Raw genomic sequence first — 230,686 nt, 5'->3', positions numbered from 1 at the left:
GGGTAAATTTTAATGTATAAATTTTCACCTTTTTTGTTTATAAGAGATTCCATTGTGATAGTAAATCTGTCGACATTAGGCATCAAAGAGCAAATTCCGTTTGATAATTCTTCAGGTAGCATTGGAATTACCATGTGAGGCAAATAAATTGAAGTTCCCCTTTTTTGTGCTTCAATATCAATTGCTGAATCCTGTTTTACATAATGTGCTACGTCTGCAATATGAACTTTTAAGAGAAAATTTCCCTCTTTTGTTTGTTCAATAGAAATGGCGTCATCAAAATCTTTTGTATCATCGCCATCAATTGTTACCACAAGTTCATTTCGTAAATCTACTCTGTTTTTCTCGATATTTTTTATTTCTTGTTCAATTTTTGATGATTCAGCCAGAACTTCTGCGCTAAATGTGTCAGTGATTTCTGATTCAATTATAGGAATTTTTACATGTAAAAAAGGCTCTGATTTGTGTCCAATTTTTTGAATAACATCTAGTTTAAGGACATTTTTTTGATAATCAATAATTTTTACTTTATAAAAATTATTGATTTCTAGATCTTGAGTTGAATTTCAGCGAAAGAAAAAATTCCCCTTAAAATTAATAGGCTCAAAATCTCAAAATTTATCGTCTTTAACAACTTTTCCAATTAAAAACTTAGTGTTTCGCTGAATAATTTTAGTAACAACACCGAAAAATTGATCACTTTTGAATCTGTCAACATAAATATTGATTTTGACTTCATCGCCCTCAAGAGCATTTGCAGTAAATCTTCCGGGTATAAAAATATTATTTTTTTGGGCTGGATTTTGCTTATCTTCAACAAAACCAAACGATGATTGGGTAGCGCGGAAAATACCAACCCGAGTTTCTATAAATTTAGGTCAATAATATTTGCCTTCCAGAGTTTTGAAAACCTGGAAATTTTCAATTAAAGTGCTTATTTGGTGTGTCAAATGTTGATTTAAGTCAAAAGGCACGTTAAATTTTCTAACAATTTCAATAAAAGTCTTTTCGTTTTTAAGAAAATTTTTGAGTTTTTCTTGAGATATAATTTCCATGAATCTTACAACAACCTAATTACTAACGATAGAGCTAAAAAAATAAAGCCTAATATAAACATTGCTCATTTTGTGAACTTTTTGATACCACGTTCTTTTGATACTTGGAATAAATCCAAATCACTCGATCCGATTAGCGCTCCTGAGAATGAGTTTGAATGTGGTGACATAATTAGCGAAACTAAAACAATCAGGAAACCAAAAATCGCAATAAAAATAACTAAAACTGTTTTTAACATGACTAATAACCAAAAATAAATTAAATTATACTATAAAAAAGCTAATTTCTAAGCCAAAGTTTTCAAAAAGAAAATTAAAAACTTAAAAAAGTTAGAAATTTTATTAAATTCTTTTACTTCAACAATAATATTTTGTTTTTTAAGCAAGTCGATGTGATTCAAAAGCTTGTTTAAAATTTTACCTTTAAAAAATAAATTGGTTTCATATTGGAAAAATAAAGATCTAGCATCTAAATTCGATGTGCCGATCATTCCAATATTATCATCGATAATTATTGCTTTTCCGTGAAAAAAGATTTCTTTAAAAAAGTAAATTTTAGCACCTTTTTTTAACAGTTTGTAGGCAAAGTATTGATTAAAAGTTTTAATCAATAAAATGTCATTTCTACCTGGTATAAAAATTTCTACCTCTATTTTTGCAAGTAAAATGTCCTTAAGTGCGTCGATAATTTTTTGTGTTGGCACAAAATATGGCGAAAAAAGCTTAATATTTTTTTTGGCCGAATAAATACTTTTTAAAATAAAGCCTTCAATCAAAGAGTCGGGCAAATTTGGCCCATTTTGAATAACAACCCCTAAATTTTTTATTTTAGTAGATTGGTTGCTGTTTTCTTCAAGTTTGCAAAAATTATTAATTTCAGATTTAGAAATATTTTTTTTACCCCACTTTGACCAATGAAATAGGAAATTTCGGCAATAAGCTTCGACAATTTCGCCTTCAAGTCGAAGATTTAAATCCATTCAATAGCCATAATTTTTGTCAAAACCTGAGTATTCTTCAGCAATATTATTTCCACCAGTATATACAATTTTTCCATCAATTAGAAAAACTTTTCGATGATTTCTATAAAAACTTTGCCCTGAGATAAAAGGTACTTTGAAGGCATTAAACAAAAGAACTTCAATTTTTTGACTTCTTAATTCAAGTCATTGCCGTGTTTTTATGTAGTAAGTCCCAAAAGAATCGACGATAATCTTAATTTTTACACCTTGTTTGCGCTTATTAATTAACAATCTTTTTAATTTTTTTCAAATAAAGTCATTTTTTACAATATAAATATCAATAAAAATGAATTTTTTTGCCTTTTGAATGTCGTTAAAAAGTTTTTCAAAAAAACTATGACCATCAACAATTAAATCGCCGGTAAATTTTTGAACAGGAGATAAAAAATATTTACTTGAATAAACCAATAAATCTCGGTCAGTTTTAGGAATTTTTTCTAACAACTTTTCATTAGTTTTACTTGAGCCAATAAAATATTGATATTGTGAAAAATAATGCTTAACATTTTGGTGATTTGAGTATTTTCGCCCTAAAAAAATATAAGCAATTGGTCCGATTATTGGCAAAATAGAACAAGCGATCAGCCATGAAATTTTTGCTTCATGTCTTCTTCTTTGTAGCAAAATAAATAAATTAAAAAGTGAGGTAGAACTATAAACTGAAACAAGTGTTAAAATCGCGATTCAATCAAGATTTCTAGACAGAAAAACATAAATTATGTAAATAGTTCCGCTAAAACCCGCAAGGAAAATTAATAAAAAAAAATAGTAAAAAATCCATTTTGCTCTTTTGAACATTATGGTATAATTTTACTATATTTCTGAACTTTCCTTTTGATTTTCGTTAAGTTTTTCAGTAATTTGCTCCTTTATTTCATTAAATAATTTCTCATTATTTTCAAGTAATAGCTTCAAGTTCATTTTTCCTTGAGCAATATTTTCGCCATTGTATGCAAATCATGATCCTTTTCTAGTAAGGATTCCTAATTCTTCCCCTAAATGAATAAGTTCAGCAGATTTTGAAATACCTTTTGCAAAAACAATTTCAACTAATGCTGTTTTAAATGGGATTGCAAGCTTATTTTTAACAACTTTTATTTTTACGCTATGCCCTGTTATATCATTTCCGGTCGAAATTTGTTGAACTTTTCTAACATCAAGCCGAATTGAAGCGTAGAATTTTAGTCCTCTTCCACCCGGGGTTGTTTCTGGATTTCCAAAAATTACCCCTACTTTTTCACGAATTTGATTGATAAAAATAACTGTTGTTCCGTTTTTATTTAATGATGCGGTTATTTTTCGAAGTGCTTTTGACATAAGTCGTGCTTGAGCCCCAATTACTTGATCTTTCATTTCGCCTTGGAGTTCAGCCATTGGCACTAAAGCGGCAACCGAATCTACAACAATCAAGTCAATAGCTTTTGTTTTTGCTAATGTGTCGACAATATCAAGAGCTTGTTCACCTGAATCTGGCTGAGAAAGAATTAAATTATCAATATCAATTCCTAAATTTTTTGCATATTGAGAATCAATCGAGTGCTCAGCGTCAATAAATGCCGCAATTCCGCCGCGTTTTTGAACTTCGGCAATCGCGTGCAAAGTAATAGTTGTTTTTCCTGATGATTCAGGGCCATAAATTTCAATAATTCTACCTTTTGGGAATCCGCCAATTCCCAGAGCCATATCAATGGCCATACTTCCAGAGGAAAAAACTTCAGTGTCAATCGGTGGTTTTTCACCTAAAACCATGATAGATTCATTTCCAAATTTTTTCTTAATATCACTTAAAGCTTGTTTTAATAGTGATTTGTCGTTAATTTCAGTCATTTTTGTCCTTTTTAAATATTGGGTTATAAATAATTTTCTTGTTTTTTCTTATTTTAATTTAATTTTTTTTGTAAAAAAATCTCAAAAGTAGGAAAAATCGACCAATTTTCCTATTTTAAGAAAAAAATAGCAGTTTTTCTTAAAATATTACGCTAGGGCGGAATAAACAAACATTTATTTTTGTCCTAGCAAGAATTATTAGCTTAAAATCCTAAAAATCTAATAAAATTTATAGTATGAAAAAAATTTCAATTGGTTTTACTAATAAATCTTTTCGCAAGGATTTACAATTTATTCAAGAAAAAGTTTATAATGGAATGAATCATCAAATTGATTATTCAATTTTATCAAATTTTGATTTTGTTCCAAAACTAATATCTGATTCAAAAGAAAAAATTATTTGAGAATGAATTGAAGGATCTGATGTTGAAATTACCACTGAATCGCTTGAAAAAATCGCTTATCAGTTAAGGGAAATTCATAATTCAAATTTAGTTTTTCCACCATCTAACCATGCATTTCGGGTAGAACAATATTTAAAAATTCTGGCTGAAAAAGGGATAAAAAACCCTACAATTGAAAAATATAACCCATTTATCAATGAAATTTTGGTAAATATGGACAAAACCAAACCACTTCATAATGACTTGTGATTAATGAATATGGTTGAAAAAGACAAAAAAATTTATTTTTTAGATTGGGAATATGCATCAAAAGGCGACATACATTTTGACCTTGCATATTTTATAGAATCTGCAAGGTTAAATGATGAACAGGAAAAAATTTTTCTTAATTTCTATGGAAAACTAAATTATAAACTAATATTATTACATAGAATTTTCGTCCTTTACCTTATAATTTTATGAGTCAATGCTCAAGAAACTAAATACTTTGACGACACCCCTTACATGGAAAAATTAGATAATTTATACGAACAATATAAATTATGAAAGGAATAAAATGAGATTTATTGATCAAGTTTCGATAGAAATTCAAGCAGGTAGGGGTGGCGATGGGGTAATATCATTTCGCAGAGAAGCTCATGTTGATAAAGGTGGACCAGATGGAGGCGATGGTGGTAATGGAGGTTCTATTTATTTTATTGGAGATTCTGGTCTAAATTCGTTATTTCCGTTTTATCAAACTAAAAAAATTTTCGGAAATAACGGTGAAAACGGTAGATCAAAAAATAGGACGGGGGCTAATGGCAAGGATATTTTTGTAAAAGTTCCCCTTGGAACACAAGTGTTTTCAAATAACACTTTGATTTGTGATGTAGTAACTCAAAAAAAATATTTGATTGCCCGTGGCGGCAAAGGCGGTCAGGGCAACACCCGTTTTAAGAATTCAAGAAATAAAGCGCCCCGAATATCTGAAAACGGTGAAGAAGGTCAAAAATTAATTCTTCAACTTGAACTCAAAGTCATGGCTGATATTGGTCTAGTTGGGAAACCAAATGCCGGAAAATCGACACTTTTATCATTAATTTCTAACTCTAAACCCAAAATTGCTAACTATGAATTTACAACTATTGTTCCGCAACTGGGCATGGTCAAATCTTACAATGATTCATTTGTTGTCGCAGATTTACCTGGTTTAATTTCAGGAGCAAGTTTGGGAAAAGGAATGGGAATTGTTTTTTTAAAGCATATCGAACGTTGCCGTGCAATTGCTCATGTGATTGACTTTGGTAGCCAAGAAAAAAACCCGATTGATGATTTTAAAAGTATTAACGCCGAGCTAGCTAATTTTAGTCAAAAATTACTAAAACTAAACCAAATAATAATAGCAAATAAATCTGATTTACCCAGTTTTAAAAAAAATTTTGAGCTTTTTCAGCAAGAATTTCCCGAAATTCCTGTAATTCAAGCCAGTTTGATTTCAAATAACAGTGCTGAAATTCAAAATATTAAGAGAAAAATGTTTGAACTTATTTTGCAAGCAAATCAAACCGAAAGTATTGAACAAACAGAAGAAAAGGAAGATTTTGTTGAATATAATCTTGAGGTGCCATTTTTAATTACTAATAAATTTCCAGGATTTTACGAGGTTAGTGGTGAGTTAATTAAAAAAATAGTTAATAAAATACCATTAAATTCCCAGGAAAATATTTTTAGATTTAACTCAAAAATTAAAAATATCGGCTTGTGAAACGAACTTTTAAAACTAGGAATAAAATCAGGGGACACTGTTAAAATTTATAATTTTGAATTTCAATGAAGTTAAAATATTTTGACCTTTATTAATTTTTTTGAGCTAATTTAATTTAATTTTTCTAACAGGAGATATAAAAATGGATGATTTCCGTAAACCTGCAAGATCATTGCGAAAAAAATTAAAAGATCCATCAGAATGGACATTTGTTCAAAAAAAATCACTAGTTGCTTTCTTATTCCTATACCATAAAACTAATAAACTCCACTCACAAAAAGAAAAAGTTTATGAAACTTTAGGAATTACAAATAAAAATGATGATTTACCAATTTCAGCGATTGATAGAGCTCTTTCACTCTTAGAACCTAGATATACCAAGCTTTTAATCAAAGAATTTATCGATAATGACCGTAATTGAATTAAAAAATACTGGTCAAAATCAACATATTATAAAAATATGCACAAAGCAATCGACCAATTTATTATAATTTTAAATCTTTAGTTTATGAATTTAGATCTTATTCCAAGCCAAAGCCCTGAAATTCAAATTGCAAGAAGCTATGGCCAAATTTCTTTTAATTATGCATCAAATTCATCACCTAATGGAATTAGACAATTTGTAAAAATCGAGCGCGACATTGTTTCAAACAGATATACAGTAATTGTTACTGTTTTTTCAAAAATACCGGGAAAAGTGGATGTTTATGTCCAAGTAAATAATTCAATTCCTGCAGGTCCAAAAGTTTTAGAATTACTGCCCGAGCGATTTAATCAAGCAATTTTTACTTTTGGAGGTCTTGATGGCGAAAAAAGTAAAGATAATGCTGACAAATTTCAAAAAATAGATAATATTTTAGTGTATCTGACAAAACATAACGAGCAACAAATGATGCTTGACAATGTGGTAAAAATCCGCAACTTTTCAGATGTACGCAAAGAATATTCTATCCAAAATCAAGGAATTGGCTTTAAACTCCTAAAATCAATAAAAATGGCAAATTTAGGAGCTGATGCCTCGCGTGAATTTTCTAAAACTTATGAAAAAATTGACGAACAAACAGTTTATTTTTTCCCTGTTAAATTTATTCAAGAAAAACACAATATAAATATTTTCAAAGTTGGGGTTGATCCTGAGACTTTTCATGCCGGAAATATCGATCGCCAGATCAATATTTCTGACTTAAAACTGACAAATCTGCCAATAAAATCACCCACAGCAGCAAAAAATTTTTTAAATTTATCCTTCCAGTTTCGCCCAGATATCTATAATAAAAACACAAAACCTGAAATTGTTGAGGGAAAATACATAATTGGGGACATTTTTATAACTTCAACCACCTTTTATGATTCAAAAGAACGGGTTGTTTTTAGTGGAAATTCACAAATTTCCCAACAAGGATTCATTATTCCTTATAATTTTTCAGGATACCTAAATCCAAAAGTTGAAATGTCAATTAATTCTGATTTTGAGAAAATAAGTGTTGGTTTTTCGCAACAAATACACAAAAAATTGATTGACTACGAAAAGAAAAAAGGAATTTACCGTCTGAAAATCACAAATTATCCAACTCCTTTTATAAAATCTGATGAAATTAAAATTTCTAATCAAGATTTTAAATATGTTGCAACTAATTTTTTAACAATCGAGCAGCTTAGAGATCTTTCTTTTACTAATTTTAAAGAAGATGAAGAAAATCAGTTAGAAGAATAGATGCAAATCACTGCTAAAATTTTATCAGGCCTTTTTGCAACAGGAATTATTGTCGGCGGCGGAATTCTAGGTTGGTATTTGTATAATTCTAGAGTTGAAAAATCACTATCACCTTTAAAAAAACAACTAGATTTTGAAGTCAAAAATGAATCAGAATACAAAGAAAATGATGTTTTTCCCAATATTTATGCTAATGATTTTTACGATACAATAAAAGTAAAACAAGGAAAAGTTTATATTGATGAGTGATTAGTTGAAAATGTTATTAAAGAAATTATTTCAAAAGTTAAAGTATCATTTGGATCTTTGAATTTTCGGTACAAAATTGATGAAAATCAGCAAACAATTTATATAGAAATTCTCTGAAAATATAAAAAGAATAAATTAAATAGAAATTATAAAATTAGCCTGTATCAAGATATTTAGTGCTAAATTGTAAAAAAATAAAATAATAGTATAATTATTTTTGTCACATGCCAAAAATAATTGCCCACATTGATATTGATACTTTTTTTGTCTCATCAGAAATTAGACTTGATCCAACATTACAAGGCCAGCCAATTGCTATTTCTCGAAAAGAGGATTTTGCAATGGCTGTTTCTATTTCTAAAGAGGTTAAAGAAAAAGGGTTCAAAATTACAGATAAAACCGTATATATTAAAAAAAAGATCCCAAATTTGGTCGTAATTGAACCAAATTTGGCTTATTATCGCTTTTTATCAAGGCAATTTTTTGATTTTATCACTAAAAATTTTACAAAAAAAATTGAAATTTACTCAATTGACGAGTGTTTTTTGGATTTGACTGATTATTTTCGAAAATTTAAGACAATTTACCAAATGTTGTACTATATTAAGAAAAAAGTGCAACAAGAACTTAAATTACCAATTTCAATTGGCGTTTCTCATAATAAATTATTAGCAAAAATGGCCACAAATTTAGCCAAACACACACGAGAAAAAATCGCTGTTATTTCAAGGGACAAAATCATACCGCTTATTTATTCCCAAAAAATCGAAAAACTTTTTGGAATAGGAATTTCCACGGCTCAAAAACTAAAAAACATTGGAATTTTTACCATCAATGATCTAGTAAAAGCTGGAGTTGATAATGAAAAAATTATTCAAGTTTTAGGCGTTCAGCGTTATGGATTATTTCAATCTTTGACTTCAAAAGGCGACAACATTGTTGCAAACAAGTCCGAAAATTTTAAAAGTGTCTCACATTTTCGCACTTTTTCTCCTTATGCTACTCCAACAAAGACAGAAACACTACTTTTAATTTCAGAATTTTTGCCAAGTTTAGTTGCCAAACTAGACCAGTTTAATAAAGGGGCAAACCGTGTTGAAGTATATTTTAAGTTAAAAAACAAAGAACAAAACCGTTTTTTTACAGATTTATCTCAACCTTCAAATAATTATGATTTGTTGTACAATAATTTAGTTGCGCTTGCAAATAAAATCGAAGATTTTTCTTTATTATCAGGGTTTGGAATTTGTTTGTCAAAAATTTCTGATTATGATATAAGTATGTTAAATACAAGTCCAAAAGTTAAGAATATTATCGCAAGTGTAAATAAAAAAATGGGTTTGAAAAAATTAGTTGTGCTAAAATCATTTAAAAATTAGGCCATTTTTAAGCAATGAAATATTTTTATTACTTCTATTTTAAGATTTTTTTAGCAATTGCACTGATTTTATCTTTGGTTGCAATTTGAAATTACACACTAATTTTAGGATGATTTTTCTCTTTTTTTAGTGTTGCCTCCTTTTTGCTTTCAAAACACTTATTTTTTAGCACCATAACAAAAAAAGCAAAAAATAAAGAAAAAACCTCTTCATTTTTTGCTTTTTTTGTTTATATTATATTAATTTTGTTTCAAGCTGCAATTTTGATAGCTATTTTTTTTATTAATAAATCATTTCAAACAGCTGCTGAAAATAGCTTAGATTTTTTACTTAAACCAATAAATATAATTTCTTTTATTTTTGGTTATACAATTTTTCCAATTAGTGCTATAATTTATTTTTTATTATCAAAGCGCAAAAACATGCAGGAATAAAAATGAATTTTTTTTCACACTGAAATCAACCGCAATTATTTACTCTTTTTATTTTAGTAGTTTTTGTAATAATTTTATCAATTATTATCTTTTTCCACATAAAAAAAGCAAAAGTTGATAAAGCTCCTTCAGCAATAGTTTTATTTGCAGAATCATACTTTTTATTTATTGATGATCTTGTTGAGTCCTCCGGTGAAGGTTATGTAAACAAAGTAAAACCTTACATTTTTTCACTTTTTACCTTCTTTTTATTAGGTAATTTATTATCACTGGCAGGTCTTGAGCCAATTTCTACTTCAATTTCGGTAACCCTAAGTTTGGCGATGATTAGTTGACTAGGGATTTTTGTTGTTGGATCAATTTTTGCAAAAAGATATTATATACTTGAATTTGCAAAAAATCCACTTAAAATAATAGGGGCACCCGCTCCATTAATTTCACTTTCTTTCAGGATGTATGGGAACATAATTTCAGGTTCCGTTTTTTTCTTGATTATTTATTCAGGTGTTCTTTGACTTTACCAAAAAATCCCGCTAGGTGCTTTTGGTAATTTTAATTTACCGGTTGTATTAATTTTCCCACCGTTTCTTATCTATTTTGATATTATCGGCTCGTTGATACAGTCATTTATTTTTGTAATTCTAACTGTTTCATATTGAGGAATGGAAGTAATTCACCCACCAGAAAAGCAAAAAACTGAACAAAAAACATTGAACATTGTTCAAACTTAATTATTTTGGAAACAAAATAATTAAGTTATTATAAATTTACTATAAAAAAAAGGAAAAAAAATGGAATCTGTTATAAATTTCTCGCAAAAAGTTGTTCAAAATTTTCAAGAAACTGCTACTAAGACCGCTGATTCAGGACTAAATGCAACTGCATTTGCATATTTAGGTGCCGGACTCGCCATGATCGGAGTTATCGGTGTTGGTGCCGGTCAAGGTTATGCTGTTGGAAAAGCTTGTGATGCTATTGCAAGAAATCCTGAAGCACAAAAAAAAGTTTTTCGTGTTCTAATAATTGGAACAGCTATTGCAGAAACATCATCAATTTACGCGCTTTTAATTGCCTTTATCCTAATTTTCGTACAAGGTTAATCCTAAATTTGTAAAAAATGCAACCAAGTATCAATCAATCATTAAGCGAATTGTTTAAAGGGATAATCCCTAATGTTTATGTAGTTGCTGCAACACTTGCTAGTTTTTTAGTTTTATTTTTAGTTTTGACTTATTTTGTCTATCGTCCACTTAAAAAATATATCAAAGATCGTAAGGATTTTCTCCAAAATCACATCGACTCAACAATTCAATCAAATAATGAAGCTAAAGAATTAGCAAAACAATCGCAAAATCATTTAGAAGAAACAAAGCAATATTGCATTGATTTAAAACATGAATCTCAACTTGAGGCAAATAAGCTTATCGAAGACTCAAAAAAACAAGCCACCGAAGAAGCTCGTCGCCTTATTTCTGAAGGTCAAAAAGTTTTAACCGAATATGAAAAAGAAATTGTAAAAAAACATCAGGAAAATATTATTAATGTTGCTGCTGATATAAGTAAAAAATTCTTGATAAATCAAGAGCAAAACAACAAAGACTTACACGAAAAATTGGTTTTAGATCTAGAAAATTTGCTAAAATCTGAGAAAAATATTAGAGAATAAAAATGCACCCACAGGTAAAAAATATTTACGGATATTCTGAGTCGCTCTTAGAAATCTCAATATCTGAAAAAAAAGTAGATCAATTTATAAATGATAGTTTTTATATAATTGATTTAGTTAGCGCCAATTCTTCTTTAATTTCGATTTTTACGTCATATTTTATTTCAAAAAGTGAAAAATATACTTTGATAGAGAAAATTTTTGACTCAAAAATTGACACTTACATGATAAATTTTCTTAAAGTAATATGCAAAAACAATCTTTTTTCACATTATAATCAAATTTTAATTAAATTTATAAAGCTTGCAAATGCTTATTTAGGCCAAAGTTGAGGTCAAATTCAAAGTGCATTTCCATTGTCACCATCAGAAATTGCTAAATTTGAAGACTTAATTTCCCAAAAATTAAATAAAAAAATAGTTTTACGCCCAAAAGTAAATCCAAAATTAATTTCTGGTATCAAAATAAGCATTGATAACCACATTTTTGAACACTCACTCTCATCACAGTTGCGCTCACTCAAGCAAAAACTCATAAAAAATATATAAATTTAAAGGTTTTTAACATGAATAAAGATATAAATTTAACCGCAATAATTAAAAATGAAATTAAAAATTTCGAATCCAAAATTCAACATGATGATATTGGAAAAGTTATTGTTGTTGGAGATGGAGTTGCACTTGTTTCTGGGATTGAAAAAGTAAAATTTGGTGAGCTTGTTCAATTTGAAAATGGTGTTTTTGGAATTGCACTGAATCTTGAGCAAGATTTAATTGGTGCTGTTATTATGGGAAATGAAAACTCTGTTTTTCAAGGCTCAACTGTCAAAAGAACAAAGTCTGTCATTTCAATTACAGTTGGCGATCAACTTTTAGGCCGTGTTGTTAATGCCCTTGGCCAACCAATTGATGGAAAAGGTGAATTTGACAATAGCATAAAATCTGAAATTTTTACAAATGCACCTTCAATAATGGACAGAAAAAGTGTTGACCGTGGACTTCAGACTGGAATTTTAGCAATTGACTCACTAGTTCCGATTGGAAAAGGACAGCGTGAGTTAATAATTGGAGACCGTCAAACTGGAAAAACAACAATCGCTATTGACACAATTTTAAACCAAAAAGGCAAAAATGTTTACTGTGTTTATGTTGCAATTGGCCAAAAAAATTCAAGTGTAGCCCAAATTGTTGCCCTTCTTGAAAAAAAAGGTGCCCTTGATTATACAACAGTTGTTGTCTCAGGAGCTAGTGAACTGTCACCTTTACAATATTTAGCCCCATATTCTGGAACTTCAATTGCCGAATATTGAATGCATAAAGGAAAAGATGTTTTGATAATTTATGATGACTTATCAAAACATGCTATTGCATACAGAACGCTGTCACTTTTATTAAGAAGACCACCTGGAAGAGAAGCTTTTCCTGGGGATATTTTTTACCAGCACTCATACCTTTTAGAGCGCTCATCACAGTTATCTGATGAAACAGGTGGCGGTTCAATCACCGCTTTGCCAATAATTGAAACTCAAGCTGGCGATATTTCAGCTTATATTCCTACGAATGTGATATCTATCACCGACGGTCAAATTTTTGTTCGTGATAATCTTTTTAATTCAGGACAAAAACCGGCAATTGATATAGGTCTTTCAGTTTCGCGGGTAGGTTCGGCGGCTCAATCTAAATTAATGAAATGAGCTTCCTCATCATTAAAATTAGAATTGGCACAATATAATGAACTCAAAGCTTTTGCACAATTTGGATCTGATTTAGGACCAAGTTCGCAATTAATTCTTGATCGTGGGAATAAAATTTATGAACTTTTAAAACAAGAAAATCAGCAACATTTTTCTCAAATTCAGCAAGTAATGCTGTTAATTTTAATTAGAGAACATCTAATTGATCAGTTGCAACTTGAATCTATGCAATCTTTTAAGTCAGTTTTTCTTAAATATTTAGATACAGATTCTGAAATTAAGTCAATTTTAGAAAAAATTGATCATAATGTTAATTTAAAAACTGACGATTTAAATTTAATTTTAAATTCAGTAACAAAATTGATTGAAAATTTTAATTCAGGTCGAAGTTTTTAATTGATTTTTTATAAAAGAGAGCAAAAATGCCTAAATTAAATAGAATTCGCGCAAGATTTATCCAAATTCAAAATATAAAAAAAATTACTGGCGTTATGGAAATGATAGCTAATTCAAAAATTCCCAAAATTAAACGTCAATTTAAGTCATCTCAAGAATATTTTGAAAATTTAGACCATATTATGCAAAATATTTTGGCAAATTTATGCAAAACACCTGAGGAGCTAGTAGCATCAAATTCTGAAAAAAATCTCTACATTGTTTTTGGTTCAAATTTAGGTTTTTGCGGTGCGCTTAATAATCAAATTTTAAAAAAAATTACTCCTGATTTAACAAAAAATGATGAAATCATTATTTTTGGCAAGAAAATTTTTAACTACATATCACTAAGATATCCTAAAAATATTATCAAATATTTTTCTGGAGTTGAAGAGACGAATTTTTCTGAACCAATTATTCAAGTGACAAACTTAATAAATAAGGCAATTTCTGAAAAAAAATATAAAAAAATTTTCGTTTGTTATAATAAATTTATAAATATAATTCAATCAAAGCCAAATATTATTAACTTATTTGATTTTGCAAAAAATAAAACAAAACAAGAGGGCTACGGGATTGAATTTGAACCCAGTGCAGTTGAAGTACTCGAAAAATTAATTCCTTTTTATATTAAGTCCCTTTTGGAAAAAATATTTATTGAATCTAAATTAGTCGAGACATCCGCTCGTCGAACTTCAATGGAAAGCGCAACAGATAATGCCCAAGATATTCTTCAAAAATTAGAACTTGAAATAAACTCAAGCCGCCAGTCGATGATAACACAAGAAATTATCGAAATTATCAGCGGAAAAATGTAGCAAAAGTAGGTAAAACAATGAAAAAACAGATTAATATAGGTCATATAGTTCAAATTTTTGGTCCAGTTATTGATGTTCAATTTCCAAACGAGCATATGCCCGCAATTCTTTCAGCCCTTGAAGTTGAAGTTGACAATCAAAAAATCGTTTTTGAAGTTGCCCAACATTTAGGTGAGGGAATTGTCCGTGCAATTGCAATGTCAATGACTTATAATTTATCAAAAGGTTTAGAAGTAAAAGACACAGGTTCACAAATTTCAGTTCCGGTTGGAAATCAAGTCTTATCACGAATGTTCAATGTTTTAGGAAATCCAATTGATAGTGGTCCGGCTCTTGATTCAGTTGAAAAAAAACCTATCCATTCAGCTGCCCCGACATATTTAGAACAAAAAGCCGTAAGTGAAATTTTAGTTACAGGAATTAAAGTTATTGATTTATTAATTCCGTTTGTAAAAGGTGGAAAAATTGGTCTTTTTGGAGGAGCAGGGGTTGGAAAAACTGTTTTAGTTCAAGAACTTATTAATAATATAGCAACTAAACACGGTGGACTTTCAGTTTTTGCTGGAGTTGGCGAGCGTTCTCGTGAAGGAAATGACCTTTATTTTGAAATGAAAGCTAGTGGGGTTTTAGACAAAACTGCCTTAGTTTTTGGGCAAATGAACGAGCCACCTGGTGCCCGAATGAGAGTTGCTCTTTCTGCTTTGACAATGGCCGAACATTTTCGCGACCAAGACAATCAGGACGTTCTACTTTTTATTGACAACATTTTTCGATTTACCCAAGCTGGTTCAGAAGTTTCAACACTTTTAGGTAGAATTCCATCAACAGTTGGCTACCAACCGACACTTTCAACTGAAATGGGTCAACTTCAAGAGCGAATTACATCGACAATTAGGGGATCAATAACTTCAGTTCAGGCCGTTTATGTTCCTGCCGATGACATCACAGACCCCGCTCCTGCAACTACATTTTCGCACCTTGATGCAAAAACAGTTTTAGATCGTGGAATAGCTGCTCTTGGAATTTATCCAGCAGTTGATCCTTTGGCGTCATCTTCAAGAGCTTTAGATCCTAGTGTTGTTGGAAAACAGCATTATGAAGTAGCTAAAAAAGTAGTCCAAATTTTGCAAAGATTCAAGGAATTACAGGATATTATCGCAATTTTGGGAGTTGACGAGCTTAGTGAGTCAGACAAACAAGTTGTTGCAAGAGCACGCCGAATTCGAAACTTTTTATCTCAGCCGTTTTTTGTGGCGCAAAAATTTTCAGGAATTGAAGGCCAGTTCATTAAAATCGAAGACACTGTTAATAATTTTAGCGAACTTTTATCTGGCAAATTTGATAATGTCCCTGAAGAAGCATTTTTATACGTTGGGACAATTAATCAAGCTCTAGAAAAGGCAAAAAAGATGGGATGAAGTGAAAACAATTAATCTTAAAATCTTTAGTCAAAAAGGAATCATTTTAGAATCCCAACCAGTTTCGGTTACTGCAAAAACACAACTAGGATACCGTGTTGCCCAATACGGAATCACGCCTTTTTGCGGAATAATTTCACCATCGGTTTTGTATGTTTTAAACGAAAAAGAAGAACTCAAATTTAGAATTACCGACGGTGTTATATATGCTTCTAAATCTGAGGTTTTAATTTTTACCCAGGGGGAGCTGCATCCCGCTTAATATTAATAAATTTTTAAATTTTATGCTAAAAATGAGAAAAATTGCTTGTTTTTCCCATTTTTTTCCTTTTTTGGTCAAAAAAGGCTTAAAAATTTAATTAAAAATATGAATCATAAAAACCGCGGAATGTTTCTTGAAAAAATTATTAATAACACAATTGAATTTTATTACCAAAATGACATTGCGATTTTTCACAAGAAAAATCTAGATATCGGTTTTAAAGCAGTTCAAAAAGATTTGACCTTAAATGATGCTTTTGTATTAAAAAAGTCAACCGTTGATTATTATGGAATTTATAAAGGAATTTTTGTTGCCTTTGAAGCCAAAAGTACCAACGAAAACGTCTTAAATTTAAAGCAAATTCCAGAGCATCAAATCAATTATCTACATAAAATTAGAAAACATTTTGGTTGTGCATTTTTCATCATTTTTTTTAAACAGCTTGAAAAATTTTACATTTTAAGTGTGGACAAAATCGATTTTTCAAAAAAGTCAATTTCTGCCCATTTTTTAGAAAAAGAAGGCATAGAAATTGCACTTACATACCCTGGAATCATAGATTTTATTGCATATATTGATCAAATGATTTAAATTATTGTTTATTTTTAATTTTATGGTATAATTTAATTTTTAATTTATATTAGCTCAAAATATCATTAAAATGGATTCAGATAGATGTGCTTTTTTAAGTTCTATCTGTTAGAAATTTTAAGTAGAAACAACAAACAAAAGGAAATATTCATGGATAAGGCAACAACAGCTAAACAAAACCAAAATATCGAACAAAAAGATAGCCAAATGTTGAACATTGGTGAAATTTCTACTGAAAACTCAGCGGAAATTCCTATCGTTTCAAAGCAAAAACTATTAGAAGCCGGTGTCTATTTTGGTCATAAATCATCACAGTGACACCCTAAAATGGCACAATTTTTACTAAAAAGAAAGCGTAATGAAACTCACATTATTGACGTTTTAAAAACTCAAAAAATGTTAGAAATTGCTTATAAATTAGTTGAAAAATTTGCCCAAAAAGGTGCTAAATTTATTTTTGTAGGTACAAAAAAACAAGCAAAAAAAGCCATTGAAGAACAAGCAATCCGTACAAATTCAATATACGTTTCTGGACGTTGATTAGGCGGAACTTTAACAAACAGTCGTACAATTTTGTCAAGACTTAAAGCAATGGAAGAACTTGAACAACAAACAGCAGAAAATTTTGAAGGTTATACAAAAAAAGAAATACTTTCAAAACAAAAACAATTAGCTAAATTACAAAAAAATCTTAACGGAATTAAAGGGTTAAAAGACGTTCCACTTTTTTCATTAATAATGTTAGTTGCCGATCCTTTAAAAGATATAATCGCAGTTAAGGAAGCCCGTAAAAAAGGGATTAAAATTATCGGAATAACAGATTCAAATGTTGATCCATCTTTGGTTGACTTTGGAATTCCGGCTAATGATGATTCAACTAAATCAATCACATTAATTTTTACTATTTTAGCTGATGCAATTTCATCAGCAAAAGGTGGTAAAAAACTTTTTGCATATCAGCCTGATGAGCAAATTATTTTGCCAGAAGATCCTGAAAAAGAGCAAAAACAGCTAAGATTTCGCCGTAATTCATTCGATAAATTTGAAAAGTTTGATAAATCAAAAAGCAAACCAGGCGATAAAAAAGTACAAAATCCTAGCCAGTCTAGCGAATCTAAAATTGCATAATTAATAAAAAAGGAGTAAAAAATGTTAAAAATAGATAAATTAGCAAAAATTAAAGAATTAAGAGAAATTACGGATGCTCCTTTTGTTGATTGCAAAACAGCTCTTGAAAACTCTGACTATGAAATAAATGGTGCTATTAAATGACTTCACGAAAATGGTAAGTCAAAAGCACTAAAAAAAGCTGACCGTATTGCCGCTGAAGGTTTAGTTTTAGCAACTAAATGTGAAAAACATGCCCTAATTTTTGAACTTAATTCAGAAACAGACTTTGTTGCTAAAAATCAAAACTTTGTAAAACTTCAAGGTGAAATTGCCAAATTACTTCTAGAAAATGACTTTGATAATTTAGAAACTGCCTTGACTATTAAAAATCCTGATTCCCGTACAATTGCAGAAATGTTAATCGAATCTACAGCAACTATGGGTGAAAAAATAACTTTGCGTCGGGTGCTAAAAACCAAAATTTTAGAAGGACAAAAAGTTGGACTTTATACACATTCTAACGGACAAATTGCTTCTGTTGTTGTTATAGATGGTGGAAATTGCACTGTTGCAAAAGATATTTCTATGCATGTTTCAGCTCTAAAACCAGAATTTAATTTTGAGTCCGATTTGCCTCAAGAAAGACTTGCAGAAATCACTCAAAAAGTTGAAGATTCACTTGCCTTAGATAAGAATTTTGAAAAGAAACCTGAAGACATCAAGCAAAAAATTAAACGTGGTAAGATTGAAAAAGAATTGTCAGAATTCGTTCTTGAATTTCAACCTTTAGCAACGGATAGCGCCATTTCTGTTGGTAAATATTTAGAACAAAATTCTGCTAAATTAGTCCAAGCTGTTCGCTTTGAAGTTGGTGAAGGCATCGAAAAACAAGCTGTGGATTTTTATACAGAAGTTAATTCACAAATAAAAGAAGCTAAATAATTATTAATTTAAAATCAAAAAATATAAAGAAAGGTATAAAATTTTTCCTGTTTTTTTAGGAAAAATTTTCTATTTTTAAAATGTTAGATTTTTTGACCAATAGAATTCAGTCATCTTTAAAAAAAATTCAGAAATCTGTAACCATTAATGAGCAAGATTTAGCAGAAATTATTCGTGAAATTCGTCTTGCTTTACTTGAGGCTGACGTTAATTTATTAGTTGTTAAAAATTTTATTGCTCAGGTTAAAAATCAGGTTTTAACTAACGGGCTGACTTCCAAACTTAATCCCCAACAAGAATTTTTGAAAATATTACACCAAAATTTAGTTTCAGTTCTTGGAGTTAGTGCAAAACCTATTAATTTTGCTAAAAATCCAACAACAATAATGCTAGTTGGTCTTCAAGGTTCAGGAAAAACTACAACTACGGCAAAACTCGCAGTTTATGCTCGTCAAAAAAATTTTTCAAAAAAAATTTTACTAGTAGCTTGTGATACTTACCGTCCTGCAGCGATTGATCAATTGAAACAATTAGGTAAACAAGTTTCAATTGATGTTTTTTATATCGAAAAAAATCCTGTTGAAATTGCAAAAGATGCCCTAATTTATAGCAGAAATAACAATTATGACCTTGTTATTTTTGATACCGCCGGCCGTCTTTCAATTAATTCTGAACTGATGAGCGAGTTAGTTGAAATTAAAAAAGCTGTAAAACCTGATCAAATTCTTTTTGTTCTTGATGCCCTTTCTGGTCAAGATATAATAAATGTTGCCGAAACTTTTCATAAAGAAATTAATTTAACTGGGTCAATTATTACAAAATTAGACTCAAATGCGCGTGCAGGGGCGGCCCTTTCAATTACACATTTGCTTAAAATTCCAATTTTATTTATCGGTTCAGGTGAAAAAATTTCTGCCTTAGAACTATTTCACCCCAACAGAATTGCCGACCGAATTTTAGGCATGGGTGATGTGATGTCACTTTTAGAACAGGCTGAAGAAAATATTGACAAACAAGCTGTTAAAAAATTGTCTCATCGTATGTTTTCAGGTCAATTTAATTTAGATGACCTTCTAAATAGTCTTGCTCAAATTCAAAAAATTGGAAAATTTTCGAAAATAATAAAAATGATTCCTGGATTATCAGGCAAAATTAACGCAAGTCAGATTGATGAAGTTGAGCAAAAAATGAAACTTTATAAAATTTTAATCTCATCAATGACTCATGAAGAACGCAAAAAACCAAAACTTTTAAAAAATCCATCTCGCAGGAATCGAATTATTCGCGGTTCAGGTCGAACAGGTGCTGAATTTAACCGTTTAATTAATGAGTTTGAATCAATGTCCAAAAAAATGTCTGAATTTTCATCAAAAAATATTAATTTTGATTCATTTTTTAAATAAAAATGAAAATTAAAAGGATAAATTATGGCCAAATTTGAAAACTACCAATTTTTTATTAATTATCTAAAGAATTTAGGATTTATTTTTCCTAGTTCACAAATTTATGGAGGTTTAGCAAATTCTTATGATTATGGCCACCTTGGTGTTCTTTTAGCTAAAAATATTGAAAATTTTTGGGCTGATTTTTTCATAAACAAAGATCTTAATGCCTTTTTTATTGACACAAAAATTTTGCTAAACCCAAAAGTTTGACAGGCCTCAGGTCATCTTGAAAATTTTAGCGACTTGTTAGTTGAAAATAAAATTAATAAAAAACGTTATCGTGTTGACCATTTGTTTGAAAATAATTTTCCAAATTTAATTTTTGAAAAATTAAATCAACAAGAAATTCAGCAATATTTGGCTAAAATTGAAAATTACGATGGATCAAAAACTGACTGATCTATTCCTAAAAATTTCAATCTTTTATTCCAAACCGAACAAGGTGTTGTTGAAAATGAAAAAACAACATTGTATTTGCGACCTGAAACAGCTCAAGGAATTTTTATAAATTTTAAATCACTTTTAAGATTTACTAAAAACACCTTACCTCTTCGAATTGCTCAAGTCGGAAAATCCTTCCGAAACGAAATTTCACCTGGAAATTTCGTTTTTAGGACCCGTGAATTTACTCAACTAGAACAGGAAATTTTTGTCAGACCTGAACAAGCAAATGAAATTTTTCACTCTGAAATTGAAAAAGTTCGACTTTTTTTATCCAAATTAGGATTTTCACCAGATTCAATCCGAATTAGCAATCATGAGCCAGAAAAATTAGCTCATTATGCAAAAGCAACCACTGATTTTGAATATTTTTTCAATTTTGGCTGAGGTGAACTAATTGGAATTTCCAACCGTGAAAATTTTGATCTTAAAAATCATATGGCTAAAAGTGGCGAAAATCTTGAATTTGTCGATTCAGCAAACGGTCAAAAAATTTTACCATACATAATCGAACCATCAATTGGCTTAGATAGACTTATGTTAGCGATTTTAGAGCAAAATTTTGTTCATGACATCGAAAAAGACCGTTATTTTCTTAAATTTCCTTTTATTTTAAGCCCATATAAAGTTGCGGTTTTACCGCTTTTAAAGAAATTTTCACCTCAAGCAGAAGAAATATGAAAAATGCTTGTGAGTCATGGAATTGCCGCTACTTTTTCAAACACAGGAACAATTGGAAAAAGATATTATTATCAAGACTCAATTGGAACTTTTTTTTGCATTACAGTCGATGAAGAGGGAATTCAAAATCAAAGTGTAACAATCAGATTTCGCGATACTTGTGAACAAAAAAGAATAAAAATCACCGAAATTATCCAATTTATAGAGGAAAATTCTTCAAATGAATAAGCAGCAAATTTTAGCTCATATTTTAAAAAACACCGATATTTACGGACTAATTTCACAAGCAATCCAGCTTTCACCCAATGGAAGAAACACATTTGTTGGACTTTGTCCATTTCACGAGGACACAAATCCATCCTTATCAGTTTCAATTTCTAAGCAAATTTTCAAGTGTTTTTCTTGTCAAAAAGGCGGAAATATTGTTAGCTTTGTAATGCTTTGAAAAAATTTAAATTTTTTCAAAGCTGTTGAATATCTCAACAAAGAATACAATTTAAACCTTGAATTAGCAAATAATTTGACCCTTGAAAAAGTTTATTCTGAAATTGAACTTCAAGCATTGCGCGCTTTTGAAAATTCGGTTTCACTTTATCTTTTAGAGCTACTTACAATTATATCAAGAGCCAAAAAAAGCCCTAAAAACCGACAAGAATTGGAAATTTACAACTTTATAAATTCGCGAGGGCTAAGTCGCGAAATTATTGAAAAATTTAAAATCGGCTTTGCTCCAAGTTCATTTTTAAAGCCTCGACTTGTTGATTCAAAATTATTTGATGAGGAAACTTTAAAGGATTATTCACTTTTAAATCAACAAGGTTTTGATTTTTTTCAAAATCGAATTGTTTTCCCTATTGAAAATTTAGAAGGAAAAGTTGTTGGATTTTCTGGTCGTTGCTTGCCTAATACTAAATGTGAACCAAAATATTTAAATTCACCATCAAGTAAGCTGTTTTCTAAATCTGAAATTTTCTACAATTATAAAAATGCAATTGCTGATAATCCCAAAGAAATTTTTATTACTGAAGGTTTTTTTGACGTCATTGCATTTTACAAGGTCAATATTAAAAATGTAATTGCGCTTATGGGTACTTCTTTGACTAAAAAACACTGTGAATTACTGAATAATTTTACAGTTGTCATTGCCCTTGATGGTGATCGGGCTGGTCTTGAGGCTACCTTAAAATCGGCACTCATACTTTCGCAAAACAAAATTAAAACTTACATTATATCAGGTTTTGACGGAAAAGATCCTGATGAATATTTAAATAATTTTGGTGCAGAGAGTTTTTTAGAAAAACTTTCAGACCGTAAAAATTGCTTTGATTTTGCCTACAGTTTTTACAAAAATCAAATCAAAGAAAATTCTAGCGATGAAATTACCGAATTTGTCAACAAATTTGCGCCGTTTTTACAAAGTTTGCATGCTCAAAATAGCCCATTACTAGGTGTTTTTTTGAAAAAAATTAATGAGGACTTAGGTATTGAAAAAAGTGCTTTTCGCTGAATAAAACAAATTCAGTATCCATCCAAATCTGATCGGGAAGTTGAAAAAGATTGAGATCTTTATGAAGATAAACAACTAAATAAAAGGAATAAATATGAAAACCAGGCGTATCAACTTCAATATGGTGAGTTAAAATTATTTTTAATTATTTTGAAGGATTTTCTTGAGGGTGATCGGGAAAAATTTAATCAGTTTAAAAGGTTAAATTTTAAATTTTCAGATCCACTTAATAATAGGTTTGTTGACAAATTATATTTTAGCGATAGAAAAAATCCCGAAATTTGCAGGCAAACTATACAAAAAATTGATGAAGCAGGCGCTTTATTAAAAAAATATTTATTAGATGAATATTCACAAATATCAGATCATGACATTATAAATTTTAATGTACATGAAAAAACAATAGATGACGTTAAATACTATGTTAAAAATATTAATAGAAGAAGAAGAAGAATAAATAACGATATTTTACATCAGCATTTAAAAAATAATAAAAATGATTTTGTAATTGATTTGTATAACGACGAAATTCAAGGGGGCGCCGATAATGAAAATTGGTAATAAATTGGCAATACAAGAACCTAAAAATTCCCAAAAAGCTTATAGTTTTTCTGAAAAATCTACAAAGCCAGCAACTAAAACTGTTGAAAAAAAGGTAAAAACTTCACGTAAAAAAACAAAGGAGCAAGTCCAAGTAGATTCTAATTTAAATTTGAATGTTGATTCTGACAGTTTGAACACTAAAAATTCAAAAAAAATTATTGTTAATGAAAAAAGAAAAAACTCATATGAACAAATTGAGAATTTTTTTAATGTTATTAAAACAACCAAGCATCAATCTGATTTTCTAAAAAGTATCGAGGCATTTCGAACCAAAACTTTAAATCAATTATCAAAAAATATTAACTCAACCAATAAAACTTTAAAAGCAAAAGTTAAAGTTTCTTCAACCACAAAATCTAAAACCGCAAATATTGAGGTTTTAGAGTCTGAGCAAGAAAAATTAGAAAAACCCAAAAAAAAGACAAAACAAGCAAAAACAACAGCAAAAGAGCAAAAAACCTCCAAAAATAAAGAACTTTTTGAAGATAACCAAAAGCTAGAAAATTCTGAAAATCTTTCTGAATCAGCTAACACACCCGAGTCACGTTATCAGTTTGTTATTGAAAAGTTACAAGAACAATTAGAAAAAAAACAAAAGCAAGCAACGAAAAAAAGTTCGAAAAAAACTGCTCAAAATGTATTTTTAAGTCACGAAGATGTTTATAAATATATCGAAAATTTAAACCTTTCAGTTTCAGAGGACGAGTTAGACGAGTTTTTTCAAATTTTAATGCAGAAAAAAATAATTAGCGACGAATTGGACAAAGAAGATCTTGAAGATGTCTCAAGTTCAGATTTTGCTGATCAAATTGGTCAAAAAAATTCTAAAAATAAATCAAGGAAAAATCTTGACAATCTAGACGATGACAAAGATTTGAGCCTAGACACAATGGATGACCAAGAAGATTTTGACGACTTGTCTCAAGATGATAGCAGCGAAATGGAATTTGGCCACTCGGTTGATGAATCACTAAGAATCCAAGACATTGATGATCTTGATTATATCAATGATGAAAATTCAAGCCAATTTCGCAAACCTAAAGTTTACAGTGACGATGTTTACCGAAATAAACTCACAGACACAAATGACATGATCAAATGATACATGCGTTGAATCGGAAAATATGGAAAATTATTAAGTCAAGAAGAAGAACAAGAACTTGCTCGTAAAATGCAAATTAAAGGTCGAATCGGTAAAAAAGCCCGTGATACCTTAATAAAACGTAATTTACGACTGGTTGTAAACAGTGCAAAACGCTATAAAAACCGTGGTCTAAATTTTATTGACCTAATTTCTGAAGGTAATTTAGGAATTATTAAGGCCGTTTCAAAATACGACCACACTAAAGGATTTAAATTTTCAACTTATGCAACTTGATGAATTCGTCAGGCAATCACAAGAGCTGTGGCTGATCAGGCAAGACTAATTAGAATTCCGGTTCATATGGTCGAAACTATTAATAAAATTAACAAAGCTGAACGAGAATTACAGCAAGAAAAAGGGCTAAATCCAACAGCCGAAGAAATTGCTCAGCGTCTTGGACCTGAATTTACAGCCGAAAAAGTTCGTTATATTAAAAAAATAAATGTTGACCCGATTTCGCTAGATAAGGCAATTGGAAAAGAAGAAGATAGCTCTTTTTCTGATTTTATTAAAGATGAAAATTTAATTTCGCCAGCTGAATACGCCGAGCGCGAAGAAAAAGCTAAAGTTTTACTTGAAATAATCGAGTCAACACTTGACTATGATGAAAAAGATTTTATCAAACGCCGTTATGGAGTTGGGGTTGATGAAAATGGTGTTCCTTATCAAGCTCATAGTTTTGAAGAATTAGCGGCCATGCGTCGCGTTACAAAGGAGCGAGTTCGTCAAATTGAGGGTAAAATTCTTAAAAAATTAAGAACCCCTCAAAAAAGATGGTCACTACGTGATTTTAACTAAAAAAGTATGAAAACAAAAGTAATTGGCGATTTTTTGCTTGAAAAATTTCCCTTAGAAAACTGTCAAGTCTGAGATAATTGCGGTTGAAATCTCTTTTTTGATTCTGAAATTTCTAAGGTTCTTATTTGCATTGATCTTACACAAAGTGTTTTAGATTTTGCTATTAAAAATAATTATAATTTAATAGTTTCACATCATCCTTTCTTTTTTTATCCGACAAAAAAGGAAGAATTTCAAAATTCGCCATACAAGAAAAAAATTTCGAGCCTTCTAAAAAAACACTCAATTAGTGTCCTCGGGCTCCACACGAATTTTGACTCAACAGATAACCAAACAGCATTTTCAATCGCCAACCAGTGAGATCTAGATGCAAGCAGTGCTAAAAAAATCGATGATTTTAACATTTTAATTGAAAATAATTTAAAGGTCTCAGAAATTTTAAAAAGAATTTCACTAAATAGCAATTTAGCGACTTTTCGAGCTAATTTTTCACAAGATTTTTTGCCAAAAAAAGTGGCAATTCTTCCAGGTTCAGGCGGAATTTTAGCATGTCTTTTGGCAAAAAAACAAAAAGCCAATCTTGTTATAACTTCTGATCTCAAATGATCAGATCAACTTACGATCAATCATCATAAAATCAAAGTTTTAGAAATTCCCCATCTTATTGAGCAAGTTTTTACTGATAAAATTGCCCAATTATTGCAAGAAAAATTTAAAAACATCGAAATTTACAGTTTTAAATTACCTGAAATTTTAAGCGAGGTTAAAATCAAATGATAAAAATTGGATCACATGTACCTTTCAAAAAACCAGATTACCTTTTTGGTGCAATCGATATTTCTCTAAAAAATAAAGCAAATACAGCAATGATTTTTTTAGGTCCACCTCAGTCAACAATGAGAACCAAGCCTGAAAATTATAAATTTGAACAGTATGTCGCTGAATTTTCTAAGCAAATTCCGCCTGCTGATATAGTCGTTCATGCTCCTTATATTTTAAATTTAGCCAATCCATTAAAAGCTAATTTTTCTATTGATTTTTTGGTCAAAGAGATTGAAAAAATGAACTTTATAGGGGCAAAATTCTTGGTTTTGCACCCAGGTTTTTATACAACCTATACAAGATTAGAAGCAAAAAATCAACTTGTAAAATCACTTAAAGTTATACTTGAAAAAACAAAAAATGTTGAAATTTTACTTGAAACTATGGCCGGAAAAGGTACTGAAATGTGCTCAAGTTTTGAGGAAATAGTCGAGATAATTCAAGACCTAAATTCAGAAAGAATTGGGGTTTGCCTTGATACTTGTCATGTTTGAGATGCTGGTTATGATCTTAAAAATTATGCTGAATTTCAACAAGAATTAATAAAAACTAAAATAATAAATCACATAAAAGTTATTCATCTAAATGATTCAGCAAATCCGCTGGGTTCAAAAAAAGATCGTCACGCTAATATCGACAAAGGTTTTATTGGTCTTGAAACTCTTCAAAAAATTGTTCATGACCCACTTTTTGATAATATTCCAATAATTTTAGAAACGCCTTATGTTGATAATAAGCCAATTTATGATCAAGAAATCGCCCTTTTATTGAAAAAATAGCACTAATTTTGGAGAGTTTTTCTATGTCTGACAAAAATAAAATTGATTTTCTTGATGAGCTAAAACAAAGAGGAATTTTAAAAGATATCACTAATCCTGATAGATTTTTAAATCTTTCTTCTGAAAATGGAATTTATATCGGCTTTGATCCAACGGCACCTTCGCTTCATTTGGGCAATTACATTTCAATAAATCTTTTACAACGTCTTCAAAATTTTGGAATTAAGGTTCTTGCGGTTGTCGGTGGGGCAACTGGAATGATTGGAGATCCGTCTTTTAGACCTAATGAACGAAAATTACTTGACTTTGAAAGTGTCAAAAATAATACTGAAAAAATAAAAAATCAATTAAAATCGTTTAATTTACCTGTTTTTGATAATTTTGAAATTTACAAAGATATGAATATTTTAACCTTTTTGCGTGATATTGGTAAAAATATTAATATTGCTTATTTGTTAGCTAAAGATTCTGTTTCTTCGCGGATTGAATCTGGACTCTCATTTACAGAATTTTCTTATCAACTAATTCAAGGGTGAGATTTTAAATTTTTATCCCAAAATCACGACATAATTGCCCAATCAGGGGGATCTGATCAATGAGGCAATATGGTCACTGGCCTTGATTTTATTAAAAAATCAAACCTAAAAAATAAGGACAAGACCTTTGTTTTTACAACAAATTTACTTACTGATGAAAATAATGAAAAATTTGGCAAAAGTCTTGGAAAACCGATTTGGCTTGATAAAAATATGTATTCACCTTTTAATTTATATCAATTTTTGTTGAATCAAAGTGATTCACAGGCTGAAAAAATCATGCTCTGACTGTCATTTTTAGATCTAGATTCAATTAGACAGTTAATTTCTTTGCACAATCAAAATAAAAAAGACCGAATTTTGCAAAAAGAATTGGCAAAAGAGGTTGTTTTTAACATTCACGGCCAAAAAGGACTTGAAATTGCAGAAAAAATAACCCAAATTCTATTTAATAAAATAAATTATTTTGAAATAACTTTTAATGATAAGTTGGAACTAAAAAAAATTTTGCCCTATTTTAGTGCAAATTTTTTTGGCCAAAACAGTCTAATTGAATTAGGCATTTTTAGCTCAAAACGTGAATTAAATGAATTTATTTCACATAAAGCTCTCGAAATTAACGGTATAAAAATTGAATCTTCTTCTGGAATTAATACTAGTTTAGCTGATCAAAACAACCTCTTTTTAATTAAAAAAGGCAAGAAACAATTCTTTATTTTCGAGCTAATTTAAATAAAATTACAAAAAATATTTTATAATATTATAATAAAACTTGATTTAATAAGGGAAATATGGAAGTTGATAATGTTCGTGAAGATCTAAAAAAATGACAAAATAAATTGCTTGATGTTTCCAAAAGAAATCGATTAATCAATTTTAATTTAAACATCCCAACAAAAACAAGGCCAATAAAACTTGGAATTTTATTGCCTAATTTTAATGATTTTCTTGATAATGTTGTAGAAACTAAAGCAAAAATATTTTTTCGCTACCCCGAAAAAAATGCTAAAAAGCAGTCAACTTCAAAATCAAAGCCTAAAAATTTTACACCACTAACACTAGAAGAAATTCAAAATGAATTAATAAACACTAAAAACATCTCAAATTTGATAATATCAGACTTTCCCGTTGAGCAAGAGAATTTAATTATTAAAAATTTGTACTCAAAATCCAAAAATTTTAAAGAAGAAAAAGCGATAAATATTCTTTATCTTGGTATTGGATTTTTGAAATGATTTGAAAAAGATGATGAAAAAACCCCTTATTATAGTCCTATTTTTTTATTTCCTGCCCAACTTAGCCGAATGTTAGAGCAAGGAAAAGAGAAATATTGACTCGAATTTCTTGATAATTCATCATTAAGTATAAATTTAACTCTTCTTAAAAAATTACAAATTTTAAACTTAGATAGCCAGTTATCTAAGTTTAAAATTGATACAACACTCTCAATTAGGGAAAATTTTCTAAATTTTGAAAAATTATTTCACAAAAATAACACTAATTCAAATTGAGAAATAATTCGCTCAATTCAATTGAGCCTTTTTGATTATAGTAAAATTGAAATTTACACTGACTTAGTTGAAAATGAAGAAAAAATAATTAATAATCCTTTTTATAATGAAATAATTGGAAATTCTACCCCCAAACCAAATAATTCTGTCGCCCCTATCGGTGAAAATAATCAAGATACTGTCGTCGGTTCTAGTTCTAATAATGATCTTGCCCCATCAGATTATTTTCATATTTTGCCAGCCGATTCATCTCAGGAAAAAGCAATTCAGGCTGCAATTCGTGGTGAAAATTTCATTCTTGATGGTCCTCCTGGAACCGGAAAGTCCCAAACCATCACTAATATAATTAATGAATTTTTAGCAAGAAATAAAACAGTTTTATTTGTTTCAGAAAAACTAGCCGCACTTAATGTTGTTTATTCAAACCTTAAAAAAATCGGACTTTCTGATTCAGTTATAGCTATTCACAACGAAAATATTAACAAAAAAGATGTAGTTGACAATCTTTTAACCACGCTCGAAAAAGGGGCTAATTCAATATTATTGAATGCTTCAGAGTCTGCTTTAATTGAAAATAATTATATTGAATTGCGTCAAAAACTGAATAATTACGGTGAAAAACTGACTCAAGTTCGTCCTCCGTTACAAAAAAGTGTTTATGACTTAATTGCTGAATATCAAAATTTGATTGATATTCCAAATTTTGAATTTTCAATTTCAGAAGAAAAACTAAAAAAAATTGACTATTTTGCCCTTCAAAAAATTGAATGAGGACTTAGTGATTTATTTCAGAAAATAAAAACTATCAACTTTAATTTAAAAAAACACCCTTGATATGGTTTTAGTCAAAAAACTATTGATGAATTCAAAAAAGACAAATTTAGAACTTGAATTTTAAGTTTGACAAATTTAAGTCATACTATTTTCAATAACATCAAAGAGTTTAATTTTTTCTTGATGCATCCAGATCAACATTTAAATAATATTCTTTACTTGTTTGATTTTTTAAAAATTTTAAATAACCTAGAAAAAATTGATTTGGCTGAGCTCGAAAAGTTGCAAAATTTGTCCCAAGAAATTCAAAAATATTCGCAAATTTTGCAAATTCAATCAGATATTTCTGACTTAGAAAAAAAACTTTACGTTCATTTTAAGCAAATTCCTTTAGATGTTCCTGTCAAAGAGTGTTGTCAAATTATTGAAGATCATCTCAATAAAAAACTTAAATTTTTAGACTTTAGATACAAAAAAATCAAACAAAAATTAACTCCGTATTTTAAGAAAGATTTTTCTGACACAACTTTTCTTGAAAACTCATCAGAAATTATTACCTTAAAAAACAAAAAAATCTCGCTTGGAAAATGGCTTTCAACCCTTTTATTCAAACCTGGTGAAACAAATCCCGCCCAAATCCAGGCAAATTTTTATCAATTAAAGTTTTATAAAAAGTTAAAAATCTTGAATGATACAACAAAAGTAAAAGTTCAAGACAAGCAATTTGTTGATTTTTTCCTTGATTCAAAATATACAAGAGAGCTTTTGAATAAAAAATTATTTGAACCTGTTAGTCAATTTGTTGATATTTGGCGAGAATTTTCGCTTGAATTTGATTCAAAAGAGGTTAATTTTAACTTTTTAGAAAAGAAAAGATTCGAAAGCAATCTTCAAACAAAACTATATAAGATAGACAAAATTCATGAAATTGCCCAAATTAATGCCAATATTTCCCTTTTATCAGATTTTGGAATTGATGACTTCATAAATAAAGCAATTGACCAAAACTTAGAAATTGATTTTTATAAAACTTTTGCCAAAAAATTTTACAAAATTTTAATAGATCAAATAATTAGCACCGAATTTCATAATTATGATTGACAAACACTAAGTTCAAATCAAGATAAATTTGAGCTTGCCCAAGAAAAATTAGATTTACTGTCGGCAAAAAGAGTTGATGCCATTCTTCTTGAAAAAATTCCCCAAATTGACTCAGTTTCTGAATATACTCCAGAAATTAGAATTTTAAGACAAGAAGCTAATAAATCTCGGCGTTTAATGCCGTTTCACGAACTTTTTGTCAGAATTCCGAATTTATTAAGAAAATTAAAGCCTTGTTTGATGATGTCGCCACTCTCAGTAAGTTCCTACATTAAAAATAGTGATATGGAATTTGATCTTGTTATTTTTGATGAGGCATCACAAGTAAAACCCGAAAGTGCAATTGGAGCAATTGTGCGCGCAAAGCAATATATAATTGCTGGTGACAAAGAACAAATGCCCCCAACAAATTTTTTTGACACAATTCCTGAAAGCGAGGATGAAGAATCTGATTTTACTGACTTTAATGTTTCAGATTATCTCTCAATTCTTGATGTCAGTCAAACATTTTTAAAATCTTACAGGCTAACATGACACTATCGCTCAAAGTTTGAAGAATTAATTCAACCTTCTAACATTGAAATTTATAATAACGATTTAGTTACTTTTCCAACAAGTCAAAAACCTCAGGATTTGCAAGGTATTAAGCTTGTAAAAGTTGAAAATGCACTTTATAAAGAGCGAAGAAATGAAAAAGAAGCAGATACTGTTATTGAAATACTAGACCAAATTCTTACAAAATATCAAAACAAATTTTCGATAGGAATTGTTACAACTAATTCAGTACAGCGAAATCTCATTCAATCAAAATTAGAAAAATTTAAAGCAAATAAGCCTTATTTTTCCCAGTTTTTTAGCGATGAATCATCTACCGAAATTTTTGTCAAAAATATTGAATCAGTTCAAGGTGACGAGCGCGATATAATCATTTTTTCATTAAATTTTGGTCCTAATGAGCAAAACAGAGTTTCACTTCATTTTGGAGCCATTAACCAAAAAAATGGTTACAGACGTCTAAATGTTGCCTTTACACGTGCAAAATATTCAACAATAATGGTTACATCACTTGATCCTGAGCAAATTGATTTAGAAAAAGTCCGTACACGTGGGGCAAGTTTTCTTAAAAAATATCTAGAAATCGCTAAACATAATTTGTTTGTAGAAAATAAACCTGATAATACTTCAGAATCACAAGTAAGTTTTGAGGATTCTGTCTACAAAGAATTAACAAATATGGGCCTAAAAGTTGTCAAAAACGTGGGATATTCAGATTACAAAATCGATTTAGCAGTTTTAAATCCGCAAAATGAAAATAGTTATTTACTCGGAATTCAATGTGATGGGTCTGGTTTTTTAAAACATAAAAATGCCCGTGATCGCGAAATTTTGTGAAAAAATGTTCTAATGTCTCGAGGTTGAAATATCCTTAGAATTTGATCGCTAGATTGATTCCAAAATAGGGGTAGTCAACTTAAAAAAATAAAAGAAATAATAAAAAAACTTAAATCTCAAGAAGAAAAACCGCTGGGTGTTGAAGAAAATCCTTCTGATTTATCGCCAAAAACAGCTGAAAAACTTAGCGCCCCATTAGCTATTGTTAAAAAAAGACAACCAATTGATTTTAGGTCCTTTTTTGAAAAAAGATTTTTATTTACGGATGAAAATTTGACTGACTTATGAAATCAAACTAAAACCGAATATTCTTTTTTTGAGGAAATTTTTAAAAGAGTTAAAATTCTCAGTAAGCTAGAACACCAAAAAATTGTCCTTTGATTAAGCGGAAATTCAAAAATTACCAACTCTATAAAAGCAAAAAGTGTGAAAATTGCACATAATTTTATAGAAAACAACGTTATTTTTGAAAGTCCGTCCCATTATTTTTTAAAAAATGTAACAAAATATAATTTTTTCCTTGAACCAAAAAGACCAATAAGAGAAATACATTATTTTGAAATTAAGGATTTGATTATAACAATAATTCAAAAAACTAAATCAATTTCAAAAGAGGATATATATTCATTAATTCTCGAAGTAACGGATTTTTCTTTCCTAAAGAAAAAGACTCGCGACTATTTAGATCAATGTTTTCAAAAATTACTAGATGATAAAATAATTTTTGAAAACAAAGGAGAAACTTTTTCCTTAGTAAATCCTTAATTTTTCCCCTTTTTTCAAAAAATCATTAAAATTGCATTATTAAGTGAAAAACATACGTTTTTAGTGCTCATGTGGTATAATTTATCTTTAAATATTGAGGTTTGGTCTAATGAAAAAAGCTTTAAAAATTCTCTTTCAAACATCCACACCATTTCTCTTATACGCTGGAATTATTTCAAGCGCAGTTGTTTTTAGTGCAAAAAATACTAATTTATCACCAAATTTGTTGAAAAAATCAGAAACTGGGTTGTTAAAAGAATTAAAATATTTAGCATTAGGCGATTCGCTTAGCTCAGGTTTTGATTGAGAAAGCAATCTTGACGGGCGCGGAAAAATGACTAACGGTTCTATAAGCGGGATCTCTTTTCCTGCTTTTTTTGCCAACTTTGCCCAAAGTATCCAACCTAATTCTGTAAAATCTTTTAAAAATTTAGCCCTAAATAATTCCTCAATTCTAGATTGAATTTATCTTCTTGATCCAAAAAATAATATTATAAGTGATGAAAATCTTGTTAATTTAAGGGCTCAAACTTACAATTCTTCAAATTTTGCCGACACGATTCGTTCAGTATTTGAAAATTTTAGCGGTGATTTTTCAAACTTAAGAAATGAAATCCGAAACGCTAATTTAATTACAATTTCAATTGGTTCTAAAGACTTTCTTAATACATTTAATAGCACTTTTTTTGACACTGTTCTTTCAGGTAATAGATCCCAAAATTCATACGAGACAATAACAACAAATATTAATTATGCATTTACAAAAATTAAGCATAATTTGAAAAGGTTAATAACTTTAATTAAAAATATTAACCCTGAAACTTACATAAATTTAATCGGATATTATAATGAACATGCAAAAATTGATAAATTTTTAAATGATTTGCTTAAAAATTATTTGCTAGAATTTGAACCTAATTTACTTTCAATAAGTCGTCTAAACGATGAAATAAAAGAAGTCTCACAACAAATGGGCGTTAATTTCATAAATCCATTTTTTGAAAAATCTTGAGACGGAAAATCAGACCCATTTTTTGATACAGATTTAGATTTCAGACCTCAAATAAAGGCTAACAAACAAATAGCGCAAAATTTAATTATTTCATTAGCTTTATCCCCAAAAAGTCTTAATAAATCTAAAAAACGCGATGAAAACGATGAAATTTTACTAACTAATTTTTCGTCTAATAATTTAGAGTCTCAGCAATTAGATTTTGGTTCCAATAAGGAAATTTTAGAAAAAATCACTGTCAATGGTTCGCTTGAAAATTTTATTAATGAAAATTCTAGTTTTGAAGAAAAAAGTATTAAAGATCTGCATACAATTTCATTTCAGCAGCCAGAATCAACAAATTATGCCAGTGCTTTGACTCAATTTGTTGGCTTTTTTGATTCAGAACAGAGCGATATTGTCAATGTATTTAAAGATTTAATTAACACTTTTTCCAATAGATCTCAACCAAATTTTGAGGCATTCAATAATGTTGTTGAAGTAATTTTAAAAAGTGATTTTTTCACAAATTTAACACAGTATGCTCAGGAATTTATTGCAAATTCAGCTATCCAAAATGTTGAACAAAACGAATCTGATTCGACTTTAGACCAAGAAAGTTCTGACTTATCCGCATCGGACCAAACAAAAACATCCCCTGATTTATTGAGTTTTTTGAAGGAAAAATCACTTTCACAGGAAAATATTCTTGGACTTTTAAAGGAAATTTTGTCTAGTCAATATGTTCAGAGTCACCACACTAAAACAGTTAATTTATTTTATAATTTACTATTTAACCAACCGGCAATTTCTAAATTATTAGTTAGCTCAATTTCAACTCAAGAAAATATTCAGCAAATAATAAAAGAAGTATTTCAATTTAATTCAGTTCAAAAATTTGTCACCTTTATTTTTACAGAATTAATAAACAATAACCAAGATTATGTATCAGCTAAATCTTTTAGTCAAGTTTTGTATTTATTTTTACAAAATTCAAATAATTACAATAAATCAGTAACTTTTATTAAACATTTTGTAATAGAAGCCCTTAAAAGACCTAATTTTTTAAGTGCTATTTTTGAGACTTTATCAACTCAATTTGGCTTTAATATTGAAAAAGAAGACATAAATTCGCTTATAACTTTGATCACAAGCGTTAGCGACATATTAGTTAATGCTAAAACTTTCAAAAATTTAATTGACTTGTTATCTAACGAAGTTATTTTTGGAATAAAAAGTGGTGTAAGCAATAATCAGTCCGATTTTTCCTTCTTTTCTAATATTATTTCTAATTTAACCAATAAAGTTAGTGATTTTATCAAAGATAAGGGAAATATTTATAATCTTTTCCAAGATATTATCTCTTTTTCACCTTCGGCTAAACAACTAGATTCTGTTAAGTCTCTGCTTGGTAAATTTTTACCATTTATTTCAAAAATTAATTTAAGTTTTATTCTTGACAAAAATTCTGAAAATTATCAGTCTTTAAATTTAATTTTTGAGTCTTTTTCAGATTTCCTGGCACAAGATAATTTTAAAGAATTAAATGATTTAATTAGTGCAATTATGGATGATGTTTTCCTGGTTAATAACTATAAATATCAAAATAGTCCCGATTTATATGCCATAATTTTTAATTTATTGTCTAATAATTCCCAAAAATTAAAACCAATTTTGTATAAGTTTATTGACAAAAACCTTAACAATACCAAAGTTTTAGATGCACTTAAGTCTTTTTTTGCTAAAATTTTGCCACACGAATTTATTGAGAAATTGGACCAAACTGACCAGTCAAATTATTTTAAAAAGTTAATTGACTCTGTTTTTGAGGTTATTTCTGAATTAACTATTGAATATAATACCAAAATTGAGCTAACAAAAAACAACGGTTTTACCGAACAAACAGACAAAAAATTAGAAAATAATTTAGATTTTAATCACTTATTAGATAAACTCAAAAGCAAAAAGTCATAAAAAAACAACTACTATTTAAACTCAATGTAAAAAGAAAACTCGTTTTTACATTGAACCTAAAAAAATATATGAAGTTTTGAAAGAACAATAATTAAAAGCCATAAATTTGAAGATTTCTAAACGGTTAAATTTAAGGCATTCCATCATATTTAAAAACATAATGGAAAATTCGCATTATTTCATTTTTTTCATGCCAAAAAACATATCTAATTCCCCCCTTAATTCAATATCAAAATTTATTAATTCATTCTTAAGTGAGTTTAATTATAACATAACTTTATTTTTGACCAAGCATTTTTTTTTCCTGAGTTTCCCAGTTTGATAAGGTAATTTCAAAAAAGCATCCGGTTTTAGGCAATTTTTTAAGTTTTTTGGTAAAAGTTAATTACAATTTTATTAGTAATTTATTAAGATATCAAAGTATTGATTGTTTCCAAATAACTTGTTTCAAATTTCATGTTTGAAATTTCCTTAAAATATTTAGGTTTTTTGCCAAACAATTTGTTTACTTCAATAAAACCATCTTTATTTTGTTTTTTCATAATTTATAATTATACCATAAAATTACTTAAAATGCAATTAAATGACATTAATATAAATTAAGGTTTTACGTTCAAAAAACACTGATTTATGGGTGTTTTTTCATGTTTAGATTCACTAAAAAGTGAATTTTTGCCTTAAAACTGGGAAACTCGGGAAAAATAAGGATTTTAGCACCAAAAAACCCGGATTTACGGGTATTTTTGTATATTTTATATTCACTAAAAAGTGAATTTTCCATCAAACTGGGAAACTCAGGAGTGTGATTTTTACTTTGATATTTTAGTAAATCAGTAAAAAATTGTAATTAACTTTTGCCAGAAAAATTAAAAAATCCCCTAAAACCCGACCCTTTTTTAAAATTATCTCGTCAAACTGGGAAACTCAGAAATTCATTCTTAAGTGAGTTTAATTATAACATAACTTTATTTTTGACCAAGCATTTTTTTTTTTTTTTTGCAAAAGCTTAATTTTGAAAGAATAAAAATTAAGGTTTTAGCGTCAAAAAACACCGATTTACCGGTATTTTTGCATAGTTGTATTCACTAAAAAGTGAATTTTTGGCATCAAACTGGGAACTCAGGACAAACTTAAAAGCAAAAAGTCATAAATTTAAAATTTTTTTAATTCCAAAAAATTTTAAATTATTTTATTCATGCAAGAGACTTTTTAGTGTATTTTTTTTCATTTTTGATTTTACAAACATATCAACTTTTTCTTGTACATTTTGAAAAAAATTAAATACTTTTTGATCAATTTTTACAATATTGCCTTTTTGGTCAATTACATGGCTAGTTTTGTGCTTTTTATTTTTAACAAGTCCAAAAATAGGTGCCTGAATTCCGATGTTTTCTAAAACACTTGCAATCACATTGACTTGATTACTTGCGCCGTCAACCAAAATTACATCGGGTTTAAGGGAGTTTTTAATTTTAAAGTATTTTTCAAACCCTTGCCTCATATAGTTCGTGTCGCCCTTTTTAGACCCAGAAAAATTAAAAAAACGACTATAACTAGGCTCATATGATCCATCGATGTAGAAAATAATTCCTGTTGTTGGGAATTGTTTTCCTGTTTTTTGTGGGGTTTTTTCAACATTTTGCACAAATGTTAAAAAAGAATTGTCTATTGCCATTATTTTGTTGGCACTTTTTATTTTTAGGTTTTGCTTAATTAATTCCAAAATTTCAAAATTTTGGACTTTATTTTGATTTTTAACTTGACTAGCGATAAAATCAAAGTGATTTTCCTTTAAATTGTCCAAGATTTGCCTATATTGTTTACTTTTTGCAATTTTTAGCTTAATTTTGCTGTCAAAAAAATCAAAATATTTATCAAAGCTAAAATCAACTATCAATTTGTCAGGAGAAATATGATTTTTATAGTACGAATTTAAAAAATTAACTAAAGTCTCATAAGTATTTAGAACAATTTCAAGATGAAAATGCTTGTTTGACAAAAAAATACCGTTTCGGTAAAAGGCAAAACTGACAACTAAAGAGTCAGAATCAAGACTAGAAAACCAAAGAAAATCAAGATTTTCTGCGTTATTTAGGTCAATGTTTTGCTCTTGACTTCTTGCATTTTTAAGACCACTAATAGCATCAAAATATTCTTGGGCCAATTCAAAATGAAAATTTTGTTTAGCAGCTTCTAATTTTTCCTCAAGAAGTGCGATTTCGTTCCTTTTTTGCAGCAAATTTTTGCAAAAAAGGAACTTTTGTCGAAAAAATTCCACATTTTGACTAGAGGCTTTTTCACCTTTTTCATATAAGGTTTCGCTTTCAAGAAATTTTTTTAAGGCAAAAGCGTATTTTTTACTTGGAAAAGGTCCGTAAAAAAAGACATTTGGATCATTTTTTCTTCTAGGAACTTTGTAAACAAGTGAAATTTTTAATTGTTTAATTAATTCCAATTTTATATAAGGATATCCAGAGTCATCTTTTAATTTAATATTATAAATTGGCTGATATTTGCTAATATATTCTTTTTCAAGGATTAGTGCTTCTTTTTCGTTGGCAACAATGTCATATTCAATTTTCCTAATTTTTTGTATTAGCAAAAAAGTTTTATAAGAATTTGTTGACCCTTTTGCATATTGATTGACTCTTGAGTGCAAATTTTTTGCTTTGCCAACATATAAAAGTGAACTATTTTCATCATAAAAACGATAAACACCTGTTTTTTTCGGCAGATTTGTACTCTTAATTAGTTGGTCAAAATTTTCCATAAGTGTCCTTTAATAATAAAATTATAATTAATTTTTTGAAATACTGTTATGATTTAGTAAAAATTTGATATAATTATTATTTAAACTATTGGATTACTTGGAGGAAGAATATGGATTTTGAATCCTATAAAAGAACGGCAGAACCTAAAATAAAACAAATTAAAAAAGTTAGCAAAATTTTTTTAGCACTTTTTTTCACTTTTTTACTTGTTTTTATCGGCTTGTTGACTTATTATATACTTCAAGTCAATGGCGAAGAAGGATTTCGAACCGAATTTGTTGAGGCAACTTGACTTGCAATAGCATTATTGTCAGCTGTAATTGCAATAGTTTTTTTAGTTTCTTTTTTTATCGGAATTTATAAAATAAAAGCGATGAAAAAAGTTGAAAAAAACATCGAAAGTCAACTAAAAGAACTTTAAAATTTTTAATTTAGGTTCAAAAAAACCCTTGAATTTATTGCCTTTTTTATTTCTTTAAAAAAAAATTAGCACTTTTTGCTTGTGAGTGCCAAAAAATATGTTATACTATTTGTTGTCAGACAAAAAAAGACAAATATTTTTTATTTTTTTAAATGAAAGGAAAACATAATATGGCAAAAGAAATAATTTTAGGTATTGACTTAGGAACAACAAACTCAGTTGTTGCAATTATTGAAAATCAAAAACCTGTTGTTCTTGAAAATCCTAACGGAAAAAGAACAACTCCCTCTGTTGTTGCCTTTAAAAATGGTGAGGAAATTGTTGGTGATGCGGCAAAACGTCAACTAGAAACCAACCCTGAAGCAATCGCATCTGTTAAAAGATTAATGGGTAGCGATAAAACTGTTCGTGCTAACCAAAGAGACTACAAGCCTGAAGAAATTTCAGCAAAAATTCTTGCTTATTTAAAAGAATATGCTGAAAAAAAGATTGGTCACAAAGTTTCAAAAGCTGTTATCACAGTTCCTGCTTATTTTGATAATGCTCAACGTGAAGCAACAAAAAATGCCGGAAAAATCGCAGGATTAGAAGTTGAAAGAATAATTAACGAACCAACAGCTGCCGCACTTGCATTTGGTCTTGACAAAACTGAAAAAGAAATGAAAGTGCTTGTTTATGACTTAGGTGGTGGAACTTTTGACGTTTCAGTTCTTGAATTATCTAACGGAACTTTTGAAGTTTTATCAACAAGTGGTGATAACCATTTAGGTGGTGATGACTGAGATAATCAAATTGTTGACTGAATGGTTAAAAGAATTAAAGAAGAGTACGATTTTGATGCAAAAAGCGACAAAATGGCACTTACTCGTCTAAAAGAAGAAGCTGAAAAAACCAAAATTAACCTATCAAATCAAAGTGTTTCAACAATTTCCTTACCATTTTTAGGTCTCGGAAAAAATGGGCCAATCAACGTTGAACTTGAACTAAAAAGATCAGACTTTGAGAAAATGACAGCTCACCTAATTGACCGCACAAGAAAACCAATCGTTGATGCCTTAAAACAAGCTAAAATTGAGGCAAGTGAGCTTGATGAGGTTCTTCTTGTTGGTGGATCAACACGTATGCCAGCTGTTCAGACAATGATTGAACACACTTTAAATAAAAAGCCAAATCGTTCAATAAATCCTGATGAAGTTGTGGCAATTGGAGCTGCAATCCAAGGTGGAGTTCTTGCTGGAGAAATTAGTGATGTTTTATTATTGGACGTTACTCCTTTAACTTTAGGAATTGAAACCTTAGGTGGAGTTTCAACCCCATTAATTCCAAGAAATACAACAATTCCGGTAACAAAATCACAGATTTTCTCAACAGCTGAGGACAATCAAACCGAAGTTACAATTTCTGTAGTTCAAGGTGAAAGACAACTTGCTGCTGATAACAAAATGTTAGGACGCTTTAATCTTTCAGGAATCGAGCCTGCTCCTCGTGGTCTTCCACAAATTGAAGTTAGTTTTTCAATTGACGTTAACGGTATTACAACTGTTTCAGCAAAAGATAAAAAAACTGGAAAAGAACAGACAATTACAATTAAAAATACTTCAACTTTATCTGAAGAAGAAATTAACAGAATGATTCAAGAAGCCGAAGAAAATCGTGAAGCTGATGCAATCAAAAAAGATAAAATTGAAACAACAGTTCGTGCCGAAGGTCTTATTAATCAACTTGAAAAATCAATAACTGATCAAGGTGAAAAAATTGACCCTAAACAAAAAGAACTTCTTGAAAAACAAATTCAAGAACTCAAAGATCTTTTAAAAGAAGAAAAAATTGACGAACTAAAAACAAAATTAGACCAAATTGAGCAAGCAGCCCAAGCTTTTGCCCAAGCAAGTGCTCAACAAGCTAACAGTGCAAGTGAAACTGATTCAGATTCAAATACAATTGATGCTGAAATCAAACAAAATTAAAACCTAAAATTTATAAAAAACACACTTGCTTTTTGGCGGTGTGTCTTTTTTATATTAATATTTAAGACTTTTACTTTAAAAAGTCTTAAATTTTTATTATTTTTCCCAAAATAATAAAAAAGTTTTTAAATTTAAAAAAGGAAATGTCAATTTTATGGCAAAACAAGATTACTATAAAACTTTAGGAATTGACAAAAACGCAACATTATCCGATATTAAAAAAGCCTATCGAAACTTAGTTAATATTTACCACCCTGATAAAAACACAAAAAAATCTGCTGAAGAACAAAAACAGGCCGAAGAAAAATTCAAAGAAATTCAAGAAGCATACGAAATTCTTTCTGATGATTCAAAAAGAAGTCAGTACGACCGTTATGGCCATTCAGCATTTGATCAACAAGGTGGCGGTGGTTTTTCTGGATTTGGCGGTTTTGATTTTGCTGATATTTTTTCAAGTTTTACTTCTGGCTTTGGCTTTGGCGGATCGCGACGAAGCCAAAAATATAGCGGACCTTTAAAAGGTGAAAATTTAACTGCTCGAATTTATATTAGCTTTATTGAGTCAATTTTAGGAACAAAAGTCAGCCAAAAACTTACTAAATATTCCCAGTGCGATCAGTGTAAAGGTACAGGTGCAAATTCTGACTCAGACATAAAAACTTGCTCCAACTGTCATGGCCAAGGAGTTCAAAATGAAATTATTAACATTCCTGGATTTGGTCGTATGCAAAATCAAACAACTTGCTCGGTGTGTTCAGGAAGTGGAAAAACTGTTACAAAAAGTTGCAAAAAGTGCCGTGGAAAAACAATAATTGAAACCAAAGAAGAAATTGAAATTTCAATTCCAGCCGGAATTAGAGACGGAATGTTCATTCGGGTTGCAGGATTTGGTGGTCCTGGTCACAAAGGTGGACCTTCTGGCGATCTAAATATTGAAATTAATGTTCGCCCGCACAAATACTTTTCAAGATCAGGAAATGATATTCATGTAGAGATGCCAGTTTCGATAGTTGATATTATTAATGAAAATAAAGTTGAAGTTCCTAGTCCAACTGGAATGAAAAGTCTGCAACTTTATAGTCATTATAAGTCAGGTCAAACGGTAATTATTGCCCGCGCGGGCGCGCCTGATCCGCAAAATCAAAGAATAATCGGTGATTTACGGGTAAAATTAGTTTTTTATGTTCCTGAATTTAACAGCAGACAAAAAAACGAACTCAACCAAGTTTTTAGCCAAATAAAAGACAAAGTCAAAGCAAAATGGCTAAAAGAGTTTCAATAATTTAAAAAACAATTTATAATTTCAAATAAATTGTTTAGGGAATCAATTTTATATGTCTTTTAAAAAAATAAATATTGCAATTGACGGACCTTCAGGGGTTGGAAAATCTAGTATTGCCAAACAAATAGCACTAAAATTTAACTATTTATTTATAAATACAGGCGCACTTTATCGTGCAGTTGCCTTATTTTGCCAAAATCACAAAATTAATGCTGAAAAAGAGATTCAAGTAACAAAAAAATGAGATCCTAATGTTTTGTTACTTGATGCAAAAGGTGATGTTTGGCTTGAAAATCAAAATGTAACTGAACTGCTACGTGATGATTTAATTTCAAAAAATGCGGCAATAATCGCTCAGTATGGCAAAATTCGCGCTGATATTACCCAGCTTTTACACGATTTTCAAAGAAATAACAAAGGAATTGTCGTTGAAGGTCGCGATACAACTTATAATATTATGCCAGATGCGGATTTAAAAATTTTTCTATGGGGTGATGCCCAAACGCGCGCAAAAAGGCGCTTAAAGCAAAATGCTTGTTTAAATTTGGAAACAAATTTTCCCGAAGTTCTAAAATCAATCGAGCGCCGCGATTATCTTGATATGTCAAGGAAAATAAATCCACTAAAAAAAACGATTGATTCAATTTTTATTGACACAACCAATTTTAATCAAGATGAAATTGTCGAGCAAATTTCCAAATTAGTCCTGAGAAAAATTTCGCAACTGGAAAATTAATTTCTTTTTTACTTTAATTATGAAAAACTTAGTCGCCCTTGTTGGCAAAGCAAATGTCGGAAAATCAACACTTTTTAATCGAATAGTTGGCAAAAAAATTTCAATTACCGACCCAACCCCTGGTGTTACAAGAGACCGAATTTACGAAAATGCGCGCTGAAATAGCAAGGATTTTACCTTAATTGACACAGGCGGAATTCAAATTGAAACCAAAAATTTTCAGGAACTAATCAGAATTCAGCTCCAAATTGCCATCGAAGAGGCCCAAATTTTAATTTGAGTGCTTGATGGAACAGCCGGAATTGACTCTGAGGATCATTTTGTCCTGAATTTATTGCGAAAATCGCAAAAAAAGATAATTTTAGTGGCAAATAAACTTGATAATTCCAAAAATTTTGATCCAAGTATTTATGAACTTGGATTTGAAAAAATTTTTGGAATTTCAGCCTTGCATGGTCAAGGTGTTGGCGATCTTCTTGATTTTTTAGTTAGTAATTTTGAAAAAACTGCCAAAAACCAGCAATCTTTTTTTAAATTAGCAATTATCGGTCGACCTAATGCTGGAAAATCTAGCCTTTTAAATCGAATTTTAGGTCAAAATCGTTCAATAATTTCTGACATTCCCGGAACTACGCGTGATTCAATTTCGGGACTCTGAAAAATAGAAGGCCAGACTTTTGAAATAATTGACACTGCTGGCATCAAAAAAAAATCTAAACTAGTAGAATCTGTCGATTTTTACGCACTTATACGAGCATTTCGGTCTCTGGATGATGCTGATCTTAGTTTGATTTTAATCGATGCTACCCAAGATATTCATCATTTCGACCTTAGAATTGCTGGATATGCCTGAGAAAGAAACAAACCGATTATAATTGTTATTAATAAATGAGACTTGATCGAGAAAAATACCTTAACTCAACAGCAATTTGTTAAAAAAGTGCGTGAAAAATTTAAATTTCTCGATTGAGCCCCAATAGTTTTTATTTCAGCAAAAACCGGTGAAAAAATTCACAAACTTGCTGAACAAATTTTAGAAACTAAAAAAAATTTGTCAAAAAAAATACCAACAAACCACTTAAATCAGTTTTTAATGGAAATTCAACTAATTCAACCACACCCAAATGTCAATGGAAAAAAGGTATTTTTTAATTTTATTAGCCAAATTAGTGCTAAAATTCCAAGTTTTGTTTTTTTTGTAACTGACAAAAATTTGGTTCATTTTTCATATCAGCGCTATATTGATAACCAAATTCGAAAATATTTTGATTTTTTTGGCTGTCCAATAAAAATTATTTATAAAAATATAAAAAAAAGTGGTAAAATAAGTTAAAATTAAAGCGATTTAATAAGAATGGAGCACAAAAAATGAACAAAAAAGAACTAATCGAACAAATTGCTAACGAAACAAATTTGCCTGTGAAAAATGTTGAGCTTGTTTTAAACCAATTTTTCGGAATAACAGCTGATGTTGTAAAAAAACAAGGCAAATTGGTTATAAATTCTTTTGGAACATTCCAAGGAGTTTTTAAACCTGCCTCTTCATCTTTTAATCCGCTCACCAAAAGTCAGATTACAGTCGAAGCTAAAACAACAATAAGATTTAAACCTTCAAAAGTTCTAAAAGATTATATTGCCTAAAAAGGTTGTAAATGTTCAGAAAAAAACAAAAAAAAGGTAATTTTAAGTACAAAACTGCAAATCAAGTAATATATGGCAATGTTGTTTTACAAAAACTGAAAGAAATTAAGTACGGTAAAAAAATAGCCCTATTTTTGCTTCTTTTTAGCTTGGTTGCTGTTCTAGCTTTAATAATTATTTTTATTGTTTTTCATTTTGCTGGAAGCGGAAATAATATCCAGGAAGTCGTTTCGCGAAACTAAATGGAAAATACAAAAATTCGCAATTTTGCAATAATTGCTCATATTGATCACGGAAAATCCACTCTAGCCGACCGAATTCTTGAGTTTACAAACACAGTTTCAAAGCGCGAATTAAAAGATCAGCATCTTGATTCGATGGACCTTGAAAAAGAACGAGGGATCACAATCAAACTAAATGCTGTTCAAATACGTTATAATTCTTATATTTTTCACCTAATTGACACCCCAGGACATGTCGATTTTACTTATGAGGTTTCCCGATCTCTTGCTGCAACCGAAGGGGCACTGCTTTTAGTTGATGCAAGTCAAGGAATTCAAGCCCAAACTTTAGCAAACGTTTATTTGGCACTTGAAAATAATTTAGAAATAATTCCAATTATTAATAAAATTGACTTGCCTTCGGCAAATGTTGAAAAAGTTAAGCAAGAAATTGAATCAACAATTGGAATTTCAGCTCAAAATGCAATTCTCATTTCGGCAAAAAACGGCATTGGGATTGAAAATGTTCTTGAGGCAATTGTAAAATATATCCCGCCTCCTAAATATTCAAGCGAAAAAGATCCTTTAAAAGCTTTGGTTTTTGATTCTTATTTTGATATTTATCGTGGTGTTGTAATTTTTGTTCGTGTTGTAACTGGAAAAATTAGTGTCGGAAATACTTTTAAATTTATGGCTAATAATTTAAAATTTTCCGTAATTGAGCTAGGAATTTCTAATCCAAATCAGGTCAAAAAAAATGAACTAGTTGCCGGCGAAGTTGGTTGAATTGCCGCCTCAATCCGTAATGCAAAAGATGTAAATGTCGGCGATACAATAACTTTGGTTGAAAATCCGGCCGACTCACCGCTTCCTGGTTATAAAAAAATGGTGCCGGTGATGTATACAGGATTTTATCCGATTGATTCACAGCAATATAACCTTTTAAAAGACTCGCTTGAAAAAATTTCGCTTTCAGATTCGTCAATAATTTATGAGCCAGAGTCATCAAAAGCGCTTGGTTTTGGTTTTCGCATCGGGTTTTTAGGCCTTTTACATATGGAAATATTGCAAGAACGGCTTGAAAGAGAATTTAATGTCGGAATTATTGCCACCGCACCTTCTGTAGAATTTGAAATAACTCGCACTAACGGTGAAATTCAAAAAATTTCCAATCCAAGTTTGTTTCCTGAACCTAATTTTATTAGTGAAATTAGGGAACCTTTTATTTTAGCGAAAATTTTTCTTCCTGATGAATTTTTAGGTGCAATTATGGGACTTTGTCAAGATCGCCGTGGAATTTACGTTGATCTTGAATATATTGATGATTTTCGTCGCCGTTTAATTTATAAATTACCTTTAGTTGAAGTGATTTTTGACTTTTTTGATCGTCTAAAATCACTTTCAAAAGGATATGCTTCTTTTGAATATGAGCTAATTGGATTGCAACCTTCAAAATTAGTTAAGTTAGATATTTTGCTTAATGGTCAAAAAATTGATGCCCTTTCAATGATAGTTCATAAAGATTTTTCTTATCCAAAAGCACGTGATTTAACGCAAAAATTAAAAGAAATAATTCCAAGACATTCATTTGAGGTGCCAGTTCAGGCCGTTATTGGCTCAAAAGTTATTGCTCGTGAGACAATTAAGGCTTATCGTAAAGATGTTACTGCCAAATTATATGGTGGTGATGTTACAAGAAGAAAAAAACTTTTAGAAAAACAAAAAGCCGGAAAAAAACGAATGAAATCATTCGGGGTTGTTGATGTTCCTCAAGAAGCATTTTTAGCAATTTTAAAAACTAACATTAACGAAAAATAGTGTATAATTTTACAAAAGGGGAAAAATTTAGGAAAAATATATTTGTTTTTTCTACTTTTGTGAAATTATGAAAAAAAGACAGAACTTTAATAACAACAACTACCATAAACGACCTAGTTTTACAAATTCAGCCTACCGTGAGCCTAGGTACTATAAAAACGCTCAAAATCATCCTAATAGTCAAGAAGATTTTGATGATTCAGATGAATATTTTGCCCAAAAAAATCATTACCGTCCAGAATATAAAAGTCCGCAAAATTATTCAAACCATTTAATGGAAGAAAATTATTATCAGGCAATGGAACAAAAAACTCTTCAACAAGAGGCAAATGCTTTTATTTCAAAAGAAGTGAGAAAAATTTTTGGGCTTGAGTTAATTTTTTTACCACTAAAGGCACTTTTTTGACTCCTAGCTTTTTTAGCAATACTAACTGTTTCACTGCTTTGAGTTTATGAGTATATTCCAAGTTGAAATTATGAGCAAAAATATTTACCACTTTTGATAATTCCCGGAATCATCGGTGCAATTGTAATATTTTTATTTGTAAAAACCATGTTAGACTACCGGGCAATTAAAAAATCTGTTGAATATTTCCGCTCACAGCTTAGAAACAATTCTCACAGACTTGAAATGCCGCCAATGATTCCTTGATTAGTTAAAAAATTGAATCAAAAAGAGGTAAATGCAATTTGACTGGCTGCTTTTAGTTTGCTTGGAACAGCAATTTTAGGTTTAGTTTACTGAATTACTTTAAAATATTATCCAGAAAAAAATATTCAATTTTCAACCGAATTTATTATAAGTATGGTCTCAACTGGCGGATTTTTTATTTTAATGCTCGTTTATGACTTAACACTTCGTCGGCGTTTATCAAACATTGAAGCAATTTTTGGTCATGTTTACCGTAAAAATATTAATATTGAATCAATCCGTTTTCGTCGTCACATGCTTTGAGCAATTTTTACAATAGTTATTTTCCTAATTTTAAGAAAAATTGCCAAACGTAAAAAAATAATTACTTAATTAATAAAGTCAAAATTCAAAAACATCCATTTTTAGGATGTTTTTTTATTTAAACTCCCGAGTTTGATAGTTTGATGCAAAAATTCACTTTTTAGTGAATGTAAATATGCAAAATAGCCGTAAATACGGGTTTTTTGCCTAAAATCTTAATTTTATTATTTTAAATTTAACCTCTTGTAAAAAGACAAAAAAGTAGAAAACTTAAATTATAAGTTAGTATAAAAACTAGTTGTTTGAATTTTTTTCTACTAATTTTAAAAAAAGTATTATAATAATGGTATGAAAAGTCCAATAAACGCTCGTGGGAAAGACAAATCTCCACGTAAACTAAAAAGAAAATATACAATTAACGATCTTTCTGAAAATGATCGTGGAGTTTATCAAGACATAATGGAGACTGTTCTTAGAAGGTCCGGAATTGACCCCGCAATTATTTTTGAGGAGCTTAAAAAACGAAAACAAGAGCTAGAACAAGAACAAAAACGAAAACAAGAACAAAAACGAAAACAAGAACTAGAACAACAACAAGAAAAAGATAAAGAACAAGAAAAAATCGAAAATTAGGCTAGTATAAAAACTAGTTGTTTGAATTTTTCTACTAATTTTCAAGAATTTCTATTTAATACTTTATATAAAATAGTTGTGTTTTTACCTTCATCTAACAGAAAAATTCTTAATTTTAAGATATTCAAAAATTTAATTTTTTACATGACCTTTAATTAAATAACTGATTCTATTAATAAAATCATCATAATCATTTATTATTACGGAATTTTGAATTTGAGTTTCTATTGGTTTTAGTATATTTGAAAATTCAAAAGCATTCGAACAATTGTCAAGGTGAAAATTAGCGACCGTTTTATAATCTTCAAAATTTTCAATTTCATACATATTATTGTGTTCAGATTTATTTTCTAAATTTAAGCAAACAAAATTGATAATTACAATTAAAACTTTATTAGGTATATGTCTAAAATCTGATTGATTTTCAGTTGAAAGTTTTGCATATTTAAGAAAGTTCTTATAATTTAATTTTTCCCATTTTTTGTTAATTCTATTTTTAGAAAAATAAGGAATCTGTTCAAAAATAATTAAGATCTGAAAATATAATTTATCATTTTGACTACGAATATTTGCAGTTTCTCCAAGCATATTTTCAAAATAATTTATTGAATTTTGTAAATAATTTTGCACAACAAACTTAAGACCTATACCAGCAATTATTTCGTTTTTATATTCAATTCCGATATCTACTTTTTTATCATAATACCGGCCAATCATTTTAGTTTCTTTTTGAAATTGATTTCCGCTATCAAAACCTAATGAATATATTTTAAAATCTTGACCTAAGTTTTGCAACATTGAATTAGCAACAAAACTATGAATTATCTTTATTTTTTCAGTTGATCTTGACGAACCTTTATGAAGATAAGTTATAAAACTTTCTTTAATTATTTCTAAAAAATCATTATTTAATTTTTTCATTTACGTCCCGAACATAAAGTCTAAATATTTTTTAACATCTTTTGTTGAAAAAGTATAATAACCACCATTTTTGTACTTTCCTAATAATTTAACAAAGTTAAGAAAAACTTCACTTTGCAATTTTTCGGCAATTGACTTATAGTCAATTTTCTCGCTTATAATGTAAAAACCACTATAAATACAGGTGTTTTTTTGAATTAAACTTATTTTTAAAGGTTTATTTTCTTTGACTAATGAATTTAAAACTAACCTTTCCTTATCAGTGTCTGAAATAGCTTGTCTTCGACCAAAACTATATCAAAAATTCTTATTTGAATGGTCAAAGCTACGCTTTTGAAGTTTTTCCTTAAAAAAACTAAGGTGTTCAAAAATTTCTAGTTGCTGTTTTAATTCAGAATCTGAAATAATTTGGAAATTTTTAGTATTATAGGGAAAAATTATTTTTGCCCATTTTCCATTTGATGCTTTTAAAACGGGCAAAACATATTCAGAATTAAATTCAAAATCACCAATAAAAACTGAATCAGCCAAAGTTGCTAAACCATTTTTGATACTAATATCACTTTTTTTCTTGTTGTAAATAATTTCCTTTAGAAAAGTTAGTTTTTCTGGAGTGGAAAAATAAAACTTATCATCTAAATAAAATTGCTCATACTCTAATTTAGAAACAAGAAAAATTGAATTTGTTTTATTGTCAAAATTAAAATAATCGACCGTTTGATTTCTGACCGATTTGTCAATTGTGAAAATCGTTGTATAAGTTGTTGCTTTAAAAAATTGATGATGTTTGTGGTCAACAACTGATTTTATGATTTTATTTTTGTATAAAAATTCTCGAAAAATTGAGCCTGCTTTAGATGTAAAAAATGAAGATGGACTAACATAAGATAAAATTCCATTTTTACTTAACATTTTAATACCAATTTCATAAAAAGCAAGGTAAATATCTGTCATGCCAATCGTTGAAAAATTAAAATTTTTCAACGATTTATTATTATTTAAATTATGAATGCGAATATAAGGAGGATTTCCGACAACAAAATCCATTTTTCCGTTAAAATGGTCAATTTCAAGGGTATTTTTAGCTTTAAAATCTCAGTTTACCCCTTCAATTTTATAATTTTGAACAACTAAATTTGCACGAAAAATGGCATTTTTTACATGTTTTTCGTCAATATCAACCCCATGAATATAAGTTTCTAATTGATGCTTAAGCGATTTTAAATTCGAATTTTCCCTAAAAAAAGCTTTGCAATAACGTTCAATAATTTTAACTAAAAATTGGCCATTACCGCAACTGTTATCAATAATATGTTTTTTAAGTATGTTTTCTTTGTAACCAGCTTGGTCTAAAATAAGGTCAACCAATAAATCTGGTGTAAAAACTTGCCCATTTAATTTTTGACTAACATTCTCATGCATAATAAACTTTTTTTCTTACTTTATTTTAAATTACTATGTTAATTTAAAATTATACCAAAACAAGTAAATAACCCAATAAAATTGTAATCTATAAAATTTTTGAGTGTTTAAAACCTCTTAAAACTTTACAAAAATTAAATTTTAAATACAAAAAATTTAATTAGCCAATCTAGAATAAGTGGCACTAAAAAAATAGCAACGAAAACTAGAACAATATGGTTGAGGATTAAGCGAGAATCATCAAATGCTGAAATTGTAACACTAAAAGAATAAGTTAATACTCAAAACGAGTATCAAAACATAATAAAATTTATAAAAACTGAAAATAGATAAATAATTAAGAAACGAACTTGCCTTTTTTTAATAATAGGATTTAAATCAGCGCTTTTTGTATTAAATGAGAAGACGTGCAAAAATATTTTAAAATAATAGGAAGGCAAATATACTCTAGTAGTTAATCACAAACCATCAATCATAACAAAAATATTTTCAATGATTTTATCAGGGTTATATCTATCTTTTTTTCTTACGTTGATTCAAATATAAGCGCTTTTTTTCTTTATAAGATTATAATTTTTTTCAAAATCAAAATTAGCTAAGAAATCAAATTGGTTATTTGTATCTATTTTACCTAAATTTTTTTTACATTTCTTCATTAGGTAAAAATTAAAAATTTTTTGGAAAAAACTACACAAATATGAATAAGGCAACAACAAAAGCGAGTAAAAAATTGCTTCGATAAAATGGCGAAAAAAGTAATTATCAAAAACTTTTGTATTAAAATGAATTAAAAAATCAAATTTAAGCGTAAAAATTAGTACTAAAATAACTAAAAAAAGTGGTACTGGATAACTTATTAAAAACAGTGTAAATAGCAAAACAAAGTGTTTGATTGTTTTTTTATCAGGATTAAATTTGAATACAAGAAAGAAGAACAACCTAAAATACAAAATATTACCTAAAATAGGTACTTTTGAAAATTCTCTAGGAATTTTCAAATTAATAAATTTTTCAACAGTTAATCAGAAATGCATTTTTACAAAACAAATTTCCTTAAATTAAATTAATAAACTAGTTAAACTAGCCTAAGAATCAATCATTTTGCTTTTAATAATACTATCAAAAAATAAAAATTTATTTCTCAAATAGTCAAAAAGTTATTCATAATTTAGGATAATAAGCCGCCGTGGGTAGCATGAGAAAACCAAAAATTATAGTAAAAAAACCAGACAGTAATAATCGGATTGCTTTGTCATTAGTATCATTTAAATTGCCATTTATTTCAGATACATGTCCCATTATAAAATAATATATTATTCAAAATGGATATCAAGTTAATATAAGCTGTATAAAAACAAAAGTAAAATAAATGTATAAAAAGATTTTTCAGTTTTTTTTAGAAATATTTGAATTTGTAAATTCAGTAGCGTTGAACAAAAAAACTTCCAAAATTATATGTGCAAAATATTTTGGCAAATTTCAATTAACTTTTAGCCATCAACTTTGGATAATAATAAAAATATTTTCAATTATTTTTTCTGGGTTATACCAATGTTTTTTTTCAACACCCGCATAAAATTTTCGTTGACATAGAAATTCATAATGTTTAGTATAATTAAAATTGTTTAAAAATGGGAATTTATTATTTGTGTCTAATTTGCCAAGATTTTTTTTAACTTGTTTTACCAAATATAAATGAAAAATTTTTTGAAGAAAACCCGAAAAATAGGAATAAGGCACAATTAAAAGCGAGTAGACAATTATCTCAATCAAATGACGAATAAAATAATTATTAAAAAATTTTAAATCTAAATTCCTTAGAAAATCAGCATTACCGGTAATTAACAATGTTATTATAACTAAAAAAAGAGGGACTGGATAGCTTATCAAAGAAAGTACTACAAATAAAAAGTAATGTTTTATTGTTTTTTTATCGGGATTAAATTTAAAAACTAAAAATGAAAATAGTTTAAAATACAAAGTATTGCCTAAAATAGGAATTTTTAAAAATTTTTTCGGTATTTGAAGGTTTATAAATTTTTCAACTGTTAATCAAAAATTCATTTTAAGGTATAAATTCCATCCCATATTAAAAATATAAATGTAACACACAAACATTTTAAATTTAGGATCCTGCCACTTTGACGGGATTTTCTTTCAAGTTTTTAAATGTTATGCCAATCAATAAATCAACTTATTTTTTGATAAGCAACGGTCACATTTTCAAAATTTTGAAATTCAAAATTAATTGTGGCTACAAAATAGCATAAAAATTCATTGGTTAGTTTGTGGTGGTTATTTTTGAAAGTATTAATTTATTTGTGCTTTGATTTTCTAAAAATTTATCTATTTTTAAATTTTTTTAGGAAGATAAAATCTAAAAATAGTACTTTTATAGGTTGTTTTACATTCTTCAACAGAAATAGTCAAAAGATTATTAGAAATTTGAAATAATTTGAGTTGTGATTGACCTATTCATACTGTGGCAATAACACCAATAACACAAAATATAAAACCAGTCATCACTGAATATATAACATCAGGAATAACAGATAAATTAGTACCCCTTGTTGCAGCTACTGAATATGTTGTTGTAAACATAAAATAGTAAAATAAAGTAAAGCATGCAATTAAAAAAGGCACAAAAAATGATTCAACAATATAATATCTTAAATAAATCTTGTATAAAAATTTTCGTTTTTCTTCATAGTCGGGATCTTGTTCATTAAATTTTGAAGCAGTTAAAGGCATTTGACTTCTTAACCAAATACCATAAGTGAAAATACCACTTCTAACTTGAGGTACATTTTTTTCAATTCTCAAAAGTTGAGGATACTTTTCTTTAAGTTTATCATTTGATAAATTCAAAGCTTCTTTTTTGTATTTGGAAATAAATCAAATGTATCTTGAAAGGTTAACAAAAACAAGCAAAAAAATCGAACCAAAAACAAATATTCTTATAATAAGTATATGGTCAGGAAAAAATAATTGAAAAAGTGTGCTTGATATAAAAATAAGGTATAAAAAAAAGTTTAAAGCAACATAAAGGGGTTTAAAAAATAATAGTTTATGAAGTACTAAAATTGATTTCATTTTAATAACCACCTGCGATATTTTTGTCTAAATCAAATCTAAATTATATACTAATTTAGGCATCATATAACCTAAAAAAATTAGAAATTATTTTCCCTAATTGGCTAAATAATGTGAAATTAAATTAGATTTCTATTTGAAAAACCTATAAAAATTTAAAACAGAAAATTACGAACACTTCCTAAAATTCTAAATTTTAGTTTAAATTATTTATGTACAATTAACTTGTGCCTTTATTATAATAAGAAATTCACGGTCAAAAATAAGACTTGTTTTAGTAGAATACTAAAACTCCCGCCACTTTGGCGGGAGTTTCCTTCAAGTTTTGAATTGTTATACTAGTCAATAAATCAACTTATTTGTTGATAAGCAAGGGTCATATTTTCAAAATTTTGAAATTCAAAATTAATTGTCGCTACAAAACAACATAAAAAATCATTGGTTAGTTTGTGGTGGTTATTTTTTGAAAGGATAAATTTATTTGTGCTTTGATTTTCTAAAAAATTTATGCAATCTTAATTTTCTTTAGGAAGATAAAATCTGATAAAAATACTTTTAAAGTCTTTTTTAGATTCTTCAACAGAAACAGTCAAAAGATTTTTAAAAACTTGTATTAATTTGATTAGTGATTGATTCAATAACGCTGAGGCAACACTAGTAATAACAAAAAGTATAATACCAGTTATCAGCGAATATGTAAAGTTAGGAATAACAGATAAATTATTATCTTTTGTTGAAATAAGTGCTGTCATCATAAAATAGTAAGATAAAGCAAGGCATGCCATTAAAATAGGAGCAAAAAACAATTCAACAATCTGCAATTTTAAAGTAATCTTGTATATAAATTTTCGTTTTTCTTCATAGTCAGGATCTTGTTCATTAAATTCAGAAGCAATTAAAGGTAATTGAAATTTTAACCAAGTATTATAATTTGAAACTTTTTTTGCAAATCAAGCTGCATTTTTTTCAATTTTTAAAAGTTTGGGAAACTTTTTTTCAAGTTCTTGATTCGATAAATTCAAAGCCTGTTTTTTATATTTGCGAATAAATCAAATGTATCTTGAAATGCTAAGAAAAGTAAACAAAAAAATCGAACCAAAAATAAGTATTCTTAAAATAAGTATATGTTCAGGAAATATGGGTTGAAAATGTGTGCTTATTATAAAAATCAACGATAAAAAAAAGCTTGAAACAACATAAATGGGTTTAAGAAATACTAGTCTATTAAGTAGTAAAATTGATTTCATTTTGATAAACACCTGCAATGATTTTTTCTAAATCAAATCTAAATTATATACTAATTTAGATATAATAGAGCCTAAAAAATTATAAACTATTTTTAAGAAGTTGGCTAACAGCTTTTTCAGAATATTTTAACGATATAAAAAAATAGATAAGAAAAATAAGGAAGCTAGTTGAGAATCAAATCTAAATGAAATTGATAAAAATTTGTGTATAAGTTGAACTGATAAAATCAGGGAGTGTTCATAATTTTGTGTTTTAACTTTGATTTTCTAAAAAATTTATCCAGTCTTAAATTTTTTTAGGAATATAAAATCTAAAAAAAGTACTTTTATAGGCTTTTTTACATTCCTCAACAGAAATAGTTAAAAGATTTTTAGAAATTTGTATTATTTTGGTTTTTGATAGATTTATTCACACTATGGCAAACATACCAAGAATATAAAGTATAACACTAGTTACTATCGAATATATAAGACTATAATTAACAGAAAAATTATTAGTTCTTGGATTAACCGAAAATGTTCATGCAAATATAAAATAGAAAGATAAGGTAAGGCATGCAATTACAAAAACAACTAAAATTGATTCAACAATGTATAATCTTAAATGCATCTTGTATAAAAATTTTTGTTTTTCTTCATAGTCAGGATCTTGTTCATTAAATTCAGAAGCAATAAAAGGTAATCTAGTTCTTAGTCAAAATTCATAATTTAAAACGGGCGTTGCATATAGAGGTAAATTTTTTTCAATTCTTAAGAGTTGAGGATACTTTTCTTTAAGTTTTTCATTTGACAAATTCAAAGCCTCTTTTTTGTATTTGGAAATAAATCAAATGTATCTTGAAAGGTTAAGGGAAATAAGCAAAAAAATCGAACCAAAAACAAATATTCTTAAAATAATTATATGTTCAGGAAATGCTAATTGAAGAGGTGTGCTTATTAGAAAACTCAACGATAAAAAAACGTTTGAAACAATATAAAGGGGCTTAAAAAATAATAGCTTATAAAATAGTAAAATTGATTTCATTTTAATAACCACCTGCGTTGATTTTTTTCTAAATCAAGTCTAAATTAGTATGCTAATTTAGATATAAAATGACCTAAAAAATTATAAACTATTTTTAAGAAGCTCAGTAACAGGTTTTTTGTAATATTTTAATGATATGAAGAAGTAGATAAGAAAAATAAGTAAGCTAATTGAGAATCAAATTGCAATGAAATTGATAAAAATTTGTGTATAAGTTGGACTTATAAAATCAGTGGTTGTTATCAAATTATAAAAATATGGCATGCTAGGCAAACTTATTATTAGTCCTGATATTAAAATTAAGAAAGAAATTGCAAAAATATTTAATATGTGTAACAAAAAGATTTTTTTAGTTTTTTCGCCTAGCGATTTAAGAATTCCAATTGATTTTAATTTTGATTGTGTTAGATTTTTTGCATAAAGAACTGAAAAAATTACCAATAAAACTATAAGAATTACTTGGATAGCAAGTAGTACTGCTTTTACTAAAAAAGTGGAGCTTAAAAGTAAAATTTTTATTGAGTCAAGATCTTTTGAATATCAATAATTTGGGAAATCTTTCTTAAATGAGTCTAAATTTTCATTGATATTGTCAGATTTTAAGAATACTTTTGCAGCATATGGTCTTATTTCGTTTCTATATTGATCACCATCATTATGCATTATGATATGGTTCTTAAATTCACGTCTTTGTTCTTCGGGAGCGCCAACTTCAGATTTTTGTTCCTGTAAATGATGGTTTTCCTTTAGATCAAAAGTTCCAACTATTTTAAAAGGAATATCTTGTCCATTTTTGTTTGATAATTCAACTTTAGACCCTATTTTTAGTTTCTCGTATTTGTCGATTTTAAAATTATTATTTTTGTTTAATTCAGTAACTCTATTGTTAAAATCATCTATAATATTATTTATTTCATCAATAGTGTTAACTGAAACAACAATTTCATCTTTATTTTTAGGAAGCTCACCATCACTAATTTTTAAATTTTCTACCTTTAAATCTTTTAAAAAATGTTTTTTTTCAACTACAAATACTTCAAAATTTCTTGCATTCAAAGGAGCGATTGTTATGTCACTGAAAAGCGAATCGCCGACTGTGTTTTTAACAAAAAAAGCTTCATTAATTTTTTTCGCTAAATTATAATGTAAAAAAGAAGGTATTCCGCGAAAGGCATCAGTTGAAAAATTTACTCCGACAATAGTGACTTCAAAAATCGTTGGAATTTCATCAACATTCGAATTACGTATAGCTCTAATTTTAATTTTTTTACCAATAGGATCAGTAATTTTTAATTTTGTGACAACTGAATTTGAAATAATTATCTCATCTTCATTTTGTATAAAATTACCTTGAAGGTTTTTGTCGTCAAATTTAAACCTATTTTTAAAAAAATCAGATTGGTCGATTAATTCAATAGAATTTTTCTCAGAAATTAATTCTTTGTCGTTATTAGTATAAGTAAAAGCAAAGTTTTGAGTTGAATAAATGGGAATAATTTTATTAACAATGTCTTTTTTAGTATTGAATTTCTCGATTTCTTCGTCAAAAAATGGTGCAATTCTCTTTTTTTGAACCTCAAAAGAATCCAAATTGTATTGATAAATTCGTCGCGAGTCAACAGCATTTGCTTGCGTATCAAGTGTAGCAAATAAATTTAGACTTAAAATGCTAATTAGAAATGTGATAATTAGTAAAGCTGTAATAATTATTTTATTTTTAAAATCTAGCTTCAAAAATAAAATAATTGATTTTAATTTGTCACTTATTTTTAAAGGTTTTTTTTCAAATTTAAAATTATAATCAGTTTTATTTAAAGATTCACCTTTATTTATTTCTTCGATTTTATCAATTTCTAATACAGACTCATTTTTTAGGTAAATTATTCTATCGCCGTATTTTTTAGCAAGATCTAAATTGTGGCTAACTATCAAAATAGTTTTATTTTTCTTTAATATTTGTATTTTTTCAAAAAGAATTTCAGCATTTTCAACATCAAGATTTCCAGTAGGCTCATCTAACAAAATAAAGTCAGATTCACGCGCTAATGATCGCAAAATTGCGATTCGTTGTTTTTGACCACCTGATAAATCACTCACTTTATTTGCTAAATTTTCTTTTGAAATATTAACAAAACTTGCATTTTCTTCAATATTCTTTTCATCGATATTAAAATTTATTGCATTTGCACCAATTTTAATATTTTCCATACCAGTAGCAGATTCAATTAGGTTAAAATCTTGAAAAACAACGTCAATTAAAGGGTTTTTAACAACTTTGTTATCTTTATAGAAAAGAATTTCACCTTTATCTTTTTGACTAAAATTAGCGATTAGATTAATAAGAGTAGTTTTCCCAATTCCGGAAGGTCCAACGACAAAGACCAACTCATTAGATGGTATGTCTAAGTTAAAATTTTTAAAAATAGCTCTTCGGTTAAAATTTTTAGTTAGATTTTTAATTTTTATCATTTTTAAGTAGCCAATCTATTTGATAAATCATATAAATAGTTTTAATATTCAAAAAGTGTGTTTTACCTACTTTTCTATCAATTTTACCTAAAATATCTTTTTTTAGCAATGAAATAAATTTTTCTAATTTAGTAGAGTCTATTTGGTGTTCTAATTTTGATTTAATTGAGCTTTGAAATTCGATATACCAAAAAAGATGTTCTAAAAATTCAGCGTTATTTATATTTTTTTCATCAAGATTTTGGTTTATAAATTCGACAATTTCCTTGTTGTCATCTAATTCATTTTTAAAAATAAACTTAATAAATAAGTTAATAAATTTTAAAAAAAATGGAGCATTTTTTTCTAGTTTTGCATTCATAATATTGTCAAAAATTCGCTTGGAAACATTAATTTTTGCCGGCTTGTCTGTATTATAAAAGCTATTTAACAGCGCAATTGCTTTAGACAAATAAAAAAAATCAATTGGTTTTTTTACAAATTTACTATAACCAATTATTGTATTTAAAAAATCTTTTTGACTCTTAAAAAAATCGGGATAAGTTTTAATTGAAAAAAATACATAATTATATAAGTCCTCAAAAAAATCAGGATTATTTTCTGGTTTTTTTGTTATTTGCTTAAATAATGTTTCTATTGTTTGATTTATTTTTTGTACTTGATTATCTTTTTTCTCGCTTAATTCTAAAATCTGTTTTACAAAAATAGTTTTTGTGATATCAGCCTCTTGACGAAACAATCTATTTTCAATAACATAATCTACAATTTCTTCGCTTTTTTTAAGTAATTCGGGATCTAATTCTTTATTATTTCCAAAATAATAAAGAAGAAGTACACCATCATAATCCGTAGGATCGGTGTATGTTTTAAAATTTACCAATCAGTTTTTAGTATATTCATTTATTTTTGACAAATACTCTGGCGAATACTCATAAAAATTCTTGCTAAGGTAGTAAAAACCAAATATTGATAAAGGCGAATCATCCAAATATCTTATATTTTCTTCTACATCCTGATTCTCAATAATTTGTCTAAAATGTTTCTCTCATTTTTGAATTAAAATATTTATTGATTTTTGCTTTTCTTTTATAATATCAGAAAAATGGTTGTTTCCTAAATTATTTATTATTGATAAAATTAAGATATATTTTTTAATGAGTAGTCAACGTTTATCACTTAATGATTTTGGATTTTCACTCCCGTTTATCGATACTTCTTCACTTTCAAAATTCATTTTCTTGAATTCTTCCCTAATTCAATCTTTAATATCGAAATATTTTTGAAAATCATGACCATTTAATTTAAAATACAAAATAGTTCATGCTAAATCTCAAAAGTTATCTTTGGTATCAATAAACTGTTTTTTACTTTTATCATAATATATTGAAATAAAATTAATAAGTTTAGGAACATTATCAATTGGGTTAATATTAAAATGAATATTGCTTATTTCGTATTCATTTCTCAAACCATATCGCGGTCTTTTCAAATAAGGAGGTGCATCTTTTAATAGTGATTTAACTTTGTTAAATTGATTAATGTTATTCGACATTTTTAAAATTGCTAAAATTTGGTTTGCAGTTTCGTAATTATAGCCTACCTGAACTTCACTTTTTAGAGCAAAGTCACTCTTTTCTACACCTTTTTTTAACTCCCTTTCTAAAATAAAATTGTCTATTTTTTCTAGATCAGAATTAGAAAAAATAGATGCCGATTTTGAATTACTAGTTAATGTTTTAGGTTCAAATCTATTTATTTCAACTTCAACGGGCCTAGTAAGAGCATAATAAATTATAGGTACACTTATAGCAATTGATCCCAAACTAGCACCAATAATTGAAAAAACAACTCATTTTTTTGTAAAAATTTTAGGTATCATGACTATTCCTCTAAATTTTGAGATAATTTTGAAACTTTATAAAAAGAAGATTTAGGCAATATATTCGTAACTTTTCCTTCATTGCATTCAGTTTTTGCCAACGTTTAGTTGCTAAATGTTGTTATTTTGTATTTTTAACCCTAATAGTTTTAATTAATTCTGGCAATTTATGATTATAACTAGTGATTTACAACAAGAAAACCATTTTAATCAATTAAAACATCTACATTTACACTTGACTTAGATAAAAATCCACCATAAAATTTTACTTAGGTCTAGTAATTTTTCTATTTTTTTGTAATTATCATAAATTATCCTTAATAAATTTTTATTTATAAATTAGTGTTAGTCATAATTTTACCATGCTAAGCCAAATAATAAAGAACAAAATAAAAAAAATACAAAAATATAATTTTTGTTAAAAAATGGTAAAAATTATATTTTTATTATAGATATTTTTGCGAACTATAAATTCTGTAGAAATAAAAAAAATATTTAATATTGCTCTACTTTTTCTACCAATTTATGTTTTTTTATGTTAAAATTTTGGCAATTTCAATTACTAATTCAACAAAATTACAATTATATTTTAAGTGTTAAGCTAGTTTTTCTTTTTTAAAAATCAACAACAAAAGGTAAAAACATGAATTTTGATAATTATTAAAATTATTTGATTAAATAATTTCCCTTCAATAATACCGCCATTTTACCAAAAAAGTATAAATAAAATCGTAATGAAACGTTAAATTCATTATAATATCATAAAAAGGATCCTAAAAAATACGAGCGATATTCGAAATGATAAAAAATATGCCTTTAAAAACTCCCGATTTTGCTATTGGACTCGAAAGATTGCCGCTATTTATAATAAAGGAATCTAAATCCGCAAAGTTGAGTCAATCCCTAAAGAAATAAATTTGGAATTTTTACCATAAAAATGCAAGAAATTATTAGCCAAATAGCATCCTTGATTTGCAAATTCAATAAAGAAAATAATTTGAATTTGGAAATTTTTCTAAAAGGAAGTTATCTATTTTGAAAGGAAAATTTTATAAGTCGAAAGCCCAACGATTTAGATTTGGGCTTTGTAAATTGTTCCTTTAGACAACGTCAAGAATTTATTAATTTTATTTTGCAGGAAAAAAATGCTGAATTGATAAAAAAGGACGACAATTTACAAATACTTAGAATTAATGGTTTTATTATTGAATTTATAGTATTAGAAACAATAAACAGGCAATTTTTAAAAGAATCCCAATACAAAAATCTTTATGAATTAAAGATCAAGTATGCTTTTTTTTCAAAAAATTACGATGATGGGCTATGTTCTAAGTCCAGTTTTTCCACATGATTCAAATAAAAAAATGCTAAGTATAATTGATGATTTAAACATTTCTTGAAATATACTAAGCAAAAACTCAGACAATATTAATTACGAAAACGAAAAAAATTTCTTTCAAAATAGTCTATGAAATAGTTTCTTTATTTATTGGTTTTATAATTATGACAAAATGCTTGATAAATATTTTGATTTTTCAAAATTAAAAAGCTACGATAATTATTTTGACCAATCGTTAAAAAATTATATCTATAATTTTTTAACTTTTATAAAAGAACAATTTAAAAACAATTTGGATTTTTTTGACAAAATACTAAAAAACAAGCTAATTTATACAAATATGATGGTAAATTTTTTGAATTTTCCATCAATCCCGGGCTTTGAAAAAAATTATATTGAAAAACTGTTTGGTGATAAAATTCATAAAAAAACAAGCGGCGGTTATTTATCAAAAAATAATAAGAATAACAATGTTTTATTCATAAATCACAGCGATGAAGTAGGTGGTATTGCAATAGCTGGCGAGGTTTTTAATCAAGGAACGACTTATTTTGACTCAGGCGTTTTTGAAATATTTGACCAGAATTCAGAAAAAATTAATGAAATTTCTTGTGTCAAAGTTGACAATCTAATTTTTTCTGAAGAAAAAAGTAGAAAAATAAATCAGCCTAATTTAAAGTGTCTTGGAATCCCTGAAAATGGAATTTACCAAGTTTTACCCAAAAGTGAGGTAAAAATTTCCGGATTTACTATCTTTTCACGAAATCAAGATAATAAAATTTCTAACATATTAACTAGAATTCTTTTGCATATTGATAAAAAATTTGATATTCTTCTGACAACAAAAGAAGAAATTCAACTACAAGGAACAAAAGATTTTTTTGTTACTAATCAAGTTAAAAAATACAAATTTTTGGTCAATATTGATGTTTGCGAGGACGAAAATTGAGATAATGAAGGTATAAAAATAAGATTAGCTGATACTTTTACGGCACATAATATTGTTTTTTATAATAAAATTGTTGAAATTTTTCAAAAAAATAACATTCCTTTTAGACCTTATTTTGGTTCAGGTTCGACTGATATCACTAATTTTCAAAATCAAAATGCCATAACTTTATCAATTCCGGTCTCAAAAATACATTCTAATTCCTCGATGTCACTAATAAAAAATTTTTTCTTTTTGCTTTGAATTTGCAAGGAAATAAATGACAATATTTTTTAAAAATTCAATCAAATTTACTAGTTCACTTAGCACTTCGCTCATAGGTTCGGAAGCTTTTAAGTTTAGTTCGTCTTTATATATATTTAAAATTACAGGCGATTTTTGGCTTGTTACGATTTTATATTTGTTAATTCAAATACCCAATTTGGTGGTTTATTTATTTAGTAGTAAAATTGTCCAAAAATGAAAAAATGACAAAATTATTCTGTTAATTTCAGATATTTTGAGTGTTTTTTGTTTAGCTTTCTTGTTGATTATTTTTTTTAGTCTAGCTAATAGTCAAATTTTTACCTTTTCAATAATATTAATTTTAGTTAATACATTGCTTGGTTTTATCCATGCTTTTCGATTTATTTATTTGAAAAATATTGTTTATTATCTAGCAAACAATGAAAAACAGATGCAAAATATTAATGTTTTTTCCTCTTTTGCAACAGCAATGGGATTTTTAATTTCGGCAGTATTTGCCTTAGTTATTTATTCAAGACTTGATTTTTATTGAATGGTTTTATTTAATATGATCACCTATTCAATCTCAGGTATGCTTTATTTTTTACTAAAATTAAATGCAAAAAAATTTGATTTTGCCCTTAGCCAGAAAGAAAATTTCAAAGAAAATGACAAAAAAATTTCGACTTATAAATGAGTTTTTGTCTTAGCCGGCCACTTTATTGTTGCAATTTTCTTTTTACCAAGAACAACTCTATTTCCGCCGGTTTTTGAATATATCAATTCTCAAAGTCAAGCTGAGATTTTTAACTACCAACAATTAGCAACATGATTCAATATTGGTTTTTCGTTTGCTTCAGTTTTAGGAACAATCGTCAGTTTTTTAATATTAAATAAAACAAAGAAAAAAATTAGCATTATTTGACTTTTGGTTGGCCTGTTAATATTAGGTTGAATTTGACCTTTTGTTGCTTTTATCAAAAATTTAAATGTTCAATTTTATTCATATATGATAATTACTAGTTTTAATCAGTTTATATTTTCGTTATTTTTTCCAACTTTTTCCAGTTTGTCATATTTATTTTTCAGCAAAGAAAAATTCCATGTCCAAAACGGAATTTCACTGGTCACTAGAGCAATTTTTTACACTTTAGTTACAATTGCTACAACCGCAACTTTTATTTATCTTTCATTTTACTTTTCATTTTTAATATTTATACTTCTGATTTCAGTTTTGGGCTTGATAGTCATTTTTAGCTATTGAAAAATTAAAAAATTAACTATTAAAAAAGTCAAAATCAAAACTACAAAAAGTTAGAAAACCTATAAATTATTATATTAATTTAGAAAAAATCATTTTTTGTCTTTTGTATTAAGGGATTTGCATGTATAATAAATAAGCATTTATTTGAAGAAAAGTTTTCTTATTTTTTGCTTTGGTAAAATTTGTCAAAAAATATTTACAAAGATAAGAAAATTTTTTGTTTTTTTGTTATAATTAATCTTTACATTGTAAGGACTATGAAACATAAGGTTGCAATACACGAGAAGGAGTTGTTTTTGTGTATTGGTTTTTATGTAGAGTCCGTTCAAAAATATGAACAGGAGCAACTCACTTATTTTTATGAGCACAACATCAATAAAAATTAAGTTCAAATCGTTTGACCACCGTCAAATTGATGCTGCTGCTAAAAAGGTTATTCTTTTAGCACGTGAACTTAATGTCGAGACATGTGGCCCGGTACCGCTGCCAACTTCAAGAGCGATTTATACAATTTTGAGATCTGTCCACGTTAATAAAAAATCTCGTGAACAATTTGAAAGTCGCACTCACAAACGGCTAGTAATTTTAAAAGTTTCGCCAAACAATCAAAAAGCAGTTACAGAAAAAATTTCACGAACACAATTGCCAGCTGGCGTTTGATTAGAAATCGAGGTAAATTAAAATGAAAGGAATTTTAGGTAGAAAAATTGGAATGACGCAACTTTTTACAGTTGAAGGTGTTTCAATTCCTGTTAGCGTCATTGAAGTTCCTGAAAACATAGTTACAAAAATTCTTACTAAAGAAAAAGATAACTATGAAGCAATTCAGCTCGGTGTTTTTGATAAAAAGCAATCAGCTCACAAAAAACCTGAACTAGGTCATTTTGCAAAAGCTGATACTAAACCGAAAAAATTTGTTCGTGAATTCCGTGATTTTCCAGGTTTAAAATTAGGTCAAACCATTAATGTTTCAATTTTTAGCGCAGGTGAATTTGTTGATGTAATTGGAACTTCAAAAGGAAAAGGTTTTGCTGGTCCAATTAAACGTCACAATCAAGCAATCGGACCTAGATCTCACGGTGGTGGGGGTGGTTCAAAACCAATTCGTCAAACTGGTTCACTTGGAGATATTTCTGGAAACAAAGTTGTTAAAGGGATGACAATGCCAGGACGTCTTGGACATTCTCGGGTAACTAAACAGTCACTTGAAATTGTCAAAGTTGATCAGGAAAATAATTTATTAATAGTAAAAGGTTCAATTCCTGGTCCAAAAAAATCATTTGTTATGATAAGAACCGCAATTAAAAAATCAACTTCTAAAACTCCCATTAATCTTTTTGAAGTTAGTCCCAAAGATCAGGAGTTAAAACATGAATAAAAACACACCAATTTCAATTCAGAACGCAAAATACGAAAATATTGTTAAATTTAACCCTGACAAAGCTCTTCCAGAAGTTTTATTTGAAAAAAGAGAACTAAAAACTCAAGCTATTTTTGACTCAATTTTGGCCGAAAGAGCCTCACGTCGTTTTTCAACTCACAAAGTTAAAAACCGTGGCGAAGTTTCAGGGACAGGTAAAAAACCTTGAAAACAAAAATCAACCGGGAAAGCCCGTGCTGGATCAAGAAGATCACCAATTTTTGTTGGTGGGGGTCGCGCTTTTGGACCGACAACTTTAAGAAATTACACTCTAAAAGTAAACAAAAAAGTAAAAAAACTAGCTTTTGTTGGTGCCCTTTCCCAACTAGCTCAAAATCACCAAGTTTTAGTAAATGATTTTTCAATGGACAAAATTTCAACTAAACTTCTGGTAGAACAGTTAAAAACCTTTAAAATTGATAAACTTCGTCACATTTTAATCGCCTCAACTGATACAAATTTATTTTTATCAGCAAGAAATTTACCAAATGTCGAGTTAGTAAAACCTAATTCAATAACAGTTGAATCACTAGTAAAAACTGACTTGCTAATCATTTCCGAAAATGATATTTCAAGTCTTAAAAAAAGGATTGAAGATGAACGTAAATAATATTATTAAAGGTCCAATTTTAACTGAAAAATCCTACCAGTTAATGTCTCAAGGAGTTTATTCTTTTAAAGTAAGTCCAACAACAAATCGTTCTGAGACAAAAAAAGCTGTTGAATACATTTTTAATGTCAAAGTTGAAAAAGTTAATATTTTCACTGTTCCAAAAAAAGAAAAAAAACTAGGAAAATCACGTGGTTTTAGCACTAAATATAAAAAAGCATTTGTAAAATTAAAACCAGGATACACAATTAATCTTTTTGAGGACGAGACTCCAGCTGCAGCAAGCATTGACCAAACCAACAAAGACCAACAAGAATTCAGTCAACAAATTGAAGAAAAAAGAGCAGAGCTAGAACAAAAAAATCAAGAAATAGCCCAAAAACTTGCAAAAAAACAGGCAGCCGAAAGTCAAAAAACTGAGGAAAACCAGCCCGAAAATCAGCCCAAAAACCAAACTAACGAACAAGGAGAGACAAACTAATGGCGCTTAAATATTATAAACCAACAACAAACGGCCGTCGCCATATGTCTTCACTTGATTTTGGCGCAAATTTAACAACAAACAAACCCGAAAAGTCTTTGCTTGTAACTTTAAAAAAACATTCAGGCCGTAATGCTCAAGGTAAAATTACCGTTAGACATCAAGGTGGACGGCACAAAAGAAAATACCGTCTAATTGATTTTAAAAGAAATAAAGACAATATTCCTGCAATTGTAAAAACAATTGAATATGACCCAAATCGTTCAGCAAATATTGCCCTTGTTTCTTATATTGACGGTGAAAAACGTTACATTTTAGCACCTAAAAATCTAAAAGTAGGACAAAAAATTGCCTCCGGTCCTGAGGCTGATATTCTTGTTGGAAATTGCCTGCCGCTTAAAAATATTCCTGAGGGTACTTTTGTTCACAATCTCGAACTCCATCCAGGAGCAGGGGGTCAGTTAATTCGTTCAGCCGGAACTTGAGCCCAAATTCAAGGTCGTGACGAAAACGGAAAATATGTTATTCTTAAACTAAAATCAGGAGAATACCGTCGAATTTTATCTACTTGCCGGGCAACTGTTGGTGTAGTTGGAAATGAAGAAAATTCACTTGTTAACATCGGAAAAGCAGGAAGAAATCGTCACAAAGGAATTAGACCAACCGTTCGTGGATCAGTAATGAATCCAAATGATCACCCACATGGAGGTGGAGAAGGTAAACAACCAATTGGACGTAAAACTCCACTTACTCCTTGAGGTAAAAAAGCACTTGGAGTTAAGACAAGAAATCCTAAAAAAGCTTCAACTAAATTGATAATCCGTTCAAGAAAGGAATCTAAAAAATAATGGCTCGTTCACTTAAAAAAGGTCCATTTGCTGATGAGCATCTTCTTAAAAAAGTTGATGATGCAATTATGAAAAATTCACGCAAACCAATTAAGACTTGATCACGCCGGTCAACTATTTTTCCCCAGTTTGTTGGTCTAACTTTTTTGGTTCACAATGGCAAAATTTTTAACGAAGTTTATGTTACCGATGATATGGTAGGCCACAAATTAGGTGAGTTTTCACCAACAAGAACTTATTATGGGCATGGAAAAGACAAGGCTAAAAAGAAATAAAAGGACAATATAAATGAATTTAGATAACAATAATTATGCAGTTGCTTCTTTAAAAACCCAAAGAATTTCTGCCTCAAAAGCACGCCTTGTTGCTAATTTAGTTAAAAATAAACCTGTCTTTGAAGCCCTTTCAATTTTAGCCCATACTAATAAAAAAGCATCACCAATTTTTAAAAAACTAATCAATTCTGCCATTGCCAATGCAATTAATAATCATGGTCTTGAACAAGCAAATTTAGTTGTAAAATCAGCGATTGTTAATGAAGGCCCAACGCTAAAACGTTTTCGTCCACGGGCAAAAGGATCAGCAAGTCAAATTCTTAAAAGAACTTCTCATTTCAAAGTCGTTCTTGCAGCCCTAGGCAACAGTCAAGATTCAAACACTTTTGAGACTTTTGACTCTGAAAGTACAACTTCTGCTGAAGTTTTACCAGAAACTAACAATCAAGACTTAAATCCAAAACAAGGAGAAAAATAATGGGACAAAAGGTAAATCCAAATGGTTTCCGTTTTGGAATAACAAGAGCTCATAATGCAATTTGGTATGCAGACAAAAATAAATTTGCCACTAATTTGTTAGAAGATGTTAAAATTCACCGTTTTTTTGAAAAATTAACCCGTGAATACCAAATTGGAAACACAATAATTCGTCGTGATCGCAATAATGCAATTACTGTTTTAGTCTATACAGCAAGACTTGGTTCATTTCTTGGATCTTCAGGCGAAAATCTGAAAAAAATTGTTGAACAACTTAAAAAAACTCTTAAAAACCGCAAAATTGTTTTACACATTGATGCAATTGAAATTACAAATCCTGAATTAAATGCAAAATTAATGGCTGAAACAATCGCCCAAAAACTTGAACAACGTGGATCCTACCGAATTGCCCAAAAATTTGCAATTCGAACCGCACTAAAAGCGGGGGCAAAAGGGGTAAAAACACTTGTCTCTGGTCGTCTTAATGGTGTTGAAATGGCTCGTTCTGAAGGTTATGCCGAAGGTGAAATGAAATTGCACACTTTACGTCAAAATGTTGAATATGCAACCGCAATTGCAAAAACAACTTACGGAATTCTGGGCGTTAAAGTTTGAGTCTCACTTGGTGAGTCAAGACAAAAAATTGATATTGAATCTGTCATAAGAAGTGATAAAAGGAGATAAAAATGTTGCAGCCAAAAAAAACTAAGCACCGTAAAACTTTCCGTCTTTATCACGATAAACGGGAAGCACACTCAGGAAATTTTTTAGCCTTTGGTGACTATGGACTTCAAGCCATTGGTTCAGCTTGAATTTCTGCAGCCCAAATTGAAGCAGCCCGTATTGCAATTACAAGAAGAATGGGACGTGAAGGTCAAGTTATTATTCGAATTTTTCCACATTTGTCTTTAACTTCTAAGCCAATTGGAGTTAGAATGGGATCTGGAAAAGGTTCAGTTGATCGTTGAGTCGCTGTTGTTAAGAAAAATACAATGATGTTTGAAATTAAAGGTGTAAAAGACGATGTTGCTCGTGATGCACTTCGACTTGGTGGGCATAAATTACCACTAAAATGAAAAATAGTAACTATATCTTAGGAAAACAATGGAATATAAAGAACTTTTAAAAAAAACACCAAGCGAACTTAACTCTCTTCTTCTTGAATACCGTTCTGAACTATTTACTTTAAGATTTAAAAATCAAAGTTCAAATTTAGACCAAACTCATAAAATCAGTCAGATTCGTAAAATAATTGCCCGAATTTTAACAATTTTATCCCAACAAAAATTAGCCCAAAGTCCAAAGCCAAAAAAACTCACCAAAAAGCAAAAAAAGGCACAAAAAGCCGTATTTGCAAAATCGCCAAAATCAATCAAAGCCCATTTTAATGCACATATCAAGCCGCTTTTAGCCCCAAAAATTCAAACAAAACCAGCAGAAATGAGTAGCCAAAATGAACAATAATTTAGAAAAAATGCCCCAAAAGCGTAATCTTCGTAAAACACTGCAAGGAAAAGTGATTCGCACCTCTGAAAAAACAATAATGGTTTCTGTTGAGACAGCTTATAAACATAAACTTTATGGAAAACGGTTCAAAAAAACTAAAAAATTTGCAACTCATGACCAAGCAGGAACAGCAAATGTTGGTGATTTTGTTAAAATTGCAGAATGCCGTCCAATTTCAAAATCAAAACATTTCCGTCTAGTTGAAGTTTTACAAAAAAAAGGAGAAGTCTAAAATGGTTCAAGAACAATCTCGTTTAAATGTTGCTGACAATTCGGGCGCAAAAATTGTTGGTGTAATCAGAAATTTAGGTGGATCTGTTAAAAAAACTTCAAATATTGGCGACATTGTTGTAGTTTCTGTTAAAAAAGCAATTCCTAACGGAATGCTCAAAGAAGGACAAGTCGTAAAAGCACTAATTGTCCGTTCAACATACGGTCTTCGTCGTCCAAATGGTTCACATATAAAATTTGATGACAATGCAGTTGTAATTATCAAAGAGGATGGAACCCCAAGAGGAACACGTGTTTTTGGACCAATTGCCAGAGAAATCCGTGAAAAAGGTTACCTAAAAATCGCTTCACTGGCGCAGGAGGTTCTCTAAAAAATGCAAAAAATTCGTAAAAATGATTCAGTTGTAGTTTTATCTGGTGATGACAAAGGTAAAGTCTCATCTGTCCTTGAAATAATTCCTGCCAAAAATGCGGCAATTGTTAAAGATGTCAACATTAAAACAAAACACCGTAAACCTTCAAATCAAAATACAAAAGGTGAAATTGTCACTTATGAGGCACCAATTTTACTCTCAAAACTAGCACTGGTTGCCAAAAAAGCTGGAAAAGATAAGCCAGCTGTTCCAACTCGTGTTGGTTTTAAAGTCGAAAATGGTAAAAAAACCCGAATTGCAAAAAAAACAGGAAAGGCTATTTAGTATGACAAAGCTTCAAGAGCACTATCGTGATAATGTTTTTGGCCAACTAAAAGACCATTTTAATTTCAAATCTCCTTCTGAAGTTCCCAAAATTGTAAAAGTTGTCGTTAATATGACTGCCGGAAATCAAGTAACAAATGCAAAAGCAATTGAAGCTGTTCTTGATGATCTTGCCAACATTACCGGTCAAAAACCGTATAAAACAGTGGCAAAAAAATCACTTGCAACTTGAAAACTTCGTCAAGGAATGCCAGTTGGTGGAAAAGTTACTCTCCGTCGTGAACAAATGTGGAATTTTCTTTCAAAAGTTCTCAATATTGCAATTCCTCGTATTCGTGATTTTCGTGGTCTTTCACCTAAGTCTTTTGATGGCAAAGGAAATTTTGCCCTTGGTTTTAAAGAATCAATCGTTTTTCCTGAGATAACTTTTGATAAAATCACAAAAATTCGCGGACTTGATGTAATAATAGTAACAAGTGCAAAAAATAATGAGCAAGCCTTAAAACTTCTTGAATTATTAGGCTTTCCTTTTGCGAAAAAAAGTTAATTTTTTCGCAAAAAATTTTAAAAATTTTTTAGGTTAAAGGATAAATCTATGGCAAAAATGTCGTGAAAAGTCAAAGCAAATCGGGCTCCTAAATTCAAAGTTCGCGCCTATACTCGTTGTCAGTTGTGTGGCCGTTCTCATTCAGTTTTAAGAAAATTCCGTATTTGCCGTATTTGTTTTCGTACTTTGGCTCACCAAGGACGAATTCCTGGAATTAAGAAAGCGAGTTGGTAAAATTATGGCTTTTATAACAGATCCAATTGCTGATATGCTAACCCGAATTCGGAATGCAACAATCAGAAAACACAAACAAGTATCATTTGCGCACTCAAAAATTAAAGCAAAAATGTTAGAAATTATTAAAGAAGCTGGATATATTAAAGATTTCCAAATTGAAGGCGAGCTTAAAAAAACAATAACTGTTGAGCTTAAATACAAAGGAACTACTTCATCAATTTCTGGACTTAAAAGAATTTCTAAACCTTCGCTTCGCGTTTATGCTCCTGCCCAAAAAATTCCTTTTGTCCAATCAGGCTACGGAATTGCAATTTTATCAACTTCAAAAGGGCTCTTAACTGATTCACAAGCAAGAAAGGAAAATGTCGGCGGTGAAATTATCGCCTACATTTGGTAAAAAATATGTCACGTGTCGGTAATCGTGTTTTAATTATTCCTGAAAAAGTTAGTGTTGAAATTAATGGCTCAAATGTTAAAATTCAAGGTCCGTTGGGTATTTTAGAGCGCCAATTTTCTGATTTAATTACAATAATTCAAGAAAATAATACACTAAAAACAATCAGAAAATCTGAAGAAAAACAAGTAAAACAACTTCATGGAACAACAAATTCTCACCTTAGTGGAATGCTAATTGGTGTCTCAAAAGGTTTTCAAAAAGAACTTAAAATTAAAGGAGTTGGGTACAAGGCAACACTAAAAGAAAAAGTTATTGAACTTTTAGTTGGTTATTCTCATCCAGTTGAACTCAAAGTGCCGCGCGAACTTGATGTTTTAGTACCAAATGCAACAACTATTGTAATTAAAGGTATTGACAAACAAAAAGTTGGCCAATTTAGCGCCCAAATTCGTCAAGTTCGCCGGCCAAATCCTTATTCAGGCAAAGGGATTTCTTATAGTAACGAAATTCTTAAACTCAAAGAAGGGAAAAAAGCTTCTAAATAATTATGCAAAAATCACGTAATTTTCACCGAAAAGCAAAACATGTCCGTATTTTGAAAAAACTTAGTCCTTCGCACCAAGAACAAAAAAAATACCGGATTGGCGTATATAAATCTTTACGTCATTTTTATGCTTATATTTTTGATCCTTGAAAAAATCAAGTTATCCTTTCGGTTTCAACACTTGATAAATCTGATAAATACAGCGGAAATATCCAAGCTGCAAGTAATTTAGCCCCTGAATTATACGCTAAATTAAAAGAGCTTAAATTGGAAGAAAATCCTTTTGTTTTTGACCGAAGCGGTTATTTATATCATGGTCGCATTAAAGCTTTTGCCGAATCATTAAGAGCCCAAGGAGTAAAATTCTAAAATGGATACAAATCTTCAAAATAAACCAACCCAGCAAAAAACAAACCAAAACAGTCAAAATCAAAAACAATTCGCTCCAAAAGAAGCCAACCGTCAACAACGTCCACGTGCTCAGCGTCAAAAACCAAAAGAGAAAAATTTTCGCCCTGAGTTTGAAGAGAGAATAATTTCAGTTGCCCGGGTAACTAAAGTTGTAAAAGGTGGTCGCCGTTTTTCTTTTAGTGCCTTTGCCGTTGTTGGAAACAAAAAAGGAAAAGTTGGACTAGGTCACGGAAAAGCTAACGAAGTGCAAGACTCAATTCGTAAAGCCGTTAAAGATGCACAAAACCGTCTTGTAACTGTACCAATTTACCGAAGATCAACCGTTCCTCACGAGATAAATGCTAAATATTCAGCCTCAAAAATTCTCATCAAACCAGCCCCAAGAGGTAAAGGAATTGTTGCTTCAAACACTGTGCGTGCTGTTGTTGAACTTGCTGGATATACTGATATTTATACAAAAACTTACGGATCAAGAACAAAAATTAACGTTGTGCGCGCAACTCTCAAAGCGCTTTTAGGACTTAAAACTATTAATCAAATAGCTGAACTTCGTGATCTTAATCCTTCACAAGTTTTAGCCCAAAAAAAATAACTTTTGCTTTACAAATTCATAAATTTTTCCCTTTATTTAAAAATTAGCAAAAAATCTTTAAATTATTAGTGCCTCAGGTAAAATTTGGGCACTAAAAATTGCTTAAAACTTTTTTTCATTTTTTTTGAAAAAAAGTTTTAAAATAAAGTATAATTATATAACTTAAAAAAATAGGAACAAACATGGCAATAAGACTTGAAAATTTAACTTATACCCCTGGTGCAAGAACAAAAAAACACCGTAAAGGGCGTGGGCATGCTGCTGGAAAAGGTAAACAAGCCGGTAGAGGTCAATCTGGACAAAAAAAACGTTCAACTGTTCGTCTTGGCTTTGAAGGTGGTCAAAACCCTTGATTTCGTCGTGTGCCAAAAATTGGTTTCCGCAATTTTAACTCAAAAAAATATGAAATCTTTAATTTATCAGATCTTGAAAGCCGTTATCAAGATGGGGATAAAGTTAGTCTTGAGTCACTTTATCTTAAAGGTGTGCTTAAAAAACGTAATTTGCCAGCAAAATTACTTGCAAAAGGTGAATTAACTAAAAAACTTTTTGTAACAACAAATGCTTATTCTGAAGCGGCATTAGTTAAAATTGAAGAGCTCGGCGGTTCAATAACTGAGGTAAACTAGTGAGCAAATTTTTTGCTAAACTTTGAGAAAAAACAAATTCTGGATATATAAGTCTTAAAAATTATATCCTTTTTGTTTATAAAGAAAAAGTTCTTGCCCGCAAAATAATTTTTACATTTTTTTTATTGGTAATTTTTATTGTTTGTGGTACAATTACTATTCCTGGGCTCAGGTTGTTGCAATTTCAAATTGATACCAACTCATTTTTAGGTATCATTAATACCGTCGGTGGTGGCGGGTTACTTAATTTTTCAGTTGTTGCCTTAGGCATCAGCCCTTTTATTACGTCGTCTTTGTTTATGCTTATTGCTCAAACAAAGATTTTTCCTCCAATTCATCGACTTTCCCAGTCTGGTCCTGCCGGAAGAAGAAAAATCAATATAATTACAAGATTTTTGACTCTTCTTGTTGCTCTTATTCAGGCGATTGTTTTAATTCGAACCGTTATTCTTAATGAAAGTTTTGGTTTTGTTCGTTTAGAAATTACTAGCGCTGGATATGTTTGGTTTGTTTTACCGCTTATTTTAGTTGCTGGTTCGCTTTTTTCCTTGTTTTTAGCCGAACAGATAACCGATAAAGGTGTAGGAAACGGGACTTCGTTATTAATTTTTTCGGGAATAATTGTTGCTCTTCCACAACGTTTTCGTCATGCTTTTGAGTATTTAGTCGATCTTTCTTCGCCTTCATCTCTAATAACGCAAGTTCTTAGTTTTATCCTTTATATTGTTGCATTTTTGGCTATTTTATTTATATCAGTTTATGTTTATTTGGCCGAGAGAAAAATCCCAATTCAACAAACTGGTTCAGGGATGTCCAAAAACATTAAAGAAATATCAGTTTTACCTTTAAAACTAAATCCAGCCGGAATTATGCCAGTAATTTTTGCGTTAATTGTTGTTTCAATCCCTTCACTTTTGACTGGATTTTTTGACCGAAACACTTCAGCTGTTCGTAATTGAATCGATAATAATTTGCAAATTCACCATCCAATTGGACTTACTATATTCATTGTATGTAATATTATTTTTAGCATTATTATGTCGCTTCAGCAATCGCGAATTGATAAAATTTCCCAGGATTTTGCAAAAAATTCAACTTTTATCCCCGGTATTCGTCCTGGCGAGCAAACTGAAGATTATTTAATTGGTGTTATTCTTCGAATTTCAGTATTTAGTGCTATTTATTTGACTTTTCTTGGAATTTTTCAGCCAATTGCGATAATGTTAGGTCTACCTTCGGCAATAACTTTTTCAGGAACCTCAATAATAATTTTAGGAACAACTGCTCTTGAAACTATATCGCAAATTAAAGCACGTTATGGAGCGCAAAAAGTACTAAAACAAACAAAAAAAATCCGCAAAAATCTTACATATAAACAAGATTCTTCTTCGGCAAAGTCAAGTCGTGATTTATTATGGTAAAAAATTAAAAAAGGTCTCAAAATTTAACAATGTCATTATCTAATTCAAAAATTCTTTTAATTGGCGCCCCTGGTTCAGGAAAAGGTAGTATTTCAAAAATTCTAGTTGACAAGTTTAAATTAGTTCATATTTCTACTGGTAATCTTTTCCGTGAAAAAATTGAAAAAGATCGTGATTTTGCCGAGAAAATTCAAAACTATGTTAAAAATGGCCTATATGTTCCTGATGAAATCACAAACGATTTATTGTCAAATTTTATCAGTCAACTCCCGCCAGAGACAGGTTATATTCTTGATGGCTACCCGCGAACATTAAATCAACTCAATTTTATGAATGAAAATAAAATTGATGTTGACAAAGTTTTTTACCTCCAAATCCAGCCAGAGACAATAGTTAGCCGTCTTTCTCAACGTTTGTTTTGCAGTAAATGTCAAAAATCATATAATTTATTATTGGCAAAACCAAAAGTAGAAAATACATGCGACATTGACAACGAGCCTTTATTTACCCGTCCAGATGATCGTCCTGAAATTGTTAAGCTTCGAATTGAAAAATTTAATGAATCTGTAAGCCCAATTGTCGATTATTATGAAAAACATGGTAAAATTTATTACTTAAATGTTGAGAGAAGCTTGGATGAAATTGTTAGTGAAATTGAAAAATGTCTCTAATTAAAACAGAATTTGAAATTCAACAACTAAAAATTGCCGCTAAACTCCTGGCAGAAGTCAAAAAAAAAATTTATGACTTTGTAAGACCAGGAATCTCTTTAAAAGAAATTGATGCCATCGCTTTTGATGAGATTATTGCTAGAGGCGCCAAACCAGCATTTCTAAATTATCACGGTTTTCCGGCAACTATTTGTATAAGTGTTAATGAAATCCTTATTCATGGTATTCCAAATGACTACATTCTTCAAGAAGGTGATTTGGTCTCTGTTGATTTAGGACTATCTTACAATGGTTTTTTTGCCGACAGTGCTTTTAGTAAATCACTTGGCCAAAATGCTGAAAATGAAAAACTAATAAAATGCGCCGAGGAAGCTTTTTTTGCCGGATTCAAGGCAATCAAACCTGGTGCAACAACAGGCGACATTGGATTTGCTATCAGTCAAGTAATAAGATCTTATGGATTTTTTACCCCTGTTGAATTTTGCGGCCATGGTATTGGTAAAAAATTGCACGAAAATCCTAATATTTTCAATTTTGGCGTCCCGGGTAGAGGAAAAAAATTACAAAATAATATGGTAATTTGTATTGAGCCAATGATCGTCCAGAGTTCTCCGCGAATAAAAATTCTAAAAGACGGATGATCGGTACAATCAAATGATGGTAAAAAAACTTCCCATTATGAACAGACAATTTTAATTCAAGACGGGAAGGGAATAATACTAACAGAAATGGACCAAAAATAGATGCAAAATTCTTCAAAAGAACAAAAATTATTATTTCAAGGTAAAATATCACACGTTTTTAATTCCCAAGAATATGAAGTAACTCTTGAAAACGGAGTAAAATTAAATTGTCATATTGCTGGGAAAATGAAACTTCACCACATTAAAATTATTTTAGGCGACAGTGTTAAGGTTGAAATGTCACCTTATGATCTTTCAAAAGGAAGAATTGTTTACCGCTTTAAATAATTTTTTTGAAATTATTACCTAAATTTAAAGGAAAAAAAATGAAAGTTCGAGCAAGTATTAAAAAAATTTGCAAAGATTGCAAAATAATTAAGCGTCGTTCGGTAAACCGTGTAATTTGTGTTTTGAAAAAACACAAACAAAGACAAGGGTAGTTTTTGATTTTTGTTCTATTTTGTTAGTATTTTTCACCTTTGAAATTTTTAGAGGTGAAAAATAAAATTTTATAAAAAGGAAAATATATTTATTTAAATAAGTTTAAAATATGGCACGTATTCTTAATGTTGAAATCCCCAATCATAAAAGAATTGTAATTGCTCTTACAAGTATTTATGGAATTGGAAAATCGCTTGCTGCAGAAATAATTGACAAAACTGCTGCAATTCAGCAAGAAAAATTTGGGAAAAAATATCCTGTTTTAACCCAAGATACAAAAGTTAAAGAAATCCAAGAAGATGTTTTGCAAATCATTCGTGATATTGCAAAAACTTATAAAACCGAAGGTGACCTGCACCGTGAAGTTCAGTCAAATATTAAAAGACTAATTGAAATTAAATGTTATCGTGGAATCCGTCATCGTAAAGGTCTTCCAGTTCGTGGTCAAGTAACTCAGAAAAACGCCCGTACTCGAAAAGGTCCAAGAAAAGCAATTATGGCAAAAAAAGACAAAGGTAAAAAATAGTTAATCATGGCAACTAATACTCGTAAAGTTAAAAAAATCCGTCCAAAAAATGTAACAGCCGGAATTGCCCACATTCACTCTTCACACCAAAACACGATAATTTCTTTTACTGACAAACAAGGAAATGTAATTTCTTGAGCTAGTTCAGGATCAATTGGCTTTAAAGGAACAAAGAAAAAAACCGCATATGCTGCTACCTTAGCAACTGCTGCTGCTGCCCAAAAAGCCCGTGAGCACGGAATGCGTGAAGTTGTTGTTCACCTTAAAGGAACCGGGCAAGGAAAAGAAGCCGCCCGTAAGCAAATTATCACTTCAGGAATTAATATTTTACTTACCCAAGACGTTACCCCAATTCCTCACAATGGAACTCGCCCACCGCGTAAATGATTTAAACGTCAGGAAAAAAGGTAGGATTTTATGAAAAAACATGCAAATGTTTACTATTCTGAAAACTTAACTGACCAAATTAGTGAATTTGAAACAAGTTTTGAACTAAAACCGCTCGAGCGCGGACTTGGAAATACAATCGGAAATGCCCTTCGTCGTGTAGTTTTGTCTTCAATTACTTCCTGTGCTGTTTTTGGAGTAAAAATTGCCGGCGTAACTCATGAATTTAGTATTCTTGATGATGTAATTGAAGATGTTGTTACAATTTTAAATAACCTAAAAAGAGTCCGTTTTTTCTATGATCCTGCTCTTTTTGGTCAAAATCAAATTCACCGGGCAAGTTTTAATGGCCAAAAAGCCGGACAAATTTATGCTCGGGACATTGTTTCTGACAGCGGACTAAAAATTGTTAATCCTGATTTATATATTGCCGATGTCTCAAGGGTTAATTCACTTAAATTTGAACTTTTTATAACTTCAGGTAAAGGTTTTAGCGATTTTGAAACTAATAAAAAATTCGTAAACGAAGTTTTATTAAGTCTGGAATCCAACCTTGATGGTACAGTTTTGGCTGTTGACAGTGATTTTTCACCGGTTTTAAGTGCTAATTATCAATCTGTTGAAATTAACTCAGCCAGCCCGATTGTTGAAGAAAAACTAAGTTTTTCAATTAAAACTGATGGCTCCATTAAAGCTAAAGACGCTGTCTCTGAGGGTTCAAAAATCTTGCTTGCCCACCTTAATATTTTAGCAAATGTTGAAAACATTAACAAATTCTCAGAAGAATTTTTTGAACCTCTAACTGTCAAAGAAGAACCATCCCGCCGCTTTTCGGATGCAATTGAGTCTTTGGACCTCTCCGTGCGCTCAATAAATGCGCTCAGACGTGCACATTATTATAAAATTTCTGACATTGAAAATTTAACACAAGATGACTTTGAAAATATTAAAAATCTTGGCCGTAAATCAGTTCAGGAAATAATTGAAAAACTTGAAATATATAAAAACGAACAAAAAGGAGAAAACTAATTATGGCTAATCCGCACCAAATTTATTCCCGTGATGCTGCCTGAGATCGCCAAGTTTTCCGCTCACTTGCAACTTCTTTAATTTTACATGGTCATCTAAAAACCACACTTGCACGTGCAAAACGTCTTCGTTCTGTTGTTGAAAAACTAATTACCAAAGCCAAAAAAAATGATCTAGCAGCTCGCCGTCAGGTTCTTAGTTATTTATATAACCAAAAAACCAAAGACGGAATGAAAGTTATGCCTTATTTATTTACCAAAATAGCGCCTCGTTATCAAGAAAGACAAGGTGGCTATACTCGAATAGTTAAAATTCCTAGCCGTAATGGCGATAATTCCAAAATGGCAATTATTGAACTAGTTTAGTTAGTAATTTAAAGACCAAAATCTAAAAAAGCCTATGAATTCATAGGTTTTTTTGTGCTTTTTAGAGTAAAAAGTGTTCTTTAGTTTTTTAAATAATATAAAAACTCCTGAACTCACCAGTTTGGTGGCAAAAATTCACTTTTAATCAATATAAATATGCAAAAATACCCGGATTTATGGGCATTTTTGCCGCTAAAATCTGAATTTTTATTATTTTAAAATTAACCTTTTGTAAAAAAAAAAAAAAAATGCTTGGTCTGAGAAAAAATTAAGGTATAATTATAAACACTTAAGAATAAGACACTTTTAGATAAAATGAAAAAATTCACTAAAAAATACGGGTTTATTGGTTTATTTTTGGCTCTAAATCTTGGAATTTTGTTAGCAAACGTTGGTTTGCTAACAAATAATTGAATAAAACTAAATTCAAAAATTAACCATGAAGTCCTTTTAAAGTCAATTGTTGAAATTAAACTTCAAAAAAACGAGGAATTGTCTTTTGCTACCGGTTTTGTTATAGATAATAAAATTATTACAAATAAACACATTCTTGAAAATAATAATGAAATTAAAATTTTTTACCGCTTTGCAAATGAAAAAGACTACAAAAAAACTAAAATTATAAAAATTTCACCAAACTATGACATATTAAGTTTGGAATTAAACACAAAAGTTAAAAACCTTGAAATAGAAGAAGATTTTAACTATGGCGATGAAATTTTTACAATTGGAAATCCACATAATCTTGGCTTGACAATCAGCAAAGGAATAGTTTCAGGAACTAATAAATTAGTAAATCAAAATTTTGTTCGAACTAGTATCACAATTGAACCAGGAAATAGTGGCGGTCCTGTTTTAAATACTAAAAACAAAGTAATTGGGATAATGACGTTTCGGCTTATAAATGAAAAACCAGTTCAAGGTATTTCTTTTTTCGTCCCTTCAACGCAAATAAAAGAATTTTTAAATTCAAATTAAATTTTTAATTTTATAAATCATTTACTATCAAATCCATTAGATAAATATAGTCAAAGTTATTAAAATTTGTGATTAGGATTTACTCTAATAAAAAATTGTACAGTGCAAAAACAAACTCCGGTTTACAGCAAGATACTCCTCAGATTTACTCTAATAAAAAATTGTACAGTGCAAAAACTTGGTTAATTGGTGTATAAAGTCATATCTTCTAAACCGATGCAATTATAATTCCAATTAGTATTAATCATAAGGTTATCATTATCAAAACTTGTGCTAGTGATCTATTCATTTGCGCGTCATCCTCATTTATTGAAAAAGGGTTTGCTTTGTTTAATTTAGTGACTGTTCGTGTTTGTTTATATGGTATTAGATATAATATTGTTTTACTCTAATAAGAAATTTCGCAGCACGGAAATAATAGGCCATAGGTGGTAATTTGTTGGTAGAGCCATTTTGTTCAATTAATGAATTGTACCGCACAAGAACAACGGCATTTTAAACTTACCTTGTCTAAATGTTGTTTTATTCTAATAAAATATTCTGCCATACAATAACTATACTTGCTCTTGCGTCTTGCCTTGTAGTATTCATCTCTTACTCTAAAACGAAATTTTAATTCACACAAACATGCTTTTTTCATAGGGTTCCTCGTGTCTTCAGTTTTACTCTAGTAAAAAATTGTGCAGCACAAAAAACTGATTTAAATTCTTTTGGCAGGGTATATCCGTTTTACTCTAGTAAGAAAATGTACAGCACAAAAACACATCTTCATAACTTAAATCTTTAAAATCAGTTTTACTCTAGTAAAAAATTGTACAGCACAAAAACTAAAGCGGGTTTAAAGACATTTGTATATTTGTTTTACACTAGTAAGAAAATGTACAGCACAAAAAATAATCAAATTTAAGGTTAGTGTTGTTAATAGTTTTACTCTAGTAAGAAATTGTACAGCACAAAAACAATAACCGCGATGATTTTATCAATTTTCAAGTTTTACTCTAGTAAGAAATTGTACAGCACAAAAACTATATCAGGAAGCTTAGATTTAAATTTATGGTTTTACTCTAGTAAGAAATTGTACAGCACAAAAACAAGGACATAGCGGAACACTAGGGCATAAACTGTTTTACTCTAGTAAGAAATTGTACAGCACAAAAACAATTGAACGTGACAAATATGAAACATTTTTGTTTTACTCTAGTAAGAAATTGTACAGCACAAAAACACGATAGAATTGGTCTTGACGGTCTTTATTGTTTTACTCTAGTAAGAAATTGTACAGCACAAAAACCCGAGGTTCCTTCCTTTACACTAAAATTTTGTTTTACTCTAGTAATAAATTGTACAGCACAAAAACTTGACTTTTATTTAATGAAATTGTAAACTATGTTTTACTCTAGTAAGAAATTGTACAGCACAAAAACGATAAAAAATATGAAAGTCAACAATTTAACGTTTTACTCTAGTAAGAAATTGTACAGCACAAAAACGTACCCTATTTGCTCGATAATTTCAAACAGGTTTTACTCTAGTAAGAAATTGTACAGCACAAAAACATCTAGTCCAACACTACTTATTGTATCACTGTTTTACTCTAGTAAGAAAATGTACAGCACAAAAACAATGAATTTGTAATTGTCTTTCCTTTTTTTAGTTTTACTCTAGTAATAAATTGTACAGCACAAAAACAATGAATTTGTAATTGTCTTTCCTTTTTTTAGTTTTACTCTAGTAATAAATTGTACAGCACAAAAACGAATTAGAGAACCATTTTCTAAGATATTTAGTTTTACTCTAGTAAGAAAATGTACAGCACAAAAACACATCTTTTTTACCAGCAAATTTAGCAAATGTTTTACTCTAGTAAGAAATTGTACAGCACAAAAACTGATATAATCAAAAACCTAAAATCAATTTTGTTTTACTCTAGTAAGAAATTGTACAGCACAAAAACTTACCATATATTTATAAAAAAGCAATAAAGGTTTTACTCTAGTAAGAAATTGTACAGCACAAAAACGAACTTTGGCAGTAACATACGAGGCAATAGGTTTTACTCTAGTAAGAAATTGTACAGCACAAAAACGCTTATAAAAAAAAGGGGGTTCAAAATGGAAGTTTTACTCTAGTAAGAAATTGTACAGCACAAAAACAGCGGACTAAAAGTTATAAAACATTTTTTTGTTTTACTCTAGTAAGAAATTGTACAGCACAAAAACTTGTGCTTCAAGGTCTAAAATATATTGTTGGTTTTACTCTAGTAAGAAATTGTACAGCACAAAAACACATCTTTTTTACCAGCAAATTTAGCAAATGTTTTACTCTAGTAAGAAATTGTACAGCACAAAAACTAAATCATCTTTTTGAGCTAATTCAAGCTCGTTTTACTCTAGTAAGAAATTGTACAGCACAAAAACTTCTTATAATTGGAATATCTAGATCGTTTAGTTTTACTCTAGTAAGAAATTGTACAGCACAAAAACAATAAGCAAATTTTTAACCAATATAATTGAGTTTTACTCTAGTAAGAAATTGTACAGCACAAAAACAGGCTGAGACCAAGACTTAGACGATAAAAAGTTTTACTCTAGTAAGAAATTGTACAGCAAAAAAACCTCGGTGAGCACCTTTATATTGTAAAAGAAGTTTTACTCTAGTAAGAAATTGTACAGCACAAAAACCGATTTGTAGTTGACGTTCAGAGGTCAAAAGTTTTACTCTAGTAAGAAATTGTACAGCACAAAAACGTGAATTGGTAGGTAACCTGGAAGTCTTAGGTTTTACTCTAGTAAGAAATTGTACAGCACAAAAACTTTGCACGTCAATTATAAATCTGATAAAGTGTTTTACTCTAGTAAGAAATTGTACAGCACAAAAACTAATCATTGAGCAAAATGTTTATAATTAGGGTTTTACTCTAGTAAGAAATTGTACAGCACAAAAACAGACCCATATTTTTTCCTCCTTATTTGAAAGTTTTACTCTAGTAAGAAATTGTACAGCACAAAAACTGTATTGAAATCCTAATGTCAGTAAATTAAGTTTTACTCTAGTAAGAAATTGTACAGCACAAAAACAACGTGCTTTACAAATTAGTCCGTTTTTTGGTTTTACTCTAGTAAGAAATTGTACAGCACAAAAACTGCTTGATTTGAATTTGAATTTTGAACAAAGTTTTACTCTAGTAAGAAATTGTACAGCACAAAAACTCAGCGGGTAGCAGACTAAATGTAGACTCTGTTTTACTCTAGTAAGAAATTGTACAGCACAAAAACTAGAACTTGCTGCTTTATTTATCTTTTTACGTTTTACTCTAGTAAGAAATTGTACAGCACAAAAACAAGCCAGGATCAGTGAAGCATAATTCAAAAGTTTTACTCTAGTAAGAAATTGTACAGCACAAAAACGGAATCTCCTTTCAATTGTTCCTTATCAACGTTTTACTCTAGTAAGAAATTGTACAGCACAAAAACTGCTTTTGTCATTTGTTTCCTTTCAATTGTGTTTTACTCTAGTAAGAAATTGTACAGCACAAAAACTAGTCGAAATTGGACAAGAAATTGTCGAAAGTTTTACTCTAGTAAGAAATTGTACAGCACAAAAACGCCGGACTAGCAGACCTAGCACAATTTTCAAGTTTTACTCTAGTAAGAAATTGTACAGCACAAAAACTAAGTCAGACAATAAATTTTGACTACTAGGGTTTTACTCTAGTAAGAAATTGTACAGCACAAAAACATATATTCGATTTGCCCGGATTTTAAATGGGTTTTACTCTAGTAAGAAATTGTACAGCACAAAAACGACCCTAAAAAGGGTAAAATAATTTTTAAAGTTTTACTCTAGTAAGAAATTGTACAGCACAAAAACATATTTGTGTATCTCTTTTTGTATATTCAAGTTTTACTCTAGTAAGAAATTGTACAGCACAAAAACACAAGAATATCTTTTTTCATTTTAGAATGTGTTTTACTCTAGTAAGAAATTGTACAGCACAAAAACTAAAACCGTTAAGTAATTTAAATTATTTTGGTTTTACTCTAGTAAGAAATTGTACAGCACAAAAACATTTTTTGCTCAAAGAAGTTCCAAAAATTGGTTTTACTCTAGTAAGAAATTGTACAGCACAAAAACTAATTAGAGTATAAGGTTGATAAAGTCAACGTTTTACTCTAGTAAGAAATTGTACAGCACAAAAACTTTATAAAAAAAGAATATAAAACTGTTTCCGTTTTACTCTAGTAAGAAATTGTACAGCACAAAAACAGTCCCATGTTTTTCTCCTTTACAATTACAGGTTTTACTCTAGTAAGAAATTGTACAGCACAAAAACAAGGTTATGGTATTATAACAGCAGGTCTAGGTTTTACTCTAGTAAGAAATTGTACAGCACAAAAACACTTTATAACCACTACTAAAAAATTCGTTTGTTTTACTCTAGTAAGAAATTGTACAGCACAAAAACAATGAAGTACATTTTTTGGGGATTTTAAGGGTTTTACTCTAGTAAGAAATTGTACAGCACAAAAACCTTAGTTTGCCATTGAATTCAAATGTCACTGTTTTACTCTAGTAAGAAATTGTACAGCACAAAAACGTTATCAAAAACATCTCCGGTTGTTGTATAGTTTTACTCTAGTAAGAAATTGTACAGCACAAAAACTAAGGTTGAGATATGAACCTTAAAAAACAAGTTTTACTCTAGTAAGAAATTGTACAGCACAAAAACTATTTTACCTGAGAAAATTATTAACCAACTTGTTTTACTCTAGTAAGAAATTGTACAGCACAAAAACCTCATTTCCAAGAAAAAAAGGTATTTTTTTAAATTTTTAAACTAAAAAATCAATTATAAAAACGTTTTTAGTTTAAAAAGCTTGTTTTTATTTTGTAAAAATGCATTTTTGCTGCCATTTTCTCTTCTTCAGAAGTGTATATTAACTCATCTTCATCAATAGGCCGATTTTTGAGATTTTCAAAATAACGAATAATTGGTAAATTATCAATTACATCAATTACAGTTTTCTGTGAATAAAAAGCAACTAATTCAAGTTCGCTAAATTTAGAAATATATTTTGTAAAATCATTTGTCAAAATTAGGAAAGTTATATTATTATATTTAAACAGTTTTTCAAATTTTATATAATCAAGATCTTTCAGAATTACAATTGTCTGTTTCATTGTACTAAAAATAATTTCGGCGAGATTTTCAAAGTTTTCTTCATTTATTAATATATCATTTTCGATGTTAAAAATTGCTTTAATTAGTTTTACATTATCAATTTCATAATTTAAAAATTCAAATCCTAGCTTTTGATTGATTTTGTCAACAATTCCATCGATTTTTTCATTTCGAAAAAAGATACTTTCGCTTCAATATTCATCGTTAATTATTGAATCACCAAGTCAGTTTTTAGCGCTTAGACTTAAAAATTCTGAAAATTTTGTCAAATTAGTAATTAAAACTGAATCTTTTAGTGATATTTTTCTTGACATAAGTTCAAAGACCTTTGATTCAGTTTCATACTCATAATTAAAAAGATGACTCAAAAATAGATCTGTATTTTCAGTTTCAATGATTTTTACGTTAGTTTTAAGTTGGACTGTGTTGTTAAGGTTATTAAAAAATTTTAGCATTATAGTTTGATATAATCCTCCTCTAGATTATAGAGTTCATTTTTAGACTTTGTACCATTAAGAATTTCGATGTTTTGATATTGTTTCTCAGTTAACATCGCAATTCTAATATTTGAATTTTTCGGAATAATTCTTAAAAGTTTCTTTTTCTCACTATTATATTGAAGGTGAGTTGGAATTATTTTAGAATAAATCGAGTATTGCAACCTGACATAGCCAAGTTTATAAAGTTCCTTAATGAATTTGTTATAAAGTTTATTATCATCTTCATTAATATAATAAATGTCATACATTAATAAAATACGCATCTCTCTAGTATTAACTTTGATCACTTTCTGTAGTAATTTCCTTATAATTTTCTTTTAAATTAAGGATGTCCATAATTTCAAATTCCATATATTTGCTAAATTTAATATGTTTCCCTTTATATTCAATATGTTGGCTAAAAGATTTAAAAAGCGCTTCTTTAAAATCCTGAAAATTAAGAAATTCAGCATTGATATGATTATATACAATCTGGTCAACCCAATAGCGATAAGGTTCCATTAAATCACAAGCAAGTGGAAAATTATTATTAAAACTTTTATGGTAAATTCCGAGTCGATTATCAAGACCTTTGCCGCAAATAATTCGGGCAACATAACTAAGTAAGACAATATAACCGTAATTTAATAGGATGTTAATATTATCATCACTGTCTTGGTCGCGAATAAAACCTTTGCCAAATAAAAGTTTAAAATATAACTTTGCTGCATGGCCTTCGCGATTGTTAGTGTCATAAGGTTGAACATCGTGGAAATAGTCTCACATTTTGGCTTCATCTTCTGAGCCAATTTTCTGAATTGATTTTAAAACACTTATGGATCTTTGAATTTTTAGTTTAATTATTTCTTGTCAAGTTTTAGTTTTATACGGAATATCTCATTTTATTTGCTCTTGAAAAATCTTATTATTATAGTAGCCACTGTAAGGGATAATTAATGATTGTGGTAAATGATTTTTGCAAATAATAATGTTTACCTTTTTTTCAACAAGTTCATTGATGACTGGAATTGATATAGTCGCTCTGTCATTTTCAAAAATTAAGACATCAACTGTATCAATGGGGAAAACAAATTTTTCACTATCTTTTTTGATAACAATGTTGTTTAGAAAAAGATAAACGTATTCTGATTCGCTAATTTCAATGATTTTTTTCATAATAGTGCTCGTTTTTTTATAAGAATAAAAAAAGTAAAAAAAATAAATAAAAAAATAAAAAATGGTGTATAATTAGTTTTGCATACATGAGTATGCACATAAAATTTTACTCTAGTAAGAAATTGTCGCACAAAAATAAGACGCATTATGCTGTCGAATTTCCCCACCTAGTGGGGTTTTTTTATTTTTTAGTAAAGGTTAATGCTTAAATTTTTGGTACAATTTAATAAATGGCGAATAATAATTACCTAATAATCAATAATAAAAAATGCAAAAATTAATAATTTTGAACAGAAAGGTTAAAAATATGCATAATAAAAAAAATATTACTATTGGCTTTGATCTCGGGATTGCGTCTGTTGGATGAGCAATTATTGATAGCCCAACAAGCAAAATACTTGATTGAGGTACACGAACTTTTGAAGAAAGAAAAACTGCCAATGAAAGACGCGGTTTTCGTTCGACTAGAAGGAATATTCGTCGAAAAGCATACCGAAATCAAAGATTTATTAACCTGATATTAAAATATAAAGATTTATTTGAACTTGAAAATATTAGCGATATTCAACGAGTTAATAAAAAAGATACAGAAAATTACGAAAAAATAATTTCGCTGTTCACAGAAATATATAAAAAATGCGCGACAAAACATTCAAATATTTTAGAAGTAAAAGTTAAAGCTCTTGATTCTAAGATTGAAAAATTAGATTTAATCTGAATATTACACGATTACCTTGAAAATCGTGGATTTTTTTATGATCTAGAAGAAGAAAATGTTGCTGATAAGTACGAAGGAATAGAACATCCTAGCATTTTATTGTATGATTTTTTCAAAAAAAATGGCTTTTTTAAATCAAACAGTTCTATTCCAAAAGATTTGGGTGGTTATAGTTTTTCTAATTTGCAATGAGTTAATGAAATTAAAAAACTTTTTGAAGTTCAAGAAATTAACCCAGAATTTAGTGAAAAATTTTTAAATCTTTTTACTTCAGTTAGAGATTATGCAAAAGGTCCAGGTTCTGAACACAGCGCTAGTGAATATGGAATTTTTCAAAAAGACGGGAAAAACGTTGTTAAAAAATACGATAATATTTGAGATAAAACTATAGGAAAATGCTCATTTTTTGTCGAAAAAAATAGATCTCCGGTTAATTATCCATCTTATGAAATTTTCAACCTGTTAAACCAATTAATTAATTTAAGTTCCGAGTTAAAAACTGAACATAAAAAAATATGACAATTAAATTCTAATGATAGAAACGAACTTCTTGATGAATTATTAAAAGTAAAAGAAAATGCAAAAATTATATCAATTTCACTCAAAAAAAATGAAATTAAAAAAATAATTCTTAAAGATTTTGGATTTGAAAAATCAGATATTGATGATCAAGATACAATTGAAGGTAGAAAAATAATCAAAGAAGAACCAACTACAAAATTGGAAGTAACAAAACATTTATTGGCAACAATTTATTCCCATTCTTCTGATTCTAATTGAATAAATATTAATAATATATTGAAATTTTTGCCATATTTAGATGCAATTTGCATAATTATTGACCGGGAAAAAAGTCGTGGGCAAGATGAAGTTTTAAAGAAATTAACTGAGAAAAATATTTTTGAAGTATTAAAGATTGATAGCGAAAAACAGTTAGATTTTGTTAAATCCATTTTTAGCAATACAAAATTTAATTTTAAGAAAATTGGTAATTTTTCACTTGACGCAATAAACTTATTTTTGCCAAAAATGTTTGAACAAAACAAGAACTCAGAATATTTGAAGTGAAAAGATGAAGAAATAAGAAAAGAATGGGAAATACAAAAATCTAAATTAGGAAAAACTGACAAAAAAACTAAATATTTAAATCCGAGAATTTTTCAGGACGAAATTATTTCACCTGGAACAAAAAACACATTCGAACAAGCAGTTTTAGTTTTGAACCAAATTATCAAAAAATATTCAAAAGAAAATATAATTGATGCAATTGTCATCGAGAGCCCGCGCGAAAAAAATGATAAGGAAACAATCAAAAAAATAAATCAGAGAATTAAGGAAGGTAAAAATAAAAATCTTAAAAAATTATTTCAAATTTTGAATTTAGAAAATAAAGGTTATAAACTTTCTGATTTAGAAACAAAGCCTGCTAGACTTCTGGATAAATTAAGATTTTACCACCAACAAGATGGTATAGATCTTTATACATTGGAAAAAATTGTCATACATGACTTGATTAATAACAGCCAAAAATATGAAATTGATCATATAATCCCATATTCAATGTCTTACGACAATTCGCAAGCAAACAAAATATTAACAACAAAAGCAGAAAACCTAAAAAAAGGAAAATTAATTGCTAGCGAATATATAAAAACAAAGGGCGATGAATTTTATAAGGAATACTCTGAAAAAGCAAAAGTCTTATTTGGCAAAAAGAATAAGGTGAATAAAAATGCTAAAAAATTAGATCCTTATGTCGATTTGGACGAGGTTTCTGCAAATAACAGATTTCGATTTTTAACTCTACAAGATTACGATGAATTTCAAGTTGAATTTTTAGCCAGAAACTTGAATGACACAAGGTATTCAACAAAATTATTTTATCACGCACTTATAGACCATTTTGAAAATAATGAGTTTTTCACATATATTGATGAAAATTCTAGTACTCACAAAGTAAAAATATCAACAATTAAAGGTCATGTTACCAGATATTTTAGAGTAAAGGCGAACAACAGCAATAAGCAAGAAATTGAAAAAAATCGTGAAAATAATGAACATCATGCTGTTGATGCAGCAATTGTTGCGATTATTGGTAACGAAAATCGTCAAATAGCCAATCTTTTAACACTTGCGGATAATAAAAATGATAAAAAATATTTTCTTCATGACGAATATCACAAAGAAAACATTGAAACTGGTGAGTTAGTTAAAATTTCGAAGTTTGAAGTCGATAAGCTTAAAAAAGTTGAAGATTTAAAGAAAATAATTCAAGAAAAATATGAAGAAGCAAAAAACCATACCCCTATAAAATTTTCACGAAAAATTCGTAATATTTCAAATGGCGGTCTGTCAGATGAGACGTTATATGGATTTAAATATGACGAAAAGGAAGATAAATACTTTAAATTTATTAAGAAAAATCTTGTTACAACCATAAACAAAGATTTAGAAAAATATTTTGAAAATCCTTTTGGCAAAAAAGCAGATGGAAAAAGTGAATATACTGTTTTAATGGCACAATCACATTTGTCGGAATTTAATAAATTAAAGGAAATTTTTGAAAAATATAACGGCTTTAGCAACAAATCTGGAAATGCTTTTGTTGAATACATGAATGATTTGGCGCTAAAAGAACCAACTTTAAAAGCTGAAATTGAATCAGCAAAAGCAGTTCATAAATTGCTATATTATAATTACAAGCTCTCTGATGAATTAACTTGTTATGATAATATTAATAATAAAAATCTTAAACGATTCTACAAAAACATTAGAATTATTGAGTACAAATCTATTCCAATAAAATTTAAAATTGTAAGTAAACATGATGGCGGGAAATCTTTCAAGGATAAGCTATTTTCGCTATATTCATTAGTTTATAAAGTTTACGAAAACGGGAAGGCAATCTATAAATCTATTCCAGTTACTTCCCAAATGAGAAAGTTTGGAATTAGTGAATTTGATTTTCTTGATGAAAATTTGTACAATAAGGAAAAACTCGATATTTACAAATCTGATTTCGAAAAACCGATACCTGTTAATTGCAAACCAATTTTTGTACTTAAAAAAGGGTCAATTTTAAAGAAAAAAAGTTTAGATATAGATGATTTCAAACAAACAAAAGATATGGAGAAAGAAAATTATTATTTCATTTCATCAATGACCAAAAGTGATAATGTTGATACAATCTATGGACTAAGACCACTTAACTCTAAAGTTGAAAGAGCCGTTCCACATACAACAAATCCAATTTTTAAAAAATATATTCCTATCCATCTCGATGAATTAGGGAACGAATATCCTATAAAAATAAAAGAACACACCGATGATGAGAAGCTAATGTGTACAATTAAATAACTATTTTGCCCATTTTATTAGTAAAAGTTTATACAAAACGCTAAATATTTAATATTCCAGTTTTTGCTTTTTTGGTTATCCTTTTCTTGTTCTGTTTTTGTAAATTTGCCTAAAATCTTGTCTAAAATGTAAAATTGTGGTTTTTAAAGCCTTTAAATTCAGCAATTTTAATGTATTTATTTTGTCTACAATTGTCAATTTCCATTGTTTATTTTAACTCACCTTTTTAATACTTCGGAAACTAATATACTAGTTTACCTTTATTTTATTAGTTTTTCTATTTACAACTTTGGATTTATCACAAAACCACTAATTTTGTATAACTTTATACTCATTTTAGTCTTTTTATATTATAATTTAATATTTAGTATCATGTATGACCATAAATTAATAGAAAAAAAATGACAAAACTATTGGCAAAAAAATAACGTTTTTCAAACGAGTGAATCTTCTGACAAAAAAATCTATATTTTAGACATGTTTCCTTATCCTTCGGCAGCCGGATTGCATTTAGGGCATCCAATTGGATATACAGCATCAGATATAATTGCAAGATTTAAACGGCTTAATGGTTTTGATGTTCTTCACCCGATGGGTTGAGATGCCTTTGGTCTTCCGGCTGAACAATATGCAATTCAAACAGGCAATCACCCTGCTGATTTTACTAAAAAAAATATTGAAAACTTTAAAGAGCAAATAAATTCATTCGGTTTTTCATATGATTGAAGCAAAGAAGTTAACACAAGTGATCCAAAATTTTATGAACAAACCCAGTGAATTTTTAAACTTTTATACAAGGTTGGCCTAGCTGAAATTCGTCAGACACAAGTAAATTGATGCCCAAAATTAGGCACAGTTTTAGCAAATGAAGAAATAAGTCGTGACAAAGACGGAAATTTAGTCAGTGAACGGGGTAGTTTTCCTGTTGAAATTAAAAAAATGGATCAGTGAGTGCTAAAAATAACTCAGTATGCCCAAAAATTGCTTGATGGACTTGAGAGTATAAATTTCCCTGACTCACTAAAGTTGCTCCAACAAAAATGAATCGGCAAGTCCCAAGGCGTAATTCTTAAGTTTTACTTTGAAAATAGTCAAGATTTTATTGAAATATTTACAACAAAAATTGAGACTATTTATGGTGTTAGTTTTTTAGCAATTTCGCCTTTGCATGATTTTGCAACAAATCTTGCAAAAAAAGATGTTGAGATTAGCGACTACATTGAAAAAAACAGTTTTTCTAGTCCAAAACTTCAAAGTCAAATTTCTGGTATATTTACTAATTTATACATGATTCACCCGTTAACTTCTAAAAAAATTCCGCTTTATATTGCAAATTATGTGCTAAATGACTACGGAACTTCGGCCATTATGGGAGTTCCAGCTCATAATTTAAATGATTTAGAGTTTGCTAAAATTTTTGCAATTGACTATTTAGAAGTGATAAATGATAAAAATCTCCTTATAAATTCAGCCGAATTTAACAATTTTGAAGCCCAAAGTGCTTCAAAATTAATCTTTGAAAAATTAGAAAAATTAGAACTAGCAAAAAAAAGTATTTCTTATAAAATTAAGGACTGAGTTTTTTCAAGACAAAGATATTGAGGCGAGCCTTTTCCTGTTTATTTTGATCAAGATGGCAAAATTTATCTTGAAGAAAAAATTGTCGAACTGCCACATTTAGAAAAAATTGTTCCCTCAGGTGATGGTCAGTCCCCACTTGCTTTACAAAAAGATTGAGTTTTTTTTGAAAAAAACGGTAAAATCTACCGCCGCGAAACCAACACAATGCCCCAATGAGCCGGAAGTTCGTGGTATTATCTTGCCTATATTTTAAAACAAAATGACGGCACTTATTTAAAATTAGACTCAAAAGAAGCTTATAAAAAACTGCAAAAATGACTCCCAGTTGACATTTATATCGGGGGACAGGAACATGCTGTTGGCCATTTGCTTTATTCGCGTTTTTGACATAAAGTTTTATTTGAAGCTGGAATTGTTCCAAATTTTGAACCTTTTGACAGAGTTATTCACCAAGGAATGCTACTTGGCCCGGATGGGCAAAAAATGTCGAAATCTAAGGGAAATATTATAAATCCTTATACAGTTTTAGATAAATATGGTGCTGATAGTGTTCGAATTTTTCTAATGTTTATGGGTCCAATTAATGAAAATCGTGCCTGGGATGAAAAAGGTGCAAATGCAATTTATGCTTGAATTCAAAGGGTTATTAGAATTATTTTAAAAGATTACAAAATCGATCCTGAGCTCGAAAAAGACTCTGAATTTAGCTACTTTTATAATAATTTTGTCTTTGAAATTACTAATTTAGTCCAGGATTTTAAATTTAATGTTGCTATTTCTAAATTAATGGTGTATATTAATTTTTTAAGTAAACTTGAGTCAATCCCGTCAAAAAAATATCTTGTTGATTTTTTAGTAGTTCTATCGATTTTTGCCCCTCATATTTCAGAGGAACTGTTAGAAAAATTAGAGCAAAAACCGCTTCATTTTCACAGTTGGCCTCAATTTGACAAGGCTAAAATTGTAAAAAATACTTATAATTTACCTGTTTCAATAAACGGTAAAACTCGAGCAATTTTGGAATTAAATGACGACCAAAATCAAGACGAAATTATCGAAATTGCCAAAAAACACTATAAAATACAGCATTTTTTAGAAAATCACTCAATAGTTAAGACAATTTTTGTACCTAAAAAAATTCTAAATTTCATTGTAAAAAAATAAGCACTCATGAAAAAATTTCTTTTCCCGTTTTCAATTTCATTTATAAGCTTTTTACTTGAAATTACGACTTTATTATTAAAAGTTATTTTTAATGACGCTTTTGATTTTTACCTTTTTTTCACGTTAGCTGTCGGAATTTTCATAATTTTTATTATCTCGCTAACAGTCGGAATTGTTGTTTTTTACCAATTTATAATTAAACAAAATCACTTTTATTACCAAAAATTCGACCTTATTAACGAGGAAAATAATATTGGAATTATCAATTTATCTTCAACTTATAAAATTACAAAAGTTTCAAAATATGTCAAAGATTTATACCCAGAAAGACTAGTAAATCGTGATATTTTTTATCTTTTTCCCCAGTATAAAAAAGTCGAAGATATTCCGCCAAAATTTGAAATAAAAAGGGGAAATAACTGATTTGAAATTAATTATAATAAATTTGCATATTGAATTTCTTATCGTGATATCACACTTTTTAAGTCAATTTCACAAGGTTATGAGAATAATTCGCTTGTTTTTGCCGAGGTTGAGGTTGATAATTTTGTCTCAACTAATTTTCGCAGTAGCGATCAAGACTACCCTAAAATCAAAATTTTTATTAATGATTTTTTTGAAAAACTGTCACAAAAATATAAATTTTTGTACAAAGAATATGCAGATGGCCGGATTATGTTAGTTTTACATTATGAAACTTTTGTGCTTTGACAAAAAAATCATTTTTACATTTTTCGTGATGAGAGCACTAAAATTGATGATACAACCGAAGTTTGATTTTCAGTCGGTTTTGGATTTGGCACAACAAATTTAGTGGAAGTAAAAAGACTAGCAAATGAGGCTTTAATTTTTTCAAAAACCCGTGGTGGAAATCAAGTTTCAATTTATCCTTATGGAAAAAGACCTTTTTCTTATGGTTCTTATAGCGAATCTCTCAGCCTCCATTCGCTTGTTAGACTCAGAAGAATTGCTCGACTTTTAGTTGAAAAATTGGAAAAAATTGATAATATAATAATTTATGGGCACATTAATTCTGACTTAGATTCATTTGGTTCTGGTTATGTTTTGGGTAATTTTTTAAAAAGATACGCTGAAGTTATTTATAAAAGAAAAATTAATTTTTATATTCAAAACCAGACTTTTGACACTACAACAACAAGATTTTTATCGCAAGCTGATTTTATCAAGAAAAATATTTTTATATCGCGCTCAGTTGCATCAAAAATCACAATGGCCTCAAAAAATAACGATACTTGCCTCGCCATTTTAGTTGATGTTTCTGATGTTGAGCGAATTGAAAACAAAAAAGCTCTTGATCAAATCAATTTGGAAAATGTTTTTGTCTTTGACCATCACGGAATTAATTCCAAAATGCAAGGAATTTTGGAATTAATTCATGACTATATTGATGTCTCATCTTCATCAACATGTGAAATTATTACGCATTTAATTTTGCTAACAATTCACTCAGATATAAGTATTGATCAAGAATGGGCCCAAATTTTGCTGAATGGTTTATATGTTGACTCAGCCCAGTTTAAAAAAACCGCTAGTGCCTCAACTTTTGCGGCCGTCTCCGCCCTTGTTCGTTGAGGAGCAAAAACTGCAAAAACTGGTGAATTTCTCAAACTTAATGAAAATGAGTCAAAAATTATTAAAGAAATTCTTGAAAATGTCACCGAAGTTAAGCCAGGTTTTTTCCTTGCAAGTCTTGACCGGGAAATTGAGACTGATTTAGTCTCGATTGCTTGTGAGCAAATTTTGTTAGTTAAAAATCGTCAAGCTGCCTTTGTTGTGGCAAAATTACCGCAACAAAAAAATTATAAAATGTCAGCTCGAGGTGTTGAAAATGTTAATGTTCAATATATAGCAGAGCAAGTTGGTGGAGGCGGAAATGTAACTTCAGCAGCTGCTTATTCAACAGTTGAGACTTTTTCTGAATTTGTTGAAAATATTAAACTTGCAATTCAAAGGAGAGAATATGAAAGTAATTCTACTTAAAGACACAAAAGATGGTCGTGCAAATAGTGTTGTTGAGGTTTCAGCTGGTTATGCTAGCAATTATTTATTTAAAAATAATTTGGCAGAACCTTTAAATCCAAGAACTGAAAAACTTTTAAAAGAAAGACTAAAAAAAATTGAAGCTGAAAAGGAAAATAAAAAAAATCAGGCAATTCAACTTAAATCTCAAATTGAAAATACTGTTTTGTGATTTAAATTAAAAGGGACACTTGATTCAGTCCACGGGGCAATTTCGGCTAAAAAAATAAAAAAGGAACTTGAGACCAAAGATATTTTTATTGACAAGCACTTAATTCAAACTCCAGGAATTTCCAATTTTGGAACAAGTTATGTCACTATTAAATTAAGCCCTGAAATTAGTGCTACTTTAAAAATAAATGTTGTAAAAGATGAATAATTCGCGATATACTTCCCCTGATATTGAGTCCTTTATAATTTCTTTTTTGCTTTCAAATCCCAGAAAAATCATCAACTATATTGATGCAATTGACCCTAATGATTTTAGCGATCTCAGACTAGTTGAAATTGCAAAAGCAATCAAAACTGTGGTTGCTAGCGTTCCTGATCCTGAAGTTAATTTAATTATTGAAGAACTGCAAAAAAATCAAAAACTGGAAAAAATAGGCGGAAAATCATTCATAATTTGACTTTATAACAATAATTTTTCTTTGCCTTCAGAAATTACTTCTCACCTACGGATTGTCAGCGAGAAAAAAACTCTGCGCCAGCTCAAAAAAATCATTGAAGAATCAAGTCACGAACTAGACTTTGGTAAAAAAACTTCACTAGAAATTACAAGCCAAATTGTTGACAAAATTAATCTTTTGACTTTAGACAGCACCAAACAGTCTTTTTGTTCAATTTATGAAATTGCCCAGGAAATTTTTCAATTTATTACCGAACTTCGCACAAGTAAAAATCCTATTAAAGGAATTTCGACTGGTTATGATAATTTGGACGTTGTAACTTCTGGTTTTCAAAGGGGTGAACTTGTAATTTTAGCAGCTCGACCGTCAGTTGGAAAAACAGCTTTTGCCCTTAATTTGGCCTGAAATGTTTGCAAAAGTGGAAAATCTGTGCTATTTTTTGCCCTTGAAATGTCAAACACAGATTTAGGAACTCGGCTTTTATCATTTGTCTCAGGAATTGAGGCCAATAAATTCAAAACACCGAAAAATTTACGCCCTGAAGATTTAATAAAAATTGAAAAAGCAATTTCAAAACGACTAAAAGAGGCAAAATTGACTATAAATGACTCAGGTTCGATCAATATTGACGACATTTTTTGAGAAGTTCAAAAACGCTATCGCAACAATATTAAATATGATTTGATTATTTTTGACTATTTACAACTAATAAATTCAAGCGCAAATAATCAAAATTACAACCGTCAAGTCGAGGTTTCAATTATTTCCCGAAAATTAAAACAACTAGCTCGGGCAGTTAATACACCAATTATTGCTCTGTCGCAACTTTCAAGAAATGTCGAGCGAAGAGAAGATAAAACTCCTTTACTTTCAGATCTGCGTGAATCTGGAGCTATTGAGCAAGATGCTGACCTTGTTGCTTTTTTACATCGGGACAATTATTATAATAAAAGAGAAGATGATCAGTCTAATTTTGACAGTGGACCAAATACAAAATTAATTATTGCAAAACACAGAAATGGCCCAACTGGAACGCTATTTTTTAATTTTTTGCCTGAAATTGGCCAGTTTATTGCTGCCCTTGATTTTAATGTTGCAAACAAAAATAAAAATGATATAAATTTAGGATTAGAGGACTAATGCCGGGTTATTTTATTGCTTTAGGAATTGTTTTATTATTTTTATTTTTAATTTCGGCCATTTTTTCAGCAAGCGAAACTGTTTTTACTGCCACAAGTCGGGCAAAAGTTGATGAAAATATTTCTGATTCTTTTTGAGGAAAAAAGCAAATTCTTAAATATTATGACAATTACGAAAAAACTTTGACAATCATTTTAATTTGAAACAATATTGTCAACATCGGAATTTCTATTATAATTTCGGCACTTTTTTCTAATTTAGCAATTAATGAATCTTTGCAAATTTTAATTTCAATAGCAGCAACAACTCCGCCGTTAATAATTTTTGGCGAAATTTACCCTAAAATTTTTGGTCGAAAAAAACCAATTTTATTCTTAAAAGCTTTTTGATTTTTTATTACTTTTTTTTACTACTTTTTATTTCCACTAGCGGCTTTAATGACTAAATTTGTCAAAAAAATCAATGTAACAAACACTGAAAACGAGCTAAAAAAAATAATTTTACAAGCTCACCAAGAAGATGTCCTTGAAAAAGACGAATCTGACTTGGCAATTAGAGCGCTTGAATTTGACTCTTTTACAACCGCCAAACATTTTACCAAACTTGAAGATGTTGTCTTTGTAAAATATGAAGATAGTCTTGAATCGATCAAAGAAGTAATAATTGACTCAAATTTTTCAAGAATTCCTGTTTGAAAAGACGACAATTTTGTTGGAATTTTACTTTCAAAAGACATTTTGCACCTTGATAAATTTGACATTAATGATCATATAATAAAAACTCCGCTTCTTCTTTCGACATCTTTGATTAAAACAAATTATGAGATTTTGAAAAAATCAAAATCTCATTTAGGATTTGTAGTTGAGTCAAATAAATCGCAAAAAATCGTTGGAATTCTTACATTTGAAGATATACTTGAGTGTCTTTTGGGCCCAATTTATGATGAGTATGACTACCGCGATGACCTTGATTTTTATCAAATTAGTCCAAATCAGATTACAACAAAAGCCGAAACTTCTATTTTGACAATTAACAAAATTTTAGCGGTCGATCTTCCTGTTAATTTTAAAAATTTAAATCAGTGACTCTTATCCCAAAGTTCGAAAAAAAAGCTGGTTTTAGGGGCAAAATTTTACTTTCAAGGGCCAAAATATAAACTTGAATTTGAAATTATTGACAAAAGCGCAAATACAATCGAGCTAAAAATAACCAAAAATGAATTCCAACAAAAAAGCTAAGTTTCGCGAACTAAAAATAGACCTAAATGGTCAAAAATATCCTATTTTTGTTGAATTCAGGCCTAAAAGTTCGCGCCTGATAGTTAAATTAGTTGATGACTACATTCTTGTTCAGACCGGACTTGTCTTAACTGACGAAGTTTTAATCAGGAGCGTCAGAAATTCAAAATATTTTAATAAAATTATAAATATTTTGCCCTTAAGACAAGTACTGCACTTTTCTGAATCTTTTTTTTACCTTTTTGGTAAAAAAAACTATTTTAGCTTAATAAAAACAAAAAATAAACTCTATTTGCAAAGTCAGTTTGCTATTTTTTCCTTAGGTCGGCCAAAAAATATTGAGGCTAAAATTGAAAAACTGTTAATGAAACATTTTGAAGACTATTTAATTCAGCGAACAAAATTTTGAACCAAAACATTAGAAGTTCCTGATTATATAGTCAAACTATCGCGAAAAAATACATCATGAGGCACCAATTATTATCGTCAAAAAATTCATTATAGCAAATATTTATTTGCATTTTCAAAGGAAATTATTGATTATGTAATTGTTCATGAGGTAGTTCACCATTTTTTTCGCAACCACGGCAAGCTTTTTTGGGAAAAAATTGGTAAAATTATACCTAATTACACTGATTTAGTTAAAAAATTAACAAATTATGAGCTCAACTAAAAGTAATTTGAATGTTTATCTTTGCGGTCCTACGGTTTATAATCACGTTCATATCGGCAATTTAAGGTCGGTAATTGTGTTTGATTTTTTAGTTTCAGTATGAAAATATTTTGGCAAAAAAGTTAATTTTGTCCAAAATATCACTGATATTGATGACAAAATTATCGAAAAAGCAATGGAATTAGGACTAACTGAAGCTGAATTAAGTCAAAAATACATTTTTGAATATTTTAGTGTTCTTGAAACATTTAATGTTAAAAAACCTGACAAAATAATAAAAGTAACACAAATTCTTGACAAAATTATCGACTATATTAGTGAGTTAAAAGATAAAAATTTTACTTATTTTAATCAAAACGGGGACCTTGTTTTTGATGCAAGTAAAATTGCAAATTACGGTGTAATTTCACAACAAAAAGTCCACAATTTGTATCAAAAAGATCGTCAAAGTAAGTCTGTAAACGATTTTGTTTTGTGAAAAAAAACAAAAAAAGGCGTACTTTTTGACTCGCCTTTTGGCCTAGGAAGACCTGGCTGACATACTGAGTGTTCGGCAATTATTTATAACCATTTTGAGAAAAATTCAGTGGATATTCACGGAGGTGGCGTTGATTTGATTTTTCCGCATCATGAAAATGAAAATGCCCAACATTTTGCACTAACAAACGAGCCAATTTCAAAAAAATGAATTCGTGTTGGCTTTGTAAATTTTAACGGTAAAAAAATGTCTAAATCAATCGGAAATATAATTTTTGCAAAAGAATTTGCAAAAAAATATGATCCAGATGTTCTTCGCAGCATTTTTTTGTCAATAAACCCTAGTGTCCCGATTAATTTAACAGATGAATTAATCCAAAATCACCAAAAATTAATAACAAAATATAAAAAAATTTATTTTGATTGAATTCTGAACCCTAAAGAAATTGAAAAAACCGTTGTTGATCAAATTTTATCGCTCATTGAAGAGCAAAAATTTTCTAATGCTATTTTTTTAATCTCTAACTTAGCAAAACAAAAAAAGAATTCAGAAATTGTTTTTATATTCAAATTACTAAGATTTAGCTTTACAAAAAAAGAAATTAACTCTGAAGATCAAGAAAATATTCAAATCTGAAAAAAACTTATTGAGCAAAAAAAATATGAAGAAGCTGATAAATATCGCGAAAAATTATGAAAAAGGTTCATTTTTTCATAATTTTTTCCGCGTTTCATACGAAAGTGAAAAAATATGCTTAAATATATCTGTGGCAAGAATTCAGTGATAGAAGCAATTAAAAATGGGTTTGTTTTTAAACAAATTTACTGTTTAAAACAGCCTGATAGTCCAATTTTTTCGAACCAAAAAGTACAAATAGTTAATAAAGATTTTTTAGATAAATTAGTTTTAGCAAACCACCAAGGCTTTGTTGGCGTTGTTGAAAACTTTAAATTTTTTGAAATTGATGTTTTAAACAAGGATAGACCCGAAATTGTTTTAATTCTTGATCATATTCATGATCAAAATAATCTCGGTAACATTATTAGAACAGCAAATTGTTTTGGAATTAAGCATATAATTTTGCCCAAAAAGCGAGCAGCTAAACTAAATGAAACCACATTTAAAGTTGCATCAGGTGGCTTTATTGGTATCAAATTTATTCTTGTAAATTCAATTGTAGCTGCAATTAATAAATTAAAAAAATCAGGTTTTTGAATTTATGCCACTGATTTAAGCGAAAAAAGTAAAAAAATTAATCAAATTCAGTTTAATTTTCCCTGTGCACTTATAGTTGGCAATGAGGCTACTGGAATTAAAAAAAGTAGTTTGTATGCCAGCGATGAGTCATTTTTTATTCCGATGGAAGGTAAAATTGATTCTCTAAACGTCACAGTTGCAACGGGAATTATACTTTTTTATCTAAAAAACAAACAAAAATAAAGAACTATGAGGTTTTATTTACAAAATGTGATTAGATCGTAAGAAAAAAATAGTTAAAAATAAGAGATATTTTACCGTTTTAAACAAATATTCGCATATTTTATTAGCTTGTTCAAAACAAGTAATAAAAACTTTTGTCTTAACACCGATAACTTATCAAGACCTTTTTAATGCTTCAATCGATAAATTTGTGCAGTTATATGAAGAATTTGACCCTAGTTTAGGTATCCCACTTGAAAATTATCTTGTTCACAAAATTAAACTGTTTATGCTAGGGTATGCAACTTCTTTTACCACAAAAAACTATCAAATAGCAAATTTTTCGGTTTCACTTGACGAATTACCTGAAAATATCGAGTTTGCTGTCGAAAGTGAGCTTCACAAACTAGAAATTCAAGATATTTACAACCGAATTACCGAGTCTTTTGATGAACTTGAGATGGAAATGTTTGAAATGTTTTTTATTCAGGATATTCCAACTAATGTTATTGCTAAAAAAATTGGCATCACCACACAAAAGGTTAATGATTTTATTCGAGCCACAAGTAATAAATTAAGAAGTTTTTTCCTAAATTAATATATAATTATAGACTGTAATGTTAAATTTTTAGGATTAATATGAAGAAAAAAATTAGTCTAAGCTGCTTTGTTTGTAAAAATCGGAACTATAAAACAAATAAATCGCTTCAAACTCGCCTTCAGATTAATAAATTTTGCAAAATATGTCGCAAATCTACTTTACACCAAGAGGAAAAATAATGTGAAAAAAACAAGCAAAAAATGTTAAAATCCCTAACGAGACAAATAAAGGCAAAAAAAAATTTTTCTTTCGCCTTTTTATTAAAGAGATGAAAAGGGTAAAATGACCAACAAGTCGAGTCGCTTTTCAAAGTTTTGGGCAAACAATAATTTTTTCACTTATTTTTATGGCTGTTTTTTTCACAATTACAATTATTGCTGCGTTTATTTGAAATCAAGCCGGAGTCGGAATTTAGAAAGGAGCAAAAAATACTATGAAAATATATAAGTGATACATGATTTCAACTATTTCATCAAAGGAAGATGTTGCAATTACTTTACTTAAAAACCGAATAAAATACGAAAATTTAGAAGAGCACTTTCAGGAAATAATCAAATTTGACGTCCCTTATTATGAGGAAAGTACAAACGGAAAAGCTGAAAAAAAACTCAAATACCGTAATTTATATAAAGGTTACTTTTTTATCAAGATGAACATGGTTGATAAAGCCTGATTTGTCGTTAGAAATACTCAATATGTAACAGGACTTGTGGGTTCACACGGTAGAGGAACTAAACCAACACCAATTTCAATACGACAATTTGAGCGAATGAAAGAAAATTGAAATCAAAAAATTCTTAGTTTTCAAGAAACTAATGATACTGATGCAATAAGTTGGCAAATTGGCGACTGGGCAAAAGTGACTCAAGGACCTTTTACCGGGGATATTGGTAAAGTTATCGAGATGAATGAGACTAAAACTTTAATAACAGTCGAACTTGAAAATGTTTTTGGGCGTAAAGCTCCTGCGACTTTTGAATATAAAAATTTAAAAAAGGTCAATAACTAAAATCTAAATTTTAGTGTTGAATTTTAAATATTTTTTAAATTAACCTTATCTATCAAGGCTAAAATTTTTCTTCTTAGTTGAAAAAACCATTCTAAAACAACTATTATTTTGTTTTTTGAAAAAATTTTTGAAAAATCTGAAAAACTCCTTTCTTAAACAAAGTGTATTAAAAAATAGTTATAATTATTTTTAGTCAACAAATTAATTAAAATTTATTAACAAAAAAAGTCTTTTATTCAAGTAAAAGACTTTTTTTGTTAACTTTTCCAGATTTTCCCGAGTTTGACAGTTTGATGGCAAAAATTCCTTTTTAGTGAATATAAATATGCAAAAATACCCGGTTTACGGGTATTTTTGAAGTTAAAATCTTAATTTTTGTTATTTTAAAATTAAGCCTTTGAAAAAAAAAAAAAAAAAATGTTTGGTCAAAAATAAAATTATGTTATAATAAGTCCAACTAAGAATAAATTAATAAATTTTGATATTGAATTAAGGAGGACTTAATATGTTTTTTGTCTAAAAAAGTCAGACAGCGTGAATTATCCATTATATTTTTAAATATGATGGAATGCCTTAAATTTACCCGTTTAGAAATCTATAAATTTAGGGCTTTTAGTTATTGTTCTTTCAAAACTTCATATGTTTTTTTAGGCTCAATTTAAATAAAAACGAGTTTTCTATTTGCATTGAGTTTAAATAGTAGTTGTATTTTTTTATGATTTTTACTGTTTATTCCATAAATTGATTTTTGCCAGTGTCTTAAAATAGGTAATTAATTTTAGCCAAAAAAGTGCAAAACCAGACATTTTTTTAAGATTATCTCATCAAACTGGGAAACCCGGGAGTTTAATATTTGTGATTTTGATTTATTTATTTTTCTGAGGATTCTAATTTTTAAACTTTGCAATAAATTTGTTGTAAATTCAGAAACCAAAAAACAGCAATCCTATTACTGAAAAAATAATTAACGGAATTAGCCAATAAGCTGTGGATTTTTCAATATTGGACTCAGTAGTGTCAGAATTTTTTTCTAAACCACCAAAATTTAAATCACCTAAGGGCAAAAAATCTGAATTAAAAATAGTTAGTTCTTTTTTTCCATTTAGTTGAGGTGTTCCAGGTTTTAAAACAAGTGTTGCCTTTTCCAATTTTGGATTAGTTCGAAAATTATCCACAATTTGTGAAATATTCTGTAGGTATAAATATTTTTTTGAATCAATTTCCTCGGGTAAAAGAAGATTATAGACGTGATCTTTAATGGCATTTTCCAAATTATCGCTATTTTTTGAGATAGAAAGACTAAATTCTTTGGCTTTAATTTGATTTAAATTGTTAATTTTAGGGTTGTTTAGACTTCCTATAATATTGACAAGTTTAATAGTTTTTGATCCATAAAATTTATTAACTTTATTTTCCTTGACTTTTAGAGTCAAATTTCAAATTTTGTGAGGTATTTGTTCACTTTCTTCGATATTTTTTATCACATTTTCGACGACATTATCAAAATTTTCAATTATAAAGTCAGAATTATAGTTATATTTAACATCTTTTCAACTCGCTTGGATTTGCTCCAATATAAAATTTTTGGCATTTTGTAAGTTTTCAAGACCACTAAGATTAATTCGCTCTAACAAAAGTTCATCAAAAATATTTCTTGAATCTTGAAAAATTTCACTATTTTTTGTGGTTTTTTTCACAACGATAAATGGAGTTTGTAAATGAAAAAGCTCGTTAAACTCAGGCTTTAGATTAAAATTTGCAATTATATTTTCGTCATTTTCTTCTAAAAACAGATTCACTTTATCAAAATTTTCTTGATTTGAAAAGTAATCAATTATCTGAGTTGAATTTTGTAAATTTTTATTTACTGTGTGTTTGTCGCTTTTCAAATTAAATTTAATTTTGGTTTTATTTTTATTTTGCTCAGAATCTTTAATTTCAATATCAGAAAAACTTAAGATACCTAAAACTTCCTCAAAATTTTTTGTTTTTTTATCATCTTTTTTAAGTATCTTAATGTCAAAATCAAATTTATTATCTTGACTTTGAACAATATTTTCAATTTTTATATCAATATTACTAGAATTTTCATTGTCATCTACAAAAAATTTAGATACTTCAGAAATCATTTCTGGGTTAATTTCGAGAACTTTGTTGCCTGTTGAGCTCTTAAAACCGTGATTTGAACCTGTGTTTTCGTTATTTGTCTGTTCTAAATTTTCAAAATTTAAATTTTTTTGAACTAATAAGACAATTTTGTTTTTAATTTCAATATTTTCGTCTAATTTTTGATTAATTTTGTTAATTTGCTGTTTTTTCACAACATTATCAATAAAATTTCTTCAATATAATAAAATTTGTTCATATGTCAGTTTTTTGATGTTTTCATTTGTTATTTTTTCTAGAAGTAAGTATTGTTCTAAAATTTGACCTGCTTTTGATTCCCAAAAAGAGATAATTGATTTATTTGGAAAAACATCATTAAAAAGTTGTGAACTTGAATTTTCACCAATTGAAACAATTTTATATGATGAAAGCCCTTTGTCAAATTTAGATGAAAAAAGTCAAACTCCCCCGATCGAAAAATATTTATTTGCACTATTTGTAATGTCAAATTTTTCTGATTTTTGGCCATTTTTGCTTAAAATTTCAAAATTTTCACTATTATCTGAGTCAACTAAATATCTAAAAGATAAAACTTTATCATTCTCAGGATTTGAATTTAGCACTATATTCGCGCCTTTTCCACTAACACTTGCTTCTGCAATGAATCCAAATTCTGATTCAAGACCTAAATTAAAACGCGAAATTTCGCTTGGAAGTTGAGCAAAATTGCTATTTTCAGGTATAGAATCAGGATTTTTACCAGTTGATACTCAAACAATTTGCTTTTTTGTGCCAGTTTTTACATCAATTAACGGATCATATTCAGGATTTTTAACCTTAACTCCAAATTGGTCATAAATTGTTTGCCCATCTTTGTCTTTCAAGTAAGGCTCAATTAATTTTTGTTGATCCTTGTTATTTTTTGGATCTCAGGCAAACCACTTTATATCCATAATTGAATTTGCAGCTTTAATTACAAATTCAATTTCATAAACGGCAACTAATTCTGAATTATCCTGTATTTTATTGTCTTTTTTAAATTTCTTAATTTCAATTTTATAACTATTTGTTGAATTTTGTTGTTTTTTTTGCTCAAGCCTTAGGTCCTCAAGATCATAATCAAAATTAAGATCTAAAACATCGACAGGATTTCCGTTGACATATAAAATTTCATTTTCATCTGGATTTGTAATGAAATTTAGCTTTATTTTATTATGATATTCCCATTTTCCGCCGTAAATTCTCCGGACTCCGCCTTCTGTTGTTGCGGTTTTTGGCTCAGAAATTTTCACTGGTTCGTCAATTTTTGACTGATAAGTTTTATGGTCATAAATATTACCTGGAATAATTGTCAGTCTTTTTCAAAATTTGTCTTTATCTTCAAAAAATAAATTTACATTCACTTTGTTATTTAACTGAAAATTGTAAAAATTTTTGTCCTGAGGGTGTTTAAATCTTATAAAAAATTCAATTTGCGTGTCACCAATAATGTTAAAATGTAGATCTTCGTTGTATTTTTTCCCGTCTTTAAAAAGTTTGTTTGAAAATTCAGCAACTTTTTTTTCAATTTCTTTTAAACCTTTTTGAGATGAAGTTAGTGAAAAGCTTTGAATTTCATCATTTTTTTGTTGATTTGTTTCAATATTTATCGAAATTTGGTTATTGTTGATAATTGAGTTATTAAAATTTTGCCTTAAATCAGACAAATATTTTTCAAGAGCTAGATCCTTATTTAGAACTCTTTTTTGATATGAATATCGATATTGTAAATTTACAGTAAATTTTTTAATTTTATCTCTTTGTAATTCAAATCCCACACTGTAAATTAAATGGCTTATTTTTATATTTTTAAGATTAAAATTCCTTTCAAGTTCGCCAATTTTATTTTTGGCATATTCATTTAAAATGTTTGAAATGTTGATTTTATTATGTTTTTTTGATGAAATTGATAATGAATTTCGATCAAAAATTGACTTATCATATTCGCCATAAATGCTAAAAATTGTTTCTTGTTTTCAATCTCTGAATTTGGATTCGCTTAAATAAAATTGTCAATTTCGACAGCTTTCAAGTTGACTGCAATATTCAGGTGCTAAATTTTCATCTCTTATTTCAGGTTTTGACCCTGGTTTGTAAAATTTTTCTTTGATTGTTCGGTCAAATCAATATGAATTTAGTTTTCTTATTTCACTTTTTGAGTCAATGTTTTTATCTTTTATTCACTCAAAACTAAATGAATCAGGTTGTCTTTCAATTTCTAAGTCAAATTGAGCACTAAAATTTGCAAACTCAGACTTTATTTCATAATTATCATAATTATTTAACTTAAAATAAGCTGTGTTTTGGTAACCTGCTGACAAAAAAAGCACAGGAATAAGGCCAGAAATTAAAAAAAATGGTACTTTTTTGATCATTAATCTCCTTTGTTAATTAGTTTATCGCCTTTATCGAAAAATAATTTTTTTTCTGCATTGTTAAAATAGCCTGAACAAATATATCGATCATTTAGATTTGCAGAAAAAATAAACTCACCTATTTGGGCTAGTGCAATAAATTTTTTTTCTTCATCAGTAAGTCCACCTGAAGATGAAAAAAGTTTGTCTACTTTATTTATATCGTTACTTTTTAAATTAAAAAAGAAAGCATACTGGCAGTTTTCAATAATTGCTTCACTTTTTCGGGCAGCTTCTCCGCTAATTGCAAAATCGCCGGGATTTTGTGTTGTTATTATCAAGCCACCGTTGTATTTACGAATAGTTTTAGCAATTTTAAACAAAAAATCTAGCGCGATTGTGTTTGATTCATCAATAAATCGGTGCGCCTCGTCGACAATTAAGGTAATTTTTTTATTTTTGTAAAAATTTGTAGCAATTTTTCCTTCTATAAAAGACAGAATTAAAAAAAATGCTGCTTGGTAAATACGTTTTTCAAGATGCATCAATGTTGAAACATTAAAAATTACAAGACCATTTTGAATATCAAAGTTGGAATTTTGGCCATTAAAAAGTCGATTAAGTTTACCGTATTTACTAAATTCGTATTCCAAAGTTGATGAGACAATCATTTTTTCATGCTGACTAATGTAGGAAAAATCCATTAATTTGTAGTTAGCGATTAAGTCATCAATAGTTGGAAATTCACCGGGCTCAAGAAGGCTAATATCATTAAAAAGTGTGTAAAAGTTCTTATTTTTATAAATTTCATTGACACATTCAATGATTGACATTAACATTTTGTGATCTAAATTTGGAAGTAAAATGCCAAAAAACCGCTCTAAATTTTGTAGGTGAAGTGAAATAGTTTCTGCGTTGTTATAAATACTTTCATCAATAATTTTTGACTGAGGATTAAAAACTTTTTGAATTTGTAAAGGGTTAAAAATTGTCGATGATCCACTGGCAAAATTAATTGTATTTGCTTTTAGTTCTTCACCGATTTTCCAATATTCGTTTTGTGGATCTAAAATAATCACTGAATTTCCGACAGCTTTATTATAAGTTAGCAATTTTTTTGTCAGTGTCGACTTACCAGCGCCAGAAGTTCCTAAAATAAAACAGTTTGAATTTTTTCGATCTTGATTTTGCAAAAAAAGATCGAAAAAAATAGGAGTATAATCAGTTTTACTAATTCCAATTATATTATAATTTCCGTCATTAAAATTTCGCGATGTAAAAGGAATTCCAAAAGCAACATTACTTGCCTGCATTTCAATTTCTTCCTTTAAAAAGTTGCTAAAACGGAAAAAAAGTGAAGCAAAACCTTGCAATTGACGGTATTTTAGTGGATTTATTGTTCCACCAATGTTTCTTAGATTATTTCGATTTTTACTTTCAATTTCTTTAAGTTGAGATTTAGTCTCCCCTCAATTCAAAAAAATGAACGTCGAATAAAATATTTCTTCATTTGAAGAACCAGCAATATTAATTATTTCTTCAAGAGCTGCTCGTTCTGTAGCAGTTTTAGATTTTTGGACAACGTTTTTTTGGTCATTCAAATTGGATTCTAAATTTTTTGCACCTCGGTTAAAACTTGTTTCTTTTTCGGCACTTGTTAGTCGATTTAAATGTCAAACAACGCTGCTATTTGTTGAAAAAAGCTGGGCTGCTCATCCAAGAGGAAGATTAAAAGGATATTCATTAATTGTTTGAACTGAAAAATAAATGTCATTAATTTTAAAATATTCTGGATGTCACTCAATTCGGTCTTGTGCCAAATATTTGCTAATATCATCCCCTTCTTGAATTTTTTTATATTCCTGGTCACTTAAAAAATCACTAAAATTGATTATTTTCAAATTTAAATCAAGCAAATCTCTAAGTGTGCAAGTTTTAGCCCGAAAACCTGTTGATGAAATATTCGATCTGAGCAAATTAAGTTGCTGAAGCAAACTAACATCATTTTTTTCATAAATAATAATAAAATAACGATGATGCAGATAAGTGTCAAAATTTGCAATATCATTTTTGTAAAACTGACAAAAATTCTCGTTCAAATTAGCTTTGCATTCATCCTGATTTTGTAAAAAAAATAGTTTATTTTTTGTTAAATCATTAGGATGAGCAATTTTTACAATCGAAATTCTACTATTAATAGCATTAAGACTTGTTGTAAATTGTTCAAGAATTTGCTCAATTTTTTGACTTCCAATGCTGAAAATATCTTGACCAAAAATTTCAATTCCAGCTATAAATCCGCCAGAAATTTTAATAAAATCCTGTTTAGTGCGGCTATATGGTAATAAATTTCGTGTATTTGCACTTGTAGAGGAAATTTTACTATAAACTTTAGGTCTTGCAAAATAAAGAGCGATATACCAGATAATTTTATAACCTTTTAGTCCCCAATTTTTGTAGTATTTTACTAATGGAACTGTTCAAACTAAAAAAAATGCCGTAGAAATCAACATTTTTACCAAAATAAATAAATTTTCAGGCAGCGCAAAACCAATAGAGGCAGAAACTAAAAACAAAACGATAATTATCGGAATGTCAATTAGCGTAATGTGTCGAAAAATTTGGATTTGAACGTTTTTAATTCGTTTATTTTGTAATTTCATAATTTCCCTGTCCAAAATACAAAATGTTTGTATTAATTGTTTTAGTTATTTTTTTCTTGTTTTTCAGCGCTATTAGTGTTTGGTTTATCTGATTGCACCTCAATTTGTTCATCTTTTTTAGTCATATTTTGGTTTAACTCATCTTTAACTGGGTTGAAATTTTGGTTAGATTCAGCAGTTTTTAATTCAGAATTTAAGACTATTTCAGTATTATTTTGGTCTTGACTCTCAACATTAATTTCGGCTTTTTTACTTCTAGTTCGTGTTTTTTGGGTGCTAAATTGTCAATTTTTTCATCATTTTGTTCAACTTGTGGGCCTGCTTTTTCAATGGTTTTTACATTTTCGTCTGATGTTGCAGGTGTGTTACTACTTTTTTCACTAGTTTTTATTTTTTTGCCTTTTCTTTTGTGTCGCTAGTTTTTTCATCTAATTTTGAATCAGCTTTTTCAATTTTTACCTTTTTTTCTTTAGATTCACTTGCTTTTTCTGCTTTAGTTTCTTTCTTTTTTACTGCTTTTTTAACTTTTTTAACCTCTTTTTCAGAGGTTGTATCTTTTGTTTTAGAAGATTTTCTTCGTGTTTTTTTAGTTTCTTCTGCAGGTCACTCACCTCAAAATCTAGCTCAAAAACCTTTCTTTTTTGCAGCTTTTTCTACTATTTCTGGATTTTCAGTTTGCTGTTTTTCATCAGATTTATTTTCAGAATTATCTTGTTGATCTGAATTTGGTGTAATTTCAACATCATTTTTTTCCAATTTTTGCTGTTTTTCTTCACTAGATTCATTTTTAGATTGACTTAATGAATCAGTTTGTTCTAATTTATCATCAGAAGTCGGGCTTTTTTCAGTCAATAATGAATTGTTTTGATTTATGTTTGCTGCTTCGTCGATTTTATTTTGAGATGATGAATTTTCTGATGTTTTTTCAACACTTGAGCGAGTATTTTTTGCCTTTTTCTCTAAAATTTGACTTGAATCGGCTCTTTTAAATTTCGAGAACAAATTATTAATTTTTTTGCTAAAAAAATTTTTTAATCCTGTTTGTTCACCATTTAAAGCCCGATTAGCTCTGTAATTGCTTCACTTTTTAATCAAAGGTCTAGCCTTATATGCAGCAAAAGCAATTCCAGCCCCGATTCCGACTAGGTCCATTGCATTTCTTCAAGGACTTTGCTTTTGGTTTGGAAGAATTGAATTATCAACAATATCAAAAGGCTTTTTTTGATTTCACTTTGAAGGTAGTCCTGTTAAATCAGTAGCATTTTTGTGATTATTTTGATTTAATTTAAACATTGTCCCAGCTGCTCCAGCAAGCGCAACCCCTCCAACTTTTAGAGTAGAGGAAGCCAATCTTTGGTGGTGTTCAACGGCTCCGGCCTGTCCATAATTAGCGGCAATTTGGCGAGTAAAGGTAGAAATTGCCAGCCCGCCCCCGATTATAAAAGATATTTTTAGCAAAAAACGGAAGATAAATATCCCTTTTGCACCTTCAAAATCAATCGAATCTGCAATTTTATAGGTCGAAGCTACTCAAATTAAGAACAAATTAAAACTGACTTGGTAAATAATAATTACCGCAAATTGGCCAAAAAATGTTCTTGTTCAACTTTTTAGTTTTCGACCATCGTCCCAAATGCTACTTACTGCTCAAAGTGGCATGGTTATAAAATTCATAAAAAGTTGCGCTGATGCAGTGAAAAGTGAAATAAAACTAATTCCTAAAATATAGGCAACAACAATTGAAGATGCCGAAAGTGTTATAATTAAAATTATCGCCTCGCCAGATTCCATTGTCGTAAAAGTTGAATAAGATGGAACACTAAAATCTTGGCTAATTGTTTGAATTTCGCTGTCAGGAATTTTGTTTGATGCCGATCTTAACATTAAATCAATTAAATTTTGGTCACCACTAATATAATTATTTATTATTGTTAAGGTTGACTGAATTCCAATTAGTAAAGTAAAAAAAATAACCGGAAAAGTAAAAATAAAAATAAACGAGCCAACACTAACTTTCGACATTGCCGCAATTTCACTGTCTGCAGAATTTCGGCGAAAAATTAAAAATTTAACATATCGCAAAATAAGAACAATAAAGCCCATTGAAATCGAGGCAATTGCAAAAATTCAAAAACCGATTGGAAGACTTTCGAACGAAAAAGTTTGCCTATGAAAAATTGCATGGACAATAATGTTTATGCCAATTTTTTCGAAAATATAATTAAAAAAGGCAATAACTGAAAAAGGTAAATAAACAAGTAAATACCATCCTAAAACAAAAAATGGGTAAGTAATAATATTGATTAAACCACTAAAAAGTCAACCAAACATTACCCTTTAACTCCGCCAGTTGCGGCTGAACTTGCAACAGAAATTATTACTGTTGATAATCCAAGAGCAACTAGAATGATCACAAATCCAATTGAAGACCAAATTAATGCTTTTTTTCACTTATCACGCTTTTCAACATCGTGGGAAATTGAAAGCATTGTTGCAAAAAAGACAATTGCTGCAACTAAAATTCCGCCAACAACAGGCATTCCTATTTGAGTCAGATATTTTATTCAATTTTGCAACGTAGTTGCAAGAGTTGATAACTCGCCTCCAACTTTTGTGTCTTGAAATAAACTTAAAAAATACATTATTCTTCACCCATTCCTATTTTGTAATGCACATCTTTAATTTCAGTTATCCAATTTGCTCCTTGATAGATTAAGTCAAAAGAACCTTTAAAATCAATTAGATTTTCATAATTATCATCATAAAAGCAATAAATTTCCTTACCAAGATCAAGAAAATAATTAACTAAATTTTGTGATCCACCTTTTTGTCTGAGTGAATAAATCACTAAAAAATTACTAAGGGCAGCAACTAATCGATTCCGTTGGATTAGCCGTTTTTTATTAATGTTAACCCCCTTAGGGTATTCAGAAATTATCAATAATTTATCGTAGTCTTTAAAATTTTCAAACATTCAAGGATTTTCAACACCATTTACTGAAACGCCAATAATTGGTATTTCATGTAAACGGAAAAATTCCATTACTTTTTGTTCCACTCCTTTATATGCATTTGTTACTAAAACGTGTCTTTTTATTATTTGATCAAGTGAACGATTAAAAAAATTTTGAACCTGGGGGATGTAATTTTCACCAATTAGCGAAGCTTTTGGCTGTAGGTCGTTTAAAAATTCGATATTGCCACTATAAAATATCACATATGGTGGGTTTTTAAGAATCCGTAAGGATTCAGGGTAATTTTTATCTGTAATTGTAATTGCCCTAACCTCCCCTGAATTAATTAATTGTTCAATTTTTTCTATTTGCTCATCACTTACCTCTTCATTTTGTTGAATTGCCTTTTGGATTGAAAAATAATCCCCTTTATATTTGATTGCATAATGGATTAATTTTTTATTCATACGTCCTCCTTCTGCTATAAATTAAGAAAAAAGACCAAGAAAACGTTAAAAAAAACTTTTTAGCTAAAAAGTTTTTTTATTGTCCTTTTTTAGTAAATAAACCTAAATCTGGCTTAACTTATTGTTTTTATTTTTTTCCTGAGCTTTCCCAGTTTGATGCAAAAATTCACTTTTTACTGAGTATAAATATGCAAAAATACCGTCAAATCCATGTTTTTTGAGGCAAAACCTTAATTTTTATTATTTTAAATCTAAGCTTTTGCAAAAAAAAAAAAAAAAATGTTTGGTCTAAGAAAAAATTATGTTATAATAAACCTCACTAAGAATGAATTAATAAATTTTGATATTGAATTAGGGGGATTAATTATGTTTTTTTGCATGAAAAAAATCAAATAGCGCGAATTTTCCATTATGTTTTTAAATATGATGGAATGCCTTAAATTCACCCGTTTAGAAATCTATAAATTTAAGGCTTTGAATTATTGTTCTTTCAAAACTTCATATGTTTTTTTAGGCTCATCATAAATAAAAATGAGCTTTCTATTTGCATTGAGTTTAAATAATAGTTGTATTTTTTTATGATTTTTGTTAGTGTTTTAAACTAAAAAAGTAGTTTAAAAATTTCATAATTTTACTTTTTAAGTTAAAATTTTAGCTTTTTTAGTCAATAAACTTAAATTTAGCTTAACTTATTGTCTTTATTTTTCTCGAAATTTTTGAATTTATAGCAAACTAAAACATAAAAAAAGCTATGAATTCATAGCTTTTTTTATGTTTTGATGGATTTTAAAACAATATTAACTAACTACTTTTCTCAATTTTTTCTTTTTTAGTCAAGAATTTAAAAATTTAACGATATATCCAATTAACATTGCAGCAACGTAACTTATTAAAGGTATAAACTGCTCAAAAGTTACTTCTTCAGAACTAATAAAAGGTAACTGAGAAACAATAAGGGTAAATAAAATAACAACCATACCTAAAATGTAAATTACAATTTCTCAAATTGGTATTTGCTCGTTTTTTCGTCATTTTCAAATTAAAACTGTAAAAAGTGTGAGAAAATACTGAATTAAAAAGGAGATATTTCCTGCCTTTAAAATTGTACCAAAGGTGTCTGTAACACCGGCAATTCTAGGAATAATTGTAAAAATTATACTTGAAGTAATTGCCAGCGAAACTGAAAGATAAATAGCATGATGGTATTCGTTGTGTTTATTTTTTTTGGCAAAAATGGAAGGTAAAAAACCGTCATCAGCAAGTGGAGCAATATATCTTGCATAAGGTTGAACTGATCCCATTGTTGCTGACATTCGATTAAAGAATAATCCGATTGTAAAAAGCGATACTCCTGTGGTACCTCAAAGAGTTTTGTAGACTTGTTCAAGTCCAAAGTTTGAAAGATATTCTTTACCAAGTCCTATAAAAATTATATAAAATAAAAAATAGGAAGAAATTACTATAAGAAACATTAGAATTATTACTTTTTTAAATCGTTTTGTTTCGACACTTTGTGAAATTGTCGCTAATGACTCAAAACCACCATAAGAATAAATAAATGATAAAATTGTACTAGCAAATAATGTAACACTAAAAGGTTCGATTTGGCTAAAGGTATGTCCATATGTATTTGATTGAATAATTAAATAAATAATTAAACCAAAACCAATAAGAAGTGTTGCCCATTTAAAAATAGCAGTAACTAAAATTATTTGTTTTGAGAGTTTAAACCCAAAACTACCAGCAAGAATTAAAATTATATAAACTACTAATGAGATTGAAACATAAACTCATTGGCGATCAGGATCAAATTGTGTTAGTAGAGTTGAAAAAAATAGCGGACTTGTTGCCGAAAAAAGCATAATTCGGGCTACTTGATTTCAACCTGAGAAAAAAACAAGTCCATTTTTAAAGGTTTTTTTAGCATATGCATATGAACCACCAACTTCATTTTGGTATTTTTGCCCAGCTCGAGCAAAAGCAAAAATAACTGCTAAAGTAATTAAAGATGTCAGAATAAAGACAAAAACACCCCAAATTCCTTGATTAATTACTCTCGAAATAGTGGCGATAAAGCCAAATCCTACAACATAATTTAGCCCATAAAAAATAAATTGTCGTTCTGTAAGTGTGTTTTTTGATTTAGTTTTCATAATTTTGGCCTTTAATTTTCAAAATTGTATTAAATTGTACCACTAGAAAAAATAATTAATTAAAAAAATTTGCTTGAAATTTTTTTAATTAATTTCAAGAACACCACTAATTTTGTGAATTTTTTCCTTACCATGCAAAAATTCACCATTAGGGGTCAAAATTTGATTGTTATTTAGTAAAACTGTTTTTAAATTTAAGATTCAAGTTATTTTTTTACCATTTCTTTCTAAAGTCAAGCTATCTATTAATTGTTTGGTAATTAAATTTCCACGTTGAATTTGCGGGAAAAACAATCATTTATCATGTTGAACTTCAGATAATTTAATCCACTTATTATTAATTTCAGCATCAACTCTTATATATAAGTGATCTAATAAATGCTTTAAAAATGAATGTTTAATAAAGTCGGATTTTAAATCTTTTTCTAATAACGTTTTTTTAACATCATTTTTTAAAGCAGCAATTTCTAAATCTTTTTTTAATAATTCAAATTTGTAAATATTGTCTGAATTTTTAGCTAAACCTGAAAATTCAAGACTTTTATTATTTGGTAAAAACGTTTTTATCTCAGTATCTTTGTCTATTTTTCAAATTTGTAAATTAAGTCTTAATTTACCATTTTCATCATCAGGTTGAGTACTAACAACATCAAATCCATATTTTTCCTTTTCATTATCGCTAATTTCAGGGCTAAATTCGGCAAAAGTATCTTTAAGTCCGACCCCAAAATTTCGATCATTTAAAACATAACCAATTTGATTAAAAAATGGGTTGGAAATGACATCATTGTTGGAGTTTAGCAAGGAAAAAGCTAAAAATGATGGAAAAATGTTTTTAAAATCTTGAGGTAATTCCTTTGGAATTAAATTTATTTTCGATGCCTCTTCTTGTTTATAAAAAAGACTGACCATTTTTGACGATTTAATTGAGTCATTATCTTTAAGATACAAAACTAAAAGCACGTTATTTATAGGTTTTTGTTGGTTTGATGTGCTTGTGGAAGCAACAACAGCGTTAGAAAAATCTAATTTAACAGAATACTTATCGTTCAAATCTTGGATTGGGTCAATAAAATTTACATAAGAAAAATTTTTATATTCATCGCTGTTACCTTTACCAATTATTGTTAGGGGGTATAAATCTTGCATGCTTTTTGTAATGCGAAATGAACTAGGCAAAGTTGAAAGATAACCTTTTAATTGAGCTAATTGGACATCAGTTTCTTTTTCTTCCTTTTTTGGGTCAAAAGGTTCGGGAACAATTTCTTCTTCATCACTTGGTTTTTGTGGTGTAAAAGATGGAATTTTGGGCTGTTCTAAACCTTTTTTATCATCTGTTATTTTAATTATGCCCGGTTTTTCTTTAATCACATCAGGGTTTTGTATAACAGTGGGTGGCAAATCAGGTTTTTGACTAATGGCCGGATTCTTTTTTTCTTCTTGAGTTTTATCCTTATCAATTTGGGTTTCTGTATTAATTCCAGGATTTGATGGATTTTGACCTGGAGTTGAAGGATTTTGACTTGGAGTTGAAGGGTTTTGACCTGGATTTGATGGTCGAGATGGTTGCTCTTGTTTAGGTGGTGGAGCAATTTCTTGTGGATCATTAATATCTTTACTTATTTTATCAGGTAAATTTGACTCAACTGAACAACTTGATAAAAATAAAAAAATTACTGAAAAAAATAAAAAGTTTAATTTTGATTTTCTTAGTAATTTCATAATTTAAAATTTTACAATATTAATTATTAAAAGTAATACTTTTTCTTATTTTTGTTTTAAATAAAATTTAGTCAAAGTATTTTAAAAGATGCTCTAAATTATTGCTTTTTAATTCATTTTTAGGAATAAATTTAAGGGCAGCTGAATTAATACAATAACGTCTTCCTCCTTGTTCTTTAGGTCCATCATTAAAAACATGACCTAAATGGGAATCTGCATTCTTTGAGCGAACTTCAACTCTAGTCATTGAGTGGCTAAAATCAAGAACTTCAACAACTGAGTCCTCGTTTAAAGGTTTTCAAAAGGATGGTCAACCAGATCCTGAATTATATTTAGTTGAAGACAAAAAAAGTGGAGTTCCGTCGATAATATCAACATAAACACCTTCTTCGTAATTATCGTTATAAAGATTATCAAAAGGTGGTTCTGTAAAATTTTCTTGTGTAACTTTGTATTGTAATTCGTTTAAATGATCAAGTTTTTTCTTGTTTTTTTCCATGTTTTCTCCAAAATAAATTTTTAATTTACAAATTATACCATTTTTAAAATTATTTTTTAAAAAATTCATTTAATATTATGAATTTGAATTTATTTAAAACATAAAAAATAGCACTTTTTTACTAAAATTTTTTAAAAAAAGTATCATTTTAACCCAAATTAGCAAAAATGCAAAGAGTTTTATTGACAAAAAATTTTATTATAATACTAAAAATTTATCAAAAACTAGATTCAACCGTCTAACCCTGAGTTTCCCAGTTTGATGGAAAAAATTCACTTTTTATTGAATACAAATACATAAAAATACCAGTAAACCCGTGTTTTTGCCCTAAAATCTTAATTTTTATTATTTTAAAATTAACCATAAGCGAAAAAAAATGCTTGGTCTAAGAAAAAATTATGTTATAATAATAATCACTTAAGAATAATTAATAAATTTTGATATTGAATTAAGGAGGAATTAGTTATGTTTTTGCCATAAAAAATCAGAAAATGCTCATTATCCATTATATTTTTAAATATGATGGAATGCCTTAAATTTGACTGTTTAGAAATCTACAAATTAAGGCTTTTTATTATTGTTCTTTCAAAACTTCATATATTTTTTTAGGCTCAATGTAAGTAAAAACGAGTTTTCTATTTACATTGAGTTTAAATAGTAGTTGTATTTTTTCTTTCGTGATGGTCAGATTTAAAATTCAGTGTTTTTGCTCAAAATACTAGACCAAATTTGCCAAATTACCCGCGAATCTTGTCAAAAATGCAAAATAAAATGTCTAAAAAATGCCCAAAAACTCCTAAACCTAAAAATTAGCTAAGATAATTTTTAGGGTTTTGGATTAATCTTAATTGTATATAAGCCATCTTTTTGTAATTTTTTCTTAAAATCTTCGCGAATATTACCGTTAAATCCATCAAGATAAGTAGACTGACCCTCCATTAACGAAATTGCATTTGAAAAAGTGTTACTTTCTGGGTCAGTCGAATAGGAATAATTTATACCAATTAAATTAAAACTTGAATCAATAGCCATCGATCCTGAAGATCCAGGACCAAGAGCGTCTAATTTATTTTCAGAATTTACTTTTGTATATAAATTTGAATGCTGATTTAAAACCTTTTTTAGCATTCCGTGTTTTAAATTGGAAAGAAACGGCTTTTGATAGTTTTTTCACTTTTCATGTTTAGCATTTCAGTCTTTATTTTCAGCATCATTATAAGGAACTCAAAGACCATGAAAAAGACTATCTTTAATTACACGTGATCGGGTGTTGATTATTCCGCCTGTTGATTTATTAGATTTAAAATTTACACCCTTTTCCCAGTCACCATTTTCATTGTCGCTAGTAGCAACCGGATATCCGCCATAAAATTGTGTTTTTATTGGACTAAATTTTTCATTTCGACCTAGACCGATATGTCAGTCTTTTTCAGTACCAGAATCAATCGCTTTTTTTAATTCAGGTAAAACATGTTCTAAATCAGTTTTTTTAATTTTCAGTCTTAAAATAACAAAGTCTGAACCGCCGTTTTTGGTTGTTCCAACTCGGGTGATTTCATTATAATTGTCTAAATATTTATAGCCAACATCGACATCATGACCCATTATTCCCTCAACTTTGTAGCGCGGTGTGTAATATGGAGCGCTTAAATAGCTATCATAAGCATCAAAAACAGGATATTCTTTAATTTTTGGGTATGTATTTTCGTATTTATTGCCTGAAATTAAATGGTCTGAACGCGCCGCAGTAAAAAAAGGCTTTGGTTTATTGCCTTTTTTTGCATCTTCCTCAGAAACAAATTCATATTTTTGGTTAACAAAGCCAGCATTTCATTTTTTTGATTTTTCACTTTTGCTGTCAACATCAAAAAAATACATGCTTTTGTCAAAAATTTGTGGCATATTCCAAACATGAATGTTTGTTCCAACTAAAAGTTCATAACTATCAGAATTAGCGTCATTGTTTGTTATTCTATCTAAAACTCAGGCGGTACCATATTCTTTAAAAGCTTCAGTGCCGTATCTATTTCCAAAAAATTGATCTTGATAATATTTAAATCCATAAATTCCAAGACTAAATGAACGATCATAAATGAACTTTTCATAGTCAATATCTTTTTTTAAATTAGAATTAGTTGGATTTGATTTTCAAATTTGTTTTTTTCCGTGAGTGTCTTCAAGCAAAATACTAATTTCACCTTTTTTGTCATCAAAATTAGCACTAACTTTTTTTAAATTAGCAATTTTAAAAATTTTGCCAATTTCATTGATTTTCATGTAATAAAATAATTGACTTAAATTAGACGGCAAAAAACCAAAAGGATTTTTCTTAACAATTTCTGTCAGATTTTCAGAATTAATTAGCGCCCCAGAAGATTCAGTTCCAGAAAACTTTGGAAGATATACTTGTTCAGTCATTCCATTATAGGAAATACCACGATTATAAAACATTAATTTTTCATCGTTGTTTTTGCCAAAATCGCCGTAATGACCGATATTTTTTGCTAATTCTCAGAATCTTTTATTTCTATTTGAATCATTTGGATCAAGAAAATTAATTGGCTGATTATTATCGCCATTGTACAAAAAAGTGTATAAATTATGCACTCCAGTTTGATATTTTGGTGTATTTTGAATAATTTGCGTTACTGAATGATTTAGTAAAAAATCTTGGTCAAAATAATGATCATCTTTAAAATATTCAGGATTTTGTGATTCGCTGTAAATTTTATTTGTATATTTTAACTTTGGAGTTGCTTCAAAAAGTGGATTATAAGCTTTTGTATTGTAATTTACACTTTCAAATTGACTCGAATTTACTTTATTAATAGGGGAATTATTGGTTGGAACATTATTGATTTTTGGGTCATAATTATTAATAATTTGTGATTTTGGTTTTTCTTGAGGCTTAATAATTCTCGTAATTTCAGGTTTATTAGAGCTAGGCAGTTTTAAAATTTTCTGTATTTTAGTTTTAGAAAAATTAGGATGAGGACTAGGGCTTTTTTCAACTTTTTTTGGCTCTTCTTCTTTGACTTGTTTTTGAACTTTATCTAAATTTGGTTCTGATTTTTTGTCTTTTACTTTTAAAAACGAAGTAAAAACAAACTCTTTTGGTATTGAAAGTTGCTTTTTAGTATCAACAAGCAAAACATTAACTGTTAACGAATTTTGTTCAAAATTTTTATTTAAAGTCAATTTTTGCAAATTGTATTTTTTGCTGTCATATTCAAAGTTAATGTTTTTCCAATCGACATCATCAAGACTGGTTTGCTGTTGGTTTTCAATTTTTGCATGAATTTTAGGACTAATTTGTTCTTTAGAGTCAAATTTATCGCCGTTTACATTGCATGCTGAAAATAAAATTATTGATAATGACCCAAAAAACAGATTAGAAAAAATAAGTTTACTAAGCTTTTTCATAAATCAAACCGCTTTGATTTTTACAAACTTAAATTCAAATATTATACATTTTTATTAAGTTTTGTTAACCAAATTATAGCATAAAAAAGACTAATTTTTAAGCTAAACCATTTCAGTAATTGCAAATTTTGAAGCATTATCAAAAAAAATGAATAAAAAAAATGACAAATCAAATAAAAAAAATAATTTGTGGTATAATTATATTTATAATCAAAAAATTTTAGAAATTCATTTTGATACAATTAACTAATTTTAGATCTTCAAACCTAAATACCATATAATAGGTTTTAATGAAAAAATGGCAGAAAAAATCATTAAAGGGATAGTTGTTGAAAGATTTGACTTTAGGGACTTTGATTTAATAGTTAAATTAGTAACAAATTTCGGGATTCTTAAGATGGTAGCCCTCGGTGTACGTCGTCCAACTAGTAAAAATATTTATATATTAAATCCCGGCTGCCTTGGTGAGTTTGAGATTTTTTTGGCCAAAAATCCTAATAAATTATCTAAACTAAAAAAAGGTGAATGTCTTGTTCGTTTAGATTTAACTAACAAAAATATTTATAAGTTTTGAAAAGTAATTTATCAATTTAGTTATGAAAATAACTATGATCCTAAAATTTTCAATATTTTTGAAAGTGCCTTTTCCAAAATAAACGACAAAAATGTAAGCGCAATAATAGTTTATGTAATTATCAACTGAATTAAAATTAACGGCTGAATTAGCAATTTAACTAGTTGTAAAGTTTGCAAAACCAACAAAAGGCTTGTAAATTTTGATTTTTATGGCGGAATGGAATGCATTTATCACCGTACTTTAAAACCTTTTTTTAGATTTAATGTTAAGGAATTGGAAATTTTGTATTGAGCCAATTTTTCGCTTGATGAATATTTAGAAAAAATCAATTTTGACCATGTTTATTCTATTTTTGAAATTTTAAAGATGTTTTTAAAAAAAAATTCATATATTATTTTTTAAATTTTTGGTATAATTTTATAAATATTTATGATTAGAATAATTTCTGGTAATTATAGGCGTGCTGTAATAAAAAATCCTGAATTTTCAGTAGTTAGGCCTATGTCTGATCGTTGTCGTGAGTCGATTTTTTCACAGTTACAATTTGAAATTCCAAATTCAAAAGTTTTAGATTTGTTTGCCGGAACAGGTGTAATCGGTCTTGAAGCTTCTTCGCGTGGGGCGAAAAAAGTTGTAGCTTCAGAATTAAATCAGCAGGCATACCAAAATATTGTTGATTTTTGTAAAAAATATAACGTAAAAAAATACGAAATATTTAATAAAAACGCAATATTTTTGCTTAACGATCTTACCGGACAAAAGTTTGACTTTATTTTTTTGGATCCGCCACATGCTGAAGAAAAAATTACCAAGAAATGTTTTTTAAAAATTGCAAAAAATAATTTATTAGAAGAATCTGGAATTATAATTTACAAAACTAATTTAGGTTCTAAATTAATTCCCAAATTTTTTTCAATTGAAAAAACAAAAAAATATGCTAAAAATACTGTTTTTTTCCTAAGATTTAATAATGAAGCAAAAGATGAATAAACTAATTGTAATTTCCGGTCCTTCAGGTGTTGGCAAAGGGACAATCGAGTCAATTTTATTAAAAAACAACAAATTGCCTATAAAACTTGCAATTTCTGCAACAACCAGGCAAAAGCGCGCTAATGAAATTGACGGAGTGAGTTATTTTTTTTTAGACCACGAAACTTTTAAAGAAAAAATCAAAAATAATGAATTTATTGAGTGAAGTTGTCATCTTGATAACTATTATGGAACTCTAGAGTCACAAATTCAATATATTCAGGATCAAAATTTCATTCCCTTATTAGAAATTGACACAAATGGTGCTAAAAATATTATTGAAAACTATAAGAAAAATAACCAATTAGATAAAATTTTAACCATTTTTATTTTACCTCCCTCACTTGAAGTTCTAAAAAATAGAATTGAAAATAGACTCACAGAGACGTCAAATCAAATCGATCTTCGACTTAAAAAGGCTGAATCTGAAATTAAAATTAAGGATTTATTCAAGTTTCAAGTTGTAAATGACAATTTAGAACAATGTGTCGATGAAATTGAAAAAATTATAATAACAGAAATAAAAGAGCTGTAGATGAAGGGACAAATTGTTAGAGTTATAGCGGGTTTTTATGATGTTTTTGAACAATCAACCCAAAAACTCTATCCACTTTTGAGAGGATCTGGATCACTTAGACAAAAACAAATATCTCCTTTAGTTGGAGATTTTGTTGAGTTTGACCCTACTGGATTTGTTAAAGAAATTCTTCCAAGAAAAAACTGACTAAAACGTCCAAAAGTTGCTAATATAGACCAGGCACTTATTTTTGTTTCCCTAAAAGAGCCTAATTTTTCGCCTTTATTACTTGACACTTTTTTGTTAATGATTGAATTTAAAAATATCAGTCCAATTTTGATAGTTACCAAAGTTGATCTTGAACCAAATTATAAAAATTTGTTGCTTGATTATCAAAAAATGGGATATTCTATTTTTTTTATTAATAATAATGAAAAAAAAATTCCTAGCGATTTGCAAGAAAAACTTAAAAATAAACTCAATTTTGTCATTGGACAAAGTGGTGTAGGAAAAACAAGTTTTATTAATAATTTGTTTGGGACACAATTTGAGGTTCAGGAAATTTCTTTTTCATTAAATCGCGGAAAACACACAACACGAGTTGTCCAAATTATAAGAAAAGGAGACTTTCAGATAGTAGATACGCCTGGATTTTCTAGTTTTAATTATGATGAAATTCCCAAAGATCAAATTAAAAGCTCATTTGAAATTTTTCGCCAATTTTTGCCTAAATGCAAATTTAGAACATGCTTTCATTTCCATGAGCAAATAGAAAATTGTGCAGTAAAAAATGCTGTAAAAGACGGCATAATTTCAAAAACTAGGTATAAAAATTATCTCTATCTTTTAGAAAAATATGAAAAAAAAGATTATTAGTCCCTCACTTTTGAATGTTAGCAAAAATAACCGTCTAAAATTAGTTAGAACTTTTTTGAATCTTGGAATAAAATGATTCCATTTTGATTTTATGGACGGAAAATTTGTTGAAAATACAGCGATTTCTCTTTTAGAAATTAAAAAAATTGTCACTAAATCAAAAAAGTTTATTTCTGATGCTCATTTAATGTCGGTTGATCCTGAAAGTCAAATTGAAGAACTAATTGGCTATGTTGATTTTGTCACAATTCATTTTGAAAGTAAAAATTATGACGAAATTCATAGCATAATTTTAAAATACTCTGAAAAAATTAAAATAGGACTTGCAATAAAACCTTCTACAAATATAGAAGAAATTTTAGACTTATTACCCAAAATAGATCTGATTTTGGTAATGTCAGTTGAACCTGGAAAAGGCGGGCAGGATTTTATCCAAGAAACATATCAAAAAATTAGCAACTTATCAAAAATAATTCGTGAGTCAAATTACAACATTTTAATCCAAGTTGACGGTGGAATTAAAGATTACAATGCAAAAAAAGTCTTTGAATCAGGAGCTGATGTAATTGTTGTAGGAACTTTTTTGGCTCAAAAACCTAATAAAACTAAAATCCAAAAGTTATTAAATTAACACTAAAATAATAAGCAAAAATTACTATTTAAGAATTTGTTAAATTCATAGTTTGTGATATAATTTTTAGCATGTTATTATTTTTGATTTTTACTTACAAATAATACATTCAATAAATTTAAACTATATATACAAATTCGAGGTGTTTTATGTCAAAAATTACAAGAATTTTTGCAAGAGAAATTCTTGATTCACGGGGAAATCCAACAATTCAAGTTGAGGTTCACACGCAAGCGGGCGGTTTTGGGTCTGCAATTGTTCCATCAGGAGCTTCAACTGGATCAAGAGAAGCGCTTGAATTACGTGATTCAAATACAGAATATGCTTATAACTGATTCGGTCAAAAAGGTGTAATGACCGCAGTTAATAATGTAAATAATATTATTGGTCCTGAAATTATCGGTCTTTGTGTTAAAAATCAAAGACTTATTGATCAAAAAATGATCGATTTAGACGGAACTCCAAATAAAGAAAGACTTGGTGCAAATGCTATTTTAGGTGTTTCTTTAGCAGTTGCAAAAGCAGCCGCAAGTGAGTTGAGACTTCCACTTTTCCGTTATTTAGGTGGCCCAAACCCAACTTTAATGCCAGTTCCAATGCTTAACGTGATAAACGGAGGTGAGCATGCTTCAAATACACTTGATTTTCAAGAGTTTATGATTATGCCACTCGGTTTTTCAACATTTAGAAAAGCTTTACAAGCATCAAATAAAGTATTTCACACTTTAGCAAAACTTCTTAAAAAATCAGGATATGGAACTCAAGTTGGAGATGAAGGTGGATTTGCTCCTAACTTAACTTCTCACGAGCATGCACTTGATTTTTTAGTTGAAGCAATCAAGGAAGCAGGATTTAATCCGGCTGTTGATGGTGAAAATGCCATTGCAATTTCAATTGATGCTGCTGCTAGTGAGTTTTATGATGGCCAAAAATATGTCTTTAAAAAATTAAAAGCAGCTTCTGCTGATCAAGAAAATCACCAAAAATATGAATTTACATCAGAAGAATTGCTTGATTATTACGGACAACTTTTTGATAAATATCCAATAATTTCAGTCGAAGATGGTTTTGCTGAATCAGACTGAGACGGATTTATTGCTTTTACAAAAAGATTTGGACAAACACACCAAATTGTCGGTGATGATTTAACTGTTACAAATGTAAAAATTTTAAAAGAGGCTATCAAAACAAAAGCAATTAACTCCATTTTAATTAAATTAAATCAAATTGGAACTCTAACTGAAACACTTGATGCAATTCAACTTGCGCAAAAATCAGGGTTGACCGCAGTTATTTCACACCGTTCTGGTGAATCTGAAGATACTACAATTTCTGATCTTGCAATCGCAGTTTCATCTGGTCAAATCAAAACAGGATCACTTTCAAGAACTGACCGAATTGCCAAATATAATCGACTTCTAGTAATTGAAGAGTTTTTAGACACATATTCAAAAAGTGAATATACTGGAAGAGATGTTTTTTACAATTTAAAAAAATAATCTAAAAAAAATAATTTAAAATATGGATATTCGTTTAATTTTAAACAACAAATCTTTTATTGAAAAAAAATTATCAGACCGTGGTTTTGATATTTCTATAATTGCCGACTTATATGAAAAAGCCCAAAAACGTAACTTTTTGCGTCAAGAAATTGATGAATTATTAGCACAAAAAAATAAAGCTAGCAAACAAATAGGCCTTTTTGTTCGTGAAAATAAAGACTCTGAAGATTTGAAAAACCAAGTAAGTCAAATTAAATATAAACTTGCAAATTTAGAAACAGAGTGACAAGAACTTGATGAGTGAGTTAGTCGAAAAATTCTTGAAGTGCCAAATCTTCCTGATGATTCAGTTCCTTTTGGAAATTCTGAACTTGATAATCAAGTAATTTATCACTGAGGGCAACCAAAAAAAATCGATCCTAAAATCAAGCCTCACTATGAATTTGGTAAATCTAAAAACATTTTAGATTTCAAACGAGCTGTAAAAATTTCAGGAAATCGCTTTGTAATTTATAAAAATTTAGCGGCTAAATTAGTTCGGGCTTTGATAAATTTTATGATTGACACTCATGTAAATTCAGGTTATCAGGAAATTGTTCCAAATACTTTAGTTCTTGAAAATTCGCTATATGGAACAGGTCAACTTCCGAAATTTTCAGAAGATTTGTATTCTTTAAAAAATTCTGATCTTTGACTAATTCCTACAGCCGAAGTTCCTTTGACAAATTATTACCAAGACGAAATTATTGACTTAGAAAAACCAATTTCGCTTGTTGGCTATAGTAAATGTTATCGATCTGAGGCTGGAAGTGGCGGCAAAGACACAAGAGGATTGATCCGACTTCATGAATTTCACAAAGTTGAACTTGTTAAAATAACAAATGAAACTGATGGTATGAAGGAATTTGACAATGTTGTTCAAGATGCTGCTAAAATCTTGAAATTACTAAACATTCCTTATCGCGCTGTGCTTTTGTGTAGTGGTGATCTTGGATTTTCAAGTAAAAAAACTATTGATTTAGAAGCATGACTTCCATCAGAACAGACATACCGTGAAGTTTCATCAATTAGTTATTGTGGTGATTTTCAAGCTAGAAGAGCAAAAATTCGCTACCGTGATGAAAAAAATAACATTTATGCACACACAATTAACGGATCTGGTCTTGCAATTGATAGAATTGTCGCGATTTTACTTGAACAGAATCAAAACCCTGATGGTAGTTGAACAATACCAGAAGTTTTAAAACCTTATTTTAATTAGATTTTATAGATAAATTTTTAATGAATAAAATTGTACCGTAAATTTTTATGGTACAATTTTATTTTATTTTATTTAATTTAACAAGGAGTAATAATGAAAAAATTATTGGTAGTTTTACTTGATAAATTTCAGGATATCGAGTTTACGACTTTTCTTTCTTTGATAAAAAAGGCTGATTTATATGATAAAATTGAATTTTATAATCCTGAGAACAAAATAGTAACAGGACAATTTGGTGTTGTTCAAATTGAGGCCAAAAATCATTGAAAATCTGATGACTTTGATGCAATTTTTATACCAGGTGGAGTTGCAGCCCAATATCTTCGAACTTGTGAGCCAGCAATCAAATTAATTAATGAATTTTTTGCCCAAAACAAGGATGTTTTTGCAATTTGCGATGCACCAAATGCTATTTTTGAGCGTAATTTAGCGCCAAATTATGAATTTAGTTCATACCCTGATGAAACAAATTCAGGCATACCAACAAGAAAAAATGATTTAGTTACAGTTGATAAAAATTATATTTCAGCTAGAAATGCCTCATCTTCAGCTGAATTTGCATTTAAAGTTATTGAAAAATTAGCTTCAAAAGAAATTGCTGAAAAAATAAGAGCCGGATTTCAAGCTTAAATTTCTAGAATTTCCCAGTTTGATGAGACAATCTTAAAAAGTGTCCAATTTTGGGCACTTTTTAAGATTTTTGGCAAACTCAAGAAAAATAACTACCAAACCAAAAACACTAAGTTTAAAACCTAATAAAAAAATACAACTACTATTTAAACTCAATGTAAATAGAAAACTCGTTTTTATTTACATTGAACCTAAAAAAATATATGAAGTTTTGAAAGAACAATAATTAAAAGCCATAAATTTATAGATTTCTAAACGGTTAAATTTAAGGCATTCCATTATATTTAAAAACATAATGGAAAAGTCGCATTTTCTGATTGTTTTAGATAAAAAACATAATTAATTCCCCCTTAATTCTAATTTCCAAATTTATTAATTATTCTTAAGCAAGAATCATTATAACACAATTTTATTTTAGACCAAGCATTTTTTTTTTTTTTGCAAAAGCTTAATTTCAAAACTATAAAAATTAAGATTTTGCGTTGAAAAACCCGGATTTACGGGTATTTTTGCATATTTATATTCAATAAAAAGTGAATTTTTGCCAACAAATAGCGAAACTCGGGAAAAGAAATTGCTGAAAAAATGAGAGAGGGATTTCAGGCTTAAATTTCTAGAATTTTTTCAATTTGAGCATTAATTTCGTCACTTCTTTCAAAGAAAACTGCATGGCCAGTTTGTTCAAATTTTATAAGATTTTTGTCAAAATTTCCAGAAATTTTATGAAGACTTTCTAATGGCACAAAATTATCTTCAACACCAGCAATTAAAAAATAATTATTATTTTGTTGGTAAAGCGGTAACAATTCGGTTTTCAGTCATTCCAAGTTAAGGATTTCTTCAAAAACAATCTTTTTAAAAATTTCTCTTTTTTTTGTGACATTTTCAAAAAAATTAATAGCATTTTTTGCTAAATTTTTCATATAACTAAATTTATCAGTAAAAACTAAATGTTCAAGACTATCTTTTGCAGATTCAATGTCTTGAGGTAAGAGTCAATTTCCTATTTTTTCAGCTTCGCTTTGCGAATTTTTCTCTAAAATAAAAGGATTGAGTGGAGCGACTAAAACTGCTTTTTTTGCTAAATTTTCACTTAAAATATAAAGAGCAATAGCTCCGCCAAGTGAGTGACCGATTACAATTTGGATATCTAAATTGATCTTTTTAATGAAACTAGCAGCAATTTTCTGGTAATTTTTGACATTAATTTCATTATTATTAGTGCTTTGACCACAACCAGGAAAATCAAATGCAACAATATCATAGTTACGATTTTGTTTCTTTTTAAGTTGAAAAATGAAATTATGGCTTGAATTAAAACCGTGTAAAAATAGTATTTTTTGCTTTCCAGTTTCTTCTAAAAAATAAAAAATATCCTCATTTTCAACAGTAATTTTAGAACGAACTATCATTAATAATTAGCTTCCAAAAATTGTATCCAAAATTTCATTAAGAGGAATTGCGCCAAAATATTCATCAAGATTTGTAATTTGTAGAAGTTGTGATTCTATAATTGATCTAGTGAATTCCTTATTTTCTAAAATTTCTTGAATATCTTCAACTGATCTTTGAGATAAAAAATCACCTTCAAACTTTATTTTAACAATGTGATTTTTCTCAATATTTGCAAGCACTCTTAAAGTTCCGCCACTAGTTCGGGCAATATTTTCATAGCTAAAATAAGGATTTGAACCAAAAACTCATTCTCTAGATTGTCTTATGGTTTGAACTTCTTGAAAATCTTTTTGAAATGCCATCGCATCTTGAAAATAAGTTTCAACATCTTGTGCTTTAGTTTGATATTTATTTTCAAAAAATGTGATTAGTCTTGAAATAAACTCAGAATCTTCCATTTGTTCTTCGATTTCATGCAAAATATTTGTTACCCGTTGACGTATTGATTTTATTCCTTTAGACTCAATTTTTAATCGATTTGGCTTTAATACTTGACCTAATTTTGCCAAATTAGCATTAAATAGAATTGTTCCATGGTGAACAATTCTATCTTTGTAAATTATTTGAGCATTTCCTGAAACTTTTGCGCCATTAACTATTAGATCATTTCTACCTTTGAATTCAGCATCTAAACCAAAGGATTTAAAAAATTCTATAATCGGTGTCAAGAATTTTTGATAACTGTGATTCTGTTTTTTAGTTATAAATGAAAAATTAATGTTTCCTAAATCGTGATAAACAGCACCTCCTCCAGAAAGTCGACGGTAAATTTCAATTCTTTGCTTTTCAACCTCTTCAAGCTTAATTTCCTCGTAAATATTTTGATTTTTACCGATAATTATTGCATTATTGTGCTGGTAAAAATATAAAATATCGTCCTGATTCTGGTCATCTTTTAGAATTAGTTCCTCACAAACTAACGTGTAAAATGGGCTTGTTTTTTTAGTAGTATAAATCTTCATATTTCCTCCATATCTTAGTTATGTTCTAAATCAAAAGTTGTAATTAATTTAAATTTTGACTTAAAATCATCAAGATTTTCTGCTAATTGTAAATTTTCTAAATTAAAAAGTGTTATTTTTTCATAGTCTCAACGAAGCGCATACTTGTTTTTTGATAAAAAGTAGATTAAATTTTCAACAAACCAAAAAAAATATTCTGAATTATAATCGATTGTTCTATCAAGACCTTCAACTGAAATTTCTAATTTCCGAAAGTAATAGCTTAAAATTCGAAAATTAAACACAAATCTTTCGTTTATAGGACATTTCTTTTGAGCTGAGTTTTGTTCCTTGTTAAATGCGACTGACATATAAAAAATCCTTAAATTATATAAAGTCTATTTTTTATTTTATTTTATTATAATTTATAATTATAAACTATTTAAGTATACTTTTATTTTTAAAAATTAAATTTAAAAATTATAAAGGATTTTTTTTGAAAATCTTGGAGAAATATGAAAAATACAAATGAATATGTAGCTTGATACCGAAAATATCGACCTACTAAATTTTCTGATGTTGTTGGCCAACAATATTTGGTTGAAAGTTTGAAAAACATTGTTAAATCAAAAAAGTTTTTTCACGCTTATCTTTTTTCAGGACCAAGAGGTACTGGAAAAACTTCACTTGCAAAAATATTTGCAAATGCAATAAATTGTACTCACAAAGAGCAAAATTCTATTGACCCGTGTCAAAATTGCCTTAAAAATATAAATAATTCTATTGATATAGTCGAAATGGACGCTGCTTCACACAATGGCGTTAAAGAAATCCGTGAAATTGTTGAAAATTCTATTAATTTACCTCAGGTTAGCCCATATAAAATTTATATTTTAGATGAGGTTCATATGCTTTCAACTTCAGCTTTTAATGCTTTTTTGAAAACTCTAGAAGAACCGCCAAGCCATATTATTTTCATTTTAGCAACTACCGAAGTTCACAAAATCCCTTTGACAATTCTCTCAAGAGTCCAGAGATATAATTTTCTTGGCCTAAATAAAGAGCAAATTTCACAACGACTTTCACAAATTTTAGACTATGAAGGCGTTGAATATGAAGAAGAAGCTCTAAAATCCGTGTGTTTATTAAGTCACAACAGTTTGCGGGATGCAATTTCAATTCTTGAGCAGGCGGTAATTTTTGGTAACAACTTTTTGAGTAAAACAAGCGTTGAAGAGCTTTTTGGACTAGTTTCAAGTGAAAAACTTGTTGAATTTATAAATGTTCTTTTTTTGGCGCAGTCCCAAAAAGCCTTTGATTTATTAGATAAACTTTTATTACAAAGCAAAAATTTTCAAATTTTAATTGAGTCATTAATAAATTTAGTCAAAGAGTGAATTATTTGAGAAAAAACTCAAGAGGAAGACTTAATCGAAATTTATTCGACTTCTGATTTGGAAAAGTTAAAAATTAGTCACGATTTTGCTTTTAAATTTTTAGATATTGGGTTTTCAACTCTAAAAGACATTAATCATGATAAGTTTCAAAGTTTAGCACTTGAAATTTTAGTCATGAAAATTCTTGCTTTTAAAAAGGAAAACTTGCAAGAAAAAAGCCAAACTGTTTTAGAAAATTCAGAAAAATTTGCTGAAAAACCAAAAGAAGAGCCAAAAATCGACACAGAAGAAAGAGAAGAAAATATCAAAAAAGAGGAAAAACCGCCAAAAAAATTAGAGTTTGTTACTGTCCGTGATAAAAATTTTGACTCAAATTATAATTTGAATCAAAAAACAAATACCCAAAATTTATTTGATTATGACGATCCGATTCTTGAAGACGATGATGATGGCGATTTAGATTTACATGGTAGCGATGATTTGACTTGGGAATCAAACTTTAACCGTAAAATCAAAAATAATTTAGAAACAAAAATCTTAAAAAGTCAAAAAAGCAATAAAACAGGCGATAATTTTAAAAATAGGGACAATGCTTTTAATCCCTTGTTAGACCCCGAGGGCGCTAGTTATCAAAGTAATTTTTTAAATAAAACTGAAAATTCAAATTTAAATTCGGCTGAAAACATCGATTTTTCAAACTCATTTTTAAATTCTAACGATAAAAAAACTGATGATACTGCCAAAAAAAATGTTAACTCCATTGATTCAGACCTAAAAACAAATAATCAAGCGTCATATTTTAGTAAAAATGAAGAAAAAGACGATAAATTTTCATTTGATAGAAATTCATACGTAAATAAATTTTTAAAAAAGAATTTGCCAAATGATTATTTGTCCGTTGATGAGGCATTTAATCTTATACTTTTGGGAAAAAAATTTTATGACACAAACCGCGAAATTTATTTCGATTTGCGCAAAAAGTGGAGCCAAAATTTGTTAGATTTCCAGTATAATTTTGAATTCATAGATACTGTTGGAGTATTAAAGCATGCAGAAATTCTTACATTAACATCTAATTTTGTGTGTTTTATCACTAAAAATCCAGAGTATGAAGAATTACTAATTGAAAAAGTGGAAAAAGAAGGCAATGATGTCAACCGATTATTAAAAACCGTTTTTGGTCAGGATATCTACGGCTTTGCCATGAGTAATAATCTTGTTGAAGAAACAAAAAAAATGGCAAGTGAAATGAGAGCTCGTGGTGAAAAATTTGTGCTAAAACCTTTTGAAAAACCAAAAAAACGCACTATTTCTAAGACAGATTTACAAAAATTATTCTTTGATGAATAAAAATTTTTAAACTTTTTAAAATAGTTTATATAATTTATTTAAATAAGAGAAAGGAAAAAAAATGAATCTTCAAAAATTATTAAAAGAAGCTCAAAAAATGCAAAAAGATCACAAAGTAAAAAAAGATTTGTTAGAAAAAACAGATTTTGACTTTGAAAATCAAGGAATTTCGCTGACTATTTCAGGAGGTTTTGAGTTAAAAAAGTTAAAAATTGCTCCATTTTTAGTCGACAAAGACGATATTGAAACATTAGAAGATTTAATTTCTATCACATTAAATCAAGCTTTGTTGAAAATTAGAGAAGAAAATGAAAAAATTGCTCCAACTCAATCACATTAATTTTGAATCATGGTAGATGAAAATTTTGAAAAACTAGTTGACCAATTAAGAAAAGTTCCCGGAATCACGAAAAAACAAGCCACTAATATTTTATTTTCTCTAATCGATACGCCCCTTAGTCAAATTGAAACATTTGTCGAGCAAATTTATAATTTAAAACGAAATCTTCAATATTGTGAGAGATGCGGATATCTAAATGCTAATTCAGTTTGCCAAATATGCCTTGATTTTCAGCGTTCTTTTAAAATATTAGTGGTTGAAAATTCTGAAATGGTCACAAAATTTGAAAAACTAGGAAAATATGATGGCAAGTATTTTGTTTTTGGCAAATATGATATCAAAAAGCTCGAAAATCATGACTTGCAAATAAAAAAACTCGCAGACCTTGCTAATGAAAAAAGTGAAATTATTATTGCACTTTCTTCAACAATGGAAGGTTGAATTTTTGCAAATTATCTTGCAAAACACAAGCTTTTATCCTCATCAAAAATTACTAGGCTAGCTACAGGCATTCCTTTTGGGGCAGCAATTGATTATATTGACAATATAACTTTAAATCAGGCACTGGAAAATCGTCAAGAAATGGAAAAATAATATGTTTATAAGTTTTGAAGGGATCGATGCAAGCGGAAAATCAACCGTTATGAATTTGTTTGCAAAGTATTTAAGAATTAAATTTCCAGAAAAAGAAATTATTACAACTTTTGAACCATACAGCGGCAAAGATTCGCAAGAAGCACAGCAAATCCGTGAGTTTTTACTTAATAAAAAAAATCAAATTAGCCCATATGTTGAGATGCTTTTATTTTCAACCTCGAGAAGAATTCATCTTGAACAAGTAATTTGACCGGCCTTAAAATCTGGAAAAATTGTTCTTTGTGATCGCTACATTGATTCTTCGATTGCATATCAAGGGTTTGGAAATAATTTAAGCCCAGATTTAGTTTTTAAGTTAAACAGTTTAATTTCTGAAAAAACTTTTCCAGATCTTACAATTTTCCTTGATGTTAAAATTTCAAAATCACGCGAGCGAATGGAAATTTATCGAAATGAAAAGCGAGACCGACTTGAAAATCGCGGCGAGGAATTTTATAAACAAGTTATTAAAGGATATGAATATTTACTAAAAACAAGAAAAAATTTCATTAAAATTGACGGTAATGGCGATTATGATCATGTTTTAACAGATATAATTAATTTTTTTGAGAGCTATTATGAAGCAAATTACGACAAATTGGCGCCATTTTCTCGATAATTTGTCAAAAACTAAAACAATTCCACATGCAATTTTGCTTGTTTCGAGCTATTCAGATTTTCTAGATGAGAAAATAGCTGAATTTTTAGAGATATTTAGTCAAAAACCACAAATTTTTCAACATGATTTTGCAGATAATCGCCTTTCAAAAACAGAATTTCTAGAAGAGGTAAACAAGTTGTATTTTTCCTCTCTTTATGGCGATAATTCAAAAATTTTCCTAATTAAAAACATTGAAAATGCCCATATTTCTGTGCTAAATTCATTTCTAAAAATTTTAGAAGATCCCCCTTTGAATACTTATTTTTTACTAACTTCTTTTTCCTCAGACTTAATTATTCCGACTATTGTTTCTCGTTGTCAAATATTTTTTTTCAATGATTTAAATAGAAAAAACGAACTTAAGAAAAAGTTAGATACATGAAAAAAATCGCCTTATAATGCTATATATGCAAATATTTTCACAAATTTTGATCAAGCAACTTTGGCTATTAAGGCCATTAGTGATTCGGATTTAGATAAATTAAAATCATTACTAAATAATTTAACTAAATCAAAATTTGATTTTTTACTGTTTTTAAATCAAGTTTTAACAAAAGAAAACTCATTTATTTTTCTTCAGATAATAATCGCTCATTTTAAACAATTTTTTTTAAGCAAATCTGGTCTTAACAAAAAAGACGCTAAAAAAGGTAGTTTTTTTGACTTGAATTCTGAAAAAATGGTAAAAATTAATCAGACATTTAAAAAATTTCTTTCGTCACTTGAAACAAATGCAAACTTTAATATTCAAAAATCGAGCTTTTTAGTTCGTCTAAACAATATTTTAACTTAAAATTATGGCAAAAATCACAGTTATAGCAACTCCAATTGGAAATTTACAAGATATAACTCTGCGAGCAATTCAAGCAATAAAATCAGCTGATTTGATTTTGTGCGAGGACACCCGAACTTCCAAAAAAATATTAAATTTTTTGGAAATTAAAGACAAAAAGTTAATTTCTTATCACAAATTTAATGAAAAATCAACTATCGTCAAAATGTCTGACATATTTTTAACTAACCAAAATATAATTCTAATGTCAGATGCAGGCACCCCTTCAATTAGCGATCCGGGTCAAATTTTGATAAAGTGAGCCCATGAAAACGATGTCGAAGTTGATTTTTTACCTGGTGCATGTGCTTTTGTTGGTGCTTTTGTTCTTTCTGGTTTTGATTTACCGTTAGTTTTTATGGGTTTTTTTAACTCAAAAAAGCAGCAAATAATTAAACAAATTGAGCATTTTATACTAAATTATAGTTATATTTTTTACGTCTCACCATATAAATTAATCTATATTCTTGAGGTAATTAATGAATTTTATGGCGAGAAAGTCGAAATTTTTCTTGTTAAGGAAATGACAAAAATTCATCAAAAATATTTTTTTGGTTCTCCTTTAAAAGTTTTAGCTGAACTTCAAAATTCTACTAAAGGTGAATTCACAATGGTTTTAAGGCTAAAAGGCGATGAAAAACCGAAGTTAAAAGCAAATAAATATGAAAATTTTTCGAAAAATAGTGTAAAATTTTAGATTAAAATATTTTAAAAAGACGGGTTAAAATGATTAACAAACATATTGTAAAAATTTTGTTTGACAATAAACAAATTAAAACTAGAATTGATGAGATTGCAAAGTGAATAAATTCAAACTATAAAAATTCACAAGAAATTGTTTTTGTTGCGGTTCTTAAAGGTTCATTAATTTTTCTGACTGATTTAATTCAGCAAGTCGAAGTTGATTCAATGGTCGATTGCATAATTGCCAAATCCTATTTTGGTGGCACCCAATCTGGTGGCGAATTGAAAGTTATTACCGATATTGACCTAAAAATTGAAAATAAAGATGTTATTTTAATTGATGATATTTTTGATTCAGGTATAACTTTGACAAAAATTAGTGAACATTTAAAATTAAAAAAACCAAAATCACTGAAAATAATTACCTTATTTTATAAAAGAGAAAAAAGAAAAACTGATATTGAACCTGACTATTTTGGCTTTGAAGTTCCTGATGCTTTTCTTGTTGGTTATGGACTTGATTATCAGGAAAAATATCGAAATTGACCTTTTGTTGCAATTTTTGATCCAAACAAAAAGGAATAAAATAAAAAAATGATAAAAGTTACAAATATTTCCTTTAGTTACACTAACGATATGAACCAATTAGCGCTCAAAGATGTTAGTCTAACTTTTGAAAAAGGCAAATATTATGCAATTTTAGGCCACAATGGATCAGGAAAGTCGACATTTTCTAAAATTATTTCCGGAATCGCTAAACCGCAAAAAGGTACAGTTGAAGTTGATTCAATTTTATTAAATAAAGAAAGTCTACCTAAAATTAGAAAGAAAATCGGTATTATTTTTCAAAACCCAGATAATCAATTTGTTGGGGCAACAGTTGAGGATGATATTGCCTTTAGTTTGGAAAATATTAACGAAGATCCAAAAAAAATGCCCAAAATTATTGCAGAATTGGCACAAAAAGTACAAATGCAATCTTATCTTGAGCGCGAGCCGCAATTTTTATCTGGTGGACAAAAGCAAAGAGTTGCTATTGCCTCAGTTTTAGCTCTAAATCCGCAAATAATAATTTTTGATGAAATAACCTCAATGCTTGATCCAAAAGGGAAAAGTGATGTTGTTAAAATTTTAGATGACCTCCGCAAAGATAAAAGTAAAACTTTAATTTCAATAACGCACAATATGAACGAAGCGATTTTGGCCGATGAAGTTGTTGTCTTTGCAAAAGGCCAAATTATTGCAAAAGGTGATCCAAAATTAATTTTAAATAATGATGAAATAATTCAAAAAGCCAAAATTGACTCGCCTTTTATTTATAAAATTTCAAAAAACCTTGATTTTATTAGTCCGACCTATGATGAAAATGAATTGCTGGAACAATTATGAAAATTAAAGCAAAAAACATTGTAAAAATTTACGACCAAAAATTACCAATTGAAATAAAAGCGCTTGACAATGTATCTGTTGAAATTAATCAAGGTGAATTTATCGCAATAATAGGTCAAACTGGCTCCGGAAAAACAACTTTTATCCAACATATGAACGCTCTTTTGCTCCCTGATAAAGGTCAAGTTGAGTATTTTTATTTTGATCAAGAAGCAAAAACTGAAAAAAAATTAGTTGTTGAAAGACCAAGATTTTTAAAATCAAAGTTTAAATTTATAAACCAAATTCGCCGTCGAGTTGGGGTTGTTTTTCAATTTGCTGAATACCAACTTTTTGAGCAAACTATTGAAAAAGATATTATTTTTGGCGCCGTTTCAATGGGAGTAAACAAAGAAGAAGCCAAGAAAAAAGCAGCTGAAATGATAAAACTAGTCGGTCTTGATGAGACTTTTTTAGACAAATCACCTTTTGAACTCTCAGGTGGCCAAAAACGAAGAGTTGCAATTGCCGGAATTTTAGCAATGGATCCAGATATAATTTTTTTTGACGAACCAACAGCAGGTCTTGACCCTCAAGGTTCAGTAAAAATGCTTGAAATATTGGACACTCTTCACAAAAAAGGTAAGACAATCATTTTAGCAACTCATGATCTTGATAGTGTTTTAGAGTGAACAAAACGTTGTATTTTTTTTAAAGATGGTAAAATTATATACGATGGTGAAACTTATCCTATTTTAGATAATAATCAATTTCTTATTGAAAATGAAATGTTACCTACAAATTTGCTAAATTTCCGTGAAAAATTAGTAAAAATAGGATATCCAATTTCGAAAGTCAAGTCAATTGACGAATTGATTAGTCAAATTAATCTATTAATAAAAAAGGAAAAAAATGCAAATTAGTGTTGCTAAATATGTCCCAAGAAACACAATAATTCATAAAATGGACCCCCGACTAAAAATAGCATTCAACATTCTTTTTGCAGTGCTTTTTTTTGTCACTACCCATTTAGCGACAATTTCAATTCTGCTTTTGCTTTCACTTGTTTTTTTCTATATAACAACAAAAAGAGTTAAGCAAATTTTTACTTTAATGAAAATGCCAATAATCATTTTCATAATTATGTTAATAATTTACGGATTTATTATTGATCGCCAAAATATTAATGTAATTTTAGGCATTTCATCTGATAATGAACTGCCTAAATATAAGGTTTTAGGTCTAAATCCTGAAGAAACAACGCATTTTATTTCTTGATATTTGGTCAAGCCAACTGTTTTATTTGGAAATATAAAATTTTCAATTGGAACTGTTAGCATAATTCGCTCACTGGTTTTAGCGGTTCGAATTTATGGCATGATAATTTCAACTACAATTTTAACTTATTCAACAAAGCCATTTTTACTCACCCGTGCAATTGAAGATTTAATTCTACCTTTAAAACTTTTATTCATTCCGACCCATATAATTGCAATGATTATTTCAATCGCGATTCGTTTTATTCCAACTTTGTTACTTGAGGCGACCCGAATTATGAAAGCTCAATCTTCACGTGGGGTTGATTTTAAACACGGAAAAATTAAGGATAAAGTCAAATCATTAATAACTTTAGTAATTCCACTTTTTGTGCTTGCTTTTTCACGGGCTGAAGATCTTTCGAATGCTATGGATGTCCGTGGTTATGATGTTTATGCAAAAAGAAGCCGTTATCGCCGTCTAGTTTTTAACAAACTTGATTATCTTTTTGCCCTTATTTTTATCGGTCTTATTACTTTAACAGTTTTAATGGAAATGAATATTATTCCAATTTCAGACTTGCCATTTTGGTGACTCTACACTAATCAAAAAATTTAATCATGGAAAATAATTCTAAAATTCGCAATGAAATTCTTGAGCTAAGAAAGCAAATTGAAACTTGAAATCATCATTACTATCAACTGCAAAATCCGCTTGTTGATGATTTAATTTATGACAAAAAGCTGAGAGAATTAATAAATTTGGAGCAAAAATATTACTATCTTTTTACTTTAGATGAACTTAATTCATCGCCAAGCCAACAAGTTGGTAGCAAAATTACCTCAAAATTTGCCAAAATCAAACACTCAGTTCCGATGTTATCGCTCAATAAGGCTCATACAAAATCTGAACTTGAAAAATGAGCCCAAAAAGCAGTGGTAATTTTAGAAAATGTAACTTTTTTTGTCGAGCCAAAAATTGATGGAATTTCACTTTCACTAATTTATAAAAACGGCCAACTTATTCAAGCACTAACTCGTGGCGATGGTGTTTTTGGCGAAGATGTTTTAGTTAATGTCCTTAAAATTAAAGATGAATTTATCCCTAAAACAATAGATTATTTTGATGACCTTGAAATAAGAGGTGAAATTTATATAAATAATTCTGCCTTTGAAAGTTTACAAACTGAGACAAATGTCTTTAAAAATCCACGAAATGCCGCAAGTGGAATTCTTAGACGATATAAAAAGAACCAAAAAGATTCAGCTAGCGAAGATTTTTCATTTTTAAGCGGGTTTTTTTATACACTTGTAGAACCAGAAAAACATAAAATTTTTAGACAGTCAGAGGCAATTGCTTTTTTAAAAAAATTAGGTTTTAAAACTAATGATTTTCAAAAAGAATGTAAGAATTTAAACGATGTTTTTGACTTTATTAGTCAAATTAAGCAAAAAAGAGAACAACTAAATTACAATATTGACGGCGTTGTTATCAAAATTAATGAATTTTTGCTTTATGATCAGTTAGGCTTTACGTCAAAATTTCCTCACAGTATTATTGCCTTTAAATTTGAAGATGACGTTGCAAAAACTAAACTACTAGAAATTTTTCCCACAATTGGAAGAACCGGAAAAGTCACATATAATGCCAAAATTGAACCCGTAAATCTTGGCGGCAGTCTTATTTCTTCGGCAGTTTTGCCTAATTATTCTTACATTGAAAATCTAAAATTAAATTTAATGTCTGATGTTTTTGTCAAAAAAGCGGGCGAAATTATCCCGCAAATTATCGGAAGTGTTGAAAACCATGAAAAAACTAACTTTTTAATTGCAAAAAACTGTCCTAAATGTCAGTCTGAACTAGTTTTTAGTGAATCAGGAATTGATCAATTTTGTCAAAACAAAAATTGTCCTGGCATAATTCTCCAAAAAATCGTTCACTTTTCATCAAAAGCTGCTTTAAATATTGAAACTTTAGCCGAAAAAAGAATTCAAACACTATTAGATAAAAAAATTATTTCTAATATTTGTGACATTTTTGACCTTAAAAATAACCTTGAAAAAATTTATTCTGAATTTAAACCTAGTCAATTAAATTCAGAAAATAAACGTGCTCCATCTTTACAAATTAAGTCAATAATTAAATTGCTTAATGAGGTTGAAAAAGCAAAAAACATCGATTTTCATAGGTTAATTTTTGGTTTAGGAATAAAAAATGTTGGAATAAAAGCCGCTAAAATTCTTGCAAGATATGCTAAAAATATTTCTGAATTAAGAAAATTAGATTTTGAAATACTGAAAAATCAAAATGATTTTGGACCTGTTATAATTAATTCACTAACTGAATATTTTAATAATGAGGAAAATCAAAAACTACTTGACTGTCTTGAAAATGTTAATTTTAATTTCAAAAATCCAACTATTTCACCGTCTTTAATTGGTTGAACTTCATTTGCAATTTCAGGTAAATTATCAAAACCAAGACACGAATTTGTTAAAATTATCGAACAAACAGGCGCATATTTCCACACATCAATAACAAAACAAACCGCTTATTTGGTAACCGGAGAATCGACCGGATCAAAAATAGAAAAAGCAATTAAATTAGGTGTTAAAAGGATCTCTGAAGAAGAATTTTGAGATCTAATAAAAAGTAAAATTGAATAAAAAAACCTATGAATTTATAGGTTTTTTTATTCAATTTGGCAGGTTGGCAAAAATAAGTTCCTCATAAGTTTGGCAGTTTGATGGCGAAAATTAACTTTTTATGAATATAAATATGCAAAAACACCCGTAAATTCGGGTTTTTTGCCGCTAAAATCTTAATTTTTATTATTTTAAAATTAACCATTTGCAAAAAAAAAAAAAAAAAAATGCTTGCCAAAAATAAAGTTATGTTATAATTAAGATCACTTAAGAATGAATTAATGAATTTTGATATTGAATTAAGGAGGTGCTTGATTATGTTTTTTGTTGTAATAAAATAAGATAGTGCGAATTTTCCGTTATGTTTTTAAATATAATGGAATGCCCTAAATTTGACCGTTTAGAAATCTACAAATTTATGGCTTTTGGTTATTGTTCTTTCAAAACTTCATATGTTTTTTTAGGCTCGATGCAAATAAAAATGAGTTTTCTATTTAAATTGAGTTTAAATAGTAGTTGTATTTTTTATAATTTTTGTCAGCGTTTTGAACTAAAAAAGTAGTTTAAAAATTTCATAATTTTGCTTTTTTTAGTTAAAAAAGTGCCTAAAACTAAACCAGGACACTTTTTTAAGATTATCACATCAATCCGGGAAACTCGGGATAGGTGTTTTATTCAACTTGGCAATTTGGGCAAAAATAAGTTCCTCTACCAGCAACAACAACTTTTAAAATTTTTTCATTGCACTTAGTACAAGGTAAATTTTTTTTAGTGTGTACTTTTAAAAAATTTTGAAATTTACCCTCTTTAGCATTCAAAGAAGTATATGAATTTATACTTGACCCGCCTAATTCGATTGATTTTTGCAGAATTTCTTTGCTCTTTTCAACGATTATTTTGGCTTGTTCTAAGGTTATTTGGTTAGCGATTTTGTCTGGAGAAATTTTAACCGCAAAACAAACTTCATCAGCATAAATATTTCCTAGACCACTCATTATTTTCTGATCAAGTAAAATAGATTTGATTGAACGAGTTGATTTTTTGATTTTTTGGTAAAAATCCTCAACATTTATATAAAAAGGTTCAGGTCCTAAATCGACTAAGGGTTTAACTTTGAATAAATTAAAATGATCTCTAATAACAAAAGTCCCGAATTTTCGACTATCATTATAATTTAAAACCGAATTATCTGAAAAAATAAAGGAAACATAGTCAAATTTATTTCATTTTGGATACTTATAAGTAAAATATTTCCCATTCATTCGTAAATGTGAGAGTAAAACTTTTTGGTTATCTAGAAAAAATAAAATATGTTTAGCCCTATTTTGAACATCTACTATAGTTGAATTTTTCAATATTTTTTGAAATTCAATAAATGGAATTTCTTTTATAAAATTCTCATCTTTAGCCAAAACATTGACTATTTTTTTACCAATAATCTCTTTTTTTAAGGCATTTACAACGGTTACAACTTCTGGCAATTCAGGCATTTTATTTATCCAATTCGTCAATTCGAGATTGATGACGACCAGCTTCGTATTCTGCTTCTAAAAATTTATCAATAATTTTTTTAGATTCTTCAAGGGAATTAAATCTACCTGAAAGAGCAAGAGCGTTTGCATTATTATGTAATTTGGCCAGAAAAGCATCGTTTTCATTTGTTACTCTTGCGGCGCGAATTCCTTTAAAACGATTTAGCGCATAAGACATACCAAGACCTGTCCCGCAAATTCCAATTCCAATCTGATTTTCGTTTTCAAGTAAAAAATTAGCTAACTTTTTTCCATAAACTGCATAAGAACTTGACTCATCATTATATGGACCTAAGTCAGTAACTTGATGACCTAAAGATTCAAGATATTGAATTATTTCTTTTTTTCTCTCAAAACCAGCATGATCTGAAGATATAGCAAATTTTTTTGGCATTTTTCCCCCTTATTTTTGTTAAATTATACCATTTTTTTAACAAAAAAAATCCAAACCTTCATTAGTTTGGATTTTTCAATTATATAGAATATTAGATTATTTACTGTAGAACTCAACAATTAGGGATTCTTTAATTTCCTGATTTAACTCAGAACGTTCCGGACGACGAGAGAAAACAACTTTAAAATTTTGTTTATCAACTTCAAGCCAAGGTGCGGCTGTTTTTGTTTCTAATGCAGTTAAAATTTGCTCGTTTTTACGGATTTTTTCATTTTTTAACTTAGTTAATTCAAATGTATCACCTTGTCTTAATTGATATGATGGAATATTAACTTTTTTCCCATTAACCAAAAAATGACCGTGGCTAACTAATTGGCGAGCTTGACGACGAGTTTCGGCAAATCCTGCGCGATATACGGAATTATCAAGTCGAGATTCGAGGGCCTGTAAGAATAAAGTTCCGGCAATACCAGTTTTTTTAGTTGCTTTTTTATATGTATTTCTAAACTGTTTTTCTGATAAACCGTACATAAAACGAACTTTTTGTTTTTCACGAAGGTGAACACCGTAGTCAGAAAGTTTTGAACGTCTTTGACCATGTTGCCCTGGTGCGTATTTTCGTTGTTTACCTTTTGCAAATTCTTTTCCAGTTTCAAGAATAGAAAAGCCAACACGGCGTGATTTTTTAAAAATTGGGCCTGTATAGCGTGACATTTTTTCTCCTTTTACTAATAATTTAATTTGCATTTTTAGACTAAAAAGAGAAAACTAAATATTTATTAAATGAATTCAAAATCTAATGTTTTCACCAACAGCAGGATACTCACAAATCTTAACAAATTTTGAATTTTTTTTTAACAATATTTAATGCTGTTAATTTAAAAATGCAAAATAATTATAGCACAGTTTAAAATTTTTGCAATATTTTTCCGAATTTTTAATTGATTCAGCGACTAAATTTTATTTAATAAAAAATTTACCGTCTTGAAATTATCACAGCCTTTTGTTAATATTTAACCATAAAAAAATAATTAACAAAACTCCTGAGTTTCCCAGTTCGATGGCAAAAATTCACTTTTTAGCGAATACAAATATGCAAAAATACACGTAAATCCGTGTTTTTGATGGTAAATCCTTAATCTTTCTTATTTTGAAATTAACGTTTTGTAAAAAAAAAAAAAAAATGCTTGGTTCAAAATAAAATTATGCTATAATAAACCATACTTAAGAATAAATTAATAAATTTTGATACTGAATTAGGGAGGAATTGTATGTTTTTGTCATAAAAAAATCAGCAAATGCGAATTATCCATTATATTTTTAAATATGATGGAATGCCTTAAATTTACCGTTTAGAAATCTTCAAATTTATGGCTTTTAATTATTGTTCTTTCAAAACTTCACATATTTTTTTAGGCTCAATGTAAGTAAAAACGAGTTTTCTATTTACATTGAGTTTAAACAGTAGATGTATTTTTTATGATTTTTGTTTGTGTTTTAACTAAAAAAGTAGTTTAAATATTTCGTGTTTTGCTTTTTAAGTTAAAATTTTAAGTTAAAATTTAAAAAATTTAGAATTTATGGTAAACTATCTTTATTCAATTTTTAATTTGCAAATTTATGAAACAATTTAGATTTAAATAATTTTATCAAAAAAGATTTTGGCAAAACTAGTCTCATCGTTCCTATGATGAAAAGGTGTAAAAAAAGTTCCATTGTTTTAGTAAATAACCATAAAAAAACAAAATTTATCGTTATATAAGGCAATAATTAACTGTTAAAAAAAATTAGAACCCCTTTTCTTAGACAATATTTTAACTAAATATTTAAGATATTTCAAGAGACAATAGAATTAACTGTGTTTCCTAATCTTTTTAGATTTTCTACGCTCAAAAATTATTTAAAAATTTGTTTTTTATTATTTTATGATATAATTATTTAATTGCTTATGGAAAATAACCCAAAAAGCTAGTAAAGGAACTAAAATGGTAAAAATTCGTCTTCAAAGAATGGGCTCTAAATTTAATCCAATTTATAAAATAGTTGTCGCAGATGCGCGTGCACCTCGTGATGGTCGTTTTATTGAATCACTTGGATTTTATGATCCACAAAAAAAAGTTGCAAGGGTTAATTTAGAAAAAACATATCGTTGATTACATATAGGCGCTCAAACAACAAACACTGTGCGAACTATTTTCTCTAAAAAAGGTATTTTTGAAACTTTTTTAGAACAAAAACATTCAGCATAAAGTTCTTTCAAAACTTAAAAGATGAAAATTAATGTTTTAACATTGTTTCCCCGCTATTTTGAAACCTTTACTTCTGAATCAATCATTGGAAAGGCAATTCAGAGAGGAGATATAACAGTTAATATTATTAATTTTCGCGATTTTAGTCAAAATAAGCATCAAAAAGTAGATGATTATGTTTATGGTGGTGGCCCTGGCTTGCTTTTGCAAATTCAGCCAGTTGTTGATGCTCTTGAAAAGGTTGGAGGCATAAAAATAGCCTTGAGCCCTCAAGGTAAAAAATTTGACCAGAATATTGCAAAAAAACTAGCAAAAGAGCCGGAAATAACTCTTTTATGTGGTCATTATGAAGGTTTTGATCAAAGAATTATTGATAATTTCATTGATTTTGAATTGTCTTTAGGTGATTTTGTTTTAACTGGTGGCGAAATAGCAGCAATGGCAATAATTGATGCTATTTCGCGTTTACAGCCAAACGTAATAAACCCAAATTCTTTAAATAATGAGACTTTTAATAATTTTCTATTAGATTATCCTCAATATTCTCGACCAGCAAATTTTCGTGGGTTATTAGTTCCTGAAGTTTTAATTTCAGGCAATCATAAAGAAATTGAATCCTGGCGTCAAAAGCAAAGAGAAATTAATACCCAAAAAAAACGCCCTGATTTATGAGAAAAGTATATAAAATTTAAAGAAAAAAACAGCTAAATAATTTTTTTTATTATAATTTATAAATCTATAAAAAAATTTTAAGGAGTAAGACATGCAAACAAGATTAATGGAAATTGTTGAAGCAACCCAAATACGTGATTTCCAAACTTTTCAGCCAGGTGATAACGTTCGTGTTCACGTTAAAATTCAAGAAGGTAACAAAAGTAGAATTCAAATTTTTGAAGGTTTAGTAATTAAATTTAAGAAAAATGGGCTATCTTCAAGCTTTGTAGTTCGTAAAATTTCCCACGGTATTGGTGTTGAGAGAACATTTTTACTTCATTCTCCACTTGTTGACAAAATTGAGGTTGTCCGTTCAAATAAAGTTCGTCGTGCAAAATTATATTACATGAAGGAACGTTCTGGAAAATCTGCACGTCTTAAAGAAATCAAAAGAAAAGAATTAAAAAGTTAAAATTGTCCTTAAATCGTGGAAAAGCTAATAATTGTTGAATCACCAAATAAAATCAATACGATTTCATCTTATCTAGATTCATCTTATACAGTAACATCTTGTGTTGGCCACATTACAAATTTGGCTAAAACCGGTGAATTTGGGCTTGGAATTGATTTAAAAACCTGAACACCTTCTTATGTAATTGATAAAACTAAGAGAAAAACTGTAACTGAAATAAAAAAATTAGCAAAAAAAGCTAAAATAGTCTTTATAGCAACCGATGCTGATCGCGAAGGTGAAGCAATTGGTGATTCACTTGTTAAATATCTAGATGTCGCTGATAAATATCGACGGATAAAATATAACGAAATTACAAAATCGGCAATTATTTCTGCTCTTGAAAATCCGGTTCGTCTCAATCAAGATTTGGTAAATTCACAGCAAACCAGACGAATGCTTGATCGAATTATTGGCTTTCGTCTTTCTTCGTTGTTAAAAACTAAAATTCAAAATGCACCTAAAATTCCCGCTGCCGGACGTGTTCAATCTATTGGTCTAAAGTTAGTTGTTGAACGCGAAGAAGAAATTAAAGCTTTTATTCCCGAGGTTTATTTTAATCTTTCAGTTCTTTTAAAAGACGAAAACCGTAATTCTTTTGAGGTTAATTATTATAATCCTGAAAATGAATCCAAAAAATCTGACTGAATTTTTTCCCAAGAATCTCTGGCGCAAATCACTGATGAAATTAAAGCTAATCCTTTTTTAATTCTTGATGAATTTAAGGTTTCCCAAAAAAAGGATGCTAAAATTTCACCTTTAAAACAAGCGACTGTTTTTAAAAAGATGTCGCAATATTCGTCTTCTTCTGTTTCATCATCGCTACAAAAACTTTATGAAGGTTTTGGCGATCATGGTTTAATTTCCTATCCAAGAACTGACTCAACTCGTCTTAGTGAAACATTTCTTGAAAAAGGTCGTGATTTTATTTCAAAAAATTTTGGTAAAGATTATATAGCTAAATCAATTAAAGGTTTTGCTGGTGATCAAGATGCCCACGAGGCCATTAGACCAACAGATTTAGAACTTAGCCCTGAAGAAGCAAAAGAAAAATATCCGTTAAGTCAACTAGATTTCCAAATTTATCAATTAGTTTATAATACAACACTTTCAGCAATGATGGAAGTTCCAGTTCGGAAAATTACCCGTCTATTATTTAAAACAGCCTCAAAAAAACACAATTTTACTTATTCATTTTCAGAATTTGTATTTGATGGATATTTCAAGGCAACAGAACTTCCAGAATTAAAATTTAAACCTGAATTTGAATCACTAGATAATTTGGTTGACTCAAAATTTGAAGTTGAGTCAAATTTTGAAAAAACTATTAAAGAATCTAGACACGAAACCCAACCGCCGGCAAGATTTAATGATGGTACTTTAATTGAAAAGCTAGATGATATCAAAGTAGGCCGTCCATCAACTTTTGCAATCTCAGTTAAAAAACTTAAAGATCACTTATATGTTCAAAGCGAGTCAAAAGCGTTAATTCCGAGTGAATTTGGGCGAGTAGTTTTGGAAAATCTTTTAAAAATTTCACCAGATATTATTAATACTAATTTTACTGCTAAAATTGAAGAAGAACTTGATTTAATTGCTCAAGGAAAACAAGATTATAAAGAATTTCTTGATAATTTTTGGACAAAAATAGAGCAAATTACAGATTCATCAAAACCGCTTGAAAAAATAGTCATGGAAATTGAAACAACTGGTGAAAAATGTCCTGAATGTAGTATGGATTTGGTTTACCGTTACAATCGCAAAACTTCACAGCGTTTTATTGCATGTAGTGGTTTTCCTAAATGTCGCTTTCTAAAACCTGATCCTGAAAGCAAAAATACCTATAATTTTAAGGTAAAATTTAAGAAAAAAACAAAATAGATAGCTATATTTTTTTAATTTTTATTTATGGTTGATACTAATTTAATAGTCGTAATTGCGTTGCTTACAACACTAATCATTGGGTTTTTAGCCTATGGTTTTATTTCAAATCGTCTTAAATTAAGACGACTAAAGATAGAAAAAGCTGAACTTAAGGACTTAAGCAACAAAACCTTAGCAATTTTTTTAGCACGAATTATTGTAATAATTGAAAAAAATATTGATTTAGTATCAAATTTTGTTGTTGGCGCTAATCTTAAAATGTCAGATGTAAACAATTTGGCGCGCATTCACCTTGAAGTTCTCCAAAATGATCAAGTTGTTTCTCAAATTATTCAAACAGGATATGAAACTGAAAAATTTTTTTTCAATAATATAAATATTTTATCCAAAAGTAAATCAAATTTATGAGCAAAACATAATTCTAAGGAACTTAATTATTTTACTGATTTTGCTAGTTATTTGAAAAAATATGACAAAACTATTCTTGGGTTATACAATGACGAAAAAATCCGCTTTTTGAAATATTATAGTCATTTAATTGCTGATTTAAAACAAAAAAAAGTTAAAATTGACGATCTCTCAACATTAAGTCAGCAATATTTTGATCAAAATCGCATTCCGACAAAACCAATTAAGCTACCTTTTTGAAAAAAATGAAGAAAAAAATAGATATTTTATTTTATTTTATTAATTTTTTAACTTTTTTTCGCCTTCTTGGTAGTTTCATAATTTTTATTTTACTTTATCTGTTTTCCAAATATAATTATTTTTCGCTATTTTATATAGCATTTTTCTTTTTTGTTGCTTCAAGTCTTACCGATTTTCTTGATGGTTACCTTGCCCGAAAATTTAGACTTGAGTCAGAATTAGGGAAAATATTTGACCCAATAACTGATAAAATACTGACTACAACGACCTTTTTTCTCTTATCTTATTTAGAATTAACGCCGTGATTTCTTGTTTTGGTTTTTGTTTTGCGCGACATTATCGTCGATGGCTTTCGTATTTTTCTTGCAAAAAAAAATATTAATGTAGCTGCTAATTTTTTAGGAAAACTAAAGACAGTTTTACAAATTTTAGCGATTATTATTATTTTCCTTGGATACTCAATCAGTGCTGAAATTTTTATAAAATACTATTATTTATTTAATTTGACAACTATTTTTGCAGCAATTATATCAGTAATTTCTGGAATTTATTATGTTGCCCCAGTTTTTAAATTAGTAAAAAAACAATAATTTAGTACTTATTTTTAATAATTGTTTCAAAGAAGCTATTAAAAAGCGGGTGAGATTCTAGAGGTCTTGTTACAAATTCAGGATGATATTGGACACCAATATAAAAAATATGAGATTTAGATTCGCAAACTTCAATTAAATTAGAAACTGAATCTCGACCAGTAAAACTAAAGTCAGAATTCTCAAGTTGGTCAACATATTTTTGAACCACTTCAAATCGATGACGGTGTCTTTCGTATGCAAAAGAAGTTCCGTAAATCTGGGCAATTTTGGAATTTTGCGCAAAAACAACCTTATACTCACCAAGTCTGAGAGTTCCACCAATTTGAAGTTTAGAGCCATCAATTTTGTTGTAATCAAGAACGCTTGTTTGATTAGGTTTTTCTGCTAAAAACTCAGCTGAATGTGCGTTTTTAATCCCATTTAATCGTGCAATTGCAACTGTCATTGCTTGCATTCCAAGGCAAATTCCAAATGTTGGAATATTATTTTGATAAGTAAAAATAGCAGATTCTACTTTATTTTCAAATCCACGAAAACCAAAACCTGGTAAAATTATTATTCCATCAAATTTTTTTAACTGACTAGTTGAAAAGTTTAGATCAGCGGTATTTATAAATTCTAATTCTAAATTTACCTTTTGGTAGGCGGCTGTTATTTTTAGTGCTTCTAAAATTGACTTATAAGCATCTAAAAATTGTGTGTATTTTCCAAGTGCACCTATTTTTATTGTTTTATCTCATTTTTTTAATAATAAATTAGTAAAATCTCGCCATTTGTCTAATTTAGGTTGCCTATGTTCTAATTCAAAATGGGAAAAAATAGCATTTAATAGGTTACTTTTTTCTAATAACAACGGAAGTTGGTAGATATTTTTAAGATTCGGAATTACAATAACATTTTCTAATGGCAAAAAGGCACTTTTTGCAACTTTTTTTGCAACATGTTCATCAATTTGGTCATGTTCAAGTCGCAAAAAAATGGAATTTGCACGAATTCCACGCGAATTTAATTCGGCTATAGAAAACTGAGCCGGTTTAGTTTTAAATTCATTAGAAGCATTCAAAAAAGGAATGTAAGTTGTGTGAATAAAAAACACATTTTTAAAATTTGACTCAGCGGCCATCTGTGAAGCTGCAAAGAAAAACGGATTTGATTCCATATCACCAACAGTCCCACCGATTTCGACTAAAATAAAATCACTTTGGTATTTATTACCAACACTTTTGATTCGTGAAATAATTTCATCAATTACATGTGGAATTATTTGGACAGTTTTTCCTTGATAAAAACCTTTTCTTTCTTTCTTAATAATTGAAAGTAAAATTTTACCACTTGTGTGATTTGAATCTTTTGAAAAATTTTGGCTAACAAATCGCTCGTAATGGCCTAAATCTAAATCAGTTTCACCACCATCGGCGGTTACAAAAACTTCGCCATGTTCATAAGGCGATAAAACTCCTGGATCAACATTTAAATATGGATCCAGTTTTAAAATATAAACCGAATAGCCGCAATTTTTTAATAAATTAGCAACTGAAGCAACTGAAACACCTTTGCCAATCCCGGATAAAACTCCACCGCTGACAAAAATATATTTTGGCATAATTTTTCCTTTGATAACAAATTATACCATAAATTTCATTTTTTCCTACAAATTGCTAAAAAATTCGGTATATTCATAATTTTGTGCTTGAAGATTTGTTATTTTCAGAATTAAATTCAAATTCTTTTGGATTATTCAAATCAAATTTAAAACTATTTACATTGAATTTTAAATTTCCAGTAGTTAAAAAATTATTTGGTTCTAAAGTAAAACCAGATACTGAAGATATTAATTACATGCAAGAAATTCATAGTTTTTTTGATTTAGCTAGTTTTATTTAATACCCATAACCAATAAAAAACATAGAAAATTTTATTACTTTTTCTTTTTAAAATTTTATTAAAATGTTAAAATTATGAAAAAAATATTGCGGGTGTATGTGATGAAATTTCTAGATTTAATTTTATTGCCAGAATCAGAAAAAACTACATTTTTTGGCCATGTTAGACAAATTTTCTAGAAACTTCATATGTTAGAAGTTCTAAAACAGAAAAAATATTAAGTAAAATTTCATTATTTAATGACAAGTTTTTTAATAAAACCTCTGCTTTTTAGTTAATATTCCCCAAAAAAAATTAAAAAATTAATAATTATAAGCCAAAAATTTATGCCTGTATAATAACAATTTCAGAATTATTCGCTTAAATTACTTTCCCTAGATTAATTAATACTATCTTAATCAGAATAATTGTGGAGAAAAAATGAACGTTTTCAAATTATTCAACTTAGCAAGAGCAAAATTCATACTAATATTTTTTATAATATTTATAAAAGAAGCAGGACTTTTAGTTCACATTTTTAGTTATAAATTTGTTATTGAATTTTTTTCCGAAGAAAAACCTACCCTTAATTTAGGTTTGACTTTGGTTATGCTTATAGCGCCACTTGGAATTTTTATCCTTTTTTCATTTCTAAAAGGTTGGATTTTCAGTCTTTTAGAAATGGATATCAGGAATAAATTAAGCGATATTATTATTAAAAAAATTCAAAACAGTTCCTATTTTGAATTGAAATTTAACAGAAATTCTATGATTTCTTGGTTTAATTATGATCTTAGACTTGCTTTAGAAATAATTGGCAACTTTTTAAACATAATAACTCCACTTATATCAATTTTTGGCGCAATCTCATTAATGATAATTTTGTCATTAAATTGAAGTTGAATTTTGATTTTATCAACCATGATTTTAAGTCTAGTTTTGCTATTGTTTCAACAAAAAATTAACAAGTTTGCATCAGGGGCTGTCATGAATCTATCAACAAATAGTGAAATTTTTTCACAGTATAATTTAGGGCTTCTTAATTCATTTAAATCATTTTATTTTCACAATAAAATAGAAAAATTTAAACAATTATTTTACACAAGTTATAAAAATTTTTCCGAAAAACAAATAAAAGAGTATAAAAAATTGACAAAACTAAATGTTTGATTAAGTGTTTTATTTAGTATTTCAGTAGCATTTATCATTATGGAACTATCAGTTTTAACATTTTATAATTTTTATAGTTTGACGGTTTTTCTATCACTACCTTTATATTCAAATCGATTGCATTCTGATATTGGAGGTATCGTTCTCGCATTATTTTCATTCAAACAATCATCATTTTTGTTTGACAAAATTGTTGGAGATAATAATTTGCCAGAACAAAAAATAATGATTGAAGAACCTATCAATAGTATTAAATTTCAAAATGTTAATTTTAAATTTGATGATAAAACTATTGTCGATAATTTCAATTTTATTTTCGAAAAAAATAAAAAATACTTGATTTCAGCGCCAAATGGTGCTGGTAAATCCACCCTAATTAAAATAATTTCCGGAGTTTATGACACTTACGAAGGCAAAATCTTAATAAATAATAACTATGAGCAGAAAGAATTGGACCAAAAATATCTAAGAGACCAAATTGGACTTATTGATAACCAAAATTTGATTTTTAATACAAGTATCAAAAACAACATTACTTTATTTGCAGAAAATCCTGATTATCAAAAGTTAAATTCAATTCTGGAATCGCTAGAAATTGACTTTGACCTTGAGACCCAAATTAGTTCTAATAATCTTTCAGAAGGTCAAAAACAAAAAATTGTTTTTGCACGCTTCCAATATTCTCCTATTAAATTTTGATTAATTGATGAAGCTTTTGACAATATTCAGAAAGATTATTCAAATATTTTAATAGGTCAATTGTTAAAAAATCCTGAATTAACTATTATTTTTGTTAGTCATCATATAAGTGATTTGCAAAAATTAGGCTTTGATGAAATAATAAACCTGGAGAAAAATAATCATGAAAAAAATATCTAAATTACATATTTTTAATATTTTTTATTCACTTTTTATATTTTGTCTTACTGGTCTTTCAGTAGTTACAAAAAGATTTTTATACCAGGCTTTATTAGACAATAATCAAGTTCAAATGTGAATTTGGTTAGGCTTAGATATGTTTGCAATTATAATTAGCTCTCTTTTATCTGTTATTTATAATTCACTTTTTACAAGAATTTTTGGACAAGCAAGTGCGGTAAAATTAATTAAAGAAAAATTGACTATATTTAACAATTTATCATATAAGCAATATGTTAAAAATACACCCGGAAACTATTTTTCATTGTTTTTTAACGAGGCTTTCACAAAGGGTGAAACACTTTTTATGTATTTCTTTTATATTATTTCTTTAATTTTTCCAATTATTGCGATTTTGACAACTATTTTTTATATAAATCCAATAATTGGGTCAATAGTTTTTGGTTTGACTTTGGTTTGAATTAGTTTTCCCGTTTTTTTTAGAAAATTTTTTAGTGAAAAAATTAGACAGCAACTAGATTCACTTGAAAATTTAAACAGCGAATTTAGCGAAAAATTAAACAAATTTGAGGCATTTTTATTTTTCGGCAAAATTCATTTACTAAACAAAATCCTAAAACCAACATCAAAAAACGCAAGTTTTATGCAAAGAAAATATACATTGTGGGATCAATTTAATGCAAATATAAATTTAACAATTCGCAAGTTATTTTTGATTTTAACGGATTTAGCAATCATTTTTTTAGGAATTTATTATCAAAATCCAGCATCAACAATTATTGCTTTGGTAACTATTAATAGTGCCAATCAGTTATTTATCAGTGATTTTAACACTTTTATTGTTCTGGTTGTTCAATATTTATCACTAAAAAAACAATTTAAAGATTCTAAATTAAATGAAAATAAGCCTAAAACAAGCTTGAATTTTGATGATTTTACAGAAAAAATTCATAAAATTAGTGTCAAAAACTTGAATTTTGACTATGAAAACAAAAGAGTGCTAGAAAATATTAATTTTGAAATTATAGGTGGAAAAAAATATTTGCTTCAAGGCGATAATGGTTCTGGAAAATCGACATTTTTAAAGATTTTAATGGGTATTGAGCGCGATTATAAAGGTGAGATTTTTTTCAATTCAACTAATTTAAAAACAATTTCTGATAAAAATATTATTCAAAATATAAGTTTTATCGATAATAGTCCGGCCTTAATTGAAGGCAATTTAGCTGAAAATATCAGTTTTTATTCAAAAACTGATCTTGAAAAAATCAATGAATTAATTAATTTAGTTAATTTAAATGACCTAAAACATAAAAATTTAATTAATTACCAAGAAAAAACAGATCTATCAGTTGGACAAAAACAGTTAATTAATTTTGCAAGTCATGTTTTTGAAACAAAAAAAATATTAATTATCGATGAAGGTAAATTAGTACATCAATTTCAGACTTATTCGGAAAAAGGTGTATCAAAATGAAACAATGCAAATTCACAATTGAAGACAAATTTAAATATATCAAAATTGCCGAATCTAAAGGCTTAAAAAACGCAATTTTGCATTTTGCTGAAGAATTTAGAGAAATTTACAAAGACAAATCTAAAAGTAAAAAAGCGGATAAAGAATGAATGCTGCATATATATGCTAATAATTTGATAAGAAATTGGCAAAAAAAGTTTTATAATAATGATATGAAAAGTTTGATAAGTGTTCGCGGGAAAATCAAATCACCGCGTAAACCAAAAAAGAAATATACAATTAACGATCTTTCTGAAAACGATCGTGAAGTTTATCAAGAAATAATGGAGAATGTTCTTAGAAGATACGGGATTGACCCCGCAATTGTTCTTGAGGAGCTCAAAAAACGAAAACAAGAACAAGAAAAAGATAAAAACAAAATCGAAAATTGCACTAGAATTTGTAGTGTTCTTAATATTAATCGCACTTCGATTTATGAGAAAATAAGGGTGAAAAAACCACCAAAGAAAATGATTTATGATGAAAAATTACTTGAGTGAATTCGTGAAAATTTCATATTAAATCGAAAGGTAAAAGGGCGTGACATCCTATATAATATTTACATAAATCAGGGAAATTATGTATCCACGTACGTGTTTCAAAAACACTACGAATTTTTAGGATTAAAATCACTAGCTTATAAAAAGCAAGGAAAACCAGCACCAAAAGAGAAAAAGTTTACGCGAATTTGGGCTGAAGATCTTATCAAAGGTGATTTTAGCTCAGAAAATTTTGGTGAAAAATGGTTTGCTGATATTAAATTTATCAAAATTAACAACGAATGATTTTACCTACACTCAATTATTGAAATAAAATCCAATTACTTACTCAATTTTTCGATTTCTAAAACTAGATTTTCAGAAGAAACTATAAACTTGGTAAAAGAAACAATCAAAAAGTATAATATTAAACCAAAATTTTTCCATTCGGATCATGGTGTGGAATATGCGAACTACAAATTTGCTAATTTTTTAAAGCAAAATGGTATCCAACAATCAATGTCACCAAAGGGAAATGCCCTTGCAAACCGTCCTATTGAATATTTTTATGCGGTTTTTCAACGAGAATTGATTAATATTGAGGGTCAAAATTTTGAAAATGTGGCTATTGCTTATCAAAAAATAAGTTCATTTATTGATTGGTATAACTATGAAAGACCTCAAAGTTGCTTATCATATAAAACTCCAAGCTATTATATGAGATAAATTATTTGTGAAAATTTTTTAAAATGAACATGCTAGAAGAAATTAACAAAAGTGGTGTAATCAAAATCATAGGTAAAAAACTAATTGTCTGAGATTTTTCTACTTATTTAATTATCGATGAAGGTTTTTCAAATCTTGACAAATCAAATATTAATAATCTTATAAATTGACTACTTGAGCAGGATGTAACCCTTTTGTTAGTTTTGCATAATTTAGACAAACATTTAATTGAAAAATTCGATTTTTGTCTAAAATTTTAAAAATGAGAGTGCGAAAAAAAGGAAAAATTTTCACCTTATCAAGCAAAAAAGAAACTTTTCGCCCATCAATTTTGGCAATATTAAGTATTTTGTGTTCTAATGTAAATCTTTTTTGATAAAATTTATCTAAAGGGCCAAAATATGAAAAAAGACCAAAAAAATTTATTCCCGTTTGAGTTAGAAGCTAAAAAAATTGCTAACAAATACACTGATTATAAAAAATTAAAAAAAGAAGATTTTCACAATGAAATTTCGCATATCTTTAAAACTTTTATTGAGGCACTTTTAAATGCTGAATTAAGCCATCATTTAGGTTATGAAAAAAGCAACCGAAGCAAAAAAGGTGTGCATAGACCAAATAAGCGAAACGGGTTTTCGCTCAAAACTGTGAATTATAATAGTAATAATATTCGTCTAAAAATACCAAGAGATCGAAATGGCACTTTTGAGAACAAATTCACCGGTAAATACGAAAGAAATTTAGGAGATATTGAAGAGCAAGTCTTTTCGCTTTTTTCATCAGGGATGTCATATGAAAATATTACTAACACAATAAAAAATATCTATAAAAATGAAATAAGTAGCGCCTGAATTTCTTCAATTACTGATAAATTATTGCCTGAAATTGAAAAGTGAAAATTGCAAAAAATTGACAATTCTTATCCAATTTTGTACATTGATGGCATGTTTTTTGATGTTAAAGAAAACGGTGTTTTTGTTAAAAAATCACTTTATCTTATTCTCGCAATTGATTGGCAGGACAATAAAAAAGTACTGGGATTTTGGATTAAAAATAGCGAACCAGCAAGTAATTGACTTGATGTTTTTAGCGAACTAAAAACTCGCGGACTGCAAGATGTTACAATAATTTCTTGCGATAATCTAAGCGGAATTAGTCAAGCAATTGAAGCGGTTTTCCCGGAAGCAGATGTTAAAATATGTTGTTCACCAAATTAGAAACTCGCTTTTAAAAGTTTCTAACAAGGTCAAAAAACAGTTTGCCTATGAAATAAAAAAGATTTATTAAGAATCTGCAATGCAAAATCTTGATTAATTTGCAAAAAAATGAGGCTAAAAACATCCTTTAATTATCAAATCTTGGTATGGAAATTTCGTTGAATTAACGACATTTTTTAAATATCCATATGAATTAAGGCAAGTAATTTATACGATAAATTCAATTGAATCAGTGAATAAATTAATTAGCAAAAATACAAAAATAAAATCCGGAATTCAAAGTGTGAATTACCTTTCAAAAATAACTTATTTAACGCTCCAAAACGCATCTAAAAAATGACAAATGCAGCTAAGAAATTGGCAGATATTAAAAAACAGTTAGAAATTATTTTCCCTAATCGATTAAATAATGCAAAATTAAATTAGATTTCTATCAGAAAAAAATCCATAAAATTTAAAACACAAAATTATGAACACTCCCAACTCGTTAGAATTCGAGATCAATACGACCTTTTGGTCAGGGTTCTTGTTTGTCGTTAAGTACTGAGTTGTAAAATTCCTTTGGTGTATTTGCGAAAGTTACAAATTCTAGGTCTTTATTTTTAAATTGATCTTCTCAATTTTTTAGTATTGCTTTTAAAATATTAGTAATTAAATTTCCAGACAAATTTAAGCGTTGAAGTATTTTAAAAAGTTCGATAATTTGGGTTTGGCGGGTAATTCTAAATTCGGCAATAACTCCATAAAAATAAGTGCTGCAAAATACTATTCTAATAGGTGTGCTTTGTAATTGTTGATAAGTAAGGTTGTAAGGTTTTAATACGATAACTTGTTTTTCAAATGCATACCATTGTTCATAAGCAACTTGATACATGTCTGTAGGTTTAAGATATAATCGCTCATTTATTTTAAATGTTTTCATTATTTAGTTAAGTCCTCCAAATTATGAAATTGTTCATTTTTACTAATTTATAGCTTAAATCTATAAAGGTAAAAAAGCAACATTAGCATTATTTTGTTTTATGCTAATAATAAATTGTATAATAAAAAAAAAAAAAAAAGTAAGTAATTTAGTATACGAATTTTAGACGCATTCGAAAAAAGGTGTGTCAAAATGAAACAATACAAATTCCAGTTGAATAGAAACTTAAATACATTAAAATTGCAAAACTAAGTATTAAAAATTGAATTTTACCTTTTTAAGAAGAATTTAGACAAATTTACAAAATAAATCAAAAAGTAAAAATGTGCATAAAGAATGAAATTTGCATATATATGGTAATAATTTGATAGCAAATTGGCAAAAAAAGTATTATAATAATGGTATGAAAAGTTCAATAAATACTGGTGGGAAAAACAAATCTCCACGCAAACCAAAAAAGAAATATACTATTAACGATCTTTCTGAAAGTGATCGTGTAATTTATCAAGAAATAGTGGAAAATGTTCTTAGAAGATCAGGGATTAAGCACGCAATTGTTGTTGAGGAGCTCAAAAAACGAAAACAAGAACAAGAAAAAGATAAAGATAAAATCGAAAATAGCACTAGAATTTCTAGTATTTTAAATGTTAATCGCAGTTCGATTTATGAAAAAATAAGGGTGAAAAAACCACCAAAGGAAATGATTTATGATGAAAAGTTACTTGAGTGAATTCGTAAAACTTTCATTTTAAATCGAAAAGCAATAGGGCGCGACGCCCTATATAATATTTACAAAAATGAGGGAAATTTTGTATCCACGTACGTATTTCACAAACACTACAAATTTTTAGGAATAAAATCATTAGCTTATAAAAGGAAGGGAAAAGGAACACCAAAAGAGTAAAAGTTTTGCGAATTTAGGTTGAAGATCATATAAAAAGTGAATTTAGCTCAGAAAATTTTGGTGAAAAATGGTTTGCTGATATTAAATTTATAAAAATTAAGGTTGAATCATAAAATATGAGACAAACTTTAATGAAATATAAAAAAATGTGCTAAATTTACTTTATAATTGTGTTTGAAAATAATTTTTTCGGAGTTTTAGCCCTTGATTTTATAAATTTTTTTAATAGTATAAAAATTTATAAAATTTATAAAATTTTTTTTATTTTTTTAGTATAATTAAATTATTATGAGTGTACTTACTATTTCGAAAAATTTTAAATTAACACATATTGAAAAACTAATAATTCGTTTCATAGAAACAAAACCACAAAAATTTGTGGAGCTAACAATTAACGAACTTGCTGCAATTTTATTTATTAGCGTCGGAACAATTACTCAATTAACTAAAAAACTTGGTTTTAATAACTTTAAAGAACTAAAAAAATTCGTAATTGAATGACTAAAAATTGATAAAGAAAACAATTTATATAATGAAAATGATGAAATTGAGAACATAAATCTTCTTTATGCTCACAGTATTGAAAAAACTTTGGCAATTTTAGATGTTGATCAAATTAATCGAATTGCTAATATGATGTTAAAAATGGATAAAATTATTGTTTTTGGTGCTGGTGCATCCGTAGTTGCTGCAACTGAATTTACAAATAATTTAAGAAATTTACACTTAAATGCTTTTAGGGCTAATTCAATCACTGATATTGCTGCCTGAGTTGATTCGCCTATGAATACTTGTTTATTTATTTTTTCAACTTCTATGACTTCAAAAAGTGCACTTGCGATTGCTAAACTATTAAAGCAACAACAAATTTATACTATTTTTATTACTTCTAATATTTCGCTCGAGCCGACTCAATATTCAGAAGTTGTTTATGTTGATAATTTAGAGCAAAATAATAGTCTTTTTTCAATTGGTGCAAAAATATCCCAACTTTTTGTGGCAGACTTATTAACTACAAAACTTCAAAGAGAACTAAATGTCAACCGTTCAGATTTATATACTGAATTTATGCGTGTTTGACATAGAAAAACTAAATTTGACTAATTTTTGTATGCTTTTCTTTGAATAATTGTTTTGCATTTTCAATGTCTTGATCTTTCAAGACATTGTTTTTTTGTGAATAAATAAGGCGAATCTGCTTGATAATTTCAAGAAAACCTGAATGCGTATTTGGCTGTTCAAAAAAATGGACTTTTCCGGCCGGGCTATCAAATTCTATATGAATAATGACCGGAAATTTTATATTTTCTTTTATATTAACAAAATAGCCAAGATAAATCCCTGGAGCAGGACAGATTAACCCTGAGTCTCAAGTAAAATTTCCTTCAGGGCTAATGGAGGTGCTAACTAAAAAATTTGAAGCCAAAAACTTATTTAAATTTTCAAAGTCACCAAATTCAAGGAAAAGTTTTAAATTTTTTGTTGAAATTTTTTTATTGTTTTCAGCTAAATGGTCAATAATTTTAGTTTTGGGGAAGAAATTTTGTAATTTCTTCGAATTTCAACTAGCGTTTTTGCCAAAACTAAAATTTTTGCCAACAACAAAAAATTTAGTGCCATAATTTAAAAAAATTTCAATAAATTCTTGGCCATCAAGTTCTTGCATTTGGGAATTAAAGTCAAAAATTAAGATATTTTGAACTCCAGAATTAGCCATCATTTGAATGCGGGCATCAAGATCAGTGAAATTTTTGCCTGTATTTTTTGGTAGTTTTGATGGATCTCTAATCAGCATTAAGATAACATTTTGCCCTAAAATTGTTGCATTTTTAAGAAGTTCAAGATGACCTAAATGAAATGATTCAAATCCACCCAGAACAAAAACAGGATCAGCAAAATCAAATTTTGAGCTTGGATAATAAAAGACTTTTGTCATTTTAATCAATTATGTTTAATTCTAATGCTTTAAGGTAAACACCAAAAGAATCAACAGGTGGGGCAATATCTTTTGCAGCTTCTTTTACCTCTGGAACTGTCGAGTTTTCCATTGCAACACCAAAGCCAACATTTTTTAGCATTTTAGTGTCATTTCGCGAATCACCAAAGGCAATAATTTCGTGAATTTCAACATTATGCATTTTTGCAAGAATTTCTAAGGTCTGCATTTTGTCAACGTTTTTTGCACCAATGAAAAAGCCTCAAGACCACCTCGAGCTGACACTAACATTTAGATTATTTTTTTCGGCAAATTCTTCAAATTTTAACTGTATTTCAGAAGTTGTGTCCTGATCATCAACAACTGTAAAAATGTGGAAATTATTCTTAAAATTACACATTTTTAACGGTTTCATTCGATCAAAATACGGACTTAAAAACTTTGAAGAATGCGCCGGAAAGTAGTTTGAGGTATAAATTCACTCAGAGTCCATAATTATGTAGCGAATTTTGTGTTGATCAAAAAACTCAACAATTTTTAAAAAATCACTGATTTTAATAGGATTTTCATAAATCATTTGCTTTTTTTTGAAATCAAAAATGAAAGCACCATTGGCTCCAATGAAGTAATCGACATTTTTTGTATTAATTAATTGCCCAATTGTCACAAAATCACGGCCAGTTACAAAAGTTGTGATAATATTTTTCTCTTTTAATTTTGAAAAAAGCAAGTCTATTTTTTCGGGAATTTCTTGACCACCATGGGGTACAATTGTATCATCAATATCTGTTGCAAAAATTTTAAATTTATTCATTATAAGCCTAAATTTTTATTAAGTTTTTAACTTTGTTACCAAAAATTTTTTTTGGTATAAGTTCATTATTAATTATTTTGCCAAAACCAACTAAATGTTCATTAAAAACAAGCTGAATAAATTCGTTGTCTTTGGTAAAATAATTAATTTTCTTTCCATTTAAAAGTTCAATAAGTTGATCTAAATTGACTAAAATTTGCGGAAAATCAAGGAAATTCTGTATTTTTAAAGGCAAATTAACAAATGAAAAATCAAAATTACCGATTTTAACACGCTCTAATTCGGATAAATATCCACCAGTTTTTAGCATTTTACCTAAATCATTAGCCAGTGAACGGATATAACAACCTTTTGAAACTTCTCAGAGTATTGTCGCTATCTGTTTTTTTTCATTAAATTCTAATAAAATGGTTTTAGATATTTTTATTTTAATAGGCGCTAATTCTATATCTTTACCATTTCGCGCATATTCATAAGCACGTTTTCCGCTAATTTTTTTACTTGAAAAAATCGGCGGGACCTGTAATTCTAGCTGTTCTAATTCTAGCAATTTGGACTCGAGCGCTGTTTTTGTTACTCGAGTTGGAGATTTACAGGCAAAAATTTCCCCATCTATATCAAAAGTTGTTGAATAAAAACCGAAACTGACTTGGGCAATGTAAGTTTTGTTTTTTTGATCTAAATAAGGCAATAATTTTGTATCATCATCAGTAGCGACTAATAACAAACCAGATGCAAAAGGATCAAGAGTTCCTGAGTGGCCTGCTTTTTTGATTGAGTTTATTTTTGCTCATTTTCTTAAAAAAGTCGCAGAACTAACATTTTTTGGCTTATAAAGGAATGTAACCATTATTATAAAAATAAAAAAATCAACTAAAAGTTGATCTTAAGCTGGTGCGCAAGAAGGGACTTGAACCCTTACGCCCGAAGGCACTAGAGCCTAAATCTAGCGTGTCTGCCATTTCACCACTTGCGCGCATAACTTAGAAACTCTATCTAAAAAGATGGTGCCACTTATAGGAATCGAACCTACGACCTTTCGCTTACAAGGCGACTGCTCTGCCTGCTGAGCTAAAGTGGCTAATGGTGGAAGATAAGGGACTTGAACCCCTGACCTTCGCCTTGTAAGGGCGTTGCTCTCCCAGCTGAGCTAATCTTCCAATCTTTGGTGACCCGTACGGGACTCGAACCCGTGAATCCATGGATGAAAACCATGTGTGTTAACCGCTTCACCAACGGGCCAATGGCGCCGATTGCGGGGATCGAACCTGCGACCAACTGGTTAACAGCCAGCTGCTCTACCGCTGAGCTAAATCGGCAAAATAAAACCAAAAGTAATTATACTATAAAATTTTATTTTAACAAGAAAATTTTTAATTTTTTTTCTTGTTAATGTTTATCATTGATTGCTTGGAAATTTATAACTTTACGATTCTTATAAAATCCACAAAATTGACAAACATGATGTTGTAATTGTTTATTAGAACAATTGCTGCAATTCACAAGGTTTGGCAATTTTAATGCTGAATGAGAATTTCGCTTATGTTTTCTTTGTTTGGAGGTTTTTCGTTTCGGAACTATAGCCATTTTTTTCCTTTAAAAATAGAAGAAATTATTTATAAAATTTATCTATTTCCTGACAAACCTTGTCAGTTCCAGTTACTCTGTAAGTAATTTTCTGGCGATTATTAATTATAACATAATCTTTTAATTTTATTGAAAAAATTTCTGGAATTTTTTTAATAACGTCTAAATAGGTGTCAGGAATATCGTTTTTATCTAAAGATAGCGTAATATCTCGATATTTAAGTTGCGAATTATCATATTGCTCGAACTTAACAAGTTTATTTTTCTGTTCAAGATCAATTTTCGAAACAATTATTTCAAGAAAATTGATATTTTGGTAGTCATATTTTTCACTTATTTGTCCAACTCAGCCAACTAAAGTATTATTTCAATAAATAAATTGAGACGCTGAAGGATTTAGAAATTCAGATTTGGCCGGCTTAAAACTAAAGTTATCACTATATAAAATTTTTAAATGATCTTTTAGAGTTTCAAGATTATAAACTGTCGAAGCCATGGCAAAAACTTGATGTTTCTCAGAGACACTACCTGTTTCATAAAGGCTAATATCAGTCATTTTTCGCTTAACATTATATTTTATAATTTTTGCTAGTTGTCAGGCGAGCGAATATCTAATTGTTGTGTGTTCTTGGGATGTATAAGTCGATAAGGTTTGAGTTTTTAGATTTAATGGGTTAAAATTTTCTGACTGAGAAATTAAAAGGAACGAATTAGCTTCAAAATAGCCTAAAGTTTTTAGCTGGATTGGCTTTGGATCAACAACAGAAATTGATCTCTCTACTTTAGCTAATTTTTTGTTTCCTAATTTTTCAAGCCCATAAAATCTAAGAAAATCAGCAGAATAATCGGCAAAAAATTCAATGTCAACACGATAAAACGGTGCTAAAAAACTCTGAGAATTAAAATTATAATAGATTTTCTGAAGAATTAGGTTAATTTTTTCAAAATCTTTTTGTTCAAGTTCAATTCCTAAAATATTTTGGACTTCTTCAAGTCCAAAATTAATGCTAGATCTTTGGTCAAAGTGATTTTTGTCAAAATTGATTGGTGCAGAAAAATTAATCCCGTGTTTTTCAAGGAAAAATTCTAGAAAAATAAAGCTTAAAAGTGTTGTTCCTTGACTGTAATTTTTTGCCAATTGTCTTGCTGAGGGACTGCTTAAATTAAAATTATGATTAATTTGCCTAATTTTTGCTGAGTCAAATTTAGGCATTATTAAATATAAATTTTGATCTTTTTCTATTGGTTTTTGGAATATTTCAGGAATTAGTATTAACTCATCATTGTTTCAAAATTGAAAAGTAGCAAATGAGTCTTGAATTTCCAGTAATTTTGTATCTTGATAAGTCAATTTAATTTGGTTTTGATTTTGATTTGTTTGTAAAAAATAAGATGGCTGACCTGTGTAAATTAAGACAAAATTAGCAAAATTTTGGTTTAAATCAGCAATTTTAACACCTGATTTTAAAAGTAAAAAAATATCTACTAAGCCAAGATTAGGAACTTTTTCAATCTTAATAGCAGCAACTTTTGACTCATTTTTTTCAGTAATAATTTCTAAATTTGACTTAATTTTGCCATCAAAATTTAGTTTGTCAAAGTCCAAATCCAATTTTGTGGCAAAAAAAGCAGCAAGTTCAATTGCTATTACTAAATAAGAATTTGCATCTGGCCTGTTTCATAAAAGTTTGATATCTAAAATTAGGTCAGATAATTCTAAAATTTCAAGCGGATTTTGTTTTAGATCAAAAATTGGATCAAAAACAAGCACTCCTTGGTCTAGTTCTGGACTTAAAAGTTTAGCACTAAAACCTAATTCACTAGCCGAAACTAGCATTCCTTCAGAAATGTGGCCGCGCAATTTTTTAGCTTCAAAAGTTATTATTCCATTTGTCGAACCAGGAACAAAAGCTAAAACTTGCTTGTCTTTTTGGACATTTTTTGCTGCAGTTTGAATTTGTCTTATTTTGTCGTCAAACTGAACTTGACAAATCGTTAAATTGTCAGCATTTTCATTTTTTTTAACTTCAAGAATATTTCCAAATTTTATGCCAGAAATTTCGTTTAGTTTTGAAATTTTATCAACTTCAAAACTAAGACTAATCAAAGCATCAATCACTTTTTCGTCGCTAATATGATCAATATTAGCTATTTTTTTTAATCTTCTTAATGAAAAAAGCATTTTTTTTACCTATCAAAATTGTTTTAAAAAACGTAAATCATTTTTATAAAATTCACGAATATCACTAATCCCGAATTTAATAGCAGCTAGTCTTTCAATCCCAATTCCAGCGGCAATTCCGTAAATATTTTTATCAGTAAATCCGGCATTTTTCATAACTTTTGGGTGCAAAAGTCCACATCCTAAAACCTCAATTCAACGCCCTTGATAAAAAATATCTACTTCAAAAGAGGGTTGCGTAAATGGGAAATATGATGGGCGAAAACGGGTTTCTAGTTTTGTTTCAAAGACAAATTCAAGCAAATCACTAAGCAATCCTTTAAGATGTGAGACAGTGTATTTTCCGGTTGCAACTAAATCTAATTGATTAAACTGATGAGAATGAGTTGCGTCTTCTTCGTCGTTTCGGAAAACTTTTCCAAAAGAAAAAAAAGCCCGTTCTTGATTAGGATATTTTGCTATTGCTTCAATTGAAACACCAGTTTTATGAGTGGCCAGTAAATTTTCGTTGTCAAAAACAAGACTTTGAGTTGGGTCAAAAGCAGGGTGAGATTTGTCAATATTTAGCCTTACAAAATTTTTCTCAAAAGTTGTCAGTTCATCAGATTTAATGTGTTCAAAACCGTAGATAGATAAAAAATCAGTAATTCTTTTAGTTAAAAGTGATATTAAATTAAGTGAGTTTGGCATGATCTAAGAATTTTATGTTTTAAAATATTAAAATAGAAAGAGATTTAAATTAAATAAGGTAAAATTATAGCATAACTTACTTAAACAAAAGCAAAATTTTATTTACTTTTTTAGCAAATAAAACAAAAAAGTTGCTAATTTTCTTATTTTATGTTTTAAAAATCAATTTGCTATTATTTTTAAACATAATAGCAGTTCTATGCCAAAAAGCCAAAATATGCTATAATTTATTATTTTATTAAAATTTAGGAGTTGACTATGAATTCATCAAGTTTAGCAGCCAAAATTAAAAAAAATAAAAGAAAAGTATTAATTTTGTCATCATTTTTCTCGGCGTTAGCTTTTGTTGGAATAACAGTTGGAATTAGTTTTACATTTAAATATAACGGAAAACATCCGCGCGAAGAAGTTCAACAATTTGTAAAAAAAGTAAAATATGTTGCATTTAATCCTGAAAAAATAAGCAAAAATAGCGATTTTTCTGCAATCAAAAGTTTATTATTTGACGGAAATGCTCTTAAAAACACAATTAAACTTGATGAGTACTTGGTTCCTTATTATTTTAGTGAAGATTCAAAACAACTTGTTAAATTTGAACAGCAAAATGAAAAAACTAACTCGCCAGTTTTTGACTTTGTTGATTTAAATTTTGATGATTTAAATCAAAATTTTATTATTAAATTTAGAGCAAGACAAAAAATAACTGACCAAAATTTTGCGCAGTCAGATTTTGTTTTATATCCTGTTTCTTTTTATGACTCAAGAAAGTTTCTAAAAGCAGATTTTAACTTTGCACTGCAAAAAATTACAAAAAAAATAGAAGATGCAGTCTCAAATTTTAATACGACAATATCGAATTTTTCTGAGGAAAATTCGAATTTAGTGCAAAATAATTTATACCGAGCTTCAGATTTTGCCGCTAAAATTAATTCTAGTCAAGATTCTTCTGAAGTTGAAAAAAATTTAGGGCAAATTTTCCCAAAACTTACTGATTTAATTTCTTCTGTTAAAAACTCAAAAGAAAATTTAATTCCTGAAACAAATGCCCAAATTTTCGATATAAATTTTGCAAAAGATGCGGCAACCAACCAATTTGTTAGTGTTCAAAACAATATTGCAACAATGTTTTTGCAGGCTAGTTTGACTCAATCGGCTCTTGATCAATTAGGCGATAATTTTGAAAATAATGGAAATAAAATTATCAATATAAACCTTGAATCCAAAGATAAAAAATCAATATTTTTGGATGTTAATGATTTTTTTGCAAATCTCAAATTAAAACCGTTAATTTATAATACAGAGGAAAAAGATAATAAACTTCTCATAAGCAAGCAAAATCCTTTTGATTTTTTTGCAAAAATAAAATTTGAATCCAACCCTTATTTAAAAAATTCAAGCATTAAAGACTTGATAAACCCATTGTTAGCTGAAGATTTATCTTTAGATTTTGGTAATTTTAATAAGTTAATCCCATCAGATAAGCAAGGTATTGATTTTATTTTTGACACACCAAATGCAAAACTAATAAATGACAACGGAAAATACGTTATCGAATTACCATATAAAATTGTCCTAAATGAGTCTTTTTTTGATAATAATTCAAACGAAATTATCAATGAAAAGCAGTTAATTTTAAGAATTGATGGCTTTGGTTTGCCTATAAATTCTAATGCTTCTTCTGGAAATGCTTTTGGTAATTTTTCTATTCCTGGAACACAAAAAGGGATAATTTATCAACAAAATCCACTTTTTGACAATAAAAGTGCCAATTTAGCGCAATTTATTTCAACTTTTGGCGAACCTGTTTTTGCAAAAGTGCCGTTAAATAAAGAAGAATTAGACAATTTATTACTAAAACAGGATTATAAAACCTTAGCCGATAAATTGAGTTTGCCTTCATCTTATAATTATAATTTTGATAATTTTGAGGCAAAAGTTAGATCTTGATCAGGTAAAACCTTGATTCCTAGCTTAGATGATATTTCCCGTTTTAAAAAGTTTGAAACAACAACTAGTATAAATTCCGCAAATTCATCTCAAAATTTAGCAGTTAGTTCTTTAGTTTCAAATACTTTTTTTCAAAATCCATCTGATGTAGCAGCTTTTTTTGCAAACTATATTCAGCAAGAACCCAATAAAATTGCTAAAATATTTTTTGAATTAGCTAAATATTTTGGACTTCTTAATCAAAACCGTTCTTCTTTACAGACTTTTGATGATGATTTGCAGGAAGATATCTTTAAAAAAGCAGCAAAAATTAACCTTAATAACACAAATATTCATGTTTTAAGCTTTAATAATCATTTTGAAGATGTTTTTAATCAGGGCTTTTTTTCAACATTATTTCTACCCCAAACGATAAAAACTCAAATTGGTGATTTGAAAGAAAAATCAACTTCAGAAGTTTTAGCCGCATTGAAAGATCAGGAAATTTTTAAGGAATCTAACACTAATTTTGATCTTAATCAAATAAAGGAAAACTACAAACAAAGTGCTAAATTTTTTACTCTTGCTGATGTTTTATTAGCTTTTTATTTAAAATCAGCCCAGTTGAGTAATTTTTTGGCATGAGAAAAAATAGATTCAAATTTAAATTATGAAATAGTTTTTAAAAAAGGTAACGAAATTTCAAAGCAAACTCTTAATCAAGAAATTAAAAAAATAACAGAGGAACCTAAACCTGAACAAGAAGGTGAACAACAGACTGAACCGACCGAAGGGACAGAAGGGTCTGAACAAACTGTACAGGCTGAACAGCCTCAACAGCCCGGAGAAGCTGCGCAAAATTTAACAAATAGTGAAAATTATGAATATTTAACACTAAATTTTTATTACAATATTGGGGATGAAAATACTAACAAATTTTCCCTTCAAACACCCGTTAGAAAAATTTTAATTAATTTATCTTCTGAAAAAATTGATCCAAAAGTTTCAAATCAAGAAAAACTTAATTCACTAGCAGACTCAATTCCTTCTGAATTATTGAATTTTGAAGTAAATGAAGAAACATTTAAAAAGATTTCTGAACCCCAAACTAGCACAACTGAGCAGCAAAATGGTCAAACTTCACAAGCTTCATCATTAGAAACCAATCTTAATAATTTCAAAAAAACTAAAGAATATTTTTCAAAACCATTAGGAAATGACCAACTAAGATTTGATATATTTCCTAGCTTTGAAAATTCAATAAAAACAGATACAATAAATTTTTTACTAACAGTTTCTATTCTTAATTCTGCCCAAAATAATACAAATCCAGCCGAAGTTTTAGTCTCACGCAGTTTAAAAATTTCAGTAAAAAAATCAAATAATTCACAGCCATCCAGTTCAGATCAACAAAAAAACTAACGAGGTGAAAATGAAAAAGTTCTTCAATTTTAAGCATTTTTCAAGTAAAACATCAAATATAGTTATCGGAATTTCATCTTTAGCATTAGCTAGCGGGCTTGCCGTTTCAATTCCCTTAGGAATTTATTCTTATAATCGTTCTTACTATCAAAAATTAAATGAAGAGATTCAAACATTGAGTTTAGATCAAGAACAAAATCCTTTTAAAAATGGACTAGCTGGTTTGTTTGATAATTTGACTGTTAAGGATGATTTTAAAAATTTAACCGCATTTACCGCATTAAATTTGGCAAAAAGCAAAATTTATAATTTTGACCTTTTATCATTAATAGACCTTAATAAATTATATGAAAATGAATATCAAATTACTTATGATTTGATAAATGCACAAGTTAGTGGGAATTCGATAAAAAATATTGTCTTATTTTTAAAGTCAAAAAATGACAATCAAATTTTTTCAAAAGCAATTGATATCAAAAATTTTGCTGACGAAAACAAAGTTGTTGATGATTTTTCAAAATTTGAAATTAATGAAAAAAAGTCATCAATTAATATAGATTCAAAAAATTTAATTAGTTTTGCTGAATTTAAATCTAAAATTCAAGCTAGTTTTAGTGTTGCTCAAGCCACAGAAAACCAAAAATTTATTGCTTTTGAAAAAGCACTTTTAGCACTCAAAGGAAGCTATAATTTCATAAATAGTTTAGGAAATCCGTCCTTTATTCGCAAAGGTTTGACTCTTGAACCAACAATTGTTGACAATAATCTTAGTTTTTTTTCTGAAGCTGGCAAAAATTACCTTAATTTTGACTTAATTGATGGTGATAAAAAAACTCCAATTCAGCTGGAAATAAAAGGAATTGCTAACGATCAAGAAATTGAATCAGAAATAAAATCTTGACTAAATGATGAGTTAATTCCTGAAATAAAACTAAAACCTCAAATCCAGCAAAATCTTGTTAGCAAAAATTTGTCACTTGGATCATATTTGTATTCAACTCAAGATGAAACAGACAGCTCACCGCCAAAAAAGTTTTCAGAATTATTTAATTACACTAGCAATGAATTTAGTCTAAATACTAATAAATTAAAAAATTATTTCGTAAATATAGATATTGTTCTTAAAGATTTGTCTGAAATCAGTGAACAAGATCGCCTAAATTTAATTAAAGACGGAAAAGTTCGTTTAAGCTTAAGTGGAACTTTAACAAAAAGAGACCCACAAAAATTTATAAAAGTTTTAGATTTTAAATTTGACACTGACATCAAACCTGATTTGAACGTATTTTCGCGTATTTTTGCAAAGAATTTACCTCAAGCTAAATTACAAGATTTTTCTTTGCCAAAAGCTTCAAATACTCCGGCGCTTAGTTCGGATAAATTGGTTCAAATATTTAATGAAATTAAGGAATCATCTAGTCGAATTGACACTAAAAATCCTGATGAAAAATTAGTTAGTCAGCTTTATTTGCTTGATTTTGGTAAAAATCCAACCAAAGATTCGCTTGAACAGTATAAAAATGAGTTAATAGAAATTTCAGAAAGTTCAAAATCCCAAGCAATTCAAGCCCAAACTTTTTCAGATTCAGCTGAAGGCAAAAGTAAAAATGAACAATTAACTTTAGGAAAATCTATCTGAAAAGCCTTAAATTTACAGCATAATTTTATTTCACTTGATGTCAAACCAGAAATAAATTTTGAAAAACAAAGTGATAATTTTGTTATTGAATTTTCACTGGTTTCTACTAAAAACAACGAAAAATTAGCCTCTTCAAAAATCCAGATTAATAATGTTTTAAGTTCACAACAAAGCGCTTTTGATGTTGCTTCCAAATTTTATCCAACCTTTTTCCTTGACGGAAAAGCTAGTTTTTCACAAACTTCACCAACTGAATCGCTAAAAATTCAAGACTTATCTGATAATGACATTCATTTTCAGGATAGTAATTCTATCGAAAATAAGCTAACCCACAATGGCCTTGAAATAAAAAAATCCTTTAAATTCATGGATAATTCGCCAAAAACCGAGAATACTTCTAGTTCAACCGAGTCACCAAAAACAAATCCCGCCCCATTTTCACGAGTAAATTCAGGAGTTGTTTACTTTGCTTTTAGACCAAAAAATATTAACGATTATAAAAGACATTATTTACTTTCAGACTCAAATGGTAGTGGACTTTTCATTCAAAAAGTTGGAAGATCTAAATATGTTGAAAAATCAAAACCAATTGAAGGAAAAATTGTAGATGGTAAAGTAGAAATTAATTCCAATTCTTCAATAGATACCAAACAGACTGATGCAAAAATTGACGAATATGTTATTGGTTTTGATTTTCAACAAGTTGAAAATTTTAAATCGTTAAATAATCATTTTCGCCAAGGTCAAAATTCACTACATTTAGGATTAGAATCATTTTCAACTTCTTTAAAAGAAAAACAAGCTGTTGTTCTTGGTCCTAATTCTTGAAATATAAAAAATAGGTTTTTTTCGTCAGATATAAAGGAAAATTCTGATGGCTTTCCGCCTAATTCTGAATATCGGCCATTAATGGAAATTGCAAATCGTACCGATGAAAGCCGTTTTTTTTCACAAGAATTTCGAAATTCTTCGCCATTTGTTGGCCAAAAAATTAATCCAATAATTGAACAGGATCAGGATATTCTCCTTGAAATTATTAAAACACCTTGATCTTTTGAAATTACAGCTTATTCTTCGTCAAATAATCAACTAAATTCGCCATTTTCAGTTAGTTTAAATGCTAAAACAATTTATAATGTAAACCATTTAACTGGTGTGTGAACCCCATTTCCTAATTTTTTCAATCTTGATTGATCTCAAATTGGCCCTAACCCTGAAAAAATGCCAGTTAATCCTAGTGCAAGTGAATCAGATTTAACTCAAAGTCAAAATTCAAATGGTTCTATAATTCTTAAAGGGCTTGCTGTTTATAATAATTCTCAATTGACTAGCCCTTTAGGAAAAGCAGCTCGGGAAGAAATCAAACGCTCTTTTATTAATGCATATTTAAAATAAAATCTTTGCACCTAAGTTAGTAGAAAAAATTAACAAAAGTGGGTAATCAAAAGCATAGATAAAAAACTAGTTGTCTGAATTTTTCTACTAATTTAATCAAACTTTTATTTTAAGGTGTGCAAACTTATGAAAAAAAATAATAAAGAAATAGGAAAATTGAAAACATTTTTAATTATTTCCGGTTCAATTGTTACACCATTAAGTGTAGTTGCCTTTCTAGTTGCTTGCCATGAAAAAGAACAACCAAAAAAAGTGATAGAACAAAAACCAAATACTTCATTAGATAGTGCAAAAGAAACAATAACTACTCCACCACAAAATAACCCGCAAAATGGCCAACAGGATTTTGTCCCTCATTTCAATCCGAATTTTATACAAAGAGAAATAGAAAATGCTAAACGCTTAGGAGAACAACAAAAACAAGAATTAGCATCTAATTTAGCAAAACTAACAGATGCGCAAGCATATGAAAAGCTAAAAAACAGAACTTTTGCAATCGCTTTCAATAGCGTTGACAAAACAGATGAGAACAATCTTGATGATGTTGTCAAATATGAGCCGACAGGAACAGGTTGATTATTAGATGCTGCTTACAATGAAAACAAGACGGAAGTAATGTTGTATATTGCTACAAACGCTCACGTTTTTGCCAGATCTTTTAACACTTTAGATTCAAAATATAAAGACACTTTCCCTGAATATTTTACTGAGCCAAACAACGGCGAAAAAGTAGATAGCTTTATTATTGGTGTGCCAAAAAAAGAAGCTAACATCCAAGCAATTGATAATAACTCAAGACCAGATGCAAACAATACTCCCGTTTACTTTATTAACAAGCAATTAGGAGGAGGGAGTGAGGTTCCTATCGAAGGAATTTTTGATAATCCCAAAACTGTCTTTGTGGCTTTAAATATTTTTGATAATCAAACAAATGAGCAACTAAAACAAACATCGGTCACATCTCCTGGTAGTCAAAAAATAAACAATGGAATTGGTAAAGATTTTGCTGTTTTTGGACTAAAAGTTAATTTAGCAAAATTAGATGAGCTCATTTCAAAAAATGATGAAAACAAGGAAAATCTTCAATTATTCAAAGAGCATATCGAAAAGGCAATTGTAGACATCGAGCAAGATATTGCTAAGTTTCAGACACAACAGTATCCAAATCATGACAAAAACGCAGTACCTTATATAAGTTATGATTATACCTCAATTTATCAAAAAGGTATTGCTGAGCCAGAAAAATTAGGAATTAGCGAATCTGCGATTTTATCTCCTAATACCACAAAACTTTATTTATTAGGTTATCCAAGTCTTGATGGACAACAATTTTTGATGAGAAATTATCCAAAAAACTTAACTAACAAGTCTTTTGCAATTTCCAACGATAGTTTTACCAATGGTTTAGCACTGAATGATATCCTCAGTCCTAACAGAAGTTATTCTCCTTTTGGCTTTATAACCTTTATTGAAAATAGTGGACTGTATTATGGAGCATCTGGGTCGCTCGTCATTAACGATTATGGCTTACCTGTTGGTATTTATTCTGCTGTTCAAACCAGAGGAGGTAATTTAGACATTAGTGGCAAAGCTGGTTATACTTCTTTTGTCCAAATTGCTGATTTTGACTCTTATGGACTAGCACACAACTTAATTGATGGTACAAATAAAAAACTGTTTCCCAAACAAGAAAAATCATATCGGCAAAACTTAAAAAAATTATCTGAAAATGAAGGCGAATTTAAAGATTTTCGCAAAACTTTACTATTTCCAGATGGCACTTAATACTTAAAAAGTTAAAATAAAAAAATAATTAATTCTCGGAAATCTCAAGTTTTTTAAAGCTTGAGATTTTTTATTAAGTCTGAATTTTAAATCTAACAACCATAAAACGAAATCTACTTACTAATCAAATAAAGCAAACTAGAAAAGCTAAAATTTTTAACTTAAAAACCAAAATTATGAAATTTTTAAACTGCTTTTTTAGTTCAAAACACTAACAAAATCATAAAAAAATACAACTACTATTTAAACTCAATGCAAATAGAAAACTCGTTTTTATTTGCATTGAGCCTAAAAAACATATGAAGTTTTGAAAGAACAATAACCAAAAGCCCTAAATTTATAGATTTCTAAACGGTTAAATTTAAGGCATACCATCATATTTAAAAATATAACGGAAAATTCTCACTATCTGAGCTTATTAAACAAAAACATAACTAATTCCCCCTTAATTCTAATCTCAAAATTTATTATTTTATTCTTAGCAAGAGTTAATATAACATAATTTTATTTTAGACCAAGCATTTTTTTTTTTTTTTGCAAAAGGTCGGTTTCAAAATAATAAAAATAAAGATTTTAGCGTCAAAAAACCCGAATTTACGGGTATTTTTGCGTTTTTGCATTCACTAAAAAGCGAATTTTTACCATCAAACTGGGAAACTCAAAAAATTAAGGTTTTTTTGCAACTAAATCCAACGGTGGTTTTTTCCCAACAAAATTTATAATTGTGACGGCCACACATTTTTGCCAAAATTATTAAAAAATGTGCCTAGAATACAAATTATCATCTAAATCAAAGGGTTTTAACATCTAGTTTATTAGTTGTTGCTTTAAAATAAAAGGATAATTTTGTTGGTAAAATTACAAAATTTTATTTAAATGAAAAATTGATCAAGGGGAATTTCGCCTTTAATTTCAGCGGTTTTGTAGTCTGAAAACTGGAGTGTCTGATCTTGAGGAGTCAAGGTTGAATTTGGTAAAAGATTTGCATATTTTAGTTCAAAACTATAAATTAACTTCTTATTTTCTAGTTTGACACTAATTTTTTTGTGGGCATCATTTCTGATCATACCATCTCATTCTAGGGAAATAATTTGTGGATAAGGCAAAAAGTTGTTGTTTTTAATATGATCTTTGACTAAAAATTCCTTTAAAAGAACCTCAGGATCAGCGTTTTTTATTTTAAAATAAAGACTGTCAAAAATTATTTTAACTATTAGCCCCTTTTGAATCTCTGATAGTCCATCTTTATTTTGTCTGTTGTTTTTGAAAATTCCTTTTTCTCTTATTTGAGGCCAAACTTTATTATTGTCAACCTCAAATTCAAACTCAGTTATATTTTTGTCATTTTTCTTTAAATTGGAAAAAGTAAATTCTTGAAAATCACCGATTTGTTCTTTTTGCTCTTTAAATTTTGTCTTTTTGACTTTAAGTGTTAAAGTTCCATTTTCATCATCAGGAGTTGCACTTATAATATCAAAGGAAAATTTTTCCTCATCATTTAGTGATTTTATCCCTAAAAATTCATCTTTAAGTCCAACAGAAAGTGAAACTTCGCTAAAAGCGGCATTAAAATCGCCAAAAAGTACCGAATTTAAAACAGCTTCATTATCAGAATTGACTAAGGCGTATGCCAAAATTGAAGGACTTATTTTGCTAAAAACAGGTCGTAAGTCTTTTTGGTATAATTCTGGCTCTTCATTTTGTTGAACCTTTTTTGATTTTTCTAAATCTCAAAAAAGGTTCACTTGTTTTGTGACTTTTGTGTCCGAACCCTTTTTGGACACTGAAAGTTCAACATTTTCTAGCCTTCTTTGACTAATATCGTTGTTATTTTCAACAGTTTTAACCTCGAAAGGAAAACTAAAGGTAATTGTATAATTTTGATCATCAAAGTTATCAATTTTCTTTACAAAATTTTCATAGTGAAAAGTTGAAGGTTTTTGCTTGTAATGAAAAAGCACAGTTGCAACATTATTTGATGATTTTTTTTCTTGGTCAGCTATTTCTAAAGAATTTGGAATTTTTGCTAAAACAGCATTTAAATCATTGACTGTTTGAGTATGAAGTCTATTTTTTTCAAGTATTATTTTTTGTTTTTCTAGTTCTTTTTGTCTTTTTTCTTCCTCAAGTTTTGAAAGGCGCTCTTTTTCTTTAAGTAGTTTTTCATCTTGTTCCTTTTTTTGTTTTTCTAATTTTTTCTTTTCAATTTCTAGTTTTTCTTTTTCTTTCTTGATTTCTTCTGAACTTTTATCACTTTTTTGATCATCAGTTGAACCTTGATTTTGTTTAATTTTATCAAGTTCTTTGTTTATTTCTGCTTGTTTTTCTTCAATTTGCTTTGTTTGTTCTTCTGTTTTTTCGATATTTTCTTTTTGTTTTTTTGTTTCTTCGATTAATTTCAAAGTGTCTGATTCAATTTTGCCTTTTTGTGTGTCAAGAAAAGCAACAGGATCTCCTTCCACATTAGTTCCACCTTTTGATGGATCAGGTTTTTCTTTTGGAGGAACAGGGTTTTTTATAGGGTCTGTTTTTGGATTTTTATTATCTTCCTTATTTTTATCAGTGTTATTTTGCCCACATGCAGCTGCGAGAAAAAACGTTGGAATTAAAACTGTAAGACTTCCTAAAAACCATTTTTTTGGGTATATTCTTTTCATAATTCTCCTCACAAGTTAGATTAAATTATAACATAAAAATAGCTAGTTTTCTAATATATTTTAAAAAATACTGTTATTTAAAACATGAAAAGGTGTTTTTTGTTGGTTAAAATTTTTGTCGATTCTTGCTAGGTTAGATACATTCAATTTTTATTTTATAAATAAGTTTATATTTTTGGTATAATTATACTAATTTATTTTGGTTTAGACTTTAATTCTTAGGGGTGAAATATGAAAAAATTTTGAAAAATAGCACTTATAGTAGTGTCGGCTGTTGTTGTAGCAGGAACAGCTACTTTTTTGCTGATTTATAAATATAGAAATACTAAAGAACACGAAAAAAATTCAATTACCGTAGAAGTGCCTGATGGTCTTTTTGATCCGCCTCCAAGCTTTCAACCCGTAGAATCTAGTGAAAAAATAAATCAACCAGAAATAATTTCGTCCAGCGATAATCCTAATATTCCAGAAAATTCATCAAAAGATCAGCCTAAAATTTTTTTGTTAGTAAATAAGTTATATTTGAAAAACAGCTAAAATATCCTTAAATTGTAGACTAAAAAAAGTTAAAATACTACATTATTATAATTGTGTTTTATTTTTCAAGTCAGAAATATTTTAATACTTTGAAGAATTGATATAAATAAATTTTTTTGGTTTTGCTTGGTTTTTAAAATTTTTTGTTTATAATTAATAAATATAGTAAATCAAACAAACAGGATGAGCTAGATCATTCCTGTTTTATTTTTTTAAATAATTTTATATTCGTGGTATTATTATAAATTATTGGTGTTTGCTTTAATTTCTAGGGGTGAAATATGAGAAAATCTTTAAAATTGGTTTTTGGATTAGTTCCAGTTGTTGCAGGTTCAGCAGGAACAGCTATTTATTTGACTTCTAGTAATGCTATTTCTAATTTGGGCGATACAACTTTAGCACGTCAAACACTTCAAGTTAAAACCCGTTTTTCACCACTTTCCGATTCACAAGATAATGAATTCAACCAAAATTCTGAAGAATTATCAACCCAGGAAACTGTAAAAAATGATGAAACAATTGTTCTAAAAAGTCCGGAAGTCTCAGAAGATTCTCCAAAATCTCAACCTATTAAAGTTACTAAAAACACAAAAAATCCAAAAATAATTTTTTCTAATAAACAAATTGAACTACCAAAAAATTCACCAAACACACAACCAAAAATCTTATTGGCCGAACCTGTCAAAAAACCAGTTGATGAAATAAAAAAAGCTGTTTCAGTTAGCAAAATTCAAAGTAGCGAAAGTAAAAATTCTTCTATTTCATTTTTAGAACCCCAAAAGCCAACAAATTTAGACAAATCCCCTTCAAACTCTTCTGAAATTATTGAAAAAGTTGTCATAATTAAGCAAAAACCAACTCAGACTGAAGAGAAAATTCAAGTTCCAACCCCATTAATTTCTCCTGTAGTTTCTAATGAAGATGTAAAACCGGTTTTAGAACCAAAAATTGTAAAAACTCCTGAAGTTATCGTTATTAGTGAAACTCCAAAAGTTGAACACAAAGAAGATACTCCTAAACCTAAAACCCAAACCCAAAGTGATATTTCCAAGTCAACATCATCCTATTCAATTTCTCCTGCAACAACCGAATCAGAGCGTGAAGTTGATGAAGTAATTGATAAATTACAAGAAGATTTAAAAATATTATTAAAATCTTCAGTAGGCGAAAACGCTCAGAAATATCGTGAAGCAAAAAAGAACCTTTATAAATATATTTTTAAAAAGAACGACCAAATGAGACTTTTTAAAGAAAGATTCCCAAAAACACCAATAACTGAAGAAGCAGCAGCATTTTTATATATCTTTTGGGAGAATAATTACGCTCGTTTTTATCCTAGGCGTGCAAGCTCCCAAACTGCTCGTGAAAATTGAAGAAAAGAACTTCAAAAAGTTCTTACAATTATTAAAACACCAGAAATTGGCGCTTTTAACAGAACAACAGGCGGCCATGTGTTTATTATCGATGAAACAAACATAAATAGCGGTAAGTGAGTTGAGGCTCAACCAGTAACGCCAGCTGGTGCTAAAAAATCCTAAAAATTTATAAAAGTAGAAAAAATGACAAAATTATTTAAGTTAGCTCTAGGGTTTATCCCGGTTGTTGCTGGTTCTGTAGGGGCGGTAGTTTATTTTAGTCTAGGTAATTCTACCCTTCCTTTGAATCAAAATGAAGTTCGTGAAGGAAATATTAGGGTTAATACCTTGGCGCCTTCGCTTGTAAATTCACAAAAAGCTGGAAATCAAATTGCTGATACAATAATTTTACAAGGTTTAGCTAAAGATAAAAAGGAAGCTGAAAATTCTAGTGTTTCTGATTTAAATACTAAAAAAACAACGCAAAAACAAGCTCAGATTGATTCAAAATTAATTAATCATACTAAAAATAATCAAGTTAAAACTCCCTTAACTTTGCCGCCAAGTCCTAAATCTAATAAGGTCCCAAAGAATATAATAATTTTATCTAAAAAACCAGTCCCAGTACCAAAAATTGAAAAAAAGCAACAAAAAATTGAAAGTTCACCTTCAAAAAAAGTTCTTGTAACCCCTAGTGCTCAAAGTCCAAAAATTCAAAAATCTACTGAAAAACCAGCTAATTTACCTGTTGTTATTCCAAAAGTTGACAAAAATGAAGTTAAAACAAAAACTCCATTTTCACCATCAATTTTAGACTCAAAAGACAAAACTAAACCCAAAAATCCGCCTATATCTTCGCAAGTAATAGTTGAATCTGAAATCAAAAAAATAAACAAATCTCAAGAAAAAATTCCATTAATTTTGCCTAGTGATCCTCCGCAAAATTTGCCTGAGCAACCAATTATAGAATCCCAAAATCAAAAACCAATAGAAATTGCCCCTAAAATTGAAAGTCAAGAAAAAATTCAAACCCAAAAACTGCCCGAAGAATTAGATCGACAAAAAGAAGAACAAAAATTACAAATAATAAAAAATGACGCAGATGATAATAGTCCAAAATCTAATTCTTCAAGTCCAAAAAACCCTGAAATTGAAGTCACATCTGACATTGAAATAGTCGATCAAATGGTAAAATCGATGGCCAATGATCCAGATTTAGATCACAGTCATGCTTACAAACTTTTGGATAAATACAAATTTACAAAAGCATCACAATTGCAATTATTTTTAAAAAAATTGCCAGAAGTTAAAACTAATCAAGCTGTTGCAAACTTAATCACCTTTTGAACTAATTCTAATGCCAGTTTTTATCCAAATGAAGCTGCTGTAGATCGGGTTCGCGAGATGTGAAGAAATGAAATAATTGAAAAATTACAGTTACAAACTACCGGAAATAATCAAAATATTAGTCTTATCACTCAAACTGGCGGTGTTTTTCGGTAGGCAAGTCATAGTTAAAAAAGGATTTTATAATTAATTTATAATTTTTAGAAGTATATAATGTGAAAATTTCTTAAATCATGTCCAGAGCAGTGTTTTTCTGAAGACCAATTTGCTTTTATTGGACGTTCAAATGTTGGTAAATCTTCGCTAATTAATGCGCTAGCAAGGCAAAAAATTGCCCGTATTTCATCAACTCCTGGAAAAACTCAGCTTTTAAATTATTACCAAACTAGTCAAAATAAGTTAATAGTTGACCTTCCGGGTTATGGCTATGCTCGCCTTTCTCATGCAAAGAAAGATCAAATAGAATCGATGATTTTTAATTATTTTAGTAAAAATAGCAATATTTTACTAGTTTTTTTGCTAATTGATAGTCAAATCGGCTTTACTGATCTTGATTTTAGTATGATTGAGTTTTTGGTTTCATTAAATATAAAGGTGCAAATTTTAGCTAATAAAATTGATAAAACAAATCAGTCCCAGCGCTCAAAACTGTTAAAAGTGTGTAAAAATTTATCACTTGAGTGTTTAAATGTTTCGGCAAAAACTGGCACAAATTTAGATAAAATTCACCAAATAATTAATCAAGAAAAAAATTAGTCTATAAATTCATAGGTTTTTTTAAATTAAAAAGTAATACTATTTTAAAAAAAGAGGAAAAATGGCAATTGCAATTATCGCTGAGTACAATCCTTTTCATAATGGTCATATTTATCAGCTTGAGTATGTTAAAAAAAACTTTCCTAATGACAAAATTTACATAATTTTAGGCGGGAATTTCACCCAACGAGGTGAGATTAGTCTCGCTAATTTTGAAACAAAAAAGAAAATAGCACTAAAATATGGGGCTGATTTTGTAATTAGATTGCCTTTTGAATATACAAGTCAAGCTGCTCATATTTTTGCCCAAGGTGCGCTAAAATTAATTTTTGACCATAAAATCGACAAAATTATTTTTGGATCAGAATCGAATGATGTTCAAAATCTATATAATTTAGCAAATTTGTGAAAAAATAACATTGATGAATACAATGTTCATCTCAAAAAAGCTTTAAAATTAGGCAATTCCTTTCCAAATGCAGCAGCAATTGCCCTTGAAAAAATTAGTTCACAAAAAATTATTTACCCTAATGATATTCTCGGGTTTGAATATGTTAAACAAATTGTACTAAATAATTATCCAATTCAAGCATATAGTCTTAAAAGAACTGTTGATTATAATGAAACAACACCAACTGGAAAGTTTGCTTCAGCAACATATTTGCGAAAATTAATTAGCCAAAATAAGTCAATTTCCCAGTTTTCGCCAATGGAATTTAGCCAACCAGTTTGCTCGTTAGCGCTTTTATATCCAAAATTTCAGGAAATTATTCGTCAAAAGTCGCCTGAATCACTAAGGAAAATTTGACTAGTAAAAGAAGGAATTGAAAATTTATTCAAAAAACATATTGATCAACCTGACTTAGATAGTTTTTTGAGTGCCACTAATTCAAAACGTTACACTAATTCGCGCATAAAACGAACAATGTTGTATATTTTGTTTAATATTGAAGACCCGTCTAATTTTGATGAAACCACAGTTGAACTTGATTGTTGAAAAAATCAAAATTAACTAAAATTTTTTAAAGTATGTTTTAAAAAATTTTAGAATTTGGTCTAATACAAACGGGGCAAAAATTGTTAAAAGTAACAGATAATTATAATTATTCTTTAAAATAAGATAGTTTGAATTGCTAAAATCATTTTGGGAAAAAACGAAATTTATTCCGGGAATAAAGGAAACAATTAGAATTGAAGTAAAACTAGCTAAGAAACCAAGGTGTAAAAATTTTAAATCAGCAAATTTATATTTAAAAATATTCTCATCGGCGGCAAGTATATAAGAAAGACTTGAAAGACTAATGCTGATGATTAAAAAGGAAAAGGTTTGTGAATTTGTGATTCAAAAACTTAGTAGTGCTAAAAATGAGATGAAAATCGCTCAAAACATTATGCTAAAAATCAGTTTTTTATTAAGAAGTGATTTATTTTCGTTTAAAAAGCCTTGATTCATAACGTTTTTTGAAATATTTGTAAGACCAAGGGCGATTCCCCCGAAAGTTTCAGAAACAACATTTATTCAAAGTATTTGTAGCGACGTAAAAATTTGCTCTTTAAAAATTAAAGTTGCAAAAATAACTGATAAAAGCATTGAAAAATTAGCAACAAGTAAAAAAACAAACAGTTTTTTAATATTTGCAACAATATTACGGCCAATTTTTATTGCTTGATAAAGAGTTTTAAAATTATCATCAGCTAAAACAACATTTGCAACCTGTTTTGAAACTTGTGAGCCAGTTATTCCCATTGCAAAGCCAACATCAGCTTTTTTTAATGAAGGAGCATCATTAACTCCGTCACCTAGCATCGCAACAACATGTTTTTTTGATTGTAGTGCGCCGACAATTTCTAATTTATCTTCAGGTTGAACTCGTGAATAAAGATGAAATTTTTCAACATTTTCACGTCAAAAGTCATCTTTTTTTCAATCAGGATTACCTGTTGCAAGTGATTCAGGACCTAAAATTTCAACATTTTTTGCAATTGTTGCGGCAGTGTGAAAATTATCCCCTGTTATCATTATCGTTTTAATTTCTGCATCTAAAAGATCTTTGACAATTGGTTTAATTTCTTTTCGTGGCGGATCTTGAAAACATACAAGGCCTGAAATATTTATGTTTTTTACATAATTTTCTAGATTTTCATTAGGTTGAAGTTCATTTTCAATTTCACGATACCCAAATGCAAAAATACGATATCCTAAATTTTGCATTTGGCTTAATTTTTCTTCTAAAATAGGGTCTAAATTGTTTGCCTTTTTAAAAATTATTTCAGGAGCCCCTTTAATAAAAAGAAACTTTTTGTTGTCAATTTCATAAAAAGTAGCTGAAAATTTGAGTTTGGAATTAAAGACAATTTTGTCTAAAAATTTGTGTTGTTTTTCAACTGCTTCTTTTTGAATTTCAAAAGTTTTTGCCTTTTGTAAAATTAAAATTTCCTCAGGATCACCGTAGTATTTTTCAACTGAGTTATCAAAAAAACTATATGCGGTTGTGTTTAAAACAGTTTGTGTCCAGAAATTTTTTGACTCAATTTGGTGATAATAAATTTCCTTAATTTGCATTTTATTTTCAGTTATAGTTCCAGTTTTATCTGAACAAACAATTGAAACTGCTCCAAGAGTTTCGATTGTTTTTAAATCTTTTACAATGGCATTATTTTTTGCTAATTTTTTAACACCAATAATTAAATTTATAGTAACAAGCGGAATCAAACCCTCAGGAATAAAGCCAATTGCTAGTGAAAGTGATATTATAACTGCGTGTTTTGACTGGTTAAAATCGCCATTTTCAACTAAAAATATGTAAATAAAAAAGAAAGAAATTGCTAAAAATGCGGCAATAAAAGTGATAATTTTTGAAAATTTAGCAATTTTTTTCTGAAGTGGAGATTCTAATTCGTCTGTTTTTGTTACAAGTGAAGCGATTTTTCCAAGTTCAGTATTTTGACCAACATCTGAAACTAAAATTTTTGCCTGTCCATTTAAGACGCTTGTTCCACTGTAAACTTTTGCGGCTTTATCGCCCCAATTTTTAAATTCATCTTTAAAAACTGATGTTGACTCACCAGTAAGAATTGCTTCAGATACGGATAATTCTTTATTTTCAATGACAAATCCATCGGCGCTAATTAAATCACCAGAACTAACTTCAAGAATATCACCTACTAAAATCTCATCAGATTTTAGGCTTATTTTTTTTCCATCACGAATTAGTGTTGAAACTGGCGAGTTAAGATCTGAAATTGCATCTATTGCTTTTTTTGATTTAGTTTCTTGAACTAAAGAGAAAAAAACATTAATTGCAATAATTAAAGCAATAACTACTGGCTCAAGATATGAAATTAATTTAGCTCAAAAAGGCAAATCATGTTCAAAAACCGAACTAATGATAACCGAAATAATAATAACAAAAATTAAAACTAATGTAAGAGGCTCTTTTAGTTGCAATAAAATACGGAAAAATATTGATTTTTCCGGAATTTTTGGTAGTCTGTTTTCGCCAAAAAAATTTTTAGATTTTTCAATCTGTTCTTGACTAAGCCCCCTTTTTTTGTCAATTTGTTCTAAAAATGTAATTTTATCGGTATTTTTATAGTCGATTTTCTCTTTTTTTTCTTTTTTGATCATTTTTGCCCTTTTTTATATAAAATTATTTAGAATATAATTATATAATTTTTTAGGTTCAAAGATGAAAATTTTAATTGAAAATAAGAGAGCTTATTTTGACTACGAAATAATTAGCAAATTTACAGCGGGAATTGTCTTAGAAGGATGAGAAGTTAAATCTGTTCAGGCAAAAAACATATCGCTTGTAGGTTCTTTTTGTTATTTTAAGGGTTTAGAACTTTATTTGTCAAATGCAACAATTAGTGCTTATAAAGGATCCCGAGGTCAAACTGATCGCTCAAGAAAACTTTTATTGCACAAACATGAGCTAAAAAAAATTTTTAAAGAAAAAGTTACACAAAAATTAACAATTATTCCACTTTTTGTCTGTCTAAAAAACCGTAGAATCAAAATCGAAATTGCACTTGCAAAAGGGAAAACTAAGGTTGATAAAAGAAACGCCATAAAAGAACGAGATCAAAAAAGGGAGGCACAAAAATTTTTAAAAAATTACTATTAGTTCCAGGATTTTTGCCACTTTTTTCGCTTACAAGTTGTTATGATTATCTTTCAGAAATTATTTCAGAAAAAACAGTTCCAACTGATGGCTTAAATCCAATAAAAAAACTGCCTATTTTTTCTAAAAATTCACGAGTTAAACAAGGTTTAACTTATACAACATTTATAAAAAGTGTTTATGACGGTGACACTTTTACTGATAAAAACGGTATGCGTTTTCGGATTTTTGGGATTGACACTCCTGAACTTGAACTTAGCCGTCCAAATCGTTTGATTAACGTAAAAACCATGAAATTTCACGGTTTAATAGCCAAAAAACGTCTAGAACAGCTAATTTTAAATCGCTGAATTTCATTTGAAGTTGTTGGCCATGACCCGTATGAGCGGATTATTGTTGTTCTAAAAAACGAAAAGGGTGAGATCATTAATATCAAAATGATTAGGGAAGGTCTTGCAATTCATCGTTATGCTCAATATCAAAATCCTAAAAAAACTTATTATTATCCTGAATATAAAAGTTTAATTGACCAAATTTTAAAAGCCCAAAAATTTGCCAAAAAAAGTAAATTTATGCTTTGAAAAGAAGATATTTCAACAATTTATGGCCTTAAAAAGTTAAAGAAATAAAAATGAATGACAAGTACACCCCGACTTTCCCAGTTTGGTGAGATAATCTTAAAAAAGTGTCTGGTTTTTCGCGATTTTTAACTTTTTTGGCAAAAGTTAATTACCTATTTTAAAACACTGGCAAAAAATCAATTTATAGAAAAATAACAAAAATCATAAAAAAATACATCTACTGTTTAAACTCAATGTAAATAGAAAACTCGTTTTTACTTACATTGAGCCTAAAAAAATATGTGAAGTTTTTAAAGAACAATAATTAAAAGCCATAAATTTGAAGATTTCTAAACGGTAAATTTAAGGCATTCCATCATATTTAAAAATATAATGGATAATTCGCATTTGCTGATTTTTTTATGACAAAAACATACAATTCCTCCCTAATTCAGTATCAAAATTTATTAATTTATTCTTAAGTATGGTTAATTATAGCATAATTTTATTTTGAACCAAGCATTTTTTTTTTTTTTTTACAAAACGTTAATTTCAAAATAAGAAAGATTAAGGATTTACCATCAAAAACACGGATTTACATGTATTTTTGCATATTTGTATTCGCTAAAAAGTGAATTTTTGCCATCAAACTGTTAAACTCAGGAAAAGCACAAGAAACGCCCAAAAAAGTAAATTAATGCTCTGACAAGAAGATATTTCAACAATTTATGATCTTAAAAAGTTAAAGAAATAAAAATGAAAGGCAATTACACCTTTCATTTTTATTTTAATAACTGTTGAGTGGTCTTTTTGTAAGTAATTAAGGACATTAAAACATAAATTAGAATAAATGCAGCTGAAAGTCCGGCTCAGGACGATAGTAAAATGAGTGCTATATTTTCTTGAGAAGCAGCGGGAAAATCATTACCAACTATTAAAATATGAATCGATTCCATTGACGGAAAAATAATTACAAAACTTAAAATTAGAACAACAATCGATATCAAAACAATATTTAAAGTATGATAAAAAAGTGTTAATAAAGTCGAACCACCAAGCGATTTTAGAATTCCAATCATTCTCTGTTTTGATTCAGAAATCGTTTTGGCATAAACTAAAATGAATGAAATTAATATAATAACAAAAATTATAAACACTGCAAAAGTAACTTTGTTAACTATCGAAATAATCGCTAAAGACTGGCTAGTTATCACACGAATTAAGCTTGAAGGTGGAGTAATTCTAAGGTCAAATTTAGCATTTTTTGCCTCTAAATCAAGATTATTTTGTTCGTCAGTTGTTGTTAAATAAGCAGTAAGATTGGCTGGTTGGAAACTGATATAAAATTCTTTGGCATCTTGGTGATAATATAATTCTGAATCTGGCGAGTCAAAAATTCCAACAACAAGTAAATTAAATGTTTGATTTAAAGGTGAGTTTGTTTGAATTATATCGCCAACTTTTAATTTATATTTAGCATTTGAATCAATTGCTGTTGTTGAAAGTAGAATTTCATCGACTTTTCTTGGAAATGTTCCAGTTATTAATTCTAGATTGTTTTGCGGGAAAACTTTTGTATTTTTTAGCGGAATTTTAAACGGTTCAAGCGCGGAGCTTTGGGCATTTTCGCTAGGAATATAGGAGTTAATTTCCTTAAAAAGTTGAAGATTTTGGTCTTTGTTTTCTTTAACTGTATTTTGCTTAACTAAATTTTCAAGATCTTTAATTGATTGAGTGCTAATAAAAGATGGAAAACTAATTAAATTAAAAGTATCTAATCTGGCAACGGAACTTTTAATTCCATTATTAATTCCGACAATTTTTAGTTCAATTTTATTTTGATTTTCCTCAATTTCTTTATTAGAATCATAAACCAAATGAATTGTTTTTCCTATTGGATTTTCAATTTTAAGTATGTCAATTGCTGATTTTGAAAGGATAATTTCCCGAGCATTTTCAATGAATTTTCCTTCAAAATTAACAAGATCATTTTCGATTCTGTTTTTGAAAAAGCTATTAATTTCAACTTGATCAACATCTCTAAGATTAATTTTTCGATTTTCATAGTGCAAGTTTATATTTGTCGTTGGCCTATTTGCAACAAGCGCGTTGATTGATTCAAGCTCACTAATTTTTTTAATTTCATCTTGGTTAAAAGCAGCGTTTGATTTTTTTTCAATTAAATTTTTGTCAAGTGAGAGTGTATATTTTTGCTGCCGTTCGACTTTTGCTGTTCCAAGATTTAATTCAAAAGCAAAACTAATCGAAAAGACGGCCGCTAAAAAAGCTATTATAATTAAAATACTAAGCGTTAATTTTTTGCTAATATCAGCAATAACAAAAATCGGCGAAATATTTAATTTATTCTTATATTGAACTACTTTTGCAACTTTTTTATGTTTAGTTTCGCTAGTTTGTTCAGAATTTTGGTCTTCTATTATATTAGTGTCATTAATTTTAATAATTGGCGGCTTGTCTTTTTGCAAAAAAATTATTTGATCAGCATATTTGTGAATCATTTCAGTATTATGGCTTATAACCACAACTGTGTGATTTTTTGACATTTGCTTAATTTTTTCAAAGATAATTTGCTCATTTTCCTTATCAAGGGCGGCGGTTGGCTCATCAAACAAAATAAATTCTGAACCCCGATTTAGAGAACGAAGAATTGCGATTCTTTGTTTCTCGCCACCAGACAGATTTTCCATTTTTGTTTTAAAAACACTTTGGTCAAGATTTAAAAAATTTGCATTTTTACTAAATTCATCTTGCTTAAATTTATAACCTAAAATACTTGTCCCAATTCGAACATTGTCAATAGCTGAAATATTTTCAATAAGATTGACATCTTGAAAAAAAATGTCAACATTTGGGTTTTTTAAAACTTGTTGATTTTTATCAAAAAAGGAAATTTGCCCGCTATCAGCTTTGGCAATCTTGGCAATAATATGCAAAAGCGTCGTTTTTCCAACACCAGATTGACCAGAAATGAACGTTAATTTATTAGTTGGAATATCAAAGCTAATGTTATTTAAAATTATTTTTGTTCCGAGTCGTTTTGTGATGTTACGAATTTGAATCATTTTTGCACCTAGATAGCTTTTTTAATATTGTGTATATTTTAATATAAAATAATTTTTTTCAACCAAATTATTTTACTATTTCTTTAAAATTTAGTTCAAAAATTTCTTCTAATTTTAAAGGGCGCTTAAATTCAATTTTCAATTTTAGCACAAATTCTTTTTTTCCCGAGTTTCCCAGTTTGATGAGATAATTTTAAAAAAGTCTTTGTTTTTGGCACTTTTTTAACTTTTTTGACAAAAGTTAATTACAATTTTAAAACACTGGCAAAAATCAATTTATGGATAAACTAACAAAAATCATAAAAAAATACAACTATTATTTAAACTCAATGCAAATAGAAAACTCATTTTTATTTATTCTGAGCCTAAAAAAACATATGAAGTTTTGAAAGAACAATAATTCAAAGCCTTAAATTTATAGATTTCTAAACGGGTAAATTTAAGGCATTCCATCATATTTAAAAACATAATGGAAAATTCGCACTATTTGATTTTTTTCATGCAAAAAAACATAATTAATCCCCCTAATTCTAATATTAATTTATTAATTATTCTTAAGTGAGATTTATTATAACACAATTTTTTCTTAGACCAAGCATTTTTTTTTTTTTTTGCAAAAGGATAGTTTGAAATAATAAAAATTAAGATTCTAGTGGCTAAGAAACCCGGATTTACGGGTATTTTTGGATATTTATATTTGCTAAAATGTGAACTTTTTCCATCAAACTGTCAAACCCAGAAAATAATTTTTTTCAACCAAATTATTTTACTATTTCCTTAAAATTTAGCTCAAAATTTTCTTCTAACTTTAAAGGACACTTAAATTCAATTTTTAATTTTATTCCAAATTCTTTTTTTTGGATTGTGCATCCGTTTTTCTTTATTAATTGAAGTACTCAGTTCGTTTTTTCCAGTTCAATTTCACACAAATAGTGATAAGAAATTTTAAAATCACTAACCAAACTAAGATTTAAGACTTCAATTGCCGCTCTTTTGTAACTATTTTGCAATAAACCTAGCCCTAATTTGGACCCGTACATGTAGCGAACAACAATAATTAATGAATTAGTAATTTTTTTTGTTCTCAAAATGTTAAAAATTTGCCATCCTGCCGAACCTTTTGGCTCGTTTGCATCACTGAATTTACAATTATATAAATCAAAACAAACCGAATAAACAATATGACTTGCATGCTTATTTTCTTGTTGAATTTTTATCAGTAGCGCTTCTGAGTGCTCCTTCGATTCTACTAAGAAACTATAAGAAATAAATTTAGATTTTTTGATTTCTAGCTCAAAAACAGCTTCTTTTGTGATAATTTTTTGCATTTTTCAAAACTATTTAATATTGTTTGCCGTTGCATTATTAATAAATTTGGAAAAAATTATATAAGAAAATAACGGCACAATTATTGTAAAAAGTGAGCCTGCAGCTTGAATGTTTTGTAAAAATCCAAGGCTAGTTTGGCCTGAATACTGAAATCAAGTTGAAATTGTCTGGTATGAACGGTTTGAAAAAATGTAATTTGGTCATAAAAAGTCGTTTCAAGCTTGAATTGTTGTAAAAATAATTAATAAATAATAGGAAATTTTTATTTTTGGAAAAATTATCAATTTAATCTTTGAAAACAGTGATAAATTATCAATTCTTGCAAGTAAAAGTTGCTTTTTGTCAATTTTGTTAATACTTTTATAAAGATAAAAAAAGTTAAAAAAGGAAAAAATCTGGTTAACTGTAAGTGCAAAAACTGGCGAATTTGTTACTAATTGATTGCTGTTTAAAATTCTTGCCAGGGGAATATAAGTGCTAATTTCTGGAATAAAAGAAATTGCCACAAAAAGAGAAATAAATGTTAATTTTAGTCTTTTTTTTGCCATTCAAAGTCCAAAAGAAGCTAGTGAATATAGGAGAATTCTAAAAAAATTAATGAGCATAATCACAAAAATTGAAGTGGTAATTCCAATTCAAAAATTATCATTAATGGAATTTTTAAAGTTCTCAAGTAAATTTGAGCCTATTTTCAAAGTCAAATTAGGATTATCTTGCAATTCATTAGGCAGCGAAGCATTTACAATTAAATAATATAATGGAAACAGAAAAAAAATAAGTACTATTATTAAAAAGGAAAATAGCAAAAATTGTAGAAAAAAACTATTTAAATTAAATTTTAATGACATTTTTACCCCTTTTATTTTTAATAAGTTTTAACATTTTTTTCCATGTTTTTGGTCTAAAAATAATAAAGGTTGAAAAAACTGCTATAAGATAAAAGAATGTCATTAAACTCACGGCAGATTGCAGTCCAGAATTATCACTTGAAGATAAAATATATGAAGCAAGAGTGTGGCCTCTATTTAGATCCAAATTTATGTCGCCCGTAATAACATTTGGGTATAACATTGTTGCAAAAATGAAGTTTGTGTAGGCGATAACTAAAAATTGATTGCCAATTTCTTTAAGATAAAGGTTGAAAATCTTGTCTTTAAGGTTAATTCTGTCAATTTGTAAGTTTTTTTGATATTTTGTATGAATGCTCGAAATTGCAAAAAAGAAAAGCACTGAATTAAAAGGGATTGCTCTTCAGAGCTGATAAATTAAATATAGTCAAATTAAATCAATTTTATTGTCACCACCGACAAATGAAAAATTTAGATTGAGCATTTTTGCAAAAACATTTTTTTGACCAAAAAGAAAAGAAAAAGCAGTCCCAATTGCAAAAGATGAAATAAAAAACTGGGAATAAAGTCCGGTTATTATTAACATTCTAAGAAATTTACTCTTGAGTTTTGAGAGCAAAATTGCAACAACAAATCCTAGAAAAAGTGCAATCGGTGAGCTAATAAAAAATAATAAAGTGCTGTTTCTTAGTGCATCATTAAAATTTGATTTTGCAAATAATTGTCTAAAATTGTCAAATCCTAAATGTGTGTTTTGGCCAGATCCAACATTAAAAGAGTTAAATAAGGAATCCAGAATCGGGTAGACTGAAAAAATAAAAAGAAAAATAAATAGTGGACCTATAAGTAAGATTGCTTTTGTATTTTTGTGGAAAAAAACTGTTTTTATGGACTCTTTATTAACCATTAACACGGTTTCCACCTTTATCAAAAGCAAAAATTTTATCCTTATTATATTCTATTTTTACATTTTGGCCTTGAATATCAACAGGACTTATAATTTCAAGGTCAATATTTTTTTCAGTATCATGAATTTGGTAATAAAAATTATCTGCAATATTTTTTTTATAAAAAACTTTTCCATTTGTTGGCTTAGATGTTGATGAAATTTTAATGTATTTAGAACGGATATAATATTCAATTTCTCCTTGTTTTTCAATAAAATTTATTTCTGGCATTCCAATAAATTTAGCGGCAAAAATAGACTGGGGATTTTCAAAAAGTTCTTCTGGATTTGAGTATTGCAAAATTTCTCCTTTATTTAAAAGAATAATTTTGTCACTAATTTTCATTGCATCAGTTTGGTCGTGAGTTACTAAAACGATTGTCATGTTAAATTCTTGTTTGATTTTAAGTAATAATTTAATAGTTGATTCCTTAATTTTTGCATCAAGTGATGAAAAAGGTTCATCCATTAAAACTAAATTATCCCCTTTTATAATTGATTTGGCAAAAGCCACGCGTTGTTGTTGGCCCCCACTAATATTTTTGGCTTTTTTTAAAAAAATGTCGTCAATTTCTAAGGCTTTTAGCACATTTAGGACTTCTTTTTCGAAATATTTTTTTCTAAATTTCAGGAAAAAAATATAAAATTTTATATTTTTCAATATATAAAAATAAAATTTGAATTTTTTTATAACCTTTTCTAAGCCTAAAGTAGATTTGTTTGAAAGCAAATTTCCAATAGAGTCGCTAAAATCTTGACTATTTTTATCTTTTTTGAAATTTTCCCAGCTCAATTTTCATACTTTCGAGGCTCATTCAGGCGAATTTTTAGCACTAATCCAAAGATTTTTCTTTACCGAAATTTCTTCATATAAGTTGTTTTTTTGCATTATATAGCCAAAGTTTTTGAATTTTTCATGGTATTCAATACCTGTCTTTACTGGCAAAAAACCCGCTAAAATATTAAGGAAAGTGGACTTCCCTGCACCTGACGGTCCCAAAATTGTAATAATATTATTTGCTGGTATTTTAAGCTCATTAATTTTAAGAAAAGCCTTTTTATCATACGAAAATATAAGGTTTTTAATACTTATAGCAATTGTTAAGTGGTTCATATTAAAAAATTTTACCTTTTTTTCAAAATTTTTTTGTAAATGTTGTATAGTTATTTTTATTAAAATTATAAATAACTAATATTTAATTATTAATATTTCTGAAAAAAATTTCATAAAATTAGAAAAAGTGAGAAATATATGAATTTTAAAAAATTTTTTAAACCTTTATTACTTCTCTCTCCAAGTCTTTTCTTAATTGCGAGTGCTTGTGGAGTAAGTGAGAATACAATTGATCCAAAAACTCAAGTTGTTATGACAACAAGTCAAGGTCCTTTTTGACCATTAATTTTTGGACTTAATGTTTATGGTAAAAATCAAAAAGGATTAATCCCTTATTACAACCAAAAGTTTAAAGATGATCCTGATTTTGCGCCAGTTAGACTTGTTTTGGATTTTGAGTCAAAAGCAAAAACTCAAAAAGAAACAACCGAAAACATTAAAAAATTACTGGACACAAATTCAGATCAACTTCCATCAATTGTTTTAGGGGATTCTTCAACTGCGAGTGTTTTACAAGAACGTAATCGACTTTTAGAAATAACAAGTGATAAATTGAAGCCAGGAATATTCACTGATCAAATTGTAGGAAAATACAATTCATTTAATTTTGGCGAAAATAAGTTTTATAACATTCCTTTTAACGTAAATGATGTTGATGCACTTGGATTTAACCTTGATAATTTACGGATTATTTTTGACTTAGTAAAAAAAGGTGGCGGAAAAGTTGATGAGTCAGCCGAAATTTACAAAAAAGCACAAGAATCAGCTCAAAAAGGAAACTCGACTCCTGAAAACAGTTTTTTTAGCAATCTTGAAGTAAAATCTGCCGAAATTTTCAAAGATTTGAACGTAAATTATGATACTTTTTCAAATATTGAAGAAGCACTTGAGTTTTCAACTAAATTTATTGATGGTGTAAAATTAAAAGCTGATGCAAAAATTGATGAAAATACAGAAAATGCGTCTATTTTTGATATTGACTATTCAGGTCTAGTTTTCCACAAAAATATTATTTCAAAATCAGGTAAAAAATTCTGAGAAGCAAAAGGTAAAGATTTAACTTTTAATATTGCGACAGATACATCCTTGCAAGATGAATTTAAAAAAACTTACGAAAAATTTACAAAAACTAACAAAAAAATCGAACAAAAAGTAGGTCAAAAAACCAAGATTTTGCAAGCATTTCAGTTTAAAAATTTTAAGAAAAAAGACAGCATTGGTGAATGAGGAAGTCATGATATTCTTCAATATCGTACCGTTTTTGGCTATGTTCCTGGAGTTGGGATTAAGCAATCAATTGACACAGCAACAACCCGTAGCTTATTCGCAAAAAGCAACTCTGAACTTGCCAAAGGTTTTGCAACATTTAATGACGTATTCACAACAAACCAACCATTAAAGTCACGCAAAGATTCTCAATTTTTTGTCTATAACTCAGGTGGATCATCCCTAATCCCAATTAAAACTGACACAGAAAAAATTAATAAAGCAGCAATTAAATTTTTAGAATGACTCTTTACTGGTCAAAATGATATTGACAAACCCGGAACAATGGTCGATAATGCTGATTATTTAATGGAAAATACTGGTTATTTCCTTCCTACAAAAGCGGTTGTAACTCAAGAAAAATTGGAACAAGTAAAGAAAAAATATAAAGAATACTATGATAAAATTGTTGAATTTGAATCTAATAACAAAAAAAGTATTGAACTAGTTGGTGAAGATGCCAAAAAAATCGACTGAAGTTTGTATGAAAAAATGGCAAATCTCAGATCAGTTATAATTTCAATGGAATCAATGCTTAATGCTTTTAAAGAAGATGCATCCAAAGTTAAAATTCTAAGTGATAATGGTAATTTTAAAGAAGCAAAAATTTCGGCAACAATTACAGATTCACTAATTGAATCAACAAAATTCGAAAATAGTAAAGCCGAAACTCCTGAAAAATTACTAACATTAATTAATCAATAAAAACTTAAATTAGCGGTAATTTTTTTTTTTTTTAAAAAAAAAAAAAAAAAAAAAAAAAATAGAAATTCTGCTGTTTGTAAAAACTAAAAATTCGCAAAATTTTTAGTTTTTATTTTTTTCTTAAAATAATACGCATTTTATATATTTTCCCGAGTTTCTCAGTTTGGTGAGGTAATCTTAAAAAAATTGTCCGGTTTTTAGCTTTTTAACTTTTTTGCCAAAAGTTAATTACCTACTTTAAAACACTGGCAAAATCATAAAAAAATACAACTGCTATTTAAACTCAATGCAAATAGAAAACTCGTTTTTATTTAAACTGAGCCTAAAAAAATATATGAAGTTTTGAAAGAACAATAATTAAAAGCCATAAATTTTAGATTTCTAAACGGGTAAATTTAAGGCATTCCATCATATTTAAAAATATAATGGATAATCCGCACTATCTGATTTTAGTATGGCAAAAAACATAACTAATTCCTCCTTAATTCTAATATTCATTTATTAATTATTCTTAATTGAGAGTTATTGTAACATAATTTTATTTTTGACCAAGCATTTTTTTTTTTTTTTTGCAAAAGTGTAATTTTAAAATAATAAAGATTAAGGTTTTACCGTCAAAAAATACGGATTTAGCGGTATTTTTGTGTTTTTATACTCAATAAAAACTGAATTTTTGCCATCGAACTGCCAAACTCAGAAAAATTCCAAAAATTTTTATTTTTTATTTTTTATTTTTTTGTTAAAATAATACGGATTTTATATTTTCAAAGAAGCTTAACGAAGCTTAATATAGTTATTTATAATCGCAAAACATTTTTTGTTTTGCTTTTTTCACATTCTGTTAAAAAAGTGGTATAATAAAAAATATATTTTAAAAACAAATTTTATTTGTTAAGTGTTGACTTTAAAACTAAAGAAAGGGAAAAAATTTTTAATGCAAAATACGGAAAAATTTTCTAGAACTGTTTTAGGAGATATTTGTCCCTCAGAGTTAGGAGTCGTTGACTGTCATGACCATTTAATTAAAAATTATGGTCCTGAAGCTCACGAACACCCTGATTTTGTGATGCTTTCAAGCGAAGCTGCAATTGCCGAATCGCTCGAATTTGCAGCTCGTGGCGGGAAAACATTGGTAACAATGGACCCGCCAAATGTTGGTAGAGATGTTTATCGCATGCTCGAAATCGCCCAGGAATTAGCTGGTAAAGTGCATATTATTATGTCCACCGGTTTTCACAAGGCCGCTTTTTATGACAAAGGCGCTTCTTGACTCGCGCTTGTTCCAACTGATGAAATTACCAAAATGGTTGTTGCCGAAATAACCCAAGGAATGGATGAGTATAATTATTCTGGCCCAGTTGTTAAACGTTCAAAGGCAAAAGCGGGAATAATTAAAGCCGGAACAGGTTATGGTGCAATTGATCGTCTTGAGTTAAAATCACTCGAGGTTGCCGCAAGAGCCTCAATTGAAACCGGTGCGCCAATTTTGGTTCACACCCAACTAGGAACAATGGCTTATGAGGCTGCTAAATATTTAATTGATTTTGGTGCTAATCCGCGTAAAATTCAACTTTCACACTTAAATAAAAATCCTGACAAGTATTATTATGCAAAAATAATAAAGGAATTAGGTGTAAGTTTGTGTTTTGATGGCCCTGATCGCGTTAAGTATTATACTGATGCAACTCTTGCTGAAAACATTAAATATCTAGTTGATCTTGGACTCCAAAAGCATATTACTTTATCACTTGATGCAGGCCGGGTTTTATATCAGAAAAACTACGGAATGATAAAAGGGAAAATGAGCCATGGATTTGCTTATCTTTTTGATCGGTTTATTCCACTTTTAAGACAAGTTGGCGTTAGTCAAGAAGCAATTGATGATATTCTGATTAACAATCCAGCCGAAATATTGACCTTTGATCAGCCGCGAAAATTTGATCCGTCAATTCTTCCTGAGTACGTATTAGAACTCAAAAAAACCTTTAAAATCTAGCGATTTTAAATTCTAACAAAACTATTTTGTTAGTTTAAATTTTTAAAAAAAATTTTAAGAAAGGAAATAAAATGTCGCTTAGTAAAAAAAATAATAAATTACTTTTTGGCCTACTTATTTTCTTGTTTGTTAACCTTTTAATTATCGGGATCACCCTGGGTGTTCGAATGGGTCACAATGGCGAGAGTTTTTCAACTGCCTTGGTTTTCCTTGTTCGAGTAGTTTATCTTGATAACTATTTAAGACAAAATCCACTTTTGCTTGGGTCTTTGGTTTTTGTTGGTTATCTTGTTTTAGGCCGTGGTGCCAGAGATGCAATTCTTGGGGCCTTGAAAACAGCCATTGGAATTTTACTTTTGGCAATTGGAGCAAGTGCGCTAGTCGGCATGGCTGCTCCAGTTTTTCGCGCAATTGGAGATATTAAATCCGGTGGTGTTGTTCCGCTTGATCCTTATTTAGGTTGGACTTCTGCTGAGAATTTTCTTCAAACAGGCTTTGGAAAGGCGAATAACTTTCTTACCTTAGCATCTTTCACCTTCATTGCTGCTTTTATTGTTAATATTTTGATGGTTTTAGCAAAAAGGTTCACTAACACAAATTCAATTGTGATTACCGGACATATTATGCTCCAGCAATCAACAGTTGTTACCGCACTTTTATATATGATTTTATTCCGTTCAATTCCGCTTCTTGACGATGGGGCAATTTCTGCTGGATCTCAGGTCGGACTTGTACTTATTTCAGGTTTATTTTTAGGAATTTACTGGGCAACTTCGTCAGTAGCTACCTTAAAAATAACTAACCTTGTTACCCAAAATGCTGGTTTTGCTGTTGGCCACCAACAAATGCTTACCTTATTTACTAGCTACAAAATGGGTCGCTTTTTTGGAAACAAAGAGCACAGTGCTGAAAATCGTAAATTACCTCAGTCACTCAAAATTTTTGAAGATAACATTTTCACCCAAACAATAATTATGCTATTTCTCTTTGCAGTTTTATTTGCGATAATTATTGGCTACCACGGTATAGAAAATACTCTTAATTCTACTTACAGTGGCTTTGCTGGGCAAGCGGAGAAAATTGGTGCTGCTTGAAATGGATCATATAGTGGCGCAAACTTTGTTCTCATAATTTTTGGTGGAGTACTCAGAATAATTGCTGCCTTAATTGCAATTATGACTGGTGTTAGAATGTTTGTTACTGAATTACAACAGTCATTCCACGGAATTTCTGAAAAAGTAATTCCTGGTGCTGTTGTTGCAGTTGACATTGCCGCTACTTATGGATTTTCAATTAATGCCGTTACTTACGGGTTCCTTGGTGGAGTTTTTGGACAATTTTTAGCTGTCTTTATCGCAGTTGGACTTGCTGCAATTCCAGGAAATAACTACTCACTAGTTGCAATTCCACTCTTTATTACACTCTTTTTCAACTCAGGAGCAATGGGAGTTTATGCTAATGCCTCTGGTGGTTGAAAAGCTGCCTTTATTGTTCCGGCAATTATTGGATTTTTTGAAATTATTGTAATTTCATTTGGTCTAAAATTGGTCCAAAATATTGTTGATGTTGGAATTCCTGTTCTTCAAGATAATGCTGGAAATCCAGTTCTTCAAAATCCAGTTACAACCGGATTTTTAGGAATGGGTGACTGAAACCTTTTCTTCGGGCTTAGTCTAATTATCGGTCAATTCCACTATGTTTTAGGTTGAATTACTGTTTTTGTTGGAATGATTGGTCTAATTCTTTTAGCCCAAGGAGTTGACTCAACAAAACAAACTAAAAAAACATGACTGCAAAAATTACTGAAAGTCAATGTTGATTTAGTTGAAAAACAAGCCTAATTATTTAGTTTTTAACATTTTTATACTTTTAGTACAAAAAATCTCGGTTCTTGCAAAAACCGAGATTTTTTTATTTGCTTTTTGCAAAATTGTTATATAATTTTGAAATAGTATTAAAAATTATTTTTGTTTGTCTGTCTGTACTAAAAAAAGGAGTAATTATGTCATTAAAAATTGTTGCTGCATGTGGAAATGGAATGGGAACTTCAATGATAATTAAGTTGAAAGTTCAAAAAATAGTAAAGGAATTAGGGGTTGAAGCTTCTGTTGAGGCCCTTTCAATGGGTCAGTCAAAAGGACTAACCAATTCAGTGGATATAATTATCGCCTCAAAACATCTTGTTAGCGAGTTTAATCCAAATCAAAAAGCTAAAATTGTTGGTGTAACTAATTTAATGGACGAAAATGAAATTAAATCTGCACTAAGTCCAGTTCTTGAGCAACTTGTTTAGATTTATCTTTTTTTGATTTAGGAGAAAATCTTATGTCAGTTAATTTACTCACAAATTTAATTGAAAATGATTCAATTTTAATTAATCAAAAAGCCCAAACCTGGCAAGAAGCAATTGCAGTCTCATGTCAGCCGCTTATTGAAAAAAACTTAATAAGCCCTAATTATGTCGAGTCGATAGTCAACTCAACAATCGAACACGGACCTTATTATATATTAGCACCTTTTTTGGCAATGCCTCATGCTGAAGCTGGAAAAGACGTATTTAAAGACTGTTTTTCACTTGTTGTCTTTGATAAGCCTTTTTATTTTGACCAAGATAGCCGTCCTGTTCAAATTTTAATAACTCTTGGCGCAACAAGTGCTGATATTCACACCGCAGTTGCCCTGCCCCAGATAGTTGCCGCTTTTGAAGATGTTGATAATATTGACAAAATTATTAAAGCTACATCAAAAGAAGAAATAATCGCCATCCTTGAAAAAGTTGATTTTTCAAAATACCTTAATTCATAATTTTTTCTTTAAAATTTGAAGCAAAAAACCCACGAATTTGTGGGTTTTTTTGTTGTTTTAGCGACTTTATTCATTAGCCCGCAAAATTTGTTCTAAAAAAAAAAAAAAAATGCTTGGTCAAAAATAAAATTCTGTTATAATAGAGTCACTAAGAATAAATTAATAAATTTTGAGATTAGAATTAAGGGGGAATTAGTTATGTTTTTACCATAAAAAAATCAGAAAATGCGAATTATCCATTATATTTTTAAATATGATGGGATGCCTTAAATTTGACCGTTTAGAAATCTACAAATTTAAGGCTTTTGGTTATTGTTCTTTCAAAACTTCATATATTTTTTTAGGCTCGCTGCAAATAAAAACGAGTTTTCTATTTGCATTGAGTTTAAATAGTAGTTGTTTTTTTATTGTTTTTGTAAGCGTTTTAACTAAAAAAGGTAGTTTAAACATTTCATAATTTTGCTTTTTAAGTTAAAATTTAGCCTTTTTTAGTTAGCCTTATTTTATTAATAAGTAGATTTTGGATTCATGAGTGGTAGATTTAAAATTTAGTTTTTTTGCTTTGATAGTTATTTTTTCTGGGTTTGCCAAAAAAGTTAAAAAAGTGTCCAAAACTAATAAACCAGGACACTTTTTTATGATTATCTCATTAAACGGCAAACTCGGGATAAAAATTCAACAGCAAACTTTGTGTTTTTATCTTTTAGTTTTTAACTATTTTGTTTAGCTTTTGTAAATAAGTTATCCAGTCTTACTCGCGAGGATTTATCATCACGAAATTGGAAAAATATATTTGGATCTAATGCCTGATTTCTGATAAATAAATCCTCGATTGATTTAGTGTAATCTCTGTTTTTATAACCCTTAAATTGTGTGTCAAGTTTTTTAGTATCTTTCCCACTATTATCAACTAAGTTAATGTCTTTGCTTTGTTCAATTTGTACACCCGCAGCTTTAAGACTGGTTAAGTTAATAATTTGCTTATTTTGCTTATCTACATCGATATATTTATTAATACGGTTTGGTGCTATTCTAATATTTCTTTGTGGTTCAAGCAAATATTTCTGATTTAAAAATTTTTCGGCAAATACTTTTTTACCATTTTTGATTTCATATCTAATTGGGTAAGCTTCAATGTGAACGTGCGGTGATCAACCACCATTGTTAGTCATTTGTCCAATTGTACCAAAAGTAGTATTTTTTTCTAATTCTTTTGGACTAATCGGACTAGCATCTTTTAGATACGTTGCTATTCTTGAAGTATTTTTATTACCTTGTTCAACTTGTGCTGTTTGACCTAAAAGTGAAAGTGTATTATTGTCTAAGTGGATAAAAAAGAAAACAACAGCATCTACATTACGCAAATATTTGTCTTTAGTTTCTTGGCTAATTTCTAAGTCCTTAACATCAACTTGTAATGCAACGGTAGTTCCAATTCCTTCAGCAGCCCCTTGATTTGGTAAGTAGTAAGCCCCTAGTAATTTTGATTTTGAAAAAGTTTTTAGCGGTAGACCACTTGGTACTAAGACATCTTCACCATAGTGAACGGCCTGAGTTAATTTATTATCAGTATAGAAAGTACGAAATTCTTTGTAACCACCAGAAGTTACAAAAGATTTGCTCTCTTCATTAATACTATTGCTAATTTCACCAATATTTCTTCTTTCTAATTCTGGTATATAAACTGAAGCATTATAAGGTGAAAAAATTTGATTTCTATTTAATAATGAGGTTGATGAATCAAATAGGGGAACAAATTTTGGTACTCCAATATTAAAATCCTCAATGTCAAAATCCTGGAAAATAGAACTTTTTGATTTAAAGCTAATTTTAGCCTTAGTTGTGTATGGAGCTAAACTAGTATCATTAGTTTTTTCTGAAATATTAATTTTAATATCAAAAAAGCTATTTTTATCAAAGTTAGTTACAAAATCATCTTTATTGACATTGGCAAAATCATAGTTAAAAAAACTAATACCACCTTTGACTTGAACTTTTAAATATTTTTTAAATAGTTGCTGAACTTCCTGTTGATTTAGTTGCTTAAAGCCTTCAATTTTATAGACTTTTTCTGTACTGTAAGCATTTTGCCCACTGCCTGTGGTTGTCACAACAGTCACTAAAATAGATTTTAGATCTTCACCTAGCCTAACATCTTTTAGATAATATTGACTTTTAGTATTTTCAGGGATTTCTACCGTAAACAAATCAATATCTTTTAGCTGTTTATCAAGATATTTAGTTCTAATTAATGTATCAGTATCACCTTTGATTTCTTCTTTAGAATTTAAATTTTCTAGCACACTATAAACAGAAACATTAACTTTATTTTTATAGTCTATTTTGCTGATCATTTTGGTTTTATTAATATTATCTTGCTTTGATTTATTTGGGGCAAAACCGCTAATTTGTTTATAAATTGTAATAAAATTTTCTCGCTTGTAAGGGTTTTGTTTGTCATCAGCATTATAATATCTAATAGTAATAGGAATATCTAAAATTCTTGTGTCATCATTATTTTCTTGAATTTGATTATAGTTTATTTCATAATAGAAATTATTTAGGTTTATTTTCATTTGTTTAGCTTTGGATTCTAAGCCTTGTAAATCTAAATTTAATTTGATAAAGCGATTTGCCAATTTATTTTGCTTGAAATTTCTGATTTCCACTTTAGCTTGATCTAAAGTTAAAGTGTTATTCTCAACTGTTGGTTGAACTATTTGATTGTTAGAATTAATTTGCTGTAAGTCAGAAATATGTGATACTTGAAAGTCTTGATTAATGTTAATTAATTTGGAGTTAGAATTTTGCACTTGATAAGGCACTTTAGCAAATTCTGCTGTTATAAATTGTTCTAAATTATTAGTTTTAAACAAATCAATATTAAATTGTGGTTCATAAATTGAATAGTAAGGGTGGTTTTTGTTCAATTCTAAATTAGTAGAACTTGCAAATACATTAGCGTCATTGGTTATTCCACAAGAAACAACAACGGAGACGGACAAAGCAGAAGTTAGTACACCTAAAAATAGTTTTTTGTATTTTTTTCTAAACATTTTCTTTCCTTTGTTAGATTTTATAAATTGAAACTTAAGTTTGAAGAACTGGCAATACCTAAAAATATTAGACTTAAAATCACGGGTATTAAAATAGTTGTCAGTATGTTAATAATGATTTGCCACAAATAAAGTCTAATATTGAAATTATTAATTTTTCTCATTGCTAAGTAAGGTATGATCACTAAAGTTGATCATAAATTAAAATTGATAAAACCGGTATTGGTATTAATAATAAAGAAAAAGACCAATAAGATAAATAAAACAATCTGATGATCAAATAAAGTTAAATTTGCACTAAATGGAATTCTTGGAATGCTCATTAAAATAAAGACAAATAATGAACCAAAAAAGATCTCTTTTTGTAAATAAGTGCTAATTTTAGGGACTTTTTCAACCATAACTATTTTGTGAAAATCCTCTTTATATTTTGTGATATTTTTCACCATTTTTGTATATAAAAAGAAGGCCAAATAACCAAAAATAACACCTAAAATTTGACTGGCAAAAATGTAAAAATAACCTTGATAAAGTAATGTTCCTGTAAAAGAATTTGTCAGACCTTTGATAATTGATTCAAATATCACAATTTGTGGTATTAAAAAGGGTTTGATGTCTGAATTTGATAAAAATCCAGAAGTTGCTTGAGCGATAAAAAGTGCTGAAAAAAATGAAAGAGTATAGAGAAAACTTGAAACAAAAATATTTGACTTTAGTTGATGTACAATATGTTTTGAAGTCAAAAAGAAAAATATTAAAAGTAGTGATCCTAAAAATTCAATAAAGGCAACTCTAGTATTTCAAAAGACAGAAAGCATTTCAAATTTTGTCATTAGCTAACCTTATAAGTTAATCATTTTTCATAAAAAGTATCTATTTTTATAGACTTTTTTGACTAATTAGCAGATTTTAAACTACCGTCAATTGTTCTAGAATTTTATTGGCCTTAGTGATTATTGGATTTTTAACCCGAATATTTTGAACTAATAGATCTTTAATTTTTTTAGAAATTTGTGCTATACTTTTGTTTTTAGTTTTTCAGACAAGTCTAGTATTTTGTGATTTAAGAAAATTCAACATTGATTTCAACCAAATAATAACTGAATTTGCTAAATTCAGCGTTTTTAAATAAGGATTTCAGTGAATCTTACTACTATCTGTTTGTTTTACACTGATTCCTTTTTTGTTTTGTTGATAATTAATTTCTTGCAAGTATTTTTGCTCTAATTTTTTTAATTTGTTAGGATTTTCTTGGTTAACTTGAGATTTAACAGCAACAAAATCTTGATCATTTTTCAAGATTTTTTTATAATATGTTACCAATTGATTTTTTCCTGTCAAAGCTTGCATAAATGGTCTTAGCAAACCTTGAGAAGCTTTGAAAAGGATTTCATCATCATTACTTTGAACTTTACAAGCAACCAAAAAAGACATAGGAGCTAGTCTCATGCTAGAACCTATGAAGGTTTTTAATTTTACTTTCAAATATTCTCCTATTTTTTATTGAAAAGTAGTAAGCAAATAAAATTATAACAAAATAATTATGCAAGTATCACTATATTTTTCTATTAAAATTTCATTTTGTGAGCCAAAAAGTAAAAAATAATCACTTTCTAATATTATATAGTCTCAAGTTGGCTTTTTTTATCACATGCAAGAATATTGGCTGTGTAAATCCAGTCTAAAAATTTGATAGTTGCTTTATCAATTTGAGCATCATCAAAATTGCTCTAAAAAAAAAAAAAAAATATTTTTTAAATTTCAAAAATAATGTATAATTACCTTTGAGCTACCATTTAGGTATGTTATGCTTTGGTTATGTTCAAACCGCTCAAATGAACTTCTCTGACTTTGCAGTTGTAGTTAAAGCAAAAAACTGTACCACCAAAACTTTTTTTGGTGGTTTTTCTATTAAGGGGCTTATTTAACGTTTAGAATCTTTTTCAAATAAGCGCCAGTGTAGGATTTTTCTACCTTTGCAACAGCCTCCGGAGTTCCTTTTGCAACGATATTTCCTCCCTCTTGTCCGCCTTCAGGTCCTAGGTCAATAATATAATCTGCAACTTTAATTACATCCAAGTTGTGCTCTATAATCACGACACTATCGCCATTATCCACTATTCTATCAAGTACTTTAATTAAATTTGCAACATCATAATTGTGCAGTCCTGTTGTTGGCTCATCAAGAACAAAAAGTGACTTTCCTGTTGGTTTTTTCTGTAAAAATGTCGCTAATTTAATTCTTTGAGCCTCGCCACCTGAAAGTGTTGTGGCTGATTGACCTAGTTTTATATACCCAAGACCAACGTCAACCAAAGTTTGTAATTTTGTAACAATTTTTGGTCAGTTATTAAAAAACTCAAGTGCCGCTGAGACTGTTAATTCGAGAATATCTGCGATAGTTTTGCCGTGAAAACGAATCTGTAGAACATCAGGCTTATACCTTTTTCCTTGACAGTTATCACATAAAACATATATATCGGGCATAAAATGCATTTCAATTTTTATTTGCCCATCGCCTTGACACTTATCGCACCTTCCGGATTGTAAGTTAAAAGAGAATTTTGACTTAGAAAATCCAAGCGATCTTGCTTGTTCGGTGTTTGCAAAAATTTCGCGAATATCATCAAAAACAGACGTATATGTTGCTGGATTTGAGCGAGGTGTCCTTCCGATTGGACTTTGATTGACAGCAACTAACTTGTCAATATTAAAAAGCCCCCTAATTTCATCACATTTTCCAACACGAATATTTGTCGCACCAAGGTGTTTTGCAATCCCATTAACCAAAATTTGATTGACCAATGTTGATTTACCTGAACCTGATACCCCTGTTATAACGACAAATTTGCCTAAAGGAATGTTGATACTGATTTTTTTTAAATTATTTTCTCTTGCTTTTTCGATAATTATAAATTTACCATTGCCACTACGACGTTTTTTAGGAACTGGAATTGCTAATTTATTAGTTAAAAATTGCCCTGTAATCGATTTTGGTTCGTTTTCAATGTCCTCAAGTTTTCCGGCAGCAACTAAATACCCACCGTTTTCACCAGCATTAGCCCCTATATCAACTAAATAATCAGCAGCTAAAATAGTCTCAAGATCATGTTCTACAACTATTAAACTGTTACCAATTTCAACCATTTTTTTCAAAGTTGCAATTAATCTGTCATTATCCTTTTGATGCAATCCAATTGAAGGTTCATCAAGAACATAAAGTACCCCAGTTAATTGCGATCCTACTTGACTTGCAAGCCGAATTCTTTGTGATTCTCCTCCAGAAAGTGTTGCCGCTGACCTACTTAGGTTCAAATATGAAAGTCCAACATTATCTAAAAAAGAAAGCCGATCGCGAATTTCTGAAAGAATTAATTTAGAAACTTGCTGATCAAAATCAGATAAATTTAAATTCTTAAAAAATTCAATTAGATTTTTAATAGACAGCTGGGATAACTCAAAAATATTGTAATTTTCAATTTTTACTGCAAGAGCATAATTATTTAGTCTAGCGCCTTGACATGTGCTGCACAAAAATTCAGACATCATTTTTTTAAATCAAAGGCGAAGATCTTCGCTTGTTGTGTCCCAAAATTTACGCTGAATTCGACTTAAAATACCTTCAATTGGCCGAAAATAATCATATCTTTTTCCACTTTCGGAAACCAGCGAGTAATTTATTGATTCTTTTGAGCCATAATTGATAATTTCAAGCTCTTTTTTTGTAAGTTCGTGGATTTTTTTATCAGGTGAAATTTCAAAATACTCAAGCAAAATTTGCAACTCTTGCCATTCTAATGATTTTGTATTTATCGATTTTCCAAAGTATTTAATGGCACCTTGGTTGATAGACAAATTTTTATCTGGAACAACAAGATCAAAATCAGCCTCTAAATTTGTCCCTAATCCTTTACAAGTTTTGCACATTCCATAAGGTGAATTAAATGAAAAAAGCCGATTTTCTAGACTTGGCATTTCAAAATCACCAAAAGGACAAGCCTGTAATTTTGAAAATCTAACTACTTCAGAATCATCAAACTCGCAAAGGGCAATTCCTTTTCCCATTTGAAATGCCAGTTCAAGCGAAGATTGAAGTCTAGTTTCTTCATCATCATCAAGAACAAATCTATCAATAACAACAGAAATTGTGTGTCTTTGTTTTGGATCAAGGTTAATTTCATCTGCAAGATAATATGTAACATCATTAATTTTAAGTCGCAAAAAACCTTGATTTTTAAGATTTTCAATTAAATTTCGGTGCGACCCGCGCTCAGATTGAACAACAGGAGCCATAATTACAATTCTAGTACCTTTTGGCCGCGACAAAATTGAATTTAAAATGTTGACAATTTTTTGCGGAACAATTTCAGCCTTATGATTAGGACAAAAAGGTTTACCGATTTTGGCAAATAAAAGCCGAAAATAGTCATAAATTTCGGTAATTGTTCCAACAGTTGAACGGGGATTGTTGTGACTTGTTTTTTGCTCAACAGAAATTGTTGGCAAAAGTCCGTAAATAGCTTCAACTTTTGGTTTTTTAGTTCCGCCTAAAAATTGTCGCGCATACGAACTCAAAGAGTCTATATAACGTCGTTTTCCCTCTTCATAAATCGTATTAAAGGCTAAAGATGACTTTCCTGATCCTGAAACCCCAGTAAAGACAACTAATTTATTTTTAGGAATTACAAGGTCAAAATTCTTTAAATTGTTCTCACTTGCACCTTTGATGTAAATAAAATTATGCGTGTCTTTATTTTTTAACATTTCTTAATTACTTTCTGTTGTTTGTTTAGGTTTTGAATTTTCAGGTTTGCCAATTTTATCATTCAAATTTTGGCTTCTATAATTTTTTTTGGCTGCCATTGGGTTTTTATGAAAAGTTACTTGCGTAGAATCAGGGCTTTTAGGGTAAAAAACCGGGCACATTTTAGTGTTGTTAAAGCGGGCAGTTTGATTTTTAACAAAATTTTGATTTAAATTTTTACTGTTTTTATTAAATTTTTTATTATTATAATTTAAGTTTTCAAAATTATCACTATCAGCATTTTTTGAAAAAGCAACAGGATTTTCTTTTATATTTTTTGCAAAAAATTGTTTAGAATTGGCTGTATTTTGATTTTTTCTAAATTTTGGCTGAATATTTTTAGTGTTTAAATTATCCCCAGAATTGGCTGAATTTGCTGTTAAATAATCAGGTTTTTTTCGTATAATCCGTGGTTTTTTATTTTGAGAGGACTCGCTATTAGCAAAAGTTTTTTCCTGACTTGAGCTAGCTTGAGCCTCATTTTTTAGAAGATTTTGCGAATTTAATGCTTTTTTTGTTACTTTATTTGGAATATTTTTTTGACTTGGTTTGCTTAATTTTTCATCTGTGCTTTTTTGGATATTATAATAATTTAGATTTTTTTTGTTTGAATTATTGGGCTTAACAGCTGTTTTTTCGCTAGAATTAGCACTTTTTTGTGAATTTATGCTTGAGGACTTACTATTTGGATTTGGTTTTACAACTTTTTTGTCAACTGGACTTGCCAATTTTGTTTGCTCTGCTTTATAGTCAACAAATTTTTCTGCTTCTTTTTGTTCATAATTTGCTAAAAAATCAAATTTTTCATCAACAAAAATAAATTTTGACAAAATAACCGGATTTCAACGTTTTGACCGATGGAAATATGCGCCTAATCTATTTTTTAGCAGTTGCTTTAATTGCGGCATTGATCAGTTTGGATCTTTTTGCACAAAAAAGCGAATTGATGAATAGCTAATTCGCCTAATATCAGCAATAATTGGACTTCCTGTTCGAATAGAAAAGACACCTTTTGTAATAATCGAAATTCTACCTTTAATTTCATTATTTTTTTTATCAAAAGGAACAAAAATAAAAACAACACCGTTTTCACGCATGTATTGACGTTCATTTATAATCCGCGAATTATCACGGGAAATTGTATCTCCGTCAATATAAATAGGCTCACATGGAATTTTTCTCTTGGTTTTGCGAACTTCTTGATTAACAATTTCAAAAACTTCACCATTATCTGGAATTATCACATTTTTTGGACTGACTCCAGATTCAATTGCCGTCTGAGAGTGAGCAAGCGCCATTCGGTATTCGCCATGATAAGGAAAAAAATATTTTGGTTTTGTTAGTTGAAAAATTTTTTCATGCTCAGATTTATAAGCATGCCCTGAGGTATGAAGATAACCATCAGGCCCGTTTTCTTTAATAATTGCCCCTAATTTATAAAGTCGGTTAATCAAATGCTCAATTTTAATTTTGTTTCCTGGAATTGGCGATGAAGAAAAAATAACCATATCACGAGGTTCAATACTGATTTTAGGGTGCTTTTTGTTTGACATTCGATCAAGAGCAGCTAGTTGTTCACCTTGGGATCCAGTTGTTAAAATTAGCATTTGATTTTCTTCAACACCTGATAAATTTTTACCAAGAAAAGACTCATCAGGAGCATTAATATAGCCAGAACGCCGACCGATATTAATCCCATTTACCATTGATCTTCCAAAGACAAGAATTTTCTTATCTAATTTAATTCCAATTTCAATTAGTGCCTTAATTCTTGTCAAGTTTGAGGCAAATGCCGTAATAATAATTTTTCGGCTTGCAGCACGCATGTGCATTTCAATATCAGCAAGAATGTCCCGTTCAGAGGGCGAGTGGTTTGGCCGCATTGCATTAGTTGAATCTGAAAAAAGCACTGTTAGATTGTTTTTCCCGATTTGTTTTAGTTTGTCAAAGTCAGTGTAATTTCCAATTGGGGTATAGTCAAACCTGAAATCGCCAGTACACATAATTGAACCATGTCTTGAAGTTACCCGAACACCAAAGGCATCAGGAATTGAGTGCTGAGCTGTTCAAAAGTCAACTTTAAAACTTTGAAAATGATAGACATCGTCCTTTTTTATTTCAACAAACTCAATTTCCCTTTTAATTTTATGGTCAACAAATTTGGCTTTTAAATATTCAATTGCAATTTTTGGGGCAAAAATTTTTTTAATTGGAACTTCTTGAACAAGATAGACAATTCCGCCGATATGATCTTCATGACCGTGGGTGATAAAAATACCGCGAATTTTTGCTTGATTTTTTAAAAGATATTGGTAATTTGGAACCATTCCTTTGATTCCTGTTGAAAAAAGGTTGGCAAATTTAATACCAGCATCAATAATTACAATATCATAATTATCTTCAATTACAAGCGTTGATTTCCCGATTTCTTGCATTCCGCCAAGACCAAAAAAACGCGTTGGATTAGTAGTTAGTGACATATTTTTCCTGTCATAATTATCAAATATTATATTTTTTAAAAGATAATAAATTCTAAATTTATAAAAATGAATTATTTATTATAAAAATGATTTTCAAACTAACAATAATTTTTAGTCCAACTTGCTAGACTAAAAATTGGATTGACTTCATTTGAATTTAAATAAAAACAAATTTTAACAAAATTTTAGTTTTTTCTAAAATTTACTTTTTGCAAACACGAATTAGACCTTGATTTTCAAACCCAATTATAAATTCGTTAGAATAAAATGATAAATTATCCAAAATTTGCTCACGAACATGTCCTAAACCAACGCCACAAATTAGATTTATACATTTTTTATTGGATTTTCTAAATTCAAACATTAAATTTTCAACAATTGCTACTGTTTTTTGAGTGTCTAAACCGTGAAAGTCAAAACTTATTTTATCATCAAAATCAAAATTTGAAAAAATATTATTTTTTTGACTTTGAGTTAAATCTAATATTTGATCCCATTCAGCAAAGTGAATTTCTTTTGATTTCTTTTTAATTTTCATTTTAAGATAATTAGTTTGACTATTTTAATTTAAGGTGTTCTTAAATTAACTAAAATTAAATTATACCACATTTTTAATTTTTTTTATCTAATTTTAAAAATTTGCTATTTTTAAATATGTGTTAAAATTATTTTGTTATGGAAATAAAGAAAAACAATGAAATAAAAGTCAAATTAATTAATAAAGAAACACTAACATATCAACTTCTAGAGGATGCCAAAAAAGGTGATTGATTTTCCCTTGTAAGTGAAGTACAAAATTATATAGATGACCAAACAAAAAAGAAATTAAGCGAACATACTAAACAAATTCGCAATGATATTTTTACAAATGATCCTGAAATTAAAAAAATAAAAGATGAAAATTCTAAACTTAATGCGGAAAATAGGGAATTAAAATCCCAAAATGATAAGGTAAAATCAGACTTAAGTACACAACATATAAAAGAAATTGGTAAAAAAGAAATTGCAATTGCTGAAATGGAAGGAACAATTAAGCAACTGCAAGAAAAAATTAAAGCTCTTGAAGAAAACCAAGATAACATTATTAATAGTGCTATTAAAGATAAGCAATCAGAATTTTTATCTGCTCAATCTAAAGCATATGAGCAATTTAAACAAGATACTGAGAAAAAATGGCTGGAACAAATAGCTGAAGTGCGTGAAAAAACAACCGCTGATGTAAAAGCAGGATTTGAACATTCCCTTAACGAAAAAGATACGAAAATAAATGACCTAAATGATGAATTAAATAAATATAAATATAAAAATATTAGCTCAAAACAAATAGGAGAAAATCTTGAAAACTGAATTTTAGAAAGGTATAGAGACGTTTTCCCTTTTGGTAAAGACGACAATGATTCAGTTGTTGTTGAACTAAAAAAAGATACTGTAAATATTAAGGATGAACCAGGAGAAAAAGCAACAAAATCCGACTTTATTTTTACAATTAATGATCAAAGTCGCAATGTTGAAACAAAAATCATTTTAGAAGCAAAATCTGAATCAAAAGAAAAATCTGGAAAACAAAAAAACAAAGATTTTTTCAAAAAAATTGAGGCAGACCGTATAAAGAAAAAAGCTAGCTATGCTATTTTAGTAACAGAACTCGAGCCTGAGAAATACTTTACAATTGATGTTGCCCCTAATTATGAAAAAATTTTCATTTGCCGTCCGCATTTTTATTTAGCGCTTTTAATGCTTTTAAAATCAATAATTCTAAAAGAAAATAAATTAGAGATTCAAAGTCAAAGTCTTGAAGATGCAAGTAAAATCATTCAAAAGTTTGATGACTGAAAAGAAAAAACATTAAAAGCATCAATAAACAAAATTAACACTAAAGCAGAAAGAAGTAGATCATTAGCAGAAAGAATTATCAAGGATGCTGGTGAAATTCAAGAGAACCTTAATAAAATTGTAGAAACCTATTTAAATAATCTAACACAAAAAATTGATGCATTTAAAATTACTAAAATAACTGAAAAAATTGACAAAATTAATAAGAATAACCCTAATTTATAATCTAAAAACCTATTAGCTAGTACCAATTTTGAATCCATGTAGTTAAAATATTTTTTTTTTTTTTTATATAGCAATTAAAAAATATGTTATAATGTGTTATAGCTATTTCTATAAATACCTTGAAATAGCTATAACATAAATGGGGGTGACTCTGGTTTTGACAATTAAAAAAATTTTTTGGATGCAGTGGTTTGGTAGACCATAATACCATGTAAATCTAAACGCAAAAGATTCAATTAAAGCTAAAGACGATGCAACATTTAATTTCGCAATGATGAATACCCAATTAAATTTTGCAACACTTTAATTCATAATAAAACCTATCAGTTTTTTATTTCAATAATATAAATAACATAATATATCTTCCTTAATTCAATATATTAAGTTTTCCCTGTAAATACTAAAATAATTAGTAAATATTTGTTTTTGGTTTTCAAATACATTTTAAAATACAGGACTATTTAACTCCTTTGATTTATTAATTCTTATTCTTTAATTCTTATTCTTATTCTTTAATTCTTATTCTTATTCTTAATTCTTATTCTTTTTATTAATATATTCTTTAATTCTTATTCTTTTTTATAAATTATTATATTTTTATACCTTTATAATTAGATTTTTTAGTTTAAACTGTCGACTCCACTAAATTATTTTAATTGGATCGGGGTTCGAATCCCCGCACCTCCACCATATGAAAAAACTCCGTTAACCGCGGAGTTTTTTCATTAAATTAGTATATTGATTCATACACAATAAAAAAGGTGTGTCAAAATAAACAATAAAAATTAAGGGTTAAAAAAACTAAATACATCAAAATTGCTAAATTTAAATTCTTAAAAATCCCAATTTTGCATTTTTCAGACAAATTCAGACAAATTCAGACGTCTATATGACAATAATTTAATAAGAAATTTACAAAAAAACTTTGTAAAATGGACAAAAATTGGACAACCGCACATGGCAAAAATAAATCTCTGTGCAAGCAAAAAGAAATGTAAATTAAGCATCTTTCTGAAAAAAATTAACAAATTATAAAAAAATAACAAGCCAATTTAAAATAAAATATAGAAAAAAGATAATTATCTGATTTTTTATGTTAATTTAGTGTATAATTTAATTTAATTTTTCTAGTTTGCTCCTTATCTAATTGGACCAATCTAATCGATTTGTATTAAAAAAAATCTGGAATAACAAAAAGAAGCGGGGTAAAATGATGAAAAAAAATATCTCCAAACCTGATTTTACTAAAGCATTCAAAATATTTTTAAGTTTTGGTACTTTATCTCTGGCCATTTCTGGAATTACTTTGATTGGAATAAAAAATCGCGATAAAACCGAGCACATTAATATACCAATAACCCATTCAGACCAGCAAACTGAAAAACTTTTAGACCAAATCAACTATTTATCAATAGGTGATTCAATTTCTGCTGGCTTTAATTGGGATTACTCTGTTGACCTCCGCGGAAAAATTGATGAAAATAACAAAATTAATGGTCTATCATATCCTGCTTTTTTCGCCAGTTTTATTCAAAAAATAAAACCAAATGCACTTAAATCCTTTGATAATTTAGCGCTTTCTTGAACAACAATTAGTGATTGACTTTACTTACTTAATCCCGAAAATCAATTTTATAAAAATTCAGATAAGACCCATTTTAATTTTAATTATCATCTAGACAAAAAATTAGAATCACCATATGGTCAGCAAATTCGCGATGTTTTTGGTGATTTTAATTTAAATAGCTACCCAAAACTATATCAAAAAATTAAAAATTCTAATTTGCTAACTCTTTCATTAGGTGCAAATGATTTAATGGAATCCATTGATTTTCGCACAATTGCTAAACCGATGCAAAAACTTGCTTCAAAAGGTGAAGCAAGTTTTGAATTTGCCCAAAACATTGAAATTGCAAACCAAAAAATTTACAGAAATTTACAATTACTAATTCAAAGTTTGCGAAAAATCAACCCTGATTTACAAATAGTTTTAGTTGGCTATAACTCTTTGTCTTCAAAAATCATTAAATTTTTTGAAAAAATGCTCACAAATGAAATCGGTGTTCCAGAAAATTATGCTGATTCAGTAGTAAAACGTTTGAATTCAACAATCAAAAAGGCCGCAAAAAACCAAAAAGTAAACTATGTTGACTTATACAACGAATCAATTTGGCAAGAAAAAACCTCTGAATTTAGTGCAAATGACTTAGACATTCACCCATCAACTAAGGGTTATAAAAAAATGGCTCAGGATTTGTTGTTTAAATTAGCTTTTGAACAAAACCTAGAGTTCAAAAACGAAGCAAATACTAAATTACAATGGGACGAAAATTATGTCCAAAAAGATACTAATTATTACCGTCGAATTCTAAATTTAGGTAATAATTCAGAAATTTTGAAGGCTTTAACAGTTGACAATTCACCTGAAAAATTTATTTCAGAAGACTCTGAAATTGAAAAATTAACCAGTCAAAATGTTAAAAAAACAACAGAATCACCGATAGAAAATTTTATAAACGTAATACTAAATAATAATTTTGGCGCGTTTTTAAGCCGCTTTATGCAGTTAGCTGTTCAAAATAATTCAAGTGTGCAGAAAATTCTAACTGATTTTTGACAGGAAAACCAAAATTCAGGGGCTTCTTTTTCCGAAATTTTGCAAAAAATTTACTCAAGTGGCTTTTTTAGCAAAATTATCAACCGTTTTCAGACTTATGTTCAAGATGTAACTAACAAGAAAGACTGAGAAAAAGCAACAATTTCTGGCCTTGTTAATTATATTTTTGCTGATTTTGACGAAAAACAAATAATTGATGTTTTAAATACTGTTGTAACTTCTGAATTTGCCGATAAAAATCCTGAAAAAATTAAAGAATTAATTTTTTCATCCATTTTTGGCCAAACAATAATCCAAGATTTACTAATAAATAATATTATCAAAATTGACCTTAAAAATAAAGAAGACTTAAAAGTTGTCTTTACCTTTGACTCAATAAGAAAATTATTTTCTAAAATAATTACTGACTACCATCTTCGATCAAACGAATATAAAAATTCACAGAATTTTCACGAAATAATTCGTACTTATTTAGAAAATCCTGATAATGACAGCGATAATGTTATTTTTATTCGAAATTTTATTTCCGAAACACTAAAACATCATGAATCTGTTAAATTATTAGTATCGATTATTAACGATAATTTTGAGTTTAATTTGAACGAGGCAGACCAGTCTGCGATTGTTAATCTTTTAGTTTCAATTGCCGATGTTGTTGTTCGCACTAATGTTTGGGCTAAATTAAATGATCAAGCAGCAAAAAATTTCTTAGGTGTAATTAAAGGAATCAAAACTACTGATATTGCTGAAAATATTGCTTCAATTTTTTCAGAGCAAATTTATACAAATTACTCATCTTTTTTTAAAGATTCAAAAAATTTACTTGATTTATTTCACGAACTTCTAAGTTTTGATTTGAGCCAAAACCAAATTGATTCACTAAAAAAATTACTCAATAAATTCTACCCAATTTTAACAAAATTTGACATAACTAATTTTATTGATGATTCAGACCCTAATTATGCTAGTTTTTCATTCTTTTTTGACTCAGCTAAAGATTTTTTGGCTTCAAATTCATTCAAACCACTGACTGACATTGTAAATCAAGCAATTAACGATTTTTTAGTAAATAAAAGCACATATCAACAAATTGACAGCCTAAATCGTTTTGGTTTTCAGTTTTTAGCTAATAATTTGCCAAAACTTGAGGAAAATATTTACGAATTTATCGCTAGAAATGTAGAAAATGGTGACTTTTTAACCAATCTTAGTAGTTTGATTTCAAATTCATTAAGCTCACAAGGATTAAATAAACAATCCATTTCAACTTTTACATCAATAATTAAACTAATTTTCCAAGATTTTCGAAATAAATATCTACTTTGAAAAGAAGACCAAACAACCCCAACTGATAATTTAATTTTTACCTTTGTAAAGTCGGCCTTAGAAAATTTTAAAGCTTTTACTAAAGAAAATTTTGATGAATATAATTCAGCAAAATTGCGTTTTGAAGAGGCCGAAAAACAACAAAAAGCAGTTGAAATTGCACAATATTCTCACAAAATGGCTTCACTTGATGAAACATTATCTTTTCAAAATTTTTCATCATACTTTTTAAATAATTTTTTTACTCAAGAAACAATTTACAAACTTTTAAAAAATCTTGCAAGTCTTGATTTTAAAAATAAAATTTCCAATGAGAATTTAGTTTCATTTTTCAAAAATCTTTTTGGACAATCATTTTTGCACAAACAACTTCTTGAAAAATTAAACCAAAATAGTTTTTTTAGTAAACCTAAAATCAAAAATTCAGTTTTAAGCATTTTAACAAACTTTTTTGAGTCAGAGCAAGTTGAAAAATTAATTTCAGAACTTATTAAGTATTTTTTTGACGAAGAGAAATTTAAATCGCATCCAAACTTTAATTCACTAGTTGAAAATTTTCTCAAAGAAAACACTCCGCTAATTGAGGAAGTTTTTAGACTTTTCTTAGGAGATTCTTCAACCTGAAATTCAATTTCTGACTTTTTAAAAATAATTTTGCAAGAATATAAATTAAATTTGTCAGAAAAATCAGTTCAGACAATTTTGGATTTAGTTCGTGATATTTTTTCAAAATTAAGAGATTCAACTTTAGATTTTAATGATCAAACAAAAACTCATTCCCCACTAATAATAAAAGCATTAATTTCAATCATATTTGATGCAATTTCAGGTAATTCTACCCCTAAAAAACCTGTTCTTGAGACCTTATTTGACAGTTTTAGTGTCGATATTGCAAATAATTATTATTCAGAAGACCAAACAAATACTTTAAATAATAGAGAAAATCAAGGTGCAATTTCTCAAGATAGTATTTCAACTTTGATTTCTGAAATTATTAGTAGCAATCCAATTTCTGAACAAATTCGTGCAGGTTTAAAAAATGTTCCGCAAGACTATCTTGAGAATATTCTTCCAATTTTTGATTGATTTTTAAAATCACCAAAACTAAAAGATTTGTTTAATTCCTACTTTAAAATAGTTGCAAAAGCAAAAATCCAAAAACCTTTAGATAATTTTTCATTAATTAAAACATTATTTGAACAACAATATTTTAATAAAATTATTGGTGAATTTATTGTTAAATTAGATGAAAAAAATGAGACTTTAATTGATAATTTTGGAAAACTAGCAGGAAAAATATTTGAAACTCAATTTGAAAAAACTGAATTCCAACCACTTTTTAAATTAGTCAAAGAAATAATACAGAATAACATTGATAATTTTTACAAAAATGAAAGTGATCCAAAGGAACTTTTTCCACCTGAAGCCGCTACTGTTAATGTAAGTCAGGATTTTTCTGGGTCGCTAGCAAATACCCAACTTTTTAATGATAATAGTAATACTGGAGAATCCCAAAGTTCTTCATCACCAGCGACTCCTAGTGAAACAACCTCGCAATCCGAGGCAAATTATTCAAAAAATAATGCATTACTCACAAAGTTTATTTCAATTTTAGGCAAGTTCACTAGCGGTGATTTTTCAGCTTCAGATTTAAATTTGCTTTTAGAATCTGAAATTGCAAACGAAGAATTTATTGTTGAACTTATTAAACAAGTTGCATCAGTTTATAATAAAATTGAACACTCTGAAAAAAATGATCTTTGAAAAGTAATAACTAAAATTTTCCAATCTAAGTTTTTTAAAGAAAAAATTAATTCCTTAGCTATTGGTGATGTAAGTAGTTTTTCATTGTTTAGCAATTTGTCTGAAGAAAAAAGACAGGAAATTGAGCCATTACTCAAAGAATTGTTATTGCAATTTTTACCAGATTCTGCAAACAAAGTTTTAATTTTTAGACTTTTGAGCTATATAAATAAAAATCCAATGGTTTTTAAAGATGTAAAAACTTTCTCTTCTCTTTTGGCTAATTTTTTAAAGGGTGAATCAACAACCCAAATTAACCAAAGCCAGAGCCAATCTGAAGTACAAAATAATAGTGAATTTTTAAAATCATATTTATGATACGTGGTGCATCTTTTAGTAAAAAATGATAAATTTTCTGATTTAGTGATTGACGTAATTGCTTCATATTTAAAGCTAAATTTAGATGACAATAAGGATTATTCTAGTTTTAACATTGGAAAACCAAGAGAAACACTAAAAAAATTTTTAAGAGAATTTATTGGTTTAGGTCTTGAAAATCCCCTTATTTCTGGCATTTTTGATCAAATTGTTGAATCAATTAAAAAATCAGATACTAGTCAACAAGCAAAAAGTTTTTTTGAAACCTTGTTTAATAAATTAGACCTTTCAAAAGTTCTCAACCTTGATTTAGTGGTCAAAATTGAACCAAAAATTGAAGATTCTACCCCACAAACCCCGCAAACAGAAACCCAAAACTTGATAGATGAGACAAATTTATCAATAAAAACACCAACTGGTCAAAAAATATCAACACAGTTGTTTGCCGAATTTTTTGATATACTTTTCCTCACCTCGCCAAAATGAGATTCTACAAATAAAGATAACAACTCTCCAATTTTAAACGAATTAAATAACATAGAATACACCGGAATTTCATTAAAGGAAGTTTTTGGATCTAGCGGAAATGGAGGATCTGGTGGAAAAGCGGGATCTGGCGGATCTGGCGGAAAAGATTCTCAATTAGACGCAATTTCGAAGTTATTTCACAAAATATGGTTTTCTGAAAGTACAAAGACAAAAATATCAATTGATAACTTTAAAGACACCGCGAAGGGAAGATTTCTTTATAGATTAGTGTTAATTCTTCTTTTTTATACATATGAGTCAAGAATTTCTAAGCTTGGAGTTAAAACTTGGGCATTTTACGGTGGCGCTTTGTCTTCTTATACTGCATCCGAAATAATCCGTACATCGTTACAAAATGGTGAACAATCAAATAAAACTAAAAAAACCGATACTGATTACAAAAACTTTATTGATAAAGTAATAGGCAATCCTGTAAAAGTTCCAGGTTGGGTTTGACACACCTATTACAAATCTCATGACGTAAAATTAAACGATATGTTGACAATGATTTATTATAATTCTGAAACTAATCGATTTTCTAGTGTTACCGGCCAACCTAAATTAAGAGATCAAGTTTTACAACAAATCCATGATGGAACTTATCCCGCTAACTATGAAGATCCAACTAAAACAAGATAAATTTTGTTTGATTTATAGTTAATTTTACCGCAATAAAAAATTGATTTTTTAGTTAATTCTGGATGAGGTTCTCCTTTAAATCTTGATTTTTAGGATTATCTCATAAAAATCAAGATTTCTAATTAATCAAGAGTTTTGCTAGTTAGTGTTTTTTAACTTTTAAGCACTCGACTCACAAATTCTTTCCTATGATAAAAGTAATTATTTTAAAAATTTAAAAAAATTTATTATAAAAAAGTTTCTTTATTAAGTAATTTAAGGAATTTCTTTCCTTTTTTTTTTTTTTGTTAAAATTTTTTATAGAATACATAGGAGGAAAGGTGACGAAAAGTACAATCACTAAAAAACTACTAACTAAAAAAAATATTTTTCTTTTAGGGCTAAGCACTCTTGCTGGTGGAGCAATTATTGCCGTTCCGCTAGTTGTTTTTGCAAATTTAGAACTAAAAAACCCACGAATTGATGTGCAAAACCAAGCAAAATCAATTTCTTTCATTAGTATAAAGGATAAATATTTAAATGCTAATTCAGACTATTTAGATCTAAAAAAGAAACTTTTGAACGACGATAATACCAAAAAAACTGACATTGATTTAATAGATTTTTTTGATTTTTACCAGACTAATAACTCTAGCATTCCCGTTAATTTTTCAACCGATCATAATTGAAAACCTTTCAAATTGGAAATTTTTGATATCAAACCTGACGACAATGAGCAAACATTCGAGGTTTTTTGGCGAGTTTCACAAAAATTAGATGACAATAAAACAGCAATTTCTGACTTATTTAAACAAAAAGTTGCTTATAATTACGTTCCAGATTACTCACTTTCTAATTTTTCAACTTACTCAGAAGACCAGCTCAAGAAATTAAGACCTTACACAAATAGTGAGGTTAATTTTTCATTTAAAAAAGAATTAACAAAGCTAATTTCAATTGAAGATTTCCAAAAAGAAGTTAATAGCACAAAAAATGACACTGAAGCTAGAGAAATTATTAACAAATATTTTAACCTTGATGAGATAATTTCACAAATTTTTAGCAATAAAAGCTTTTACTTTGAATCTGAAAGTGGCACTAAAAAACCTCGCTATGATATAAATTTGGTAAAAGATCAAATTATAACCGATCGATATTTAGTAAAAACTGCAACTCCAGGGGTTTATAAATTGACCTTTGTTGCCCAGTTTTCTTCTGATTTTTCAAAGGAAATTGCCGCTGATTTTAACAAAGATTCCAAATTTTTCCTTACTACTCAACTCAATTTAAGTAATTCTTTCCTTGATAAGTCAATTAGTGATGATATTGTTTTAAGCGAATTTTCTGACAGTGATTATTTTGCAATAAATAATTTTAGTCAAAATAATTCAACTTTAATTACAGGATGAGATTTTCTAAATTACTATAATAATGAAATTTTTGCAACCAAAGAAAATCGTGCTGATTTTCTTAATTCACTTATTGAAAAAATTGTCAAAACACCACTAATATCAAAAATTAGATTCGAAAATAAACTAGCAAATTTAAATTTTAACCAAATTTCAAAATTTTTAGATGTTCAAATAAAACTAGACACTGAACAAGTCAATTTAGACTTTAAAGATAACAATGTTGTTGCCCAAATTAATGGTGATATTGTTATAAAAGATAAAAGAAATGATAAAATTGTTGCTATAAAAAAATTTTCTCAAAGTATTAAAAATTTTGAAATATTAGCTCAAAATGATCCTGATTTTGCAGATTCAATTAAGAAAAGTGGTTTGACTATTGAACCAAAAGTCCAAGAATTTGTTAGAAAAGATAATCAAAAAGGGATTCCAAAAGAGGAATTATTAGCACTAATTCAAACAAATAATTTTGAAAAATTAAAGAAAGTTCTTCAAAATTCCCGTTATTATGGTTTTAGATTTGATGAAGCCCAATTAAAATCAATGGTTGACAGTTATAATTTGCCAACTGTTGAAGATTTAATTAAAAATTCAAACATTGATGATGCCGCCTCTAAAGGTATAACATCAATTTATTCTAATTATTTTAATACCGACGAGAAAATTTCACAATTTTTGTCATTTTTATCAAAACAAGACATTAGTTTTGTTGCAAAATATTGATTTGATTATCTTAAACATTTTGGATTAATAACTTCTGAAACAAACTGGCCAGAAAATTCTAATAGTAATGAATTATTTAAAAAATTAAGTGAAATTAAAATTAAGCCTACAAAACAGCCACGTGGTCAAATTAATGATGAAGCTGGTGAGCCAACAGTTTGACTTTTTTCATTTAACTATGGTTTTTTAAATACTGAAAAACCTCTTGAAAATGGCTTTTACATTAATAATGAGCTTAAAAATACACTTAATTTGATGAAAACAAATTCATCTTTTAGTCCTGAATATTTTATAAAACAGATCGAATTACTATCAAATCAATTTACTAAACCTAATTTTTCAAGCACAGACAATAAAAATAACATCGAAAATCTCACCGATTTTCTTGCAGCTTTTTATTCATTAGCTTATTCAAAACAAAAGAGTCAAAAACTTTTTACTGGTAATTTTGGTAAGGATTTTAACTACAAAATTCAATTTAGCTTGGAACCTAATTTAACAAATGTTGATGCTTTAGGAAAATCTAGTGAAAAAGATTTAAAAGTAAAATATTGATACAATATTGGTCCAGTTGATAAAAACGGTGATCTAGTTAGCGTTATTTATCAAACAAAAAAATCAGAAATTGAACTAAAAATCAACCCTGATAATAAACTTTTAAGCGATGAAGTTGATAAATTAGATGAAATTGCCTCAACTTTTTCACCAAATTCACAAATAGTTTTCTTAACCAAGAAAGATTTTGAAGATTTTAAAACCCAAATCAATCTCGCTGTCTCAAAATCAAAGGAAAACGAGCCAGTATCTGTTGATAAAGAAGTAGAAAAACTACCTTTTAGTAGTTATTTAACCTCAGAACACAAAGATTTAGGCTTTTATGCAATGAAAAAAGCAAAAGAGAATCAAACAGCAGGCACTGCAGACGCATCCTCACAAACTACTGACGGTGACATTACCGGTGTACTTGAGAAAATTCCTAACACTGGAAGTCAAGTTCAACATAATTTATTTTTATATCTTTATGATAAAAAGAATCCTCAAAATTTCTCAAGTCAACCTATCCGCGTTATTATCATGGAGTATACAACCTCCTTATTATTAAAATAATAAGATTTTAAAGGAAATTATTATGAAAAAGATTAAATTAAATCATATAATTTTTGCAATTATTGGAGTTAGCGCGGTCGTTAGTATTTCTGCCAGTGTTCCTTATTTAATCTCCTTACAGTCAAAAAATTATAATTCAAAATTATCAGAATTTGACGAAAAACTAGCTAATGCTATAAATCTAAATGTTAATTCAGAATTTAACACGACTGAATTTGATAGTTTAGTTGCTAATTTAAAACTTAAGTCAAAATTTGCTAAAAAATTAAGCGCTTCTGATGCGCTAAATTTGCATTTTGATAAAGCATACAATTTTGACTTAAATAATGCAATTGACTTTAGTCAAATTAGTCAAAAATATCCAGATTTAAATTTCAGATTGGTTGTTCCAAGGAGCCAATCAGAAGTAAAAATTGAGTCAAACAAGATAAAAAATCTTGCCGTTAATATTTCAAATTCAAGCAAAAGTATAAATTATACAGCAAGTTTTGACTTAGATTTTTCAGATCAAGATAAAACCTTGAATTTTTCAGCTCAAAATTTGAGTGCATCAATTAGCCTTTTAAATCAAGATTTTTTAGAAGGAAAAACCGCAACCGAAATTGCTATTTTGTTTTATAATGAATTTAAGGAAAATTTTGAAAAAACAAAAAATTCAAGTTCAGCACTGTTTGCAACATTTTCTAAATTTGGCGGAATTTCGTTCAACATAAATTCTGAACCGGTTTTTGTTTTTCCTTCCAATTTTGAAATAAAACCTGAATTGCAACAAGAAAAATTAAATTTTACAAATATTGACGATGTTGACAATAAAATTGACTTAGCATTAAGTTTAGTTGATAAAAAAACACAAAAAAGTAGCAAATTAACACTTAATTTTGTCGATGTTCCTAAGAAAACTGACCAAAAAAAATCTTCTGGATTATTAAAAATTTTTAAGAAAAATTATAAATTTAGCTCAGCAATTTCTAAACATTTAGCACAAAATAAGCTTAGTCTATCAGAATATTTTGCTCAAAATCCTCAAAATTTAAATCTTCAGCAGTTTAATTCTTGATTTACTTCAAATTCAGGTTCAAATACAACCGAAAATTCAAATGAAAATAAAACATTTCTAGAAGAAATTAAAAATTTAATCCCTAATTTTGATCCAAAAAGTGCCGCTTTTTCAGTAAAAGAAAACAAAAATAATCCTAAAAATTCTAATATTATCAATGTCGGACTAAATCTTGAAGGTAATTTTACTGAAGAAACATCACTTCCTTTAGGTTTAAAACTTGGCGAAGATAATACTTATACTTTCAATTTTGAACTAGAATTTGATACAACCGAAGAAATTTATGGTGCATATTTTAAAAATGCAATTGAGAGTTTTGATCAACAAGGATCACAAGATATTGACAATTTAAGCTTTGAAATCAAGAAAGATTTGCCAATTACAGTTTTTGCTTCAACAATTGATGATAAAATCAAACCTTTTTTGAATAAACCTTACGATATAAAAGATATAACAACTCAACTAAAACCTTTTTTCGAGGCTCTTAATTTTTTTGCAACAAAAAGCAATAAAATTAATCAAACTCCAATAACTCCAAGCGCTGTTCCAGGTGCTGATCAGGGTACTGAAGGTTCAGATACTTCTACATCAGTTGTTGCAGATGTTAGCGCTTTACCAACCTTATTCCAAGATACAGAGGATGCAAGTTCCTCTTCAAGCGCAGCACCTTCTTCAGCCCCAACCCCTCCTCCTAGTTCAGATTCAAGTCCTTCTACTAGTCAAGATCCAGCCCCAACCCCAGCTCCAAGCCCAACCACTTCTCCAAATCAACAATCCTTACTAGGTGATTACCTAAGAAAACTTCTTGAAAATCTTGAAAAAGCTGATCTTCCTGAAGGCACTTCTATTTCTTTTTCTGCAGATCATAAAGATGAGACTTATGAAATAAATCTTAAGATTAAAACCCCTAATGGAATTGAAAGAAATCTAACAATTGAACTTGACGATGTAAATAAAGAAAATAAACTTTATAAATCTTTTTCTGATAGCGTCAAAACTCACCTATTTTTAGATTGAAAAACTAATGTTGAAACAGAAGAAGAATCTTTAAATGGCCAAAAACAGCAAGTTGTAAAATCAATTTCAGCCGTTAATAATCCAAATTTTAGATTTAAGGCAAATCCAGCTCCTTCAGATAAATCAAAAGAAAAAGTTCATATTGATGAACAAGAACAAGGTATTTATCTAGCCGAAGGCGGAATTTCTTTGGATAAAACTGTAAATAACAACACAGATCTAAAATTAGAAGACGGCACTTCCTTCTTTTATGCTTTTAAACCAAAAAAATTGCCTAAGTCAAATTTGATCCAATATTTTTTACTAAAAACAGGTGAAGAAGCAAATGATTTTAATTTAGTTATTGAAAAGAATCGCTATCTGGACGATGTTTTTGAAATTGGTGCTGATTTTGTCCCTAAACCGCCATCTAAAGTTTCTAATCCCAATAAAGATGGATTTCAAACGACATATAATGGTAGAATTATAATTTACACTGATGAACGTATGAATATTGGAGTGGCATTCCAACCAGAAAATCCTCACTCAGATTTTCAAGATTTTCTTAATAATTCTGAATCCACTATTATTTTAGGCGTGGATGTTCAAAAAAAAGATGGCAAATCAATTATGAATATGAAGTTTTATTCTACCGAATCTGATGATGCTAAAAAACCGAGATTTACCTGAAGTCGCGAAATACCAGAAGGTGCAAAAATTAATTTTGAAAAAGGTTTTACTTTTGGAACCACCAAATCAAAAATCCAAGAACAAATCGACAAATTACCACTTTCAAGATCTGAAACTGGAATCACCTTTAAAGGTTTTGTTTTATTTGACACACCTCAAACTGAAGAGGAATATAACAAACTTTTTGAAAAATTTAGATCTGAATATGCCTAATCACAAATTTTAATTATAAAAAAGCCTCGTAAAAACGAGGTTTTTTTATAGCTAGCAACAAAATTGCAAGTGTTCATAATTTTGTGTTTTAAATTTTTATGGATTTTTCAAATAGAAATCTAATTTAATTTTACATTATTTAATCGATTAGGAAAAATAATTTCTAATTGTTTTTTAATTATGTCTCAATTTCTTAATCTTAGTCATCTTATTGATTCGTTCCGGAGCGTTAAATAAGCTATTTTTGTAAGGTAATTAACACTTTGAATTTCACCATTTGTTTTTGTATTTTTCCTAATTAATTTATTCAATGATTCAATTGAATTTGTCGTATAAATTGCTTCCCTTAATTGATTTGGATATTTAAAAAATGTCGTTAATTCAGCGAAATTATCATACCAAGACTTTATAATTGAAGGATATTTTTGCCCTCATATTTTCGAAAATTCATCAAGATTTTGCATTGCAAATTGTTGATTAATTGCTCAATTCACTTGATAAATCTTTTTCATATCATAGGCAAAGTCTTTTTTGTCTTTGTTAGAAACTTTTAAAAGCGAGTTTCTAATTTGGTGAATAAGATATTTTTGAACATCTGTTTGCGGGAAAAGTGCTTCAATTGCTTGACTAATTCCGCTTAGATTATCACAAGAAATTATTAGAACATCTTCCAGTCCGCGAGTTTTTAGTTCGCTAAAAATATCAAGTCAATTACTTGCTGATTCGCTATTTTGAATCCAAAATCCCAGTAGTTTTTTATTACCCTGCCAATCAATTGCAATAATAAAATAAAGTGATTTTTTGACAATAACACCGTTTTCTTTAACATAAAAAAACATTCCGTCAATGTAAAAAATTGGATAGGAATTGTCAATTTTTTCCGATTTTCACTCTTCCATTTCAGGTAATAATATGTCAGTAATTGAAGAAATTCGGTCAATACTTATTTCCTTTTCATAGATATCTTTTATTGTATTAGCAATATCTTCATATGACATCCCTGATGTAAAAAGGTAAAGTACTTGCTCTTCGGTATTGTATAAATTTTTGTTTCGTTTGATTTTTTCATAGGCTAAATATTGGCTTAATTTCGCCTTTGGGAGTTCTTGAATAAAAGTTTCAAATATAATCGAGATTTTGTTGTGAGAATCTTCTTTTTTTAATTTTTTATTATCAACGTATTTTTTAGCAATTTTTTTAATTTCTAACTCAAGTGGGGATAATTGTTGTTGCTTTTTTTTCATATTTTAGTCCCTTATGATAAATTTTATCAAAACAGATTTACCTTAAAACACAAAATATTTAATATTCCCAATTTTTTCGATAAATCAAGTAAATTATAGAGAAAATTCGATTATTTTATTTATTATATATTATTTATGGTTATTCTTTTAACTTTTTTAGCATTTCTGACTTACTTTTTGAATTGTCCAAGAATTACTTTGAAAGATAAAATTAATTTTGCTAATCCTGAGTTTGCAAGTTTGATTGCAAAAATTCACTTTTTATTGGGTATAAAAATGTGAAAACACCCATAAATTCGTTTTTTTGACGGTAAAATCGGGAGTGTTCATAATTTTGTGTTTTAAGTTTTATGGATTTTTTCAAATAGAAATCTAATCTAATTTTACATTATTTAATCGATTAGGGAAAATAATTTCTAATTGTTTTTTAATTGTATCTCAATCCCTTACCTGCCTTTGTCATTTTATAGATGCGTCTTGGAGCGTTAAAAAAGTTATTTTTGAAAGGTAATTTACACTCTGAATTCCGCCTTTTGTTTTTGTATTTTTCCTAATTAATCTATTTACTGATTCAATTGTATTTGTAGTATAAATTGCTCGCCTCAATTCATATGGATATTTAAAAAATGTCGTTAATTCAACGAAGTTTGTATACCAAGACTTGATAATTGATGGATATTTTTGGCCTCATTTTTCCGCAAATTCATCAAGATTTTTCATTGCAGATTCTTGATTAATCGCTTGATAAATACTTTTCATATCTTGGGCAAACTCTTTTTTGTGCTTGTAGGAAACTTTTAAAAGCGAGTTTCTAATTTGGTGAACAACACATTTTTGAACATCTGTTTGCGGGAAAACCGCTTCAATTGCCTGACTAATTCCGCTTAGATTATCGCAAGAAATTATTAGAACATCTTCCAGCCCACGAGTTTTTAGTTCACTAAAAACATCAAGTCAATTACTTGCTGATTCGGTATTTTTAATCCAAAATCCCAGTACTTTTTTATTCCCCCGCCAATCAATTGCAAGAATAAGATAAAGTGATTTCTTGACAAAAACACCGTTTTCTTTGACATTAAAAAACATCCCATCAATGTACAAAATTGGATAGGAATTATCAATTTTTTGCGATTTTCACTTTTCAATTTCAGGCAATAATTTGTCAGTAATTGAAGAAATTCAGGCGTTACTTACTTCTTTTTTATAGATATTTTTTATTGTGTCAACTATATTTTCATATGACATCCCTGATGCAAAAAGCGAAAACACTTGTTCTTCGATATTACCTAAATTTGTTTCGTATTTACCGATGAATTTGTTCTCAAAAGTGCCATTTCGATCTCTTGGTATTTTTAGACGAATATTATCATTTTCATAATTCACAGTTTTGGCCGAAAACCCGTTTCGCTTATTCGATTTATTCGCACCGTTTTTGCTTCGGTCGCCTTTTTCATAGCCTAAATATAGGCTTAATTCCGCATTTAAGAGCTCCTCAGCAAAAGTTTTAAACATATGCGAAATTTCGTTGTGAAAATCTTCTTTTGTTATTTTTTTATAATCAGCGTATTTGCTAGCAATTCTTCTAGCTTCCAACTGCAATGGGGATAATGTTTTTTGCTGTTTTTTCATATTTTGGTCCTTTATGATAAATTTTATCAAAACAGATTTAGCTTAGACACAAAATACTGAATATTACCGTAAAATCTTAATTTTTATTATTTTAAAATTAACCTTTTGTAAAAAAAAAAAAAAATGCTTGGTCTAAAAAAATTTCTGTTATAATAAATCACACTAAGAATAATTAATAAATTTTAATATTGAATTAAGGGGGATTAGTTATGTTTTTTGCATAGAAAAATCAGAAAATGCGAATTTTCCATTATATTTTTAAATATGATGGAATGCCATAAATTTAACCGTTTAGAAATCTATAAATTTATGGCTTTTAATTATTGTTCTTTCAAAACTTCCATATATTTTTTTTAGGCTCGGTGTAAGTAAAAACGAGTTTTCTATTTACGTTGAGTTTAAATAGCAGTTGTATTTTTTATGATTTTTGTTAGTGTTTTAAACTAAAAAAGTAGTTTAAAAATTCATAATTTTGCTTTTTTAGTTAATAACGCCGAAAAA

At 28.6% G+C, this 230,686-nt stretch carries 187 protein-coding genes, 5 tRNA genes, 2 pseudogenes and 1 CRISPR repeat array (1 of these 195 running past the window's edge); of the genes and pseudogenes, 134 read left to right on the top strand and 60 right to left on the bottom strand.

Annotated elements, in window-relative coordinates; genetic code table 4:
• The 4 genes in view from rnr to recA are tightly spaced (at most 48 nt apart) and all read right to left on the bottom strand, a layout consistent with a single transcriptional unit that may run on beyond the window.
• Window positions 1-1,055, bottom strand: partial view of a ribonuclease R gene (rnr, locus tag QJQ40_RS03310; RefSeq protein WP_282861202.1) — the 5' portion only. 1,036 nt of this gene lie to the left of the window's left edge; only the first 1,055 of its 2,091 coding nucleotides appear in the window; it begins with the start codon at window positions 1,053-1,055; its stop codon lies off the left edge, out of view.
• A 5-nt stretch (window positions 1,056-1,060) separates the two neighbouring features.
• On the bottom strand, window positions 1,061-1,294 hold the full coding sequence (secG, locus tag QJQ40_RS03305; protein WP_075949690.1) for a preprotein translocase subunit SecG: 234 nt from the start codon (window positions 1,292-1,294) through the stop codon (window positions 1,061-1,063).
• 48 nt (window positions 1,295-1,342) lie between these two features.
• Entirely contained in the window at window positions 1,343-2,875 is a 1,533-nt protein-coding gene (locus tag QJQ40_RS03300) for a phospholipase D-like domain-containing protein (RefSeq protein ID WP_282861200.1), read from the bottom strand.
• Between the two features lie 15 nt (window positions 2,876-2,890).
• Complete coding sequence (gene recA / locus QJQ40_RS03295; RefSeq protein ID WP_044284112.1) at window positions 2,891-3,904, bottom strand: recombinase RecA; 1,014 nt, start codon at window positions 3,902-3,904, stop codon at window positions 2,891-2,893.
• A 236-nt stretch (window positions 3,905-4,140) separates the two neighbouring features.
• On the opposite strand from recA, the gene QJQ40_RS03290 reads away from it, so the two are divergent.
• The 26 genes from QJQ40_RS03290 (at window position 4,141) to QJQ40_RS03165 (ending at window position 36,030) form a co-directional block, all read left to right on the top strand.
• Window positions 4,141-4,863 (top strand): phosphotransferase, encoded by a 723-nt coding sequence (locus QJQ40_RS03290; protein WP_282861199.1) that lies wholly within the window; start codon window positions 4,141-4,143, stop codon window positions 4,861-4,863.
• Window position 4,864: 1 nt separating this feature from the next.
• Window positions 4,865-6,130, top strand: coding sequence for a GTPase ObgE (gene obgE, locus QJQ40_RS03285; protein WP_282861198.1), 1,266 nt, complete (start codon window positions 4,865-4,867; stop codon window positions 6,128-6,130).
• Window positions 6,131-6,197: 67 nt separating this feature from the next.
• Window positions 6,198-6,560 carry an MG284/MPN403 family protein gene (locus QJQ40_RS03280; RefSeq protein WP_044284109.1) on the top strand — a complete coding sequence of 121 codons (363 nt, stop codon included), beginning with the start codon at window positions 6,198-6,200 and terminating at the stop codon, window positions 6,558-6,560.
• 3 nt (window positions 6,561-6,563) lie between these two features.
• A complete protein-coding gene (locus QJQ40_RS03275) occupies window positions 6,564-7,769 on the top strand; it encodes an MHO_1580 family protein (protein ID WP_282861197.1) in 1,206 nt (401 codons plus the stop codon).
• Complete coding sequence (locus QJQ40_RS03270; RefSeq protein ID WP_044284107.1) at window positions 7,770-8,195, top strand: MHO_1590 family protein; 426 nt, start codon at window positions 7,770-7,772, stop codon at window positions 8,193-8,195.
• 47 nt (window positions 8,196-8,242) lie between these two features.
• Window positions 8,243-9,397, top strand: a complete 1,155-nt coding sequence (locus QJQ40_RS03265) for a Y-family DNA polymerase (protein ID WP_282861196.1) — start codon at window positions 8,243-8,245, stop codon at window positions 9,395-9,397.
• Between the two features lie 436 nt (window positions 9,398-9,833).
• Window positions 9,834-10,562: a F0F1 ATP synthase subunit A gene (locus tag QJQ40_RS03260; RefSeq protein ID WP_282861194.1), complete on the top strand. Its 729-nt coding sequence runs from the start codon at window positions 9,834-9,836 to the stop codon at window positions 10,560-10,562.
• 60 nt (window positions 10,563-10,622) lie between these two features.
• On the top strand, window positions 10,623-10,931 hold the full coding sequence (locus QJQ40_RS03255) for a F0F1 ATP synthase subunit C (RefSeq protein WP_129644674.1): 309 nt from the start codon (window positions 10,623-10,625) through the stop codon (window positions 10,929-10,931).
• A gap of 17 nt (window positions 10,932-10,948) precedes the next feature.
• Window positions 10,949-11,497: an ATP synthase F0 subunit B gene (locus tag QJQ40_RS03250; RefSeq protein WP_282861193.1), complete on the top strand. Its 549-nt coding sequence runs from the start codon at window positions 10,949-10,951 to the stop codon at window positions 11,495-11,497.
• A 2-nt stretch (window positions 11,498-11,499) separates the two neighbouring features.
• A complete protein-coding gene (locus tag QJQ40_RS03245) occupies window positions 11,500-12,045 on the top strand; it encodes a F0F1 ATP synthase subunit delta (protein WP_282861192.1) in 546 nt (181 codons plus the stop codon).
• Between the two features lie 17 nt (window positions 12,046-12,062).
• Window positions 12,063-13,586 (top strand): F0F1 ATP synthase subunit alpha, encoded by a 1,524-nt coding sequence (atpA, locus tag QJQ40_RS03240; RefSeq protein ID WP_282861191.1) that lies wholly within the window; start codon window positions 12,063-12,065, stop codon window positions 13,584-13,586.
• Between the two features lie 26 nt (window positions 13,587-13,612).
• Complete coding sequence (gene atpG / locus QJQ40_RS03235) at window positions 13,613-14,443, top strand: ATP synthase F1 subunit gamma (protein ID WP_282861190.1); 831 nt, start codon at window positions 13,613-13,615, stop codon at window positions 14,441-14,443.
• 17 nt (window positions 14,444-14,460) lie between these two features.
• A complete protein-coding gene (gene atpD / locus QJQ40_RS03230) occupies window positions 14,461-15,876 on the top strand; it encodes a F0F1 ATP synthase subunit beta (RefSeq protein ID WP_157356073.1) in 1,416 nt (471 codons plus the stop codon).
• Window positions 15,863-16,123 (top strand): ATP synthase subunit epsilon, encoded by a 261-nt coding sequence (locus tag QJQ40_RS03225; protein ID WP_044285688.1) that lies wholly within the window; start codon window positions 15,863-15,865, stop codon window positions 16,121-16,123. Before atpD ends, QJQ40_RS03225 begins: the two co-directional genes overlap by 14 nt.
• A gap of 105 nt (window positions 16,124-16,228) precedes the next feature.
• Window positions 16,229-16,714 (top strand): Holliday junction resolvase RecU, encoded by a 486-nt coding sequence (gene recU / locus QJQ40_RS03220; protein ID WP_069099132.1) that lies wholly within the window; start codon window positions 16,229-16,231, stop codon window positions 16,712-16,714.
• A 207-nt stretch (window positions 16,715-16,921) separates the two neighbouring features.
• A complete protein-coding gene (gene rpsB, locus QJQ40_RS03215; RefSeq protein WP_044286053.1) occupies window positions 16,922-17,842 on the top strand; it encodes a 30S ribosomal protein S2 in 921 nt (306 codons plus the stop codon).
• A gap of 21 nt (window positions 17,843-17,863) precedes the next feature.
• Window positions 17,864-18,766: a translation elongation factor Ts gene (gene tsf, locus QJQ40_RS03210; protein ID WP_282861188.1), complete on the top strand. Its 903-nt coding sequence runs from the start codon at window positions 17,864-17,866 to the stop codon at window positions 18,764-18,766.
• Window positions 18,767-18,846: 80 nt separating this feature from the next.
• Window positions 18,847-20,169 (top strand): signal recognition particle protein, encoded by a 1,323-nt coding sequence (gene ffh, locus QJQ40_RS03205; RefSeq protein WP_282861187.1) that lies wholly within the window; start codon window positions 18,847-18,849, stop codon window positions 20,167-20,169.
• Between the two features lie 24 nt (window positions 20,170-20,193).
• Window positions 20,194-21,561, top strand: coding sequence for a glycine--tRNA ligase (locus QJQ40_RS03200; protein WP_282861186.1), 1,368 nt, complete (start codon window positions 20,194-20,196; stop codon window positions 21,559-21,561).
• On the top strand, window positions 21,554-23,401 hold the full coding sequence (gene dnaG, locus QJQ40_RS03195) for a DNA primase (RefSeq protein ID WP_282861185.1): 1,848 nt from the start codon (window positions 21,554-21,556) through the stop codon (window positions 23,399-23,401). Before QJQ40_RS03200 ends, dnaG begins: the two co-directional genes overlap by 8 nt.
• Before the next feature lie 610 nt (window positions 23,402-24,011).
• The gene (locus QJQ40_RS03190; protein WP_420323770.1) at window positions 24,012-25,385 is read left to right on the top strand and encodes an RNA polymerase sigma factor; all 1,374 of its coding nucleotides are present in this window, start codon (window positions 24,012-24,014) and stop codon (window positions 25,383-25,385) included.
• 6 nt (window positions 25,386-25,391) lie between these two features.
• The gene (locus QJQ40_RS03185) at window positions 25,392-26,165 is read left to right on the top strand and encodes a Nif3-like dinuclear metal center hexameric protein (protein ID WP_282861183.1); all 774 of its coding nucleotides are present in this window, start codon (window positions 25,392-25,394) and stop codon (window positions 26,163-26,165) included.
• Window positions 26,159-26,986 (top strand): deoxyribonuclease IV, encoded by an 828-nt coding sequence (locus tag QJQ40_RS03180; RefSeq protein ID WP_282861182.1) that lies wholly within the window; start codon window positions 26,159-26,161, stop codon window positions 26,984-26,986. The genes QJQ40_RS03185 and QJQ40_RS03180 overlap by 7 nt, the downstream gene beginning before the upstream one ends.
• 23 nt (window positions 26,987-27,009) lie before the next feature.
• The gene (gene tyrS, locus QJQ40_RS03175) at window positions 27,010-28,254 is read left to right on the top strand and encodes a tyrosine--tRNA ligase (protein WP_282861181.1); all 1,245 of its coding nucleotides are present in this window, start codon (window positions 27,010-27,012) and stop codon (window positions 28,252-28,254) included.
• A gap of 59 nt (window positions 28,255-28,313) precedes the next feature.
• Window positions 28,314-33,065, top strand: coding sequence for a DUF4011 domain-containing protein (locus QJQ40_RS03170; RefSeq protein ID WP_282861179.1), 4,752 nt, complete (start codon window positions 28,314-28,316; stop codon window positions 33,063-33,065).
• A gap of 109 nt (window positions 33,066-33,174) precedes the next feature.
• On the top strand, window positions 33,175-36,030 hold the full coding sequence (locus QJQ40_RS03165) for an SGNH/GDSL hydrolase family protein (protein ID WP_282861177.1): 2,856 nt from the start codon (window positions 33,175-33,177) through the stop codon (window positions 36,028-36,030).
• Window positions 36,031-36,437: 407 nt separating this feature from the next.
• Here the strand turns inward: QJQ40_RS03165 and QJQ40_RS03160 are convergent, their stop codons facing one another.
• Both QJQ40_RS03160 and QJQ40_RS03155 read right to left on the bottom strand, forming a co-directional pair.
• On the bottom strand, window positions 36,438-36,572 hold the full coding sequence (locus QJQ40_RS03160) for a hypothetical protein (protein WP_282861175.1): 135 nt from the start codon (window positions 36,570-36,572) through the stop codon (window positions 36,438-36,440).
• 647 nt (window positions 36,573-37,219) lie between these two features.
• Entirely contained in the window at window positions 37,220-38,800 is a 1,581-nt protein-coding gene (locus QJQ40_RS03155) for a GIY-YIG nuclease family protein (RefSeq protein ID WP_282861174.1), read from the bottom strand.
• A gap of 110 nt (window positions 38,801-38,910) precedes the next feature.
• Between QJQ40_RS03155 and QJQ40_RS03150 the strand changes: the two genes are divergently transcribed.
• From QJQ40_RS03150 to QJQ40_RS03105, 10 genes are all read left to right on the top strand, one after another.
• Complete coding sequence (locus tag QJQ40_RS03150) at window positions 38,911-39,222, top strand: hypothetical protein (protein WP_044285677.1); 312 nt, start codon at window positions 38,911-38,913, stop codon at window positions 39,220-39,222.
• Window positions 39,223-39,392: 170 nt separating this feature from the next.
• Window positions 39,393-41,189 carry a molecular chaperone DnaK gene (gene dnaK / locus QJQ40_RS03145; RefSeq protein WP_044284084.1) on the top strand — a complete coding sequence of 599 codons (1,797 nt, stop codon included), beginning with the start codon at window positions 39,393-39,395 and terminating at the stop codon, window positions 41,187-41,189.
• A gap of 154 nt (window positions 41,190-41,343) precedes the next feature.
• Complete coding sequence (locus QJQ40_RS03140; protein ID WP_258824790.1) at window positions 41,344-42,471, top strand: DnaJ C-terminal domain-containing protein; 1,128 nt, start codon at window positions 41,344-41,346, stop codon at window positions 42,469-42,471.
• Window positions 42,472-42,523: 52 nt separating this feature from the next.
• A complete protein-coding gene (gene cmk / locus QJQ40_RS03135) occupies window positions 42,524-43,207 on the top strand; it encodes a (d)CMP kinase (RefSeq protein ID WP_282861172.1) in 684 nt (227 codons plus the stop codon).
• 19 nt (window positions 43,208-43,226) lie between these two features.
• The gene (gene der, locus QJQ40_RS03130) at window positions 43,227-44,540 is read left to right on the top strand and encodes a ribosome biogenesis GTPase Der (RefSeq protein ID WP_282861171.1); all 1,314 of its coding nucleotides are present in this window, start codon (window positions 43,227-43,229) and stop codon (window positions 44,538-44,540) included.
• A 35-nt stretch (window positions 44,541-44,575) separates the two neighbouring features.
• On the top strand, window positions 44,576-44,848 hold the full coding sequence (locus QJQ40_RS03125; protein ID WP_010321324.1) for an HU family DNA-binding protein: 273 nt from the start codon (window positions 44,576-44,578) through the stop codon (window positions 44,846-44,848).
• A gap of 11 nt (window positions 44,849-44,859) precedes the next feature.
• Window positions 44,860-45,090: a hypothetical protein gene (locus QJQ40_RS03120; protein ID WP_044285673.1), complete on the top strand. Its 231-nt coding sequence runs from the start codon at window positions 44,860-44,862 to the stop codon at window positions 45,088-45,090.
• Window positions 45,091-46,887, top strand: a complete 1,797-nt coding sequence (gene lepA / locus QJQ40_RS03115) for a translation elongation factor 4 (RefSeq protein WP_044284079.1) — start codon at window positions 45,091-45,093, stop codon at window positions 46,885-46,887.
• Window positions 46,888-46,954: 67 nt separating this feature from the next.
• On the top strand, window positions 46,955-47,911 hold the full coding sequence (locus QJQ40_RS03110) for an MSC_0882 family membrane protein (protein ID WP_282861170.1): 957 nt from the start codon (window positions 46,955-46,957) through the stop codon (window positions 47,909-47,911).
• A 279-nt stretch (window positions 47,912-48,190) separates the two neighbouring features.
• Entirely contained in the window at window positions 48,191-48,475 is a 285-nt protein-coding gene (locus QJQ40_RS03105; protein ID WP_282861169.1) for a hypothetical protein, read from the top strand.
• A gap of 132 nt (window positions 48,476-48,607) precedes the next feature.
• Here QJQ40_RS03105 and QJQ40_RS03100 read toward each other — a convergent pair whose 3' ends face one another.
• The 8 genes from QJQ40_RS03100 to QJQ40_RS03065 form a co-directional block, all read right to left on the bottom strand.
• Complete coding sequence (locus tag QJQ40_RS03100) at window positions 48,608-49,396, bottom strand: hypothetical protein (RefSeq protein WP_282861168.1); 789 nt, start codon at window positions 49,394-49,396, stop codon at window positions 48,608-48,610.
• Window positions 49,397-50,818, bottom strand: a complete 1,422-nt coding sequence (locus tag QJQ40_RS03095; protein WP_282861167.1) for an Eco57I restriction-modification methylase domain-containing protein — start codon at window positions 50,816-50,818, stop codon at window positions 49,397-49,399.
• Window positions 50,819-50,952: 134 nt separating this feature from the next.
• Window positions 50,953-51,852 (bottom strand): hypothetical protein, encoded by a 900-nt coding sequence (locus QJQ40_RS03090; protein ID WP_282861166.1) that lies wholly within the window; start codon window positions 51,850-51,852, stop codon window positions 50,953-50,955.
• Window positions 51,853-53,170: 1,318 nt separating this feature from the next.
• Complete coding sequence (locus tag QJQ40_RS03085; RefSeq protein WP_282861164.1) at window positions 53,171-53,911, bottom strand: hypothetical protein; 741 nt, start codon at window positions 53,909-53,911, stop codon at window positions 53,171-53,173.
• Window positions 53,912-54,426: 515 nt separating this feature from the next.
• On the bottom strand, window positions 54,427-55,158 hold the full coding sequence (locus QJQ40_RS03080) for a hypothetical protein (RefSeq protein WP_282861163.1): 732 nt from the start codon (window positions 55,156-55,158) through the stop codon (window positions 54,427-54,429).
• Window positions 55,159-55,444: 286 nt separating this feature from the next.
• Window positions 55,445-56,182, bottom strand: coding sequence for a hypothetical protein (locus QJQ40_RS03075; protein ID WP_282861162.1), 738 nt, complete (start codon window positions 56,180-56,182; stop codon window positions 55,445-55,447).
• 81 nt (window positions 56,183-56,263) lie between these two features.
• Complete coding sequence (locus tag QJQ40_RS03070; protein ID WP_282861161.1) at window positions 56,264-58,651, bottom strand: ATP-binding cassette domain-containing protein; 2,388 nt, start codon at window positions 58,649-58,651, stop codon at window positions 56,264-56,266.
• Window positions 58,638-60,530: a hypothetical protein gene (locus QJQ40_RS03065; RefSeq protein WP_282861160.1), complete on the bottom strand. Its 1,893-nt coding sequence runs from the start codon at window positions 60,528-60,530 to the stop codon at window positions 58,638-58,640. The genes QJQ40_RS03070 and QJQ40_RS03065 overlap by 14 nt, the downstream gene beginning before the upstream one ends.
• 937 nt (window positions 60,531-61,467) lie before the next feature.
• Here QJQ40_RS03065 and QJQ40_RS03060 point away from each other — a divergent pair.
• The 33 genes and pseudogenes from QJQ40_RS03060 to QJQ40_RS02900 all read left to right on the top strand — a co-directional run bounded on the left by QJQ40_RS03060 (window position 61,468) and on the right by QJQ40_RS02900 (window position 80,711).
• Entirely contained in the window at window positions 61,468-61,890 is a 423-nt protein-coding gene (locus QJQ40_RS03060) for a hypothetical protein (RefSeq protein ID WP_282861159.1), read from the top strand.
• Complete coding sequence (locus QJQ40_RS03055; protein ID WP_282861158.1) at window positions 61,820-63,094, top strand: M28 family peptidase; 1,275 nt, start codon at window positions 61,820-61,822, stop codon at window positions 63,092-63,094. The genes QJQ40_RS03060 and QJQ40_RS03055 overlap by 71 nt, the downstream gene beginning before the upstream one ends.
• 358 nt (window positions 63,095-63,452) lie before the next feature.
• A complete protein-coding gene (locus QJQ40_RS03050) occupies window positions 63,453-64,361 on the top strand; it encodes a hypothetical protein (RefSeq protein ID WP_282861157.1) in 909 nt (302 codons plus the stop codon).
• Window positions 64,362-64,667: 306 nt separating this feature from the next.
• Complete coding sequence (rpsJ, locus tag QJQ40_RS03045; RefSeq protein ID WP_029513109.1) at window positions 64,668-64,988, top strand: 30S ribosomal protein S10; 321 nt, start codon at window positions 64,668-64,670, stop codon at window positions 64,986-64,988.
• 1 nt (window position 64,989) lies between these two features.
• Window positions 64,990-65,685 carry a 50S ribosomal protein L3 gene (gene rplC / locus QJQ40_RS03040; protein ID WP_069096615.1) on the top strand — a complete coding sequence of 232 codons (696 nt, stop codon included), beginning with the start codon at window positions 64,990-64,992 and terminating at the stop codon, window positions 65,683-65,685.
• On the top strand, window positions 65,678-66,337 hold the full coding sequence (gene rplD, locus QJQ40_RS03035; RefSeq protein ID WP_282861156.1) for a 50S ribosomal protein L4: 660 nt from the start codon (window positions 65,678-65,680) through the stop codon (window positions 66,335-66,337). Before rplC ends, rplD begins: the two co-directional genes overlap by 8 nt.
• Window positions 66,324-66,818, top strand: coding sequence for a 50S ribosomal protein L23 (rplW, locus tag QJQ40_RS03030; protein ID WP_282861155.1), 495 nt, complete (start codon window positions 66,324-66,326; stop codon window positions 66,816-66,818). The genes rplD and rplW overlap by 14 nt, the downstream gene beginning before the upstream one ends.
• Window positions 66,818-67,666, top strand: a complete 849-nt coding sequence (rplB, locus tag QJQ40_RS03025) for a 50S ribosomal protein L2 (protein WP_129644588.1) — start codon at window positions 66,818-66,820, stop codon at window positions 67,664-67,666. Before rplW ends, rplB begins: the two co-directional genes overlap by 1 nt.
• Window positions 67,666-67,941, top strand: a complete 276-nt coding sequence (gene rpsS, locus QJQ40_RS03020) for a 30S ribosomal protein S19 (RefSeq protein ID WP_010321352.1) — start codon at window positions 67,666-67,668, stop codon at window positions 67,939-67,941. The genes rplB and rpsS overlap by 1 nt, the downstream gene beginning before the upstream one ends.
• Window positions 67,942-67,954: 13 nt before the next feature.
• Window positions 67,955-68,323 (top strand): annotated as a pseudogene (gene rplV / locus QJQ40_RS03015) (50S ribosomal protein L22); the annotation flags it as partial.
• A 95-nt stretch (window positions 68,324-68,418) separates the two neighbouring features.
• Window positions 68,419-69,102, top strand: coding sequence for a 30S ribosomal protein S3 (gene rpsC, locus QJQ40_RS03010; RefSeq protein WP_044284057.1), 684 nt, complete (start codon window positions 68,419-68,421; stop codon window positions 69,100-69,102).
• A gap of 2 nt (window positions 69,103-69,104) precedes the next feature.
• The gene (gene rplP, locus QJQ40_RS03005) at window positions 69,105-69,515 is read left to right on the top strand and encodes a 50S ribosomal protein L16 (protein ID WP_282861153.1); all 411 of its coding nucleotides are present in this window, start codon (window positions 69,105-69,107) and stop codon (window positions 69,513-69,515) included.
• Between the two features lie 7 nt (window positions 69,516-69,522).
• Window positions 69,523-69,882 carry a 50S ribosomal protein L29 gene (rpmC, locus tag QJQ40_RS03000; RefSeq protein ID WP_282861151.1) on the top strand — a complete coding sequence of 120 codons (360 nt, stop codon included), beginning with the start codon at window positions 69,523-69,525 and terminating at the stop codon, window positions 69,880-69,882.
• Window positions 69,872-70,156 (top strand): 30S ribosomal protein S17, encoded by a 285-nt coding sequence (gene rpsQ, locus QJQ40_RS02995; RefSeq protein ID WP_282861150.1) that lies wholly within the window; start codon window positions 69,872-69,874, stop codon window positions 70,154-70,156. Before rpmC ends, rpsQ begins: the two co-directional genes overlap by 11 nt.
• 1 nt (window position 70,157) lies before the next feature.
• Entirely contained in the window at window positions 70,158-70,526 is a 369-nt protein-coding gene (gene rplN / locus QJQ40_RS02990; RefSeq protein WP_010321358.1) for a 50S ribosomal protein L14, read from the top strand.
• A 3-nt stretch (window positions 70,527-70,529) separates the two neighbouring features.
• Complete coding sequence (gene rplX, locus QJQ40_RS02985; RefSeq protein ID WP_044284054.1) at window positions 70,530-70,853, top strand: 50S ribosomal protein L24; 324 nt, start codon at window positions 70,530-70,532, stop codon at window positions 70,851-70,853.
• Between the two features lies 1 nt (window position 70,854).
• Window positions 70,855-71,400 carry a 50S ribosomal protein L5 gene (rplE, locus tag QJQ40_RS02980; protein WP_010321360.1) on the top strand — a complete coding sequence of 182 codons (546 nt, stop codon included), beginning with the start codon at window positions 70,855-70,857 and terminating at the stop codon, window positions 71,398-71,400.
• A gap of 48 nt (window positions 71,401-71,448) precedes the next feature.
• Window positions 71,449-71,634: a type Z 30S ribosomal protein S14 gene (locus QJQ40_RS02975; RefSeq protein WP_010321361.1), complete on the top strand. Its 186-nt coding sequence runs from the start codon at window positions 71,449-71,451 to the stop codon at window positions 71,632-71,634.
• A 4-nt stretch (window positions 71,635-71,638) separates the two neighbouring features.
• Window positions 71,639-72,034 carry a 30S ribosomal protein S8 gene (rpsH, locus tag QJQ40_RS02970; RefSeq protein ID WP_044285656.1) on the top strand — a complete coding sequence of 132 codons (396 nt, stop codon included), beginning with the start codon at window positions 71,639-71,641 and terminating at the stop codon, window positions 72,032-72,034.
• A gap of 5 nt (window positions 72,035-72,039) precedes the next feature.
• Window positions 72,040-72,579 (top strand): 50S ribosomal protein L6, encoded by a 540-nt coding sequence (rplF, locus tag QJQ40_RS02965; RefSeq protein WP_282861149.1) that lies wholly within the window; start codon window positions 72,040-72,042, stop codon window positions 72,577-72,579.
• A 2-nt stretch (window positions 72,580-72,581) separates the two neighbouring features.
• On the top strand, window positions 72,582-72,947 hold the full coding sequence (rplR, locus tag QJQ40_RS02960) for a 50S ribosomal protein L18 (RefSeq protein WP_044284050.1): 366 nt from the start codon (window positions 72,582-72,584) through the stop codon (window positions 72,945-72,947).
• A 1-nt stretch (window position 72,948) separates the two neighbouring features.
• Window positions 72,949-73,581, top strand: a complete 633-nt coding sequence (gene rpsE, locus QJQ40_RS02955; RefSeq protein ID WP_282861148.1) for a 30S ribosomal protein S5 — start codon at window positions 72,949-72,951, stop codon at window positions 73,579-73,581.
• Window positions 73,582-73,763: 182 nt separating this feature from the next.
• The gene (gene rplO, locus QJQ40_RS02950) at window positions 73,764-74,210 is read left to right on the top strand and encodes a 50S ribosomal protein L15 (RefSeq protein ID WP_044284048.1); all 447 of its coding nucleotides are present in this window, start codon (window positions 73,764-73,766) and stop codon (window positions 74,208-74,210) included.
• Window positions 74,210-75,631, top strand: coding sequence for a preprotein translocase subunit SecY (gene secY, locus QJQ40_RS02945; RefSeq protein ID WP_282861147.1), 1,422 nt, complete (start codon window positions 74,210-74,212; stop codon window positions 75,629-75,631). Before rplO ends, secY begins: the two co-directional genes overlap by 1 nt.
• Window positions 75,632-75,660: 29 nt before the next feature.
• On the top strand, window positions 75,661-76,302 hold the full coding sequence (locus QJQ40_RS02940; RefSeq protein ID WP_282861146.1) for an adenylate kinase family protein: 642 nt from the start codon (window positions 75,661-75,663) through the stop codon (window positions 76,300-76,302).
• Complete coding sequence (gene map, locus QJQ40_RS02935) at window positions 76,293-77,045, top strand: type I methionyl aminopeptidase (protein WP_282861145.1); 753 nt, start codon at window positions 76,293-76,295, stop codon at window positions 77,043-77,045. The genes QJQ40_RS02940 and map overlap by 10 nt, the downstream gene beginning before the upstream one ends.
• Window positions 77,046-77,273 (top strand): translation initiation factor IF-1, encoded by a 228-nt coding sequence (infA, locus tag QJQ40_RS02930; RefSeq protein WP_044285649.1) that lies wholly within the window; start codon window positions 77,046-77,048, stop codon window positions 77,271-77,273. It abuts the gene before it with no gap.
• A gap of 38 nt (window positions 77,274-77,311) precedes the next feature.
• Entirely contained in the window at window positions 77,312-77,425 is a 114-nt protein-coding gene (gene rpmJ, locus QJQ40_RS02925; RefSeq protein WP_010321371.1) for a 50S ribosomal protein L36, read from the top strand.
• Between the two features lie 110 nt (window positions 77,426-77,535).
• Window positions 77,536-77,952 carry a 30S ribosomal protein S13 gene (rpsM, locus tag QJQ40_RS02920; protein ID WP_010321372.1) on the top strand — a complete coding sequence of 139 codons (417 nt, stop codon included), beginning with the start codon at window positions 77,536-77,538 and terminating at the stop codon, window positions 77,950-77,952.
• 6 nt (window positions 77,953-77,958) lie between these two features.
• The gene (rpsK, locus tag QJQ40_RS02915) at window positions 77,959-78,363 is read left to right on the top strand and encodes a 30S ribosomal protein S11 (RefSeq protein ID WP_010321373.1); all 405 of its coding nucleotides are present in this window, start codon (window positions 77,959-77,961) and stop codon (window positions 78,361-78,363) included.
• Window positions 78,364-78,369: 6 nt separating this feature from the next.
• Window positions 78,370-79,368 carry a DNA-directed RNA polymerase subunit alpha gene (locus QJQ40_RS02910; RefSeq protein WP_044285648.1) on the top strand — a complete coding sequence of 333 codons (999 nt, stop codon included), beginning with the start codon at window positions 78,370-78,372 and terminating at the stop codon, window positions 79,366-79,368.
• 2 nt (window positions 79,369-79,370) lie between these two features.
• Window positions 79,371-79,733, top strand: a complete 363-nt coding sequence (gene rplQ, locus QJQ40_RS02905; protein WP_010321375.1) for a 50S ribosomal protein L17 — start codon at window positions 79,371-79,373, stop codon at window positions 79,731-79,733.
• A 315-nt stretch (window positions 79,734-80,048) separates the two neighbouring features.
• Window positions 80,049-80,711, top strand: a complete 663-nt coding sequence (locus QJQ40_RS02900) for a S1C family serine protease (protein WP_282861143.1) — start codon at window positions 80,049-80,051, stop codon at window positions 80,709-80,711.
• A 658-nt stretch (window positions 80,712-81,369) separates the two neighbouring features.
• Window positions 81,370-85,507: direct repeats of the CRISPR family, unit length 36 nt; unit sequence GTTTTACTCTAGTAAGAAATTGTACAGCACAAAAAC.
• 67 nt (window positions 85,508-85,574) lie between these two features.
• Here QJQ40_RS02900 and QJQ40_RS02895 read toward each other — a convergent pair.
• Genes QJQ40_RS02895 through cas1 form a run of 3 tightly spaced genes read right to left on the bottom strand, consistent with a single transcriptional unit; the run spans window position 85,575 to window position 87,548 of the window.
• Complete coding sequence (locus QJQ40_RS02895) at window positions 85,575-86,348, bottom strand: hypothetical protein (protein ID WP_282861142.1); 774 nt, start codon at window positions 86,346-86,348, stop codon at window positions 85,575-85,577.
• Complete coding sequence (gene cas2, locus QJQ40_RS02890; protein WP_282861141.1) at window positions 86,348-86,680, bottom strand: CRISPR-associated endonuclease Cas2; 333 nt, start codon at window positions 86,678-86,680, stop codon at window positions 86,348-86,350. Before cas2 ends, QJQ40_RS02895 begins: the two co-directional genes overlap by 1 nt.
• Entirely contained in the window at window positions 86,667-87,548 is an 882-nt protein-coding gene (cas1, locus tag QJQ40_RS02885) for a type II CRISPR-associated endonuclease Cas1 (RefSeq protein WP_282861140.1), read from the bottom strand. The genes cas2 and cas1 overlap by 14 nt, the downstream gene beginning before the upstream one ends.
• 307 nt (window positions 87,549-87,855) lie before the next feature.
• Between cas1 and cas9 the strand changes: the two genes are divergently transcribed.
• From cas9 to nusG, 13 genes are all read left to right on the top strand, one after another.
• A complete protein-coding gene (gene cas9 / locus QJQ40_RS02880; RefSeq protein ID WP_282861139.1) occupies window positions 87,856-91,623 on the top strand; it encodes a type II CRISPR RNA-guided endonuclease Cas9 in 3,768 nt (1,255 codons plus the stop codon).
• 372 nt (window positions 91,624-91,995) lie between these two features.
• On the top strand, window positions 91,996-94,368 hold the full coding sequence (leuS, locus tag QJQ40_RS02875; RefSeq protein ID WP_282861138.1) for a leucine--tRNA ligase: 2,373 nt from the start codon (window positions 91,996-91,998) through the stop codon (window positions 94,366-94,368).
• 6 nt (window positions 94,369-94,374) lie between these two features.
• Window positions 94,375-96,369 (top strand): DHH family phosphoesterase, encoded by a 1,995-nt coding sequence (locus tag QJQ40_RS02870; RefSeq protein ID WP_044285635.1) that lies wholly within the window; start codon window positions 94,375-94,377, stop codon window positions 96,367-96,369.
• Window positions 96,350-96,787 (top strand): 50S ribosomal protein L9, encoded by a 438-nt coding sequence (gene rplI / locus QJQ40_RS02865; protein ID WP_282861137.1) that lies wholly within the window; start codon window positions 96,350-96,352, stop codon window positions 96,785-96,787. Before QJQ40_RS02870 ends, rplI begins: the two co-directional genes overlap by 20 nt.
• On the top strand, window positions 96,780-98,177 hold the full coding sequence (dnaB, locus tag QJQ40_RS02860; protein WP_282861136.1) for a replicative DNA helicase: 1,398 nt from the start codon (window positions 96,780-96,782) through the stop codon (window positions 98,175-98,177). Before rplI ends, dnaB begins: the two co-directional genes overlap by 8 nt.
• Window positions 98,177-99,415 carry a CNNM domain-containing protein gene (locus QJQ40_RS02855; RefSeq protein ID WP_282861135.1) on the top strand — a complete coding sequence of 413 codons (1,239 nt, stop codon included), beginning with the start codon at window positions 98,177-98,179 and terminating at the stop codon, window positions 99,413-99,415. Before dnaB ends, QJQ40_RS02855 begins: the two co-directional genes overlap by 1 nt.
• Window positions 99,393-100,088, top strand: a complete 696-nt coding sequence (locus QJQ40_RS02850; RefSeq protein ID WP_282861134.1) for a YgjP-like metallopeptidase domain-containing protein — start codon at window positions 99,393-99,395, stop codon at window positions 100,086-100,088. The genes QJQ40_RS02855 and QJQ40_RS02850 overlap by 23 nt, the downstream gene beginning before the upstream one ends.
• Window positions 100,075-101,283: a cysteine--tRNA ligase gene (gene cysS / locus QJQ40_RS02845; RefSeq protein WP_282861133.1), complete on the top strand. Its 1,209-nt coding sequence runs from the start codon at window positions 100,075-100,077 to the stop codon at window positions 101,281-101,283. Before QJQ40_RS02850 ends, cysS begins: the two co-directional genes overlap by 14 nt.
• 33 nt (window positions 101,284-101,316) lie before the next feature.
• Window positions 101,317-102,006: a 23S rRNA (guanosine(2251)-2'-O)-methyltransferase RlmB gene (gene rlmB, locus QJQ40_RS02840; protein ID WP_282861132.1), complete on the top strand. Its 690-nt coding sequence runs from the start codon at window positions 101,317-101,319 to the stop codon at window positions 102,004-102,006.
• A gap of 25 nt (window positions 102,007-102,031) precedes the next feature.
• Window positions 102,032-102,583: a sigma-70 family RNA polymerase sigma factor gene (locus QJQ40_RS02835; RefSeq protein ID WP_282861131.1), complete on the top strand. Its 552-nt coding sequence runs from the start codon at window positions 102,032-102,034 to the stop codon at window positions 102,581-102,583.
• Between the two features lie 41 nt (window positions 102,584-102,624).
• Window positions 102,625-102,765, top strand: a complete 141-nt coding sequence (gene rpmG, locus QJQ40_RS02830) for a 50S ribosomal protein L33 (RefSeq protein WP_010320912.1) — start codon at window positions 102,625-102,627, stop codon at window positions 102,763-102,765.
• On the top strand, window positions 102,765-103,001 hold the full coding sequence (gene secE / locus QJQ40_RS02825) for a preprotein translocase subunit SecE (RefSeq protein ID WP_282861130.1): 237 nt from the start codon (window positions 102,765-102,767) through the stop codon (window positions 102,999-103,001). Before rpmG ends, secE begins: the two co-directional genes overlap by 1 nt.
• Before the next feature lie 18 nt (window positions 103,002-103,019).
• On the top strand, window positions 103,020-103,595 hold the full coding sequence (gene nusG, locus QJQ40_RS02820; RefSeq protein WP_282861129.1) for a transcription termination/antitermination protein NusG: 576 nt from the start codon (window positions 103,020-103,022) through the stop codon (window positions 103,593-103,595).
• Between the two features lie 887 nt (window positions 103,596-104,482).
• Here nusG and QJQ40_RS02815 read toward each other — a convergent pair.
• The 9 genes from QJQ40_RS02815 to QJQ40_RS02775 all read right to left on the bottom strand — a co-directional run bounded on the left by QJQ40_RS02815 (window position 104,483) and on the right by QJQ40_RS02775 (window position 121,975).
• Entirely contained in the window at window positions 104,483-108,115 is a 3,633-nt protein-coding gene (locus tag QJQ40_RS02815) for an Mbov_0399 family ICE element protein (protein ID WP_282861128.1), read from the bottom strand.
• Entirely contained in the window at window positions 108,115-110,757 is a 2,643-nt protein-coding gene (locus QJQ40_RS02810; protein WP_282861127.1) for an Mbov_0397 family ICE element conjugal transfer ATPase, read from the bottom strand. The genes QJQ40_RS02815 and QJQ40_RS02810 overlap by 1 nt, the downstream gene beginning before the upstream one ends.
• 387 nt (window positions 110,758-111,144) lie before the next feature.
• Window positions 111,145-113,088, bottom strand: a complete 1,944-nt coding sequence (locus QJQ40_RS02805; RefSeq protein WP_282861126.1) for an Mbov_0396 family ICE element transmembrane protein — start codon at window positions 113,086-113,088, stop codon at window positions 111,145-111,147.
• Window positions 113,088-113,399, bottom strand: a complete 312-nt coding sequence (locus tag QJQ40_RS02800) for an Mbov_0395 family pilin-like conjugal transfer protein (RefSeq protein ID WP_044285624.1) — start codon at window positions 113,397-113,399, stop codon at window positions 113,088-113,090. The genes QJQ40_RS02805 and QJQ40_RS02800 overlap by 1 nt, the downstream gene beginning before the upstream one ends.
• Complete coding sequence (locus QJQ40_RS02795) at window positions 113,399-114,178, bottom strand: DNA-processing protein DprA (protein ID WP_282861125.1); 780 nt, start codon at window positions 114,176-114,178, stop codon at window positions 113,399-113,401. Before QJQ40_RS02795 ends, QJQ40_RS02800 begins: the two co-directional genes overlap by 1 nt.
• A 797-nt stretch (window positions 114,179-114,975) precedes the next feature.
• The gene (locus QJQ40_RS02790) at window positions 114,976-116,334 is read right to left on the bottom strand and encodes an APC family permease (RefSeq protein ID WP_334305361.1); all 1,359 of its coding nucleotides are present in this window, start codon (window positions 116,332-116,334) and stop codon (window positions 114,976-114,978) included.
• Window positions 116,335-116,415: 81 nt separating this feature from the next.
• A complete protein-coding gene (locus tag QJQ40_RS02785) occupies window positions 116,416-118,053 on the bottom strand; it encodes an LppA-related lipoprotein (protein WP_282861122.1) in 1,638 nt (545 codons plus the stop codon).
• Window positions 118,054-118,120: 67 nt separating this feature from the next.
• On the bottom strand, window positions 118,121-118,552 hold the full coding sequence (gene msrB / locus QJQ40_RS02780) for a peptide-methionine (R)-S-oxide reductase MsrB (RefSeq protein ID WP_044284017.1): 432 nt from the start codon (window positions 118,550-118,552) through the stop codon (window positions 118,121-118,123).
• Window positions 118,553-119,377: 825 nt separating this feature from the next.
• Window positions 119,378-121,975: an MAG2960 family serine endopeptidase lipoprotein gene (locus tag QJQ40_RS02775; RefSeq protein ID WP_282861121.1), complete on the bottom strand. Its 2,598-nt coding sequence runs from the start codon at window positions 121,973-121,975 to the stop codon at window positions 119,378-119,380.
• A 298-nt stretch (window positions 121,976-122,273) separates the two neighbouring features.
• On the opposite strand from QJQ40_RS02775, the gene recO reads away from it, so the two are divergent.
• From recO to QJQ40_RS02735, 8 genes are all read left to right on the top strand, one after another.
• The gene (recO, locus tag QJQ40_RS02770; protein ID WP_282861120.1) at window positions 122,274-122,954 is read left to right on the top strand and encodes a DNA repair protein RecO; all 681 of its coding nucleotides are present in this window, start codon (window positions 122,274-122,276) and stop codon (window positions 122,952-122,954) included.
• 27 nt (window positions 122,955-122,981) lie between these two features.
• Window positions 122,982-123,542, top strand: a complete 561-nt coding sequence (gene rsmD, locus QJQ40_RS02765) for a 16S rRNA (guanine(966)-N(2))-methyltransferase RsmD (RefSeq protein WP_282861119.1) — start codon at window positions 122,982-122,984, stop codon at window positions 123,540-123,542.
• Window positions 123,523-124,116 carry a guanylate kinase gene (gene gmk / locus QJQ40_RS02760; RefSeq protein ID WP_282861118.1) on the top strand — a complete coding sequence of 198 codons (594 nt, stop codon included), beginning with the start codon at window positions 123,523-123,525 and terminating at the stop codon, window positions 124,114-124,116. The genes rsmD and gmk overlap by 20 nt, the downstream gene beginning before the upstream one ends.
• A complete protein-coding gene (gene rsgA / locus QJQ40_RS02755; protein ID WP_282861117.1) occupies window positions 124,117-124,974 on the top strand; it encodes a ribosome small subunit-dependent GTPase A in 858 nt (285 codons plus the stop codon).
• Complete coding sequence (locus tag QJQ40_RS02750; RefSeq protein ID WP_282861115.1) at window positions 124,955-125,605, top strand: ribulose-phosphate 3-epimerase; 651 nt, start codon at window positions 124,955-124,957, stop codon at window positions 125,603-125,605. Before rsgA ends, QJQ40_RS02750 begins: the two co-directional genes overlap by 20 nt.
• 149 nt (window positions 125,606-125,754) lie before the next feature.
• Window positions 125,755-127,104 (top strand): phosphopyruvate hydratase, encoded by a 1,350-nt coding sequence (gene eno, locus QJQ40_RS02745; protein ID WP_282861113.1) that lies wholly within the window; start codon window positions 125,755-125,757, stop codon window positions 127,102-127,104.
• 22 nt (window positions 127,105-127,126) lie between these two features.
• Entirely contained in the window at window positions 127,127-128,368 is a 1,242-nt protein-coding gene (gene serS, locus QJQ40_RS02740; protein WP_282861112.1) for a serine--tRNA ligase, read from the top strand.
• 93 nt (window positions 128,369-128,461) lie between these two features.
• Window positions 128,462-128,998: a DJ-1/PfpI family protein gene (locus QJQ40_RS02735; RefSeq protein ID WP_044285611.1), complete on the top strand. Its 537-nt coding sequence runs from the start codon at window positions 128,462-128,464 to the stop codon at window positions 128,996-128,998.
• A 605-nt stretch (window positions 128,999-129,603) separates the two neighbouring features.
• Here QJQ40_RS02735 and QJQ40_RS02730 read toward each other — a convergent pair.
• From QJQ40_RS02730 to QJQ40_RS02720, 3 genes are read right to left on the bottom strand one after another with little or no spacing between them, the layout of a single operon-like run.
• Window positions 129,604-130,410: an alpha/beta fold hydrolase gene (locus tag QJQ40_RS02730; RefSeq protein WP_282861111.1), complete on the bottom strand. Its 807-nt coding sequence runs from the start codon at window positions 130,408-130,410 to the stop codon at window positions 129,604-129,606.
• A gap of 6 nt (window positions 130,411-130,416) precedes the next feature.
• The gene (locus QJQ40_RS02725; protein WP_282861110.1) at window positions 130,417-131,415 is read right to left on the bottom strand and encodes a lipoate--protein ligase; all 999 of its coding nucleotides are present in this window, start codon (window positions 131,413-131,415) and stop codon (window positions 130,417-130,419) included.
• A gap of 14 nt (window positions 131,416-131,429) precedes the next feature.
• On the bottom strand, window positions 131,430-131,765 hold the full coding sequence (locus QJQ40_RS02720) for a hypothetical protein (protein WP_282861109.1): 336 nt from the start codon (window positions 131,763-131,765) through the stop codon (window positions 131,430-131,432).
• 144 nt (window positions 131,766-131,909) lie between these two features.
• Here QJQ40_RS02720 and dnaX point away from each other — a divergent pair, with 144 nt between their 5' ends.
• The 11 genes from dnaX to ligA all read left to right on the top strand — a co-directional run bounded on the left by dnaX (window position 131,910) and on the right by ligA (window position 142,585).
• Window positions 131,910-134,141 carry a DNA polymerase III subunit gamma/tau gene (dnaX, locus tag QJQ40_RS02715; RefSeq protein WP_282861107.1) on the top strand — a complete coding sequence of 744 codons (2,232 nt, stop codon included), beginning with the start codon at window positions 131,910-131,912 and terminating at the stop codon, window positions 134,139-134,141.
• Window positions 134,142-134,202: 61 nt separating this feature from the next.
• Entirely contained in the window at window positions 134,203-134,481 is a 279-nt protein-coding gene (locus QJQ40_RS02710) for a YbaB/EbfC family nucleoid-associated protein (RefSeq protein ID WP_044284004.1), read from the top strand.
• Window positions 134,482-134,490: 9 nt separating this feature from the next.
• Entirely contained in the window at window positions 134,491-135,075 is a 585-nt protein-coding gene (locus tag QJQ40_RS02705) for a toprim domain-containing protein (RefSeq protein WP_282861106.1), read from the top strand.
• A 1-nt stretch (window position 135,076) separates the two neighbouring features.
• Window positions 135,077-135,736: a dTMP kinase gene (gene tmk / locus QJQ40_RS02700; protein ID WP_282861105.1), complete on the top strand. Its 660-nt coding sequence runs from the start codon at window positions 135,077-135,079 to the stop codon at window positions 135,734-135,736.
• Entirely contained in the window at window positions 135,696-136,571 is an 876-nt protein-coding gene (locus tag QJQ40_RS02695; RefSeq protein WP_282861104.1) for a DNA polymerase III subunit delta', read from the top strand. Before tmk ends, QJQ40_RS02695 begins: the two co-directional genes overlap by 41 nt.
• A 4-nt stretch (window positions 136,572-136,575) precedes the next feature.
• Complete coding sequence (gene rsmI, locus QJQ40_RS02690) at window positions 136,576-137,307, top strand: 16S rRNA (cytidine(1402)-2'-O)-methyltransferase (protein ID WP_282861102.1); 732 nt, start codon at window positions 136,576-136,578, stop codon at window positions 137,305-137,307.
• Between the two features lie 29 nt (window positions 137,308-137,336).
• Window positions 137,337-137,879 (top strand): hypoxanthine phosphoribosyltransferase, encoded by a 543-nt coding sequence (gene hpt, locus QJQ40_RS02685; protein WP_282861101.1) that lies wholly within the window; start codon window positions 137,337-137,339, stop codon window positions 137,877-137,879.
• A gap of 9 nt (window positions 137,880-137,888) precedes the next feature.
• On the top strand, window positions 137,889-138,707 hold the full coding sequence (locus QJQ40_RS02680; RefSeq protein WP_252263021.1) for an energy-coupling factor transporter ATPase: 819 nt from the start codon (window positions 137,889-137,891) through the stop codon (window positions 138,705-138,707).
• Window positions 138,680-139,585, top strand: a complete 906-nt coding sequence (locus tag QJQ40_RS02675) for an ATP-binding cassette domain-containing protein (RefSeq protein ID WP_282861098.1) — start codon at window positions 138,680-138,682, stop codon at window positions 139,583-139,585. Before QJQ40_RS02680 ends, QJQ40_RS02675 begins: the two co-directional genes overlap by 28 nt.
• Window positions 139,575-140,537: an energy-coupling factor transporter transmembrane component T family protein gene (locus QJQ40_RS02670; RefSeq protein ID WP_282861097.1), complete on the top strand. Its 963-nt coding sequence runs from the start codon at window positions 139,575-139,577 to the stop codon at window positions 140,535-140,537. The genes QJQ40_RS02675 and QJQ40_RS02670 overlap by 11 nt, the downstream gene beginning before the upstream one ends.
• A 2-nt stretch (window positions 140,538-140,539) precedes the next feature.
• Window positions 140,540-142,585, top strand: coding sequence for an NAD-dependent DNA ligase LigA (gene ligA / locus QJQ40_RS02665; protein ID WP_282861096.1), 2,046 nt, complete (start codon window positions 140,540-140,542; stop codon window positions 142,583-142,585).
• A gap of 650 nt (window positions 142,586-143,235) precedes the next feature.
• On the opposite strand, the gene mutM is transcribed toward ligA, so the two are convergent.
• The 3 genes from mutM to rpsD all read right to left on the bottom strand — a co-directional run bounded on the left by mutM (window position 143,236) and on the right by rpsD (window position 145,204).
• Window positions 143,236-144,054, bottom strand: a complete 819-nt coding sequence (gene mutM / locus QJQ40_RS02660; protein ID WP_282861095.1) for a DNA-formamidopyrimidine glycosylase — start codon at window positions 144,052-144,054, stop codon at window positions 143,236-143,238.
• A gap of 1 nt (window position 144,055) precedes the next feature.
• Window positions 144,056-144,490, bottom strand: a complete 435-nt coding sequence (gene rpiB, locus QJQ40_RS02655; RefSeq protein ID WP_044285595.1) for a ribose 5-phosphate isomerase B — start codon at window positions 144,488-144,490, stop codon at window positions 144,056-144,058.
• 96 nt (window positions 144,491-144,586) lie between these two features.
• Window positions 144,587-145,204 carry a 30S ribosomal protein S4 gene (rpsD, locus tag QJQ40_RS02650; protein ID WP_010320876.1) on the bottom strand — a complete coding sequence of 206 codons (618 nt, stop codon included), beginning with the start codon at window positions 145,202-145,204 and terminating at the stop codon, window positions 144,587-144,589.
• 1,271 nt (window positions 145,205-146,475) lie between these two features.
• Here rpsD and rpsP point away from each other — a divergent pair.
• From rpsP to pgsA, 6 genes are read left to right on the top strand one after another with little or no spacing between them, the layout of a single operon-like run.
• Window positions 146,476-146,739: a 30S ribosomal protein S16 gene (rpsP, locus tag QJQ40_RS02645; protein ID WP_010320875.1), complete on the top strand. Its 264-nt coding sequence runs from the start codon at window positions 146,476-146,478 to the stop codon at window positions 146,737-146,739.
• Window positions 146,740-146,760: 21 nt separating this feature from the next.
• Window positions 146,761-147,447, top strand: coding sequence for a tRNA (guanosine(37)-N1)-methyltransferase TrmD (trmD, locus tag QJQ40_RS02640; protein ID WP_282861093.1), 687 nt, complete (start codon window positions 146,761-146,763; stop codon window positions 147,445-147,447).
• A 55-nt stretch (window positions 147,448-147,502) separates the two neighbouring features.
• Window positions 147,503-147,865, top strand: a complete 363-nt coding sequence (rplS, locus tag QJQ40_RS02635) for a 50S ribosomal protein L19 (protein ID WP_282861092.1) — start codon at window positions 147,503-147,505, stop codon at window positions 147,863-147,865.
• Between the two features lie 15 nt (window positions 147,866-147,880).
• A complete protein-coding gene (gene topA / locus QJQ40_RS02630; protein ID WP_282861090.1) occupies window positions 147,881-149,785 on the top strand; it encodes a type I DNA topoisomerase in 1,905 nt (634 codons plus the stop codon).
• A 27-nt stretch (window positions 149,786-149,812) separates the two neighbouring features.
• A complete protein-coding gene (locus QJQ40_RS02625) occupies window positions 149,813-150,457 on the top strand; it encodes an MHJ_0274 family protein (RefSeq protein ID WP_282861089.1) in 645 nt (214 codons plus the stop codon).
• A complete protein-coding gene (pgsA, locus tag QJQ40_RS02620) occupies window positions 150,442-151,026 on the top strand; it encodes a CDP-diacylglycerol--glycerol-3-phosphate 3-phosphatidyltransferase (RefSeq protein ID WP_282861088.1) in 585 nt (194 codons plus the stop codon). The genes QJQ40_RS02625 and pgsA overlap by 16 nt, the downstream gene beginning before the upstream one ends.
• A 1-nt stretch (window position 151,027) precedes the next feature.
• On the opposite strand, the gene QJQ40_RS02615 is transcribed toward pgsA, so the two are convergent.
• Window positions 151,028-152,632, bottom strand: a complete 1,605-nt coding sequence (locus QJQ40_RS02615) for a CTP synthase (RefSeq protein ID WP_282861087.1) — start codon at window positions 152,630-152,632, stop codon at window positions 151,028-151,030.
• Window positions 152,633-152,715: 83 nt separating this feature from the next.
• Between QJQ40_RS02615 and QJQ40_RS02610 the strand changes: the two genes are divergently transcribed.
• The 6 genes and pseudogenes from QJQ40_RS02610 (at window position 152,716) to QJQ40_RS03600 (ending at window position 159,305) form a co-directional block, all read left to right on the top strand.
• A complete protein-coding gene (locus QJQ40_RS02610) occupies window positions 152,716-152,913 on the top strand; it encodes a hypothetical protein (protein ID WP_282861086.1) in 198 nt (65 codons plus the stop codon).
• A gap of 420 nt (window positions 152,914-153,333) precedes the next feature.
• A complete protein-coding gene (locus QJQ40_RS02605) occupies window positions 153,334-154,941 on the top strand; it encodes an ABC transporter ATP-binding protein (RefSeq protein ID WP_282861085.1) in 1,608 nt (535 codons plus the stop codon).
• Entirely contained in the window at window positions 154,925-156,484 is a 1,560-nt protein-coding gene (locus QJQ40_RS02600) for an ABC transporter ATP-binding protein (protein WP_282861084.1), read from the top strand. Before QJQ40_RS02605 ends, QJQ40_RS02600 begins: the two co-directional genes overlap by 17 nt.
• The gene (locus tag QJQ40_RS02595; protein ID WP_282861083.1) at window positions 156,415-157,662 is read left to right on the top strand and encodes an IS3 family transposase; all 1,248 of its coding nucleotides are present in this window, start codon (window positions 156,415-156,417) and stop codon (window positions 157,660-157,662) included. Before QJQ40_RS02600 ends, QJQ40_RS02595 begins: the two co-directional genes overlap by 70 nt.
• Window positions 157,663-157,685: 23 nt before the next feature.
• Window positions 157,686-157,922, top strand: coding sequence for a hypothetical protein (locus tag QJQ40_RS02590; RefSeq protein WP_282861082.1), 237 nt, complete (start codon window positions 157,686-157,688; stop codon window positions 157,920-157,922).
• 193 nt (window positions 157,923-158,115) lie between these two features.
• Window positions 158,116-159,305: pseudogene (locus QJQ40_RS03600) on the top strand (IS256 family transposase).
• Window positions 159,306-159,366: 61 nt separating this feature from the next.
• Here the strand turns inward: QJQ40_RS03600 and QJQ40_RS02575 are convergent.
• A complete protein-coding gene (locus QJQ40_RS02575) occupies window positions 159,367-159,753 on the bottom strand; it encodes a hypothetical protein (protein ID WP_282861080.1) in 387 nt (128 codons plus the stop codon).
• A 451-nt stretch (window positions 159,754-160,204) separates the two neighbouring features.
• On the opposite strand from QJQ40_RS02575, the gene QJQ40_RS02570 reads away from it, so the two are divergent.
• A complete protein-coding gene (locus QJQ40_RS02570; protein ID WP_282861079.1) occupies window positions 160,205-160,705 on the top strand; it encodes a hypothetical protein in 501 nt (166 codons plus the stop codon).
• 288 nt (window positions 160,706-160,993) lie between these two features.
• Window positions 160,994-161,809: a MurR/RpiR family transcriptional regulator gene (locus QJQ40_RS02565; protein ID WP_282861078.1), complete on the top strand. Its 816-nt coding sequence runs from the start codon at window positions 160,994-160,996 to the stop codon at window positions 161,807-161,809.
• Here QJQ40_RS02565 and QJQ40_RS02560 read toward each other — a convergent pair.
• From QJQ40_RS02560 to QJQ40_RS02510, 11 genes are all read right to left on the bottom strand, one after another.
• Window positions 161,796-162,641, bottom strand: a complete 846-nt coding sequence (locus QJQ40_RS02560) for an FAD synthase (RefSeq protein ID WP_282861077.1) — start codon at window positions 162,639-162,641, stop codon at window positions 161,796-161,798. The two genes, QJQ40_RS02565 and QJQ40_RS02560, sit on opposite strands and share 14 nt — an antisense overlap.
• 1 nt (window position 162,642) lies before the next feature.
• A complete protein-coding gene (locus QJQ40_RS02555) occupies window positions 162,643-163,455 on the bottom strand; it encodes a YcsE-related riboflavin metabolism phosphatase (RefSeq protein WP_282861075.1) in 813 nt (270 codons plus the stop codon).
• 7 nt (window positions 163,456-163,462) lie between these two features.
• Entirely contained in the window at window positions 163,463-164,305 is an 843-nt protein-coding gene (gene truB, locus QJQ40_RS02550) for a tRNA pseudouridine(55) synthase TruB (protein ID WP_282861074.1), read from the bottom strand.
• 42 nt (window positions 164,306-164,347) lie between these two features.
• Window positions 164,348-164,431, bottom strand: a tRNA-Leu gene (locus tag QJQ40_RS02545).
• Window positions 164,432-164,460: 29 nt separating this feature from the next.
• A tRNA-Thr gene (locus QJQ40_RS02540) sits at window positions 164,461-164,536 on the bottom strand.
• A 3-nt stretch (window positions 164,537-164,539) separates the two neighbouring features.
• Window positions 164,540-164,615: transfer RNA gene (locus tag QJQ40_RS02535), tRNA-Val, on the bottom strand.
• A 6-nt stretch (window positions 164,616-164,621) separates the two neighbouring features.
• A tRNA-Glu gene (locus QJQ40_RS02530) sits at window positions 164,622-164,697 on the bottom strand.
• A gap of 2 nt (window positions 164,698-164,699) precedes the next feature.
• Window positions 164,700-164,774 (bottom strand) — tRNA-Asn (locus tag QJQ40_RS02525).
• Between the two features lie 70 nt (window positions 164,775-164,844).
• Window positions 164,845-165,042, bottom strand: coding sequence for a 50S ribosomal protein L32 (gene rpmF, locus QJQ40_RS02520; RefSeq protein WP_044283976.1), 198 nt, complete (start codon window positions 165,040-165,042; stop codon window positions 164,845-164,847).
• A 25-nt stretch (window positions 165,043-165,067) separates the two neighbouring features.
• A complete protein-coding gene (locus tag QJQ40_RS02515) occupies window positions 165,068-167,224 on the bottom strand; it encodes a phenylalanine--tRNA ligase subunit beta (RefSeq protein ID WP_282861073.1) in 2,157 nt (718 codons plus the stop codon).
• Between the two features lie 9 nt (window positions 167,225-167,233).
• Window positions 167,234-167,914 carry a hypothetical protein gene (locus QJQ40_RS02510; protein ID WP_282861072.1) on the bottom strand — a complete coding sequence of 227 codons (681 nt, stop codon included), beginning with the start codon at window positions 167,912-167,914 and terminating at the stop codon, window positions 167,234-167,236.
• Between the two features lie 258 nt (window positions 167,915-168,172).
• Here QJQ40_RS02510 and QJQ40_RS02505 point away from each other — a divergent pair, with 258 nt between their 5' ends.
• The 3 genes from QJQ40_RS02505 to QJQ40_RS02495 all read left to right on the top strand — a co-directional run bounded on the left by QJQ40_RS02505 (window position 168,173) and on the right by QJQ40_RS02495 (window position 176,081).
• A complete protein-coding gene (locus QJQ40_RS02505; RefSeq protein ID WP_282861071.1) occupies window positions 168,173-171,262 on the top strand; it encodes a P97 family adhesin in 3,090 nt (1,029 codons plus the stop codon).
• Between the two features lie 10 nt (window positions 171,263-171,272).
• Window positions 171,273-174,296, top strand: coding sequence for a P110/LppT family adhesin N-terminal domain (locus tag QJQ40_RS02500; protein ID WP_282861070.1), 3,024 nt, complete (start codon window positions 171,273-171,275; stop codon window positions 174,294-174,296).
• A gap of 126 nt (window positions 174,297-174,422) precedes the next feature.
• Complete coding sequence (locus QJQ40_RS02495) at window positions 174,423-176,081, top strand: MIP family Ig-specific serine endopeptidase (protein ID WP_282861069.1); 1,659 nt, start codon at window positions 174,423-174,425, stop codon at window positions 176,079-176,081.
• 872 nt (window positions 176,082-176,953) lie between these two features.
• On the opposite strand, the gene QJQ40_RS02490 is transcribed toward QJQ40_RS02495, so the two are convergent.
• A complete protein-coding gene (locus tag QJQ40_RS02490) occupies window positions 176,954-178,738 on the bottom strand; it encodes a surface lipoprotein (RefSeq protein ID WP_282861068.1) in 1,785 nt (594 codons plus the stop codon).
• A gap of 231 nt (window positions 178,739-178,969) precedes the next feature.
• On the opposite strand from QJQ40_RS02490, the gene QJQ40_RS02485 reads away from it, so the two are divergent.
• The 5 genes from QJQ40_RS02485 (at window position 178,970) to QJQ40_RS02465 (ending at window position 183,745) form a co-directional block, all read left to right on the top strand.
• The gene (locus QJQ40_RS02485) at window positions 178,970-179,275 is read left to right on the top strand and encodes a hypothetical protein (protein WP_282861067.1); all 306 of its coding nucleotides are present in this window, start codon (window positions 178,970-178,972) and stop codon (window positions 179,273-179,275) included.
• A 281-nt stretch (window positions 179,276-179,556) separates the two neighbouring features.
• Window positions 179,557-180,813, top strand: coding sequence for a hypothetical protein (locus QJQ40_RS02480; protein WP_282861065.1), 1,257 nt, complete (start codon window positions 179,557-179,559; stop codon window positions 180,811-180,813).
• Between the two features lie 21 nt (window positions 180,814-180,834).
• On the top strand, window positions 180,835-182,133 hold the full coding sequence (locus tag QJQ40_RS02475; protein ID WP_282861064.1) for a hypothetical protein: 1,299 nt from the start codon (window positions 180,835-180,837) through the stop codon (window positions 182,131-182,133).
• Window positions 182,134-182,190: 57 nt separating this feature from the next.
• Window positions 182,191-182,733, top strand: coding sequence for a ribosome biogenesis GTP-binding protein YihA/YsxC (yihA, locus tag QJQ40_RS02470; protein WP_282861063.1), 543 nt, complete (start codon window positions 182,191-182,193; stop codon window positions 182,731-182,733).
• Between the two features lie 61 nt (window positions 182,734-182,794).
• On the top strand, window positions 182,795-183,745 hold the full coding sequence (locus QJQ40_RS02465; RefSeq protein WP_282861061.1) for a nucleotidyltransferase: 951 nt from the start codon (window positions 182,795-182,797) through the stop codon (window positions 183,743-183,745).
• Here QJQ40_RS02465 and QJQ40_RS02460 read toward each other — a convergent pair whose 3' ends face one another.
• A complete protein-coding gene (locus QJQ40_RS02460) occupies window positions 183,746-186,361 on the bottom strand; it encodes a cation-translocating P-type ATPase (protein WP_282861060.1) in 2,616 nt (871 codons plus the stop codon). It lies immediately after the preceding gene.
• Window positions 186,362-186,422: 61 nt separating this feature from the next.
• Between QJQ40_RS02460 and smpB the strand changes: the two genes are divergently transcribed.
• Both smpB and QJQ40_RS02450 read left to right on the top strand, forming a co-directional pair.
• Window positions 186,423-186,860 carry an SsrA-binding protein SmpB gene (gene smpB, locus QJQ40_RS02455; protein WP_282861059.1) on the top strand — a complete coding sequence of 146 codons (438 nt, stop codon included), beginning with the start codon at window positions 186,423-186,425 and terminating at the stop codon, window positions 186,858-186,860.
• An 11-nt stretch (window positions 186,861-186,871) separates the two neighbouring features.
• Window positions 186,872-187,486, top strand: a complete 615-nt coding sequence (locus QJQ40_RS02450) for a thermonuclease family protein (protein ID WP_282861058.1) — start codon at window positions 186,872-186,874, stop codon at window positions 187,484-187,486.
• 713 nt (window positions 187,487-188,199) lie between these two features.
• Here QJQ40_RS02450 and QJQ40_RS02445 read toward each other — a convergent pair.
• The 5 genes from QJQ40_RS02445 to QJQ40_RS02425 all read right to left on the bottom strand — a co-directional run bounded on the left by QJQ40_RS02445 (window position 188,200) and on the right by QJQ40_RS02425 (window position 194,737).
• Window positions 188,200-190,500, bottom strand: a complete 2,301-nt coding sequence (locus QJQ40_RS02445; RefSeq protein ID WP_282861057.1) for an ABC transporter ATP-binding protein — start codon at window positions 190,498-190,500, stop codon at window positions 188,200-188,202.
• Between the two features lie 761 nt (window positions 190,501-191,261).
• Window positions 191,262-191,828, bottom strand: coding sequence for a YigZ family protein (locus QJQ40_RS02440; RefSeq protein ID WP_282861056.1), 567 nt, complete (start codon window positions 191,826-191,828; stop codon window positions 191,262-191,264).
• Window positions 191,829-191,837: 9 nt separating this feature from the next.
• The gene (locus QJQ40_RS02435; protein WP_282861054.1) at window positions 191,838-192,677 is read right to left on the bottom strand and encodes a carbohydrate ABC transporter permease; all 840 of its coding nucleotides are present in this window, start codon (window positions 192,675-192,677) and stop codon (window positions 191,838-191,840) included.
• Complete coding sequence (locus tag QJQ40_RS02430; RefSeq protein WP_282861052.1) at window positions 192,661-193,584, bottom strand: carbohydrate ABC transporter permease; 924 nt, start codon at window positions 193,582-193,584, stop codon at window positions 192,661-192,663. Before QJQ40_RS02430 ends, QJQ40_RS02435 begins: the two co-directional genes overlap by 17 nt.
• Window positions 193,577-194,737, bottom strand: coding sequence for an ABC transporter ATP-binding protein (locus tag QJQ40_RS02425; RefSeq protein WP_282861050.1), 1,161 nt, complete (start codon window positions 194,735-194,737; stop codon window positions 193,577-193,579). Before QJQ40_RS02425 ends, QJQ40_RS02430 begins: the two co-directional genes overlap by 8 nt.
• A gap of 138 nt (window positions 194,738-194,875) precedes the next feature.
• On the opposite strand from QJQ40_RS02425, the gene QJQ40_RS02420 reads away from it, so the two are divergent.
• The 5 genes from QJQ40_RS02420 (at window position 194,876) to QJQ40_RS02400 (ending at window position 201,509) form a co-directional block, all read left to right on the top strand.
• Window positions 194,876-196,708 carry a P68 family surface lipoprotein gene (locus tag QJQ40_RS02420; protein ID WP_282861049.1) on the top strand — a complete coding sequence of 611 codons (1,833 nt, stop codon included), beginning with the start codon at window positions 194,876-194,878 and terminating at the stop codon, window positions 196,706-196,708.
• 934 nt (window positions 196,709-197,642) lie between these two features.
• The gene (locus QJQ40_RS02415) at window positions 197,643-198,704 is read left to right on the top strand and encodes a phospho-furanose lactonase (protein ID WP_282861047.1); all 1,062 of its coding nucleotides are present in this window, start codon (window positions 197,643-197,645) and stop codon (window positions 198,702-198,704) included.
• A gap of 71 nt (window positions 198,705-198,775) precedes the next feature.
• Window positions 198,776-200,545, top strand: a complete 1,770-nt coding sequence (locus tag QJQ40_RS02410) for a PTS ascorbate transporter subunit IIC (protein ID WP_282861046.1) — start codon at window positions 198,776-198,778, stop codon at window positions 200,543-200,545.
• Between the two features lie 161 nt (window positions 200,546-200,706).
• Entirely contained in the window at window positions 200,707-200,997 is a 291-nt protein-coding gene (locus QJQ40_RS02405) for a PTS sugar transporter subunit IIB (RefSeq protein WP_044283949.1), read from the top strand.
• 32 nt (window positions 200,998-201,029) lie between these two features.
• Window positions 201,030-201,509 (top strand): PTS sugar transporter subunit IIA, encoded by a 480-nt coding sequence (locus QJQ40_RS02400; protein ID WP_282861045.1) that lies wholly within the window; start codon window positions 201,030-201,032, stop codon window positions 201,507-201,509.
• 710 nt (window positions 201,510-202,219) lie between these two features.
• On the opposite strand, the gene QJQ40_RS02395 is transcribed toward QJQ40_RS02400, so the two are convergent.
• The 6 genes from QJQ40_RS02395 to QJQ40_RS02370 form a co-directional block, all read right to left on the bottom strand.
• Window positions 202,220-204,565: an MSC_0775 family lipoprotein gene (locus QJQ40_RS02395; protein ID WP_282861044.1), complete on the bottom strand. Its 2,346-nt coding sequence runs from the start codon at window positions 204,563-204,565 to the stop codon at window positions 202,220-202,222.
• 20 nt (window positions 204,566-204,585) lie between these two features.
• Window positions 204,586-205,398 carry an MAG4940 family membrane protein gene (locus QJQ40_RS02390; protein WP_282861043.1) on the bottom strand — a complete coding sequence of 271 codons (813 nt, stop codon included), beginning with the start codon at window positions 205,396-205,398 and terminating at the stop codon, window positions 204,586-204,588.
• 76 nt (window positions 205,399-205,474) lie between these two features.
• Window positions 205,475-206,050: a hypothetical protein gene (locus tag QJQ40_RS02385; protein ID WP_282861042.1), complete on the bottom strand. Its 576-nt coding sequence runs from the start codon at window positions 206,048-206,050 to the stop codon at window positions 205,475-205,477.
• Window positions 206,051-206,485: 435 nt separating this feature from the next.
• Window positions 206,486-209,329, bottom strand: coding sequence for an excinuclease ABC subunit UvrA (gene uvrA / locus QJQ40_RS02380; protein ID WP_282861041.1), 2,844 nt, complete (start codon window positions 209,327-209,329; stop codon window positions 206,486-206,488).
• 3 nt (window positions 209,330-209,332) lie between these two features.
• Window positions 209,333-211,849: an RNase J family beta-CASP ribonuclease gene (locus QJQ40_RS02375; RefSeq protein ID WP_282861040.1), complete on the bottom strand. Its 2,517-nt coding sequence runs from the start codon at window positions 211,847-211,849 to the stop codon at window positions 209,333-209,335.
• Between the two features lie 202 nt (window positions 211,850-212,051).
• Window positions 212,052-212,387: a hypothetical protein gene (locus QJQ40_RS02370; protein ID WP_282861039.1), complete on the bottom strand. Its 336-nt coding sequence runs from the start codon at window positions 212,385-212,387 to the stop codon at window positions 212,052-212,054.
• Between the two features lie 137 nt (window positions 212,388-212,524).
• Between QJQ40_RS02370 and QJQ40_RS02365 the strand changes: the two genes are divergently transcribed.
• The 4 genes from QJQ40_RS02365 (at window position 212,525) to QJQ40_RS02350 (ending at window position 227,312) form a co-directional block, all read left to right on the top strand.
• A complete protein-coding gene (locus tag QJQ40_RS02365) occupies window positions 212,525-213,907 on the top strand; it encodes a DUF2130 domain-containing protein (RefSeq protein WP_282861038.1) in 1,383 nt (460 codons plus the stop codon).
• A gap of 1,213 nt (window positions 213,908-215,120) precedes the next feature.
• On the top strand, window positions 215,121-221,138 hold the full coding sequence (locus tag QJQ40_RS02360) for an SGNH/GDSL hydrolase family protein (protein ID WP_282861037.1): 6,018 nt from the start codon (window positions 215,121-215,123) through the stop codon (window positions 221,136-221,138).
• Between the two features lie 320 nt (window positions 221,139-221,458).
• Window positions 221,459-224,356, top strand: a complete 2,898-nt coding sequence (locus QJQ40_RS02355) for a P97 family adhesin (RefSeq protein WP_282861036.1) — start codon at window positions 221,459-221,461, stop codon at window positions 224,354-224,356.
• A 22-nt stretch (window positions 224,357-224,378) separates the two neighbouring features.
• Complete coding sequence (locus QJQ40_RS02350; RefSeq protein WP_282861035.1) at window positions 224,379-227,312, top strand: P110/LppT family adhesin N-terminal domain; 2,934 nt, start codon at window positions 224,379-224,381, stop codon at window positions 227,310-227,312.
• 119 nt (window positions 227,313-227,431) lie between these two features.
• Here the strand turns inward: QJQ40_RS02350 and QJQ40_RS02345 are convergent, their stop codons facing one another.
• The gene (locus QJQ40_RS02345) at window positions 227,432-228,556 is read right to left on the bottom strand and encodes an IS256 family transposase (protein WP_282861034.1); all 1,125 of its coding nucleotides are present in this window, start codon (window positions 228,554-228,556) and stop codon (window positions 227,432-227,434) included.
• Between the two features lie 372 nt (window positions 228,557-228,928).
• Entirely contained in the window at window positions 228,929-230,185 is a 1,257-nt protein-coding gene (locus tag QJQ40_RS02340; RefSeq protein ID WP_282861033.1) for an IS256 family transposase, read from the bottom strand.
• Window positions 230,186-230,686: the final 501 nt, after the last annotated feature.

Source organism: Mesomycoplasma ovipneumoniae (assembly GCF_030012565.1).
GTDB lineage: Bacteria > Bacillota_I > Bacilli_A > Mycoplasmatales > Metamycoplasmataceae > Mesomycoplasma > Mesomycoplasma ovipneumoniae_D.
This window is presented reverse-complemented; position numbering and strand designations above follow the sequence as displayed.